This is a genomic window from Lysinibacillus macroides, from assembly GCF_001281525.1.
Lineage (GTDB): Bacteria > Bacillota > Bacilli > Bacillales_A > Planococcaceae > Lysinibacillus > Lysinibacillus macroides.
The window spans coordinates 57,672-288,357 of record NZ_LGCI01000005.1 but is presented as its reverse complement, the minus strand read 5'-3'; the positions used below and the strand labels follow the sequence as shown (position 1 = coordinate 288,357).

Genomic DNA, 230,686 nt, shown 5'->3' with positions numbered 1-230,686 from the left:
GGTAGCCCTTGCAGTAGCTTTGCAGGGCGTATATTAATGGATTGCTGCATTTCACGACGAATTTTAATCAGTAATCCCCATAAGGAAATATGATCTGGTACTAATTCAGGCATTCCTACCGCACCTAAAAAAATTTGGTCATACTGTTTTAATAGCTCAATCCCATCATCAGGCATCATTTTGCCTGTTTCTATATAATAATCACAGCCCCACGGGAAGGTTGTCCATTCAAATTGGAAGCGGCCATCCAATGCAGCAGCTTTATTCAAGACCTCTATGGCAGCAGGCACGACCTCTTTTCCTATACCATCTCCTGGTATTACAGCAATTCGATATGTTTTCATTATTTTTCCTCCTCCTAAAATGATAAAAAAGACTGTACACAAACTCTCCCTATCATCGAGTTGTCTACAGTCTAGTTGTAATGTGGGTATACACACCTTATGTTAAGCTGAGCAAGAACAGGAGCCGCCCGAGCCACATCCACCTCCGCAAGATGAACCAGCTGCAAAAAATGGATTACTAACAGGCACCTTTACGGCTTCAGAGACTGTTTTACCAATTAGTAAACTAATCTCATCCAGTAAATCCTGAAAGTCATTTTCAGCAATCTTTAAGGCTGAAACCTTGTCATTTAAGTCGAGTGCTCGCTTTTGCTGGCGAATCGACTTCATAATTGTATGGTAGTCCGGATGATATTTTCCGAAACGTTGTACATCTTCGTACTGTTCCTTTATGCGATTAAATGCATAAATAGCCTCTACAAGCTGTGCATCACTATAAACCGCATCATAGGCTTGCTGTAGTGCCTTTGCAGGTTCTGAGGAAAGAATCATCTCACAAAGCGCCTCGGCCTCATCCAAAATGATTACCCAGTCAGAGGTCATCATCATTTTTAATTCCTCCAATCTCTTACCCATCATAACAGATTTTATGGTAATTTTACATTATTGATAATTTTAATGAAAGAGGTTTTCCAATTGATGACAAAATCTAAAGAACAAATAGAGCAATTACTAGCAACTATTTTACAGGAAAGCTCGGAGGAAGATGAAGAGGTTTTATTACATCTTTTACATGGGCTTCGTGACAAACAGCAAGGCATTCACCGTCGTTATATTAATGCGACTCTTCATATGGTAGGTAAGTTTGAGCCTGAGGCAAGCGAGGTGCGTATACCCATCACCCCTGTCATTCATAATACCATTAAAGTACCACATGGGGGAATTATTGCCACAATTGCTGATGCGGCTATGGGAGGACTTGCTTCACGTGCTGTACCAGAGGGCTATAATGTAGTAACAACAAATATGAATGTCACCTATATGGCTACAACAAAAAATAAAGAGCTTATTGCACGTGGTCGCTTTGTTCATAAAGGGCGACAAACGCTTGTGATGGCATGTGATATTGAAGATGAAACAGGACGTCAGCTAGCCATTGCTACAGGCTCATTCTTTGTTATTCAGCGTCGTCTATAATAAGGTTAGCAAAATATTCTTTTATACATTGTTGATCGGAAAAAGGGAGTTTTTGATTTTTAATTTGCTGTGTTTGTTCATGCCCTTTTCCGGCAACAAGGACAATATCGCCCTTTGTCGCTTTTGCTAATGCCTGATGAATCGCTTGCTTGCGATCTAAATAAATTTCATAATATTGCTGCTCTGTAAAGCCAGCAATAATACTTTCATTAATAACAATCGGATCTTCATCACGTGGGTTATCTGTTGTTAAATAAATAATGTCTGCATATTTACTTGCCACTGCCCCCATAGCAAAGCGCTTAGCTTTATCACGATTGCCACCACAGCTAAAAACCAGATAGATCGTCTTTGAGCGATCAAAGGTTTGTAATACCGCTTGTAAGGCTTCTGCTGTATGGGCATAATCTACATAAACATCAATACCTAATGGATTATCAATCTTTTCAAGTCTTCCCTCTGGTAGCCTCAATGACCACATATGTTCCACAATATCTTCCATAGGTATCCCTAAACGCCATATAGCCATTAACGCTGCTACTGCATTTTGTACATGATATTTCCCGACAAAAGGAATTTCAACAATATGCTCACTCGCACTTGTTTGTAAACAAAGTACAGTTTTTCCAACAGATTCACTAATAATTTGGATATGTAAATCATTGTGATGATCAAAGCCAAATGAACAGGATTTTTTCTTATCGTAGATACCTACCGAACGACAAAAATTATCGTCTCCATTGATGACGAGCTTTTTGGATAAATCGGCTAATCTTTTCTTTGCGCGCTTATAGGCATCCAATCCACCATGATCATCTAAATGGTCCTCTGATAAATTTAAAAATACACCACAATCAATATCACAATGATCAAGCCTATGCTGCTGTAGCCCCATTGAAGATGCTTCTAGTACAACATGCGTCACACCGTTGCGTACGCATTGCTTTAATATTGGATGTAGCTCTTTCGCCTGCAATGTCGTTAATTGCTCGTAAGCGGTCTGTTGCTTCTCTCCATTGATAAAAAAGCCTACAGTGCCAATAACAGCGACCTTTTTTTGTAAAGCACTTAGAAGCTGGCTGACAAAATGACTTACCGTTGTTTTGCCATTTGTCCCTGTAATGGCAATCACCGTTAAAGCTTCTGCTGGAAAAGCAGCGAGTTTCGCACTTACATATGATAAAAATAAGGCTGTATTTGGTACCCATACAAAAGGAATGTCCTTATCAATAATCGGCAAAGAAATACTTTCCTCTGCAACGATCGCCACTGCTCCTCGTGCTAGTGCTTCTTTAACAAAGCGACTGCCCGATGTTTTTTTACCTTTTCGTACAATAAAAATATCGCCTGGTTGTACAGCTTGTGCATAGTCCTCTACGCCTGTAATAATTGTTCGGATGGAGCCTCCCGTCACACTGCATGGCCAGTCTTTCAATAGCTCTGCTAATTGCAAGCCTCATTCCCCCCTTCAGTTCTCTATCATATGACGGCCTTTGTAACGGTGTGACGAAAAATGCAGAAGCCTAATACGAAAAAAATAAAGACAAGCTCCATTGTCGAAAGCTTGTCTTTATCCTTATTTTATAGGGTTATGGTGAGGTTGGCTCGTTTTTCTCTAATTCTTCAGTATCCTGCTTGTCACTATCTAACTTTTGTGAAGTAGGTTCTAAGTAGATTTGTGTATAATAATTGACAAAAACACCAGAACCGACGCTGGTATATTGATCATTTAATAGAACTTTCCTATGTTCAGGCGAATTTGTCCAGCCATGCATCGCTTCAATCGCATCAAAATAGGCTGTGGCAAGGTTTTCATTGGCTTCGCTGTAGTCAATATTTTGTGCCTGTAATCTCTTTTTTAAATCTCCATAGGTAGGAGAGTCATGGCCTAAAAAATTCTGTACCTTCATGTCCTCACTATGCATCTTTGCCACTTCTTCCAACGATTCCTCTCTCTCTAATGGTGGTAATGCATGATGTATTCTTGTTACATTTAGTAAATCATCAAGCTGTTTGCCACTAGCTACATCAATTTCTTGCTGCAAAAATGAAGAAGGTGGTGTACGTCTCACAAGCTCTCCCTGATAACTCATTTCATAAGGCTGATGAAGCACAAGCGTTTCACTATTTGTATAACGAATTCCCTGTAGCTCACTGGTTTCTCGATCTATATACAGCTGTGCATAAAGCCCATCAAATTTAACAAGTAATCGTGTTTGCATATCCTCTTCGCTCATTGAGAATATAAAAATACTATCATCCATAGTGACGGTTACCTCATAGTCAATAATCGTCATGCGATAGATTTCGTCTCGTTTTTGTCCCACTTTAAAAGGGGCTGCATCTATCTCAGGTCCTGCTATGTAAACTTGCGTCACAACATTATTTTCGATGCCCACCATAAAAAAGGTAGCGACATCTGTATTATAGACCCACCATTGGTAGCCAAATGAAGATGGCTCTTTTCTAGCTGGCTCTCCATACTGCTCTAAAACAGTCTGTACACCTTTTCCAACCAATGTTGATATACCTGTTTGTGGACGTGTCATCGCGCCTGCAACGGGCTCCTGCTTTAGCTGTGTTTGAGGAATAATATTAGAATTGGCATTTGGTCCTTCTAATGGCTCGTTTTCCTTTGGGGTATTAAAAAACATAAAGCCGATTAAGGCAATTGCAGCACAAATCATTAAAATGCGGAATAAAGCTTTCATACAGGGCTCCTTTTCATCACCATTATTATCGTTATTATATCAATTAGAATTAGCTTGACACAATGTTGTCATTGCAACAATGTCGAATATGCTCTATTATAAAAATGAGCGTATACTTTGTACGAGAACCTAAAGGAGGACTATACATGTATTTTGAAAATACTAACCTTGAAAATTTAACAGCTGATCAAGAGCTAATTGTCAGCATTATGAAAAAGCATGGTTTAGAATGTGATGGTGGCTGGGATTACGAGCGTATGACATTTGATAAACGCTTTGATACTCGTGAAGGCCGTTATTATCTACGTGTATTTGCCTACGCTATTTCTGGGGATGTAGGTGCACACGATGCAATCCTTACATTAATGAAACCAGCTCTTGGTAAATACTACTATCCACATGGTGTTGAATATGGAGATGACGAAGTCTATCCAGCACACCTTGTAAAAAAATGTGAAGAAATCTTAAAAAAGGTTAAATTAGAATTAGATCAATTCGCAATTGAGCCTATCAATAAAAATAATTTTGAACCTGTTGACGCACACTAATCTTTAATTCATTAAAGTGATAGCAAGTCTAGCGTAAATAGCTTCATTCATTCGAAAAGGACTGGGGAACCAGTCTTTTTTATTTTGATCCCATGGAGACGGAACTTCTGCTGAATTAAGATACAAGCTTTCGGATTTTAAAGAAGATTTCCCTTGTGGGCTCGAAAAAAATCCGGACGTAAGTGATATGGAGTAAAAATAGAATTTCTTCTCATACTACCTATATCTATTACAAGATGTAGGTGAAAATATTGGTATCTTTTTTAAATCATCCTTTCTTTCGTCATCCCATCATCGTTATTGCTATTAGTATTCTTATTCTTTGGCTCATTTCATTATCACTGCCCATTTTGCTTGCCTACTTCACAGCACTGCTTTTAGAGCCCATTATTGTTCGAATGTGCAAACGTTTCCGGAAAAAACGCAAAATGGTCGTTTCCATCTTTTTTTTATGTTTTCTTAGTATATCAGTACTAGTATGTGCACTCATCCTCTTTATAAGCTGGAAACAATTTTCTTCCTTTATGATTCATATCCCTGACTATCTTAATCAACTATCTGCCCTATGGATTCAACTGCAATCCAAGCTGAGCAACTATACCTATCACTTACCTGTAGAGCTTGTTTCGCAAATTCAATTTATGATTGCTAAAGCCCTAGCTTCTATCGAAAAGTTTGCACTATCCTTAACAAATATCAATGTCTGGGCAGCGTTATTCACATATATTCCATCACGTTTATTTGATATTTTTGTCTATTGGATTGTTCTATATATGCTGTTACTGGAATTACCCGCCATCAATCGAAAATTATTCTTATCCGTCCCATTTCATTATCAGCAAAAAATTATTTTTATTGGGCAGCGCGTGAAATTAGCGTTATTTGGCTTTTTAAAAGCACAAATTTTTGTAGGTGTATGTATTTTTGCTTTATCTGCGGTAACCTTTTATATTTTAAAAACACCCTTTCCGATAATTTTATCATTACTACTGGTTGTTTTAGATATTATTCCTTTTCTCGATTCGTTTATTATATTGATTCCATGGGCTATTTATCAAGCATTTACAGGCGAATATCTTTTTGCCATTGCCTTACTACTCCTAACAGTAGGTTTATTTTTAGTACGCCGAATGATTGAACCAAAAATTATTGGCGATAAAATTGGACTCTCCTCTCTGACAACCTTTATTGCCATGTTTGTTGGTTTTAAAGTATTTGGATTTCTTGGTATTTTAATCGGACCATTACTAGTTGTTGTTCTACTCTCGATCTTTCAACCAACTACAAAAAATCTCCCACCCTTACAAAAATAAGGAGGGAGATTTCTTTAAAACCCTAATATCGCTTTAATAACAGATGTTGTTTCACCTGGTTCAAAGAGGACATATAATAATACATACACTAACACACCTGTGATCGCTACAAAGAACCAAATAATACTTGTAATCGGCCCTATACGTCTGTGTAATTTAATATTTGTTTTAAGGCCAGAGATAATACTAACAATCCCAAATACAGCCCCAACTGTCGCTAATATAATATGGAAAATCAAGAAGAACGTATAATATGGCTTTAAATGTTCTCCACCGCCAAAAGCAGTATTTCCAACAAAGATTGTACGTGAAGCATAAATAATAAAGAAGATTAACGCTGCTGCACCCGCTGCCAGCATCACTTTTTTATGTGCCTCTACATTTCTTTTTAAAATTAAGCCCCAACCTATTGCTACTAGTACAGCACTAATGACAATAAATGATGTACTAATAGTAGGCAAAATTTTTAAATCCATTATCAAAACCCCTTATACAAAGTAAATTTCTATTTTACAATCCATGTTGCTGTTGACTTTCCCATTTCTTTTGATGTGCAGCTAATGCATCAGCAGTAATCTTCTCTGGATCTTTTTGTTCAGCACGATACCATCTTGTAAAAATGACAGCAATTAATACACCAAAAATAAGCTCCTGCAAAATTTTCATAAGAACGCCACCTAGCTGCTGATCCGCAACAGGCTTCATATCTGTAAATAGCTCAGGCCCTGATAATGATAAACCTGATAGCGTAGAAGCTGGGACACATAGCTCCATTGCCTTTAACCAAGCCTCACCATTTGTATAGGTTTCATATAGTGCGTTAGGTGCAAAAATAATCAACCCACATGCAGGTGTAATTAAAACGGCATTGGCAATAATATAAGCTAATTTGTGCAGAGGCTTCATCTGTTCACGATCTGGCATATTTTGTATTAAAGGCCAGTACATAAACACAGCAGACAAAAATAACACAAATGTATAAATACCATGCAATGTTTCGCTTAGCTTAATATAATCCAACACGGCAGGTAAATGATAGAAAGAAAATAGACCAATAAACACAAAAACTGCAACAACTGGTAATGTCATTACTTTAAATATTGCTCTAACAACAGGGGCCTCAATAGCAACCTTCCATAGCCACCAAGGAATCCCTTTAATCAGGAAAATCGGTACAAGCAATAGCAATACAGCCATTTGCACCATATGCATGGTAAACATAATATGAGCCATTAAATCAACTGGCGATCCTTTAACAACATAAATTATTACCATGGCTACTATAAAATAAATAGCTTCGCTCTTTTTTAAAGGCTCACTCACTTTAAAATCCTTGCGCCACTTTGTTGTGACTAAAAAATAGACAATGGTTATAAAAATAAGAACCCCCATTAAATATGGGCTCCATAATGCTTGAAAGCCAAAAATACTAAGTGGCATATAAACGCACTCCTTTAAACTTCAGTACTCCTATTATAGAACGCTTACAGCTATACTGCAATGAACGAAAGGTGAACAAATAATAGCTTCCTGCTTTTTGCTCCTTATCTTAACGAATAATAAAAGCACGTTCGTTTAAAGTTAACGAACGTGCTCTTTTTGGTGATTACCACCAAACAACTGTTAAGAAGGCTAAGAAGAATGTGAACGCAATAACGATTCCCATCCACATAAAGAAGCCAATTACACCACCGAAGTGTGTTTTTTTATCCTCTAAGTGCATGAAAGCATAAAGCTGTAAAACAACTTGAACACCCGCAAGTAATAAAATGAACGGGAAGATTAAGTATTTAGAGAAGCCAGCCGCAGCCATGCCAAATGCGATAAATGTCAGGAAAATCATAATCGCAAAGTTAATTACTTGTTTACGCATATGAACGGCATTATGATGACGATCATACTCGTATTGTGCCTGTGTTTTAGCAACTATAGGTGTATCGTGTGAAGACATTATCCGATCACTCCCATCAAGTATACTACTGTAAAGATAAATACCCAAACTACGTCAATAAAGTGCCAATATAAAGCAGCCACGAAGAATTTAGGTGCATTGTATAAGTTTAGACCACGCTTCGCATTACGAATCATTAACGTTGAAATCCAAACAAGACCTAATGATACGTGGAAACCGTGTGTACCTACCAATGAGTAGAACGCAGTCGCAAATGCAGATTGTGTAAACGTAAAGCCAAGATGTGTATAGTGATAGAACTCATAAACTTCTAAAGCTAAGAAACCTGCACCTAGCAATAGTGTAATACCAAACCATGTTTGCATACCTTTAAAATTAAAGTTACGCATATGGTGAATCGCATAAACAGATGTTAGTGAAGATGTTAATAATAACATTGTCATTGCAAATGCTAATGGTAATTCATATAGCCCTTGCGTTGTGAACTCCATGCCCGCTGGCCCTTTGTTCTTAAGCGCTAAGTAAGTAGCAAATAAACTTGCGAAAAGGACAACTTCACAGGCAAGGAAAATCCAGAAACCAACGACTTTATTTTTCCCCTCCATTGTAGCTTGTTCAGGGTGATCTGGCCAAGTATGAGGAGTAAATTTAGTATTGAAATCCATTATTTATTGCCTCCTTTGCCGTAAAGATGTTCTTCAATTTCAAGAATGTCTTCTTTGTGTAAATGGAAGCCATGATCGTCTTTAACAGAACGAGTAATCATCGCACCAAATGTAATCGCTAAACCAATGATTAATACATAGATAGACCATGGTTTATCTGCATCAGGATTGTAAAGAGCACCGAATGCTGCGATAAACATACCTAATGAAATAACAAATGGAATCGCTGAGTTATTTGGCATATGAATATCGCCAATTGGCTCAGCAAATGTCACTTCTTTATTACCTTCTTGCTTTTCAATCCACCATGGATCTAAACCACGCACAAGTGGTGTTTGGCGGAAGTTATAAAATGGAATTGGTTGTGGAATTGACCATTCTAACGTACGTCCATCGCCCCATGGGTCGCGTCCTGCTGGTTTACCTTTGATAGACATTAAGCAGTTGATTACCATCATGATAACCCCAACACCCATCATAGCTGCTCCGACTGTAGAAATATAGTTGAACTGATCCCAACCTTGACCGTCCATGTAAGTGAATACACGACGTGGCATACCCATTAAACCTAAGAAATGCTGTAGGAAGAATGTTAAATGGAATCCAATGAAGAATACCCAGAAAGTCCATTTTCCTAATGTTTCGTTTAACATACGGTTGAAGAATATTGGCCAGTAGAAATGCGCTGAACCAAATAATGCTGTAACGATACCACCAACGATTACATAGTGGAAATGCGCTACGATAAAGTAAGAATCGTGTAATTGATAGTCAAGAGGTGCAGATGCTTGCATAACCCCTGTAACACCACCCGCAACGAATGACGGGATGAAACCAAGTGCATAAAGCATTGGTGTTGTAACTTTAATTGATCCGCCCCAAATCGTTAAGATCCAGTTGAAGACCTTCATCCCTGTTGGAACGGCAATTGCCATTGTTGCAACAGCAAAGATTGCGTTTGCTGTTGGCCCCATACCTACAGTAAACATATGGTGAGCCCAAACCATGAACCCTAAGAAACCGATTAAAATTGTTGCGAATACCATTGAAGAGTATCCGAATAAACGCTTACGAGAGAACGCTGGAATAATCTCAGAGAATAAACCAAACGCTGGTAATACTAAGATATAAACCTCTGGGTGTCCAAAGATCCAGAATAAGTGTTCCCAAATAATTGTGTTACCACCCATCATATGGTCAAAGAAGTTACCACCAAACATACGGTCAAATAACATCATTAATAAACCAATTGTTAGTGGAGGGAATGCGAATAAAATTAACGAACTTGATACCATTGATGTCCAAGTGAATAATGGCATACGCATAAATGTCATACCTGGAGCACGCATTGTAATGATCGTAACAATAAAGTTAAGACCCGAAATTAACGTACCTGCCCCTGAAATTTGTAAACCAAGTACATAGAAGTCAATACCATGTCCTGGAGAATATAAAGATAATGATGCATAAGAAGTCCAGCCCGCATCAGGAGCGCCACCCATAAAGAATGACAGGTGAAGGAATACTGCACCTAGGAAGAATAACCAGAACCCTAAAGAGTTAAGGAACGGGAATGCAACGTCACGTGCACCAATTTGTAATGGTACAAGCATGTTCATAAATGCGAATAATAATGGAGTCGCAGCTAAGAATAACATTGTTGTGCCGTGCATTGTTAATAGTTCATTGAAGAAACCTGCTGATATGAAATCATTATTTGGCTTCATTAACTGAATACGCATTAATAACGCTTCAAAACCAGCGATAGCAAAGAACAATGTACCAGCTAATAAATACATCACTGCTAACTTTTTATGGTCAACAGTTGTAATGTAATCCCAGACAGTTGCTCCAAAGCCCTTTTTCTGTGTGTATGAGCTCACAACTTTTACCTCCCTCAAAATTTGTTACGTTTAAACAAAAAATTATTTTTCAACTGATAAGCCCATGATATAAGTTGCAAGAGCTTCTATTTCTTCATCGGATAAATCACCGTAAATAGGCGCAGTGCCCTCAGCGTTCATCATTAAGTTACCTGGTTTGAATTCCCCAGGATTTTTAATCCAAGCTTTTAAGCTTTCTTCATTGTGCTCTAAGAAACCAGCAACACGGTTACGATCACCGAATGTTGTTAAGTTCGGACCTGGTGCGCCACCTGCTCCTGAACCTGAAATAGCATGACAGCCTAAGCAGCTATTTGCAAAAGTTGCTTCACCAAGATCTGTTGAAGCTTTGTCAGCAGTTTGTCCTTCAGTTGCTTTCATGGCATCAACCCATGCATCAAATGCGTCTGGGCTTAATGTTTTTACTTTAAAGTCCATTAATGCATGTGAAGGTCCACATAATTCAGCACATTTCCCATAAAATACGCCATCTTTTAAATCTTGAGATTCTTTATCAAATACTAGGTAGAATTTGTTTACGTTTTCTACGTTTGTATCCATTTTACCGCCCACAGCAGGAATCCAGAATGAGTGCTTAACATCAGCAGCAATTAAGTTAAAGTAAACTTTTTCACCTGTTGGGACCACTAACTCTTGAGCAGTTACGATACCTTGGTTAGGGTATTCAAATTCCCACCAATATAACTTTGCTGTTACATTGACTGTTAGGGCTGTTTTATTCCCTTCCTCATCTACCTCATCCATTGCAGCAACATCTGCAAATTTATAAGTAGTTGTAACAACTGGTACAGCGATAATTAATAATAAAATAATTGGAATAACTGTCCAAATCACTTCTAGTGTATGGCTACCCTCTACTTGCTTAGGAATAACATTCTCACCAACACGTGCACGACGGTATTTTACGAATGCAAGTAAATAGATCACAGATACTACTACTACTACTAGTGTCATAATGACAGTAGTTAACAGTAATAGATTTAATTGCTGTTGACCTACTTCTCCACTTGGCTTCAGTGTAGATAGATAATCTTCACCACATCCTGAAAGGAAAACCATCATCACTGCTAGAAGTGAAAAAAGACGCCATTTTTTAAGCCCTTTCATCATAGCTTAATTAAACCCCTCTTTCTTTGTTGTATTTTCATGTGTACCTAGGACATCAGTTCTGTCTATATGAATTCTTTAGGAAAAGAAAGAATTCCTAAATTTAGCTAAACACCGCAAATATGATGATAGACACAAATAGGATCGTCATATGATTCAACGAATAAATAAACATTTTATTTGCCCATTTCATATCATCTTTTGTGGTAAAGCCTTTCAGAGCTAGTATTAACCAGCCCAAGTTCAATGCAGTAGCAAGAGTTAAAAAGCCAGTTCCAAGCTCTGGTAATAGGAACGGTAAAGGGAATAATAAAAGAATCCAAAACAGCATTGAATACTTTGTACGCTTAAATCCTTTTACAACAGGTAACATTGGTATTTTAGCTGCCCGATATTCCTCCGTGCGTTTCATAGCAAGTGCATAGAAATGCGGTGGCTGCCATGCAAACATAATAAGAAATAAAGCAAGTGCCCCCAGACCTAAAGTAGGCTCCACTGCTGCAAATCCAATAATTGGAGGAATAGCCCCAGAAATACTTCCTACAACCGTGTTACTAACATGCTTTCTCTTTGACCACATTGAATACAGAACGACATAAGCAAATATTCCTAGTAGTCCCCACATGCCGGCCGCAAACGATGCCGCAAATAACAAAATTTCACCTACAATTAAAAATGAGAGGGCAATGGTCAATACTAAATTGGGTTTAAATCTGCCAGTTACTGTCGGTCTTGCCTTCGTTCTCTTCATGATCGGGTCAATATCCTGATCAATAAAGTTATTCATTGCGCCTGAGCCACCAATAATTAACGCTGCACCTAGCATGGTGTAGAATATGACATCAAGCTCTTGCAAGAAGTGTCTACTAGTCAATTGAAATGCCAGCCACATCCCTGTAAATGTTGTGACAAGATTCGAGTTAACGATGCCAATTTTTATTAGTGCTAAAAAATCTTTTACAACGGATGTTGTTTCTGGCTCCGTATTTCTAGTAGCTGTCAGTGTACGACCGTTTGACATATTACCCCTCCTTTCATTTTTGTAAGCATATTCCGCTATCATAACTATAGCGAAATTTGCGATTGATTTCTAGACATTAAGTGAAATTTAGATGAAGTTGTAAAAATTAGTTTTGCCTAGAAATATAAATAAAAACAACATATCTATAGTAAAACATTTTCTAAAATGAATTGTGAAGGTTAAAGCACGAAATTATGAACAATTTGTGAAATGGAATCGACATCTAATCGTCCATTCTCTTTACAAGTTGTTTTTTAAACGTATTTTCGATATCATCTAGTAGCAGAAACATTACGCTCTTGTAATGTTGATAGATAAAGTAGGTGACTCATTTTATGCAACACAACAGGTTTTTGAAGTGGTTTGCTGTTGCCGCTACAGTTGGGATGCTCCTAATCTTGCTTGGTGGAGCTCTCGTTACGAAAACAGATAGTGGCTTAGGCTGTGGTCGAAACTGGCCTGATTGTAATGGATCTCTTATTCCAAAGGAGATTACACCAGAAGTTCTAATTGAATTTTCACATCGTCTTGTAACTGGAGTCGTATCTATTTCAATTCTTGTATTAACAGTTTGGACATGGCGTAAACTCGGACATATTCGCGAAGTAAAGCTATTAGGGTTCTTAGCAATGTTTTTCTTAATTGCCCAGGCTCTAATTGGAGCAGCTCAAGTATTATGGGGTCAAGGAGATTTTATCCTAGCACTCCACTTTGGAATTTCGCTTATTTCCTTTGCTGCTGTTCTTCTGCTTTCTATGATTGTATTTGAAGTAGATCGGAAATTTGATGCTGATAACGTATTTATGGGGAAAAAATTACGTTGGCACACGATTGCTGTCACAATTTATTCTTATTTAGTGGTTTATACAGGGGCGCTTGTAAGACACACAGATTCTAGCTTAATTTGCCCAGATTGGCCATTTTGCTATAATGAATCGCCTTTAGCACTGCCAAATAATATGTATGAATGGGTGCAAATGGGGCATCGCCTAGCTGTTCTTATTATTTTCATTTGGATTGCATACATAACGTGGCACGCTGTAAAAGAATATAAAAACCAACGTGTAATTTACTATGGCTGGATTATTGCCTTTACGATCGTTGTGTTACAAGTGGTTGCTGGTATGTTAGTAGTCCTCACTAGATTGAACTTAACAGTTGCTTTACTACACTCATTATTTATTTCTCTTTTATTTGGTTTACTATGTTATATGATTATGCTAGTCGCTCGTAGTAACTATAACGAAAAGAAGAAATAGCACATGAAAAAGATTCGACACACTCTCTTGTGCCGAATCTTTTATCTTTTTTCCTGATTTTTTATTGCCTCTGATCCTATAATTCCAATAATTAAAATAATCACGGATACTAGGGCATAGTCTTTAAAAAATGTTGTAAATGGAAGATTAAAATAGAAACAAATTGCTGTTACCATGCGGCCGCCTAATAAAATTAAGCCAAGGATAAGCATCCAATTAAATAGCTTTTTAAGCATTTTCAAATCCCTGTACTTTCATTACTCCCTCTCATAAGCTTAGCATATATTCACAAATGGCTCCTTGCATGATTGTGTGTCCTTCACATTGAATGTGCTGTCCATCCTCTTATCCTCGACTTTTCCATACTTACTGTAAAAAAAGCTATTAGATGCTACATTGCATCTAATAGCCTTTTAAGTATTTATTATTCCATTTCAATCAATAGATCACCTGTAGAAATCGCATCACCCGCAACAACATACACTTCTTTTACGATGCCATCCTTTGGTGCTTGGACGGTTGTTTCCATTTTCATCGCCTCTGTAATTAAAAGGTGATCGCCACGTTTAACAGGGCTACCTTTCGATACTACAACTTTTAGCACTGTTCCAGGCATTGTTGCCCCAATTTGATTTGGATTGCTTGGGTCCGCTTTTAGGGCGATACTGCCATCCACCTCTACTGTCATATCCTGAATAATTAGCTCACGCGATTGTCCATTGAGCTCAAAGTATAGGACACGTGTACCATCGTGCTGTGGTTCACCAATGGACACTAATTTGATAATTAACGTTTTCCCTTTTTCAATTTCGACTTCAATAATTTCTCCTAGCTTTAAGCCGTATAAGAAAGTTGGTGTGTCTAAAACGGAAATATTGCCAAAGGATTCTGCCGTTTTTGCATACTCCTCAAAGACTTTTGGATAAAGAGCATAGGCTAAGACATCTTTCTTTGTAACAGGACGATTTAATTTATCCTCTAGGGCTGCCTCTAATTGGTCAAACTGTATTGGTTCTAATAGCTCACCAGGACGTACTGTAATTGCTTCACGATCTTTTAGTACCACCTTTTGAAGCGCCTCTGGGAAGCCACCATGTGGTTGTCCAAGATAGCCTTGGAAGAATTCAATCACCGAATCTGGGAAGTCGATTGTTTGCCCTCTTGTTAACACTGTGTGTTCATCTAAATCATTTTGTACCATAAAGAGCGCCATATCGCCTACTACCTTGGAGGAAGGCGTTACTTTCACAATATCACCAAATAGCAGGTTCACACGAGCATACATGTGTTTCACTTCTTCCCAACGATCGCCAAGTCCTACTGCTTTTGCTTGCTGCTGTAAGTTACTATATTGACCACCAGGCATCTCATGCACATAGATTTCAGAATGTGGACTAATCATACCACTTTCAAAATCTTTGTAATATTTACGTACATCTTCCCAGTAGTAGGATAATTTTTCTAGTGCATCAATATCCGCACATACTTCACGCTGACTGCCTTTCATGGCATAGTATAAGGAATTTGCACTTGGCTGTGATGTCAGACCAGCCATTGCGCCTAATGCTGTATCCACAATATCGACGCCTGCCTCAATCGCTTTTGCATATAAGTAAATACCATTGCCACTTGTATCATGTGTATGCAGATGGATTGGTAAATTTGTTGTGTCCTTTAACTCAGAAATTAAACGGTACGCTGCTTCTGGCTTTAGTAAACCAGCCATATCTTTAATCGCTAAAATATGTGCCCCTGCTGCTTCTAATTCCTTCGCCATATCCTTATAGTATTGTACTGAATATTTCGCACGTGAATCATCTAAAATATCACCTGTGTAGCAAATGGCTGCTTCGGCAATTTTGCCTGATTGACGTGCCGCATCAATAGCTACTTCCATGCCTTTTATCCAGTTTAAGCTATCGAAAATACGGAATACATCAATACCTGACGAAGCCGATTCCGCAATAAATTCACGAATAAGGTTATCAGGGTAGTTGGTATAACCGACCGCATTCGCGCCACGTAGAAGCATTTGGAACAACACATTCGGAATTTGCTCGCGCAGTTTTGCTAGTCGCTCCCATGGATCTTCTTTTAAGAAACGGTATGCCACATCAAATGTTGCGCCGCCCCACATTTCCAATGAAAATAGCTGGTGCATCATACGTGCTGTCGCATCAGCCACCTGGAACATATCCTGTGAACGCACACGTGTCGCCAGCAGTGATTGATGGGCATCACGGAAAGTTGTATCCGTTAAGAGCACATCTTCTTGCGCTAAAATCCATTTCACTAAGCCCTCAGGCCCTTGTGCATCTAAAATTTGCTTTGTACCTGCTGGTGGCACAATCAATGTGTCTACCTGTGGTACACTTGGCTGAACAAAAATAGGCTTAGACTTCTTCTCAACACCCGGGAAGCCGTTTAAGGTAACATTCCCGATATAACTTAATAGCTTTGTACCACGGTCTTTTCTGACTGGGAACTCAAATAGTTCTGGTGTTGTATCAATAAAGCTTGTATCAAAGGCCCCAGATAAAAATTGCTCATGTGTGACTACATTATTTAAAAATGGAATATTTGTTTTCACACCACGAATACGGAACTCCTTTAAATTACGGTCCATTTTCGCAGCTGCTTCTTTAAATGTCATCCCTGATGTAGAAATTTTCACTAACAAGGAATCATAGTAGGGTGTAACGACAGCACCTTGGAATCCGTTTCCTGCATCTAAGCGTACGCCAAAACCACCGCTTGAACGATATACCATTAGCTTTCCTGTATCTGGCATAAAGTCATTAGCAGGGTCCTCTGTTGTGACACGAGCCTGAATCGCATAACCAATCAACGGTATATCTTCCTGCTGCGGCATATGAATTTCCTCACCATGAAGTGCATAACCCGCTGCTACCTTAATCTGGGTATGAACAATATCGACGCCTGTAATCATTTCTGTAATCGTATGTTCTACTTGAATACGCGGATTGACCTCGATGAAATAAAAATCATCGCCTGCGACTAAAAATTCCACTGTCCCTGCATTTATGTACGAGACATTCTTCATTAATTGCACGGCTGCTCCACAAATGCGCTGTCTTAATTCCTCAGAAATAGAGTTTGATGGCGCAATTTCTACTACTTTTTGATGACGACGCTGGATCGAGCAATCACGCTCATATAAATGCACAAGATTCCCCTGCTTGTCACCAATAATTTGCACTTCAATATGCTTCGGCTTGATAATGGCCTTTTCCACATAGACCTCATCCGAGCCAAATGCAGCCTTTGCTTCTGATTTTGCACGTTCATAGGCAGATGCAAGCTCCTCTTGCGTATGCACAAGACGCATCCCGCGACCACCGCCACCTAGTGCTGCCTTAATCATAACTGGGTAGCCGTGTGTGCTGGCAAAATCCTCTACCTCTGCTAAGTTGGCAACTGGGCCATCCGTTCCAGGAATAACTGGAATACTTGCAGCAATCGCTTGTTCACGTGCCTTGACTTTATCGCCAAACATATCTAAATGTTGGGAAGTTGGACCAATAAAGATAATGCCCTCTTCTTCACAGCGACGCGCGAATTCTACATTTTCTGATAAAAAACCATACCCTGGATGAATCGCATCAACACCTGCATCCTTAGCAATGGCAATAATGCCCTCAATGTCTAAATAAGCATCGATTGGCTTCTTGCCAGCTCCTACTAAATAGGCTTCATCCGCTTTAAAGCGATGAAAAGCCCCGCTGTCTTCCCTTGAATAGATCGCAACCGTTCGAATATTTAACTCCGTACAGGCACGGAAAATGCGAATTGCAATTTCGCCTCGATTGGCTACAAGAATTTTGTTGATTGATTCCATAGGTATCCTCCTTTATGATTGTGCTTTTTTCCTTTCTACCTTTTCAAACATAGAAACATTGATTAATATGCCCATTGCTAAAGATAGAATGATTATAGATGTACCGCCATAGCTAATAAAAGGTAACGTTACACCGGTTAACGGGATTAACCCAGTTACACCCCCAAGATTAATAAACGTTTGCCAGCCAATCCAGCTTGCAATACCAGCCGCAATCATGCGTGCCAATGGATCTTTCGTGCGCAATGCAATCGAAAATCCTTTATATACAATAAAACCTAGACCAAGTATGACAATAAATACACCCCATATGCCCAGTTCCTCCATAATAATAGCCATAATAAAATCTGTCTGAGGTTCAGGTAAATATCCTAACTTTTGAATGGATTGGCCAAGACCTCTGCCCTCTAAGCCGCCTCCACCAATCGCGTAATAACTATTAACAACTTGGTGACCACTAGTCTCCTCATACTCAAAAGGATTCAAATAGGACAAAATCCGTCCTTTTCGATTTCCTGTCAGCAATTCTCCCTTAAATAACCATAGTATACCAAGAATTGCTGTACCAAATGCACCTAATACACCAAAAAACTTCCAAAATGTTTTAAAGGGAATACCACTTGAAGCGACGACTGACACGGCAATTCCACATAAAATAATCATCGCCCCTACGTCTGTTTCAAAAGCTACACCAGCAACCACTAAAATCCAGAGGAAAATAGGATAAAAAATCTCCCTTGGCTGTAGCTTTTCAAAGGTATATTTTTGTGCTTTCCGATAAAAAGCAGCGGCAAAATATAAAATAATAAATAGTTTTGCATATTCAGAGGGCTGAAAATTCCCAAAACCTGGAACGGTGATCCAACTTTGAGACCCTACTTGATCTGCACCATTTCCTGCTACCTTTACCCATGTAAATAATATAGCTACAACAATAGTTAGCAGCAACATCACAGTTTTATTAGCATAATGCTTATAAGGGAAAAAGGCGGTTACTAAAAATCCCAAAAATGCCACTGTTAAATTTGTGACTTGCTTTCGATAAAAGTAATCTGGCGCTTGTTCTTCACGCACAATAGCTATCATCATACTTGAGCTATAAATCATAATTAAACCAAATAAACTTAACAATAGGAACGTAAAAAATAAGGGATAATCAAAATTTTGTGCATAACGTTTTAAATATTGTCTCATTCGAAAACCTCGTTCTAGTAAAAAAACTCAAAGCGCAAAAAAGCGTTTGAGTTTTTCATTTTATTTGTCTGTATACGCATCGTGTAGTACAGAAAGCTCCTTCTCGAGTGAATCGAGAATTTCTTTGCCTTTTTCGCGTTCAATTAAGCCAAGCTTTACAGCAAAGTCAATTTCACGTGACAGACCAAACATTTGTGTATCTAATACTTCCTCATATAGAGGGCATTGTGGCATCGTTAAATGATCCATTTGTACTCGAATAAGGCGAGCGATTTTATCTGCATCAGCAACTAAAAGCTCCAAAGCCTTCTCTTGAAAAGAAGTTTGTGATTTCGTATCCATGAGGACGCCCCCATTATCTGATATTTCTTCGATTCTATCTTAATAAAGTTTATCTTTTAGTCGTTAAAAATGCAAGTGTCTTCATTGGAAAATAGAGAATTCGAATTATATTTCTTTATTATCTCCAGGCATTAGCGTTATACTAAGTCATGGATATACAAGATTTGAGGAGGATTTCTATTATGGAAACAATAATTCCTATCACAGGTGCAGTCACATACCAACTAACATTAGATCCTACTGTGTGGATTTTCGATGATCGTAAATTAGATTTAAACACCTACTTCACTACTCAAGATGTTGAGGAAGATGCTGATATCAAATATATGCGTGAGGTAGGAGCGCACTGGTCACGTGAAATTATGGAAGGGGCAACTTTTCCACCTACATTAAAATCAGAGCGTAAATTTGATCGTAAAGGCATGGAAACAGGGACATTTGGAATCGAATTAAGCCATTTCTTAAATAATGCAGAGCTTACGTCTGAAGCGACAAAAGTTATCGTTGAATGTGGGGATGGTCAGGAATATCCATTTACGATTGAAGAGGCTTATACGCTCATTTTAAAATATAGCCAAGATGGTAAGCCGTTATTAGAAGATGGTCCCGTTCATGTATTATTTAAAGACGGCTCCAATCTTGACAATCCTATTAAAAAGGTAGCAGCCATTCGTGCTGAATAGGAGGGAATGCCATGCGCGTAAAGTGCGTTATTTGCGATGCCATTCATCATTTAGATGATAATTTACCTTTAGCCAAAAAATTACGCAATCGTCCTATTCATACTTATATGTGCGATACCTGTCATGATCGTATTAAAGATAATACAATAGCACGAATCGAAACAGGCAATTTTCGTTTTTACCGTACATCGCCACAAATGGACAAGGAATTTTAACAGAAAAAAGAGGTGCTCAACTTGGAGAGGGCACTGAAAAAGTCCCTCAGGCACAAGTGAGAGAGTACAGGAACGAATATTCGTTCCTGTACTCTCTTTTTCTTTCGATGCCGTTGATTTCCATTGCGGCGGACGCGTTTCGCGGGCACGGCTCCATCCTTCTCCCTCGCTTTGCTCAGTCCGGGTGCTTCCGCTCGTGCTGTTCCCGCAGAAGTCGCCGCCTCCATTCCAATCAACTGGGACCACTTTCATCACTAGAAGGGTTTTCTTCTCGTATAATCTCACAAATTTCCTGTATAATTAAAGGACTAATAAAAGGTGGTGCGACCATGATTTCTAAACAGGAAACATTCAATTTAAGCCCGTACATGGCGTTGTACGATTTAATTATTCCAAAGGACAATATGCTTCGCCAAATCAATGAACTTGTGGATTTCTCATTTATTCTAGACGAACTAAAATCGAAATACTGTTTAGTTAATGGCCGTAACGCGATTCCACCGATTCGCATGTTTAAATATTTACTGTTAAAAGCGATTCATGACCTGTCGGATGCCGACCTTATCGAACGTTCAAAATTCGATATGTCCTTTAAATATTTTTTAGATATGGCACCAGAAGAGGAAGTGATCGACCCCAGTTCCCTGACAAAATTCCGTCGACTCCGTCTTCAAGATATGAATTTATTAGATTTACTGATTCAGAAAACTGTTGAAATTGCTTTAGAGAAAGGACTACTCCTTAGTAAAATGGTGATTGTCGACGCTACCCATACAAAAGCGCGATATAACCAGAAAACGCCCAAAGAATTTTTACAGGAAAAATCCAAAAATGTACGGAAAGCCGTGTATCAACTAGACGAAAACATGGTCGGAAAATTCCCTGAGAAGCCTGCGTCAAATGAAGTCACAGAAGAATTAAATTACTGTCGTCAAGTAGTTGAAGCAGTCGAAACACAATCAAAGGTTGCACAAATCCCGGCTGTGAAAGAAAAATTAAATGTTTTAAAAGAAGTGATAGATGATTATGAGAATCATTTAAGCTATTCAAATGATGCGGATGCACGTGTTGGCCATAAGTCAGCAGATTCTTCTTTCTTTGGTTTTAAAACGCATATTGCGATGAGTGATGAACGGATTATTACAGCAGCGGTTGTGACAACGGGTGAAAAAAGTGATGGGCACTATTTACAAGAGTTGGTAGAGAAAAGTAGAACTGCCGGCATGGAAATTGACACGGTGATTGGTGATGCCGCCTATTCCTGGAAAGAGAATTTAGTGTATGCAAAATCGGAGCAGTTTCAGTTAATTTCAAAGTTAAATCCAGTAATCACAAATGGCAGCGGACAACGGAAAATTGAATTTGATTATAACAAGGATGCGGGTATGTTTGTTTGTCCAGCGGGGCACATGGCAACTCACAAAAGACGTACGGGCAGGAAAACCCTGAATCAAAGTTTAACGTTTCATTTTGATATTGAAAAATGTAAAGTTTGCCCGATGCGAGAGGGCTGTTATAAGGAAGGGGCGAAAAGTAAAACGTATAGTGTAACGATTCAATCCAATACACATCAAGAACAAGCAGCATTCCAGGAAACAGCCGAATTCAAAGCACTTGCCAGCAAACGCTATAAAATCGAAGCGAAAAATAGTGAATTAAAGAACCCACACGGCTTTAAAACAGCAAAATCGGCGGGTTTATTTGGCATGGAAATTCAAGGAGCCACGACGATCTTTGCGGTCAATCTGAAACGGATACTCAAACTACTGAGTGAAAAAGAGTAGGAAAAAAGAAAGAAATAAGGCACCTCCCATTCAAAAACGAATGGAAGGTGCCTTATTTTTGTTTGAAAAACTAATTCATCGTAAAAAATGTAAGTTTTTCAGTGCCCTCCAACTTGGAGACACCTCTTTTTCCCGTTAGCCATTATTTTTAATAATCACCTTTTCGACTAGCTCCACAACCTGATACATAATTGTTGCAAAAAATGCGATGATTAATAAGGACATCAGCACAAGGTTGAAATTAAACACTTGGAAGCCATAAATAATTAAATAACCAAGCCCTTTGGAGGCAACTAAAAATTCCCCCACAATAACGCCCACCCACGATAAACCAACATTCACTTTTAAGGTTGAAATAATCGTAGGGAATGATGCTGGCAAAATGACCTCTCGAAAGATTTGCCATCTCGTTGCACCAAAGGTTTGCATCACCTTACTATAATTGGGATCGACCCCTTTAAACGCTGTATACACCACTATCGTTGTAATAATAATAGAAATCAACGCACCCATGGCAATAATCGAAAAATACCCTGGACCCAGTGCTACAATTAAAATAGGTCCAAGCGCCACTTTAGGCATTGCATTTAAAATGACTAAATAAGGGTCAAGCACCTTTGATAGCAACGGAGACCACCATAACACAATGGCGATGAATGTCCCTAATAAAGTCCCAGCAATAAAGCCAATAACCGTCTCCATAAGTGTCACACCAACATGCAAGGTTAACGTCCCATCACTGACCTTTTCAATAAAGGTCTGCCATACATGCGTTGGTGAGCTAAAAATTAAGCGATCAATCCACTCAAACCTCGAAAGAAGTTCCCATCCTCCAAAGAAAATCAATAAAATAATAAGCTGATATAGCCGTACAAAACGCTTTTCTTTTTTGAGCATTTGCTGGTATTGTTTAAATAATGTATTATCCAAGGCTCTCCAGCTCCTTCCAAATTGTTTGGAATACTTCTGCATAAGTAGGATGCTGTCTAACCTCAAAGGGTGAGAGCTCTTGCAGGGCTTGCGGAATTTCAAATACTTTATGCAATGTACCAGGGTTTGCGGAAAAAAGAAATACACGCTCACTCATCGCAATAGCTTCACCAATATCATGGGTGACAAGGACCGCTGTCTTTTTATAGGCTTTTAATGTTTCTACAACCAGATCCTCAAGCTTTAATTTTGATTGATAATCTAGTGCTGAAAATGGTTCATCTAATAATAAAATTTTAGGATTCACGGCTAATGTCCGAGCAAGTGCTACTCGTTGCCTCATGCCCCCTGATAATTCGCGTGGATAATTGCTTCCTACATGGGGTAGCCCTATTTCCTGTAGAAGTGCATTGGCTGTGACTTTATGGGTTTTCGTATTGCGTTCCATCATTTTTAAGCCAATTGTGACGTTTTCTTCAATGGTCTTCCAAGGAAATAAATAGTCTTGCTGTAGCATATAGCCAATGCTAGGCTGATGAAGTGTTGCAAGCTCCTCTCCATCTATATAAACCTTGCCCTCTGTCGCTGGGAATAATCCTGCAATAATAGATAATAATGTTGTTTTTCCACAGCCACTTGGTCCAATAAATGAGACAAATTCACCCTCCCGAATAGCTAAACTAATAGCACGTAATACTTCCTTTGCCTGTGTGTTTGAAAAATAACTATGGTGAATGTTTTCCAACTGCAAAAATGTCATATTACTCAACAGCCTTTTTCGCAAAGGATGCATTGACAAGCTGTTCATACTCCACCCGTTGAGGAAGTTCACCTGCTTCCTCCATAATTGTTTGCAAGTGATCCCACTCTCCTTTATCAAGGATAGGGTCTGTCGCATACGAGCCCTGTGCTTTATAACGCTCTACAACTGTTTTAATAATTTCGAGATCTACATTTTCAAAATATGGCTGGATAACTTTTGCCACGTCTGCGACACTTTCATTTTGCACAAAATCTTGAGCACGTTTTAAGGCATTGGTAAAAGCCTGCACAGTGTGAGCATCATCCTTTAAATAACTACTTTTTGCCATAAAGGATGTGTAAGGTAGTGTGCCAGATTCTGTACCAAAGGATGCTACAATATAGCCCTTGCCCTCTTTTTCAAAGACACTTGCAGTTGGCTCAAATAATTGAACATAGTCGCCAGTACCTGAAGCAAAGGCTGTAGCAATATTGGCAAAATCAATATTTTGAATCAGTGTTAGATCATTAACAGGGTCAATGCCGTGTTTTTTTAACACAAATTCTCCAGCCATTTGCGGCATTCCACCTTTACGTTGCCCTAAAAATGTAGAGCCTTTCAACTGATCCCATGTAAAACTATCCGTCTTCTCTCTTGCTACTAAAAATGTACCGTCTGTTTGTGTTAACTGCGCAAAATTTTGAATCGGATCATTGGCTCCTTGCAATGTGACATAAATGGATGTTTCTGACCCAACTAAAGCAATATCAATACCATCTGACAGTAAAGCCGTCATTGTTTTATCGCCACCTGCAATGGTTTGCAGTTCAACCGCAAGCCCCTCCTCCTCAAAGAATCCTTTCTCAAGTGCTACATATTGCGGTGCATAGAAAATCGAACGAGTTACTTCCCCTACTTTGACTTTTTCAAGCTCTGCTTTATTACACGCTGTCAAAGAAAGGAGTAACAAAGCAATGACACTGAACCATAAACCTTTTGTAAGCCAACGCATTCCCTTTCCTCCTTGATGTGATCAAAATTAGTCTATCAGCATTAATCTATTCACATTAGAAGATTTCGGTTCCTATCGACTTCTACAAAAAAGCAGCCTTAGCATGATAACGCTAAGACTGCTTGTAAAAACCTATTGATTTGTAGCTTGTTGTTCTTCTCTTTTTTCACGCCATAATCGTGTTTTATAGATAATTAAAATTAAGGCTGCTACAATAAGCCCTTCAACCATCGGAAGATATAAAGCAAAGAATGTTAACATAATACAACCTACAAATAGGAAAATATAAATAATCATATTTTGTGATCGTTTTAGTTTCTTTGCAAAGCCTAGTTTATAGACAATTGCCGACAGGATAAACACAAGGAAAAATAAAACATAGCCAGCGATTTCATAGCTAGGCATATTTTGATATAAAAAGCGTGTAACTCCAGCCATTTTTTTATAGGCTTCTTCTGTTTCTGTTGTATTTATCTGTGTAGCAACTTGAATAACATTTAGTTCACCCAGTAAAGCGGACTTTAGACTCAAGATTCCTCTTCCTTTCATGGAAGCAAAAGATTACTGTTCAGCGTTTTTTAATTTTTTCGCTATTCTTTCACGTTCATTTTTATCGAGAATTTGCTTGCGCAGACGAATCGTTTCCGGCGTGATTTCTAAATACTCATCATCATTTAAGAATTCTAGCGCTTCCTCTAATGTTAATAAACGTGGCTTTTTAATAACGTTTGTTGCATCTTTTGTCGCAGAACGAACATTCGTTTTTTGCTTCATTTTTGTAATATTAACAGTGATATCATTGTCACGTGTATTTTCTCCAACAATCATACCCTCATAAATTTCAGTACCTGGCTCTACAAATAGTGTACCACGGTCCTCTACTTGCATCATACCATAAGTTGTCGATTTACCTGTTTCCATTGATACTAGCACACCTTGATGACGTCCACCAATACGTCCTGAAATATATGGTTGGTAACAATCAAAGGTATGATTAATAATCCCAAATCCTTTTGTCATAGACATAAACTCAGTTGTATAACCAATTAAACCACGGGCAGGAACAAGGAATGTTAAACGTACTTGGCCATTGCCGTTGTTCACCATATCCAACATTTCACCTTTACGCGTACCAATCGATTCAATAACAGAACCTACATTTTCTTCAGGAACATCAATTTGTACACGTTCAAATGGTTCACATTTTACACCATCAATTTCACGAATGATCACTTGAGGTTTTGATACTTGTAGCTCAAAGCCCTCACGGCGCATATTTTCAATAAGAATTGATAAATGTAGCTCACCACGTCCAGAAACCGTCCATGCATCTGGTGAATCTGTATCTTCTACACGTAGAGATACGTCCGTTTGAAGTTGTGAACGTAAACGCTCTTCTACTTTACGAGCAGTTACCCATTTCCCTTCACGACCTGCAAACGGTGAATTATTTACTAAGAAAGTCATTTGTAATGTTGGCTCGTCTATACGTAATGGTGTTAAAGCTTCTTGATGTTCAACAGGACATACCGTTTCACCAACATTGATGTCCTCCATACCTGAGACAGCAATTAAATCACCAGCTTTTGCTGATTGAATTTCTTCACGCTTTAAGCCGAAGAAGCCAAATAATTTTGTCACACGGAATTGCTTCACTGTGCCATCTAGTTTCATTAAAGCTACTTGTTGTCCTACTTCAATTGTCCCACGGAATACGCGTCCAATTCCAATACGACCAACATAATCATTATAGTCAAGTAATGCTACTTGGAATTGTAATGGATCTGCTGAATTATCTACTGGTGCAGGGATTGCTTCAATTACTTTTTCAAATAGACATTGCATATTTTCTTCTTGTTTTGCTGGATCAGCATCAAGAGAAGCAGTACCGTTTACACCTGATGCATAGACAACAGGGAAATCTAATTGATCGTCATCAGCACCTAGCTCGATGAATAATTCCAATACTTCATCCACAACTTCTAATGGACGAGCTGAGTCTTTATCAACTTTGTTTACTACTACAATCGGTGTTAACTTTTGCTCTAACGCTTTTTTCAGTACAAAGCGTGTTTGCGGCATACAACCCTCATACGCATCGACAACTAGTAAAACGCCATCTACCATTTTTAAAATACGTTCTACCTCACCACCGAAGTCGGCGTGTCCAGGCGTATCAAGGATGTTAATACGAGTTCCGTTATAGTTTACTGCAGTATTTTTTGCTAAAATTGTAATACCACGTTCGCGTTCAATATCATTAGAGTCCATTGCACGTTCTTCAACATGTTCGTTTGAACGGAATGTACCTGATTGTTTTAATAATTGGTCGACTAAAGTAGTTTTACCATGGTCAACGTGGGCGATAATTGCGATATTGCGAAGATCTTGACGTAAGTTTGTCATTATTCCACTCCATATTCTTTTTTCGAATGTTTAACTGTGATATTATAGCACAAGAAGGATAGAAATGTCCTTATTAGAATTTCCATCATTCTAAAAAATATATTTAATCGACAAATTTTTTATATAGGAGGCTCGACTATGAATCGTGCAAAAATCGTCATGGCCATTTATGCATTGGCGGCTATTTTAGCGATGTGCTCTATCGGGTATTCAATCGCAGCTAGCAGTGTCCTTGGTATCATCGCAGGTATTGTCGCTACATGTGTCATTTTTATGACAGCCTTTAAAATGAAACGCAAACTACGTGCACAAGGATTGCTGTAAATAAAAAGATAACAACCATCCAAAAACCCGAACATTCGTACGAAACTTTTATAAAGAATTCGTCATCGTTCGGGTTTTCTATTAATTTGGCTGTGACAATGGAGAATTAATTACACATTAGCCTCTTCTTACCCAAATAAAAAAGTAGTACAAGCCAACATGATGGTTTGTACTACCTTATGCTATTCATAGGGTACAATGTATTTTTCTAATAACTCTCGATGAATGGCAGGATTGGCTATAATAAATGTATCCTGATGTAGGAAATCAAAGCCTCCTCCATGTAAGTTTGTGGCAATGGCGCCAACTTCCTGAGCAATGATTATCCCTCCAGCAATATCCCACGGTGCTAGTCGCATGGAAACATAGGCATCCAATTTGCCACTAACAACAAAGGCGATTTCCATTGCAGCTGAGCCATAAGAGCGTGTACCACGAACTTTACGAATCATGTCAATCACTTTCTCATGATGAATATGTCGATTGGGTGCTACCCAATGTGAATTAATACCAATAACCGCTTCCTCCATTGTAATAGCTTGCAATTTACGCAATGGGGAATCATTATACCATGCGCCTTGGCCTGCAATACCATAAAATAAATCCTCGCGCATGACATCAAATATGTAACCAAGCTTACCTACACCATTCACAAAAATACCAATAGATATCATAAAATGACGGTGCTGCTTGACAAAATTCATCGTGCCGTCAATGGGGTCGATAATCCAAACAACACCATCCAATGTTTCGACTTTTTCACCCATTCCTTCTTCCCCTAAAATTTTATGCGTTGGATCAAAGGCTTTAATTTGTTCAATAAAAAATAACTCAGTTTCTCGATCAATATTTGTCACCAGATCATTGGCACCTGATTTTGTTTCAATCACAAGATTATAGGAAAAGGCCTGTCGAATACGGCTTCCTGCTTCAAAAATAATCTTTTTCGCAAATTCATCCATTTGTTGCAAATCCATTAAAAACCCACCCTTCGAATTATAAGAAAAGGCCCTTTACTTTCGTTATTTAAACCTTTCCCCATTACTTAACAGCTAAATTCTTGATGACATATACATACTTTCATTATGTTGTAATACCTATTTTACTCTTTGTCACACTAAAAATCACCTGCTGTCGGAATATTCAGCAAGTGATTTTTAAATGGGTATGAGATTGTGATTACGCATAGGCGTGCAAACTTTCCAGTTCCATCTGAATTTCTGCCAGACGTTTTTTACTTTTTTCAATTTCAATTTCATTGTTGTCATTCATTGCTGCAAATAGGGAAGCTAATTCGTAATCTAATTCTAATTGTAAAATGTGTTCATATTGCTTTTCAATGTCAACTTTACGTATAATTTTCACGACTGGTTTCATTAAAACCACTTCCTTTTTTTAATTTTTGTACAAAAACTTTTTACATTCGATAAAGTTCTTGTTATAAGATTTTTTCCCAAATTTATCGTAAAATAAACATGATAAAACGAAAGGAGCAAATAAAATTGTCAAAAATAAAATGGACCACTAAAGACTTCCATGTTTTTACAATAAATGGATTAGAACAAAGAATGGATGCTTTAAATACGAATGTACGTCCAAAATTTCATCAGCTTGGTGAAAATTTTTCTGCTTATTTCTCTAGTCAGTTAGGTGAAGAATTTTTCCCTCATGTTGCCAAGCATGCTCGTAGAACTGTTAATCCTCCAAAAGATAGCTGGGTTGCCTTTGCTCCCTATAAACGAGGTTATAAATCATTGCCTCACTTTCAGATTGGTCTATGGCACACACATTTATTCATCGTCTTAGCGATTATTTATGAGGCACCGCAAAAAAATATAATAGCTGAACGTCTTCTTGCTCATAAAACATTGCTGGAACAGCTTCCTGATGATTTTATTGTGTCAGGTGATCATATGTCTCCAGAAGCCATGTCTCTCCAAGAAGCCAAAGAAGACAAGCTTGATGCGCTGCTAGTACGCCTGCGTGATGTTAAAAAAGGCGAATTTTTAGTAGGCCGACATATTCCAAAGGATGACGCCATTAAGCTTTCTGCAGGTGAACTAGCTCAAGTTATCGAAGAAACCTTTAAACACCTACTGCCTGTTTATAACGTCATTGTAGGAAAATAACAGGAGCTTTTATACATGTAGTGTAGACAACATCTTGTTTTTTTACACACAAAAATGGATGCGAGAAAATTCTCACATCCATTTTTTATCGACCATACTTAGGAACAGCTTTGATCAGCGAACCATCCTCAGCCTCTTTTGTTTGTTTAATAACGGGATAGCTAGTATAGCCACTCGCCTCTTCAAATTCACGGAAAATTGATTTTTCCTCAGCTTGTGAAGGCACAATTTCTTTAAAGCGACGATACTTAGCAAGCATTATCTCACGCTTAATGCCCTTTTCATAAGCTTGCTCAATTCCCTCAAAAAATTGCACAACATCTACAATCTCCGTTGTAGACCAATCAGTTGAAAATGGGTAGGAATATTCCATTTGACAAAACCACCTTTACGTTATTGCCCCCATTTTACTCGGATACCTTCAGCTTCTGCAACCATTCGATTGATTAGCTCCTCTACAGTGGGAATATCATGAATCATTCCCGTCACTTGACCAGCCCAGCCAAAGCCTTGATTTTTATCCCCATCACAAATAAAACGCTTATTAGCTGAACCACTAATATAATCTTTTAATGCCTCATATGTTGGTGTTTTCTGCTCAATTTCTAATATTTGTGCTGTAAACTCATTGCGTAATGCTCGTGCTGGTGCACCAATCGAACGTTTAATAATCGTTGTATCCGCCTCTGTGCTGGCAAGTAGCGCTTCCTTATAAGCTTCTGATGCATCCACACATTCCTTTGTTGCAATAAAGCGCGTGCCCATTTCAATGCCTTCAGCGCCTAATGCATGTGCAGCCATCCAGCCGCGACCATCGCCAATACCACCTGAGGCAATGACTGGAATTTTTACACTGTCTATAACTTGTGGCACAAGCACCATCGTTCCCACATCGTCGCGTCCAAGATGCCCACCGCCCTCTTGTCCAACTACCATTACAGCATCTGCTCCAAGCTGCTCTGCCTTTTGTGCCTGTCTCCGTGCAGCAACGAGAACTAATTTTTTACTATTCGTTCCCGCTAGCAATTCAAAAATAGGTGCTGGATTGCCACCAGTCATTGTCACCACAGGTACTTCTTCCTCAACCGCAACACGCACCATATCTTCATAGCCTTGACCATGCATCCCAATTGCGAAATTTACACCAAAGGGTTTATCCGTTAATGTACGCACTTTATGAATCTCTGCTCGTAATAAATCAGGATCTCGTAAACTCATAGCAGTTATTTGTCCAAGACCGCCAGCATTCGACACCGCTGCTGCTAGATCTGCATAGGCTAAATAAGCTAGTCCTCCTTGAATAATTGGATATTTAACCTGCAAAAGCTCTGTTACACGTGTATGCCAATTCATAAAACCTCCCCTTTCATACGCTACTAACTTCTCGATATCCTGAAAAAATCCTTTTATTTTTTGTGAAAAGTCTATTTTTTCGTGTCGTTAGGTGCTATAATTCATTTGTTTTCCTAGATATTATAAAGTGAGGTGGTACCTGCGTTGTCACAATTAGAGACTCCATTGTTCGACGTATTACTTAAACATCGGAACAGACATCCTATTCAATTTCATATTCCAGGTCATAAAAAAGGACAGGGGATGGACCCTGCTTTCCGAGAATTCGTCGGCGACAACGTTTTATCAATTGATTTAATTAATATTGCTCCACTAGACGATTTACATTCACCAAAGGGGGCTATTAAAGAAGCTCAAACCCTTGCAGCAGAAGCCTTTGGTGCTGATCATACATTCTTTTCCGTTCAAGGTACTAGTGGCGCCATTATGACGATGATTCTGACCGTTGTCGGTCCAGGTGATAAAATTCTAGTACCACGGAATGTTCATAAATCTATTATGTCAGCTATTGTATTTGCTGGTGCAATCCCAATTTTTATTCATCCTGAAGTTGACAGTGAATATGGGATTTCTCATGGCATCTCTCCTGAAGCTGTCGAAAAGGCTTTAACTGCTTATCCAGATACAAAAGCAGTACTTGTTATTAACCCAACTTATTATGGCTTTACAGCTGATTTAAAACGCATTGTTGAAATCGCTCACAGCCACAATATTCCAGTAGTAGTAGATGAAGCACATGGCGTCCACATTAAATTTCATGATGATTTACCTTATTCAGCCATGGAAGCTGGTGCTGATATGGCAGCTACAAGTGTACATAAGCTTGGTGGTTCCATGACACAAACATCTATTTTAAATGTGCGTGAAGGACTCGTTTCAGCAAAACGTGCACAAGCAGTTTTTTCCATGCTCATGACTACATCGACATCCTACCCATTGCTTGCTTCACTCGACACAGCTCGACGTCAGCTAGCGATTCATGGCTATGATTTAATTGATGATGCGTTGCGTTTAGCAAGGGATGCACGTAAACGTATTAATCAAATTCCACATTTAAAATGTGCAGGTAAAGAAAAACTACACTCATCTGCAACTTATGATATGGATCCGTTAAAGCTTCTTATCAGTGTGAAGGATTTAGGTATTTCGGGACATCAAGCTGAGGAATGGCTACGTCATAATGCCAATATTGAAGTAGAATTGTCCGATCTATACAATATTTTATGCTTAGTCACATTAGGTGATACAAAAAAGGAAATTAATCTTCTGGTAAATGCGTTGAGTCGTATGTCAAAAACATTTGATTCTGAAGCAGCTATTACGGAGGCAGTTGTGAATGTCCCAGAAATTCCAGCTCTTGCCATGTCACCACGTGATGCGTTTTATGCAGATACAGAAGTCGTTCCACTTGCTGAAGCAGACAACTGTATCTGTGCAGAATTTATTATGGTCTATCCTCCTGGTATTCCAATTTTTATTCCCGGGGAAATAATTACGCAAGAAAATATTCATTATATTCAGATGAATATCGAAGCTGGCCTACCCGTGCAAGGACCAGAGGATACATCCTTAAAGACAATTCGTGTTATAAAAGAACGCAAACCAATTATTTAGAAATAATAATTTTATAAGGTTGTTTAAAATGCTAAAGAGCTATATACAGACTCGCTGTATATAGCTCTTTACATAAATAAATAGACAAATAGTGGACAGAAAAATGCCCCAATTACAGCTGTTAAGCCCATAGATAATGAACCAACTGATAGCTCCTGTTCCCCATATTCTCTTAATTTCACAAGCCCTACACCATGTGAAGCACTGCCGATTGCTACACCTCTACTAACAGCCGTATCAAGTTTGCCATACCTAATAACTAATGGACCGATGATCGCTCCTACAAACCCTGCAATCATCACAAAAACCGCTGTTAAAGGAGGAATACCTCCAATCATTTCACTAACCTGCATCCCTACAGGTGTTGTTAATGATTTAGGCAACGCCGTTAGCATCCAGCTTTCCTTTACACCAATCCATCTCAATAATCCAAAAATGGTCACCAAGCCTGTAATCATCCCAATAAATAGTCCTGATAAAATAGAATATTTATACTTCATAATAATCGCTCGTTGATTATACAGAGGATAGGCAAGGGCAACGACAGCTGGCCCAAGCATTTTTTGTAGCCACTCCCCACCCTTCATATAAGTAGCATAAGGAATATCAAATACCAGCAAAATAACGGCACTCACAATCGTGGTTGTCACTAAAGGAATCATAATAGGATGGGGATAACGTTGATAAAGCTTTGTAAATAAAATAAACATCACAATGGTACTTAACACAACCATTACCTCAATCAACTGTTAATTCCCCCTTCTCTTCTTTTATCGCCATTTCTTTTTTTGCCAATTCTTTTTTCTCAATAATTTGTGTGAGCAGCCCTGTTACATAAATAGAGATTAATGTACTGGCAATAACAGCTAAAATAATAAGTAAACCTGTACCTGACATAAGCTCTGGATAATCAATAACCCCCACTGTTGCTGGAATAAAGAATAATGTTAACACACCAATTAAAAAGCCTGCACCATCTTGAATATATTCAACCTTAATTAGTTTAAAAATGAGTGAAAGCACTAATAAAAGTAAGCCCACAATACTGCCTGGAAGCGGAATATGTAAATAAGAGACGATACCTACTCCCAAGTAATAATAAATATTCAGTATGCCAATTTGAACAATGATACGCACAACTCGTAAGAATATCGCAACAAAATTTTCGTTCAGCATTTTGCCACTTTTCACCCCCCATGTCATCCATTCTACATCTGTAGGAATTTTCTGTCTATTATAATTTCAGAAAACTAATAGATAAAAGACTAGAGGCTTTTATTTCTGATAAAACATACCTTCTCATAACCGTATAATACAAAAAAACAAGACTGCACTCTATTTCCTAGAATAGCAATCTTGTTTGCTTAATTTCTAAAATCTATAGTCCAAACAAATCTGTAATAGCTGCATCATCCATAACGCGATGGGTTTTTCTTCCTACGTTTTTCAGCATATTTTCCATCTTTTCTTCCACAGACTTCTTAATAAGTGCCTCTACTTCAATATTTCGCAGTTTAAAGAACAGGGTCGGATCTTCATCAAATCGTGCACCAATACCATACAACACAGCAGCAACATGTTTACACATATTTGCCCAATCTGGACAACTACAAGAAAATTGAATTTCATCTGGTGTCGGAAATAAGCCTTGTCCTTGTTGAATAAACAAGGTTTCTAATTCTTTAGGAAATTTTCCTTGTGCCAGTTGCTCAATTCCTGCAATGCTTCGACCACAGATTTCTGTAATTGCTTTCCAACGATCTTCAGCAAGTGCAGTAATGGAAATCTGCACTTCGTAGGGTGTTCGTCTGCTTCCTGCGACAATCGCATTTACATGCCCTGTATCAATCTGTAAATCCAAAACAAAACCATTGCGCACATAACTACGTCCGCGCGTGATACGGTTAGAGAAATCCGCATATGCCTCTAGGTTTTTATTCCAAGCATTGCCCCACCATGTTTTGGCAATTTTATTGCCAGTAATCACAATTGGCCTAACATCTGGCTGCTTCTTTTGTAATTTTTCCAATGCCTTTTGCGCAGCTTGTTGTTTCTTTGCAACAGGTGTATATTCATAAAATTCATGCATAACTTACACCTCCAATGTAAACAGTTGCATGAGTTCATCATTGCTCATTTCAGTAATCCATTGTTCACCAGTAGCCGCAATAATATCACCCGAAAGTTGTTGTTTTTCTGCAATCATTGCATCAATTTTTTCTTCAATTGTGCCAGCAGTAATAAATTTGTGTACCATGACATTTTTTGTTTGACCAATACGAAACGCCCGATCCGTCGCTTGATTTTCCACGGCGGGATTCCACCAACGATCGAAATGAATCACATGGTTTGCTGCTGTTAAATTCAATCCAACACCGCCTGCTTTTAAAGACAACACCATAAATGGTACATAGTCTACCCCATTGAATTGCTCTACCATTTCTGTGCGTTTTTTTGCAGTTGTACCACCATGTAACACAAGTCCTTTGCGCTCAAAAATCAGGCTCAGGAAATCAGCAAGCGGTTCAGTCATCTCCTTGAATTGTGTAAATACTAACACACGCTCTCGCTTTTCATAAATAGTTTCACAAATTTCTTGCAATTTTTCAAATTTTCCACTAGCTGTATTTTTATAAGTGGATTGCCCCAAATACTGGTCAGGATGATTACAAATTTGCTTAAATTTTGTAATAGCCGCTAGCACCATGCCCTTACGCTGAATACCTTCAGTAGTTTCAAGCTGATGCTCCAAATCTTGCACTAAGCCCCGATACAATATAGCCTGTTTACTAGTTAATGTTGTATATGCCTTGATTTCCACCTTATCAGGCAAGTCATTGATAATCGATTTATCAGTTTTCAATCGGCGTAAAATAAAGGGATTAACCACATTTCTTAATTTAGCATATGAACCATTTTCCTTAATGTTTTTAGCATAAGTAGAAAACTCCTTGGCTGTACCAAGCAATCCTGCATTCAGGAAATCAAATAATGACCATAAATCTGCCAGCTTATTCTCAATCGGTGTACCCGTCATGGCAATTTTAAAGGAAGCATCCAATTGCTTGATAGCCTTTGTTTGTGCAGTTCCAGGATTTTTTATCGCCTGCGCCTCATCTAAAATAAGTAAATCCCATCTCTGATTATTCAAATGTTCTAAACGCCGTGCCATACCATAAGTAGTAATAAATAAATCAACCTCATCGTTTATTTCCGTATTTTTAGCATGCAATACCGCATAATGAATATTTGGTGCAAAACGGTCAAGTTCTTTTTGCCAGTTGCCAATTAAGGATGCTGGAATAATTAACAGCGCTTTATATTTGCCTTGCTGTCGGAAATACTCCAAAAGCGCAATAATCTGCACCGTTTTCCCCAGGCCCATATCATCCGCCAACAGTGCACCAAATCCAATACTTTTCATAAGTGCTAACCAATGGAAACCATCTTGTTGATAATGTCGAAGTGTTGCATGGAAATCTGCACCTAGCTTTAGCTTGCCCAATTGTGTGGGATTGGTAAGTTGATAACGTAATGTCTGTAACCACTCACCATTCGTGATTTCTACTGTATCACCAATTTCAGGCAACCCATTTTGGGCAATTCCTAGTTCCATTCGCATGGCTTCTGCCAACGTCATATCACCCATGTTTTCGACTTTTTCAAAGGCCTCAAGTGCAGCATTGAGTTTGTGATGATCAACTTCAATCCATTTCCCCTTTAAGAAAGTCAATCCTGCTGCCTGTGACAAAAGCACTTCTAACTCTTCTTTAGAGAGTTCTTGACCATCCAAAATCAGGCTAGGCTTACAACTAACTAAAGCTTCCATTCCCACTACTGCAGGCTCTTTTCCACCAATAGAAATAGAGAGTCTCAAACCCCCACTTTTCTTTTTCCACCAATCTGGCATACGACAAATTATTCCGCATTCCTCATAAAGAGGAATCTCTTTCAAGAACGTATAGGCTTCATCTATATCAAATTGCAGAGGAGAAAACAGTTCCCCACTTTCAACAAGCTCAGAAATAAAATTACTACGATCAGCAGCACGGCTTACAGTTGCAAGCAATTTTAACAGTAAATCCTGACTATCTTTATATTCCACTAACGCGTTTTTCAACGGCATATCCACAGCCTTATTAGCTGTTTCAGTAGAATATGTTGCCAAAAAAGCAAATGGATATTCTTCTGATTTATTTTCTACAAGATGAAAAAACACTCGACCTGCTATATTCAACTTAGCATTGTATGTCGTTAAAAAGGATCCCACCGTACCATTCCAAGCAGCAATTTCTTGTTCAAAGACATTTGTAAGTTCAGTCCAAAAATCAGTTAGCCATTCAATGCTAATATACTCCTCCCCCACCACATACGGCACTGCATAAAGCATTTCTGACAACATAGCATTATCTAGGATTTTGACGGTTTTTGTGATTTCAACATCTGGATCATTTGAAATCACGCCTATGAATTTCTGGCAGATACTATGCAGGAAGGACAATGAAACTGACATGTCTGAATGCTCATCTGCAAAGCCGAAATAAAATAGGGTTTTGTAGGGTGCTTTTGCAAAATCGGTCAGTAGCTCGGTATGATCGTATCCCTTTCCCCTTATCTCTTGCGTATCAAGTATCAATCCTTTTTCTTGGAATATAACGATAATATCTTTAGCTTTCATAGAACCCTCACCCACTTATTTATTTTGCCTTCATTGTATATGATGAGATATTGCATTGCAAACGAGCCATGGAAATAGCGCCGATGAAGAAATTCACAAAGAGGTATTCGAACATATTCAAAAAAGACATCATAAATAGCATCATGAAAAAGCACTATACCCATTTTATGAATAAGGTGCTTTTACTTGACTTTAATAGAATAATGATCGAAGCATTGATTTTACACTAGCAAATTTCGATGTAATGGCTAGGTCCAATCACTTCATCTTAACGTACAAAGGCTGAATACAGCGTTCCCTTTTAATAAGCTATTTTTTCTAACCAGCGAAGCAACACTAAAATTCTTATCTACAAACATATTACTATAATGCATGTCCCGAGCCACCATCAATATTAATGGCTGTACCTGTTACATAACTAGCTGCATCTGATACTAAAAACGTAATTACATTTGCGGCCTCCTGTGTGTCCCCTACACGGCCAAGTGGAATCGCTTGACCGATGTTGTGCGAATATTCTTCCCAAGATAAATTCGGTTCTTCCCGCTTCCATTTCTTTTCGAGTTGATCACTACGAATAAGGCCAATGCAAACGGAGTTTACACGAATATTATCTCTTCCTAAATCTCTGCTCATTGCCTTTGTTAACGCAAGTCCTGCAGCACGGCTGACCGTTGTTGGAAGTGAGCTTGCAGGAGGTGTTTTCGCCATCACTGCTGTCACATTCACAATTGCCCCGCCACCAACCTTGCGCATATAAGGCACAGCGTATTTTGAGCAGTGAATAGCACCAAATACTTTTAAATCTAAGTCAGCTTGCCATAGCTTACTGCTAACAGCTTCAAAAGGATTAGCTGAAGCTGTCCCTGCGTTATTAATAAGAATATCAATCTGACCATAGTGTCCAATTGTACGCTCTATTAGCTTTTTACAATCTTTTTCCTTTGTTGTATCTGTTGGAACAATTAAAACCTCTTCACCTGTTTCATTTTTTATACAGCCTGCTGCTACCTGAAGCTGTTTTTCGCCACGCGCACATAGCACCACTTTCGCGCCCTCTTTGACAAGCTGCATTGCGGTATAATAGCCAATTCCTTTACTTGACCCTGTAATAATCGCTACTTTCCCTGTTAAGTTAAGCTCCATGATTATACCCTCCCTTACTTTCTACAATGCTACTATTATAGCATTTATCGATTATTCTGAATAATTAAGGAGGCCTGTAAATAACATTTTAAGGCACTATCGAATGGTATAGTCCTATGCTGTGACTTGAACAACAAGCAAAAGAGCTGCGCAAAAATCTTTTTGCACAGCCCTAACGATTATTCCCGCTTTTCTGCCCCTAATGCACGCGGCACCATTGTTTCTACTATATAATTCTCTTCTTCATATAATATTTTCTTAAGCTCAATCCCAAAAAACGCCTGCATCCGCTCCTCCGTCATGATTTCACGTACAGTACCATAGACAACACCCTTGTTTTTTGCTGTCATTAGAACCCGATCAGCTAAATAAAAGGCATGATTAGGATAATGTGTGTTAATAATACAAGAAATGTCGCGCTCTCCTGCTAACTGCTTGATAGTTTGTAAGATAATAATTTGCTTTTGAATATCCAAATGCGACTCTGGCTCATCTAAAATAAGTATTTCTGGATCGGCCACCAGTGTACGAGCTATTAAAGCTAGCTGTAACTCGCCACCACTTACCTCATTACATGATTTTTTGGCTAAATGGGCGATACCAATTGTATCCAGTGCCAAATGTGCCGCTTCTAAATCTTTTTTTGATGGCTGTGCTAATGTACTAATAAAAGGGGCTCGTCCCATCACAACAAGCTCTTCTATCGTAAAACCAAATACCATTTTATGCGCTTGTGGTACATAGCCAATACGTTGCCAAAGCTCCTTACGTTTAACAGCAGACAGAGGCTTATCATCTATATACGTTTCTCCCTGCTTCCACTCTAGTAGCCCTGTAATACATTTGAGCATCGTTGTCTTTCCAGCACCATTCGGGCCAAGTATCGCCATAATCTGGCCTGGCTCCAGTGTAAAATTAATATTATTCACATAAAGATTTTGAGATTTCTTGCGATGCTTTTCATAATAAAAATTGCCATTTTTCACTTCAATGATCATGCCCATCCACCTCCAGATTTACGTAGTAAATAAGCAAAGAATGGTGCACCAATAATCGCTGTTAAAATAGATAAAGGTATTTCTGTTGCTGTTATAGAACGTGCTAAATTATCAATTAGTAACAAATAGACGCTACCAATAGCAATCGACATTGGGAGTACATGCTGATTATTATTTCCAACAAGCATACGTGCAACATGTGGAATAATCAAACCTACCCAGCCAACAATTCCTGCAACCGCAACAGACACCGCAGTAATCAATGTAGCACCAAAGATAATCATCCATTTTAATGGCACTACGGAGATTCCCATTGATTTTGCCTCATCCTCTGGGAGCGTTAAAATATTTAAACGCCATCTTAGGAAATAAAGTATCAACATGCCGATAAGTATCAATGGTCCCCCAATATATAAATCTTTATAAGTAACCGTTCCTAAGCTTCCCATCAGCCAATAGGTAATGGCAGGAAGCTTTTCTTCTGGATCAGCTACAAATTTAGTTAACGAAATAAGCGCATTAAACAGTGCCGATGTAATAACACCTGCTAAGACAAACATAAATATCGGGGCATTTTTGCGCGCACCAGCAATGAAAAATGTAAAGCCAATGGCACCTAATCCAAAAAGCAATGCCATGATCTGTGTAGCAAAATTTTGTCCAAACAATAAAATACCAAGAGAAGCGCCAAAGCCTGCCCCCGCCGAAACACCTAAAATATCTGGTGATACTAGCGGATTACCAAACATCCCTTGAAAGCTAGCCCCTGCAATAGCTAAACCACCGCCAATTAACAATGCGAGAAGAATACGTGGTAGCCGAATATTAATAACAACTGTTTCCTCCATCTCTGTCCATGTCGGTTCAATCGGGATAATCTGTGAGGCAAGAATTTTTAATAGCTGCTCGATGCCAACCTCAAAGCGGCCTACACCAAGTGAAATGATGGCGATGCCCAATGGTAGAATCCATAAAATAATCTTTTTCCAGGTTTGCATTTACGAATCATTCCTTAATATTTAGCTGCCTCTGATGAAGGATTTAAAATAGCTTGAATCTCTTCATCTGTCACATCGAATTCATAGAAATCTTTGTAATACGCCCTTATCTCATCCTCGATTTTATAATCAAATAATGCAGGATGATTTTTTTGCGCTAGCCATTTTAACATTAATGGCGCATCACCACTTGGTGGGAACCAGCGATAAATCCCTAATGGAATCTTATACACCTTGCCCTCCTGCACCGCCTTTATCTGACTCCAATCCTGCCCTTCTACCTTGTTTTCAAGTAAATCAGCTGGCTGTGTTTCCGTAAAGTTAGTAATAAATATAATATCTGGGTTCCAAGCATAAATTTGTTCCATATTGACCTCTTTTTGCCCTTGTATATCATCTTCAGCTACATCAATTGCTCCTGTTGCATTGAGCCATTGGTTACCAAAGAAATTTTTTCCGCCAATTGTAATCGACTTTTCATTATGTCTAAACAACATCATTGCACGAGGCTTGTCTTTTTCTTCAATTGCTTTTAATTTTTCATCTAATTGAGCTTGTACTTTTTTCCCTTCCTCTAGGAAACGATTGGCACGTTCTGTTGTACCAGTTATTTGGCTTGTTACTTCTAACCAACTATTAAATGTAGCTAATGGCTCTGCCGCAGCCGCATCGATTGCCTTTAATGCTACAACGGGAATACCAGCCTCGGTTACCTTATTAATTGATTTCTCATCTGTTGCTAACTCTATATATAATTGTGGATTGGCTTTCATTAATTCTTCTACATTAACCTCACCATTTTGAATAAACGACGTATCTGCCTTTAAGACATCTGGAGACATTTTAGCTAGCATCGAATGTTTTGCTGCATTATATGAATTTGGATGCATACCGACAATTTCCTTTGTTGAGTTTGTTGCAACATACCATGTTGAGAAATATGGCAAAATACCGCCCATAACAACACGATCCACCGAATTTGGCACAGTTACCTCACGCCCTAATTGGTCAACAACAAGCTTTTCTTCCGTTGTCGTTTGCACCTCCGTTGACGACTCCTTTTCCAGTGGTTCAGCATTTTTTTGTGTCTGCTCATTGTCATTATTACAAGCTGCAAGCATCATTGTTAGTGCTACCGTAGCGAAAAGTCCATATTTCTTCAATGTTTTTCTTCCTCCCTTAGCCATTTGGCGATACCATGTAAAAATGGTTTTGATTGATCAATAAAGCCTAGCCCAATATGAAACATTGGATCTAATGTTGTGACAATTAGCTCGCCATTAAAGCTTACATTATCTACATAAAATAACGATCGTCCGTTTGGTATATCCAATAATGATTGTGCTCCTTGTGGCGGTAAAAAAGAGCCATGATAATGCCACTTCATATCACGTAATGTAATATAATTGAATAGCGAATGTACTTTATTTTGCATTTCCATTGGTAGATCACCACCATCTCGCACCCACCAGCTAAAATTGACCTCTGAATCTTCCCAATCAATTGTCGGAAACCAGCAATCCACTATTTCTCCAAAAATTATTAGTCTTTTACCAGCATTCATAAATTTCAGTAATTGTGACTGATACCGCTTTAAAGAACGGATATCTAAGCGACATGATAAAATAAGTGTGTCATACTTTGTTAAATCATATTGATGGAGGTGGCGAATGTGTAGCACTTCATCATATAAATAATGAAATTCTTGTTCCGCAAAAAAGCGATTTTGAAATGGTAAGCCATTTGTTACAATCCCGATCATTTACTAATACCTCCATTTGCATAATTGCGGATAGCTTCCTCCCGAATACAAGCTAGCATTTGTATACTAAGCTTTTTGGACGTATTTTCTTCATGAATAAATACCTTGTAAATATCAGTTCCTGCCCCTGCAAAAATCGTGCCATTTGTTGAATGTCGGTCAACATAAAGTATCGGTACACCGCTTTGATCGGTAATTAGCACTTCTGCATATGCTGGAATTTTTTCGAAATAGCCACGAGAAAAGAAGCCCCGCACACCTTTTCGATAATTAATATCATAGGGCTCTATCCCTTTAAATAAAGAACAATCCGATGGCTCAATAATAATTTCTCGATCTTTCAAGGGAATCGGAGAGCGCTTCCAATTCGCTACATTTGCCAACCACGGCAATGATATTTCTGTCAATGAAAAGATAACGCCACCATTCAGTAAATATTCATCTAAAATCGCTTTATGTTCCATTAGAAATTGCTCTTCTACATGATTCGTGATAATTACTCCTGCATAGGCCGTTAAATCGGCATAGGGTAAATCATATAAATATAAAAATACTAAGCCACGTTCACGATCCTCAGCCGTTAATCGAGTAAATTGAATATCAATGCCAACATAAGCAATAGCTTCCACCATATCCCTACTTTCTTTTATTAAAAAATTTCTTTAGAGTTGCCCATTCTTTAACCAAGGTAAAAAGCCTCGTAAAAAACGCTCTGTTGCTGGCATAAAATAGGAACCAAAATGAAAATCCGGATCCAAGGTTGTATTCACCCATACACCATTTGTATTTACACGATCAATATATAAAACAGCACCGCCATCATCAGTCGCTACCAATACTTCACAGCCCTCATTTGGCCAATACACACCATGCTGATGCCATGTTGCATCCTCCAATGTAATATAATTCGTAAATAAATCATGCGCTGTTCCTAATAAACGTAAGCCACTATCCGCATTCGGTTCAAGCCACCACCAAAAATTAGTCGGTCTGAATTCCCAATTATGCATCGGCAACCAATCTCGATGCTGTGGACCAAATGTGACCACTACCTTCCCTGTGTTGGCGAAATCATGGATTTTTTGGATATTGCGATCTAATAGTCCTGTATGTGTTTGAGAGGGAATGATTAATACATCAAAAGCCTCTAAATTTTCCTCCTCTAACTGACGTGCTGGAATCAGTTGGTCGATATACTGAGCAAATTCAGATGTCTTATATGTACGCCAATGCTGTGAGCTACCACTATACATAACAGCTATTTTACGCATCACTTGCCCCTCCCTCCGTTAAATATCTATATTCCTCCTGTACCCACTGCATTAGCTGTGCAGGAATGCGATTTGTTGTTTTCGTTGTTGCCGGTACCATACCACCAATATGAAAAAGATTATTACCTGCATGCATAAAAATCGTACCGTTTGTTGAGCTTCGATCAATAAATGTCACAGGCTCACCATCTGGCAAGATTAATAATATTTCTGCATCCGCTGGGGCTGGATGGTGTCCGCGAGCAAAAAATCCTTTCACTCCTTTATTTATTGTCATATCCTCTTCTGTTACCCCTTCAAAAATTACATGTTGCTTGGCAATCGAAATGTCATAATCCCAATGGTTGTGAATTTCCTTTGCAATAAATGCCTGCTGCCCTGGCAACCAATCTGTTACTAAGTTACCAAAAAAGCATACGATCTTTTTACTTGCCAAAAAATCAGCAATTATTTGCCGCTCTTCCTGCAAAAACTCTTGATCGGCAAATCCTAAAATGACCATACATTTATAAGAAGATAGCTCAACATTCGGTAAATCATACATATCTATAATGTCAAAGCGTTCATCTGCCTGGCCTTGAGAAAAAATATTACAAGGATGAATAACAATATAATCCTTTGTCACCTACATACCTCCTTACAGTGTCTTGCATTTCGAACTATATCATCATTGATAACGATTATCAATATCATTTGTAGTTTAGTATTTTAATTTTCATTGACTACTTATACATTTTTCTCACATTATAAAAATCTTTAATTATGCTATTATATTTTCTTATAGAAGGCTGCAAATCCATTTGTTAAGTGAGGGTTTTCTGCAATAAATAATAAATTGTATACTTGAAAACGTTGATAGAAAAATTCCAAAATGAAGTCAAATAATATAGTTAACATGACATAGAGAGGTTGTATTAAAATAAAAAACCCGAGCAAGTACGAAACCTTCACACACATGCTTCGTAGTATTGTTCGGATTTCTCTTTATATGACATTTTTTATGAATATACTGGAGAAGCATACTAGAAAAAATGCTACAAAGGATTTCTATTACCTTTTATAAGCTCAGCTTACCTGACAGACACCATCTTTAGATTTTTTTTGATACGTTCACAAAAAGCTTGTTCTTGCTCGTTTAAAATTTGATTTCGATTAAATACAATCCCATTCTTTCGTTTAATACTTAGACCTTTCACATATTTAAACGTTAATTTATCTAAACTATCCTCTATTGATTTATAGGGTAAAAAAGATACGCCCATCCCCTGCTGGACAGCTTTTTTGATAATCTCAAAGTTTGTCATTTGTATATAATAAACAGGTACAGCCTTCTTATGTAAAGCTTCTTTAATATGTTGACCCAAATAAGGGCTTTGGGGCAATAGCATTGATAAGTTTTTCAAATCTCTTGCATAGATGATTTTGCGGCTTGCTAAAGGGTGATCGGCTGCCATCACTAACACAAACTCTTCCTCAAATAAAATATCAATGTCAAATGACTGGTGAACAATTGTATCAGCATTATAAATCGGCATTACCGCAAACTTTGCATGATTCTCCACTAAACTACTTTTTAAATCCTCGTAGCAAAAGCTATTAATTTCATAGGGATATTGCTGATAGGTTGTATTATTTTTATCGAATAGCTCATTAAAAAAGCTATCAGCAATATAGTGACTTATATAGAGTTTGATATTTTCCTGCTGCGTCTGCTTTACTGCTAAGCGCAATTGCTGTTCCATTTCCTGCATTTTCTGTGCATAAGCCAACACAATTTCACCCTGGGTAGTTAACTCGATTTGCCGTTTTTTTCGTGAGATCAACTGACAGCCTAACTCTTTTTCTAATTGCTGAATATGCTGCGAAACGGTTGGTTGGGAACAAAACATATGCTTCGCTGTTTCGGTAAATGATCGGTATTGTGCTAATAAAATAAATGTTCGATAGCGCTCGTTCATCGTAACCCATTCCTTCATCCTTAATTGATAATAATTATCAATTATCATACTACCTTTTATTTATAAAGTAAAATTTAATAGCTGTTCTATACAAAAGGAGTGTAGCAAAGCGAATAAAACACTCTCTTTGCTACACTCCTATATTTATATTATCGTTTCGCTACAATATGAATAGGATTGCCAAGTAATACTTCAGCAGCTTCCATTGTAATTTCCCCTAATGTTGGGTGAGCATGGATTGTTAGTGCAATATCTTCAGCCGTCATACCAGCTTCGATTGCAAGACCCATTTCAGCGATCATATCAGATGCACCAGCACCAATGATTTGTGCACCAATTAATAAGCCATCTTCCTTACGAGCCACTAGCTTCACAAAACCTTCTGTTTGGTTTAATGCAAGAGCACGGCCGTTTGCTGCGAATGGGAATTTCGCTGCAGTGTACTCAATGCCTTCTGCTTTTGCTTGCTCTTCGTTGTAACCAACTGTTGCCATCTCTGGATCTGTAAAGCATACAGCAGGTACAGCAAGATAATCAACAACTGATTTTTCACCAGCAATCGCTTCAGCAGCAACTTTACCTTCGTAAGATGCTTTATGTGCAAGTTGAGGACCTGCAACGATATCACCAATTGCATAGATGTTTGGAATATTTGTACGACATTGTTTGTCAACATTGATTAGACCGCGTTCACCGAATTCAACTCCGATTTCAGCAAGACCCATTTCATCTGTATTTGGACGACGACCTACAGTTACTAATACGTAATCAGCTTCAACTTTTTTCTCTTCTCCGCCAACCTCATATGTTACGACTACGCCGTTTTCAGTTTCTTCAACGCCTTTTGCAGATGCGTTAACTTCAATTTCAACGCCTTTCTTTTTAAGGCCTTTTTTCACGATTTGCGTCATTTGTTTTTCGAAGCCAGCTAAAATATCTTTACCGCCTTCGATAATTGTTACTTGTGAGCCAAGATTTGCATAAGCTGAACCTAGCTCAGTACCGATATAGCCGCCACCGATCACAACTAATTTACCAGGTACTTCTTGTAAAGAAAGTGCGCCTGTAGAATTGATAACACGCTCAGAGAATTTGAATGTTGGAATTTCAACTGGGCGAGAACCTGTTGCGATAATAACATTGTTAAATGTGTAAGTTTGAGCAGATTCACCATTGATGATACGCACTGAATGAGCGTCAACAAAATAAGCTTCACCTTGTACGATTTCAACTTTATTACCTTTAAGTAAGCCTTCAACACCGCCAGTTAATTTTTTAACAACGCTGTCTTTAAATGCTTGTGCTTTTGAGAAGTCTAATTTCACATCAGAAGCGATAATTCCCATGTCATCTGAATGTTTAGCTTGCTCAAAACGGTGCCCTACTGAAATTAATGCTTTTGATGGGATACAACCTACGTTTAAGCACACACCACCAAGTACATTTTTTTCAACGATTGTTACTTTTTGGCCAGTTTGAGCTGCACGAATTGCGGCTACATATCCTCCAGGACCTGAACCAATGACAAGAGTATCTGTTTCGATTGGGAAATCTCCTACTACCATTTTTGTTACGCCTCCATTAATAATAATTCTGGCTCACTTAACAAACGCTTTAAGTGATTTAAAGCATTTTGCGCAGTGGCTCCATCGATCATACGATGGTCAAAGCTCAATGATAATGCTAACACAGGTGCGGCTACAATTTCACCATTTTTTATTACAGGTTTTTCTGAAATTCGACCAATACCTAGAATTGCTACTTCAGGATGGTTAATAACTGGTGTGAACCATTGTCCTCCCGCAGAGCCAATATTCGTAATGGACATGGAAGCACCTTTCATTTCATGTGGTGCAAGCTTGCCTTCACGAGCTTTCGTCGCTAGTTCATTAATTTCATTTGATACTGCAAAAACAGATTTACGATCTGCATGCTTAATAACTGGTACTAGTAAGCCTCTTTCAGTATCTGCTGCAATACCAATGTTGTAGTAATGCTTTTGGATAATTTCTTGTGTTGCATCATCTAATGAGCGATTAAATTCTGGGAACTCGCGTAAAGTTGAAATAAGTGCTTTCACTACATATGGTAAGTATGTTAATTTCACACCTTTTTCGGCAGCGATATCTTTGAATTTTTTACGATGTGCTACAAGAGCTGTTACATCGACTTCATCCATTAGTGTAACATGAGGAGCCGTTTGTTTCGAGTGTACCATCGCTTTAGCAATCGCTTTTCGAATACCCGACATTTTTTCACGAGTCTCTGGGAAATCCCCCTCAAGAACTACTGGTGCTGCTGGTGTAGACGTTTCTTGTTGAACTGTATCTTCTGATGTTTCGATAGTTGCAGTTTCAGCCTCTACAGTGCCGCCACCTTTTAAGAAGTTTTCAATATCTTCTTTAAGGATTCGACCGTTTTTGCCTGTACCCTTCACTTCACGAATATTTACATCGTTATCACGGGCAAATTTACGTACAGAAGGCATCGCGATCACACGTTTTGTTTCATCAACTACTGTCTCCACTTTTTCTGGAGCTTTTTCAGGGGCTGTTTCTGGTGCCTTTTCCTCTTTAGCAGGAGCTTTTTCTACGTTCTGACCAGATTCAGCAGTTGCTTGAACTTGTGCCTCTGTTTTTGCTTCGGCATGATCGTCACCTTTTAGCTTTAAGTCTTCATAGCCAGGTGCGTCTAATCGGATTAAAACATCGCCAACTACGGCAACTGTCCCTTCTCCTACTAAAACTTCCTCTACTGTTCCTTCAACTGGTGAAGGGATTTCTACTACTGCTTTATCATTTTGTACTTCACAAAGAATATCGTCTTCTTTTACTGTATCTCCAGCTTTAACGAACCATTTCACAATCTCGCCTTCGTGAATACCCTCGCCAATATCCGGTAATCTGAATTCAAATGCCATGTGTACCCATCCTTTCTATTTACTGTTGTTCAAGTTTAGAAGCTTTATTTAGAATGTTAAAACTTTTTTCGCTGTTTCCATTACATCTTTGTAGTTTGGTAACCAAACACCTTCAGCTTGTGGGAATGGGTACACAGTATCTGGTGCAGCCACACGAAGAACAGGAGCCTCTAAGCTTAAAATTGCACGCTCTGTAATTTCTGCTACTACGTTCGCAGCGATACCTGCTTGTTTTTGAGCTTCTTGGACAACGATTGCACGACCTGTTTTTTCAACAGATGCGATAATTGTTTCCACATCGATTGGTTGAATTGTACGTAAGTCAATTACTTCTACAGAATGTCCTTCTTTTTCAAGTTCTTCTGCAGCCTTTAAGCTTTCATGAACCATTAAACCGTAAGCAACAATTGTTAAATCAGTACCTTCACGTTTTACATCCGCTTTTCCTAGTGGAATTTCGTATGCTTCCTCAGGCACTTCTTCACGGAATGAACGGTATAGTTTTAAATGCTCTAAGAAAATAACTGGGTTGTCATTACGAATAGAAGAAATAAGTAAACCTTTTGCATCATATGGTGTTGATGGAACAACAACTGTTAATCCTGGTTGTGCTGTCATTAAGTTTTCTAAGCTATCTGAGTGCATTTCAGGTGTGTGCACACCACCACCAAATGGTGAACGGATTGTTACTGGAGCATTGTAGACGCCACCACTACGGTAGCTCATACGTGCTAGCTGGCCACTGATTGAATCCATTACTTCATAAACGAAACCGAAGAATTGAATTTCAGGAACTGGACGGAATCCTTGAAGAGAAAGGCCAACTGCTAAGCCACCAATACCTGATTCTGCTAATGGTGTATCAAAAACGCGGTCTACCCCAAATTCTTTTTGTAGGCCTTCTGTCGCGCGGAATACCCCACCGTTGACACCTACATCTTCCCCGAATACAAGAACGTTTTCATCATTCTTTAATTCTGTGCGAAGTGCATCTGTAATTGCTTGAATCATCGTCATTTGTGCCATAGGTTATTTCGACTCCTTCTCTTTATAGATTTCATACTGTTCTTTTAGATTAGATGGCATTTCGCCTTTATACATATTTTCCATTAACTCCGTTACTTTTTGTTTTGGAGCAGCATCTGCTTTTTTGATTGCTTCTTTAATTTCTTCTTTTGCTCGCTCAATTACCGCTTCTTCTTTCTTCTCATCCCATATACCTTTTGCTTCTAGGTATTTACGGAAGCGAACTAGAGGATCTTTTTGAGCCCATTCATTATCTGTATCAGAAGTACGGTAACGAGTTGGGTCATCCCCAGCCATTGTATGAGGACCATAACGGTAACACATTGTTTCAATTAATGTTGGCCCTTCACCATTCACCGCGCGCTCACGAGCATCACGAGTTGCTACATAAACTGCAAGCGCATCCATTCCATCTACTAAAATACTTGGTAAGCCTGCTGCTACACCTTTTTGTGCAATTGTTTTCGCAGCTGTTTGCAATTCACGGGGTGTTGAGATTGCATATTGGTTATTTTGTACGATGAAGATTGCTGGAGATTTAAATGCACCTGCAAAGTTAATGCCTTCATAGAAGTCTCCCTGAGAAGAACCACCGTCACCAGTATAAGTTACTGCAACAGCTTTTTTCCCGCGTTTTTTAATACCAAGTGCTACCCCAGCAGCTTGAATATATTGTGCTCCAATAATAATTTGTGGAGCTAAAACGTTTACACCTTCAGGAACCTGATTCCCCATGAAGTGACCACGTGAGAATAAAAATGCTTTTTCAAGAGGTAAGCCATGCCATACAATTTGAGGTACATCACGGTAACCTGGTAAAATCCAATCTTCTTGTTCTAATGCAAAGTGAGAAGCAAGTTGTGAAGCTTCTTGACCAGCAGTCGGTGCATAGAAGCCTAAACGTCCCTGACGATTTAATGATATTGAACGTTGATCTAAAATACGTGTGTAAACCATACGTGTCATTAACTCAACTAGTTCCTCATCTGATAATTTCGGATCTGCCTCTTTATTTATAATTTCGCCTTCTTCATTCAAAATTTGAAACATTTCAAATTTATCTTCGATTTCAGTTAGCGTTTGTTTCGCATCAAAAATATTATTGTTTTTCTTGCTCATTTGTCACATCTCCCTTTCAGCTGTATTAAAATAAATCACCTTTTTAACTAGTACAACTTATTCTTGTCACTCAGTATACTGAATAAAATACTGTCGGTCAATCATATATTATGGCTATAAACAAAGATTTTCTCTAAAATGATACGTCCCCTCTACTGTCCTATACTGTACTAATAATATCTAAAATCTGTATTATAACAATTTGTTTAAACCTTATAATTCTCACGTTTACCTACAGTTATTCCACTAGTAGAATACCCTATTCCCGAAAATCTAATAGCATTAGAAAAACTTTTTGAGTATATTCAAATAAGTTCTTTTTTCATGTGATTGTTTTCAGACGTGATGTATACTTATATATAAGGCACTACAAAGTTGAAAGGAAGATTATTATGATTTTAATGGATGATATTGTCCGCGAAGGTCATCCGACTTTACGCATCAAAACAGAAGAGGTTAAATTCCCTTTAACAGATGAAACAAGACAGCTTGCAGAAGATATGCTTCAATATTTAATCAACAGCCAAGATCCTGAAATAGCGGAGGAATATAAGTTGCGTAGCGGCATTGGCTTAGCGGCTAATCAGGTAAATAGTTTACAACGTATGTTTGCTCTGCATTTACCAGATGAAAACGGTGAACAATTAAGCTTTGTCGCTATCAACCCCAAAATTGTAAGCCACTCCGTTGAAAGTACATACTTGACGGCAGGAGAAGGCTGCCTTTCTGTTGATCGTAATGTTCCTGGATATGTACCACGTTATGCTCGCATTACAGTAAAATTTAAAACAATTGATGGTGAAGAGAAAAAAATGCGCCTGAAAGGATTACCGGCCATCGCCTTTCAACATGAGTTAGATCATTTAAACGGCATTATGTTTTACGACCATATAAATGAAGAAAACCCATTTGCAGAAATTCCAAATTCCATCCCTTATGAGCGTGACTAAACACAACAACCTTGGCAGAAGTGAACTCATGAACTGCCAAGGTTGCTGTGTTTTAGCTATCCGTAACTTTTATGAGGCAATCTATCCTCAGCTTTATTAGAGCTATCCACCAATTCAGATATTCTATCCATTTGAAGTTTCATTCATATAATAGCTAGCTTGCGCATTATTTTGGCGAGTCCGTCCTGATCCACATGATCGGCAATATGATGTGCAACTTCCTTCACACGCTCATGACCATTTCCCATCGCAACACTTGTACCAACCGCTTGCAGCATCTCCATATCATTGATGCCATCTCCAAAAGCTATAGCCTCCTGAAATGTAACGCCCATTCTCTCAAGGACCTTTTCAATACCTAGTGCTTTCGAGCCGCCCTTTGGCAATATATCACAAGAATAACGATGCCAGCGCACAAATTGGACATTTGGGAACGCCTCACAATATAAGGGTTCATCTTTTTCTTCCATAAAGATCAGTGTTTGATAGACAGCATGATGCATATAATAAGATGAGTCTAATACTGGATACGGATATTTAAGTGTATTTAAGCTTTCCGCTACCATATTATGGTCACCAACAGACGCAATCATACGTTTATCATCTAAAAATACTACAGGCTCATTACGTGCCTCACCAAAGGCAATGATTTTAGTCAACTCTTCTTTTTCAATACCATTTGTATAGACAACCTCACCTTTATAGACAACATACTGCCCATTGAAAGTTACATACGTATCGATAGCCAACTCTTCTAAGAGAGGCTCAATCATAAATGGTGCACGCCCTGTAGCAATTGCAAGCTCATAGCCCTTGTGACGAGCTTCTAAAAGAGCTTCCTTTGCGGATGCAGGTAGTTTTTTTTCACTATTATAAAGCGTACCATCTACATCAAAAAATAAAATTTTATTCATTTTACTATCCCTCTCTATAAATATTATTCATTCAAGGTCAATGACTTTACATAGAGTGTAAATTCTATTATAATGATCCTAAGGAGTGATGTGCCATGCTGAAGAAACTCAAACGGAAATTGTTGAAGCAACTTCGTGGCGTACTCGGAAAAAAATCAATTGCCTAACATTTGCCCTTCAAATAATGAAGGGCTTTTCTTTATTTTAGAGGAAGTGCATGATAATATAAAGGAAATGCATTTATTTGGCTATACACAACCACTGTCTCCCTGCTTCCTATCTAATTTTAAAACATAGTGCACAGTTGAAGCATGGAGATACAAGAATTACAAATGTATATTTCTTTTAATAAAGAAATTCATTGTTTTCTTGTAGCACGTGTGTGGTAGTAGTCAACGGTGCAAGAAAATTGTACGCAATTAAAGGAGAGCAAACTATGATTTACAAAGTTTATTATCAAGAAAATGCAAATGAAATTCCAGTTCGCGAAAATACTAAAAGTCTATACCTTGAAGCTGCTTCAGAACGCGAAGTACGTCAAAAGCTAAAAGACCGTAACTACAACATCGAGTTCATTCAACTGCTTGAAGGTAACTATTTAGATTACGAGCAAGCAAGTCCGAACTTTGTCTTGGAGGAAATTTAACAAACATGAAGTTTGTTAAGAATGACCAAGCAGCTGTTTTCGCGCTCGGCGGACTGGGCGAAATCGGCAAAAACACTTACGGCGTTCAATTTCAAGATGAAATCATTTTAATTGACGCTGGCATAAAATTCCCGGAAGATGATTTACTCGGCATTGACTACGTTATTCCAGATTATACGTATTTAGTACGCAATGTCGATAAAATCAAAGGACTGTTTATTACACATGGTCACGAGGATCATATAGGTGGTATTCCCTACCTTTTACGTCAAGTAAATATCCCTGTCTATGGTGGTAAGCTTGCACTTGGCTTACTGCGTAATAAATTAGAAGAGCATGGCCTATTACGTACAACAAAGCTTATTGAAATTAAAGAAGAGGACGTCATTAAGTTTAGAAAAACATCTGTGAGCTTCTTTAGAACAACACATAGTATCCCTGATGCATACGGAATTGTTGTGAAAACACCACCAGGTAATATTGTTCACACAGGTGACTTTAAATTTGATTTTACACCTGTGGGTGAGCCAGCTAATCTGACAAAAATGGCTGAAATTGGGCGAGATGGTGTGCTTTGCTTACTATCAGATAGTACAAATGCTGAAAAACCTAATTTCACTATGTCAGAGCGTACGGTTGGCAAGAGTATTGATGAAATTTTCCGTAAGGTGGATAGCCGTATTATTTTTGCAACATTTGCGTCAAATATTCATCGTTTACAGCAGGCAACAGATGCTGCTATAAAATATGGCAGAAAAATCGCTGTCTTTGGACGTTCTATGGATAATGCCATTACCATCGGTCGTGAGCTTGGCTATATTAATGCTCCTAAGGATACATTTATTGATGCCCAAAGCATTAATCGCCTTCCTGCAAATGAAGTCATGATTTTATGTACAGGCTCTCAGGGTGAACCAATGGCTGCCTTATCACGTATTGCCAATGGGACACATCGTCAGATTCAAATACAGCCTGGCGATACAGTTATCTTTTCTTCTTCACCAGTACCAGGTAATACCGTGAGTGTTAATAAAATCATTAATTTATTGTTCCGTGCAGGTGCAGAAGTCATTCATGGCGCCTTAAACAACATTCATACATCTGGTCACGGATCTCAAGAAGAACAAAAACTAATGCTTCGTTTAATGAAGCCAAAATTCTTTATGCCTATTCATGGTGAATTCCGTATGTTAAAAATGCATACACATCTAGCAGAAGATTGCGATGTACCAATTGACAATACATTTGTTATGGAAAATGGCGATGTGTTAGCATTAAGTGCCAATGAGGCGCATGTAGCTGGCCGTATTCCATCTGGTGATATTTACATTGATGGGAATGGTATTGGCGATATCGGCAATATCGTATTACGTGATCGTCGCATACTTTCTGAGGAAGGCTTAGTCATTGTTGTAGTAAGTGTTGATATGGAGCATCAAAAAATTGTCTCAGGTCCTGATATTATTTCACGTGGCTTTGTCTATATGCGTGAATCAGGTACGATGATTAATGAAGCACAAAAAATGCTTAATCGTCATTTAAATGAAACAATCCAAAACAAAACACCTCAATGGACAGAGCTAAAAAATGAAATTACAGATGTTTTAGGTCCATATTTATTTGAAAAAACAAAACGTCGACCAATGATTTTACCGATTATTATGGAGATTTAATATTCTAACAGAGAAGCTATCTGAACAGTTATGTTAACATCATTGTTCAGATAGCTTCTCTTATTTTATAGGTTATTTCCCTCTGATTTGACTTTAAATTTGGACACTGCATGAGCCAATCTACCAATCACAAAGGACGCGCGTTCAGAATCAAAGCGAGCTTGTTTTATTTGATTCATCATATTGTCAGCTGCCTGTGATACTTGAGCAACAATATCCACATTTTTTTCACTGCTTGTTGCGATGCAATGAATGATATTTTTCATTTTCTCTATTTCATGATTTTTGGTTGTAGTAGACGATAGTTCCATCAGCATAGCATGTACACCACTTATAAAGTTTGCCCCCTGCTCCACCTCAGCACTACTAGCTTTAATAGATTGTTGGATAGTAGTTGAACTATTTTCAATGAGCTGCAATGTAAGATGAATGGCTTCGGTAGCATTTTTGGTTTGCATGGATAGCTTGCGTATTTCCTCTGCCACCACTGCAAAGCCTGCCCCATGCTCACCAGCCCTTGCTGCCTCGATAGAAGCATTTAGCGCTAACAAATTTGTTTGTTCAGCAATTGCCTGAATCGACAAGACAACATCGCTAATACTATCGGCCGCCTGCTGAAAAGTAGCGGTAAGTTGGGATGTAGCTTGTACCTTATCGACAACTTTTGTCATTTTCTTATTAATGCCCGCTACCTGCTGCTGTGCTAATTTTAATTGCTTCTCTGCCCCTACTTCTATAGTCTCTATTTTTTCCTGAATCTCTTCAATATGTCCCATTGCTTGCTGAACACTATATAGCTGGTATTGAATGGCAGTGTCCATTTCCTGCATATGTTCTTTGACAATTAGTGAATCCTTTTCTACATACATTGTGCGATTTTGTAATTCTTGATTAGTAATCTCAACATCACTTGAAGAGCTTTGCACCTTTGCCAATAACCCTCCCTGACTATCAACAAAGTTATTTAAAGCACGAGCCATATCCCCAATTTCATCACGGGTCAACATGCTTTTGGGTGTACGAATCGTTAAATCACCAGCACCCTCAGCGACCTTTTGCACCATTCTTGTCATATTCTCCAACTTGGTTGTTATGGGTGCTAAACGCTTATCGATAAAATACCAAGCTCCTATAGCACCATAGACAATATGCATACAAAATATTAGACGATTGGGCAACTGTAGCCACAATAATAAATGAAAAAGGATAATATTCATTAACATAAAGACTAAAAAGCTACTTGCTAATTGAAAGCCAATCGATCGTTCATGATATACTTCCTGTAAATCTGCTTCACACATAATGCCCCATTCATCTGGAGAATGCGGCAATTGAAAAAGTCTTCCACTACCTACAACTGGTACATGACGATAATCGACATAGCCTGGAAAGTGAACATTTATATGTTGTCCATGTTGGATTGTACTAGTGATTCCTGCATGTAGCTTTTTAGTGGCAGGATTTATAAACAATAGTTCAAGCTCTGTATGATTGCTTATCTTGACCTTATGTCCATCCTTCGTCTCAATACCCGACTTCAAGTTAGCACCAGGGGCAAAGGTACCGTCTTCAAATCGACTACGCGAAAGTGCCACACCAGCAGATATAGAAGCATCAAATTTTGAGGACGCCATAAACAAATAGTTATCACCTGACAACGGATAGATATGACCAGCCTCACGTTGTATTAAATCTCCTAAAACATCATTAGGAACACGTGCAACTAATACACTGTGAAGTTGTTCATGATCTAACACTGGTTGTAAAAATAATAAGGTCACTGCATCATGAAAGTGGGAGGATCTAGCACCGATTTTCTCGGTTAGAGGGTCAATAAATGGTCCATACAATAAGGGCTGCTTGGTTGTTATCACCTGATGAATTGCCTTTTTTAACATGTGATGATGTACGGCATCATAGTGTTGACCAATATGATCTATATAACTAGAGGCGAAGACAATAAATTCCTCATTCACTAAAAATAATTCTGTAAAATATGTACTTTTTTCTTTTGATTCCTGTAAAAAAGAGTTAAGTAATGATGGTGGGGTTTGAATAATTACCTGTGCTCTATTTTCGAGGGAAAGCCATCGATCATTTGCCCAGCTAGTTAGTAAACCGACTCTTGTTTTCGCAATACTTTCAAACACCTCCTCTTTCATATTTAGCGTTTTTTTATTCAACTGATAATTCCACCATAAATTTATTTTTTCTTTTATTGATGTCCATCTAAACAAATTCATATTAATCACTCCTTTTTATGTAATATAAACTAACACAAAATATCATTATCATTTTAAAGATGATTGAAATAATGAACAAATGATAGCATATATAACATATCAAATAAATATTTTTAAAAAACTTTCTGAAAATAATCGCACTATTTTATGACAAAGTGATTAGTTACTCCTAAATAAGATTGAACCTTATTTTTCAATGATGAAGCTCTTCTCTCCTTCATAAAAAATGCCAAAACGTTGACTTAACAGCGCTTTAGCATTTTTCTATTGTTAACAAAAGTCTTCCCACAGCACCCCACTTCAATGAAGTAATCACACTTACTACAACAAACATCACACCAGCGATGGCAGTGAATATAGAAGCATGTTGAAGTCCTTTCTTTGTAGGTGTTGGTCATCTAATTTCTTATTTACTTTTTAAACGTGTCATTACTTTGATAATCATCTACTTCCCCTAAAATAAGTAATTAAAGTGTATGATCCCCCTGCTAATAAACAAGCATAGTCAGCCTTTTTTCTATGTTTTAGCAAAACAAAAATCTTCACAAAGCTCAATTGATTTGTTACGAATTGTTTTTTATCTGTCCTCTGATCCACTTTTATAAACATTTTTTATTGCCGTTCGCCGAAAAGTAATAAAACATCCAAGACTAAATTAAACAAAATTAAATACAACTCGTTTATTTTTGAAACCTCTTTTTTAGTTTTGCGTATATAGTACTATCAACATCAAAAAGGAGCGTTTTTATGCTGAATAAAATTCTTCATTCTCTACTCAACGGAAAATCCAAACGACGTTATTCTTCATCTAGTAGCCATCGCCGATATTCCCAACGTCATAATTATTATGGGCATAAGCATTATAAACGTAAGTCACGTAAAAGCTCACGTAGTTTTTTCAGCTCTATGAGTTTTTTTAGTAGTTAATGTGGTGGAAACGTTTATTTGAAAAAAACTTTGATCATACAGTCGAACGTTTTATAGCAGCACAGCCAGATTTCACATTTAAAGCATTTTTGGGCTACGGCTCATATGGTCGTGCTTATTTAATTGAAACAAGCTCTTCTCAACAACAATTTGTGTTAAAATGCTTGCGCCCTAAACATGGACGCCATCAGAAAACGATTGATAAATTTAAACAGGAAAGTGATATATTGCAGCAATTATCACTGCCCTATGTTCCGTCCATCCATATGACAGGAACGATTCAAGGTATTCCCTTCTTTATAATGGACTATATAAATGGGCAAACCTTTGAACAGCTTATTTTTCAAAATGGCGCAAAGTTTACTATGACACAGTCACTCGCTATTACCAAACAGCTTTTAACACAAATTATTGCTATACACAATCACGGTATTGTGCATCGAGATTTACGTATTCCTAATATTTTACTGGTTAATAAACAATTGCATATTATTGATTTTGGTCTTGCTACCCCTTTCAAAGAAAATATTGATCTTGCGACGATTGGCAATCCGAAACAAGCACAAAATCATATTAGTGATCTTTACTTTGTTGGTCATTTTTTATTGTTTTTGCTTTATTCCAGCTATGAACCAAGGAGTCAGCAAGAAAAAGCCTGGCAGCATGAATTAAATTTGCCAGTTGAAGTCAAAAATTTTCTAGAACGATTACTATGGATTCAAGAGCCCTTTCCGAGTGCAGCTGAAGCTCTTCAATCCATGCCGTACTAAAAAATCGAATTGTTCACACCGTATTAGTGAACAATTCGATTCTACCGCTCAAATATGGAAGTATTTTGCACTTACATAAGCAATCCAGTTATAGGCTGGATCTGGACGTAGATTTTCAATCAGTCCTTTAATAATAGCTCTACTGTAAGTCGTTTTTTCTACTTGTTGCTTTAAAAGCTCAAGGGATTCTTTTTCAATGGAATCCTCTGTATGATCCATATTTTGTTCCATTAACTGCAGTAAAGTATCCTTTGTGATCTCTTTCTCATAGGGTTTCGCAATCAATGATACAAATTCTTCTGTAATAAAAGGAATTGTTGTATGACGCGCGATAATATCTGTCTTTTCTGCTAAAGATTGTGCTAGTTGCTCTAAATCAAGAGGCATATCTGAAAAAATAAAAAGCTCAGCATAACTTTTCATAAATCCTTTGATACAATACATCACATCATATTTCGTGTGGTGTAGGGTATCCCCATAAAGCTGCTCAAGCATATAAATAATTGATTTTGACATTTCTGCTTCATAGGCTGTTACCTTATCAAATAGCTCTTTTTTTACGATAAATGCCTTTTCATTTAGAAACACACGCGACGATGCAGAATGCTCCCTAAATGCTTGAAAAATACTTTTGTAAAATTCAACCAGCATTGTTTCTTTGTTAGGCACGCATTTGACTACTCGGTCAATATCTATGATGAATTGTTGCAAATAGTAGTCCACCATCGATATCATAAGCTCATCTTTTGTTTTGAAAGACAAATAAAATGCACCCTTTGAGATGCCACAACGTTCTGTAATTTGCTGGACAGAAGTAGCTTCAAACCCTTGCTCAGAAAAAAGTTCTAAGGCTTTCTCCATAATTAATTGCTTTTTTAACATATTTTTAATTCTCTCCTAATGCATTTCGTTGACAAATGACCGATTAGTCATTAGTATAAATAATTGAATTCAGATAGTCAATTAAGGGTAGGTGTAAAGGTGAAAGGTTTAGTTAATTTTGTATTGAAAAACAAATTGGCAGTATGGTTATTAACCATTATTATTACTGCCTCTGGTATTTACTCAGGTACAAGAATGAAAATGGAATCAATACCCGATATTTCGATTCCCTATTTAATTGTAATGGGCGTATATCCAGGTGCAACGCCTGAACAAGTAATGGATGAATTGTCCATTCCATTTGAAAAGTCTATAGAAAGTTTAGAAGATGTCAAGGCAGTTTATTCAACATCCTCCTCAAACGTAGCACAAGTTCAAGTTGAATACGACTACGGAATTGATATGGATGAAAAAAAGCGTCAGTTAGAAGCAGCCTTAGATAATCTAACATTGCCTGAAGGAGCACAAGAGCCAACGATTATGGCGATCAGCATGAATATGATGCCAGTCGTCGCTCTATCTGTAAGTAGCTCTAAAGAAGATATTGTGGATCTAACTTCCACAGTAGAGGATATTTTATTACCAAAGATTGAAAAAATTGATGGTGTTGCCTCTGCTACGATCACCGGTCAGCATATTGAACAAGTATCATTCAAATATGATGAAGAAAAAATGGCGGCACTTGGTTTAACAGAGGATACTGTTAAACAAATGATTCAGGCAAGTGATATGTCACTGTCACTTGGTTTATATCAATTTACTGTTGGTGAGCAGGCTGTTTCAGTAGACGGTAAAGTACAATCTGTTGATGAGTTAAAAGAATTATTAATTCCAGTTACACCTTCAGCTACAAACCCTTCACCATTCGTTCGTCTTGGTGATATTGCAACAATTGAAGTAGAGGGTAAAGTACAATCTGTCTCACGTACAAATGGTAAGGATGCTATAGCCATTCAAATCGTCAAAGGTCAAGATGCAAATACGGTAACTGTGGTTAATGCAGTGAAAGACCTGATGAAAGATGAAGAAAAACGTTTAGACGGCTTAAAGGTAGATATCTCTCTTGACCAAGGTGCTCCAATCGAAGACTCTGTGTTCACAATGATTGAAAAAGCAGTGTTTGGTGGCGCAATCGCCGTATTAATCATTTTATTATTCTTACGTGATTTCAAATCAACGATTATTTCAATTATCTCTATTCCAGTTTCTGTGTTTATGGCATTGCTGCTATTGAACTGGATGGATATTACATTAAATATTATGACGCTTGGTGCGATCACCGTCGCTATTGGTCGTGTTATCGATGACTCCATTGTTGTTGTGGAAAACATTTATCGACGTATCCATTTAAAACAAGAAAAATTAACAGGTCGTGCGCTTATTCGTGAAGCAACGATTGAAATGTTCAAACCAATTCTTTCGTCCACATTAGTAACGGTAGCTGTATTTGCACCGCTTATTTTCGTGGGTGGTATGGTTGGCGAATTATTTATGCCATTTGCGCTAACAATGACATTTGCGCTAGGTGCATCATTAATTGTAGCCATCACAATCGTACCGGCTCTCTCTCACTTCTTATTCCGTAAAAAGTTATATGGTGAGAAGCAAGAAAGCCAGCATAAAGAAGTAGGTAAGCTTGCTATTTGGTATAGAGGTGTTTTAGAAAAATCCCTAAACCATAAAATAATTACATCCGTTATTGCCATTTTATTACTTGTGGGGTCTATCGCCTTAACACCATTAATTGGTTTTAGCTTTATGGGCTCACAGGAAGAAAAAGTAATGTACTTAACGTATACACCTGCAACAGGTGAGCTAGCAGATGAAACGGCAGCAAATGTTGAAAAAGTTGAAAAAGAATTAATGAAACGCAAAGATGTGGATATTTTACAAGTTTCCATCACAGATGCCAATAATGTCGATCCATCTGCAATGATGATGGGCGGCGGTGCTGGTGGTGCATTAATGTACCTAATCTTTGATCCTGATATGGAAGACTTCCCTAAAGCGCGTGAAGAAGTGGAAGACTATGTATTTAATATCGAGCAAACAGGAGAATGGAAATCTCAAGACTTCTCATCAATGGGCGGTATGTCTTCTAATGAAGTCAGCTATACATTATACAGCGATGATTTAGATAAGCTACGCGATGCTGTTAATCAAGTAGAAGGTGCATTAAAAGAAATAGATGGCTTAGAAGATATTAAATCAGACAATGAAGACCCATACGTGGAACATGTATTAAAAGTCGAACAAAAAAATGTTTTACAATACGGTTTAACAACAGCTCAAATTGTTATGGCTTTAAATACCCATGCCACAAAAGAAGTTTTAACAACTGTGAAAAATGATGGCAAAGATATCGAGGTTATTGTTCAACGTGATGCCAAAGCAGCAGCTACTTCACTTGATGATGTGTTAGCAACTGAAGTGCCAACAGCATTAGGTACAACCATGACAATTGGCGAATTAGTAGATGTTGAGGAAGGTACAACACTTAACGCATTAGCTCGTTCAAAAGGTGAGTACTTTGCAACTGTAGCTGGCACTATTATCGATGATGATATTTCAAAAGCAACATCTGCTGCTGATAAAAAAATCGATAAATTAGATTTACCAAAAGGCGTGACAACAGGCGTGGCAGGTGTAGCTGCTGATATGCAAGAAACATTTACTAAACTAGGTATTGCTATGCTAGCGGCTATTGCGATTGTCTACTTTATTTTAGTTGTAACATTTGGTGAAGGTTTAGCACCATTCGCTATCCTCTTCTCCCTACCATTCGCTGTAATCGGGGCATTTGTTGGTTTATTTGTAACAGGCCAAACAATATCTGTATCGGTTATGATGGGTCTATTAATGTTAATTGGTATTGTTGTCACAAATGCCATTGTATTAGTCGATCGTATTATCCATATGGAACATGACGGTCTTAACATGCGTGAAGCAATCCTAGAAGCAGGAGCCACTCGTTTACGTCCAATTCTGATGACAGCTATTGCCACAATCGGTGCAATGCTTCCAATGGCATTCGGTACTGGTGGTAGTGGTCTGATTTCAAAAGACTTAGCCATTACTGTAATTGGTGGTTTATTATCTTCGACACTATTAACTTTAGTGGTTGTACCAATTGTTTATGAGATGCTATCAAAAATGTTAAAGAAAAACCGTAAAGATATAAAAGAAAATTAAATGATAAACAGCCATTCTCGCTTTTTTAGGTACTGTCAATATTTTTGTGTAAATGACGATTCACCCGTTCAAGGGAACTCATCACCTGTGTATTCAATTGTACTTGTTCGAAGTGTTGATTTGAGTGTGTAGGAAAGGGCTAGCCCTTTCCTACACACTCAAATTTCGCGCTGGCGCGTCCCGGTCTAGTTTGCCGGTTCGTGCAGCTGCTCAAACATTTCTTCTAGCTTTGCACGGGCCTGATTGAAGCCGATGTGGCAGCGTGTGGCGAAACGTTGATTATAGTCTTCGAACTGCGTCACTAAAAAGCGCTCCAACGATTCTTCGTTCGGGAACTGTTCCTTGCGCTTTGTATATTTTTTGATTTGCTTATTGAACGACTCGATTAAATTCGTCGAGTAGATGCTTCGCCAAATCGCCTTGGGAAAGCCGTAAAACGTCAGTAAATACGGGTTTTCGAGTAAGCCTTGTGCGACTTTTTTATACGATTTGCCCCATTTTTCGCAGAACGTCTCGAGCGCTTTTTTCGCTGCTTCAGCGTTCTTTGCCTGGTGAATCGTTTTAAAATCCTCGCACACTTCCTTGCGATCTTCTACTCGGACTTTATGCATGATATTGCGTGCCACATGGACAAGGCACACCTGATATTTTGCCTTTGGAAACACATTAAACACAGCGTCTGCCATGCCTTTTAAGCCGTCTGATACGAATAAAAGTACGTCTTCTACACCACGGTCTTTGAGCTCTTGTAGTAGCTCCTGCCAGTTGTAGGCCGATTCTGTTGGGGCAATCGTATAGCCAAGCACTTCTTTAGAGCCGTCTTCACGAATACCAACTGCAATATAGACGGCCTCTTTTGACACCGTATCACGACGCACGGCAATATACGTCGCGTCTAAATACACGCATACGTAACGATTGTGCAAAGGACGGTTATTAAAGGCTTCTACCGTTTCTGAAACAGCCTTTGTCATATTCGAAATCGTTTGCGGCGTATAGTGATGCCCATACATTTTCTCAATTAATTGCGCAATTTCCGCCATCGTAATGCCTTTTTTGAACAAGTGAATGACCGTTTCTTCCAGCGTATCGTTCGAGCGCTTATATGGTACCACTGTCTGTTGTTTAAACTCACCGTTGCGATCCCGCGGGATTTGAAGCGTTAAATCGCCGTACTCCGTGTGAAGTGTACGCGAATAAGACCCATTGCGAGAATTGCCTGAGTTGAACCCGATACGATCGTATTTTTCGTAATCCAAAAATTCCGTCAGCTCTGTCGCCAGTAGCGAGTTGATCGCCATTTCCAAGTGCGAACGAAAAACCTCGGTAATATCTTGTTTTTTGACTAGTGCATCGACAATTTCTGTTGTAAACTGATTCATAGGGAAGACCTCTTTTCTAGGATTGGTTGTGGTGACTTAATTCTACCAAGAAAGGGTCTTCCTTTTTCTATGGAATTTTCTATTTACACAAAATATTTTATACTCTCCTTTATTGCTTGAATGGCTGTTTTTTAATTATAAATACGTTGATAGAATTGCATAAAAATATGAGAAAATAAGATAGTCTAAATAGGCAGAAATGGATTCTCTACAACTACACAGAAATGAGGGGACGACTTGAAACAAGAAAAAGTAAAAATACATCGCAACAGCGTCGATATTACACAGCGACTTTTAGCTGAACAAATGGCAGGTCAATCACCGCTCGCTATCTTTTCCTTTCCAACAGCAAAAGTAAAAGATGTGTTATCCACAGATTTACCTGATGTTTCAACAGCAGATGATAAGGCAGATATTCTTTATCTGTTAGAAGATGACAGTCTGTTACATATTGAATACCAAACAACGACGAATCAGAAAGACTTAGAACGATTTGCGAAATATGTACTTGGCATATATACTAAGTATAAATATGATTTTCGTATTGATGTTTTGATTGAAAGTGTTGTAATTTACGCACCACATATTCAGCGAAATACAGTAAAACATAAGTTAAATATCAGCAGTATGCACTACACATTCACGCCCATCTTTTTGAGTGAGATGGAGCAAAACCATCGTTATGACCAAATCATCGCTAAGATTCATAACGAACCTTCTATTGATCTTACAAGCGAGGAAATCATGACCATTGCCTATCACGCCCTGTTTAACGATTCAACTGAAAAGATCGAAGTGGATGCGCTCCAAGCAGTAAAAGATATTCGTCCGCTAAAAGATGTCGTTACCCGTTTGATGTTATCTGGCACTATTTTCACTTTACCAAAAAAGTATCTAAGTGAGGAGTACCAACTTAAAATTTTGGAGGAGCTGAACAAAATGGATTATATTCAAGCTGAAATTAATAAAATGGTTCAAGCGGGGCATGAAGAAGGCTTCAAACAAGCTCAACGGAAAACATTAATTGCAGCTATTCGAGAAGGTCTGCCTCAAACTTTTATTGATAAAATCATTGCTGATAGTAAGTTTACAAAAGATGAGCTGGATGAAATTTATCAAGCTGCTAAAACTTTTTAGATCTATCACCTCAAAAAATGTAAGATAACCGTTACTACCTCCACATACACGGTTGTTGCGACTGATATTGTCCATCCGAATGTCTGAATAGCGACAGGCTTTTCAGTTGACACGATATGAAGCTGTCGCTTTTCTATCTCACTTCTCCCAACAATCAGCGACCATACAGGCTAGATTCCTTCTTCTCCCTTATATTTTTGTTAACCCTCATTTTCTTCAAAATATGCTCTTCCTTATATTTTCCATCTCCATGAAAGAATATAAAAATGCCAGCGAATCATCTAATATCCAGTTCACTGACATTCTACTTACTTTCTAAAAGTTTTATTTGATCATCATATTTTATAAAAAATACAGGAATGGCGGATGTGCAAAGATCCTAAAGTTATTTAATTTACAATAGCGTCGTTAAAAAAAGAATATAGTTGTTTAAAAATTCTTCTTTCACTAATAGAGCAGGTTAGCTCAATTAGGAAATGGTTTATCGGGCAAGTTTTTATATAATAACTTGATTTTAGTAAATGCATTTCAAAGCCTTGTACTCAAATAAGTTATGGTATATAATTTAGTTAACTTAACTAAATCAGGAGGATTAAAATTGAAAAAAGATATCATTTCTAATGGAGATAAGCAAAAGAAACCATTCCTTTTTAAACTTGGAATAGGGCTTCTAATCCTTTATCCTGTCCTATGGGGTTTCGCTGCTATCGTACCATTTACCCCTTTTCCAATTCACATCAAGGCAACTGTTATTACAACATGTATAGTAGTGGGAGAAATCTTTTTTTTGATAGGTGTAGCTTTTGTTGGGAAAGAAGTCGTGACTAAATATAAAAGTAAGCTAAACCCAAAAAATTGGAGAAGAAAAGGTGGTAAACAAAAGGATGGAAAATGAAAACCTACCTGAGAAAATTAATCAAACACTGGAAGAACTATGGCTGTTGCTTGAAACAAAAGAAAGAACTTATACGAATTTCCAATTAAATAATCAGCAATATACGTTATTAACTTTAATTATTCGGCATCCCTCCTCCACTCCCACAGAGTTAGCAGAAAAAATGAATATTACCAAAAGTGCTATCAGCCAGCAGTTAGTAAAGCTTGAAATGGAAGGCTATATTTATAGAAAGCAACATTCAGAAGATAAGCGTACATTTTCAGTTGAATTAGGCGAAAAAGGATGGCTGTATAAAAAAGAAATGGAAAAATTTATGCAGCAAGTTTCTGAAAAATATTATGCGAGTTTATCACCTGAAGAATTAACAAATTTTTTATCCGCACTACAAAAGCTAACAAAAGTAATTGATAAACTGTAGTGATTATAAAGATTTAACGATCGTTCATTTATTACCTTTTACCAAATGGAGTATTTAAAACTTTATATATTTGTGAAAAACCACCCTACAACTAATGAGGGCGTTAGTTGAATAAGAAGTAAACAGCTTGGTTATTCATTTTTAAATATTACATAAACAATGTAATTTGAAACAACTTTAAAGAGCCTTGCTACGTATAAAGCGTAGTAAGGCTCTTCGCTTATAATCAACATTCAATAGCTTTATTAGCACTATACAGTAGGTATACAAAGCTTCCAGCCATTCCTATATCCATTTTGATTACTGTTTTACTTGTCTGCTTGTACCACAAAAATTTCCTTGCTTTCTACGCCTGTAGCAGATACAGCCGAAATGCCATATATATAGCTGCGCTGAGCAAGAGCTGTCTTATCCACAAATGTAGTGATGCCATCCGTATTATAAACAACATCTACGATATTTCGAGGGTCAGTATAAGAACCTTCTTTGTTCCCTGTAAAACGATAAATCACATACTTACGTGGCTGTGTTTTATTGTCGTCTATAATTTCAATCGTGCGACCAGCCTTTTCTTTTGTCACTTGCACAAAAGTCGGCTTGTCAGGTGCTGTAGCATCGTTCCAAGATGTATCTGGTGTCAGCGCCGTATAGTTATATAGCTGCTGATTAATAATTGTTGCATAGCCTAATTTGTTGTTTTGCATACTTCTTAAGGAGAAATGCATCTGCCCGCTAGCTGCTGTCTTTTCTGAGCGATTTGCTATGATTTGTTCAGGTAGCTCCATTTTATTTTTCCATGCTGCGTCACTATCAACGCCTACCTTGTAATCAGCAAGCCCAATATACAACTGAACAGGATGTGTCTGTGCATAGGTTTGTACTTCATGGCTCCACCAATCAAGTAACGTACCGTATTTGGCAACAGCTAATGTTCTTGACCAATAAATTTGAGGTGTAATGTAATCAACCTTGCCATTTTGAATCCATGTTCTAACATCTGCATATAAATCATCGTAATTATTGACACCTGCTCGCGTATCACTTCCTGTTGGATCTAGCGATTTATTGCGCCATACGCCGAATGGTGAAATCCCAAATTGCACATACGGCTTAGTGTCTTTAATAGCTGTGTAGAGATTTTCTACGAGCTGATTGACATTATCTCGTCGCCAATCATCTACTTTTTTAAAGGAAGTACCATATTTTTTATAGGCTGCTTGATCTGGAAAGGCTTCATTGGCAATTTTATATGGATAAAAATAATCATCCATATGGACTGCATCAATATCATAATTAGCTACTAGCTCTCTTACTGTATCGACTAAATAGTTTTGCACTTCTGGTAAACCAGGGTTTAAATAATATTGCTTGCCATATTTGATAACCCAGTTTGGATTCGTTCTTGCCACATTATTGGCAGCAAGGTCTGTTAGTTTTTGGTTAGGCATTGTGACACGATATGGATTCATCCATGCATGTAGCTCCATGCCTCGTTTATGTGCCTCCTCTACCATAATTTCAAGAGGATCGTAACCGGGATTTGTGCCTTGCTTTTTCCCTGTTATGTAGGACGACCATGGTGCTAGCTCAGACGCATACAGTGCATCATTTATTGGTCTTACTTGATAAATTACAGTATTCAATTTGCTGGCCTTTAATTGATCCAATGTTTTGCGTGCCCAAGCTATGTATTGCTCCTGAGTCATGCCTGCTTTCATATCAATATTCTGAACCGTTGAAATCCAGACAGCGCGCATTTCCCTTTTTGGCTGTGTCGTGCTTGCCATCACTGTCTTGGCAGGGATTGCCGATAAGCATAATACAAAAATCATCGCGACTAAAGTGACAAGTTTCCATTTGCTATTGTTCTTTCTCATATTTCCTCCATCTACCATTTTTCTATTTTAGTATACGATAAATGATAGATACTTGCTAGCCTATCAAAATACTCTCTTATTCAAATATGAAATAATTATCAAAATAAGCCCGAAATTAAAACTATAAAAACTTTCTTGCTTCGTAACTACTTTTCTATCCAATTTTAGCAAATTGGTTTTTAGTCACTGTTGAATCTTTACGGCTTATCAAACTTTATGCTACAATCAACACACATTATAGAGAACGGAGGTATTCCTGATGACAGCTTCAATCAGACTACGATTTCACCTTACTAATTAAATATGTACACTCTTTGCCTGCTGTGCAAAGAAAACGGGATTAGTCTGTCTGTTTTAGGAATACAGAAAAAGAGGGGACTTCGATTCCCCTCTTTTTTGTTGTCTTCCAACTTTCCACACAGGCATAACTGTTAGAAAGGAATGACAATATTGGAACATTGGAAACGTAATACAATTCTTTTTTTAAGCAGTCAAACGATTTCGCTCTTTGGCTCTGCACTTGTACAATATGCCATTACGTGGCATATTACATTAACAACACAATCAGGCATTATGATGACCGTTGCTATTATTTGCGGCTTTGTCCCTACCTTCTTTTTAGCTCCAATTGCTGGTGTATGGGCAGATCGTTATAATCGCAAATGGCTAATTATTTTGGCTGATGGCATGATCGCCTTCTCCACACTTATTTTAGCGATTCTGTTTTTAATCGGCTATGATGCCTTATGGCTACTATTTGCAATATCAGCCATTCGTGCCGTTGGTGCAGGTATTCAAACACCCGCTGTCGGAGCGATCTTACCACAATTTGTACCAGAGGAGCATTTAATGAAAGTCAATGGTGCAAACGGTAGTATTCAAGCCTTTATTATGATTCTTGCGCCAATGGCAAGCGGTGCATTGTTGTCGATGGCTTCAATTGAATCTATTTTCTTTATTGATGTGGTAACAGCAGCTATTGCCATTACAATTTTTTTACTGTTTTTGCATATTCCTGTCCATGCAAAAGCAGCACAGGCTCAAACAACAAGCTATTTCAGCGATATGAAGCAAGGCATTATTTACATTAAGGAACACGCTTTTTTAAAGCAGATGTTTCTATTCTTTGCCTTTTTTATGTTGCTCGCAGCACCTGCAGCCTTTTTAACACCATTGCAAGTGACCCGTAGCTTTGGCAATGATGTATGGCGTTTAACAGCCATCGAAATGGCTTTTGCAGTCGGCATGCTAATCGGCGGCATTGGAATTGCTTCATGGGGCGGTTTTAAAAATAAAGTGCATACGATGACATTATCCGCTTTATTATTTGGGCTATGCACACTAGCCCTTGGAATCATCCCTAATTTTTGGATTTATCTTGTGGTTATGGGTATCACAGGTTTAGCAATGCCTATCTTTAACACACCTGCTACGGTACTATTGCAAGAAAAAATAGAGAGCGATTATTTAGGAAGAGTATTCGGTATTCTTAGCATGATTTCTACCTCTATGATGCCCTTAGGAATGCTAATTTTTGGTCCAATTGCTGATATTATTGCCATCGAATGGTTACTGATAGGAACAGGAGTATTGCTTTTCATCCAAGGATTCTTCTTACTCGGTAGCAAGGCACTTATCAACGCTGGCAAATCCATCAACAATTAGTCCTCACTACCTCTTATGCTAGAATGTTTAAACTCTAGGAAAATGGTGAATATCTATTAAATAAGAGGTGATAGTAGATGACTGATAAAAAACAATCAAAGACTCGTTATACGAATAACCCTGATGTATTGGATACAGGTAAAGAAAGCATTTTTGACAAGCATGAGGATATGAAAACAGTCGATTCAATACCTGTAGAAGAATTAAATGAAAAAGTTAAAGACGAACGGAATAAGTCCAAAACAAAGAATTCTTCAGCCACAGCTAAACGTTATCGATAAAATAAAACTTCATCATAGGAATGTTTCTTTATCCTATCTCTGATGACGATGCGAGATAAATGTAATAAAAGTCGACCTATTTAATAAAAGGGTCGACTTTTTTATATAGTATATTATTAAAGGAGGAAGTTGAATGAATGATTATGTGCCTATTTTAAATACGAAGAGATTACTATTAAGACCTATCACCTTACAGGATTTAGAGGCCATGTATACTTATACTTCTTGTGAAAATGTAGCACGCTATGTAACGTGGCAGGCACATCAAAGCTTAGAGGACACAAAGGCCTTTATTGAACTAATTGTAGATAGGTATCATCACGGCAACCATTTGTTATGGGGTATTGAATATGCAGGACAACTAATTGGGACTATTGATTTCGTTACTATTAATAACACCCATAACTATGCAGAAATTGGCTATGTGCTTTCTGAAGATTACTGGAATAAGGGCATTACAACAGAAGCAGCAAAAAGGCTTATTGACTTTGGCTTTCAGGAATTAGGCTTAGTACGTATTCAAGCACGATGCTTTGAAGAAAACATCGGCTCTCAAAAGGTAATGGAAAAATCAGGGATGCGATTTGAAGGGCTCTTAAGAAAAAGTATGCTGGTGAAGGGGCATTATCAAAATGTGAAAATGTATGCGATAACGGATGAGGATTATCAAACATAGGTGAAAGCCTTATCTATACTAGAAGATTAGGCTTACGTCCAATTAGAATTAAATCGGACGTATACCTTCCCTTAATGTTTCTTTCAATAGTGGCATCCACCTCCCAACTATCAAAAGTTAAACTACTCCACTTTTTTTAAAGTGAGCTGGTGCTGGACGTTCTAAGCCTAAATGCTCGCGCAGTGTCGTACCTTCATATTCTTTACGGAATAGCCCACGCTCCTGTAGCACTGGAATTGCTAGCTCCACAAAAGTTTCTAAATCTGCTGGCAATATAGGTGGCATAATATTAAAGCCATCACAAGCATATTCATGAAACCATTGTTCCACTAAATCCACAAATTGTTCTGGTGTACCAACAAACTCCAGATGCCCACGTGCCCCATGCATTTTTCTGCCTAATTCCACAATCGTTAAATTTTCAGCACGCGCTGTATCGATAAAGAGCTGAATGCGGCTTTTCATTGCGTTGGACGCGCCAGCTAAGTCTGGCAACTCTGGTAATGGTCCATGTGCAGGATAAGTTGATAAATCATAATTTAAAAAATGAGAAACAACTGCCACTGCATCTTCCTCAGAAACTAGTGAATTTAATTCCTCATACTTTACCCATGCCTCCTCCTCAGTAGGTGCAAGAACTGGGGAAATCCCTGGCATAATTTTAATGCTATCTTTATGACGCCCTTCCTTTTTCACTTGTTCATGAACAGCTTGGTAGAAGGCTTTAGCTCCTTCTAATGACTGCTGTGCCGTAAAGACAACTTCTCCTGTTTTTGCAGCAAAGTTAATACCAGCCTGAGAAGCGCCAGCTACTACTAATACAGGGTAGCCTTGTGGTGGTCTAGGGACATTTAATGGCCCCCTTGAGCTATACCATTGCCCATTGTAATGAATTTCACGTACCGCACCTGGTTGTGTAAAAATTCCATTTTCCTTATCATTTACAAGAGCATCATCACGCCAACTATCCCAAAGCTCCCGTGTTACATCTACATATTCTTCTGCCATTTGATAACGTAAACTGTGCTCTGGATGTTGCTGACGTCCAAAATTTTGTGCCTCAATATCATGCTGAGAGGTTACAATATTCCAAGCCGCACGACCTTTGCTAATATGATCGAGTGTAGCATAGCGACGTGCTAGATGGAATGGTTCATTATACGTTGTAGAGCCCGTAGCCGTTAAACCTAATTTAGAGGTATGTGTAGCAATAGCAGACAGTAATGTTACAGGATCAAGCATGCCCGCAGTGGTCGTTTCCACACCTGAAAGATAAAGATAATCTGCCAGAAACATCATATCGAATTTACCTCGCTCAGCTATTTGAGCAGCTTTAATATAATAATCTACGGAAAAAATATCTTTACCATTGGCTGACGGATGACGCCAGCTAGCACTATGATGACCACTATAATAGATAAATGCGCCTAATCGAAGCTTGTCTTGTCGTTTTTTCATATTTTATCCCTCTTATCCCTTAAAAGTATCCTGCCATTTTAAAACTTTCCGTTCAATCGTATAGACCAATGAATCTGATAATTTACCTAATAAGGCAAACATCACTAACCCTACAAAAACAATATCTGTCTGCGAATAAGCCCGAGCATCTTGAATCATATAACCTAGCCCTGCACTTGTACCCATCATCTCGCTCACAACTAACACAAGCCATGACGCACCTAATGCTAATCGAATACCAAGCAAAATATTTGGCATAGCAGATGGCATAATTAGTGTGGTTAAACGTTTTTTAAATGAATATTGTAATAAGCCCGTTACCTCATATAATTGTATATTCACTAACCGTATACCTAAAAACACATTTACATAGATGGGAAAAAATGCGCCTAGTGCAATCATCAGCACTTTACCAAATTCACCAACACCAAACCATAAAATAAACAATGGAATTAATGCTAATAAAGGTACCGTTCTAAGCATTTGAAGGGACGGATCAACGATTTCTTGCATTAGTTTACTAAAGCCCGTTACAATACCAAGCACGAGTCCTACAGAAGCCCCTAACAAAAAACCTACTAGTACACGCTCACCACTCACTACTAAATGGTTCAATAATTCACCATTTGCAAGCAGTAGCCAAAATGTAGCTGCTATTTTTGTTGGAGCTGGCAAAATATGTGGCGCTACTAGCTTTAGGCTACTGATCATTTGCCAAAGCCCCACTATTGCCAATGGCACAATCCATGGAGATAACATCACAGACAAATCTAACTTCTTCTTTGCTTGTGTCTGCGGTATATTTTTAGTTGTAAGGGTCATTTGATCACCGTCCTGTAAAATTGTTGTGCCAGCGTAAAGTTTTTCGTTCAATCGATAAGACGAGGGCATCTGTCAATTTTCCTAATATTGCAAAAATAATAATACCTGCAAACACTGTCGCAACAATGGACATTGACCTTGCATCATTAATTAAAAAACCGATTCCCTCAGTGGAGCCCATCATTTCAGCAACCACTAAACCAACCCACGCAATACCAAGCGATAAGCGAATCCCTAAAAAGATATGTGGTAATGCAGATGGAATAATTAATTTCGTTAATAAATTCCACTTTTTAAACTGTAAAACCTTTGCTACCTCAAAAAGCTTCGCATCTAGTGAACGTATCCCTAAAAATGCATTTACATAAAGAGGAAAAAATGAACCTTTAGCAATCAATAATAATTTGGATGTTTCATCAAAGCCGAACCATAAAATAAACAGTGGGGCTACGGCTAAATGTGGCAGCATTCGTAACATTTGAAAAGTCGGGTCGAGCAGTTGCTGTGTTTTATAAGAAAAGCCAACTAATACACCAAATAATAAACCAAGCCCGCCACCAAGTAAAAACCCTGCTAAAGCCCGCCAGACGGAAACTTCTAAATGCTTAAGCAACTGTCCATGCTGCCATAAATAGAGAAATTCAGTCACAATAATAGATGGTGTTGGCAAGAGCAGAGGGTTTAATAGCCCATTGCGCCCTGCCACCTCCCAAACAATCACTAATAACACAGGTAATAATGAACCTAATGCTAGCTTTCTCCAATACTCACGGCGAGAGCGAATGGACTGCTTGTTTGCCCTTGTTTGCACTTCCTTATTTGTCAGAGATACCATACAATCCCCTCCTACCTCATGTTTTTATTGCAATGCTTTTTCAATATACTGATTATCAAATACTTTTTGCACATCAATTTTCTGACGAATTGTGCCAATCTCATATTGGAAATCTGCCGTTTTTTGATGCTCCTGTATAATAGCCTCTGTTACTGGAATGTTAATTGGCAATGCCCGCTGTCGTGTTGCTTCCATTAAAGCGACTGGTAAATTACGCTCTGTTGCATAACGCTCTACCGCTTCTTTTTCATTTGCCAGTTCCCATTCCAACAAACTATTTAACGTTTTTAAATACGTTACAACGAGATCTTCATGTTCTTCTGCAAATTTTGTACGCACTATATTATAGGAAGGTGATAATAATCCTAGTAGTTCACCATCTGCAATAATCCGTCCTTTTTGTGATAGTGTATTAATCGTTAAATAGGGTTCCCATACTGCCCATGCGTCGACACCCTTAGAATCAAATGCAGCTTGACCTTCATCAGGATTTAAATTGATAAGCTCAATATCCTCTACCTTTATATTTTCCTTTGCTAATGCACGTAAAAGGAAATCATAAGCATTTGTGCCTTTACCTACCGCTACTTTTTTGCCCTTTAAATCCTCTAATGATTGAATTTTACTTCCAGCATCCACCACAATCCCAACATTTTTATTTCCTGCTAACGCTTGCGAAATAATTGTAAATGGAATATTAGCAGCTTGTGCTGTAATCACTGGCATATTGCCTAAGCCCGCAAAATCCAATTTATCAGCAGCGATCGCCTCGGTCATCGGTGGTCCACTTTGAAACTCAACCCACTCCACTTTTGCCCCATACTGTTCAAATGCTTTCTCAAATAGTTGATCTTCTCGTGCTTTCCCAAATAACCCACCACTCCCTTGAACACCAATCCTTACAACTAAATCTTTAGAGGATTTTTTATCTGAAGTATCCTCTGTCGCTGCATTTGGAGCTTTATCCTGTGCACAGCCTGCTACAATAGTAAGAATAAGTGTAAGCAATAATATAATACTTAAAAATTTTCTCATCGTTCGTTCTCCTTTTTCTTAGAGCTAGCTATTAGTTAGATACCAGCCCCAATTGTATATGTTTCTTCCTCTACTTTTTCAAACTCATTTAACACAGCTCGTCGCATCTCTTGAAATCCAAGTGAAGAACGTTTGCGTGGAAATGATAAATCAATTGGTAAAATCGATTTAATATGACCTGGCCTAGGGTTCATAATAATCACACGTTGACCTAAAAATACAGCTTCATCGAGATCATGCGTCACAAAAATCATGGTCGTTTTATTGGTCTGCCAAATATTTAGCAGAACCTCCTGCATATGTGAGCGTGTAAATGCATCCAAGGCACCAAAAGGTTCATCTAATAATAAAATAGCTGGATTCCGTAGCAATGCTCGCGCAATGGATACACGTTGTGCCATCCCTCCTGATAATTCACGAGGATATGCCTTTTCAAAGCCCTCAAGCTTTACAAGTTTAATAAGCTCTGCCACCTGTTGCTTAATCGTTGGATCTTTTAATGATCGATCGCCTGCAATATTTTTTTCAACTGTTAGCCAAGGAAATAGACGTGGCTCTTGAAAAATAAATCCCTTTTGCAAGCTGGGTCCATAAATAGCCTTATTATCGAGCTCCACTTTTCCTGTATAGTCAACATCCAGCCCTGCAATAATTTTCAGTAAGGTACTTTTACCACATCCGCTCGGACCAATAACAGTTAGAAACTCTCCTTGCTCAACAGTTAACTCTACATTTTTTAAAGCAATGACTTGTTCATTTGGCGTAGTAAAAACCTTGTTTAAATTTTCAATAACTAATGTATTTTTACTCATTATTGCTCCTCCCTTTCACATATCAGAGAGTCTCCCTCTCTTCACTTAACCTGATGCCTTTACCACCTCGTTTTATCTTGCTCTAAGCTATACTTGGCTTCTTTATAGTAATTTGGCTCATAACTAAGTTTTTTTATATAGAAAAAACAGATAAGCAGGGCTACTTCTTGTTACCCAAATTCGTTATTTTTCCCTTTATATCTGTATGAAAAATCAATAACAATATTCAAGTAGTTACATAATCATCAATTGTTTGATTTCCATTTCCCTACAAAAACACTTCTCTTATTGAGCTTCCCTCTTCAAATAACAACAGCAAAAAGCCCTTAAGTAAGCATTACTTAAGGGCCTCTAGTATTCTAGTCGGCTATTGCTACGAAATATAAAGTTTTAATACCAAGTAAATTTATATAAATAATAATATTAATAAAATTAGTTGTCAATTATTTTTTGAATTTTTATTTTTTTCTACAATATTATTTTAAAACTAAAATTAAAAAATTAAGATGTTGCATCTAGTTATATACCTTTGTCTATTGCTATTGAATATCTAGGATGTCTATGATAATCATCAAAATCTGAAATCAAGTATAACTAAAAAAAGCAGTGAACAGTTCAAATACTGTATCACTACCTCTACTACTTTCCATATTGTTCAAGTAACTGCTGTGTATTCGTGGACTGTTCAAGAGCTTTTTTCTCTTTAGCCCAATAAATTAAATATTGTGCATCTCCTACAGAAAAGATAATTTGTTGTAATTCTTCATCTAGTTCAGTGCTAATCGCAACCTTTAAAATATCCACCTCGTAGAGTGGCTTATCCTTTATTTTATAGACAATACGATAGGCAGGCTGCTCCTCAAAAATTGTTCTTTCCTTTTTGGAAAGGTCTCTTACATAGCTTAATGGATACTTCTCCATAAAGTCATGTACATCGTCTTTAGTGGCTAAAAATAAGGATTGCTCCCCCTGCCATAATTCAATTGCATCAATTTCTGTAGCATGATCTAAAATAAGGGAAATCGCTTCCTCCTTATTTTTTTCTCGATGTTGCATCGTAAAAACGCCAATTAGCAAAATACACGCAACTATAACAAGTTTCCATCTTCGTTTCGTCATTGTGCATTACCCATTCATCGCCTTTTTCACAAAGCGATTTATATCAACATCTGCACCAATCACTAGCATAATATCGCCCAATAAAATTTTATCGCTTGCCTGTGGAGAAACGATAATATCAGCGCCACGCTTAATACCTACAATGTTAATGCCATATTTTGCTCGAATATCTAAATCTATAATGGAATAGCCTGCGATTGCATCATTGGCCTTTAATTCCATAATCGAGTGTTCATCTGATAGCTCTAAATAATCCAGCACCGTATTCGATAACATATTGTTAGCAATACGAATGCCCATATCACGCTCAGGATGGACGACAAAATCAGCACCAATTTTTCGCAATACTTTTTCATGGTAATCATTTTGTGCCTTAACCGTAATTTGCTCCACACCAATTTCTTTTAAAATAATGGTTGTTAAAATACTTGCTTGAATATCTTCACCAATGGCAACAATCACATGCTCAAAATTTCGGATACCTAATGAATTCAGTACTGATTCATCCGTTGAATCTGCAATAATAGCCTGTGTAGCAATTGACGCAAATTCATCCACACGCTCTGAGGAATGATCAATCGCCATTACCTGTGCGCCCTGACTCATTAATTCACGAACAATACTGCCTCCAAAACGTCCAAGCCCGATGACCGCAAACTCTTTTTTCATCATAAAAATCCCTCCGGAAACGACTATACCACCATTGTAGCGTATTCTCTATCATATGTATTGTCAAAACAACAGCTTTATCGTCAACATTAGACAAAAAAGACGAGGACTTTTATCCCCGCCTACTTCGTTTCTCATTATTCTGCGCTACGCATTTCATCTAGTACACGATTTACACGCTTTTCTAGCATTTTCATGCCACTACCGCCTGCTTGCATATGACGAAGCTGACCATCTTTATCGAAGACAAAATATGCAGGTACATATTGGTTTTCAAATGCATCTGTTAGCTTCATTTCGCTATCTACAAAAATTGGTTGCGTAATGTCATGCTCTGCAGCTACCGCTTTAATTGCATCTAAATCAGTATCTGCCTCAGAACGCGGCATATGTACTGCTACCACATTTAATTCATCTTTATATTGGTCACGGAAATTATTCACATCTGGCATTGCTTCTTTACATAAATGACAGCTTACTGACCAAAAATGGATTAATGTTGGTTTGCTACCTACTAAATCCGCCTTTGTGACTTCACCATTTAGCCAAGTCGTTGCACCTGCAAGTTCAGGCATTTGTTCACGAAGTTTCATGAAAATCCTCCTCCAAAATCATAATAATTTGGTATCATTGCATCCAATTCAGTTAAAAGCCCCCACAAGCATGTCGTGGGGACTCTTTTTTGTGCAAAATAATGCGGCAAGTCTAGTGGATTATAGAGTTGCTTGACCTGGACGCCAGTTTGCTGGGCAAAGACCACCAGTTTGTAGTGCTTGAAGTACACGTAATGTTTCATCCACATCACGGCCGATGTTGTTATCAAATACTGTTTGGTATTTTAGTTCGCCTTCTGGATTGATGATAAATAAACCACGTAATGCGATACCTTCTTCTTCAATTAAAACACCATACTCTTTAGATACTTGAAAGTTGGCACTGACCTAAAAAAATGAGACAAATAAAAACACCTTTCGTTGAAAAACGGGTATTGTACCTTATCAAATCAATGTGGAGGTGTTTTTCTATGGGGACAAGAGTGAGTTACCCAGTGGAAGTGAAAATGAAAGCAATTGAAATGAGATTAGCAGGCATTCCTGTAAAACAAGTACTAGAGGAGCTAAATATTCGTAACCATTCTCAGTTAAAAACATGGATGAAATGGTACAAGAACGGCGAATTACATCGTCTTGAACAGCCAGTAGGAAAACAATATACATTTGGCAAAGGGCCTGAATATGAAAGTGAAACCGCTAAGTTACAAGCAGAGAATCGTTATTTAAAGCAACAAATTGAAGTGTTAAAAAAGTACGCAGAGTTGGAGAGGAAGTGGTCCCAAAAGTTGTAGTAGAGCTAGTAGAGGAGTTAAAAGAAAGGATGCCGATTGGTGAAATCTGCCGTCATTTAGGTGTAGCTCGTTCGTCGTATTATCGCTGGAAGGTCAATGAAAATAAATTCACTCAAAAGGATCTTCGAGACCAACAAATTGGCGACTTGTGCAAGTTACACAAATTCAGATACGGCTATCGAAAAATCACAGAATTACTTACTGACATTAGTGAGAAAACGGTGCAACGTGTGATGCAAAAATACGGCTGGCAATGTCGTGTAAAGGTAAAGAAACGTAAACGTACGGGACAACCAGCTCACATTGTTCCTAACTTATTAGCACGTGATTTTACGGCATTAAAACCGCTAGAAAGGCTCGTAACAGATATTACTTACTTGCCTTTTGGACAATCTATGATGTACCTTTCAAGTATCTTAGACCTATTTAATGGCGAGGTTATTGCGTTTACAATTGGTTTTACACAAGATACCGACTTTGTCTTAGATACGCTAAATCAATTACCCGATCTACCAGAAGGCTGTATCCTGCATAGCGACCAGGGTTCTGTTTACACATCTTATGCATATCAGAAGGCAGTCAAAGAAAAAGGAATGACCATGAGCATGTCTCGTAAAGGCACGCCCGCTGATAATTCCCCAATTGAAACGTTTCACTCCTCGCTAAAGTCTGAAACGTTCTACCTCGATGATATTTATCGCACAACAAATGCGTGTGTCATAAATATTGTCGAAGAATACATTTACTATTATAACAATATTCGGATTAAAACGAAATTAAACAACCAGTCGCCGGTTCAATACCGTCAACTGGCTGTATAATAAGGTGTTTTCATACTGTCTCAAAAATAGTATTCAGTGCCGTTTGTATCAGCAGCTAATGGGTATTTTAATTCACCAAGACCATTTTGTGTGCGGTCTGTATTAATCCACGCTAAGTGCGTGTGAATTGTGTCTGTAGAAACACCAATTACTTCTGCATCTAAGTCTTCGAACTCGTCATAACGATCGCTCATTGCAGTGATTTCAGTTGGACATACAAATGTGAAGTCCATTGGATAGAAGAAAAGAACTGTCCATTTATCTTGTGCTTTAATATCTTCTAACGATACTTTACCAAATGATTTGTCTGCAAGTACTGCTTCCATTGTAAAGTCAGGTGCTTGTTTACCTACCATGCGTTCTGCCATAATAAATCCCTCCGAATAAATATGTAGTTTATATATTCCATTCGCACCAGCGAACTCGTCTTCTACGATAGCAGAGTAATCGTCTTTTTTCAAACAAGTCAACTTCATCTTTTTACATGATAATATGTTGTTTGACAAAAATTCGTCAAATCCATGATGAAGGTTGTGGATACAATCTCTTTATTAGCTATATTTGACAAAAATATGCTACCTTATACAAGCTTTTCCTTTCTATCCAAGACTATTTATTTTTTTCACAAAAAATAATTGCAAATTTTTTTTGATTATGTATAATTGTAATGGTTTTAGTAAACTAAAAGTTTCGTTAAAGTAAACTTCATATTTCAAAAGTTTATCATTGCTAAACTTCTCTTAGGAGGGAAAAGATGCAAATAGGAGCTAAAATTAAAGCGCTTCGTTTAAAAAAAGGTCTTACCCAAGAGGAACTTGGAGAACGTACAGATTTAAGTAAAGGTTATATTTCCCAATTAGAACGTGATCTAAACTCACCTTCAATTGAAACATTATTTTCAATCTTAGAAGTATTAGGGTCAAGACCCAAAGACTTTTTTGATGATGAATCACCTGAACAGAAGGTTGTTTATACAGAGGAAGACCAATCTACCTATACAGATGAAGAAAAAAAATATGAAATTCAATGGCTGATTCCTACTTCGAATGAAAAAGAGATGGAACCCATTTTCTTAACCTTTGCAGCAGATGGTGAGTTTAAACAGTTTGAGCCTTCGCTTTCTGAAACATTTATTTATGTTGTTAAAGGGCGTATTCGTCTCGTTTTAGGGAATGAACAGTATATCGCAAGTGAAGGTAACGCACTTTATTATGACGCGACAGACCATCATCAGATTTTTAATGCACATGATGATGAAACAAAAATTTTACTTGTCGCAACAGATTCTTATTTATAGCTTAAGGAGGCGCATCCATGACAACCAATTCAATTATCCGCTTTGAAAATGTTTCAAAGTCTTATCAAGACGGAACCGTCGTCTTAAAAAATATCAATTTGGAGCTGGAAAAAGGAAAATTTTATACACTCCTTGGCCCTTCCGGTTGTGGTAAAACAACCATTTTACGAATTATTGCAGGATTTACGGAACCTACAACAGGAAATGTATTTTTCCATGATAAAAAGATTAATGCAGTTCCTGCCAATGAACGTCAAGTTAATACTGTTTTTCAGGATTATGCGCTGTTCCCTCATTTAAATGTGTTTGAAAATGTCGCATTTGGCCTACGTATTAAAAAGCTTCCTGAAAAGGACATAAAAGAGCGTGTAGCTGAAGCCTTAAAGTTTGTCAATTTGGCAGGCTATGGCAATCGTGAAATCGCTGAAATGTCTGGTGGTCAGCGTCAGCGTGTCGCGATTGCACGTGCCATTGTCAATGACCCTGAAGTGATTTTACTGGATGAGCCACTTTCAGCTTTAGACTTAAAGCTACGTACAGAAATGCAATATGAGCTACGTGAATTACAGCAACGTCTTGGCAAAACATTTGTCTTTGTTACACATGATCAAGAAGAAGCACTTGCCATGAGTGATGAAATTTTTGTCTTAAGTGAAGGACAAATTCAGCAGTCAGGTACACCAGTGGATATTTATGATGAACCGATTAACCGCTTTGTTGCTGACTTTATTGGTGAATCCAATATTGTACCTGGCGTGATGATTGAGGATTTCAAGGTTGAATTTGCTGGCAAAGTTTTTGAATGTGTCGACCAAGGGATGAAGCCAAATGAAAAAATAGACATTGTCATTCGACCAGAAGATTTAGAAATGACAACGATTGATAAAGGCAAACTTGTGGTAAAAGTGGATACACAATTATTCCGAGGAGTACATTATGAATTATCCACATACGATAAAGATGGTAATGAGTGGCTCGTCCATTCATTGAAGAAAGCAGAAGTAGGGACTGAGATTGGCTTAGACTTTGATCCTGAGGCGATTCACGTAATGCGCTTAAACGAAACAGAGGAAGAGTTTGATAAACGATTAGAATCGTATGGAGACGATGAAGATGCAAACTAAAACATCAAAATCAGCGTTATTTCCATATGTGTTATGGATTGCCTTTTTCGTTATCGCGCCAATTGCACTCGTGGTCTATTATTCCCTGCTTGATTTACATGGCAACTTTACGCTCGATAACTATAAAGCGTTCTTTTCTTCTGTTTACTTAAAGATGACTTTGAGCTCGTTTTGGTATGCATTTTTAATTACATTCTTTACACTATTAATTTCATATCCAACTGCTTATTTCTTAACGAAGACAAAACATAAGCAGCTTTGGCTTCTACTTATTATTATTCCTTCATGGATTAATCTTTTATTAAAAACGTATGCCTTTATCGGCATCTTTGGATTATACGGACCTATTAATGCATTTATCGAAGTATTTGGCTTCGATCCAAAACAAATGCTCTTTACCGATATTAGCTTTGTCTTTGTGTCGGTCTATATTTTTATTCCATTTATGATTTTACCGATCTTCAATTCTTTAGATCGTTTAAACCCAACACTCATTTATGCAGCACGTGATTTAGGTGCTTCGGCTTTTACAACCTTCCGTCGTGTTGTTTTACCATTGACAATGGATGGCGTTAAGTCTGGTATTCAAGTCGTCTTTATCCCAGCCCTATCCCTGTTCATGATTACTCGCTTAATTGCTGGGAACCGTGTCATTACCTTAGGTACAGCGATTGAACAGCAATTCCTTGTGACACAAAACTGGGGTATGGGTTCCACTATTGCTGTATTCTTAATTTTATTCATGGTGATTATCATGCTAATTACGGGACAAAAGGATAAAGGAGGTCGTGTACGATGAACAAGCTATCTGCATCAGCCAAAGTCTATTTAACGATTGTTTTTATCGTTCTCTATGCGCCAATCTTTTATTTAATCTTTTACTCGTTCAATAGTGGCGGTTCCATGAATCATTTTGAATCCTTTACTTTAGAGCATTATCAAGCTGTTTTTGAAGATTCACGTCTTCTCGTTATATTAATTAATACGGTCATCGTGGCACTACTTTCTGCTCTCATTTCTACTATTATTGGTACGCTAGGAGCAATTGGAATTGTGACGGTTAAGGATTCTAAAATGCGTAATACTTTATTATCCTTAAACAATGTCTTAATCGTCAGCCCAGACGTAATTATCGGGGCTAGTTTCTTAATTTTATTTACAATGGTAGGCATTAAACTAGGCTTTGCATCTGTTTTATTAGCCCATGTCGCATTTAGTGTACCGATTGTTGTACTAATGGTTTTACCAAAGCTACTAGAAATGAATAACTCATTAATTGATGCAGCATTAGATTTAGGGGCAACGAAAAAAGACGTTATGATGCGTGTCATTCTTCCTTATATTCAGCCAGGTATATTTGCAGGCTTCTTCCTTGCCCTTACGTATTCATTAGATGATTTTGCTGTGACATTCTTTGTAACAGGTAATGGCTTCAGTACATTATCCGTAGAAATCTATTCAATGGCACGTGCAGGAATTTCTCTAACGGTAAATGCGATTTCTGGTTTAGTATTCTTTGTTACGGTTTTAGTTGTTGTTGGTTATTATTTCATGACAAGTCGTACGAGTAAAAGAATGGAGGGGCATCGATGAAGTCACTAATTCAAGCTACCATCGCCATCCTTGTCGTTTCAGCCCTTTTATTCTATGCGGCTGACACCTTAAGTGCAGGCGGCGGTAAAGGTGGCAAAAACACATTAACCATTTTTAACTGGGGTGAATATATTGACCCTGATTTATTAAAAGCATTTGAAAAAGAAACAGGCATTCATGTCATCTATGAAACCTTCGATTCCAATGAAGCCATGATGACAAAAATTCAGCAAGGTGGCACTGCTTACGATATTGCTGTGCCTTCTGAGTATATGATTGAAAAAATGAAGGAAGAAAATTTATTGATTCCCTTAGATAAAACAAAGCTCCCGAATCTAAAAAATATTGACCCTTATTTTTTAGATTTGCCATTTGATGATAACAATCATTATTCAATCCCCTATTTCTGGGGAACAGTAGGCATTGTTTATAATCCAAGCCTTGTGGGTGATTTAGATTTCACCTCTTGGGAAGATTTATGGGACCCTTCCTTAAAACGTAAAGTCTTTTTAGTAGATGGTGCGCGTGAAGTCATTGGGATGGGCTTAAATAGTCTTGGTTACTCACTGAATTCATTAGATGACAATGAACTGCGTGAGGCTACTAATAAGCTAATTACACTTGCGCCCAATGTAAAAGCGATTATCGGCGATGAGATTACACCACTGATGATTAATAATGAAGCAACAGTAGCTCTTACCTGGTCTGGGCAAGCTGCTGATATGATGTTTGAAAATGAGGAGCTAGACTTTGCAGTACCTGAGGAAGGCTCCAATTTATGGTTTGATAATATGGTCATTCCAAAAACATCGAAAAACATTGATGGCGCACATGCCTTTATTAACTTTATGTTAAGTGCTGATGCTGGTGCTCGAAACGCTGATTATGTAGGTTACTCTACACCTAATATTGCTGCGATGGACTTAATGGATGAAGAGGTTGTCACAGACGAACGCTACTACCCTTCTGAGGAGCAACGTGATACATTAGAGGTCTATAAAAACTTAGGACCTGATTATTTAGGGAAATATAATGAATTATTTTTAGAATTTAAAATGAGCATTCGTTAACAATTGTAAATGGTCTGTCGAGAAAATTTTGCGCGCTCGGCAGATCTTTTATTTTATAGATAATGATGCTATTTCAGACTTTCAACCGATACAATGAAAGGTTAGCTTATGATAGACTGTAGTATATTTGGTGACAAAAAGGAGAGTTAGTTAATGACCCAGCAAAAGTCTAATAAGGCGGCTTTATATATTTTAATGTTTAATATGTTTATCACAATGGGCAGTATTGGTATTATTATTCCTGTTATGCCAGAGTATTTAAGAATATTTGGTGCAGCAGGACAAGTTCTTGGCATGTTGATTGCAACATTCGCCTTAGCACAATTTGTATTTTCTCCGATTGCTGGGAATCTTTCGGATCAGTATGGTCGAAAAAATTTAATTATTTTTGGTCTTATTCTTTCAGGGCTTGCACAAATTGGCTTTGGATTTTCTACAGATGTATGGATGCTCTTTATTGCTCGCTTTTTAGGTGGTCTTGGCTCCGCATTTGTAGCACCTCCTATTATGGCCTTTGTAGCAGACGTGACAACATATGAAGAACGTGGAAAAGGGATGGGTATGCTAGGGGCTGCTATGTCTCTTGGCTTTATGATCGGTCCTGGAATTGGAGGCTTCTTATCAAAAGTAAGCTTGCATTTCCCATTCTATACTGCTGGCGCTGCGGCTATTTTGGCAGCACTCTTATCCTTGTTCTTACTACCATCCACTAAGCCAAGCGCAGTACAAAAAAGCCAAAAGCAAGACAACCTTGCAAAGCAAATGGCCCGTTCTGTACATATGCCTTATTTCGTTATGCTCATTATTATGATGGTATTCTCATTTGGCATCGCTAATTTCCAAACAACTTTATCATTATTTGTCACAGAGAAATTCAATTATACGCCTGGTGATATTGCCATTATTTTAGTGGTTGGTGGTGCATTTGGCGTCGTCGTTCAAATGTTTGTGATTACACCACTCTTTAAACGCTTAGGGGAAATGAAGGTTGTCTTAATCAATTTATTCGTTGCAGCTGTCTCTATTTATTTAATATTATTTGTCTCAGGATTTGCACTTATATTAGTTGTAGCAACGATTTTCTCAACCGCTACAACATTAATTCGCCCTGCTGTTAATACACTAATTTCTAAGCTTGCTGACAATGAGCAAGGGTTTGCTGCTGGTTTGAATAATGCCTATATGAGTCTTGGCAATATGATTGGTCCAGCGTTAGCAGGCATTCTCTTTGATTGGAATATGAACAGCCCTTATATTTTTGGTGCCATTATTTTATTATCCTGCTTCTTCCTTGCTCTGATTTGGACAATAAAAAAAGCACCGTATCTTATGCAGCCTGATATACATTAATGGAAAAAAGTCTTTGACTATTTTTTGAAATATGGTATGTTAAGGTTGTTCTACTAAAAATATCAATAATTCATTTATTACCACTAGGGGAGTCTTTACGAGGCTGAGACGTATATGATTATATACGGACCCTTTGAACCTGATCTAGTTCATACTAGCGGAGGGAAGTGATGCTACTTGCTTATGCTTATTAAGTATGTATATGCAAGGTCGCTTCCTGCTGTTTAAAGGAAGCGGCCTTTTTATTTTTCTAGTAAACATTATCTAAAGGAGTGCATTTCATGTCTATTCGAAAATTAACAATTATGGCTTTACTGGTAGCAATAGCTATTGCAGGCTCTACCTTTGTCTCTATTCCAACGGGGATTGCACGTGCCTATCCTGTTCAGCATGCAATCAATGTTATTGGAGCTATTATGCTTGGACCTGTACCAACTGTTATCATTGCCTTTGTGACAGCGATTATTCGTATTTTTATAGGGACAGGCTCTTTATTAGCTATTCCTGGAAGTGTGATTGGTGCAGTATGTGCTGCGCTCGCCTATAAAAATAGCCATAAAATGTGGTTAGCTGGCATTGGTGAAATAATTGGAACAGGTATTCTTGCTTCACTTATTGCAGTGCCTTATGCCCAATTATTAATGGGCACATCTGTAGCTGCATTATTTTTTATGCCAGCCTTTTTAACGTCAAGTACCATTGGAGCTATTTTAGGTGTTGTCGTTGCAAGTAGCTTACAAAAAACGGTGCTTATAAAACATTTTAAATCCTCACTGTATGAATAGTTAAATAGATTTTAATGTACTTCTGGGGGATTTTTGATCACTTGACTCCTTCTTTTGAGCGAAACGTCACCCTTTTTGATCACTTACTCTCCACTTTTGAGCGGAGCTTGATCACCTCCCTATAAAACAATAAAAAGCAGTGCAAAATCCTACCTCTTTGCACTGCTTTCTTGCCTACTATGACCGCTTTTTCATTCCCTTTAATAGCTGTGCTACATTTGTATCCTCTGCCTGGACAGGCTGTTGCTCACCATGAGGCTCTTTGTGCTTCGACTTAGTGAGGAAGCTCCAGCCAAAACGTCTAATGGTAATATCCATAAAGAATAACAGCATCCCTGCTAGCATAAGCCATCTCGTAATGTTTTGACGATCTGCTCCCTTTTGTGTAAAATCACGGAAAGCATCCTGAGGTTCTTTTAAAACAGTACCACCTGTTTGCTTCGCTAATTCCTCTACTAATGACTCATTCACTGGATGTAACTCATATTCAGCACTATAAGGAACACTTAGCCCTGCCTGGTAAATAGCCTGCTCCTCATCAGCAATGCGGAAGAAAATCAATCCAGGTTCTGTTTGTACTGATGCACGAACTTGAGAAGCAGAAATGGTTTCTAACTGTGTCTCTAGCTCTTCTCCTGCCTCATTAACCGCTACAATATCTAAAAACGCGGCCTCATTTGTAGGGTCTGTAATCATAAATGAACCATCTGCGTCTAATCTTACATCATAGGCAACGTCATTATAGCTTGGTAGCATTTGTGAAATAAGGGTTTGCCAAAATGTCCCCCAGTCCTGCCACCTTGCCCAATCACCTGTCCATTTACCTGTTGAATCAGATGTAAAGGCAAATGTTTTACCAAGACCATATTGCCACTGCGCTAATACAGGGTCTTCCTTCTCACTTTCTGCGACCACAATAGCACCCTGCTTTGCTGTTGTACCAATGTAAGCATTCATTTGTGGGACGCCGTTGGCAAACAGTGAATTCCATCCTACTGCATTATAAATCGCTGGATAGAATGGATTATCCTCAATATAAGTACGAGAAATCATAGCCGTTTCGCGAGATAGAATAGAAGGAATCGTTTGCTCATCTATGACATCATAGAAGCGCCCACTGCCCATCTCACTCAATGCTTCCAGTAAATTTGCATCAGCATCTTGCCCAATCGCTACTGTTGATAATGTAATACCTTTATCCTTTCCATCAGAGATTAAATCCTCGTAATTGCCTGCTGGGGATTGTCCATCTGTTAATAAAATTATATGTTTACGTTGTAGCTTTAGATCTGCTAAATTTTCATAGGCTTTCCCTAATGACGTATAGATTTCTGTACCACCACCTGGTGTAACGGATAAAATCGTATCCACTGCTTCTTCCTTGCTGCTAAGAGGCTTTGTTTCAATAATTTCCCAAGGACGATCATCAAAGGCAATAAACCCTAATGTATCTTCATCTCGCAGCAGTTCAACTGATCGTGCCGCTGCCTCCTTAGCAAGCTCTAGCTTGGCTCCGCTCATACTACCAGAACGGTCAAGCACAATTACTAACCCTAATGAAGGTAATTGCTCTTTCCCCTTAATTTCCATCTCCACAGGCAATAATGCTTCAATTGGTGTTTTAAAATAACCACCTAAGCCAAAGCTATTTTCTCCACCAACCATTGTAAAACCAACGCCAAAGTTTTTCACAGCTTGCTCGATGACATTCATTTTTGCCTCACCTACTAAATGACCAGGCACATTATCAAAAATAATCGCATTGTATTGCAAATAACTGGAGAGCTCATTTGGCAGACTGCTGGCTGCTATAACGTTATGGGATATGGATTGACTGCCAAGTGCCGCTGCAATGGGTGAAGCTGTATCATAGCCATTGACAATGAGCAAATGGGGTTCACTTTCTACCATTGTGACGCTTGTTAATTTATTATTTTCAAAAATCGCATCCTGCCCCACCTGCACAACGGCTTCGTATTTTACAAGCCCCTCACTAATTGCTGCATGTTTATAGGTAAAAACATTGGAGCCCTCAGCAAGCTCCACTGCCTCGCGATGAATCAGCTCATCATTTTCATATAATAATAGCTCACCCTGACCTGCTGCTGTTGCTTGAATTTCTGTTACCAATTGTTGCTGCTCTCCTACATAAGCAACCTGTGGGGAGACAAAGCTTTTTAGTGATACATCATTGACTACAGGTTGACCAAAAGGTACAACATCCACACTAATATTGGACCCTTCAAACTTTGTGGCAAATTCTAAGGCATCTCCCTTTGTTTCATTGCCATCTGTTAGTAGTACAAAACGTGTAGCTTTTTTGGGATCAACAATTCCTGAGGTAAGCTGTAATGCTTGTTCAATATTGGTTTGATCTGTTGCTTTTATTTCTGTTAGTTTTGGTACTTCCTTTAATGTGTTCGATAAAATAGCTTCTGTTTGTAAAGTAGAAGAAAAGGAATAGATAGCCACAAGCTGTTGCTCCTTTTTCACTTGTAAGCTTTCCTGGATAAATTGAACCATCTCATCTTCTGTACCGTTCATAGAAGCTGAACGGTCTATTAAATAAACAATTTGTTCTTCTTTAATGGGCAATAATAGATAAGGCCCTGCAAGTGCAAACACTAAACAGCCTACCGCCACCATACGTATAACAAGTACAACCATATGGCTCTTTTTAAGCCGTTGACGCTCACGCCAATACGTCCAGCCAAAATACATAAACAAGGGAAGTAATAGCAACAATGCTACTGGCATTTCAATTCGTAAATCCACGACGTCGTTGCACCTCCCATTCTAAAACAAGCAATACTACTATAATAAGAATCAGCCAAGGGACAAAAGAAGCCTTTGATACTTCTTCCTTTCCATTATCGGCAATATCACCGAGTATATAGCTTGTTCCTGGTGTAATCACACGCTCCTGTGCTTGTAGTTGCACAATCAATTGCTTTTCCTCATTATTTGAACGTACTTTATACACACCTGGCTGCTGTGGTGCTAGTAACATACCATTTGTCACAGAGGATAAAAATTCATCCTGTTGCGAATAAACACTCCAATCGCCTTGTACTAAGGCTACTGCACGCTGTTCATTTGGCGTAAAAATGCCAAGTGAGCCTGTTGACTCAGATAGCTGCTGCTCAACACTCCATAAAAATAGTGGGAATGATGGATGCAAAGGCCAATCCGTATCAGCAATATCCGCCAATATAACAATATCACCTTTAGGCGAGCGTTGTATAAATGGCTGTTCCCCAATAGAAGCAATGGTTTGGTAATCAGTAAAGCCTGGATAAACAGCGCTGACATAGATATCCTTTAAGTCACTAAAAGCAAATAAAGCATCATTTGTTGTGCTGACTGTGCCACTTGCTGCCACTTTTTCAGCATCATCGCGACCGAATAAGACAAGCGGTTTATCCATCTTTTCTAGTAATGCTGCTTGCTTTGTAATAATGGTAGCATCCTTGTTATCCGCTATTTGTAAGGGTGGAACCATTTTTATATCACTATGGATTGCTTGAAATCCTTTTTGAATCAATTGATGCAGACTTTGGTCTATCACAAGCTTTGCAGTGGTTGTTTGCAGCAATACCGTTTGTTCATTATCAATGGCATAATCATCTTGGGCATCAATACGAGCCATCATTGTTTTGTCGAATGGTAAATCTTTAAAGGTTTTTGTAATCATTTCATTTGGAGGTAACACAACACTGTCTGCTACAAGTTCATTCCCTTCTGCATTTTGCAATGTCAGTGTCACTTCTTGTTCTTGATTGGTATCATTATGAAGCTGTACAAGTGCCATAGTAGCCTGCCCATCCGTGGTTGCAGCAAAACGCGTCATCGCTATATTCGTTAAACCCTTTGCTGCACCTCTTACTAGCCATTTTACCGAGTCTTTTTCCATCGGTAATTGCTGTTTATCGAGTGTATCTGTAAAAACATAAACAGAGGTTGGTCTATCTCCAACAAATGCCTGCGCTACATCAAGTGCTTTATTGATTTCAGCAGTTTCATAGGTTACTTGTAAATCTTCAATCGCTTTCTTCATAGCCTTCATGTTTGTTTCCTGCTGTAATATTGCTTTTGGGGTAGCACCTGTTGTAATCAACGTCACAGGTCTTCCGTTTAGCTCATCAATTAATGCCAGCATTTCTTCTTTATGTGTATCAAAGGTTGATGTCCCTTTGCCTGCCAACATTGTTGCTGACGTATCGACAATAAAGATTGTTTGTGTACCAACGATGGTTGATTTTTTTACGTATGGATTCATTAGTGCCAATACAAGCAACAACAATGCAAGTAGCTGTAAGTAAAGTAGGGCATTTTTTTGTAAATGCTTTAAATAAGGGGATACGCGTGTTTCCTGCATGATTTCAGACCAGAATAGTGTCGATGAAACAGTCTGATCTGTATATTTTTTACGAAAGAAATAATAGAGTAGGACAATGACCGGGATGATGGCCGTCCAGCTAAATATCATTTGACTAAAGCCCAATACGGCTCACCTCACCTAATCCAATGTGCTTTTACGAACTGCTGAAAAATTGCATATTGCAAGCCATCTTCCACTTTCAATTGTAGTTTTCGAATCCCAAAGCGACGGCAAATGGCTTCAAATTCCTCTTCATGTAATAAACGTCGTGCATGATAGGTATCTAATACTTTCGAGGACATGGTCACATTCACATCATTGCCTGTTTCACGATCAAGAAGACGAATATCACCTGAGTAATGTGGTGCAAGCTCTTCTTGTGTAATGATTTGCACAATGCGCACATCACCAGCATAGCGCGGCAATCTTTTTAACAACTGCTCCCACTCCTCGATCGGCTCTAATCCATCTGTGACAATAAATAATACTGTACTATCCTTCGGCAAGACTTTTAAAGCGCCCTGTGCAAAGCTACCCGAATAGCTTGCTTCCTCAATATCTGTCACTACCTGCAAAAAAGCACGACGATACATGGCACCTTTACGTCGAAATGGCGGCTTTATATCCTCCTGAATAAATGAAAAAGACAAACGATCATCTCGACCAAGCACCATTAAACCCAGTGAAGCTACTATTTGGCGGGCAAATAGCCATTTAGCATCCTCCCCCATTGATTTTGTAGCATCGAGTAAAATATGTACGCGCATCTCTTGCTCATCTAAAAAGCGTTTAATAAAATATTTATCCGTCCTTGCAAAGACGTTCCAATCAATTTGACGTACATCGTCACCTAAATGGTATTCTCGAAAATCCGAGAAATCAAGGGATGCCCCGAAGCGTTGCGAACGGTGTGAGCCCTTATGCTGCCCACGTAGTTTGGAGGCCGTTGCTACTTGAAAGCGACTAATTTTCGCTAACCAATCTTCAGGCAATAAATACTTTGCTGTCACTGGTTAACACCTTGCTGTACTTTTTCCAAAATGACATCAATCACATCATCTGCTGTTTTTCCTGAAGCCTCCCCTTCATAATTCAACAGCATACGATGACGTAATACTGGCTTAGCAACAGATTTAATATCAGCAACCGAAACATGGAAGCGACCATTCATCAGTGCTCTTGCTTTGGCTAATTTAATTAAGCTTTGCAAGCCACGTGGACCACTGCCGTACATTGCATATTGCTTTACCACATCAAGCGCATCTGGTCTTTCAGGGTGGGTAGCTACCACTAAATCTGTCGCAAACTCCAGCATTTCATCTGCCACAAGGACCTCCTTCACCATTTGCTGTGCCGCGAGAAGCCCCTCTGTATTCATTAGCTTTTGTAAGCCAATTTCCTGAGCACCTGTTGTACGCTTCATAATTTCCATTAGCTCATGTTTTTCAGGGTAGGAGACAAGAATTTTACAAAGGAAACGGTCCATTTGTGCTTCAGGTAATGGGTACGTTCCTTCCATTTCAATCGGGTTTTGCGTCGCCAACACAAAAAATGGTCTTGCCATTTTTTTCGTATCCCCTAAAATGGTTACCGTTTTTTCACCCATCGCTTCTAGTAGCGCACTTTGTGTTTTTGGAGTTGCACGGTTAATCTCATCCGCTAAAACCATCTGGCTAAAAATAGGACCCGGCTGGAATGTAAATTGCTGCTTACCATCTGGTGTACGCTCAATCATGCTCGTCCCTGTAATATCTGCAGGCATTAAATCAGGGGTAAATTGAATACGTGAAAACGATAAGTCCAGCACCTCGGAAATTGTACGAATCAGCATTGTTTTCCCTAGACCCGGTAAGCCCTCTAATAATGCATGACCATCTGCTAGCACAGCATACAACGTATAATCAATCGCCTCTTCTTGCCCTACAATAAAACGATGAATTTCTTCTTTCACTTGCTGTAATTTTGTACTCATTTCTTTATACTGCTGCTCTGTAAATGCCATTGCTTCTCCTCCTACTGCGACTCAATTGATGTGAAATACGATTGCACAACATTTTGTAAATCCTTTGGTAACTGTAAACGCTCTGAGCTTTCTAAATAGCTATCTTTATAGGAGCCTATCACTTCTTCATATGGTCTGATCGTACCTTTTGTAATTGGACCATTTCCTTGTTGTTCAGATACATGAGAGCCGTCCCCTAAAGCTCCACTATCCACAGACGTTTCACTTGATCCACCGAGGCGATTGGGTGTTGTTAACAAATCTCGACTGCCTTGGCCAACGCCAGCTCCTTGGCCAGTGCCTTGTCCGCTGCCCTGTCCTGAACCTGAGCCGCTTCCTTGTCCCTGCCCCTGTCCTTGACCATTACCCTGACCTTGTTGTTGACTTTGCCCAGCGCCTTGCCCACTTTGTTGCTGTGAACCATTTTGCCCGTTATTTTGATTTGCCTGCCCTGTTTGACTGCTTGACTGGGAAGGATTAGATGACTGCTGATTGTTTTGCGAGCTATTTTGTTGATTATTACTGGCATTATTAGCGCTGGCAATTGCATTTTGCAAGGAATTACTTGCTGGTTTACCAAGCTTGCTCATCGCTGTTTGTGTAGCATTTGCATTTTCAGTTAATCCCTGCTGCATTTGGGCTAGCTCCTTTAGCTGTTCAACCTCTTCCTTCGATAAGCCTTGGCCTTCAGTAGCTTCTGCTTGGCTAGCTGTTTGCTTATCCTTTAATTGTTGTTCCTTTAGGGCTAGCTCCTTTTGTTTTTTCACCATTTCTCGTAATGCCTCTTCCGCTGTTTCGGCCTCTTTTAATGTATTTTGCAGCTCTTGCAATTGTTCCTTCACTTCTTTTGTTTGCGCTTTTTTCTCCAGCTCAGCTACTTCCTTTTTCATATCCTCTATCACTGCCTGCTCTTTTTCAATCTGAATTGCTTCAATTTGTGTAGCTGCTGGGAATAGATAAAGAATGGCTAGTACCACCGTTGTGACAAACAATCCGATAAACGCTTTAGGGCGAAAAAGGGATTTCTTGCGAGCCTTAAAATCCATAAATGCTTTTTCAACTTTTTGGCTAGCTTGCACTACTAAAGCCTGAACAAGAGGGTCTTGATCATCCTTAAATGATAGGGCTGTCACAAGCTCATTATGTGGAAAATAATTATCCAGTGTATGCAAGGCTTCTTGCTCTTTTATACGTCTCCACCATAGATAGGCCATTGTTGCAATAATAACGACACCAAAGATAGTAAACGCTACTTGACGATAATAAGGCCAGACAAATAATCTCGAAAGGATAACGAGAAAAGCACTCGAAAGCAATGCCAAAAACAAACCATATTGTGCAATAGGAATACTTCGTTCAACTGTTAAACTAGTCTTTGCACGCTGAATATATTTTCGTAATTGCTTACGACGCTCCATTGTAATTCCTCCTCATCGGTTACTTTTCATATTGGCACGTAATTTTTTAATCGCAATTGTTAAACAAAGTACAGTTATCGCTATATAAACAATTAAATAGGTGAGCCATACAGGTAATTCCACGCCTGAAAGCATGGCCAATGCATCCCCCATATCTGAGGAAACCAATGTTAACATCAATGCACCTGGATTAATAGCTGCCCAGAAATAGGTCATAAAGGAACTACCTGCTCCAGCAGCATTCCCCATCTGATGAAAGGCTGTTGTTAAAAAGAAGAAAAACGCTGTAATACCGCCTAAAAAAATAATGGAGCCATATGTAGCAATCATGGCAACTATGGTTTTTTTCGTAATAGTTGAAAACATCACACCAACACTACCAATCGCCACTACCGTCACTAAATAAAAGAAAACAATTGATGCAAGCTGCAAAGGGGAAACACCGCCGAATAGAAATACTAAGCTATACAGCGGTAACCCTGCAATTAACATCAGCACTAGAAAGGCGACAGACGATAATAATTTTCCAACAATAATTTGTGTCGAACTTTGTGTTGTGGTTAATAAAATATTTAATGTTTGCTTTTCACGCTCACTACTAATTGCTCCTGCTGTTAAACTAGGTGTAATAAAGAGTACTAATGCCATCTGTAAAATCGTTAAGATCGTGAACATCATAAAGCTCATTTCTGGTCTAAAAAATCCTTTGCCAGTAAATCCAGTTGTCAGCAATAAAAACCCTACAACAAACACACAAATAACGGCTAAGTAAAACATTAACCCTGAAAAGCTTTTAAAAGAACGGAAGCGTAACTTCAATTCTTTGACAAGCACTGGATTATAGAACCTTCCCATCATTGACTGTCCGCTCCCTTCGTAATCGCCATAAAGACATCCTCTAAATCCTTCTCTTCCTCCCTTACTGCATAAATTGGTAAATCAGCTAGTATGGCTCTTTTCAGTAAGGCTACCTGCTCCACATCTGTGCCACGATAGTTAAAGGCGATTTCTAAACGGTTATCGATGATATCAATAGACGAAATCGCTGGATCTTCCTCTAAGAATGCACGTACATCTGCAAGACCATCTGTTACTTTTATCACAATACGCTTTTCTCCCTGAAGCTGGGCCTGAATAGCTGCTACATTGCCATGTGCAATTAATTTCCCATTATCTATGACACCAATCTCATCACACATCTCTGCAAGCTCAGGTAAAATATGGGATGAAATAAGAATCGTTTTTCCCATAGTTTTTAAATTGCGTAAAATATCTCGCATTTCCACACGAGCGCGTGGATCCAACCCTGATGCTGGCTCATCCAAAATCAATACCTTTGGATCATGGATAAGCGCTCGTGCTAAACATAATCGCTGTTTCATCCCACGGGATAATAAATCTACATATTCATAGCGTTTATTGGTTAAATTCACTAGCTCTAATAGCTGAGGAATCAATATTTGACGTTCAGCTAAAGGAATACTGTAGCTCGCACCATAAAAATCTAAATACTCCTCAACCTTTAACTGATCATATACACCAAAGAAATCAGGCATATAGCCAATTTGCTTGCGCACTTCCTTTGGCTCCTTCACTACACTTTTCCCATTGATAAGTGCATCGCCAGACGTGGGTGATAGCAATGTCGCTAAAATTGAAAAGGTTGTGGATTTCCCTGCTCCGTTAGCCCCTACAAAACCAAATACAACCCCCTCATTCAAGGATAGATTAAGGTGATCCAGTGCTGTAAAGGAGCCGTATCGTTTCGTTAAATCACGAATTTCAATCATTCTTTTGCCACTCCCTTCAGCTCTATTCCTGGTAATTTTGTCTGCTCTCCTGATGGATTTGGTCCATATTGGATTTCAAGTCGTAGCTCACCCTCTGCATTAAAATACTTCGAAATTTGCTCTGTCAGTACTTGCTTTGTGTCGACCAATGGTTCATAAGTATCGGTTTCATTATTCCAAAGTGACAGTTGCATACGCTGAACATCTTTATTTGAAATTGTCAGCTCATCCAGTGATTGCACATCATTCATAAACTGATCTGGCATCATAATCGTTACCTCATGCAAGCCCTCTGATAAATACCAATTATTTAATTCCCCTTCCATTTTATCAGCATATCCATTTGTTGTTAGCGAATTTACTGTATACGTAAAATGATTAAGCTTCATTGTAAATGGACCTGCTAGCTCAACATTTCCATTAAATGGTTGTATGAACACTGTGATAGGGGACATACTCGCACTTGTTTCAAGTTCAACTCCAGCAATCACCTGATCAGCCCACGCTATAATAACAGGCTGTCTATCATTTTCTACAAGCGGTAACGCTAAGTTTTTCATTCGTTCAATACGCAGTGGTTCCACATCTTCTGTCTTGGTTGGATAACTATAGTTGTAATTATTATAGCTAGATGGATTTTGCAGAATGGTTGTTTTAAATTCCTTGTTTACCTGTAATGTGCCATTTGGTTCAATATCGCCCAGTTTGACCTCTTTTGTACCAGAGATTAATGTAGCGTCCTTTAAAGCAAATGGGAAATTATTTTTAATCGTTCCTGTTAGCTTTTCATTTTTTAAAGTAATATCAATATCCATCTTGCCAATATTTTGTGCAGCGGTTTTTCCGCCAAACGATTGGACAGACCAATAACTTAAATCACGCAATGTTAGGGTTGAACCATTCGCATTTTCTTTAATATAGGACGATTCATGTAAATTGCCCATATTACCACCTGTAAGGTCAATGGAACTTCTTGTTGCTATCGCTGTTGTCTGTTGATCTGCATTCACAACAAAATCACCGCTACGATTCGTTAAGATGGATTCTATATAATAGCCATTTACACTGCTATCCTCATTAACCTTATAAAAGGCAGATTGTTGAACCTGTGGCTGTACAATACGATCTTTGGCACCAATAATAAAGAGGGCAATCGACATCACTATGGACAGCACAGGAATAATCCACCATGCATGTTCACGCTTGTCCATTTTTTTCAGCACAATATAAAGAATTGGCCCAATGATTAAAATATAAAGAATAACAACGATCAGCATATAACTAACGGATACTTCAAACGATGGAAATAATTCATTCACATCGCGAAGTTCATACGACATTCGCTCAAGCGGAGATTGTCCCTGTTTCATCATACCTTGCTGTGCAATGCTTTGGAGATTCACTACTTTTGCGATCAATGCAGCATAGCCATCCATGGAAGCGAGTGGTTGATCACCTAAAGAGAAAGCTGTTTGAATAATTTCTCCACTGCCAACTTTCTTCTTCGAAGCTAAAATTGTCTCGTTGTCTGTTAAAACTGATAAGCTTCCTTCATTATTAGTCGCCGCATACATGGAAATCGGCTGTGTAAAAATACCGCCGCCCGTTAATTTTGTTAAGGTTTCAGCAGAAATTGACATCATCTCTTGGGATAAGGAGAGCGGTAAATATTCTTGAAAAATGCCTGCGGTTGCCTCCACTTGATCGGCTGCACCTAGCAGTAAAGTACCACCTTCCTGTACCCAGCCTAGTAAAGCCTCCTGCTGCTTTGGTGTTAAATCAGCGATCGCTACCTCATCAATCACCATAATATCTGCCATCGCTAGTTCTTGGACATTCTCTGGAAGTGTATAATCTTTTAATTGATTGAGATGAAAAACTTCCAAATTATTTTGGGGAACCAGTGATGCTAAACGTAAATAGGCTGCTAGACGATCACTTTTATCTGTTAATGTATAAATAAATGTTGATGCAGGGTCTAAAAAATTTGCCTGCAGTTGTTTAGTACCTTTATAGGCCACCTTTTTACCCTGTTCAATGCCACCACGATAAAAGGCAAATAAATCACCTTCCATGTAAGTATAGTTAGAGCCATCTAAATAAAATGTAAAGGTCTTTTCTTCACCTGCTGCTAGATCAATTGGCACAACACGTGCTGATGCAATCTCATAAGAACCGGCAGTATTAATTGCCATATCCCCTGAGAAATCTTCACCATTATTTTTTATGGTCACTTGTAGTGGCACTGCTGATTGAGCTTTAGCTTTTCCTGACATACCTGCTGTCGCTTTGACCTCTAGTGTCGCAGCCGCCTTTACCTGTGTTAAAGGCATTATTAAGCTAATCGTTATCATGGCCAATAAAGCTAGTGCCGTTATTTTTAACTTTTTCAAATGCTCAACTCCTTGTTATGTAAATACATGGTTACATAATTATACGCTTTCTAGTGCATTTTGTTCCATTTCTTATGTTATCTTCATGAATATTCATAAACTCTTAAGAATTAAGTGATAGTCTAGAACAAGCCAGCAGTACAGCGAAATAGAGTAATATAAGGAATAATTCTCGCTTAAAAACAAAAGGCTTGAAAGGAGTTTTCTTCCTAATTCAAGCCTTCTTTTGATGAGCATTTTGATGTATCGATTTCCTTGCTTCCTCATAACAAACTAGATTTTCATTACAGTTGAACACCTTCCGCAAGTATGGCTTCAATCAGAGTTACTACCTTCTACTCCAATCAACAGAGGGAATCTTTGTAGCACAGGTTTGCTACTAGCAAATATGCCTAATAATAGTCAATATTTTTATCATCCTATGCATGAACAAATAATAATCTATGGATTGTAGCGCATACACATACTATCTTTCTCTCATTTCTTAGTTGCCATGATTTCTTCAAAATGCTCGCCAATCCCTGTGAAATGACCTTACATTTTTCTAATAAGCCATATACTTTCTTCATCTACTCCTTTCCTCGTTTTTTAGCTTCTTCCAAATCAACCACGCACTCTTTTCGCTCAAACACACCATTATAATAACAATCACCATATCACTAACTAGCTATTACATAATGCATCGGGGCACTAAAATTTACACAAGTAAAAAGGCAATTCCAAAATATCTTGGAACTGCCTTACTTTGTATAGTCAAATAAACAGCGAGCATGGTCTTGCACCACTTCCACAAAAGCTTCAACCTGCCTTAACTCAAACGAAGATTCATAACCAATTAGCCAAGTATCACGAGTAATGCCAAATTCTTTTTCATCATTGGTTAATGGAATTTTATGAATACCATCATGGTCGTTTAATGTAATGGAAGGTAATATGGCATAGCCAGTACCGTTTAAGGCCATTTGTTTACAAATTTCAATTTGATCGACTAATATTTGTTTTCTTGGATTCGAGGCAAAATGCTGCTGCCACCATTGCTGAATTTCCTGGTAATAATTCGAATCGCTTTTGTATTGAATAAAAGGACGCTCTGTCGTTAGTACATCTTCAATTGTATTCAATTCTTTATCTACCAAATAAAGCGTATCTCTAAAAAGGTGTATCTTTTCTCCCTTCCAGTCCACCTGTCCACGTACAATGCCAACATGTGCCTCACCATCATAGAGCGACTTAATAATCTCAGAGCTCCAGCCAGTCATCAACGATATTTTGGCATCAGGATATTTAGCAACAAAATCCTTTAATATTTTAGGTAGCCAGTTCTGCCCGACAATGGATGCACAGGCAATTTTCAACGTTCCATTAACCTTTGTTGTTAAAGATTGAATCGTTTCGTAAATTTCCTCTTTTTTTGCTAGCATTTCCTTTGCATACGCAATCACCTGTTCGCCAGCAGGTGTCGCAGTTAAACCCTTTTGTGAGCGAATAAAGAGCTGTGTACCCCAGTCTTTTTCAATTGTTTGTAATCGCTGTGAAAGAGCTGGTTGGGATAAAAATAGACGTTCTGCTGCTTTTCGCATATTACGTTCCTCAGCAAGAATTTTCAAAATCTCTGCCTCTGTTGCCATCAATCTGTAAACCTCCACTACAAGCAAAGAGGGCCTCGTGATCCATCACTGAGCTCCCTCTTAAACTATTACTCTTTTTGATAAATATGTTTTTTCAACTGCTTTAAAATAACACGTCTTGTTAATATGCCTGCAAATGTTCCATCCTCATCCACTACACATAAAAAAGCGTGGTTAATGACTAAATCTAAAGCACGCTGAAATGTGTCCGTTAACTTTATGACAGCGATTTCTTTTTCCATAATAGTGTCAACTTTAATATCAGGTAACTTCTCATATTCAATATGTTCGAGGCCAAGAATTGATTCTGTTATCATTTTTATGCTAAGTAAGCCTTGAAGTCGATATTTCAAATCTAAGACAGGTATGGACGAATACCCTGTACGCGTTAGTACAAGGAGTGCATGTTCAGCACTATTTCCGCTTTGTACATGTGCAACTTTTTCAGAGGAAATGATAAAATCACTAATTGGCATTGCTAATAAGTCTTTGCTGTTAGTTGAAATCATGAACTTCTTCTCCTTTTCTGTCCTCACTATGCAGAACAGTCCTTCTCCTTCATCATATCATAATTTTTCTATTTATGACCATGGTCAGGACGAGAAGAGTTTTCGAGAATAACGAATTATTTTAACGGCTTAAACAAAAACTACATATATCCTCATTCAGTGCTGTACCATTACTTCATAATGATTTCACCACTGAAATGAGGATTGTTTATCACTATCTAATAACCAGCCTTACTCCAATAATAAAAAATCATAATCCCTAAAAAAAGTAAAAAAATTGCATATACCCATACAATTGGGTTTAACATTGTTGCATATTCTTCAACTGTTTCTGAAATGGGTGTATCATTTTCTGATTTCCGTTTAGACGTCATTTTTGCAATTTTCAACGTGGAAACAAACGAAATGACAGTAATAATGATACCCGCAATAAGAGCTGGTATTAACCACATATCCATAGGCGAAACTCCTTTCTTTTCCCTTAGTATGCGTCAACCCAGCTCTGCATTATGCAACTATTTTTAGAATGGATACTGATTCAGCCACTGACCACCGTCTAATGTGACACATTCTCCGTTCATATAGCTTGCTTTATTCGACATAATAAATGTTGCTAAATCTGCTATCTCCTCTGGTGTACCAATACGACCTAAAGGCACTGATTCTAATGTACGAGTGGCAGCCGCCTCTGACTCCCACAGCTTATCTGCTCCACCTGTACGCTCAATGGGACCTGGCGCAATGGCATTAACACGAATACCATACTGTTTCCCCCACTCTACAGCCAATGTTCTTGTTAATGATAATACTCCAGCTTTAGCCGCAGCCGAATGAATAACACCTGCACCTGCATTCCAAGCATAAGTGGCAACCATATTCAAAATAGATCCTTTGATTTTATGCTCAATCCAATACCTACCAACTGTAGAAGAACAGAAAAATGTACCATTTAACACAATATCCACTACAGCCTTCCAGCCATTTGGTGATAGCTCCTCTGCGCGTACGATAAAATTACCAGCAGCATTATTGACAAGTCCATCCACCTGTCCAAATTTTTCAACAGCAAAGGCCAGCATCGCCTCTGTATGTTCTGGCACACGCACATCCATTTGAAAGGTTTCAATTGAAGCCCCAGCCTCTGCAATAAATTGTTTCGCTTCAGCTAAACGTTCCTCATTACGCCCAGTTACTACCACATTTGCGCCTTCAGCCACGAATTGCTTCGCCATATAAAGGCCCATACCGCTTGATCCACCTGTAATAATAATCGTTTTCCCCTGCAACATATCATTTCCCCCTTTATTTAAAAATGAATGGCTATTCATTAGCATTTTACTATATATTCTCGAATATGTCATATTAATTCTACAAAAATCTTACTTTATTTTTAGACTCCCCACCAAAAGTGTGCTTAACTATTTATTTCATTACAGATGCATAAAAAATTTATATCTGCCACTTTGCTTTCGATATAATATATTTGCTAAATCCACATAAAAAAGAGCTATCCAGCTATCTGAATAACTCTTGAAAAATTTTTAAAATGTATAGGCAATTTTATAAAGCTCCATTAACTCTTCTTTCGTTGGAATCTTTGGATTGTTGGCAGGGCTACCACTGGCAAGTGCATCATCTGCCATTTTCGGTATAGCCTCATAATAGGCTCGCTTGTCTATCCCCCATTGCTGTAAATTTCCGATTTTCATATGTTTACACATTTCCTTAATAGACATAATCGCTAAATGTGCAAGTTCCTCTTGTGATAAAGGTTCTTTTGTCTTGTGGAAAAATTGCCCTAAATCAGCAAGTCGATCAATACAAGCCCCTTTTGAATATTCTAAAACAACAGGCAATAACATAGCATTTGAGATACCATGTGGCACATGGAAAAGCGCCCCTATTGGACGTGACATACCATGGACTAACGCGACAGAAGCATTTGAAAAAGATAACCCAGCTTGCATAGAGCCTAATGACATCGCTTCTCTCGCATCAATATCATCACCTTGTTCATAAGCCCTTACTATATTATTGACGATTAAATCCATGGCAGACAATGCAAGTACATTAGAATATGGATGAGCCAAACGTGACAAATAGCTTTCAATGGCATGGCTTAAGGCATCAATGCCTGTTGCCGCTGTAATCGCAGGAGGAGATGTTATCGTTAAAAGCGGATCAACGATTGCCACCGTTGGCATAAAGGCTGGCTGCTTAATCATCATTTTGACATCTGTCTTTATATTCGTAATAACTGTTGCATCTGTTGCCTCAGAGCCTGTACCTGCCGTTGTAGGAATAGCAATGTGTGGAATTGGTGACTGCCCTGCAACCTTTGCCATTTTCATATAATCCCCTACATAGCCGCCGTTTGTAGCTACAACCGCAATCGCCTTTGCTGTATCAATGCAGCTTCCGCCACCAACAGATACAACAACATCACAATCCTCTGTTTGTAATAAATCGAGTCCCTCAGTTACATATGAATCATCAGGTTCAGTTATCACCCCTAAATATGAAACTGCTTCCACTCCATGCGTTTTTAATAGTGTCGTACACTGCTTTACAAAGCCCAAGCTGTCCATAATAGGATCACTAATAATAAGTGCCTTTGTTCCCAGCTTTTTGGCATACTCTCCGACTTCTCGAAATGAATCACGTCCATAAACAATTGTACCCGGTGAATGAACCTTAAAAATTGTTGTTGTTTGTATCATCATTCTACCTCCTAAGTTCTGTTATCGAATAGTGGGCTATTAAGAATTGTTACCTGCTCAATAGCCCTTATCTAAGCTTAGTTAGTCAGTATTACTCGGAAAGGCAAATGTTGAGGCTGTGGATGTATTGCCTGCCAGCCAACGCTCTGAGATAGTCTTTGTTTTTGTAAAGAATCTTGCCTGATCGGGTCCAAACATATGCCCCTCACCAAAGCGAGAGCCCTTAAAACCAGCAAAATTATGATAGCCAACTGGAATTGGGATTGGTACATTGACACCTACCATGCCAACATCAATTTCTGTTGTAAATTTACGCGCTGCTAACCCATCATTTGTATAAATCGTTACACCATTTCCTAGCTCATGCTTATTAATAAGAGCAATTGCCTCCTCTAGTGAATCTACCCGCACAACATTGCGAGCAGGGCCAAATATTTCTTGCTCATATACTTCCATACCTGGCTTCACATGGTCTAATAATGTGGGTCCTACATAAAATCCTTGCAATTCTTTGACAATCGCTAGCTCACGTCCATCACAAATAACCGCTGCGCCTTCAGACTCTCCACGCTCAATAGCCGCAATAATTGCTTCTTTTGATTGCTGAGAAATAACAGGACCAAAATCTGAATCAGGGTCTGTATAGGGACCTACCTTTAAATTTGATATTTTTTCCTTAAGAATCGCTACAAGACGATCTGCTGTATCCTTTCCAACAGGCATAATTGTTGAGATTGCCATACAACGTTGAGAGGCTGCACCATATGCTGCACCAATAAAGGCATTGGCTACCTGCTCTAAATCTGCATCTGGCATCACAACCATATTATTTTTCCCACCACCAAGTGCCGTGACACGTTTTCCATACTTAGCACCTGTTTCATAAATATATTTTGCCACTGGTGTTGATCCTACAAATGAAATAGCTTGCACCGTTGGATTTTCTAGCAATTCATTCACCGTATCTTTATCGCCATTCACCACTGTCCAAATACCATCTGGTAAGCCAGCCTTTTTCCAAAGCTCACTAACATATAGAGCCGTCATTGGGACACGTTCAGAGGCTTTTAAAACAACTGCATTCCCTACAGCAATCGCCATACTCGTTTGGGCTAAAGGAACCATAATCGGGAAATTAAACGGTGCAATAGCTGCCACTACGCCTAATGGATATTTTGCAGAATAAGCATTGATTTGACCGCCAACATTAACAGAGTATTCCCCCTTCATTAACTGAGGAGCACCAATCGCTAAATCAACAGACTCCAAACCACGTGTAATTTCACCTTTCGCATCCTCGATTGTTTTACCACTTTCCGTACAAATAATCTCCAGCAGCTCCTCCATATTGTCAGTTACTAAGTTACGGAACCTTAGTACAATTTCTACACGTTTAGCCACTGATAGATCACGCCATTGCGGAAATGCCGCTTGTGCTTGTTCAATAGCCTCGCGTGTTTCTCCTACTGTTGCAAGTGGCACTTTCGCAATAACATCACCGGTTGTTGGATTAAATACGGAGCCAAAACGACCACTTTTCCCTTCTACTAGCTTTCCACCAATAAAATGCGTTAATGTTTTAACCTCTTGTACTGTTGTCATATTCGTTTCCTCCTCTTAAAATAGTTCTTAATACATCATACTGCTATGTTGACTTTTCCAGTTCTCAATCACTCAACAGGAAAATTAAGGTAGAGACTAGCCAACATCACTTTTTTATCGTAACATTAATAACAAATCATTTTAATTGACCACAGTCAATGACCTTGGTCAACTAAATCATAATCAAAAGAAAACCCTCTCGTCAATTAAAATTTCTTATTTTCAGAATATTTTTTATAAAAAATATTTCAACATAATGAATAATGGAGGTGTTAGCTATCATGGAATCACTAACGAGCAGACAAAAAAAAGCTTTGGCAACACGGCAAAAATTATTAAAAACTTCTTTAGATTTATTTAATAAATATGGATTTGAACATGTCTCTATTGAACAAATTACAAAAGCTTGCCATGTCTCAAAAGGAACATTTTACACATATTTTCCATCTAAGTATGATGTTATTTTGGAAAAATTTAAGGAACTAGATAGTTTTTATAGCACGCTTGAAAACAAGATAGATCCTTTATTACCTGCAAGTGGAAAAATTTTAGAACTATATCAGGAACAAATGAAGTATTTAACAACTGTTATAGGCAAGGACTTGATGCGTACTGTCTACACGGCTGCGATGACAAATCAAGTGGAGCAGGATCACTATTTAATTAATCCTCAACGTAAGATTTTTCAACTGATGAATATATATATTGAAGAAGGGATTCAACAAGGAGAATTTAGACAGGATTTACCTGCTGCTCGGATACAGGCTATTATTCAGCGTTGTATGCGCGCAAATGTTTATGATTGGCTCATTCATAGCGATGACTTTGATCTAGCGACAGAGATGGCACAATTTACAGCGATTGTATTAAGTGGTCTTAAAAATAACCAATAAAAAGTAGCACTTTATCCATTTCGTGATAAAAGTGCTACTCTTTCGCTAACTTACAAAATATTGTTGTTCAATAATGTCAACTGGTAATGGCTTATTATATAAATAGCCTTGCCCTTTTTGGCAATGATGACGTTTAAGAAAATCAACTTGTGTTGGCTCCTCGATCCCCTCTGCCACAACTTCTAAGCCTAAATTATGAGACATGGAAATAATGGCTTTAATAATGGCCTCATTTTTATCATCCTTTGCAATATCTGCAATAAATGATTGGTCAATTTTAATAATATCGATTGGATATCGTTTCAGATAGCTTAATGAGGAGTAGCCTGTTCCAAAATCATCCACTGAGACATAGACACCTAATTGCTTGAGCTCCGTTAAAATGGAAAAGGTTTCGTGAACATTTGTCATTGAGCTCTCAGTAATTTCTACCTCTAATAGCTCTGGCGGGACCTCATATTTTTGCAAAGTTGCTTTAATTTTTCGCGCAAAATTTTCTTTTCTAAACTGTTTGGGTGAGATATTCACCGCCACACGTACAGGACGATAGCCCTTTAATTGCCACTCTCGCTGATAACGACAAACCTCATCGATAATCCAATCACCAATTTCAATAATTAAGCCTGATGCCTCTGCAATTGGAATAAACTGAGCAGGCGATACAAAGCCAAATTTACGATTATTCCAGCGTAATAATGCCTCAAAGCTATTGATGCTATTACTCATTAAATCCATTTGTGGCTGGAGATGCAGGCTGAGCTCATTAAATTCAATAGCACGTCGTAAATGGGCTTCCATTAAGGCTTCATTTGGAAAAATGGTTGTCATATCTTCACGGTAATAACGATAGTGTGAACGTCCGTGTTCTTTTACAGAAAATAAAGCTTGATCAGCTTTGCGTACAAGCGTTTCTAAATCTTTGCCATCTGCTGGACTAAGTGCAATACCGATTGATACGCTAATAAAATATTCCTGACCGTCTACCATAAATGGCTGCTTTAACGTCTCTAAAATAGCGTTAGCGGTACGTTCAATTTTTTGAATGCTTGCATCCTTGACCACAAAGATAAACTCATCACTGTTATAGCGATAAAGTGCACATTGAGCGTAACAAAGCTCTTGAAGCCTGTGACAAAACATCCGCATCAGCTCGTCTCCCTTATTCTCGCCAAGGAATTCATTAAACTTTTTAAAGCGGTCAATATCAACTAAAATCAGGGCTGCTTGCTTCTGATCCTGCCTTTTATCCTGTAAATGTTGTAGCCAGTGCTCTTTTAGGGCTTTGCGATTCCAAATACCTGTTAATTCATCCATCAATGCTAGATGATAAAATGTCTCATGATCATTCCCGAATAAATCGGCATCTTTTACAAATAAATGGACACCGATTACCTTACCATTAAAGTAAGTAGGATATGTCCTTAAGTAAAAGGGCTTCTTACTCAGTAATTGCCCTTTGAATAAGCATTTAGGCATACTAAATGCTGAGCCTTCAATGGTTTTAGCAAATAACAGTTTAAATTCTTTGAAATATTTACCTTCTAATAATGAAAAAATATCTCGTCCCAATAGACTGTGCTGCTCTCTCCCTAAGAGAGAGGCAACTGTCATATTTTGATGAATAATTCGTCCTTGTAAATCTGTTGTGAGCACTGGATCAATATGCTGTTCCACAAATTGTAAATATGGCTGTACAGTATAGTGCACCTCTCGAAAAATAACGGCAATCATGGATGTAGAAAATGACTGTACATGAATCGTAAAATTTTTTTCTTGAAGGTCAGTACCTACTTGCAGGATTGCTTGTTGATTAGCGTCTTCGTTTAGAATTTTCGATAGTTGTTTCCAACATTGCTGGGTAAAAAAATGCTCGGCTGCTGTCGCTGTGTCATCCTGCAACTCCATAAATAATGGTAGCTTCTCATTAAATTCAACAACCTCAAATACATTTGTATCAACTTTTCTTAAACATACAACAGCATCAAATGGATTAAGCTGTATAAGCTGTCGATAATCTGCAAATGGCGCTACACTCTCTCTATAGTTTTTCATTTTATCCCTCACCTAAGGAGCGTGTTTGCTCTATTCTTCGTCTAGCGTAGGCTTTAATGCTTCCTGTAAGAAAATCTCTTGACTATTAATCGGGTCTTCACCACGATTAAACTCTTTATAATGATATTTACCATTTGAGTCTTGAATACGCGCTTTTGCTGTATCCATTAATTGCGTATTCATAATGTCAATAATACGAGTTTTTATATCATTTGCATATACAGGGAATAAAATTTCTACACGTTTAACCATATTGCGCGTCATCATATCCGCGGAAGATAAATAAATCTTATTTTCTCCGTTATGATGGAACCAGTAAATACGAGAATGCTCAAGGAAACGGCCAACAATACTTGTCACTGTAATATTTTCACTAATACCAGGAATGCCAGGTCTTAAACAGCAAGTGCCTCGTATAATAAGCTCCACCTTTACGCCTGCAATCGATGCCTCATATAGCTTCATCATTAAATCCTTGTCTGTCAGTGAATTCATTTTTGCACGAATAAAACCATTACCATATTTTTTATGACAAGCAATTTCCTCATCCATTAATCGTATAAATTCATCTCGGATATCAAAAGGCGCCACGACTAAATGATTAAACGTAGGTTTCTCTGTATAACCACTTAAATAGTTAAAGAAGTTTGTCGCATCAACGCCAAATTCTTTATCTGTCGTTATGATGCCCATATCCGTATAAATTTTTGCAGTGGCATCATTATAATTACCTGTTCCAAGATGCACAAAGCGCTCAATTTTGCCATGCTGACGACTAACGATAAGTGTTATTTTTGAATGGGTTTTTAAATTATTCATGCCGTAAATTACGAGACAGCCTGCTTGCTCTAATTGCTTTGCCCAATGCACATTATTTTCTTCGTCAAAACGTGCTTTTAGCTCGACTAATACTGTTACTTGCTTGCCATTTTCAGCAGCAAGCTTTAATGCTTGAATAATCGGTGAATTGCCACTTACTCGATACAATGTTTGTTTAATCGCAAGGACATCTGGATTGACAGCTGCTTCTGCAATAAAATCAACAATCGGCACAAATGATTCATATGGGTGATGGAAGAATATATCTTGCTGTAAAGCCTTTTCAAAAATATTTTCATCTGACTGGACATCTAAAGGTGGCTGTGGGAAGAAGCTTTCATACTCTAAGTGCTCGCGGCCTACGGATATCCCTTTAACAAAGGAGAACATAAATGTTAAATCTAAAGGACCATCAATATGAAAAACATCCGTTTCCTCAATTTCAAATTCTTCTAACAAATACTGAAGCACTTCATCGTTCATTTCTCCTACACGAACTTCGAGGCGACTACCTACTCCCCATTTTCGTTTTTTCAGCTCTTTTTCAATTTCAACTAACAGATCTCTCGCACCTTCCTCATGAATGGTTAAATCTGCATTTCTTGTTAAACGGAATGCTTGAGCTGATTTGACACTATATCCATAAAATAGCTTTTCAATATGTGCAACAATAACATCCTCTAATAACACAACAACTGTTTTTCCCTCTTCAGATGGCACTTTAATATACCGATCTAGTACAGAAGGCACTTGTACAATTGCAACCCTCTCGCGATTCTCTAGGTCTTCCTCATCCTGCTCTAGCAGCACAAGTAAATTTAAAGTTTTACCAAGCAGGATCGGGAAGGGTCGATAGGCATCTACCGCTACAGGTGTTAAAACTGGGAAAATGGTTTCCGCAAACATTTCATTAATATATGCTTTTTGTTCACGATTCAAATCTTTCATGTCTGCAATATGTACATTATGTTGTGGTAATAAATCATAAATTAAATGTCGATATACTTCTGTTTGTCGACGTACAAGAGCCTGGGTACGCTCTGCTATTTTTGCTAATTGTTCCTTTGGGGTTAAACCCGATTTATTTTCTGGCTTATGAAAACCCGCACGAACCTGATCCTGAAGCCCTGCGACACGCACCATAAAAAATTCATCTAAATTTGAACTAAAAATGGCTAAAAACTTCAAACGCTCTAGCAGGGGATTATTAACATCCTCTGCTTCTTCTAATACGCGTTCATTAAAAGCAAGCCAGCTTAATTCGCGATTATTATAATACTGGGGCTTAGTAATTTCCTCTAATAACCGACTATGCTCTGAGAACTCTTCCTCATGTAATTCATTATTTGTCACTTCAGTTGTCATACATTCTTCCACCCTTCTTCAATAAAATTAATTTTTAATGGCACTTTTAATGCTCGTTCCAAATGTTTTTTATGTCGATGCACTTGGTATTTTTCGGCTGCTGCATTATTTTTCATATAAATATCGAGCTCTACATAATCTTCTTCTGTATGCATTTCCAGTGCATGCACCACATTGCGCTTCGAAACATTCAAAGCATAGACAAATTTTAATAGCCCTCCAAAATTACGTATTTTACGATATTCCTCTTGGCTCATCCATGTTGTAAAGGGAGCCGCAAATCGTTGAAAATAGTCTTTATTTTTATACGAGGCAAGCAATGCGAGGATCACTCTTTCTTGATGATTTAACCCGTCAATGGATTGATTGGCAATCAAATAAAATGTATGCTGGCTTGCAGAGCTTAATTCAATATACTCGCCTATATTAAATACCTTCGCTGCCTTTACTAATAATTGTAAATCTTTTGTATTATATTGTAAATATCCTAAATGACAACATTTACGATATAACTGGTCTGCTAAATGCTTTAAATAATTAACTTCCATTTCTGTACGTCCATATTGACGTGCTAGCCTTCTTACATTTCCTTCAAATACGTTATATTTATCAAAGGCGTTTCCCTCGGTTTGCAAAATACGTTGAATAATAAGTCCTTCACGTAAGCCTTTTTTTGTAAGCTGGAATGATTCACTTCCAACCACCTCCATCAATACTCTAAATACCTCTAATGCAGGAACAATAATATCTGCACGATCAGATGAAAGCCCATCAAGCTGATTTAACTCTTGAAAGCTTAACTGCCCTAAAAATGAGCTGAGATCATCTAAATCTTCCTTTGCCATAGCATAGCCATGCACACTTGCAATAGGGTAATCATGCTTTTGCTGGTGAATTTGTGCAATATTACGTGCACTCCCACCAATTGCAATAATAGGTAAACCGACATTCTGTATCCAAGGAAGTGTTTGGAACTGCTCTTTCACAAAGGCAATTAGCTCCTTCTTTTCACTGCTATTGATGATGTCCCCCTTTACAAAGCGTTGCTTTAACGACACTGTTCCAAATGGAAAACTATGTGATTGCTGTAGCTCTTTATTTTCAAATAGCGTGATTTCGGTACTTCCTCCGCCAATATCAATGGTCACGGCAGACGTTGTGCCCATTGAATAAGCAACCGCAACATAGCCAAAATAGGCTTCTTCCTCTTCTGATAAAAGCTCTATTTGGATACCTGTTTGTTCCTTCATTTGTGTAATGATTTGATCACGATTTGTGGCTTGTCGAATAGCAGCCGTTGCAGCCGCTTTAACATCCGTTATTTCAAATTCCTCAAGCATTGCTTTAAATGTTAATAAAGTTTCGGATAACACTTGAATGCCATCTTCAGACATCTCTCCCGAGGGCTGTATATACGTACGCAAACGTGCTACCGTTTTAATATTGCCTAACTCATGAAGCCCCTCTTCATAATTGTACTGATATAATACTAATCGAATGGTATTTGAGCCGATATCAATAATGGCTGTTTTTAATTCATTCAAATCATCACGTCCTTCAAGTGTATCATTCTGTTATTTTGTACATGGTGTGTTGTACTATACAAAAAAGTCGGACCCTTTCAGGCATCCGACTTTTCTTTCATTTATTCATATACTCGCAGGATACCCATTATTAAAATTGTCAAGTATCGTGTAAGGCATATACATCACAAAATCAATTGGTCTATACGTAAAATAAGCTCTGCAATTTCTGGCTTACTAATTTGATCCTCTGCTCCTACTTGATCACCCTTATGACGAAGATCATCTGTAATGAGACTTGAGAAAATAATAACAGGAAGCTTTTGTAAATCAGGATGCTCTTTGATTTTGCGTGTCAAATGATGACCATCCATTTGTGGCATTTCAATATCTGTTACCACCAATTGAATATGCTCACTTATATCACTACCACCTTTTACAATTCCCTCTAAATACTCATAGGCATCACGGCCGTTTTCAAAGAATTCAAGATTGCTATAGCCAGCTTCATTCATCGTATCAAATAATAATTTGCGTAATAATGGTGAATCTTCTGCAATTAAAATGCGCTTTTCACTGCGATCACGTTTTCCAAGCTTCTTCACGGATTCCACACTAATACCTGACTCAGGGTTAATATCTACCATAATTCTTTCGAAATCTAGTAGCAAAATCATCTGTTCATTTTGCTTTATAACACCGATGACTTGTGAAGTTCCCCCTTGATACATATCAGAAGGTTTTTCAATTTGATCCCAGGAAATACGATGAATTTGTGTTACATTATCCACATGGAAAACAACGCGTTGTTTATTAAATTCTGCAACGATATATTTTTGCTGTGGATTACGTTCTACCCCTTGAATGCCTAATACTCGCAGCATATCCACAACTGGTAATACCTCACCGCGTAATTGAATAATCCCTTCTACATGCGGGTGCGCGTGTGGAATAAATGTCACTGGTATCGGTTGAATAATCTCTTTGACTTTAATAACATTAATGCCAAATTTATTATTCGCTACTTCAAATTCAACAATTTCCAGCTCATTTGTGCCACTTTCTAATAATATGCCTTTATGTTCCAATGCAACCCCGCTCCTTTCTCTACTTCTATTTATAATTCAATTGTATCATAGGCAATACATTTCTCCTACTTGCGATTTCCATTTTTATCATTAACTTTTAGATGTACCAATAAACCAATCACTGTCATCACAATCAAGGTAGATAATGCTACACGACTTGCAAGCGTACCATAATCCTTCATCCATAATGTAACGGTTCCATATACAGCTGGACCAATAATGGATGATACTTTACCTGAAAAAGCAAATAAGCCAAAGAATTGTCCACGTTTCTCATTTGGTGATAATTCAATAATATATGTCCTAGATGTCACCCACATCGATCCAAGAGATATACCAAATAGACTACCAGCAAGCCAGAACATCCATTGTGCTGAGGCAAAAACAGCGAATACCAAAGCAACAATCATAATAAGTGCAACAATCGTGATAGCACGTTTAGCGCCTATGGATTTCGTAATATAACCAAACGCAAGAGAACCAAGGATTGTGGACACCGTGGAGACCAAATAAAGAACAATAAATTGCCCAGAGCTAAAGCCGACAATTGTCGTAGCATAAACAGCCATCATCGCAATCGTTGTCGCAATAGCATCATTTAAAAAGAAATAAGCGATCATAAAGGTAAAAATCGCTTTATATTGCTTCATATCCTTAAAGGTTTGAATAATTTCTTTATAGCCATCAAAAAATTTAATCGGCTTTCGTTCTGATTTTGGAATCGGTGCATCTTTATTAATAAAAAATAAAGGTAATGAAAATAATAAATATAAAATAGCTGTTGGGATAAATGCTCGATGAAAATCACTATTACCTACATATAAATAAACAAGTAAGCCAAAAATTGTACCAAGATATCCAACGGCAACACCATAACCAGAGATGAGAGGCATCTCCTCTTTTGTTCCTAAATCACCCATCATTGAATCGTAGAATACTAGACTGGAATTAAAGAAAAATTTAGCAATTACAAAACTAACAACGACTAAAAATAAGCTTAACGGCACACCTGAATAATGGGCCGTTGTTTGTAAATTAGCAAAAACCCCCATCATAAACGTAAATAGGATAGAAATAGAGGCAAACCATACAATAAATTTCTTTTTATAGCCTGTATTATCAATCCATACGCCAAAAAGTGGGGAAAAAACGACTAATAGGAAGCTTGCAATAGCATTGGCGTAAGAAATAAATGTACTTGCTACCTGCTGCATTACTTCATTTGTTCCCAACACTTCATCCATATAAAAAGGGAAAAATACAGTATTTATATTGGAGGAAAATATTGTATTAGCAAAATCATAAAATGCCCACGACAGTATTGGCAACGATAAGTAAATCGCTAACTGACTTCGATGTTGTCCATCTATTGCTCCGTTCTTCTTCATAAAATCCTCCCTCTACTCTCTATAATAATCAAATAATTTTTTTCTGTAATAAATATTATCTTTTTTTAAAGAAAATTAATATTATTTACAATATAGCAGTAAATTCAATCAAGCATAACTAAAAACCAATAATAATAATAAAAAAACTGCCCCACTTTCTACAGCCAAAGCCGTAGCTATCAGTCAATAGTAAAAAAACCTAAAGTATCTTCTTCAAACAGCGAAGATACTTTAGGTTGCGTTCAATCGGTTATTCGTAGTGTTTCAAAAGTGCTTGTGTGCCATTATCAGCATAGCCCTCTTCAACAAGCTTTTCATACATTTCATAGGCTAAGGCAAGACCTGGTAAAGAAATACCCATCTTTTTTGATTCATCTAAAGCAATTTTCATATCCTTGACAAAATGTTTAATATAAAAACCTGGTGCAAAGTCTTCTTTTATCATACGTGGCGCTAAATTACTTAATGACCAAGAGCCAGCAGCCCCCGATGAGATAGATTGCAAGACAGTTGCTAAGTCCAGCCCTGCCTTTAAACCATAAGCCATTGATTCACAAACCCCAATCATACCAGAAGCAATCACAATTTGATTGCACATCTTTGCATGTTGTCCTGCCCCTGCTTGGCCCTGATAAACAATATTTTCACCAAAATGCTTCATAATCGGTAAAATTTTATTATATGTAGCTTGATTACCGCCAATCATAATCGACAATGTCCCATTTTGAGCCCCAATATCTCCCCCAGAAACAGGTGCATCTAAAGCCTCGACGCCGATTTTTTGTGCATGTTCAAAAATTTTCTTTGCTAAGGATGGCTCTGAAGTCGTCATATCAATCACAATATTGCCAGACGCTGCTGTTTGAAACAGCCCCGTTTCTCCAAAGTATACTTCTTCAACATCGGAAGGATAACCAACCATTGTAAACGCTATTTCTGTATTGTGAAACGCCTCAGCTGGCGTACTTGCCCAAGATGCTCCTAATGCTATAAGCGATTCTGCTTTTGCCTTTGTTCGTGTATATACGGTTACTTCATGCCCATTTTGTAATAAATGCTTAATAATACTAGCACCCATTACACCCGCTCCAATAAATGCAATACGTTGTTTACTCATATGTATTTACTCCTTTGTCGACAAATTCTTCTTATTTTTTCAGTTTAGGCGAATAAATAAAATAATTCAAACTATTCCTGTTGTTTGTATACACCGAATAAGCAAAAAAAAAGAGCGAGTGATTGGGGGATCACTGCTCTAAAGGGGGAAATGAGAATGTTGCTGTGTTCATAGTAAGTTATTCCCCAACAGAGCACACTTTAAACATATATTTTTAAAATGTTATACCCTGTCAATATTAGAACAATCCTCTTCCTCGTCTTGTTCTTTTTCGTCCTCAAATGCAGTCTGTCTATAATAAGTATTCATTAACTGGTCTAACCTACGACTCAGTTGAATGGTTTTTGCATTTTGTAACCCATTTTCTACACCTGAGCGAATCATCATCTCACGCGTTTGTTCCATTTGTTTCAAGAGTAGATTGACCATTCATACAACCCTCCACATACAAATAATCATACCATTATTATACATTTATATTTCATTTCTTACAGCATTAACTTACGACAATGTTCGACAAATTAACTTCTAGGGATTTCACTGTACGTATAAATAATCCGTCCACTTTGCTTAGCCTCACCTCTGAAATGTTTAAATAAAGGATGCTTCACTAGTATTTCCCTAAAATCATAAAATTCTTCCTTTTGGATTTCAATACTTTTTATTTCCCCATTTTGTAATTGATTAAGCATATTTTCATATTTTTCCATTAATTTCATTCCTTTCTATTATAGCATCTTCTTTGTGTCATAAAATTTCGTCACCAGAAAATGTGATGGTCGATCTAGTAGTTGACTGAAGCGTCGCTAGGATAGCTCCTAGGGGTTTTGTGGCAAGTTGTAACCATTCTTAGCCTTTGTTTCTTTAATGAGTAAAATAGCCCCTTCAACGCCCTCAGTTAGCTTTGTTCTGTGCAACTGCAAGAAAACACACTCCCAAAGGGGAAGTCAACTATAAATTATGAGGAGGAGATGTAATAAAGATAAATTTTGAATTATTTAAAAAAAGCTTTACGTTTACCAGATTTTCATGCAAACTGTATATTATTAGTCGATGAAGGAGCTGACTGTCTGTGAAAATAGCTGAAGTTGGAAATATTATCGAGTTTAAAAATGGTCTTCAAGGGATCGTTGAAAAGGTCAATGAAAATTCTGTAATTGTTAATTTAACATATATGGAGAATTTTAATTCCCTTGAAATTGAAGAAAAAACAGTCGTCAATCATAAACGCTACAAAATTTTATATACAAATGAAGCTTAAATTAAAAGTCTGAATAGTCCCTATTTGTCTTTATAGATGATATGGGGCTTTTTTTTTGATAAAATTAAAGCATGGAGGTCGAATATGTTAACAAATTCGAAACAAACAATCATACTTCTCCTTTCTTTATTATTCGTTTATGGTATGCTTGCTTTTACCTTTGCTAACCAAGCCGTATTTTGGTACATGTATGCATTTACTTTACTCGTATGTATTGCCATCGCCATTCTAGCAGGGACTATTGAAGATCAATTACCAACATGGCAATTTTTACTCTTTGGTATTGGATATGGTACTATCACATATGGGATTATCCGCTTAGGTTATTGGCTCGCCCCATATATCGATAATCATTTAGTACAATCTGTTCAAAAGTTTTTAGCAACCTATGGACCACAAAATATTTGGCACTATGCTTTACTTGTTTTTATCGTTGCCATTGGTGAAGAGCTATTCTGGCGTGGTTATGTCCAACAGCAGTTAAAGCGCTTTATGCGTCCCGTTTTGGCGGTTATCGTTACCGCTGTATTATGCGCTATCTCGATTGCCCTTAGCGGCTTTATATTGGGTGTAATAGCTGCACTTGTCGCAAGTCTTATTTGGGGCTTTCTATATGAATGGCGTAAAAGCATGCCTCTTGTTATTGTAGCCCATGTTGTTTTTGTACTATTATTATTTTTAGTATTACCTTTAACATCATAACATTAAAAGCTGGAAACATTTTATCTTTACAAACGTTTAATTTAGAAAGGGAGGGTTTTTTATGCAAAAAAAATTTTTTTCTATCCTTGCATTATTACTAACAGCTGTATTATTTGTAGGCTGTAATACTTCTGAAAAAACAGGAGATGCAGATGCGGAACAAAATGAGCCATCTGATACTGGTGCTGAGCAACAACCAACCGATAATGAAACACCCGATGAAGCACAAGAGCCAGAGGAGAACGTTGATACGCCTGTAACCAATGATACAGAGGAAGATGATACGAATGGGCAAGCTCAACAAGATGTAAACTATGTCCAAAATGGTGAAGATAAAACTGAAACTGCTTCTGAAGCTAACAGTGTTGAGCAAGGCTATAAAATACAACAGCTCCCAGGATTTACATTAACACAAGAAGAGCCAGGTAAGGATATGCTCGTATCGAATGCGGATGACGAAGTATTCATGCGAATTGAAGCAATTGATGCTTCACAATCAAGCTTTGCTAATGTGAAAACAACTATGCAGGATTATATGAATGCTGTTGGCGAAACAGTAGCATTATCCGCCGATGAATTAGTAGCATTTAAGGATGTTCAAAATATTGAGGGTTATGTTGTTGACTTTGACACAGAAAAAGTAATTGGGGTTGTTTTTGAAAAAGATGGCCTGATTACAAAAATAACAATCCATGATAATGATGAGCAAGATTTAACAGATGCTATGCTAAACATGGCTGCAACGATCTCTAAAAAATAATGCTTGATAAACCGAAAGAGACTATAGACACAGCATTGTCTATAGTCTCTATTGTGTTTATAGATAAAAAAGCTGCCTCAATTTATTGAGACAACTTTTTTAATAAGATAAATCTTTAATAGAAAGACCGATTTTCTTTAATAATATAATGGCTTGCTCTTGCTCTGCTGGAGATAGCACACTCATTAATTCATGTAGATGCTTTTCGTGTTTTGGGAAAAGCTCTCCCATAAAAGCCTCACCTTCTGCGGTAATTTCCGCATACGTTACGCGACGATCTGATGGGCATGAAACACGTAGTAAAAAGCCTCTCTTTTCAAGCTTATCAATAACATACGTAATAGACCCACTGGCAAGTAGAATTTTATTGCCTATTTGCTGTAATGGCTGCCTTCCTTTATGATAAAGAAGCTCTAAAACAGCAAATTCAGTTGGGTTTAAGCCATTTTCCTGAAATAATTGATGTGTTGTCTCGTTGACAGCTTTCAGTGCACGCGATAATACAATATATAATTTTAAAGATTGCTTTAAATCTTCTGACGTCATATCCTTTTCCCTTTCAATTCGCTCTTCTACTTGACATTATAGCGATATTAGAAAAGCATTGTCAAAAGCAATATTTCATTTAGCCTATACACGATTCAACAAGCAACTATTTTTACTCTCATTATGTTACTAAATACGCAGAATTTTTCGCGGACACTTCTAGCGTGTCCATTTGATTAAATGTGTATATTGGAAACTGTAGATGGAAGGATGTTCCCTTCTGTAACTCACTATTAACGCCTATTGCACCATCATGCTCTTCAATCACCTTTTTTACAAAAGCAAGGCCTAATCCTGTGCCTTTTGTTTTAGTTGTGTAAAATGGTTGGAATAGATTTTTTAATGTTGTGCTGTCCATACCAGCACCTTCATCTTTAATTAATAATTCAGCAATTGCACAGTCATTGGTTAGCATTTCAATCGTAATGGTGCCACCACTATGCATAGATTCCATTGCATTTTTAATTAAATTCACAAATACTTGCTTTAATCGGTTCTCATTACCACCGATATATATCTGTTGAGAAGGAGAAATATACTGAATCGCAATATCTTTCATGAGTGCATCTGGCAACATAAATTCAATGACCTGTTTCACAAGCTGATCCAGCTCTAATAATTCCATCTTCATTGTCGTTGGCTTGGACAATACCAAAAGCTCAGACAAAATTTGTTCCATTCGTTGGAGCTCGCTATCAATCACTGAAAGATACATACGTGATTCATCATCAGCGTTTAACTTTAATAACTCAGTAAACCCTTTTAGTGAAGTTAATGGATTACGGATCTCATGTGCAATACTTGCAGCCATCTGCCCAACCACATTTAAAGCTTGTTGATGCTCAACTTTATGCTGCAATTGCTTTTTTTCTGTTTCGTCATTGATCACAGTCACGATAATATTATTGTACTCATCAAAAATACTTGAAATTTCATAATAGCATGTACTGCCAACCTGGGTTTCATCCACTACATGAATACTTGCATGCTTGTCACCCATCAGTTTTGAAAGATATGCAGTAATCTGTCCCTTTTTTAATGTAAATGAATCAAATATATGCTGATGCGCTTTATGAAGAAGCTGCGAATTTTCTACTTTAAGAAACATTTCTGCATACCTATTAAGCCCAAGAATAATGCCACTAGCATCACTTACAATAATAGCATAAGGCAAATAATCATAGGCATTAAAAGATTGGGATTTCTCATGTGCTTGACTAACGTATAATTTATGAGCAACATCATCTGTTAATGTTGAAATTTGTGCAACGATTTCTTCTGTATGTGAGTCATAAAAAACACTTAAATGATAGCATTTCGAACTCATTTCCAGCTATTTTAATATTAAAGATTTCTTCTGAGCGTAAATCACGCTGTAATTGTTTGACGAATTTTGCCCATTTTAAATTAGATGGCTCGTCCATCGTTAAGTAACCCATATACGTTAAATTAAGATTAAAAAGTTGGATAGCAGCCTCATTGACGTTCAAAATTTTCCCTGCTTTATTGAGTATAAGTGTTGGTGACGAAGTACTTTTCATAAGATTTCCAAAACATTGATTAATATCATTTTGCTTCAACTTTCTCACCGAACCTTTCAAAAGAGTAAAAAACCTCTAAATCGAATTTTGAGTCTTTACTATACTTTATGATCGTACGATTCTATTATTACAAAATTTAGTAAATTTAAGTATTTTAAATTATTTCACGAACCGTTCACAAAATAAATAGGTAAAAAGAATTATATTGTCTGTCAGATACTTGACTGTTACAATTAAATACTGAAAGGAAGATTATTGTATGAATACTATTTTAACGACTTTAAATGCCAAGTATATACACACAAATTTAGCATTGCGCTATTTAAAAGGTGCTACTTTACCAGAGTTTAATCCAATTATAGCAGAGTATACAATTAAAGATCCCGCTTTTAATATTGTATCAGATTTATTCCAAAAAAAACCTGATATTGTTGGATTTAGCTGTTACATTTGGAATATCGAAGAAACGATTCATGTTATTAAAATGTTAAAAACTGTCTGTCCCCATGTTAAAATTTTGCTTGGTGGACCTGAGGTTTCCTATGATTCTCATCATTGGTTACGCCGTATTCCAGAAGTAGATTTTATTGTTATGGGTGAGGGTGAAACTTCATTTAAACAATTATTACACTATTTACACGGTGAAATATTACTTGAGGATGTTCCTGGAATTTGTTATTTGGAGGAGGGTAAAGTAAAAATTCACGCGCAGCCGCAAAAAATTGATTTACGTGAATTACCAAGTCCATTTCGCTTCGAGGAGGATTTACCACATTTAAGTAAACGAATTCAGTACATTGAAACAAGTCGTGGTTGCCCATTTAGCTGTCAATTTTGTTTATCCTCTATTGAAGTTGGTGTGCGCTACTTTAACCGTGAAAAAATAAAAGAAGATATTCGATTCTTAATGGATCATGGAGCTCGTACCATTAAATTTGTTGACCGTACCTTTAATATTAGCCGTAGCTATGCGATGGAAATGTTCCAATTTTTAATTGATGAGCATAAGCCTGGCGTTGTATTCCAATTTGAAATTACGGCAGATATTATGCGTCCCGAGGTTATTCAATTTTTAAATGACAATGCACCACAAGGGCTATTCCGTTTTGAAATTGGTGTCCAATCTACGAATGATTTGACGAATACACTTGTCAAACGCCGTCAAAACTTCGAAAAATTAAAACGTACAGTAACAATGGTTAAAGAGGGTGGCAAAATTGATCAGCATTTAGATTTAATTGCTGGTTTGCCTGAGGAGGATTATGCAAGCTTCCGTCAAACGTTTAACGATGTTTTTGCTATGCGTCCTGAGGAGCTTCAGCTTGGTTTTTTAAAACTTTTACGTGGGACAGGTCTACGATTAGAGGCTGAAAAGTTTGGTTATACCTATGTGGATATAGCTCCTTATGAAATCTTTTCGAATAACGTTCTAACATTTGATGACATCGTTCGCATTAAACATGCAGAGGATGTTCTTGAGAAATATTGGAACGATCATCGTATGGACTATACGATTGAATATTTAGTGACAGAGCTCTTTGCTACACCATTTGATTTCTTCCAAAGATTTGGCACATACTGGGAAACAAAAGGATGGTCTCGTATTGGTCATCAACTAGAGGATTTATTCCGCCGATTATTAATGTTTTTAGAAACGGTAGAAGAGGCAAATTTGGACATTATTAAGAGTCTTATGCAGCTCGATTATTTGTCGGCTCAGCAATTTCAGCCACGTAAACTATGGTGGAAAGAACGACCAACAGAAGAACAGCAAAAAACTATTTATCGTGCATTACGTGAAAATCCTGCAATCGCTGGTGAAGAATTTGCGAGCTTCAAGCTGACTGAGAAGGAGCTGTTTAAGCATACATTAGTGATTCCCCATGCACTTGATTATCAAAGCTTCTTAAATAGCAAAATTGTACAAAGAAACGGTTATCTATTAATTTACTTCCGTCATGGTCAATCTCCTTATTTTGCATCCATTCATTTGACAGAACCGAATGAACAATTAGCCTTAAAATAAGCAAGGAAATAGACTAATGGAAAAATCCACCTGTACTTCCCTAAGAGAGGTAAGGTGGATTTTTATCATTTTCTGCCCTAATTATACTCTTTTTTTAGCTGAAAAAGTGTTTTAATCTTTCCAAAATCAGTATTGTATTCATATAATAATTATTGTCCATATTAGGCCAAAAGTCTTAAATAAAGATGTTTGCATTTTGTCAGTAATACCTACCCACTGCCTTTATATTCGGGAAAATATAATTTGAAAATTTTGTGGCATTATTTATCTTTTTACAATTTATCTTTAGCTCATCTTGTTCTAGTTACATAATTCGACATCTTCTAGTATTTTTTCACACTATATAATAGAAGAAAGTCATATTCAAATTAGATACTTTGCTAAACACTTCATTTTTTTTTCGTTATTTACCCGATAATCACGCGTTCCTTCGGATAATGGAAGCTTGATTTTTTTCCTCTGCCACCACCGCCAAGTGTATAAAGGAAGGAAATTAAGCCTACTCGACCAATAAACATTAACACTATAATAATGATTTTACCTACCACCGATAAATCTGACGTGATGCCTAATGACATGCCACATGTACCAAATGCAGATGTAATTTCAAAAATAATTTGAATTAATGACGCTTGAGGCTCTGTAATCAGCAAAATAATCGTTGCCATTAGCACCATAAAAAACGCCAATAAAATGACAACAAAGGAACGGAAAACATCAATTAAATGAATTTCTCGTCCAAATATTTGAATATCCTCTTTTCCTCTTGCATAGGTAATTAAAAATAAAATTGCTATCGCAAAAGTAGTGGTACGAATTCCTCCACCTACTGAGCTTGGTGAAGAACCAATAAACATGAGAAAGCTCATAAATATATCTGTCGCTTCACTGAAGGTTGTTACATCATACGTTGTGAGACCAGCTGATCTTGTGGATACAGAATGAAACATTGCCGAAAAAAGAGCCTCATGCCAAGACATCTCCTTAAAGGAATGGAATGATTCAAGTAATAAAATTACAAGTGCTCCTACAACAAATAATAATGCATAGGTTGATGTCGTAATTTTTGTAAATAAACTAAAACGAAAATTCACATGTCGTTTAAGCAAAAATGTTTTTACTTCAATTAATACAGGGAAACCAATAGCCCCTAGTACGATCAGTACCATTGTCACCATTTGAACAAAATAATCATTGTGAAACGGTAATAAGCTTAGACCTGTAATATCAAAGCCTCCATTCGTTGTAGCAGAAATAGAAGCAAACACACCATGTAAAAAGGCTTCTTCGAATGTATCGAAATAATTGGTAAAATGAAGCGTTAAAATAAAGGCACCCATTACTTCAATACCGATTAAAATTTTTATAATTTCTCGAATTAATTTTACAACACCTGATAAACTGTATTGGTTATGGTCAATCATAATCAACTGTCGCTCACGCATGCCAATTTTTTTCCCTATTAACAGCCAGACAAAGGTACCCAGTGACATAATGCCAATGGCGCCTAGCTGTAAAATTACCAGAATCATGATAAGTCCAAAGGTTGTATAGGTTTGTGATACATTAATGGTTGTTAAACCCGTAACACTCACTGCACTGACTGCGGTAAATAAGCTATCTAAAAAGGAAACCTTTACACCTTCTTGATGAACGCCCGGAAGTCGTAGTAACAGGAAGGAAATTGCTATAGCTATAAAATAATAAGAAACGAGTACCTGAAACGGTGTAACAAGTTTATTTGATGATTTTTTCCAAGGCACTTTCGCACAACTCCTCCCACTTAGAATGCCCAACTAGATAGATAATAGTATAAAAAAAATAGCTAAAAAAAGAAAGAGGAATAGCTGTAACTATCCCTCCCAATCAATATTCTTTATTTTTGACGACGAACACCTACAAGATAGCCGATTAATGCTATTGCTAGTAAGACAATCCAAAATGTCAATTCCCATACAGTCGAATGTGGAAATTCTTCAGGTAATATGCCTACTTTTTCATGAGCTAATGTTAAAACAACGAGCTTCACACCTACCCAGCCTACAATTAAAAATGCTGCTGTTTCAAGTGAAGGATAATCATTTAATATTTTGACAAACCATTGTGCTGCAAAGCGCATCATAATCACACCGATAAATCCACCGAGCAGCATCACTATAAACTGTCCACCATTGATGCCACCAATATCAAATTCCCCCAAATGTGGCAATGTTACGGCAATTGCAACTGCTGCCAGCATGGAATCAATAGCAAACGCAATATCAGCCGCTTCCACCTTAAGCACTGTTAACCAGAAACCCGAGCCCTTTTTTGTTGACTTGTTATCCGCATCTTCTTCAGGGTCATCCTTCTGTTTACGCAAATCATAAATATTTTTGGCAGACATAAATAGTAAATATGCTGCACCAACCGCTTGAATTTGCCAATAATTGACCAACACTGTAATAACAAACAGAGCTGAGAATCGGAAAATTAGTGCGCCAAATAAGCCATAAAATAGTGCCTTTTTTTGTTGCTCTTGCGGTAAATGCTTCACCATTACAGCCATTACGACCGCATTATCTGCAGCAAGTAAGCCCTCTAATACAACAAGTACAATGAGTACCCAGCCATACTGTAATAAAATTGCTTCCATTATTGTGCCTCCTCTAAGCTCTATACCCCTAAAATGACCATTTTAACGACAGAATAATCGAAAAAAACCCCTGCCTCTCTTTCAGGCAAAGGTTTCACTAAGTAAATAAGCATCTCAATTCTACGTCCATCATTTTACGTATAGCACTATTCACGATCACATTCGATTTTAGCGAATATGACCCCAGGTAAATCACTATTACCTGTTAGCTACTTCTTTTTAAACATTATAGCACTATCATTTATAACTGACAAAAATATCTATTATTTAATTTGGACCTGATAGTTTTTATTTTCTTTATTAGCTAAATAAAATTCAATCATCCTTGGCATTGTCTTTATAAAATCAGGACATGTAATACTGCCTTTTTGCAAAATCTGCTGTGCTTCTGAGGTATCAAATGTAGCATTCCACGTTAAGTAATCTAGTGTTTCTTGTTCGACCCCTAGTTTTTTCCGAATAAGCGGAACCTGCAATGAGAGTTTCGCTAATGTAAATGGTAAACGCCCCTTTGGATATGTATTCGTTATTAATTTCACCATCGTCCGATATACTTCCTGTATAGGGTGTGGATTAGGGTCTGTTAAATGAAGTGTTTTCCCCTTCGCCTCTTCCTGATTCATGAGAAAAATAGAGGCTTTTAAAATATAATCAACTGGCACTACATTAATAGTGACTGTTGATTGACCAATATACGGAATAATGGGCAGCCCCTTTAAACGGTCAACTAAATTTAAAAAGAAATATGGACCATCAAATTTCACCGTTTCCCCTGTTTCAGAATGTCCCCGTACAATTCCAGGTCTAATAATAGTCAGTGGTATTTCAGATTTTAAATCCTCTACCCGATGCTCAGCCTCATATTTTGTTTCCTCATAGTAATTTTTAAAGGCTGGTGGCCGAATCAGCTCATTTTCACGCAGTATTCCTTCACGTGTACCAGCTACATAGGCTGTACTAAAATACATATAGCGTCTTAAATTAGGAAGGCTGCGCACGAAATCATTGACCATTGTTGTTCCATGCACATTCACCTTCCAAGCAATATCACGTGGCACAGCTAAATCATAAATGGCGGCTAAATGCCAAAGTACTTCAATTTGCGGGCCAATCTCCTTGAGGATCTGATCATCCAGTCCAAGATTGGGTAATGTAATATCCCCTTCTACAACATGAATGGAGCAGTCAGGAAACTCCTCCAGTAATTTATTTTTCTCCTGATTTGCCTTAATGGTTTCTCCTGCTAACACGATGGCAATAACTGTTTGTGTCTGTTTTTCTCTAAATAATGATTGAATTAATTGACTTGCTATAAATCCAGGAAAACCTGTAAAAAAGTGAACCTTCATCTCCCATCCCCCTTAAGTCCATCACATCTTCCTTGTTTCTTTATCCACTAAACTATAGACAACTGGTACAATATACAATGTTAGTAATGTTGAGGTTACAAGCCCCCCAATTACTGCAATCCCCATGGGCTGATTCATCTCTGTACCTTCGCCAAGACCAAATGCCAATGGTAGCAGCCCTAATATCGTTGTTAATGCTGTCATTAAAATTGGGCGTAATCGATCCTGTGCAGCAAGTAAAATAGCTTCATAACTTGCTATCCCCTTTGCCTTTTGCTGATTAATATAATCAACAAGCACAATGCCATTATTCACAACGATCCCAACAAGCACTAATATACCTATAACAGAGGTTACACCGATTAATGTATGTGTTGTGAACAGTGCCACTGCTACTCCAATAATCATCAAGGGTACTGTAAACATAATAACGAATGGATACTTGAACGACTCAAATTGAGCAGCCATGACAATATAAACAAGGATAATTGCTAAAGCAACAGCCAGCAGCATATCATCTATTGCGCTATCATAAAGCTCACGATCCCCGCTAAAAACAATTTGCGTAGTTGGTGATAAATCAACTTGTGCTAATGCTTTATCCACTTTTGCAGAAATACCGCCTAATGATTCCTTTGTTTCATAATCCACAAAAAATGCTACCGCTGCTGCCTGATCGGAACGGCGAATAGAAACAGGACCTTCCTCAATAGAAATGGTTGCAATATCTTCTAATTTCACAAATAACCCAGCTGGTGATCGTAGCTGCATCGCCTTTAATGCATCAAGGCTATTATTAAATGCTTGTCCAAAGCCAGTATAGACAGATAATACAGCACCATCTTCTGCAATAAGCTGAGATGTTAATTGTCCCTTTGTCATTTGGTTAACGGTTTGCGCAATTTGTGCTGGCATAAATCCATAATCTTTCGCCTTTTCTCGATTTACCTCGATTTGAATTTCTTGTACAGTGTTATCTAAATCAGTAGAGATACCTGTTACTTCAGGAATATCCTGTAGTTCCTGCTGTACTTGATGAACAGCAAGTTGTAGTCTTTGCTCATCAGAGTCTGTTAAGCGGAATGTTAATGTATTCGGTGATGAGCCAGTTGCTGTCGATACACTAAATTTAATATCAGCCTGCTCGCCTAGCTCTCTTTGTAAATCCTGCTCCACTTCCTCCACAAACTCAAAAATTGAACGCTCTCTTTCTGCTAATGGAATGAGCTTGACAGATAACTCCGCTTGATTCGCACTCGTTTGATTGCGTGACTGTGACTGCTGTGTACCGCCTATTAAGCTAACATAGACATCCACATCTTTTTCCTGCTTTAAGCGCTCCTCTATTTTCTCAACAACCTTCTCTGTTTCTGTAACAGCTACTCCCTTTTCGAGAGTAACACTGATCGATGTAAAGCCTTCATCTGTTGGTGGTAAAAACTCTGTACCGATTCTTGTTAATCCAAATAATGCACCTCCAAAACAAATAACAGTCACAAAAATAACAAGCAGACGATGCTGTAGTACCCATATAATGGAGGCTTTATAACGCTGATAAAAGCGCGATTCATTACGTTTTTGGTAAATATTTGTAGTTGTTGCTTTTAGCAGACGGCTTGCCAGCATTGGCACTACTGTTAGCGCCACCACTAACGAAGCGAAAAGACTAAAGGAAATCGTTAAGGCGAATTCTGTAAAAATTTGCCCAATCAAGCCTTCAATAAACATTACAGGAATAAATACTACGACTGTTGTAAATGTTGATGCTGTAATGGCAAGGGCTACTTCTTTTGTTCCTTCCTTTGCGGCAGTAATAGGGTCTTTCTCCTGCCCTAAATGTCGTTCAATATTTTCAATGACAACAATTGCATTATCCACAAGCATTCCAATACCTAATGCTAGTGCCCCTAATGTCATAATATTTAAGGAGAAATCAGCAAAAAACATTAACACAAATGTGACAATGACTGAATAGGGAATCGCAATTCCTATAATAATTGGACTTTTGATATTTCGTAAAAAAACAAATAAAATAAGCATTGCAAATAATCCACCTAGCAATAAGGAGGAGCCAATATTTTGAATAGCTACATCTACATAGCTTCCTTGGTCAACTAATATATCTGCTGTCATGTCCTTGTATTGTTCTTTGGCTAATAGCTCGTCTAATGCTTGCTGGAATTCCTTTGAAACCTCTGCTGTATTTGCGCCCGATTCCTGCAAAACAGACATGAGCACGGCTGGATATTCATTCGCACGTGTTGTTGTTAATGATTGTTGTTCTGTTCTCTCAACCGTAGCAAGATCACCGACTGTCAATGTTTCACCATTTAAAGGATTCACTGAGACAATAAGTTGGGCAATGCTTTCAGGTGAAGATAATGTACTTACAATACGTGTGGTTAACATTTTTCCATCATCCGTTACAACAGGATCACCAGGCAGAGAGAGATTATTTGCTTGAACAATTTGAATAATATCTGTCTGTGTTAAGCCCTTTTCCACTAGCTTTGCTTCATCTAGTGTAATTTGTACTTCTTCTATCAGCTTGCCAGAAACATTTACGCTGGCAACCCCCTCTGTTCGTTGTAACTCCTTCTCTAGTTCCTCTACCAATAAACGCACATCAACCTGATCATTTTCTGCACGTAGTGATAGTTGAATAATAGGGAATTGGGACGGGTCGAATTTTAAAAAGCTCGGTTTTCCTGCATCATTTGGTAATGGTGTCATATCAATGCGCTGTAAAATATCGAGTTGGACATCTTCAATGCTAGTGGACCAATTAAACTCAAGCACAATTAAATTGGTTCCTTCTTGTGAGGTGGATTGTAACTTCTTAATGCCAGGTAAGGTTGCAAGTGTCGCCTCTAAAGGCTTAGTAATCTTCTCATTAACTTCAGTTGGACTTGCACCAGGATAAGTGGTGACAACCACACCTATTGGGGGATTTAACTCTGGAATAAGTGTAATAGGAATTTTTAATAATGATACCCCGCCTAATAAAATAACAAAAAGCATTGTCACGATCGTAAAGACGGGTCTTTTAATGGAAAAATTACTAATGTTCATGGTAGACAAACTCCTTTTCTATCTCTTCCTTTCTATGATAGCCGAAAAGGAGATAATTTTATCAACAGGTAATAAAACCCCCTTATGGTTCTATTATTGTTTATATTCTACAGGCAGCTCTAATTTTCCTTGTAAAAAAACACGAATCGCAAAATTGTCGATTCGTGTTTTTTGATTATAGAAGGCTATAAAGTTTAATGTTTTCGTTTTTATCTGCAAACCAACGCATAGCGAACTCATTTTCAAATAGGAAAACAAGATTGTCAAAACGGTCCCTCACTAGCATTGATCGACCAGAGGACATAGATTCTTTAACATCCTCTTCATTTTCAATCCAGCGTGCAATTTTTGAACCAATTGGCTCCATTTTTACTTCTACATTGTATTCATTTTTCATACGGTGTTCAAATACTTCAAATTGTAATTGCCCAACTGCGCCAAGTATAACTTCCTCTGTATGCAGCGTTTTATAGTATTGAATGGCGCCCTCTTGTACTAATTGCAAAATCCCTTTATGGAATTGCTTGGACTTCATCACATTTTTCGCTGTAACTCGTACAAATAGTTCTGGAGTAAACTGCGGTAATTTTTCAAATTGGAATGTTTTCTTACCACCTACAACGGTGTCTCCAATTTGATATGTCCCTGTATCATATAAGCCGATAATATCGCCAGCAACGGCTTCATCCACTGTTTCACGGTCATCTGCAAGGAACTGTGTAGACTGTGTTACTTTAAAGGATTTGCCTGTACGAGAAAGCGTCATATTCATGCCACGTTCAAATTTACCCGAAACAATACGCACAAAGGCAATACGATCACGATGGGCAGGGTTCATATTCGCTTGAATTTTGAAAATAAAGCCTGAAAACTCCTCATGTTCAACAGGATCAATAAATTGCTCATCTTCAGTAATTCGAGGCTGAGGCGTTGGTGCAAACTGTAAATAGGTTTCGAGGAATGTTTGCACACCAAAGTTGGTTAATGCTGACCCAAAGAATACAGGTGTTAATTCGCCACGACGGATTTTTTCCTCTGAATAAGCATTGCCTGCTTCATTCAAGAGTAAAATATCATCCATTGCCTGCGAGTAATAAGACGTAACCTTCATTGGATGCTCGATGGCAAGCTCTCCATTGTCATCAATTGGTAAGAATCGTTGCCCTTCATCTGTACGGAATTGCTCAATACGTTGATTGTAACGATCATAAATACCAAGAAATTCTTTGCCCATTCCAATTGGCCAATTCATCGGGTATGCTTGAATGCCGAGCACTTCCTCAAGTTCTTCAATAAGCTCAAGTGGCTCTTTCCCCTGACGATCTAATTTATTAATAAACGTAAAAATTGGAATACCACGCATTTTACAAACTTTAAATAACTTTAATGTTTGTGCCTCAATCCCTTTCGCAGCATCCACCACCATCACAGCACTATCGACAGCCATTAATGTACGATAAGTATCCTCTGAGAAATCTTGGTGACCAGGTGTATCTAAAATATTAACACGTGACCCATTATAATCAAATTGCATAACGGATGACGTAACAGAAATCCCACGTTGCTTTTCGATTTCCATCCAGTCAGATGTTGCAAACTTACCTGTTTTTTTTCCTTTTACCGTCCCTGCGTCACGAATAGCGCCTCCAAATAGTAAAAGCTTTTCTGTAATCGTCGTTTTCCCAGCATCAGGGTGACTGATAATGGCAAAAGTACGACGCGATACTATCTCTTTTTCTAAATTAGCATTCATCTCGTTATTCTCCTTTTTTCATACTTCCTAATAATAAAAGAAGTTCTGCCTTTCGTACAACCTTTTTACATGAAATCACCAAAAAGAAAACCCTTTAGTGATGACTAAAAGGCTCTCTTAAAATCCTATTTTCAATCAAACAAATTTTAAATGACCTGCTTCTAGGGCAATTTCTGCATCACTATGTGGATATTTTGTGTTTTCGATAATTTGATAATCCTCATGCCCTTTACCCGCAAAAATAATGATATCATCTGGCTCTGCCACCCCAATCGCATGTCGCACTGCCTCTGCACGATCTCCAATGCAAGCATAATTACTATGCTGCATACCTTTGGCAAGATCGCTTGTAATACTATCATAATCCTCATAGCGAGGGTCATCTGTCGTTAAAATGACATAATCTGCTGCTGATGCCTTTTCGGCCATAGCAGGTCGCTTTGATTTATCACGATTGCCGCCTGTTCCTACTAGGAAAATCAGCTTGCCCTTTTTATAAGGCTGTGCGGCTTCAATAGCTTTCTCGATAGCATCTGGTGTATGTGCATAATCAATAAAAATTTGTACAGGCAAATCCGAGCATACTTTTTCCATACGGCCTTTGACTGGTGGTAATTGCTCAACTTGTTCAATAATTGCCTCCATAGAATAACCACGACCATAAAACGCCACCATTGCTGCTAAGACATTGTAAATATTAAACTCACCAAGTAAATGCATTTTTACACGATAAATTCCTTCTGGCATCTCTACATCAAAAATTGTCATATAATCGTGATATTCACAGTTAATGGCACGGAAATCCGCATTGTCATTTTGTAAGCCATATGTCCACACAGGAAATGGCGTTAAGGCAGCATAACGCTCTGACCAGGGATCATCTGCATTTAGTACAACAAATTTATGCTTTTCTAAATCTTGCCCAAGTTGAGAGAATAATAAGCCTTTCGCATGTCCATATTCCTCCATCGTACCATGAAAATCAAGATGGTCGTGCGTTAGGTTTGTAAAAATTGCAATATCATAATCAACACCTGCCAATCGACCAAGTGCTAGTCCATGTGATGAAACCTCCATCGTCATCAAACTGCAACCTTCCATTTTTGCCCGAAAGATCATTTGTTGCGTTGATAACGCATCGCTCGTTGTATTGGCAGATTCATATAAAATTCCATTTAAATTAAAGCCAATTGTACCCGTTAATGCAGATTTTTCGCCCATGCCTTGCATGATATTTTGAATAATGCCTGTGACAGATGTTTTACCATTTGTACCTGTTACGCCGATCATTGTAATATCCTTTGAAGGGTAATCAAAAAACTTTGCAGCTAATAAACCCACTGCACGATCCGTATCTTTCACAATAACCTGTGCAATCGTCTCTTCTAAGGGTAGTTTACGTTCTGTTACAACTATGGTTGCACCACCATCCACAGCCTTTTGCGCATAGTCATGTCCATCAACCGTATAGCCTTTAATACAAACAAACATACTATTTGGCTGTACACTTCTTGAATCTATTACAATATCACTAACCTGGTTTGGCAGCTCACCAATTATTTTTTTCAAAGGTAATGCACTTAACAATTCCTCTGCATACATTTCATAGTCCTCCAATCAATCTCTACACTCATATCGTTATTTTTGCCCATTCGACAAAATACGACAAGAAAAACCCCCACTTCTTTTGAATTTATTTTACTACTTATTTCTTAATAAATAAAATGTCTCTCATGTATTTTTTCAGCGAAAACGTTTTCATTATTATAAAAAATATGTTTTTCTTAAAATTTTTAATGAATAATCGCCATTTTTCGACATATTTATGCAGAACTTTTAGAAAAAAAGGAGGCACCTTATTCTTTAAGTTGAGGTACCTCCAGTTGTATTATTTCATCAATGAACGCACAATCTTCACCTTTTGTTTATAGGGTGGGAAAAGAACATTTGTCTCTAGCTTAGAAGATTTCTTTAAAATGGATTTAGGGTGTGTAAAGTTTTCAAAGCTAGCTTTACCATGATAAGCCTTCACACCTGAAGGACCGACACCGCCAAATGGTAAGTGTAGGTTCCCCACATGCGTAACTGTATCATTAATACATCCGCCACCAAAAGGAAGTTCTTCTAAAAAGTATTGAATTGCCTTTTCATGTTCTGAGAAGAAATAAGCTGCTAAAGGCTTAGGTAATTGACGAATTTGATGAATGGCCAGTGGTAAATCTTGATAGACCATCACAGGTAAAATAGGACCAAAAAGTTCCTCCTGCATAGATGGGCTTGACCATTTTACATATTCAATAATTGTCGGTTCAATATATAAATCATCGCGATCTACTCGTCCACCCAATGTAATGGCATCCCGTTCTTCTACGATAATTTGCTGTAAACGATCAAATTGTCTAAGGTTCACAATGCGACCGTAATCAGGGCTTTTCAATGGATTTTTTCCATAAAATGAACGTATTGTTTCTTTTACGATCTTCATAAAAGGATCATAAACATCCTTGTGCACCATTACATAATCTGGTGCTACACAAGTTTGTCCTGTGTTCGTGAATTTTCCCCACACAATGCGTTTTGCTGCTACTTCTAAGTTAGCGGTTTGATCGACAATAGCAGGGCTTTTTCCACCCAACTCTAAGGCAACAGGGGGTTAAACGCTCTGCCGCTGCCTTTGCAACCACTTTGCCAACTGCTACACTGCCCGTAAAAAAGATATAATCAAAAGATGCATGAATAAGGGCTGTGACCTCCTCTTTTTCTCCTTCCACAACACGGATATAAGAGGGATGGAATGTTTCTTCAATTATTTTTTTCACAATCGCTGCAGTGTGTACAGAGCTTTCCGATGGTTTAACAATTGCTGTATTACCGCCAACAATTGCTCCTATTAATGGCTCCATGACAAGCTGAAATGGATAATTAAACGGTCCAATAATTAATGTCACACCATACGGCTCTCGCACAATAAAGCTCTTTCCCATCTGATATTGAATGGGTGTTTTAACGGCTTCTGGCTTCATCCATTCCTCTACATGCTTAACCATATATGAAATACTATCTAAAACAATGCCAATTTCTGTAGCATAAGCTTCAAATTCACTTTTACGAAGATCTAAATATAGCGCATTGATGATATCCTGCTCGTACTTTAAAATAGCTTTTTTTAATTTTGTTAGCTGTTCCTTGCGAAATTTTGTACTTTTTGTTGCACGTGAAAAATAAAATTGACGCTGTTCTGTAATCATATTCTCTACATCTTGTGTTGTAAAATTCATTGTTAAAGCACCCCTTTTTTAAAATGGCATACATAGTTTTGTCATTTTGAAACAAACTATCTGTGTCTATACGATACAACATTGATAGGCAAAAATCCTCTTTCTTCCTCGGAGGTGACTGTTGAAGTGGTAAATGACATGTTTTAGTTTTTTCTTCTTGGGAAATATACAACTACATATTAAAACCGAAACGGGGGCGTAGATGAATGACAACAACAACTGGAACATGGTGGGAATCTATTTTTTCTGGACCATTAGCACATGGGATTTGCGAGGAAAAATTATTACTTTTGCAAGATGAGGCTTTCTTATATCTCTCTACAACACCTGGGGAACAAGCAGAAGAACCTGAAGTTAATTAAAAAAGCGCATTATAGGATGGGTCATCAGTCCCTACCTATAATGTGCCTTTTATTTTCACAGATATTCGCTGCTGATTCATCATTATTGCTCTTCTTTCTGTGGCTATTCAGCTTTTTAGCATTAATTTAATAAATATTTCGTTGCCAAAATCGTTGCTGAGCAATGGCAGCGACAAATTTTTTCGCAAAATCCCGATTACCTGTCGCTAAAACAATACCAGGTCCAGTATTTGCGTTTGACATATTAAAAAAGGTTGTACCAGTAGCAGCAAATCCAATTGGCTTATAATGACGATATGCTTCATTAATATAATTCACAATATGTGTATTAAATTTAGCTTGATTACTGGTCTTTACCCCCACAATATATAGAGAATCAAATAATACTGCATCTGTCGTGATAAATGTTTCACTTGCTGTTAACTGAACACCGCTATTGCTTGTCACAATGCCTAATCGATCAGAAACAATACTATAACGTACGCCCTGCCTTGTTAAATGCTTTAATACTTCTCCAACCTCATTTGCATCAAAGTCATCTCCAATTAAAACACCGACTTTCAGCGTATAAGGTAATTTTATTGTATTGGCTTGACTCAGTGCTGGCGATGAGGCTGTAACCTTGGACTGCTCTCCGCTAGGACGATGAACGCCCACATTTTCTGCCACCGTTGTAGCCATTACTTTATCTACATGAACAAACATATCTACTACCTGCTGACGAATTGCCTTACTTTTCACTTTTCCAACCTCAAAGCTAAAGGCATCAATAATATGCTGCTTTTCAGGTGGAGACATACTATTCCAAAATAACCGTGCTTGTGAAAAATGGTCATCAAAGGATTTACTACGCGCTCTTGTAATACGGCCCTCAACCTTTGCCTCATAGTGAACATAGCCACCTTCCCTTGCTGTGGAAGTAGCTGGCGTATTATTGGCAAGTGAATTTTTGTGATAGCTTACTTTCCCTACATTAATTGTCTGTCGGCTAAAGCCATTACGCTGATTATTATGAACAGGGCAGATGGGACGATTAATGGGAATCTCTGTGAAATTAGGACCCCCTAATCGAATTAACTGTGTATCTAAATAGGAGAAGAGACGCCCTTGTAATAGCGGATCATTCGTAAAATCAATACCTGGTACAACATTTCCTGGATGGAAGGCAACTTGCTCTGTTTCAGCAAAGACATTATCCACATTGCGATTTAAGGTCATCTTGCCAATCTTCCTTACTGGTACTAATTCCTCTGGCCATAGCTTTGTGGCATCTAAAATATCAAAATCAAACTTAAATTCATCCTCTGGTTCAAGTATTTGGACCCCAAGCTCATACTCTGGATAATCACCGATTTCAATAGATTCCCATAAATCTCGACGTTGAAAATCAGGATCCTTCCCCGCGATAATTTGTGCCTCATCCCAAACAAGCGAATGCACGCCTAGCACAGGCTTCCAATGAAATTTCACAAATCTCGATCTTCCCTTGTCATTGACGAAGCGGAATGTGTTGACACCAAAGCCTTCCATCATACGAAAGCTCCTAGGAATGGTTCGATCAGACATATGCCACATAATCATATGGGCAATCTCCTGATTGTTCGCCACAAAATCCCAAAACGTATCATGGGCAGAGGCTGCTTGCGGCATTTCATTATGTGGCTCCGGCTTTACCGCATGAATTAAATCAGGAAACTTGATCGCATCCTGAATAAAAAAGACAGGAATATTATTACCCACTAAATCATAATTTCCTTCATCGGTATAAAATTTCGTTGCAAATCCACGTACATCACGCGCTGTATCCATTGATCCTAAGCTACCTACAACTGTCGAAAACCTTACAAACACAGGCGTTTTCTTTTTTGGGTCCTGTAAAAAACTAGCCTTGGTATACTCCCTCATCGACTCATACAGTTCAAATTCACCATGTGCTGCAAAACCTCTCGCATGTACCACCCGCTCTGGAATCCGTTCATGATCAAAATGAGTAATTTTTTCTCTAAGATGAAAATCCTCCATAATTGTAGGGCCACGAATACCTGCTTTGAGTGAGTCCTCATCATTGAACACCCTTAGCCCCTGATTTGTTGTCATCTTTGTATCATCATTTTCGACACGAAATGGCTCAAGCTGCTGATCCTTCGCATTGTCCTTTGCATTTTTAGGTTGATCTGACTTTGAGTGATCCACGTAATCCCCTTTCATCTCCATACTTTGTTCGCTCCATATACACTATATGTTTCTCTTCCCTAAACATGCCTCTCTTTCGACAAAGTGTCAAAACAATAAATCGCTACTGGAGAACACTTTTAACGTACTTGCTATTTTATCTCGATTAAAAATTGCCGGAATGATTTCCCTCAGTGATCATGTCTTAGAACATCTTTTGCTCTCAGCTTCCTATATTCTTAAAATTTCTTCGTTGGTATCATCCTATTTTTTAGTTATATTCTTCCTTCTGGTATCCTAAATTGTAATAACGCCAATGGCCGTGTTTCCTTTATTAAATGATTATATTATTACATGTCATAAAATTGACAAAAACAATGCGAAATATTCTGATTATTACATTGACGTTTTCTATCTGTTATAATACAATACAAATATCAAATAATTTATATATAACAGTTACCTACTGAGGAGGAAATAGATATGTTAGAAAACGTTATGGAATTTTTCAGAAATTTACCAGAGAAAACTTGTGTAGAGTGTGGAGAAAAAATGGAAGAGCAAAGTGAATGCTACAGCCATCACTGTGAAAACTGCAACTCTCTATAGTAAGCAAAGCCATCAGCAGAACATTGCTGATGGCTTATTTTAACGAACCTCAATATGTAAATTAGTACATTGAGACTGCCCTTACGCTTCTTCTTAGTAAAGCAATTTTCAATCCTACTCTCTCTGACGAATATTTTTATTCGAATCCATTTAGCATAAAACAATTATGGCATCTATCTATTCGTCATACTCATAGCCCAAAAATGAAATTTATTACTATTAAAATATGTATCGTATCATTTCATGTACGTTACAGTACGGATTATCACGGCTCTCAGCTTGTCTTAGTGCCATCATATTAGCGCAATTTTTCATGGCTACCTCATGGCGTAAGGCAATAGGAGCAATAATAGATTCATCTGCTTTATGGCGGAAATAACGCTTGACCCCAAGATGCTGCTCCATTTTGTCGTTTAATACAGCCCTCGGATATTTTTCTGTGCTATCAACTTCCTCAAAATGCAACAGTAGCCATAATTCAAATGCCTCATTTGTATAAGCAATATAAATATTTTTTTCCTCGCAAAATGTATTCACTTCTTCTAATTGCTTTTCTGTTAAATCATCCTTATCAAAGACAACCCAAACCTCATCAAAATATTGATAACTTGAATCTCGATATGCATGCTGAGCAAGTTTGATGGCAGAGCGTTTCACATTTTTTATTTTGACACTCACCATTTTAGAGCGCTTTAAAATACGCATTTGTTCAAAATAAATGCGCTCTGTCTCACCTTCACAATAAATTAAAATCGTTTTACGCAGTGTTCGGCTCCCTTGTTGACGTACTCTCACTGCTTCGATACCTCCGCTTCCTCTAAATATTGTTCTGATAAATATTCATTAATCACAGGTGTTGCACCAAATTCCCCTTTTAAATAACGTTTTGCATAGGTCACATCGCCGCGCTTCTTCTGCAGATCTACAAAATCAAATAAAGAATATAGCTCCGATTCATTTTTAAAGCTTTTATTCACAAACCAAATTTGATCGGCTCGTAATGGCTGATCCAGCAATTCTATTTCATGGCTTGTCACAACAAATTGGTTACTCGTATTGCGCTTGCTATTCATAATCGCCATTAAAAACTCACAAATTGATACATGAAAGGCTGTATCAAACTCATCTATAAAAATGGTCTTTCCTTTATTGTATGCATCCACCATCACACATGCTAAATGCAGCATACGCACTGTTCCTTTAGAATCCATTGTCCAATTAATTGTCTCTGTTCCTATCGGAGCACCTAGTTCATCAAATGCTAAATAATGCAGATCAATATCGACCTCCTGAATCACCTCAGAGGCATCAAATTCATAGCCAATCGTATTTTTTTCTCTGCGTTCCACACGTCTAGCCGTTACATCTTGAATTGAAAAATCTGCAATTTTAAGAAGCTTCATCACTTCCTTTTTAAAAGGCTCCTCTTCAAGTTTACGAATAAGAGGATGACTTGATAACCGATTTGCTTCATCTAAGAACAGAATCTTATGTAAAAACCAGTCGAATATTTGAATCGCATCTGGGTCATTAAAAACATGTAAAACAGATAAAAAGGCCGTATTGTTCCTTGTATATTTTGTCAATTCCTGTGCTGTCGTCTGTAGCGTTTCATAAATATAAGCTGTACCATCCCATTGTCTAACAAATAATTCCTCTTTCCCTGTACGTGTCGTTTTGCTCAGACGCTCAAAAAGAACTTGTGCAGCATTATACTGTACTTCATAATCGTATAAAGCTCCATCTAAAAAAATAGAAATCATAAACTCCGTTGGCTTGTCCTGCTGTCTTGCTAATTTAAACGGTTGATAGGGTAGACGTAATTGCTTTACATTATTTAAACTTTCAAAATTAAATAAGAGAGAACGTAATACTTTAATGGCCGTAAAAAGATTTGATTTTCCACTACCATTTGGACCAAAAATAAATGCACTTTTCACAAGACATAGTGAATCAAGCTGCATCGTATGTGTATCCTTCCATTTACGCAGTCGACTTCCTGCTACCATTGAAAATGATGTTTCATCTTTATAACTTAAACAATTTTTTACGCTAAAATCTACAAGCATCGATAGACCTCCGTTCAATTCCACAACCATTTCTTTAATGAATTATTATACTATAGACATGGAAAAAGAGGGCATCTTAAAAGCAGATAGCCCTCCAATCGGTCAAAATAATTTAGCTCGTTTTCACATCTTAGCAATCAGAGAAGGGCATACGAAAAGCCTCGCTGATTGAAGATTTACTTTATCCTCTATTTTGTTGAATTTCTATTAGTTTTTCATGTTGTAGTGCATGCAGGGTACGTTCAATTCCCTCCGCAAAGGAAATTTTAGGTTTCCAGCCAATTGCTTTCGCTAGTTTATCATTATTTAAAAATGAATGCTCAATATCGCCTGGTCGCGCTGGCGCATATTGAATTTCAAGTGGGTGATTAAGATGCTGTAGCAATAGGATGACTTGATGAATGGACCATGCCTCATTTGTCGATACATTGTAAATACCTTGCAAACGTGCACTCACACCAGCATAAATAGCATCTGCAATATCATCTACATAAATAAAATCACGTGTTTGTTCACCAGTACCAAAAATCGTAAATACTTTTCCTTCCATATTGCTTTTTAACATGCTTGGAATAACCGCTGCTTCTCCCTGCATGGGCTGCCTCGGACCAAACACATTCGCAAATCTGTAAATTAAAATAGGCAAATGATAATCCTTTTGCCATTTCTCACAATAGGTTTCACCAATGCTTTTATTTAAGCCATACATGGAAATAGGTTCACAAACATCTGATTCGTCTAAAGGTGGATAATGACTATCTCCATAAACAGCTGCTGAGGAAGCAAAGACAAAATGCTTTACCTTATATTTAGATGATAAAAAGAGCATTTGACTCAACCCTACGATATTGGTCAAAATATCTTTTACAGGCTCCCTTATCGATTGCTGAATGCTTGTTTGGGCTGCACAATGGACCACCACATCAAAATCCACTTCTTTAAAAAGATGCTCACAAACCTCATCCTCAATATTTAAAAGATAGGATTTATGTTCAAACTCGACATTCCGTAAATGACCTGTACTTAAATTATCAATAATATAAACTGTTGCACCTTCCTCAAAAAAACGCCTGCCTACTGCACTGCCAATAAAACCATAACCACCTGTCACCAACACATTCATCCTATCGCCCCCAAAAACAATATGATGATTTATATGCAACTATAACGAAAAATATGCCAGAAGCTTTGGCATATTATTACAAAATCATTGATAATATTTCGTATTCCTTTACGCTATAGGAACAGCCTTTTATTTCTGCCTATGATAAAAAGCACACTTGCATATTACTGCAAGCATGCTATCTCATAGTGCTGATATCCAATTTTTCTGTTCCTTAAGCTGGGTTAACTTCTAATTCAACAGCTACTTTAATATCCTTACCAACCAGAACGCCACCTGTTTCTAATGCCGCATTCCAAGTTAAGCCAAACTCTTCACGATTAATGGTTGTTTTTGCTTCAAAGCCATATACCTCTTGGCCCCATGGATTTGTTCCTTTGCCATTAAACTCTGTATCAAATGTTACTGATTTTGTAACGTCTTTAATTGTTAAATCACCTGTTACTGCATATTCATTGTCTGATTTTTTTGTAATGTTTGTTGATTTGAATGTAATTGTTGGATATTGTTCCGTATCAAAGAAATCAGCTGCTTTTAAATGATTATCACGATCTTCACTACGTGTGTTAATGCTTGCTGGATCGATGGTAAAGCTAATATTGGCAGTTGTTAAATCTGTAAGATCTGTCGCTTCAATATCTGCTGAGTATTGATCAAATACTCCTTTTACTTTTGATACCATCATGTGTTTTACTTCGAAGTTAATCGCTGAGTGTCCTAAATCAATGTTCCATTTTGCCATTGTAAATTCCTCCAGTTAGGTTGATTTTATCTCGATTTCGAGATACATTTTAAAATATGAAGTAACTACAATATTTATGTTACCCAAAATTTTATAGGATAAACAATAATAGTTACTTCTTTGCTTCCGTTTTCAGTTATAAAATTTTTATAATTACTTTATGTAACTTACTATATATTAATAATCACATTACGTCAAGTAATTAAAAATAAATTTTTTATAAAATAAAAAGGATGTCCCACGAACGGGTTCATCCTCCTTAACGCTTTACTAATTTACCTTGCACAACAAAGCGATAATCGTCACTAATAACAGAATCCTTACAAGTCGATAATGTAAGAATTTTATTTATCTTGATTCAGTAGAAAACCCCTACCTCTGTAGGCTATGCTTGCCCCACAATGAATACAATAAATGGATGTTGCTGTGAGCTCCTTTCTCCTCAAACCCACACAAAAATAGTAGAATAGAAGAAACAAAATCGTGAAGGGGGAGGAGAGGGAAATGGCATTCTCGACAGAAAAACTAGACACGAACCACTGGACCTATAACGAATTCAAAGATATGGGCATTGCTTGTGGAAGGACGATTAAACGGGTGATTCGATCCATGCAGACACTTTCTAAACAGATGGGCGCATCCATTGCGAGTGCCAGTGCAGATAAAGCCGAAGCGAAAGCAATCTACCGTCTACTGGCAAATCCAAAAGTCACGCCCTCTGTCCTCTTACAAACACATCGAAAAGCAACGATGGCACACATCAAAAAACGAGAAGAATCTGTTATTTTAGTCGTGCAAGATACAACCACACTTAATTATACAGCTCACAAAAAGACAGAAGGATTGGGTGATTTTGGCGCAAGTCCCCATCATCAAGGACTTCTCCTTCATTCGGCTATTGCGGTGACGACAGATGGTATTCCCCTCGGTTTACTTGATCAATTTGTTTGGACACGTCCTGTAGAAGAACGAGGGAAACGGACAGCCAAACGACAGAGACCGATTGAAGCGAAGGAAAGTTACAAATGGTTAAAAAGTATGGATAATAGTTGCAAGAACCAACCAAAAGGAGTTCGTTACGTTCATGTTGGTGACCGTGAAGCCGATATCTATGAATTTTTTCAACATGCCCTCGAAAAAGAACAGGACTTCCTTGTGCGTGTTGTGCAAAATCGAAGAACAACAGAAGCCTGCAAATTAGTTGATGCAGTGAAGCAAACCCCTCCAGCAGGAAAAATTTGCGTAGAAATCCCACGAGATACACGCAGAAATTTGCCCAAACGACAGGCAACTTTAGCGATTCGGTTCAAGCATGTACACATGACGGCGCCAATGAATGGCTTGAAAACACCGAAGCAAAAGGCAACCATCGCCGTGTCCATTCTGCATGTACGAGAAGAAACTCCCTTGTCCAAATCAAAACCAATCGAATGGTATTTAATCACGAACCGAGCGGTGACTACACTGGAGGAAGCGATAGAAAAAGTGAGCTGGTATATACATCGCTGGAAGATTGAGCGATTTCATTACATTTTGAAAAGCGGCTGTAAGATAGAGGAGAAGCAGAATCGTACAGCCGAACGACTAGAAAAACAGCTACACGTGTACAGTATCATCGCTGTCCGAATCCTCGGCATGACTTACTTAGCAAGACAGCAACCAACAGCCTCCTGTGCGCCATTTCTAACCGAAGAGGAATGGCAGGTGCTCTATCGTATTTCGAATAAAACATCCACTCTCCCTTCTGTCCCACCAAGCATCAAAGAAGCCGTTGATTCCTTAGCCAAGATGGGCGGCTTCCTCGGACGGAAAGCAGATGGGGACCCGGGTGTCAAAGTCCTGTGGCGAGGATTCAACCGATTCTATACCGTACTTGAGTATTACCAACATCTCCTTCCATAATTAGGATATCTTGTGGGGCAAGCATAGCCTCTGTAGGGAGGGGATGAATGTCTATTTTTACCTCTGTTCAGTGAGTGTCCAAACGCTTGCTGAACCAAGATAAAAGCCCCGGTGGATGTACCTGACGCTAGCGCTTTCGGTACAGAAAACATTGCCATGGATTTTGAAGAGGATTTCCATTAGCTGCCCTAAAGCCTGGGGAACCTGTAAAGAGGCAGTTGTCCCAAATAATTCTTCCTCTAAATCATAGACTTTACCATTTTTCATGGCATCAAAATGTTTCCAAATATCATTTGTTTTAAATTCCTCATCAAACATTTTCACAACCTCATCAGGCAGGCCATGCGCTAAACGTAAAATAATATCAGGCTTACTATTATGAAGATATTCCGTATTCGAAGATAAATACTCAGCATCCTGTCCTTCCATTACATTTATTCCTCCTGCACGCTTCACTAGATCACCTGCATAGAAGTTTTCAGTTGCAACTAAATAGCTTCCTGGAATACCAAGTAAAATTAATACGCGAGGGCCTTCCTTGCTTGCAGCTACTGTTTGTACGGCTTCAATATTTTTTTGTAGGTCTTGCACTAATTCTTCAGCTTGAGCTGCACGATCATAGCGTTCACCAAGCGCTGTAATTTCCGTTAGCATCCCATCAACACTTTGAAAGTTTAAAAACTTCACAGGAATAGTCAGTTGCTTAAATTTATCCTATTGCTGCTCAAGTGCCAGCGTTAATTGATAGTGCTCATTTTCCACCGCAAGCGTTGCTATTTTTTAAATAGAGGTTTTTGAAAACCTTCAGCAGGAGAAAAACCCGCATAGCTTTCTACAAAAAAGCAAGGGTATCCAGCTAACCCTAGTCGTAGAAAATAAAGCGGATTTTCATGCGTTATTCACGATAAGCATTTGTTTTCATTCAAGGCTAAATAACATTTTCTTATTGGTATTAGCGGAAATTTGTCAATATAACAACAACATTCTACTATTTAATAAAAACCTCAAAAATACCAATGATAATCAGCAACCAACCTGAAATGACCGTTGAATATTTGCCAAGTAATGTTTTTGTTAGTAAAGAGCCAAAATGACTGCCTAAGCCAACGGTAATAAATGAAAAGACACCAATCGAAATAACTGTCCATAGCGCGGAAATACCATTTGCACCAATAGCAATTCCCGCTGCTAAACAGTTTGCTGATAGTACAAAGCCAAGTGCCATTGCCTCTCGAATTGAAATGACTAAATTTTTATCTCCATCAAATAACTCAGGATGGCCTGCGATCCGTTGATTGGAAAATCGATGAGACATTAAAGTCCATACACCAATCACACATAATAATAAGCTCCCTAATACATTAGCTGTATGTGGTGAAATATACGCCACAACCGTGCTACCTGCTGTTACGGCAACATATGTAATAATCATAGAAATAAGAGCAATTACCGCATTTGATAAAACAGGAATTTTTACTTGCTTCATGCCATAGGCTAGGCTAATTCCTAAATTATCTAAGTTTGCCGCTATGCCAATTATAATAATTGTAACCCAATGCATACTAGGTCCCCTCTCATTAAGTCCCTATTTTTCCTATCATATGTCATACCCTGAAAGTTTTATGGGCAGCTCCATAGTGGGCGTATGTACAAAATTATCATTTGACAAAAGTAACAACTTATTTATAAAATTAAGTTGTTACTTGTCGTTTTAAGACATAACAATAATGTTTTGAACGTTCTTAAGGGGGATTTTCATGAGATTTTGTCGATTATGGGGAATGGGTTTAGCTTTTATCTGTTTACTCGCTTTAACTGCTTGCGGCTCAACGGCCACAAAAACAGGCACGGAAAATAGTAACAAAAAAGAAATTAACTTAGCGTATGTTGAATGGGATACTGAGGTTGCCTCTACCCATGTAATAGGACAAGTTTTAAAAGATCTAGGCTATAATGTTACACTCACACCATTAGATAATGGCATTATGTGGGAGGCATTGGCAAATGGAGAGGTCGATGGCATGGTATCTGCTTGGTTACCACAAACACATGCCCCACAAGTAGAAAAATATAATGGAAAAATTGATAACTTAGGGGAAAATTTAACGGGTGCAAAAATCGGCTTAGTTGTACCAAGTTATATGAACGTTGATGCTATTGAAGACTTAACAAGCGAAGCCAATAAAACCATTACAGGCATTGAACCAGGGGCTAATATGATGGCTACAACCGAAAATGCTTATAAAGAATATCAAAATTTAGAAGACTGGGAGGTTTTAACCTCTTCTGCGGGTGCAATGACAGCAGCGCTTAGTCAAGCAATTGCAAATCATGAAGAAATCGTTATTACAGGCTGGTCACCGCATTGGATTTTTAATGCCTATGATTTAAAATATTTAGATGATCCAAAAGGGTTATATGGTGTCGAGGAATATATCGGTACATTTGCTCGTAATGGTTTAAAAGAGGATGATCCTGAAGCATATAATATCCTTAATAGTTTCCATTGGACTGCTGAAGATATAGAAAGTGTCATGTTTGATATTATGGAAGGAATGAGTGCCACAGATGCTGCAAAGAAATGGATTGATGACAATCCAGACAAAGTAGCCGAGTGGACAAAAGGTAGTAAAGCGTAATATCAAAAAATCCATTTACATCATCACCTGTAAATGGATTTTTTAGTTAGTTCATAACTTCTGGATGGAAGCCATCTTTCTGGAAGTAATTTTCATGTGACCAAATATTTAATTTAGCGTCCTGTGCCTCTTGCTGAATCTCACGGAATGCTTCCTCAAATGTATTATTTGGCTTATGAATAAAGCGTACAGCAGCCAGCCCTTCCTGTAATAAGGATTCCTGTAATAATACATCGTCTACAAAAACATAGGCAAGCAAACGATCATAATTATCTGTTTCTGGTCCTACATCATAGACTGCTTCAATTTTTTTAGCATTTGCCAATAAATCCATTGTATAGTCCTTTGCTTGTTCAGCATATGGTTGTGCTTCACCTTTGTTGTAATTCATTTCTGGCGTATCTACCATCAGCAGTCGAATCTTTTGCTTCTTACCATCCACTGTTACCTGAAGGGTATCACCATCATAGGCTTTTATATACGCTACCTCAAAGCGTTTATTCCCTGTTTCTTCTTCTACCTGTTCAATGGCTATGATGCCCTGCTGCTCTGTAGTTGTTTTAGCATCCTCTTCTGTGGAAGTTTTGCCAAATATCATATACAAAGCGACAGCAAGAATAATCGTACCACTTGTTATTAATGTCTTTATATCTTGCATTTTCATATAGTAAGCCCCTTACAACCTGTCATCTTTGCTTATAGCAGCTATTTCTATAAGCTGTTCAACTTTTTATGAAGAAAGACAAAAAGTTTCACGATGTTTCTATTGTAAAATATCAGGCTACTACATTCAAGCTATGTTGTTGAAACGGCTACTCAATAGTTCGTCCAGGTTGACCGTTTCCACACTAGCCTGTTAGCACTATTATTTTGCTATTGTCTTAATTTTTAGTAACAACAGAAGAGCCTTCTCAAATTTTCTGAGAAGGCTCTGTTATTTGTTAAATTTCATTATGTGATTTTGGTTTTGGACCAAGTTCCTCTGGTTCGATATCTGCAAATGTTCCGCCCTCTTCTTCGAGGTCACGCATACGATGGGCAATGCGTGAAGCCGCTGAAGCCGCAATACTAGCAACCAAATCATCTAAAAATGTGTTCACATGATGTCCAGGCTCTGTGTCTAGTTTCTTGATAATTCCTATTTTTTGCTTGTCTAAATGACCAAAAGTAGTTACTGCAATGCTGCCATATGTAAAAACAGAGCCTAGTGCGATTGTTTCGTCTACACCGAATAAACCTTCATCAGACTCAACAATTTGCTGTAATGGTGTGGATAATAATTTTTTCTCTGCTAATTCATCTAATTCTATACCTACTAATAAAGCATGTTGTACTTCTCGTTTACGTAATACACGCTCAACTGAATGAACACAATGCTCCAACGTTAAGCCCTCATTATATGATTTTTGCATTTCATAAACGATTTTGGCAATATCCTCTATCGTTACACCTCTGCGATTTAAAGCGGCTTGCGCTGCCTTCGCGACTTCATCAGAGTGTACACGAACATTTTTATTATGCATCTCTAACCCTCATTTCATTTTTATTGCTAGTTAGTGCTAGCCCAACCTATTATACCTTTACTTTTATAATATGGTACAATTTTGTCACAAACAGAAGAAGGAGTGTCACCATTGGATAAGGGAACAGTACAGGATTTAACATTTTATAGTGCAGCATTACAGGAAGAATTACCACTCTATATTTATGTTCCTGCAAATTATTCTCCACTATATAAATATAACATTTTAATCGCCTCAGATGGGAAAGATTATTTCCAGCTTGGCGGGATTACAAAACTAGCTGATGAACTGATTGATGACTATGAAATCGAAAATTTAATTATCGCCTTTGTTCCTTACAAAGATATTAAAGATCGACGTCATAAATATTTGCCAAGTGGTGAACAGCATGAAGCCTATTTACGTTTTTTAGCACACGAGCTTGTGCCCTATTTAGATAATGAATTTGCTACCTATCAAATGGGAATGAGTCGTGGGGTCATTGGTGACTCAATGGCTGCAACCGCTTCCTTAATGGCTGCCTTAAAATATCCAAGTATCTTTGGCAAAGTTATTTTACAATCACCCTATGTGGATGAAGATGTTTTACAAGCCGTTGAAAATTTTAAAGATCCAGGAGCCATTTCAATTTACCATATCGTTGGAAAAGAGGAAAATCAGGTTGTTACAATGGATAAAACGATCAAAGACTTTTTAACACCAAATCGTCAGCTACATGATCTTATGATAAAAAAAGGGTTTTCTATATTTTATGATGAGTTTGATGGCAATCATACATGGAAATATTGGAAACCAGACCTTCGGCGTGCATTAATTGAAAATTTCAATTAATATAGGAGCATTCAAATTACGAAAGGCGAAATTTCTGTTATACTTAAACAGAAAAATTGTTTATTTTCGGGAGGTAATGGACTATGAAGTACGGTATTGTAGCATTTCCGTCAAAAAAATTGCAAGATTTAGCGAACACTTATCGCAAACGATATGACCCTCATTATGCGAAAATTACTCCGCATATGACGTTAAAGGACAGCTTTGAGGCATCTGAGGATGAAATTCAGACACTCGTCAAGCAATTGGATGAACTTGCTGCTAAATATGCGCCTTTGGCTATTCATGCATCACGCATAAGTTCGTTTTTCCCTACAACAAATGCGATTTTCTTCCGCATTGAGCCAACTGAACAATTAGCAGCGTTCCAACGTGAACTTCAGGAACAAATCCCACATGGGGAAATGAAGCATGTCTTTGTCCCACATATTACAATTGCCCAAAAACTGTCAGACTCTGAGCACGATGACATTTTCGGCCAATTACGTATGACAGGCGTGGATGAAAAAGATACCATTGACCGCATTCATCTTTTATATCAATTAGAAGATGGCTCATGGACAACATACGAAACATTCCGTTTATCTGGAGCTGAGTAATCTATTGTATAAGGTTAAAATTGTTGAAACACAGCAAGAATATGATGAGGCGTTTGCCATTCGGAAAAAGGTCTTTGTTGAAGAACAAGGTGTCCCACTTCATCTCGAATGCGATGCAGAGGATGCGACTGCCACGCATTTTATTATGTATGAGGATAATCAACCAGTTGGGGCAGCACGTTTACGTAGTATTGAGGAAACTGTGGCGAAAATTGAACGTGTCTGTATTTTACAAGATCAGCGTGGTAAAAAATTAGGGGCATTAATGATGCAAGAAATGGAAAAGCACGCCATTTCCATTCATAAGCAACTATTAAAGCTTCATGCACAAAGCTATGCTGTGCCATTCTATGAAAAGCTAGGCTATATCGTAACATCTCCTGAATTTATGGATGCAGGCATTCCACATCGTGCGATGGAGAAAAAAATTTAATCAAAAGGTGTTACGATATTGCATGTTGCAGCTCGTAACACCTTTTTATATAGCTTGCCACCATTTAGCTTATCGTAACAAGCTGCTTTGCCAACTAAATATGCCATATACTACTTCATCATTCTAGTAATTTTATCAAAATCTAGTGATGCGCCATCTTGAATAATTGATTTTACTAGTTTATCCTCTAATTCTTGTGTAATAGATCTATTTGAAACCTTAGCAACACGTCGTACAATTTTTCTTACTTGTTTTTCACTCGTAAAATCTGCATGTTGAATAGCATTGGCTAATGCGAAAATTTCATCCATCGATACACCTGTTTTTTGCTCAATCGAATTAAAAAGCGAGCGATGCATGTTTTCCCTCCTATCGTATAAACTCAAATAAGCTTGCGTCTTGCACGAAATCTTTCACAAATGGTGGAGGCCTTAGCTTTCAAATAAAAGCTAAAGCCGTTATTGTGTCATCCAATTAGATATAAGTAGCGCCAACAATAATTAAAAGGATAAATAGGACAACAATTAAAACAAATGTTGAACCATAACCATAGTTGTTGTCGCCCCCACAATAGCTATTATTCCACCCACCAACATTATTCCCATACTGTTGTGAGCACCAGCCTTGATATCCCATAAAAGCACCCCTCCCTTCTACAACCTATAATATGTTTTGGTCATAGAGATGGGAGGGGTATTCGTCTAGTCAATATTGCCTTTTGGTTTAAAAATTAACGCGCCGATAAAGCCAAAAACAATGGCTGCACTGATACCTGAGCTTGTCACCTCAAACATACCTGTGAGCACACCAACAAGCCCATGTTTTTCTGCCTCAGCCATTGCCCCATGTGTTAAAGAATTACCAAAGGAAGTAATGGGCACTGTAGCACCTGCTCCAGCAAAATCAATAAGTGGCTCATATAAGCCCATGCCGTCCAATATTGCACCTAAAACAACTAATGTACTTAAGGTATGTGCTGGTGTTAAATTCCCTACATCCATTAATAATTGACCTATGACGCAAATAATGCCTCCAATAATAAATGCAAATACAAATGTCATTACCATAGCTCTTGCCTCATTTCATTGTAATTTCTATTGCATGTGCGGTACAGGGAATGGTCTCCCCCTGTTGATAGGACAATGGCGATAATAATGCACCTGTTGCCACAAGTAATACGCGCTTATAGCTGCCTGCTCGCATTTGTTGTAGAACATAGCTAAAAAAAACAGCTGCCGAACAGCCTGCCCCACTTGCTCCAGATTGAAATGCTTCATCCTGTCCATAAAACTCAGCACCTGCATCACGTAAAAATGTTAACTCTTCATTTTTCACACCATTTTCCACAAACATACCTTTTAGCAGCTTTAAGCCTAGCTGTCCTAAATCACCCGTTAAAATTAAATCATAATGATAAATTTTTTGATTGCGCTGTTCTAAATGAGCCTGAATTGTTTGAAAGGCAGCAGGAGCCATCGCTGCTCCCATATGAAACGGATCATCCATGCCATAATCAATGGATTTACCAATTGTTGCAGCTTCTATAGAAGGGTATTCTTCACGATGTTTACCAATTAATGCATACCCAGCAGCAGTTACTGTCCATTGAGCAGTTTGCGGTTTTTGCGCACCATAATTGATTGGGTAACGGAACTGACGCTCAATCGAATTATGTTGACTAGATGCGCCAGCAAGTGAAAAATTAGCTGCACCTAGCTCTGTTAACAGGCATGCAATAATAACAGAAGAGACAGACGTGGCACATGCTGAAAATAAGCCAATAAAGGGAATTGCTAAATCTCTAGCAGCAAAATTGGTTGGTGTCATTTGATTGACTAGGTCACCACCCATTAAATACTCAACATCACCATTTTGTATATTCATTTTTTTCATCGCAAACTCACAGGCCTCTTCAATCATTTTACGATGCCCCTGCTCATTTGTTTTCATTTGCCACCGTTCATCATCATAGACCGCATCAAAATACTGACTAAAAACGCTGCGATTCTCCAAAGGACCTGCTACAACACCGCCAGCTAACAGGGATGGCTTCGATTGAAAAACAATTACCATGAAACCACTCCTATCGTCACAAGAATATATTTAATAAGCGCAACAAAAAATGCTGAAACGACACCAAATAAAACAACTGACCCTGCTAACTTAAATAAATTTCCGCCAACTCCCAGTACCACCCCTTCTGATCGATGTTCGATAGCCGCAGAAATAACAGCATTCCCGAAGCCTGTTACTGGCACTGCTGAGCCTGCCCCAGCAAATTGACCAATTCTTTTATAGAGACCAAGTCCTGTTAAAATCATGGCGAAGAATACCATTGTTGCAACAGTTGGATTACCTGCTGTTGCCTCTGTAAAATTAAAGAAAATCATGTAAAAAAGGGACACCGCTTGACCAATTGCACAAATAAAACCGCCAACAAAGAATGCCTTTGCTACATTTTTTAAATAGGGTGGCTTCGGTGTGACATTTTGTTCTAACTGTTGATATTGCTCTTTTTCCATTTATGTCTCCTCCTTTGCAAGCTTTATGAGTTCTGTAATTTTATCGCTCAATTTATTATCCTCAATCTGATCCTTTTTTATTTTATTGGCCTCATAAAAAATTTTATAATCAGCGGACACAAACACATCTTTATTTGGATATTTTTTATCAAACTTCTTTTGTAGTTTTTTCTCCAGCTTAGCCTTTTTCCACTTATCCCATGGTTTAATTTGTACTGCAACAAGCATACTATCGTCATACTGGATAACCGTTGTACGATCCACAAAGTCTTCTTCTTTTATAAGGGCTTCGACTTCTCCTTCATTTTGTGGTGAACCATAGACAATAAATTTTTCTTTTTCAGCACAGCCATTTAACAGCATCAAAACAGCTAAGAGAGGTAACGTTATTCCTAGTAGCCTCAAGTTTTACCCTCCTTTTCTTTACAGTTTCACCACAATAAAAAAAACTATTCATGCGAAGAATATATACGAAAGCCCGAGTCCATTTTTCAAAAGTACATATTGTAGAAGTAGTAACAAGGAAAGGAGGTGACAATATGGGTTGTGGTAAGCCAACAAATCCTATTGGACCAATCCAATCAGCAGGCTGCGTTTGTGACGTAGTTCGCGCTATTTTAGATATTCAAAATCAAGCGGTGCGAGATGAGTGTTCCCCATGTACAGCTAACTGTTTCTTAGAGCCACTAGGCGGAATTGTAAGTCCCGCTCGCTCTCATGCAGATACACGTGTATTTATGTTAATTACAAAAGATGGTACTCCATTTAAAGCTTTCTTTAATTCTCCAACAGCAGATCCTTGTATTTGTACATCTGTTTTCTTCCGTGTAGAAGATATGTTTGATGAGTGCTGTGCAACTTTACGTGTTTTAGAGCCATTATGTACATTTGACTCTAGTGAAAGTACAGTAGACTTATTAAGCCGTGACGGTTGTTGCGTAAACATGAAAAAAATCTGCAAAGTAGATGACTGGAACTCAACAGATAGCTGTATCACTGTAGATTTATCTTGCTTCTGCGCTGTACAATGTATCGCTGATGTTGACTTAGGGATTTGTGACTAATTTTTTCACCTTTGACACACACACATAAAAAAGTGTACAGCATCCTCTGCTGTACACTTTTTTTACAATGTTGGCAATTTCTTTCCACGCCAAAGTATTTGTTGTATATCTTCAAAATAAATGATTTCCTGTGTTTTTAATTCTAATGATGTCAACATTAAAGAATCCTTTTGGACATCTGAGGCAGTACCCGTTAATTTTCTCCCATCCTTCAAGCAAACTAACAATGGTTGATAGGCTTTTTGACGAAACGGCTTTTCTAAAAATTGAAGCTGCTTTAGCAAGTACGGATCAATCTGTATATCCTCCACTCTATCTTCGCTCGCTGCTGGTTCATCATCTACATAGTCCCTTACATAGACAGACGTACTTTCATCCAAATCAAGCTCATGCAACATCTTTGAAATATTTAAAAAGTACGATGGTGATTTTATAAACAAGCGTGGCTCTCGACTCACATTACTCACTTCCCTTTTTTCCATACAATATGCGAAAGCAAGTCATTTGGTTCTTAGCCTATTTGACTTAGGAAAACTGTCGCCAACCCTAAGTAAATTAAAATACTTGTAATATCATTTAACGTTGTAATAAAAGGTCCTGATGCCACAGCTGGATCTATTTTCAAGCGGTGCATTAACAGAGGAATAAATGATCCTGCTAATGTTGCGACTAAAATGGAGCCACAAAGCGCTGCCCCTACTAGCATACCTAGAACAAGCTCTTGCTTCCAAAAATAAACAATACCAATCACAATTAATCCACAAACAACACCTGACATTAAACCTGTACCCGCTTCACGAAGAAGAAGCTTAAATTTACTATGCTCTTCAACATCTCCTGTTGCAATTCCTCGTATTGCCACGGCCAATGCCTGTGTGCCACTATTTCCTGAGGTTCCTGAAATTAAAGGAATAAATACTGCCAGCAGAGCAACTTTATCTAAGGTATCCTCAAATTGCCCCATTAAATTAGCTGTCAGCATTCCTAAAAATAGTAGTACCACAAGCCAGGGCAAACGTTTCTTAGCTGCTTGCAATGGCGTGACATCAAACTTATCCATATCCGAAATACCCGCTAATTTAGAATAGTCCTCAGAGGCCTCCTCATCAATAACGTCAATAATATCATCAACTGTAATAATCCCAAGCAATTCACCTTCATGGTCGATAACAGGTGTTGCTAAGAAATTATAGTCTTTCATAATTTGGGCAACTTCTTCTTGATCATCATCTACATGTACCATAACGACACGTTCATTCATAATGGAGCGAATACGTGTATCCTCATCTGCAATAATTAAATCTCGTAACGAAATAACACCTGTCAAGCGGTGATTTTCATCTACCACGAAAATATAATAAATGGTTTCCGCATCTGGTGCTTCTTTTCGCAAAATAGCCATCGCTGAACGAACAGTTGAATTTTCTGGAATAGCGACATATTCAGTGGTCATAATGGAACCAGCTGTATCCTCACTATAGCTTAACAGCTCATTAATCTCATCAGCTGTTTCCTCATCCATCATTTCTAAATAGCTTTCACGTTGCGCTATATCCAGTTCATTTAAGACATCTGCTGCATCATCCGCATACATATGGGACAGCATTTCTGCACCATAGGATGGGTCCATTTCAGCAAGATACGCTTTATACTCATCATCTTCAATATCGATTGCCTCAAAAATATCAGCCATTTCTGTCGGAGACAAGAACGAATAGATGATCTTCCTTATATCAGGCTCCACCTTTTCATAAAACGTTGCCTGATCATATGGATGAAGCTCTAAAAACTCATCACGGAATGCGTCAATATTATGTGCTTCGAGCATTTCTCGTAAATGTGCCTCGTCAAATTGCACATCATCCTTTTCATTTCTTTCCTCTATCATGCTTGTCCCCTCCTTCCGAGCTTTTAATCAATGTTACGGGCAATGCCGTAAATCCACCTTCTATATAATAGAGTGATTGGACCTTTTTTTGCAAATCCTTTTTACGTTATTTTAACGCGTCTTTATATGTTAGTAGAAAATTAAATTTCCTAGCCGAATATCTTTGAAAAATAAGAAAAATCTTTTATTTTACTATACCTTACCTACGTTATTTTTTTGTTAAGAAACTGTTAAGAAAATAACCTCTTTAAACATGATAAGGAGATGCCCGTTTGTGCGAACATCCCCTTTATTATAAAGATAAAGTGAACCTTCAATTAGTGACGGGTTTCTTTATTTCTCACTAATTGGTAGAGGAACACAAACTAAAAATTTCGCAGCCCGTTATAGACAGGATAGCTTTACTAGCCTAAGCATATCGTCAGGTAGCATACTTGTGAATTGTAAAGGCTCATTTGTTAACGGATGCGCTATCTCGAGAGATACACAATGCAGGGCTTGACGGTCAATAAAATGACGACTTCCTCCATAAAGATCATCACCAACAAGGGGATGTCCCAGATAAGCCATATGCACCCGAATTTGATGGGTACGCCCTGTATGCAATTGCAGGCGTATATAGGTCATTGGTTCAGAATTGAGAAAAAAGCGTTTTAACACGGTGACATCTGTCTGTGCGTATTGCCCATCTGCACGTACCTCTCGCTCAATAATACTCGTTTTTTTACGACCTATAGGTGCTATAATGGATTGGCTATCGTGTTCGATATGACCATGCACAATTGCCTCATATTTTCTTGAAATTTCTCTACTGCGCTGCGCAAGTCCTGTTAGATGATGAATATATGCATGCTTAGCGATACACAGTAAACCCGATGTATCATGATCCAGCCTTGTCACAATATGAGCGGTAGATGCTAAACCCTGCTGCTGAAAGTGGCCACACACCAGATTTGCAATACTACCAGTTGGATGCTCCCGTGAGGGAATCGTATTTTGATGAGCAGGCTTCTCTACTATTAGAATCGCTTCATCCTCATAAACAATGGTTAAATCACCATGCTCAACCGCAAGCCCATCACTTTTTTTCTCTGGTGGAAATGTTACCTCCACACAATCACCAAGCTGAAGAATATATCTGACATTGTGCTCCACACCATTGACTGTCAATAAGCCACCATCAAATTTAATAGCTGTTACGGCACGCTTAGAAATACGCCATTCCTGAAGAGCCTCTCTTAACAATTGACCGTCTTTTTTAGCGATAAATTGCAATGTAAATCTTGGGTCCATTTTATTCATTCGCTACAAATGATTCATGCACGCGCTCCCAAAATGGGAATGGACGGAATCGTGCAAATCGTACCTTTTCATTGGCAACATTAAAAGCAATCGCCTTGACATCGCCTTGCGTAATTTGCAAATGGTCAACAGTCATATTAAAATTCTGATCATTTACTGGACGCAATACGCAATGATGGTGGGCTGGTAAAATTAATGGTGAGCCAACTGTTCGGAACACACGATTATTAATCGAGGCGATTTCAGTCACTTGGAGCGCTGCTAATGTTGGATGGATAATGGCTCCTCCAAGCGCTTTATTATAGGCTGTACTACCAGATGGCGTTGACACACAAAGCCCATCTCCTCGAAAACGTTCAAATTGATTGCCATTTAACTCAACATCCATCACCAGCGTAACATCAGGTGATTTGACAGTAGCTTCATTTAAGGCGAGATACGTATTTGAGTCAGCATTATGATGCTCTACCTTCACCTCTAATAATGGATATTCCACAACATTAAAGTCCTTTTTCGCAATGGACAGCACTAGCTTTTCTAATTCAGATGGCTTCCAATCCGCATAAAAGCCTAAATGTCCTGTATGGATACCGACAAATGCTACCTGATCTAATAAATGCAAATAGCGATGAAAGGCATGTAAAAGTGTACCGTCTCCACCAATCGAAACAACAATTTCTGGTGTTTCCTCATCATACGTTAGACCGAAATCCTGCAAATAGGTTTTAGCTAACTCTGCTAGTTCATTGGATTGCGCATCTCTACGTGATTGAATTGAAAATTTCATTATGTGTCACGCTCCTTTTCCGATAGTAAACTAGGATTCGATGCTTCTTTATATTCACTAAAATAAGCTTGCGCCTCTTGAATTTCACTGCGAATCGATGACATTTCTTCATCCAAGCGAAATGCTGCCTCTGCTGCACTTTGTAGACGATTTTTAATTTCCTCTGGAAACATACCCTTATATTTATAATTTAAGGAATGCTCAATCGATGCCCAAAAATTCATTGCGAGTGTTCGTATTTGAATTTCCGCTAACACTACCTTTTTCCCCTGAATGGTTTCAACAGGATATTCAACAATCATATGGTAGGAGCGGTAGCCACTTGGCTTATTATGTGTAATATAATCCCGTTCTTCCACTACACGCATATCATTTCGTTGACGAATTAGCTCTGTAACTGTCGCAATATCATCAACAAATTGGCACATAATACGAAGCCCAGCAATATCACCGAGTTCGTCACCAAGCTGTTTAGAAGGCTCAAATGCTAGTCCCTTTTCTAATGTTTTATCATATATACTTGCTAAAGGCTTAACACGTCCTGTGACAAACTCAACCGGCGAATTGGTATTAATAATTCCAAATTGGGAGCGCATCCCCTTTAGCTTTACTTTTAATTCATCTACTGCCTGTTTATAAGGACTTAAAAAGATTTCCCACTGCCCCATCGCAAAAACCTCCCGACATTCGATAGCGAACACCGTCTGTTCGTTATGTCTTTCTATTCAGCAAGAATTGCTCTAAAATGTTGTTCCACCGCTTGGACAAATTCTGCCCCATAATTGAAATTCCCCTCAATATTATACACGAGCATTTCCAATTCATCGTAGAAATTTGTCAGCTCAATACTTGCTTCCCCAATTCGCAGTATGGGGTTTTCTTTTTTTTGCAAAATATGTACAAGATTTTCCCAACTACTCAGTGGAAAACGCAAGTAATGATAGTCTTCGCCTGCATCCAGTAAATAAACAAATGCAAAGTCATCAGAATCTGCAATGAGCTGTCCAGCAGGTTTTAACTGTAATTTTTCTTCATTGTCGTTTAAACTAAAATGAAGTTGATCTTGTTCAAAATTTGATGTTTCTATTGTATAAATTTTACGCACATGCGGTTCCCCTTTTCGTTGTACTCTCTCTCTTATTTTAGCACACAGGGTAAATAGTTGCAGTGTGTAAATATTAAATCAAGCAAAACAATGAATGAAAAATAAAAAATAAAAGCGGTGACTATATATGGCACAAGAAATTGAAATTGAGTTTAAAAACCTCTTAACAAAACAGCAATACGAGCAATTATTACAAGCTTTCCATATCCACACAGATGTTATCCATCGTCAAACAAATCATTATTTTGATACACCTACTCAGGCTATTCGAAATCTGCAAAGTGGGCTACGAATTAGACAGATCAATCATTATTATGAATGTACACTGAAGGAAAAAAATGCAGAACATATTCACCTCGAAACAACCGATGAATTAACCGCAGAGCAGGCAAAAAAAATGCTGAAGGGCGAGGGCTTTTATGCACAAGAAGTAGCGAAAAGACTGGCGCTTCACAATGTTCCGTTAGAGCAACTATATGTATTCGGCTCCCTGACAACAGACCGCGTTGAAATTCCGTATCGAGAGGGACTTCTTGTTTTTGATCATTCTTACTATTTGCAGTGCGATGATTATGAGGTAGAATATGAAACAAATGATGCAATAAAAGGAAAGACCATTTTCGACAATTTTTTACAACAATACGGTATTCAAAAGCATAACACAAATAAAAAAATTGCTCGCTTTATGAAGGCATTACAAGCACAAAAATCCTTATGAAAAAAGGAAGGTGACGGACTCCTTGGATATCCAATCACTAAAATCTTTACTCGAAATTCAAGCATTACAAACATTAGGAGCTACCTCAAGTTCCTCAACAAACAGTTTAACCAGTAATAATACGATCTTTTCTGACATGATTCATGAAATATTGGGGGATGCATCGACAGCTAATAATGCAAAATTATCTAGTTTACTTGCAACAGGCACAACTAACTATACTGATTTTTCCAATCAACTAGGGCAACTTACTTCTTTATCAGACCAAAACACTTTGGAGTCACTGCTATACAAAGGGTCTAATGCTGTATTCATACCTGAATCCGTTAAGCAGGCACTAGCCAATAGCCATATAAATACAAAGCTTGATTCCTATGTCTCTGGTGATGTAATTGGCTCAACAGCCTATGCAAATACATTAGCAGGAGCCAATCAGTATGCTGCGATTATTGAAAAAGCTGCGGCCACTTATCATGTACCTGCTAAATTAATTGCAGCTGTCATCAAACAAGAATCTAATTTTAATCCAACAGTCGTAAGTCGTGCTGGAGCACAGGGCTTAATGCAATTAATGCCTAAAACCGCGCAATATTTAGGGGTTACCAACGCCTTTGATCCAGAACAAAACATTATGGCTGGTGCTAACTATTTGCGTCAAATGCTTGATAAGTTTAACAATGATCCAACATTGGCATTAGCTGCCTATAATGCAGGCGCTTCCCGTGTTACAAAATATGGGGGCATTCCACCTTTCAAAGAAACACAGAATTATGTCAAAAAAGTAATGAATTACTTCACCGTGTAAGCACATCATCATGTTTTTTCGCAAATTTCACCCTTTGTGGTGAAATTTGTGCGTTTATAGCGAACAACAATTCGTAAGAGCGCTTTATTTGTGTAAACGAAAAGACGTTGATAGAATGAGGATAGACACAAGAATTTCACATTTTTGTGGTGATAAAGTATCGAAATAATACTTTATGCTATAAAGAATAAAAGGAGCATATAATTTATGAATCGAAAATACACTGTTCCTTATGAGGAGCTGGGAGCTGAAAAACTGTCAGAACTTATTCATGCTTTCTATAAAAGAGTTGCTCAGCATCCTGATCTTATCCCAATTTTTCCGAAAGATTTAACAGAGACAATCCGTAAACAAATTCAATTTCAAACACAATATTTAGGTGGACCCAATCTTTTTACTGAAGAACACGGACATCCAATGATGCGTGCACGTCATATGAATTTTCCAATTACACCAGACCGTGCACAAGCGTGGCTAGAATGCATGGCTGAAGCAATGGATGAGGTGGGCTTAGAAGGGAAATTCCGTGAAACTTATTATCAACGCCTAGTATTAACAGCTCATCACATGGTTAATACGCCAAATGACGATGAGGGGGAATTGTTACGTGAATAATATTCAAATGATACAAGAGCCAGTACCAACAATCTCTACTACTAATAAGCCAATTGAATTGTATATTTTCATAGATCCACTATGCCCTGAAGCTTTTAGTATGCAGGCTACTCTTCGTAAGCTACAGCTTGAATACAACCATTACTTTACATGGCGCTTCGTTTTAAGCACAGAACTTACTTCTTTAAACTGCTTAAGTAAACGTGTCAAAGGTTGTATATCTGGCATAGAACTTGATATTAATCATCCTGTTTTACCATCTATTGCGATTAAAGCAGCCGAATTACAGGGGAAACGTGCAGGTACGCGCTATTTGTCAAAATTACAGGAATACGTCTTACTCAATTATCAAGATGTCAACTCTTATGCAACGCTATTAAAAATTGCTGAGGATGTTCAGCTTGATATGAATGAGTTTACGGTGGACTTTGGTTCAAAGGAAGCAGCACGAGCTTTTCAATGTGATTTATATATTAAGCGTGAAATGGAAGTTGATGAAGTACCGAGTATTGTATTTTTCAATGAATGCATTGAAGATGAGGGGCTAAAAGTCAGCGGCAGTTATGCCTATGAAGTTTACGAACATATTTTACAAGAGATGCTGAGTGAGCAGCTTGTACGTCAGCCATTACCAACAATTGAGGACTTATTTTCTAAATTCCATACACTTTCTACAAATGAAATTGCCTTTATTTATTCATTAACAGAGCAAGCAGCAGAACGCGAACTAAAGAAGCGTATGCTGCAACAAAAAATTGAACGAATCCAGACAACTCACGCTACATTATGGCGTCTTAAATAATAGTTTATTAGATAAAATAAGCGCCAGTGCAGTATACTGCACTGGCGCTTATTTTAGTTTTAAGAGGATACTTTTTTCTTGTATAGAAACGAAGAAGCGCCTCTATCCTCGATCGATAGAGACGCTTCTTTTTCACAAAGGGGATGGGAGAAATGTTCACGTTCAAACAAAGGGGTGTATGTTTGTTTTGTGATTTATTTCACAGGACTTACTTTATCACGGAATAATATATATATCAATGAAACCAATAGTAGTTTCACAAATTTGTCAAATAGAAAGCGATTTCAAACAGTATTTTTCCAAGATTGACACTTTTAATCTACTTGGAAATCAAAAAAAATCATTATTCTTTTTTCAAAAATATCTAAACACTACTTAAAAGAGGCTATAGGAATCGTCCTACAGCCTCATCAATTAATTATCTAACAATAATTTTTCTAATTCATTTAAACGTTCTTCAAAGACTTTACATGCATCATCAATTGGCTTCGCAACATTCATATCAACACCTGCAGCCTTTAATACTTCAATTGGGAAATCCGAGCAGCCTGCCTTTAAGAAGTTATTAATATAACGTTCTACAGCTGGCGCACCCTCCTCTAAAATTTGCTTACTTAATGCCGTTGCCGCTGATTTACCTGTCGCATATTGATAAACATAGTAATTGTAATAGAAATGCGGGATACGTGCCCATTCTAAGCCGATTTCCTCATCCACTACAATATCATCACCGAAGTATTTTTTATTTAACTCATAATAAACCTCTGTTAAACGCTCTGCTGTTAAAGCCTCGCCATTGCTATCCATTTGATGAATCAGATGTTCAAATTCCGCAAACATTGTTTGTCTAAACACCGTGCTTCTAAAACCATCTAGCCAATGATTTAATAAATAAATTTTTTGCTGTGGGTCGTCAATTGTTTTCAGCAAATAATCATTTAGTAGCTCTTCATTACATGTAGAGGCTACCTCGGCTACAAAGATAGAATAGTTGCCATAAACAAACGGCTGATTGTTTCGTGAATAATAGCTATGAACACTATGTCCAAATTCATGTGCCAATGTAAATAAATTATTCACATTGTCTTGCCAGTTCATTAAAATATAGGGGTTTGTGCCATATGTGCCTGATGAATAAGCTCCACTGCGCTTCCCTTTATTCTCTAGCACATCGACCCAACGCTGATCAAATCCACTTTGAACAATGGATTGATATTCCTTACCTAATGGCGCTAAAGCCTTTACTAAGATTTCTTGCGCTTCATCATACGTAACCTTCATATCGACTTCTTTCACAAGCGGTGCAAATAAATCCCACATATGCAACTCGTCCACACCTAATAGCTTTTTACGCAATGCAATATAGCGTTGCATTGCTGGTAAATGCTTATGAATGGTTTCAACCAATTGGTCATAAACATTTTCCGGAATAAAGTTATTCGACATGGCTGCATGGCGTGCAGAATCATAATGACGAATACGTGCACTCACATTATGCTTCTTCACATTGCCTGTAAGCGTTGCTGAGAAAGTATTTTTAAATTTACCATATGTTTTATACATGGCTTTAAATGCACCTTCACGTACAGCACGATCCTTGCTCTCTAAAAATTTAATATAGTTACCATGCGTTAGCTGTACCTCTTCGCCCTCTTCGTTCTTTACATAAGGGAATTCCATATCGGCATTATTTAACATGCCAAATGTATTGGAAGCTGTGCCAGTGACCTCTGCCATTTGTGCTAATAATGCTTCTTGTTCTGCTGGCAAAACATGTGGGCGTGCCATTGTAATTTCTTGTAACGATTGCTTATATAATTGCAGGTCTTGATTTTCTGCTAAATAGCTTTCAATGGTTTCTTCACTTAAAGCTAGGATTTCAGGTGTTAAGAATGATAGGCTAGCTGAAATATTTGTTGCCAATGTTTGAATACGACTGTTCATATCCTGATATAGGCTATTTGTTGTGTCTTGATCGTAACGCATATGGGCATATGTGTAGAGCTTCATGGCACGCTCATAAATATGATCGTGATACTGTAAAGTAGCCAATAATGCCGCTGCTCCATTAGTAAGCGTACCTGCATAACTAGAGGCTTTTTTGGCAAGCTCTGCAACTTCTTTAAATTCCTCTTCCCAAAGTGCATCTGTGGCAAAAATATCCTCTAAACGCCAAGTTAGCGCCTCTGGTACTTCACTTCTCAGTAAGACCTGATTATTGTTACTAGCCATATATGCTAGCCCCCCTTTATATGTGCTTTTTTCCTTTTACTCTCATATTTTCTCAGTATATTGTGGCAATTGCAACTAATTGTACATAGACTTGCTCACAAATATCTGACAAGTCTTGTTTATCATCAATAGCCTTCCATAAAAGACTATAGGATTGAACAGCCTTTATGGCTTGCTCTGTTACTTCAAGCTTATGTTTATTTAAAAAATGTTCAATATGATCTCTTGTTAATACATGAGGTTGTAAGCATAATTGCTTACTAAAATGGAGCAGCATTATTTGCCATTCACTAGCACATAAAGGAATAGCAGCCCCTTCTTTGACGGGTATGCCAATAAATAAAGGGATAGCACTGGGTGAAAGCTGTAATTCATAACAATATCGTAAAAATGGATCTTGCACACCTTTTTTACTATACAGTAATCGCCCATACGCAAATTGTCTACAAGCGTCTTTATAAAGCTGCCAATACTGCTGAAACTCTTGCTGGGTAATACATGTAGGTTGGTAAAACGGAAAACATTGCTTAGCTAGAGGAATTTCTTGTACTTTGCCTATAAAAGTATGCCCATGAACATGGAGAAGATTCGTCCAATAGATAAATTTTGCTGTTAACGCATTATAGGTGATTAAATAAGGGAATTCTGTTTTAGTTGATATCAATGCTTTTTGGAGTAATGGAGAAATTTTAAGTTTGCTAATGCCGTTTATTGTTTGTTTTTGTGAGGGTGTTTGAAAAAGCCAAACTGGCTGTATATGATGTTTTTCATAGCCCGTTGTTCGCTGCTGCCATTTTTCGTGAGAGATGGCACTGCATTGAAATTCAAATGCGAAGCGATTATCTGCTATTGTAACAAGTAAATCTGGACGTTGAGAAAGAGTGTTTAAAAATGGCTCTAGCTCCACTTTATGCCCAAGCTTTTGCAGCCATTCAAATAATTGAATCTTCCCTTGTAAATGCAATTTAGATTCTCCTTCTGCAAAGAATTGGTCACATTGATTTTTGGCAAGATGAGCAAAATGAGGGATATTATAATGACCCATTTTAAGCTGAACTGGCTCTAAGCATTGCGGACAAAGAAATTTTATTTGCCGCCTATATCGCTGTAAAGTCTCCCTCGTATATTGATAGGGAAGAAAAAGCTGCTGTTGATCGGTATAGGCAATCAGCATAGCATCAGCTCCTTTTTAGCCAACTATAATCGAGTATAGAAGAAATAAACAAATAAAAAGAGGTTTTTTCTTAAAATTTAATAAATGCGGCTATTTATCAATAAAAAAAGACGGTAGTGAATCTCAAGAAGTTACTTGAGTTCACTACAGCCTCAATGCTTGAAAGAATCAGAAGCTTCTATGCTTAAGCAAAATATTTTCGAACAGTTTCAAAGCAATTAAATTCCATGATTTTTTCACCATATTCCTCTAAACGATGGATGGTAAAATTGGATGGTGTTAAAAATTCCTTGATCACTGCATTTCGATCATGACGATTTAATTCCTCATCTGCATTGCCGAAATCAACAACTAAATAGTACCAATTTTCATATTTGAATAATGAGGAATCCACTAATTCGTCTGTCATTCGTTTGGCAACAGGGATTAACTCATCAATATCTTTAAATTTATAAACATAAATATCTGTATCCATAAACAACTCTGACTCATCCATATCACCAAATTGAGTTAGCTGGCTAAGAAGATCCTCTCCAACCTCATCAAATGGTGCAAACATATCTTTGTGTTCATCAAAATTCGAATGACCATCTAATGTTTCACCGTCTTTTAAAATATGTGCACGTGTGACAATGATTTCCAAGCCCACTTCAGATGCATTGATATGAATCCAAATCGGACCTTCTACATCAAAATAATCCTCCGTGTTTACTTCATCAATCATATCCCAAAAAAGTTGCTCACCCTTCGCTCGATTGTACCAAATCTCTTCACGACTATAGCCGCGATCCTCTATATCATTGTACGTAATAAAGAGCTTGAGTGTATTTTCATTTACACGTTCGATGTCCACTAGACCTCATCTCCCTTCACTGTCATATGTCGAAAAACAGCTTTGTTTCATTAGTATGCTTTTATTCATTAATTTTAACCTTCATACCACAATTGTTTTTCAACCTTTGACCACACTACAATAAAATCACTTGAGGAGCTGTAAATATAAAATTTTTTATTTACAGTTATCCCTATCTCTATTGTATGCTGTTTTGTCATAAAATGAAAAGGATATACACCGTTTCACAGAAGTTATTTGAATTATTGAAATTGTAGTAAACTATCTATCTTAAATCAAGTTTAACATACTTTTACGGAAATATATGACTCTTTCCTATTAATTATTATACTTTATAGAGAAGGATTTACCTAAAGTAAACCACAAAAAAATAGATGTCACAATATGTATTTTACATTTGTAACATCTACTACTTATATTATTCAGAAATGATACGATTAATTCACTACACGCTGAGCTTCTTGTAGCTGATAAGCACGAACTTTACGAGGTAAAAAGCGGCGAATTTCATCTTCGTTATAGCCTACTTGTAGACGTTTTTCATCTAAAATAATTGGTCGACGTAATAATCCAGGGTATTCCTGAATTAATTCATATAAACGTTGTAGCGGTAAGCTTTCAACATCGACATTTAATTTTTGGAATATTTTTGAGCGAGTAGAAATAATTTCGTCTGTTCCATCTTCAGTCATGCGCAAAATTTTTTTTATTTCACTAATGCTTAATGGTTCAGAAAATATATTTCGCTCTGTATATGGAATTTCATGTTCCTCTAACCATGCTTTTGCTTTACGACAAGAAGTACAGCTTGGTGATGTAAATAACGTTACGATCATTCTGACACATCCCTTCCTTTTGTAATCATTATCTATAAACTAGTGTGTTAAATTAGAATTAATGTAATGTACGATACACATTAACATTATACAGCACTCTGTTGTATTTGAATATAGTTCCAATAAAAAAAAGACGGATTGCCTAACTAAATATTCTGTCTTTTTATATATTTCCACCTATCTATCTTTTCTTACGGCTCAGATGACTACTACTAATATTCCCACTTTCCACACTTTTTAAACATCTGTCTCTACTCTTATTTGTTCTCATTTACAGAAATTAAACGAGAATATTGTCAATTTGACGTGTACACCAAAACGTAAACTTACTAAAAATAATTTTATTTTTAACAAAATTATGCAACAAGAAAAGCATATAATTTTTTTTCGAAAAAAAACACCGCCAAAAGTCTGACTTTACATAATTTAATCTTTATAATATAATTCTTTGCAATTATACATTACATTAAGGAAAAACGCTGACGAAGAGTAGTACATATGCTAAAACGTGTAGAGAGTCTGTGGTTGCTGCAAACAGATCGTGGAGGTATATGGAATGGACTTCTGAGTTAGCTTTGTGAACGTGTTCAACTATTAGCAAAGCTCGTCCCTTCACGTTACGAAGCAGAGTGGCCGATTTCGGCAAGCTGGGTGGTACCGCGGATTCAAACATCATTCGTCCCTTCATTAGAAAAAATCTAATAAGGGCGCATGATGTTTTTTTATTTTGATTCTGTCTAAACCACGGCAAAGCGCAGCCAAGGCGTAATCCATTTTTTTAGCCAAGGAGGAAATTTTAATGACAACTATTTTTTCAGGTGTACAGCCAACAGGAATCGTCACGTTGGGGAACTATTTAGGAGCCTTTAAGCAATTCCCTGCATTACAGGACGAAGGAAATGCTATTTATTGTATCGTTGATCAACATGCTATTACAGTCGCACAAGACCCAAAGGAATTGCGTGACAATATTCGTAAGTTAGCTGCTACTTATATTGCTACGGGAATTGATCCTAAAAAATCGACCTTATTTATTCAATCAGAGGTACCAGCACATGCTCAAGCAAGTTGGATGCTACAATGTGTTGCGTCCATCGGGGAACTTGAACGTATGACACAATTTAAAGATAAATCACATGGCAAGGAAAGCGTATCTGCTGCCCTTTTAACATATCCGCCATTAATGGCTGCGGATATTTTACTGTACAACACAAATATTGTTCCTGTTGGTGATGATCAGAAGCAGCATATTGAATTAACACGTGATCTTGCAGAGCGCTTTAACAAACGCTATGGAGATGTTTTTACGATTCCAGAAATTCAATTACCAAAAGCAGGCGCTCGTATTAAATCTTTACAAGAGCCAACGAAAAAAATGAGCAAATCTGATCCAAATACAAAAGCAACCATCAAGCTATTAGATACAGCAAAGGACATCGAGAAAAAAATTAAATCAGCGGTTACAGATTCTGATGGTATTGTGGCATTTGATATTGAAAATAAACCAGGTGTGTCAAATTTATTAACAATTGAATCTGCCATTTCAGGGGTAACGATTGAAGACCTTGTGAAAAAATATGATGGTATTGGCTATGGTGGCTTCAAACAGGGTGTTGCAACAGCGGTTATTGAACATCTGGCACCTATTCAAGACAGATTCTATAATTTAGTGGAATCTGCTGAGTTAGATATTATCTTAGACGAGGGTGCTGAAAAAGCAAATGCCATTGCTAGTGCCACATTAAAACGTATGGAGGAAGGTATGGGTCTTGGCCGCACGCGTCGCTAAATTATAGCTTGTCTGCCGATCGATCAAAACCAATATCAAGGACAACAGCGCATAATATGATACAGGCTCCGATAGCCATATAAAATTCTGTTGTTTGAAAAATAAATTTAAATACAACTTTCCAGGAATAGCCAAGAGTACGATAATTTAAGTACAGTATCAAATTTCCTAGTGAGAGAATCATTAAGCCATAGCTTACTAAAAATATAAAAAGACGAAACACAGTAGCGGCATCCTTTCTATTTCTTCTTACTTATCATGTATTCACAAAACTATAAAAAAAGACGTCAGCCATTAAAAATTTGGCTGACGTTTTTTAAATTTAGAAGCGCTACTTATGCTTCATATTTTTTAAATAAAAGGCTAGCATTATGACCACCAAAGCCAAGTGAATTACTCATTGCGTATTGAATCTCTGCTGTACGTGCTTCATTTGGTACATAATCTAAATCACACTCAGGGTCTGGCTCTGTTAGATTGATTGTTGGTGGTAATATACCTTCTTTTAAGGCAAGCGCTGTAAAAATAGCTTCTATACCGCCGGCTGCTCCTAGTAAATGACCTGTCATCGACTTTGTCGAGCTCATTGCAAGCTTATAGGCATGTTCACCAAACACTGTTTTAACCGCTTGTGTTTCAAATAAATCATTGTAAGGCGTACTTGTACCATGTGCATTGATATAGTCAACTTGTGCTGGCTCTACACCGCCATCTGTCAATGCTTGTGCCATGGCACGTGCTGCCCCCTCACCCTCAGGAGCTGGAGCCGTAATATGATGCGCATCACCCGTTGCTCCATAGCCTAACACTTCAGCATAGATTTTAGCACCGCGAGCTTTAGCATGTTCATATTCTTCTAAAACAACAATGCCTGCACCTTCCGCGATAATAAAGCCATCGCGGTTTTTATCAAATGGACGACAGGCAGTTTGTGGGTCTTGATTTAAGGATAAAGCTGTATTGGCACAGAAGCCCGCCACAGCCATTGTCACGATTGGCGATTCAGCTCCACCTGAAATCATCACATCTGCATCGCCACGTTCAATTACCTTAAAAGCATCACCAATTGAGTTTGTACCTGAAGCACATGCCGTTACCGAGCAAGAGTTAATGCCCTTTGCACCAAAATGAATCGACACCTGACCCGAAGCCATATCAGGAATCATCATTGGAATAAAGAATGGGCTAACACGTCTTGCACCGCGCTCTTGGAATGTTAAAAACTGTTGTTCATATGTTTCCATACCTCCGATACCAGAACCAATCCAAACTCCTGCGCGTGGTGCAAGCTCCTCATCAATTGTTAGCTGTGCATCTTCCATTGCCATAATAGAAGCGGCTAATGCGTATTGCGTGAAACGATCCATTTTACGTGCTTCTTTGCGATCCACATATTGTTCAATATTAAAATCTTTTACTTCTGCCGCAATTTTCGCTGCAAAAAGATCTTTATTTAAACGTGTTAGCTCACCAACGCCAGATTTACCCGCTTTAATATTAGCCCATGTTTCTTCAATGCTATTTCCTAGCGGTGTCACTGCGCCAATTCCTGTAATTACTACTCGTCGTTTACTCATTTTCTTGCTCCCCTCTAGCATTTTTCATTGTTATTTGCCCCATCTCATAGTAACGGCACCCCATGTTAAACCGCCGCCAAAACCAACTAGGACTAATAAATCATCCTCTTTAATTTTACCTGCTTCAAGCTCATCTACCAAAGAAATACCAATAGAAGCCGCAGAAGTATTGCCATATTTGTGAATCGTTTTTGACATTTTTTCTGGTGGTAGCTCTAAGCGCTCACGAGCAGACTCCATAATTCTTATATTTGCTTGGTGTGGCACTAAAAAATCAACATCTTCTTTTGTTAAACCAGCTTTTTCTAATACATTAACAGCCGATTCACCCATTTGACGTACTGCAAACTTAAATACTTCACGACCATTCATCGCAATTGTGTCTTGTTTTGTTAAATAAAGATTTTTACCACCTGTTCCATCTGCACCAAGCTCAAAAGATAAAATACCTCTACCTTCAGATACTGGACCAACGATGGCTGCACTTGCTCCGTCTCCAAATAGGACAGCTGTATTACGATCCTGCCAATCAATGACTTTAGATAGCTTTTCTACACCTACTACTAAGACATATTTATAAGTATTTGCCTCTACAAAATGCTTGGCTGTCACTAAACTATATATAAATCCTGCACATGCTGCTGCTTGATCCATCGCCGCTGCATTTACTGCTCCGATTTGCTCCTGCACCATACATGCTACACTTGGAAAAGTTTGATCCTGCGTTACAGTTGCTACAAGTATTAAGCCAATTTCCTCTGGTGTAATGCCTGCTTTTGCAATAGCTTCTTTGGCAGCAGCTACTGCTAAATCTGAAGTTTCCTGATCATCTGCCGCAAAATGACGCTCTTCAATGCCTGTTCGCGTACGAATCCATTCATCCGAAGTATCCATTATTTTTTCTAAATCAACATTTGTCACGACCTTCTCAGGAACGTATTTACCAATTCCTATAATACCAGCGTTCATATAGCAACCCCTCAGCTTTCTTACTATCAATTATTAGTAACTGGTCATAATTATAACGCATAGTAAAGGAAGGGTGCAAGATGATTTACGATTATTGTATTTTAGTGATAACATTTTGATCACTTTAAGGGACATCTTGCTGTTATTGAGCGGAGTGACTCTACTTTTGGGCGAATCTTCACTTTTTTGAGCCGAATTCCCTTGCTTTTGAGCGACTACTCACTCTTTTTGAGCGAAGCTTCCTTACTTTTGAGCACCGTTCTAGAATTGTGACAAATTCATAAAAGATTCATTTTTTTTCGATTTATGTTATGATATGATAATGAATATGAGTAAAACTTTGTGATTGAAAAAAGTTCGGTTGAGGTGAAATTAATGCAATACATTGTGACGTTTATATGGTCATTCCTACTAGTGTCAATGTTAAACTATGTAGTCAGCTCTGTGCTTGGTGCACCATTTGATTTTAAAGTTGGAGCAATCATTTCTGTTGTATTCTCCATCCTAATTTTTGTTATTGGTGCCATTATTCCAAACGATCCTACACCAGAGGCTGCAGATCATCATTAATGCAATTAGAAAACCTGTTCCGCATCATGCGAAACAGGTTTTTCTTTTATTGTTCCACCACACATTGCCCATCACGCATTGTGACATGCAATGTTTCTCCTGGTAATATCTCACCACGTAAAAGTTCCTTCGCCACAGCTGTTTCAATATGTCGTTGTACAAAGCGTTTTAACGGTCTTGCCCCAAATTGGGGATCTGCTCCTTGTTCTACAACCCAATCAATTACTTCTTGATCAATAGCCAATGTAATGTCCTGTTCCGCCACACGTTTTATAAGCTGCTCCACATATTTCCAAGTAATGGCTGTAAAATGCTGATCAGATAGCGCATGGAAAAGGATAATATCATCCATACGATTTAATAGCTCTGGTTTAAAATGTTGGCGAAGCGCAGCCATTACTAAATCTTCAACTGTTGTATCATCTTCCTTTGCCTCCATTAAATAATTAGAGCCAATATTGGATGTTAAAATAACAACGGTATTTGTAAAGTTCACCATACGTCCTTGGCTATCCGTAATGCGACCATCATCTAAAATTTGCAATAAAATATTGGCTACATCTGGATGTGCCTTTTCGATTTCATCTAATAGGACAACAGCATAAGGATTGCGACGGACAGCCTCTGTTAATTGTCCCCCCTCTTCATAGCCGATATAGCCAGGAGGTGCACCGACAAGACGAGACACACTATGCTTTTCCATATATTCACTCATATCAATACGAATAAAATGATCCTCTGAATCAAATAATTGTGCAGCAAGTGCTTTGGCTAGCTCTGTTTTACCAACTCCTGTTGGGCCTAGGAATAAAAAGCTACCAATCGGACGTTGTGGATCTTTAATGCCTGCACGTGCACGCCATACTGCTTCTGTCACTAATTGAACGGCTGTATCTTGCCCAACCACGCGTTCATGCAGCGTATCTTTTAAGCGTAATAACTTTTCACGCTCACCCTCCACTAATTTTGTAACAGGAATGCCTGTCCAACGTGAAACGATTGCAGCGATTTCCTCAGACGTTACCTCTTCACGTAAAATACGTGATTCTGCGCCATGCTCTAATTGCTGCTCTAATGTTTGAATTTCTTTTTCTAATGTTGGAATTTTACCATGCCGTAATTCAGCAGCTTTATTTAAGTCATATTTTCCTTCCGCTTCATCTAAATCACGGCGGTATTTATCCAATGTTTCACGTTTTTTCTGAATATCATGTAGCATTTCTTTTTCTGCTTCCCACTGTTGTCGCATGCCTTCAGAGGACTCTTTTAACTTTACTAATTCCTCGCGGAGCTGCTCGAGGCGCTTTTTACTTACTTCATCTTTTTCCTTACGTAAGGCTTGTTCCTCAATTTCTAGCTGCATAATACGACGCGTTACTGCATCTAATTCCTGTGGCATGGAATCAATTTCTGTACGAATCATGGCACAGGCTTCATCGATTAAATCAATTGCTTTATCTGGTAAAAAACGCTCTGTAATATAACGATTTGATAGTTCTGCCGCAGCTACAATCGCTCGATCATGAATACGTACAGCATGATGCAATTCAAAGCGCTCCTTTAAGCCACGTAAAATAGAAACTGTATCCTCTATAGATGGTTCACGGACAAGCACCTGTTGAAAGCGTCGTTCTAAAGCAGGGTCTTTTTCAATATACATACGATATTCATCCAATGTTGTAGCACCAATACAATGTAGCTCACCGCGGGCTAGCATTGGCTTCAACATATTCCCTGCATCCATAGCACCATCCGTTTTTCCTGCACCCACAATTGTATGAATTTCATCAATAAATAAAATAATTCGCCCTTCAGATTCCTTTACTTCTTTTAATACACCCTTTAAACGTTCCTCAAATTGGCCACGATAGCTTGCACCTGCAATTAATGCACTCATATCAAGCTCATATAGTACACACTCCTTCAAGCCCTCTGGTACATCGCCTTTTACAATGCGCTGCGCCAATCCTTCTACAATGGCTGTTTTCCCAACACCCGGTTCACCGATTAATACAGGATTATTTTTAGTTTTGCGTGTTAGAATACGAATAACATTACGAATCTCCTCATCACGCCCAATAACAGGATCCATTTTACCTTTTTTAATTTCTTCAATTAAGTTACGTCCAAATTGCTCTAATGGTTTTTGGTTATCTGTTTGTTGAAATTGCATAACTAGCACTCCTTCTTCATCATGTTTTATATACTTTCTATACCCATTGCTATTTTTTTAAAAAAGTTTGACCTTTTTTGACTAACTTTATTTTACATCAGAGAATCATCAATAGCAAAGAAATCGCTCAAATTTTTTCACTTAAAATGGTAATTTACGTTATAATAAAAGTATGTTTCTATGTTTTAAACTGTCGAAAATCCACTATCCTTTTGTAATAATAGCCCTTTATTACAAAAAGAAAGCGATGTGTTGGAGATATGGTGATAATGGATAATATGTTTGAAAAGATTCAAGATCTTTTTCAAAGGCATGGTGTTTTTATTAAAGTCAATAAAGGAAGTAAAATTTTTTTAGAGGGGGAGCGAGCGAAAGAAATTTACTATATCAAAACAGGTACTATTTCGATTAGCCAAGAAACCGAGAGTGGTAAGGAATTAACCGTTCGTATTTGTGGTCCTGACAGTATTATTGGCGAAGGTTCATTATTTTGTAACCTCGTTTATAATTCTATGACTGCAAAGGTTTTAGAACCTTCTACACTGTATGTATTGAGCCGCCAATCATTAGAGCACCTACTAGAGGAACAGCCCACAGTAATGATCGAGTATATGAAATGGCTACAAACAGAAAATTTAAAGCATCAAAGTCGATTACGTGATTTACTATTAAACGGTAAAAAGGGTGCTTTGCTTTCAACGCTTATCCGTCTTTCCAATACGTATGGTAAACCTTTAGAAAATGGTTCGATTTTTATTGATTTTCAACTAACGAATACGGAGCTTGCCAATTTATGTGCAACAAGTCGCGAAATGATTAATCGTATGTTGAATGATTTAAAAAACCACAAAATTTTAACTTTTGATAAAGGCTTTATTACGATTCATGATTTACAGTTTTTAAAAAAGGAAATTGCCTGTGAAAATTGTCCATTACAAATATGCCGTATTGATTAATTTGTTACATGCAAAATCCCTGCTTATCAGCCCTAAGCAGGGATTTTTTTTACGTATTAGCGTACACCTAATGCCATTTTTGCATAGCGAGACATTTTATCTTTTGACCAAGGTGGACTCCATACGATATTAACATCTGTACTTTTCACTTCTGGCAGCTCACTTAGTGCTGTCTTGACCTGATCTACAATTACTGGTCCAAGTGGGCAGCCCATTGATGTTAATGTCATTGTAACGGTTGCTGCACCCTCATCATCTAAATCTACATCATATACTAAACCTAAGTTGACGATATCAATTCCAAGCTCAGGGTCAATTACATTTTCTAATGCACCGAACATGCTTTCTTTCATATCCTGATCCATATCTATTTCTCCTTCCATCACAGTGTTAACTTTATCATAGCAGATGCACCCTCTTATGCCAAATGCTGTGCAAGCCATTCTGTTGCTGCGAGCATTCCATCCCGTGACACCGCATGCCCTGCTTTTTTGTTCACTAAGAACTGTAAATCTTCAGGATTTGCTTTATAGTATTCCCGTAATGTCTCATAAAATTTATACGTTTCATCAAAAGGTACAGTTTTATCTAACTTACCATGCCAAAATAATACAGGACGTCCAGCAAATTTTTCTGGTGTTAGACTCACATCATATTTCGCCAACAGCTCATTTGTTTTTTTGATTTCTTCCCCCGACATTGGCCAATCCACACCATTTTTTGCAAATTGTCGCAATTGATATTCACCTAATTTAATAAAGCCCGGTGCACCCATGCATATTGTTGCTGTTTGAATCCAATCATAAAGCTTAAGGCAGCCTGAAGTGACAATTCCACCCATTGAAGTACCAGCAATGCCAATTTGCTGGCTTGCTAATAAATTTTTATATTTCAAGTCATTATATAGTTGTTGTACTTCTTGAATAGAATTTAAAACAATCTCCCAAAACTTTAAATTCATTTGTTCTTCTGTTAGGCCTTGACTACGGTCCCCATGAAATTTTGCGTCTGGTAATAGGACACGCACCCCTTTATGCACCAACTGGTACGCATAGTGTAGATTATGTTCTTTTGCACTCATAAAGCCATGTAAAAAAATAACTACAGGGGTTTCTTCATTCATATGCTCTGTATGTATATGTAATAAAGGTATATTGCCCCAAACTTCTTTTTCTACAAACATTTTTGTCACTCCCAACTTTTGTCTCCTCTTTTATGTTAACAAACTTTTTTCTACGTGACAAAATTTTGACGAATGCATGACAAAACGATACTATTCAAACTATAGGAAAGGGGTAACAAGCTATGAAACCGCATTTAATCGTATTAGACTTAGACGGTACATTATTAACAGACCAGCAACAAATTTCAGCACAAACGAAAAAGACATTATTGCAGGCGAAGGAACAAGGGCATCCAGTGATGATTGCAACAGGTCGTCCTTACCGTGCAAGTGATATTTATTATCACGAGCTTGGACTAACAACACCCATTGTCAATTTTAATGGTGCCTATGTGCATCATCCAAAAAATATCTCTTGGCAGCATGTGCATACACCTATTGACTTAAGTGTTGTACATGATGTCGTTGATTCCATTAATAGTTATGAATATGAAAATATTATCGCTGAGGTGAAGGATGATATTTATGTCCACACAGAGAATGATCGCATCTTAAATATTTTTAATATGGGGAATCCTAGAATTACACTTGGCGATTTATATATACATCTTCAGGAAAATCCAACAAGCTTGCTCATTCAAGCAAATGAAGCCAATTCAGCTATTATTCGTGATCATTTACAGGCTGTCCATGCAGAGGTTATTGAGCACCGTCGCTGGGGGGCGCCGCTGCATATTATTGAAATCGTACGCCGAGGCTTAAATAAAGCAGTAGGTATTGCCCATGTGGCAAAGGATTTAGGGATACCACGTGAGCGCATCATCGCGTTTGGTGATGAAGATAATGATTTAGAAATGATTGAATATGCTGGACTTGGTGTAGCAATGGGGAATGGTATTTCAAGTCTAAAAAATATAGCGAATGAAATTACTTCAACGAATAATGAGGATGGCATTGCAAAAATACTTATGGAGCGCTTGAAATTATCCTAGTGAAGTAGTAAGTTCAAGTTAAAGATGTTGAAAATAAGGGGGACAAGAAATGAAAATATTTACGGATAGTGGCTGTGATTTACCAAAGTCTTACTATGAAGAAAATGATGTCGTGCTACTCCCTTTACGAGTGCAATTGAACAATGAAGAATATGAAGATGTGATTTCCATTGATTCTAAAGAAATTTATGATGCTATACGGCAAGGCGCACATCCCAAAACATCACAAGTATCACCAGAGGTTTTTTTACAGCACTTTGAAAATCTCGCTAAAAATGATGAAGAAGGAATCTATATCGCCTTTTCATCCGAATTATCCGGCACATATAGCACCGCTCAAATGATTCACAAGCAATTACTAGAGGATTATCCTTCCTTGAAGCTAGTTATTATCGACTCAAAATGTGCTTCATTAGGACATGGTCTTGTGGTGGAAGAGGCTGTTCGTCTACGCAATGCAGGTACAACATTGGAGGAAATGCAAGCTAAAATTACTGCACTCGCCCCGCAAATAGAGCATTTATTTACAGTGGAAGATTTAGACTATTTGGCAAAGGGTGGTCGTTTATCAAAGGCAAGTGCATTTTTAGGGGGGCTTTTGAGCATTAAGCCTATTTTAAATGTAGAGGACGGCAAGCTTGTACCGATCGAAAAATCACGTGGCCGTAAAAAAGCTCTTGCACGTATGTTGGATATAATGCAAGAGCGAGGTGGTAGCTTTACAGATAAAATTGTTGGCATTAGTCATAGTGATGATATAACCTTTGCCAATGAGGTAAAAGCAGCTATTCAGGAACGCTTTTCACCTAAGGCTATTCAAGTCACAATGATTGGCTCCGTTATCGGCTCACATGTTGGGCCAGGCACAATTGCAATTTTCTTTACAAATAAAAATTATCAAAACTAATCAAAAAGGCTATGCAAAAAATTTTCACTTTTTGCATAGCCTTCTTCTATTAATTAAAATATACTAAGCTTCTGTGGTGGACACAATTAATTATGATGAGCCTCAGTACATTTTACGACTGTATATCTTTCTTTGGACGAGGAGCTTTTCCTCGTTTAATGATAATCACTACAAAGCCAATAAAGATTACCCATACTAATCCAAGTGCTACCATATATGGAATATTAAATCCACTATCATTGCGAACCTGATAAATTTCGACCATTTCACGATCTAAAATAACAGGATACACCTCATTTTCATTTAAACGAACCTTTTCCTCATGTAAAATCCCATTCAGCATTTTACCTTCACCCAGTTGTGCAGGTGTTAAGTCAACGCGTTGTGTTGCACTTGTATTGTTGACCATAATAACCCATTTTTCTTCATCTGATGTACGTGTAAAAACAAGTAAGCCATTGTCATTTGTAATAACTTCAAAATCACCTTTACGTAAAGTAGCGGATTGATTGCGCAATGATTGAACATTTTTAATATAATCAATCAGTTCTGTATCTGTTTTAAAGTTATAAAGCTGATGTGTATCAGGTTTTGCCTCCCCATTCATCGCAATTTCGGTTCCATATTGCACAACGGGAATCCCTGGCAACATAAACAAAGCCCCCATTGCCATTTTCAAACGCGTAGGCGGGAACATATTTTCAGTTGCAGAATCGAATGTAAAACGGTACGTCTCCAACGAATCAATCATAATCTGTACAGGCTTTTCTCCTGTAAATGGCTCCATTAATTTCGATGAATCCATATCCACATTTTTGAACATATGACGATAGATCTCCGCTATGGCTGGAGTGAAAGCCGCATCAAAATTGGCATCGCTTTCTTCGTTACTAATTACATAAAGTGACGCCTTTGTTTCTTTTAAAGCCGCTATCATCTCATTGATAAAATCTGTATCAGCCTCTGCAATATTTGTTAAGCGCACACCACCTATACCATATGTAGAAACAAATTCAGTTGCTGATTGGATAAGTGCCTCTTGCACATCCTTGTTTGTTAAATCCCACTGTACTTGTCCATTATTAGTCGAAGCAACCCAGTCAGCTTTTGTAGCATCCTTTGCCCACTCATGATTTGGGCTTACATTGTTAAGCGGAAAATCCACCATCATAGACATATTTTTTGCCTTGTAAGCTTCTACAACACTTTGGAATTCTTCTGATGTCCCAAAATGACGCTCAAGTGTGGTATAGCTTGTTAGCAGTGATCCATCATATTTTTCTGTTGAAAAAATAGGGCCAATTGAAACAATGGTATAGCCCATTTCACCGATAAAATTTAATTTATCTTGTAAGCCTGTAAAATCGCCACCTGCAAATTTCTCAGGATCTTTCGTATTTGTATCAAAATCGTTTGAGCCTGAACCATTAAAGAAACGGTCAACGAGTAAATCAAAGATGCTTTCTTCCGCAATCGATCTTGTTGCTGGTTCATCCGCATAAGCCGCTGGCGCTAGGCTTACGAATGAAGTTGCTAATAAAAGTGATGCAGCTGTTGCACTTATCCACTTCTTGAATTTCACTATTATTCCCTCTCTTTCAAACCAATCCATCGTCATTTTACCAAATAACACTGGCACGTCGCTATCATTTCAAAAGATTTTCCACAAATGCAAAATAAATTACGGCAAAAAGGTGTCTGTCTAACCCCTTCTCTTTTTACTCACAATAAAGGTCGTGAAGCAAGCACCTCACGACCTTTACAAATTATTATGCTAGGAAATCAAAGTTCAGTGGCAATTTAAAACCTAAGAACAGTGTAATAAATAGGAATACCGCAAATAAAATCCAAAAAATTCCTGTTGGTTTATTTTTCTGTTGGCGCACTAATACCATTTCCATCATACCAATTACTAAAATACCGAATAAAAATTTCAGACCATACATCATCGGGTCAACCGTCTGATATTGGAAGAATAATGCTGCACCTGTAATAATAATTAGTACGTAGAATAGACGTAAAGCCATATGTAAGCCTTTTGATTGCTTGCCCATAAGCGCTGCAATTAAAAAGATAACAATCGCCACGACCCACGTAGTAATATGCAAATGCGTTTGGCTCGTTAAAAAACTCATGTTTGTTCCACCTCATTCTTTTTCTATCAAACTCTATCCTACCATGTGATGGAAAGGGTTTCAAATCTTACAATAGCGTTCACAAAATAGACGAACAAATATACTAGCACTTCTTTGCGACTTGCTTTACTCACAATCAGCAAATTTTAAAACTACTATATGAAAATAGGTGAACTTTTCACTTATTATGTTGACCATATAAAAAATCCGCGGAGCATTGCACTCACGCGGATTCGTATTCTTACTCAAAGTGATTGACTAATGTACCGATTCCTTGAATAGATACTTTTACAGTATCTCCAGCCTTTAAGAACTGTGGTGGGTTCATGCCTTTGCCAACCCCTGCTGGCGTACCTGTTAAAATAACATCGCCCGGCTCTAATGTTACATGCTGAGAGAGAATAGCTACTAATGTTTCTACAGAGAACATCATATTTTTGGTAGAGCCATTTTGACGTACTTCATCATTGACCTTTGTCACGACTGTTAAATCTTGTGGATTTGGAATTTCATCCTTCGTTACAAGATATGGTCCAAGTGGGCACGTGCCTTCTAAGCTTTTCCCTAAGAAGAATTGCTGGTGTTTTTCTTGTAAATCACGAGCTGTTATATCATTAGCAATTGTATAGCCAAATACGTAGTCATAAGCTAAGTTTTTCGGAATATTTTTACCACGTTTACCAATAACGATAGCAAGCTCACCTTCATAATCCATTTTTGATGAAAGCTCAGCATGAATCGATACAGTTTGTCCATCTGCTGCAATAGCTGTTGGTGATTTTGTGAAGATCATTAAATCCGTTGGTGCTGCCTCCGCACCCATTTCCTTCGCATGCTCATTATAATTTTTACCTACACACATAATATTTTTTGGTGTACGTGGAATCGGTGATAACCATTCAATAACTGTAAATTCACGTTTAAAACTATCAGCACGATCCGACTTTTCTGCTGCTTCTACTAATTTACGAATCTGTTCAACAAAATCAAAGCCTAAAGCTATGCCATCCACAATTGAACTTGAAAAAGAAGGGAGAACTTGAAGTTCATTTTGAATAGCGAGTACATCCCATACCGCTTCTTCTTTTTTTACTTTTGGTCCAAAGCTTACATGTCCACCTAATTTGAATGATAAAATTTTCATGATTTTAAGAGCTCCTTCTTTTTTCTACATAATACAACAATATGATAGAAATTGCTTTACTTTTACGACAATAATTTTATAAGTTGCTATATTCTTCATAGATTATGCCTATAAAGAGGTAAATATTAATGCGATTCTACTTTTTGCTTATACGTTAATTTACGCCATAGTGCCTCTAGTGGTCCTTGCTTCCACTTGGATAGCCAAATTTCAGCTATAACCATTTGTACCACGATAATCCCGATAGCGATGAAAACGCCTGTAGCAACTGTGATTTTACCATACCAGCCAAAGCCAAATTGATAGAATAAGCAAGTACCAATAATCGATTGCATAATATATATTGTCAATGACATACGTCCCATATTCGCCAATGGACGAAGCAGTTTTGGTACAAACGGCCATAAGCAAAGTAGGACAACTAGACCAATATAGCCAATAGATAGAATAGGTCCTCCAATATAAATTTTTATGCTATCCAGTAAAAGGGTACGTGTAAATAAAATAGGCAAGCTTTTTAGGAAAATACCTATTACAAGCCCACTCACTGCTAGCGTAATCCAGAGCCACTTCAATTCCTTAGCACGCTCCACTAAATGCCATTTTGACGCTGCTGCTCCAACTAGCATATAGGGCAGAATTGTAAATAAAGAGACAATCCACATAAGAGGACTAGCTTGAACAGCTAAATCTGCTAACCGTTGTATAAAAGCATCCACCCATGTACCTGTTCCATATGCAGTAATTGCTTGCTCAATCGAAACAATATCCACATAATACCCCTCAGCCTCAGGAACATTAACAAATGCGAGTGCTAAGAATGTAAAAGCATGCATTATACCATTAAGGATAATAGCAATCAGCAATAACCAAATAGGTCGTAGACGTAGTAGCAGCAATAAAAAAACGCCACAAAAGGCATACATCATTAAAATATCGCCCCACCAAATCAGCACGGCATGGATAACACCGAAAACAAATAATACTAAGAGCCTACGAAATCCTAGTGGATAAAAATTTTGTGCGCGGCTCTGTGCCTTTTGCCATTGCATGGCAAGCCCATAACCAAATAGCATTGCAAATAATGGATAAAAGCTACCTTGCACATAAATATCTAAATTCTGTTGCCAAACGATATCGGACGGCGTATTAAACCATGTTGCCAAATCAATATGGGGCATTGGCAAATAAAAAGCATACATATTTACGAGTAAAATACCTATCAAACTAATGCCTCGTAAAATATCTAATGTTGCAATTCTCTCCTGCAACATTGTCGGTTTTAACTCCACAAAATAAGCCTCCTCTTTCATCAAAACAATGATACAAGCAGAGCACTGCCAGATGCCATCGCTCTGCTTGCGTGATACTCACCTCTTTATACCTGTACGCTCTGTCCACTATCAAATAAATATACTATTTTATCGCTTACTTTAATATGAAGAATCGCTTCAATTGCTTCACTATAGACACGTAGCTGGACAGCATAGCGATCTCGTATTTCCTTTGATAATGCAGGCTCCTTGGCAAAATGCGACTGAATACGATCTGTCTTATAATCGAGCAAGATCCAATGACCATGCTCATCCTCCAATAGACAATCAATAATCCCCTGCACAATTTGAGCATCGCCATCCTCATCTACTCGACTAATTGTAAACGGCATCTCTCTTCGTATTTGCTTTGCTCGTTTAAAACGTTGTCCAATAGCTGTAGTAAAGAAATGAAAAATCTTCGCTAGTGGCACAATTTCTCCCTCTGTCTCTGTTAAAAGTTGTCTTGCCACTAAATCTGCCACAAAGCTTCTTACTTCCTCAAGATTGTGAAAGCCCTGCTGTGGCACATGCTGCATCGCTGTATGTACAGCCGTTCCTATCTCAGCGCCTGTTAGCTGCTGCTCCTGTAAAAATAATGGTCGCGGTGCAATGGCCGTGATACTGCGCTTAGCAGGTGCTGCAAAGTAAAATTCAGGTTCTTCCTGACGCTGTAAATTTTCTAAACGTTTAATTTCACTAACAGACGTTTTCGAGCGTTTTCTTGTTGATTTTTGATAGGCATATTGTGCTTGGAAGCGTGTCGTTATTTCAGACAATAAAGCCTGATCTTCTGGCATTGCCAGCAACTGCTCTACCTCATCCTCTAATGCTTCTATTTCATATGAATACTGGCTTGTATCAATCGCTTGTACCGACCAATGAGAATGATCTTCCAATGCCTTATAGGTGGATGTAGCGACTGAGGCAAAATCCACATGCCTTGCCACGGCTGGTCCAACCCAGTCCAAATAACTATTAGCTCTAGCACGTAAATATTCCTGTAGCGGTGCATCTGTTGACAAGCTCTGTGACTCCTGCCAGCGATCACGAGTTTTGCCCCAATTTTTCACAGAGCCCACTAAAATGAGCCGTTCTTTAGCACGTGTCATCGCCACATATAAAACACGCATTTCCTCTGCACGCATTTCAAGCTCCTTTTTCTCCTTTAGCGCCAAAAATGGCAGAGATGTATACGTAATACGATTTTCTGGGTCAATCGCCTTTACTGCTAATCCGAAGTCTTGGTCAAATAAATAGGGCTGATGAAAATCCATCTTATTAAATGGTCGCCCCATTCCTGCCACAAAGACCACTGGATACTCCAAACCTTTTGAAGAGTGAATGGTTACAAGACGTACAACATCATCCTTTTCGCCAATTGATTTAGCTGTTCCTAAATCATCTCCACGTGTACGCATCCGATCAATAAAGCGTAAAAAACGGAATAATCCACGGAAGGCTGTTCGCTCGTACATGAATGCACGATCATGTAAAATGCGCAGATTCGCCTGTCGCTGCTTACCATTTGGCATCGCACCAACCATTTCGTAATAATGGGTATCTAAATAAATCTTCCAAATTAAGTCTGACAATGAGCCGCGGCGCGCTAAATCTCGCCAATGTTCAAAAGCTAACATAAATCGTTGAAGCTTCTCAAAGGTAACGGTTTGTACACCGTGTCCCTCACTACGAATAAATTGTCGTAATGCGTCATAAAAAGGTACTTTAGGATCAGCTAAACGAATTTGAGCTAGTTCATTTTCTGTCAAGCCCACAAAAGGTGCGCGTAACACAGAAGCTAATGGGATATCTTGGTACGGATTATCGACAATCTTTAATACATTTAGCATAATCATCACTTCAAGCGCATCAAAATAACCTTTGGATGACTCTGCATATAGCGGAATACCAGCTAGCTTAAATTCCTCCACTAAATCGTTTGACCATGTCATCGAGCGCATTAAAATCACGATATCACTATATTTTAACGGTCGCTCTGTCTTCGTTTTTGTATCATAAACCGTTGTACCCTCAGCCATCATCTGCTGGATACGTTTGATAATAAAGCGTGCCTCATATTGTGACTTTTTAAGCTCCTCTAGTTCAGTGGCTTCATTCGTTATTTCCTCTGCCTCTTCAGCTTCTTCCTCTTCCTGTGGAGGATGCAGCACTGCAAGCTCAACAGGAATTTCTTTATTATCATACGGTGCTGCTGGCTTTAATGAGGCATTATCATTATACTGAATTTCACCAACACGCTCGCTCATTATTTGGGCAAACACATAGTTTGTTGCATGGAGCACCTCTTTGCGACTTCGGAAATTTGCGTTTAAGTCGATACGCATACCTGTTGATGTTGGTGTTTCCACAAAATCACTATATTTTCGCATAAAAAGCTTTGGTTCAGCTAAACGGAAGCGATAAATGCTCTGTTTCACATCACCAACCATAAACAGATTGCCATCCTGCTCTTCACCTGTTTTTATAAGCTGTAAAATGGTTTCTTGTAATAAATTCACATCCTGATATTCATCCACGAGCACTTCTTTAAATTGCTTTTGCATATCTAATGCTACGGGAGAAGGCCCCAGCTTGCCCTCACCTTTTACTGTTAATATTTGCAAAGCATAATGCTCTAAATCTGAAAAATCAATAATGCCCCGCTCTAGCTTTGCCAGTCGGAATTGCTCACTAAAAATGACTGTTAACTCCACCAATGTTGTAATGGTTGGTGCCATTAACCGTATTTCCTCAAGCAAGCGTGCAGGTGTACGAACGAAATAGGTTTCTTTGATTTTATTCATCATTTTTTTGGCAGCTTCTCGCTTTTTCTTGGCAAGCTCCTGAAGCTCCACGTCTACTAAAGCATCCTTGGATACTCTTTTTAACGTAGACCATTTCAGCATTGTAAAATAATCAAATAGCTCCTGCCATGTACCATCCTGACTAATACGAATGCCTTCTTGAATCATAGCAAAATCAATTTCTGCCGTTTCCGCATACGGGGCAGGTCCTGCTGGCTGTAATGTAATTGCCCGCATTTCTGAAATTAGTCCAAAGGCTTCCTCCAAACTATGGCGAACCGTCAATTTGACATACTGAGAGAGCGCTAAATCGTCAATCGTTATATCCTCGGCTAACTCATAGGCTTTTGGCAGGCTCCATAGCCATTTTTGTGGCTCTGCATGTACGCGAGAGGTATCATAAAGCTTGCTAATTAATGTTTCAATCGCTTGATCATCACGATCTGAGGTAAAGCTATCAACAAGACGATAGATGGCCTGCACGTGTGTCTCATCCTCAGCATCATACGCTTCCTCTAGTACCTCGGCTAAAATATCATCTCTTAATAAAGCAACTTCAGCTTCATTGGCAATACGAAAGCCTGGGTCAATATCAAGCAAATAGGCATATTGCTTTACAATGGCTAGACAAAAGGAATGCAATGTTGAAATTTGCGCTTTATTGACAAGGCTAAGCTGACGCCGTAAATGCTGAGAGTTTGGATTTTTTTCGATCGCCTTTTCCAGCGCTTCTGCCATACGATGACGCATTTCAGCAGCTGATGCGTTCGTAAAGGTTACAACAAGCAGTTCATCTACATTAATAGGATTTTCAGTCGCAATCACCTTTTCAATCATACGGTTAATTAGGACTGCTGTTTTTCCCGATCCTGCCGCAGCTGATACAAGTGTATCCTGACCACTCGCATAAATCGCCTTCCATTGATCATCCGTCCATGTCACATCCGCTGGCTTTACAGGAATTGTTTGTCCCATATTACTCCATCTCCTTCCGAATTTTATCAACAATTTCATTCGGCTTTGCCTGTACTAACTGGCGATAGCTTTGCTTGCCATCAGTTGGATCAAACTGACAAACCGCGGCAAATTGACAATAATCACAAGCTGTTTTTGTTTTTAATTTATATGGGCTAATATCTGTATCACCAGCTAAAATACCATTCCCTGCTTCCTGATGCTTGCGCCGTACAAAGTGCTGTAGATTCTTCATATCATCGACAGGCACAATACGTGATTGTGATTCAGATGGTGTCCCGTCTTTTTTCATATAAACGGGAATAATTTTAGAATGTCCGCTCTTTTCCTCTAGTTGCTCATCCATCGATAAAATAGCCTCAGCATTTTCAGCGAGCAGTCCCTTCATTTTATATTGCTTTAAACGATCCTCTTCGATTTCGCTATCTGTTAAATCCTTATCGAGCTTTAGCATTGGATTGTGGACGTGAACATATAGGACACCGGCTGGCTCTGTTTCGCCTGGCAGCCAATAAGAGCTGTTTTCCATAGCCACATCTAAATAAGTGAGAACCTGTAAGGACAGTCCATAATACACTTCGTTTAAGTCCAAATCACGAGCTGATGATTTATAATCGACGATGCGTAAATAAGAGCGATTATCGATTGTTGCACTATCCACTCTATCAATGCGTCCTCGCATAAACATTTTTTTGCCACCTGTTAAATCAATTTCAAGCGGTGGTAGCTGCTCATTCTGTCCTAGCCCAAACGATGCCTCAATAGCAATTGGCTTAAAGTGAGAGACATTGGCATGCTGTGTTAATGCTGTCATTGTTCGCTCAACAATACGAATAAGTTTACGTTGAATATAGCGATAGCGCGCACTTGATAGTAAAATTTGCTGTGAAAAGACTGGCACAATTTGCTCCACAGCCTGACGTGCTAATTGTTTAATTTGCTGCTTTGTTAGCCGTATCCACGACAGCTGCTGTCGATGTGTTTCTTCTGTAATCCACTTTAAGGCTTCATGGAATAAATCACCCATTGCAAAGGTTTCCAAGCGATATTCAGCACGTTCCTCTAAACGTAAACCATACGTTGTGAAATGGGAAAATGGACATCTAAAATATTTCTCAATGCGAGAAACACTTGAAGTTAGCTTTTGTCCATACAATTCCTGCGTAATATAGGTTTCCAGCGGCTCTGCCTTATTTTTATGGGTAATCGGATAGCGCACACGTTCAAAAATTAATGTCCAATAAGGGTCCTGTTTATAAAATTTTTGCAATGCCAGCCATTCTGGTGCTAGTTCACGGCTATGTTCAGCCTGACGCAGCTGCACCATCAGATGCGCTAAAGCGGTACGCGGATGACGTAAATAGGGTAAAGCATCGCCCTCTAACAATTCAATTGGGTCAATGACAACACGTTCTACTGGGACATCACATAATAGGCCAGGTGTGCTAGTATTGCCAATTATTTTCTTTATATAGATGGAAGCTAGCAACGCCTTCCCCTCTTCATCTGCTGAAGGATATGTTATATAAAGCTTCTGAGATGGCGTTGTCACCGCGCGGTAAAATAGAAAATTCTCCTGCAATAGGCGATTAACGGAGGATGGGGCAAGCTCATAGCCAATTTGACTAAACCATTCACGTTCTGTATCCGATAATAAGCCCTCATAGTCCATTCGGGTTGGATAAACACCATCATTCATCCCTACTACAAAAGCTGCTTTTATATCGGAAAGTCGCGCTAAATCAACTGTCGCTACCATTACTTCATCTAAGGTAGGCGGAATTCTCGAAAATTCTAATGTATCAAACCCTTCATCAAGAATCTTTGCCGCTTCCTCCACAGACAGCTCCTGCTCTCCAAACATATAAACAAATTGATCCAGCACAGCTACCCATTCATGCCACGCCTGCTCATGCTCGCTTGCTGCTAATACATCGCCTCGCTCAAGCTCACGATCCTTCAAGGCTTGAAGCTTATCATAAACGTGCAATACCTCTACAAACTCAAATAAAGCAGTTGCTATTGCTCGTCCTGTTTGCGCTCGTTCAAGCTGATCCTGCAAATTTTTTAATGGTTGACGAATTTCATCTCGAATGGCCTCGATTTCTGCCTGCATTGCTCGTTCCTCATCTGTTTGTACACGCGAATGGAACTCTAAGCCACGATATTTTTTATAAAACCAACGAGACTCCTCAAACCAACGTTCTCCATAAATCCCCTGTGCTAAGCAATAATTTTCTAAACGATCTGCACGCTCACGCCAAATCGCTAACTCAGCCTGTAATGGGAAAAATAAATCTGTTTTGACACTACGAAAAACAGGCTCATATTTCCAATTAGAGGTTATAACCTCTAATGCGGAGCGACTTAGCTCAATTAATGGATGGTGAAGCATTGTCTTTTTTGTATTTGTAAAAATAGGAATTTCATATTGTTGAAAAATACTAGTAATAAGTGGATCATATAATTCTGCCTGGCGATATAGTAGTACAATATCACGATAACGATAACCATCTTCCTTAGTTAACTTTGTTATTTCCCGGGCAATGGCGTGCACCTCTGCTCGGCGATTAGACGCCTCAAAGACCTGTACATCTCCTGCGGTTTTTTTTGTTTGCGGCACTATATCAGCAAATCCAGCCTCTATATGTTGCAAATCATTGGAATAAAATCGTCTTGGTTGATAAAAATGGATTGGTGCATCAACTTCAATGCCTTCTTCCTGTACAATATCATGTAGTCGCTGATGGGTTAATGCCCCCTCATGAAATAAAGCCTGCTCATCGAATGCCTCATCCATATGATCGAATGGTAGAACAACTGTTACTTGTCTTGTAACCTTTAATAATTCTCGCACTAGCTCTAGCTCTCGCACAGTAAAGGCTGTAAAACCATCAATATAAATAGTCGCCTGTTTCATTGTTTCTGCATATTTTAATTGCTCAGTTAGAATTGGATAATAGCCCTCACTATCGACATAGGTTGTACCAAGCTGTTCCTCTAATGCCTGTAACACAACATGCAAATCACTTGCTTTAGCCTGTAATGTATGAGGTGCATCAATTGCCTTTAACGAGGCTGTTACCTCTGCTAAAACAGTGCTATTGACACTATAACGGCTAAACTCCTTTAACAGCGCTTCAATTTCCTCTGTAAAGCCACGTTTGCCAGCAGCTTGTCGAAATAAAGAGAATTCGCTTTGTTGTTCCTCTAACAATTTGCGAATCAGCATGCGATAACCATAGCCATTTACTTCTTTACGAGCAATCCCACCTGTTTCCTGCAACACAAGCCATGCTAAACGTTTAAATGTCATCACCTGTGCACGAATTAAGCCTTGTACACCATGTTTATTCGTGAGTTCATATTCTGTAGAATAGGACATCTGATCAGGAACAATAATAAAAATAGGATGACCTAATGGATCTGACTTGAGTTGCTCGACAATTTCCTTATAAATAAAAGCGGACTTCCCTGTTCCTGAACGCCCCGAAACAATACGCAATGTCATGACCTTCTCCCCCTTTTTTAATTTGAGATTGAGTGGACTTCTGGCTGTTTTGATCAGCTTGGCCCCATTTTGAACAATTGTTCTACTAGTTTCATCACTTTAATCCTATTATTGAGCGATTTCACTGCTGATTTGATCACTTTAACCTTATTATTGAGCGATTCTACTACAAAATTGATCACTTTAACCTTATTATTGAGCGATTCTACTGCCAAATTGATCACTTTAACCTTATTATTGAGCGATTCTACTACAAAATTGATCACTTTAACCTTAGCTATCTTAAATTCTATCGAAAAAAGCTAGTAAATACTATCTAACAAGCTTCATCTGGTAACAATTAAAAACAGCCTCTTCTCATCTATAACAAAAAAAGGCTGTTTGCTTGGTTAAGTTATTAACTTGCATGTTTATCTCGGTTTTCTGGCAAATTTCGCGCTTGCCGTAAATCTCTCTCAACACGCGCATTCAAACGTTTCTCGATCAGCTTGCCTATCCACCATAAAATCACAATCGCAACAGCTGCAATCACCAATCTTACAGGGCTTGTCAGTAATGATTTTAAATCATAGCCGAGTACACTCATCCCTAAAATCATGACAAACTTTCCAGCTAGTAAAACAATTAAGTAAAACTTTTTATGAATATTGGATAATCCTGCAACAATATTGACAATAACAGACGGTGTAAAAGGGAAGCATAGCAGGACAAACAGAGGACTAAGACCATTCATATCCACCCATTGAATCAGCCTTTGTACTTTTTTACCGCCTGTTAAAAATCGCAGCTTTGGATGCTTGCCAAAATGACGGACAAGCAAAAATACCACATAAGATCCAGCGACAGAACCTAACCAAGACAATAAAAATCCTATCCATAATCCAAATGCACTTGCATTGGCCACAACAAACACCACTAACGGTAAAAATGGTAAAAACGCTTCTAAAAACGGTAGCAATAAACCAATAATTGGACCAAGCGTTCGATACTGTGCCGCAATTTGTTCGATATTTTCTACAGTAAACCATTCACTCACTATTGACACCTCTATTTATACTGTAAAATTAAATGTAAAATGGTTAGCCCTTCTGATGTATTGCGATACTCATGGGGTTGATGCCCTGAGAATACTAGTGTATCCCCTTCATCCAGTAATTCATGCATATCTCCAGCAGAAATCATGGCTTGTCCTTTAATAACAATTACAGTTTCCTCTACCCCTTCTGTATGAGCTTCACTCCTGCTTACTGCTCCTGGTTCCATTTCAACCTTATAAAATTCCCAGCCCCTCTCAGGACTATAGGGAATAATCGAATATACACGATAGCGTCCCTCGTCCTCATCCACATGGGGTGCATCTTTGCTACTATAACGCGTGTAATGAGCTGTTGGTGGCTGTAGTAAAGAAGAAAAAGAAACACGCATACCTGCTGCAATTTTCCAAATTGTTGATACAGTGGGATTTGCTTCACCTTTTTCAATTTGAGCAAGCTGTGCCTTACTAACACCTGTTGCCTTTGCCACATCATCTAAGCTGACATAACGTTGCTGTCGAATTTTTTTTAATTGGAAGGCTAAGTTTCGACTCATTTGTTCCATTGCTATTCACCAATCTCTATTGTTTATTTTATCAGACATATGTATACTTTAATAAACACATCTAACTATCTAACTATTCTATCAATAGTATACATTGATTTTTTTAAGAAAGGATGACCTATTTATGACAAGTACAACAGAGCCTCATCATGAAACAACAAACTCTCTTAATAACAGCTTTTTACAAGGTGTGAAGGATTGTATTCCCACTTTACTTGGCTATATTAGTATAGGACTTGCATTTGGCGTTGTAGGTTCCGCTTCAGGGCTATCTGTACTCGAAATTGCCCTTTTAACAATTCTTGTTTATGCAGGCTCTGCACAATTTATCTTTTGTGCACTTCTTTTAACGAGCAGTCCTGCTTCTGCTATTATTGTAACCATTTTTGTGGTCAATCTACGTCATTTATTAATGAGTTTAACATTAGCTCCCCATTTTACGCGCTACTCCATGCTAAGAAATGTTGGGTTCGGAACATTATTAACAGATGAAACCTTTGGGGTAGCTGTAACGAAACAAATGCAAACAGGTAAATTACACGGTAAATGGATGGATGGGCTAAATATAACAGCCTACACTTTCTGGATTCTTTCCTGCGTGGCAGGTGCCTTTTTAGGACAGTGGGTCGCAAATCCTGAACAATGGGGATTGGACTTTGCGTTAATTGCGATGTTTATTGCTCTGTTAGTTCTGCAATTAAGCAGTGTTGGGAAAAGCAAAATTATGCACTATATTAAGTTAATCGGCTATATGGCACTCATTATGTACGGCCTCTCCTATGTAGTTCCTTCCCATGTAGCAGTTCTATTAGCAACGGTCATTGTTGCAACAATTGGGGTGGTGACGGATAAATGACAACAACCTCTTATATGGTATGGCTTATTATTGGCTGTGCAGTTGTTACATGGCTGCCACGTGTTATTCCATTTATCTTTGTACGCAGTGTTATACTGCCAGATGTTGTTCTGAAATGGCTTAGCTTTATTCCAGTGTGTATCTTAAGTGCCCTTGTCATCGAAAATTTATTAGATGCAGAAAGTGGTCAAGTCGTCACACTGGATTGGCCTATTTTTATCACATTTGTGCCTACCTTAATCATTGCATTGCTGACAAAAAGTTTATCTATTACAGTTGTTGCAGGGGTTATAATAATGGCAGCTGTGCGATTCTTTATGTAAAAAAGTCAGTCCCATCACTAAGATAGGACTGACTCCTTTATTTCCTCATTTTACTTGCCAACCAAAAGCCTATTGTTAATGAAAAAGCATCAATTATAAAAATAATAGATGGAGATGTATAGCCTGCATAAACAGAGGCTGCGATCAGGGCAATGGCTAAGGCTAAGGCAATATAGCGATTATACGTTATTCTTGTAAACAATAACACAAGCAAGGCAGGGATGAAGAGTGCTAGCATCATTTTCCCAAAAACATCCATTATACATCCCTCGGCTCAGCTAGTAGTAATCCAATACGGTAATGATCATTACTATAAATGACATGCTGTGTTAAACGAATTTCATTGTTGCGATCTAACACTTCTAGGCGACAATGTGCCGCATTTAATTGCAAAGCTTCATATAGCTCGTTTTCTGTAAAAATCGCTACTCCATTTACTTTGCAAATACATTCACCAGCAAGTAAACCCATTTTTTCAGCTGGTGAATCGGGCAGAACCGCTGCAATCACAGCCCCCTTTGTACTGGGTGCTATTGCATAATGATCGGTTTTATCCTGCCATGCGTAATAAATAGAGATACTAATACGACTGATTGCTCCCAGTGCAAGTGTGGTCAAAGCGATCAATGGCTCAAAATAAGCAGCCAGTCCACCAAGTAAAATGAGCTGCCCTAGTAATAATACAGAGCGGCCAATTTTAGGGAATACTAAAGCTGGCAAATCTTTTCTTGTAAGCTTTGAAAAACCGATAACAAGAGGGAACAACACAAGCGCAAAGCTATTCTCTCCAATTGTAAATTGTGGCCAGTATGGTAATGCCGCAGCAATCGTATCACCAGGCATCACAAAGAAAATGGGTAACATCCAGACATTTCTTGTGCGATAGACAATTGCCTGCATACCTCGTTTTGTTTTTTCAATACTAGGCGTTGCTACCTTTAGCGCTGCTCGTCGAATAAGAAGCCCTTCTGCAATCACACTAAGACCTACAATAATAGTGATTGCTACAATGGCTCCGTCTATGACATTGACACCCTCCAAGGAAATTTTCCACCAAGAAAAAGTCCAATCATAGTAAAACATCGCCCATACTGCAAGCGTTGCAACACCCATTGTCAAAACAGGTGACAAAGCGTTGATAACATACAATACCAATGCTACTACGGAGACCACTATTAACATCATTAAAAATACGTTGGGTACAGTTAGTCCCGCTACAATACTGATAAAGGAAATAATCAGTGCATACAGCCAGCCCTCTTTCCATTGTCCGATTAACTCCGTCCAGCCCCAAATAATTCGTCTATTAAAATAGTTACGCTCCTGTTTAACACGACGATACCCTAATAAAATAGCAAATATAATGGCTATATATAATAACGGGTTGAGTAAAAAGCGGCCAATCGCTGTTACAATCTCTATAAATATATCACTAACCATACGAACACCCGCCATTTCTATGTTACATGCTATGAATTTATTGTATCAAACGACTACAGTCTTGCGTAGTACAAACTCATAGAAAGACGTTTTTCTTGCTATTGCTCAATTGTATGCAGTAAAAAGCTAGTGGCCATTTGGAACTGCTGGTCATGTTGACGATCTGTCTTATAATTTTTTAATGTTTCATTTAAACTATTAAAGAAAGTTGTGTCCATATAAAATTCACCTTCTGCTTGTTCTAATTTTTTTTGTTTACGATAGAGATTCACAGCCTCAGCCGTTGTGTCATCCATATAGCCATCTAAACGATCAATTTGATAGCCAAGCTTTTGCAAAGCATTTTGTGAATAGGCAATTTCCTCGCTCATATCACCTACTTTAAACTTCCCTGTTAATGGATGTAACTGGAAAGCAAATAATTCATTTTGCTCGATCACTAAGCTTGCCTCAATGCCCTGCCCATGAATCCATTCTCGTTTTGGAGTTAACCATTTATTCGTTGATAACTTCAACTCACCACCATTCGTAAGCGACCAGGATTCCTGTACGGTTCCTTTCCCAAAACTTTTAACACCAACAAGTGAAGCACGGCCCCAGCCCTTTAAAGCGCCACTTAATACTTCACTAGCTGAAGCACTGCCTTGATTTTGTAAGACAACAATTGGAATTTTATTCATAGTTTCTAAATATTTCTCATCGAAGCCCTTTGTTTGCGTTTTTAAGGGTTCCATAGCACCTTCTGCATTTTGCATATATGCAAACACCTTGCCATTTTCCAACACTGTGCTTAGTAGCGCTGCAACGCTATGTAAATACCCACCTGGATTATCACGCACGTCAATCACAATTCCCTCCACATCTTTGCGCAGTAGTTTACTTGTTTCAGCAACCCATTCGTTCGCTGTTTTTTCACCAAAAAGGGAAATTTCTACATAACCAATTGCTGTATCCTCAATCTTCACAACCTCACTTGATACAGTTTTATTAGAAATAGCAGCGCGTTCCATCGTCATTTTAATATGCTTATCCTCACTTGGACGATAGACCACAATTGTTACCTTTGTTCCCTTTTCACCTTGAATTAAATGCATTAATTCACTCATCGTTTTACCATCTACACGAACACCATCTACTTGTACAATTTCATCAAGTGAACGCATTCCTGCCTTCTCTGCCGGAGATGAGCGCACAGGAGACACGACAATAAATTTGCCTTTATTTTCTGTTAACTCAATCCCAATCCCCACTCTTTCCTCAGCTAGCATTTGCCGATGTTGCTCAGCCTCTTCCTTAGTGTAATAGGTGCTATAAGGATCTTTAATAGCTTCAGCCATCCCACGTAGTGCCCCTTCCACCAAGACATCCTTTTTGGTGCTATATACTGATTTTTCTTCAATTAATGTCATTGCTTCATCAATGGTATCAACCTCCGTAACGGGCTCCTTTTTATCGCCCAGCGTAAACCAATCAAAATAAATTCCACTGCCTACCACTAAACTACTAATGAGAACTCCGATTCCAGCCGTTATTTTGCGCAAACCTTCCCTCCTCCGTCTCTTTTACTGTATGACACTATTTTTTCAAACATACAAGATTACATGGCAAATTTGTAAAGTGCGGGTATTAGCTTTAAGGCGCAAGTGTTGCGCTTGGCTTCGTGCCTCTTCCCCATATCCTCTACATAAAAAAATCTGCTCGCTTCTACATAATAGAAACGAGCAGATCTTTCTAAACTAATCGAGTGCATCGACATACCCTGTTAGCATATCCATATCCATTGGTCCTTTAACAGCATGTTGAATATAACCGTTGGAATTAATAAAATATGTTGTTGGAATGGTAATAATTTGATAGTCAGAGCCAGTTAAATTGTCAGGATCCAATAAAATTGGAAATGTTAGCTCAAAACTATCTCTAAAGGTCATAACCGTATCTACCTTGGCATCAGCAGTCACATCACGTTCCTCTGCTGTTAAATTGACCGCTATAATTTCAACATTTTTTTCTTCCGCAAATTGATCATAAAAGTTTTGCATATGTGGCATTTCAGCTTTACATGGTGGACACCACGTTGCCCAGAAATTTAATACCACTTTTTTTCCGCGAAGCTTACTCAATGTCACATCTTTTCCATCCAAGCTTGTTAATGTAAAATCAGGTGGGGTATCACCATCTTTTAAACCAATGTTGCGCTCTTCCATATCCTTTCCAAGAGCCGACTTGTCAATAGCGCGCTCCTCATCAATTTGCTGTTTCACATATGTACCAACCATCGCAACTACTAAAAGCACAACAATCAATAGCCCAATATTTTTTTTCATGCTTTCCCTCCTGCATTGTTCTCATTGTGGTGAATGACAATCCCCATACAAAGTAGTAAGAGGCTGACACCTACAGCGGTTTGCCATATCCCTAATGGTTGAAAGAAGGCAACGAGGATAAAGCCAACTGTATACAGTAATAATGACTGTTTCAGTGCTGTTAGTTTCCATAGTATGAAAATAGTTAATAAACTTAGCACTACTAATGTCATCACTTCACCTATCACTGAATTATTATTCAATAATACGGCAAACCATTGGTAAATCGATTGGGTCAATACCATTGCCCAGCAATATGCTTTTAGATCTACTACCACAGCTTTTTTCCGCCATACTTGCCATAATGCTGCTAACACGCCCAGAAAAACGCCTATTGTTCCTCCATTAAAATATAATAAAGAAATTGGCTGGGCAATAACCGCTTTGAAATCAGTGAAAAATAAGCTAAATTTCCACACGATCATAAATGTAAAAACAGCATCTGCATAGATCTCTGCATATTTTTTTGAAAATTGTAATCGCAATATAAGCCAGACGATTAAAAAAGTATATAGTAAGGCAACTGCTGTTGCTGGTAATGTTAGTGCTCGAATTGTATACCACTCTGTATTAATCACACCAACAAATCCTCTCTTAAAAGATAGCTACAGCATAGCATAGATATAGTTTAGCAGAGGAATATTTCACACTGTGTTCAAAAAATAGTCAGAATCCTTAAAAAAGAGTTTGTCCAAAAAAATTTCTCTTAGGACAAACTCTTACACCAAGCAAGCTTATTTAGCATATTGTTATTAGTAGAAGAGAGCTGTGCAAAAAGATCTTTGTCTTTTGCACAGCTCCCTGTCCCCTTTACAACGGAATATATTTTAGTGGATTTACGCTACCAACAGCTTGCCCTTTCCAAGGACCAATATGCACCTCAAAGTGTAAATGTGGGCCTGTAGAGCGACCTGTGCTACCCATCGCTGCAATTTGCTGACCTTGTGTTACCTCTTGCCCTACACTTACATTAAATGCACTTAGATGTGCATACACAGTTGTATAAATTTGGCCATCAATTGAATGTGTCACAATCACAACATTTCCATAAGAGCTAAGCGGTGCTGCATAGGAAACGACACCTTCAGCCGCCGCCCAAATTGGTGTGCCTGTTGCATTGGCAAGGTCGACACCATAGTGGAATTCAGGGCCAGCTCCGATATTTCGCCAGCCATAAGGTGATGTTAAACGACCATTTGTTGGCTTAATCCAAGTACCATTCGATTGAGGCGCGTTCACAATAACGCCAGATGAACCACCGCTAGCATTGTTAGCAGCAGCTGCGGCCGCTGCCGCCGCGGCTGCTGCTTTACGTTTCGCTTCCTGCTGGCGAGCAATTTCAGCTAAGCGATTTTGCTCAGCAATAATCTGATTTTGTAATTCCTGACTAACTTCCAATGCCTCAGAATATTCTTTTTCAAGTAATACCTTTTCAGATTTCAACTTTTCTTGCTCTTTTTCTAATTGATCAACCAAGTTATTTTTCTCGGCTTTTTGACTATCTAAAGATTTTTTTAAGCGCTCAAGCTCAGCTTTTTTCTCTTCCAACTTTTTACGCTTTTCTTCTACACTTTGCTTTTGTTCCTCTAATTTTTGCTTATCCTCTTTTTGATCTTGGATAATTTGACGATCTGCTTCTAGCAGTGCATTGACCGCAGAAAATCGATCAATAAAGTCTACAAAACTATTGGAACCTAATAACACATCTAAATAACTAACAGAGCCACCCGCTTGAATCGCACGTGCACGCTCCTCTAGCAATAAATCCCGCTCTTCAATTTTATGTAGAAGCTCTTGAATAGATGCTTCTAATTTTTTAATTTCCTCATTTGTTGTATGAATCTCGGCTTCTACATTTTTAATATTGCTATTTGTTTTGTCGATTTCAGCGTTTAATGCTTGAATTTGATCTAAGATTTTTTGTTGCTTTTCCTGGTTAGCAGAAATTGCATTTGACTTATTGCCAATGGATGAATTTAACTCATTTTTCTTTGTTTCAATTTGTTTTTTTTCTTCTTTTAAATCCGACAAACTTGTTGCGTATGCTGATGGAGTTTGGATAAAAAGAAATAGAGCAGATGCTACTGCAAGTGTTTTCCATGTGTTCTTCGCCTTACTTCTCACCGATCGAACTCCCTTTCGCCTAGGATTCATTGTATTCACAAATATCCGTTGTGATTAGCGCATAATGAGAGCGCCCAAATTAAATTTTTAAAAACTTACGCACTGACATAAAGCTTCCCCAAATACCTATTAATACGCCAATAAGTAGCAGTAGAGCACTCACCTGATACACAAGTGGAGAGAAATCCAGTAATTGAATAAGCTCCCCCTGTAAACGAGGTGCAATAATTTTATATATATTGTGGTAAAGGGTTGTGACAACCGCAATCGGAATAATCGAACCTAAAATTCCGAGCCACATTCCTTCCAGTAAAAATGGAATACGCACGAATGAATTCGTGGCACCTACAAGTTTCATAATTTCGATTTCATCTCGACGCGCAATAATCGTAATCCGAATCGTATTTGAAATTAAGAAAATCGCTGTAAATAATAACCCTAAAATTAGCACGATTCCTACATTACGACTAATATTTAAAAAGTTAAATAGCTTTTCAACTTTTCCTTCGCCATACATCACATCATATATATAATCATGCTTATTAATCTCTTTCGCAACCTTCGCTGTTTGCTGAGGATCAGCGGCCTTTACATAAATAACGTTGCGTAAAGGGTTACTTTGCTCAAATAGTTTAAAATCATCACCAAAATCCTTCACGAGCTTATTTAACTCATCCTCTTTCGTTGAATAGGTGACCTCTGAGATACTTGCCCATGTTTTAAGATTTTTAACAAGCGCTTGTTCAGCTGCTTCATCTGCTGTTTCATCAATTAATACTTTAATTTCAACATCATTTTCTAAATCAGTCGCTACTTTATTTAAGTTCATCATAATCAGCGCAAAGACGCCGACTAATATGAGGGTAACGGTTACTGCACTAACGGATGCAAGAGTCATCCAGCTATTTCGACCAAGTGATTTAATACTTTCTCGGAAGTGTCGCTTTACAGTATTAAATGTCATAACCGTAGTCACCTCCGTGCTCATCACGGACAATTAAACCGCCCTCAATAGCGATCACACGCCGACGAATTGTATTCACAATTTCACGATTATGCGTTGCCATGACAATTGTTGTTCCTCGTGCATTAATTTCCTCAAATAAATTCATAATTTCCCATGATGTTTCAGGGTCAAGGTTCCCTGTTGGTTCGTCTGCAATCACCACTTTTGGAACATTCACAATCGAGCGTGCAATTGATACGCGCTGTTGCTCTCCCCCCGAAAGCTCATTTGGGAACATTCTAGCTTTATGCTTTAATCCGACAAGCTCTAAAACTTCCATAACTCGGCGACGTATTTCTTCTGGTTTTTCCTCTATAACTTCAAGGGCAAATGCTATATTTTCATATACGTTCAAACGAGGTAATAATTTAAAATCTTGGAAAACAACACCAAGCTGACGACGCAAAAAAGGTACCTTCTTATCTTTTAACGTTGCTAAATCTATACCATTAACAAAAATTTGCCCTGAAGTTGCCTTTTCTTCGCGATACATCAATTTAATAAATGTAGATTTACCTGCACCACTTGGACCAACCACATAAACAAATTCACCCTGCTTTATATTAACGGAAATACCATTTGTCGCAACAACACCATTTGGGTATTTCTTTGTCACATTTTTCATTTCTATCATGATTAAACCACCTAAAACTCTCATCTATGTAAGAGGTATTTCTTTTACTATTATAGCACTCAATTTCTGTTTTTTTATTACAGTTTCATTTCAATCCGTGGTAGTTCTTTCTAATTCGTTTTTTCCTTGTCATAGTTGTGAAGAAAGCTCGACAAAATTAAAACAGGAACCAACTTTTGACAAAGTCGATTCCTGTTTGATTGTTACGTTTATTGTTCTTCTGTTGTTGTATAGCGCACTAAAACAGCTCCTGTTTTGGATTCACCTTCAATAAATAAGCGATTGGCATTTTCGACTTCTTTATCAAAGCGAATAACTTTCGATAAAAATTGATCCGTTGACTCCATTTTTGATACATCCTGGATACCAACATCTATTTTCCCAAAATTCGTCACTACTTTACCACTTAATGATATTGTTCTTGGCACATATAATTCAACAGCACCTGCAACTGTTTGTGCTTTAATTTTTGAGGAATTTGTTGAGCAAGTTGTAACAACAACATGTCCATTCACCGATTTAGCCTCTACCTCATCCAATGCACCGTCTAAATAAACACGGCCATTCAATGTCTCTGCCTCTAAATCTTTCCCCCGGACATTTGTTAATTCAATGGAGCCATTAGAAGAATCCACTTCCGCTTTGCCAAAGTTAAACTTCGTGCCTTTAATAGCGCCGTTTAATGTTTTAACCTTTAATTCTTCAAATTCTATATCCTGTAGTGACACACTTCCATTCATGAGACGAACAGATAATTTTTCAAGTTTCTCCTTCGGTACTAGCACCTTTATATTGACTTGAACAAGCTTTAATTGGCTTAAAATGCGCAGTGCACGCTCATCCTCTTTCACCACAAATTGCTCTAAAAAATGATTGCGCGTTTCTTCTTCACTGTCATTCATCAGTGGTGCCTTTACCTTGCAAACTACCTGAATCGTATCTCCCTCACTGGCTTCCAATGAGAAGTTACCATTTGGCAGTTCAGCAATAATATTGTCTACATTAACAGCAGCCACTTCTTCTGTATGTGTAAACTCAATTTTATCTCCAAATGGAGAAGCTACATCAAATTCCTTCACCTTTTTAACAGCGGTATTCATCATATCCATAAACAAGGAGCCAATTTGCGTTAAATCCTTACGAAAATCTTGCATTTCATCTTGGAAGTATTTCATAAAATCATCTTTTTTCTTGTCACCATCTTTTGGTTTTTCTTCAAATAGTGACTCTTCTTTTTCAGTTGAAAAGGATTGCGTCTCCTTTGACACATCATTCATAACATTTTGAGTAGACTTGCTAGGTTGCTCTAATGCTTCTAATAATGTAATCGCCTCTTGTGCTGAAATCGTACCTTTTTCTACAAGCTCTAAAATTCGTTGACGTTCATTTTGCATAAATAAATAGCCTCCCTCAGTTCGTTATACTATTTATACGATTCATCATGTGAAAAGTTTCACGACAATATTAAATGAATTAGGCTTTTATTCGTTTTTTGATCACTTCTCACCTCAGATTGAGCGATTCCCTACAATTTTTGATCATTCTTCACTCTCAATTGGACGACCCTCTACACTTTTTGATCACTCTTCACTCTCAATTGAGCGACTCTATACACTTTTTGATCATCCTATACTCTCAATTGAACAATTTCACAAGTTTTTTAGATATCCTCAGAGGCCTTAACTAGTACGGCCTCCATACGCATACGGTCGCGCTCTAAAATTGGCTTTAAATATTTGCCTGTGTAGGAGCCAGCAATTTCGGCTACCTCTTCAGGCGTTCCAGTTGCAACAATGGTACCACCCTTGTCTCCACCCTCTGGACCTAAGTCAATCAAATAATCAGCCGTTTTAATAACATCTAAATTATGCTCAATTACTAATACCGAGTCGCCATTTTCAACAAGACGCTGCAGCACAACGAGTAAACGTGCAATATCATCTGCGTGTAAGCCTGTTGTTGGCTCATCTAAAATATAGAAGGACTTGCCTGTAGAGCGACGATGTAATTCAGAGGCTAATTTTACACGCTGTGCCTCACCGCCCGATAATGTTGTGGCAGGCTGCCCTAATTTCATATAGCCCAAGCCTACATCCACAATGGTTTGCAGCTTACGTTGAATCTTTGGAATATTTTCAAAGAATACTACTGCATTTTCAATCGTCATATCCAAAATATCAGCAATGCTTTTATCTTTATATTTCACTTCAAGTGTTTCACGATTATAACGTTTACCGTGACATACTTCACATGGTACATAAACATCTGGCAGGAAGTGCATTTCAATTTTAATAATGCCATCACCGCGACATGCCTCACAGCGACCGCCTTTAACATTAAAGCTAAAGCGACCCTTTTTATAGCCACGTACCTTTGCCTCATTTGTTGCTGCAAACACATCACGAATATCATCAAAGACACCTGTATACGTTGCTGGATTTGAGCGTGGCGTACGACCGATTGGTGATTGGTCAATATCAATGACTTTCTCAAGCTCCTCCATCCCAGTTACTTCTTTATGCTCCCCTGGCTTTACCTTGGAACGATTTAGCTTTTGTGCCAATGATTTATATAAAATTTCATTAATTAATGTAGATTTTCCAGAACCAGAAACACCTGTCACTGCCACAAATAGACCTAATGGAATATCTATTTTAACATTGCGTAAATTATTTTCCTTAGCACCTTTAATGGCAAGCTTACGACCATCTGGCTTGCGTCTCTCAACTGGTAATGGAATAAATTTTTTACCACTTAAGTATTGCCCTGTTAACGATTTTTCATTATCCATCACTTCCTCTGGTGTACCTGCTGCTACAATTTGACCACCATGAACACCGGCACCAGGCCCGACATCAATCAAATAATCAGCTGCCAGCATCGTATCCTCATCATGCTCCACCACAATCAGCGTATTGCCGATATCACGCATATTTTTTAACGTGTTAATCAAACGATCATTATCACGTTGATGCAAACCAATCGAAGGCTCGTCTAAAATATAGAGAACGCCCGTTAAACGTGAACCAATTTGCGTAGCAAGGCGAATACGCTGCGCCTCTCCACCTGATAATGTTCCTGCCGCACGACTCAATGTTAAATAGTCTAAACCAACATTGACAAGGAAGCCCAAACGCTCTTCAATTTCACGCAAAACAAGGCGAGCAATTTGCATATCCTTTTCTGTTAAATCTAGCTCTTTAAAAAATTGATCCGCTTCCTGAATCGAATATTGTGTGACCTCACCAATATGCTTATCGGCTACTTTCACTGCTAATGTTTCAGGCTTTAAGCGATAGCCTTTACAGGATGGGCAAGCCTGCTGTGCCATATATTTTTCCATTTGCTCTCGTACATAGTCAGATGTTGTTTCTTTAAAACGACGCTCTACATTACGCATAACACCCTCAAATTCAATCATTTGATCTCGCACATTGCCAAACTCATTTTCATAATGGAAGTGTATTTTGTCTTTTCCTGAGCCATATAAAACCTTATCCATCTTGTCCTTTGGCAAATCCTTCACAGGCACGTCCATTGGTATATCGTAATGATCACAAACAGCCTTTAATAGCTGGGGATAATATTGTGAACTTGTCGGTTCCCATGGAGCAATGGCGTGCTCTAGCAATGAACGATTCCAATCGGGCACCACTAGCTCCAAATCTACCTCCTGTGTTGAGCCTAAGCCATCACAGCTTGGACAAGCTCCAAACGGACTATTAAATGAAAACATTCGAGGCTCTAGCTCACCTATAGAAAAACCACATAATGGGCAGGCATGATGCTCACTAAATAGTAACTCTTCATGCTCCATCACATCAACAAGTACACGCCCTTCTGCCAAACGTAAGGCCGTTTCTAAAGAATCACTCAGACGAGCGGCAATACCTTCCTTCATAACTACACGGTCCACTACTACTTCAATTGAATGCTTTTTATTTTTATCAAGTTCGATCGCATCATCTAAATCACGTAATTCCCCATCAATTCGCACACGAACAAAGCCCTGCTTTTTTAAATCCTCCAGCAATTTAACATGAGTTCCCTTACGTCCAGAAACCATCGGCGCAAGAAGCTGCATTTTTGTTCTTTCTGGATAGGTTAATAAGCGATCCACCATTTGCTCAATTGTTTGAGATGTGATTTCGATCCCATGATTTGGACAAATGGGCTTGCCAATACGTGCGTAAAGTAAGCGCAAATAATCATAAATTTCCGTTACAGTCCCTACTGTAGAACGCGGGTTGCGGCTCGTTGTTTTTTGGTCAATGGAAATAGCGGGCGATAGTCCTTCTATCGCATCAACATCTGGCTTATCCATTTGCCCAAGAAATTGGCGAGCATAGGCGGAAAGGGACTCAACATAACGACGCTGGCCCTCCGCATAAATTGTGTCAAATGCTAGAGAAGACTTTCCAGAGCCTGATAAACCTGTTAAAACAACTAATTGGTCACGTGGAATTGTGACATTAATATTTTTTAAATTATGAGCACGTGCACCTTGCACGACGATTTCAGTATTTTTCACAAGTCATTCACCCTTCTACCTTCAATTCAAATATTGTATCTCGAAGCTCAGCCGCACGCTCAAAATCAAGCGCTTTTGCTGCCTCCTTCATTTCGACTTCTAGGGAAGCCAACAGCTGTTCTCTTTCTGCCTTTGTCAGCTTTTTGCCCTTCGTAGCCTTTGTTACATAGGATTCCTCTTCCTCTGCTACCTGTGTCGCACGAATGACATCTGGAATTTTCTTAATAATCGTTTGAGGCGTAATGCCATGCTCCTCGTTATAAGCCATTTGTAATGTACGACGACGCTTCGTCTCATCTATCGCCTTTTTCATCGAGTCTGTTACATGATCTGCATACATAATGACATGACCATTCGCATTACGAGCAGCACGACCAATTGTTTGAATTAAGGAACGCTCTGAACGTAAAAAGCCTTCCTTATCCGCATCTAAAATGGCTACAAGTGAGACTTCAGGAATATCAAGCCCTTCACGTAATAAATTAATACCAATTAGCACATCATACGTTCCTTTACGCAGCTCACGGATAATCTCAATACGCTCCAGTGTTTTAATTTCTGAATGTAAATATTCAACCTTTAAGCCCATCTCTTTTAAGTAGGCTGTTAAATCCTCAGACATTTTCTTTGTTAATGTTGTCACAAGCACACGTTCATTGCGTGCCATTCGCTCATGAATCTCATCAATTAAATCATCTATTTGCCCTTCGATCGGACGTACATCAATTAACGGGTCCAGCAATCCAGTAGGACGAATAATTTGCTCTACCATTTCTGGTGTATGCTCCAGCTCATATGGACCAGGCGTTGCAGAAACATAAATAGCCTGATGCACACGATTTTCATACTCTTCAAAACGCAATGGACGGTTATCGAGTGCTGAGGGCAAACGGAAGCCATGTTCCACTAATACACCTTTACGAGCTTGGTCACCATTGTACATGCCACGCACTTGTGGAAGTGTTACATGGCTTTCATCCACAACCAGTAAAAAATCATCAGGGAAATAATCCAATAATGTATAAGGCGTAGCACCTGACTCACGTAATGTTAAATGACGTGAATAATTCTCAATGCCTGAGCAAAAGCCCATTTCACGCATCATCTCTAAATCATAACGTGTGCGTTGCTCTAAACGCTGTGCCTCCAGTAATTTATCCTCAGCTCGCAACAGCGTCAAACGTTCCTCTAGTTCTTTTTCAATATTTTCAATTGCTTTTCGCATTTTTTCTTCTCGTGTCACGAAGTGAGAGGCTGGGAAAATCGCAACATGATCCCGATCCGCTAAAATTTCACCTGTTAGTGCATCTACCTCACGAATACGATCAATTTCATCTCCAAAAAATTCCACACGAATACAATGTTCATCACGTGATGCTGGGAATATCTCCACTACATCTCCACGTACCCGAAAAGTTCCGCGTGTAAAACTTACATCATTACGCTCATATTGCACATCAACAAGTTTGCGCAATAGTTGATTACGTTCAATTTCCATGCCTGTCCGAATCGACACAACCATTTCACGATATTCCTCTGGCGAGCCTAAACCATAAATACAGGACACCGATGCAATAATAATGACATCCTCACGCTCAAATAATGCAGAAGTGGCAGAGTGACGTAGCTTATCAATTTCATCATTAATGCTAGAGTCTTTCTCTATATACGTATCTGTCTGTGGCACATAGGCTTCTGGTTGGTAGTAATCATAATAGCTAACAAAATATTCAACAGCGTTATTTGGAAAAAATTCTTTAAACTCGCTATATAGCTGTCCTGCTAAGGTTTTATTGTGTGCCATAATAAGTGTTGGTTTTTTTACCTGCTGAATAACATTCGAAATTGTAAACGTTTTACCCGTTCCTGTAGCACCTAGCAATGTTTGATGACGTTTGCCTTCCTTTACACCCTCCACTAATTCAACAATTGCCTGTGGCTGATCTCCACTAGGCTGATATGGCGCTTGTAAATCAAATGTTTGCACACATGTCCCCGTCCTTTCCTTCCAATTTGTACATATATTTTAGCATAGCAAGCGTAAAATTTCGAACATTTAACGAACGAATGTTTGTAAATCCTTTTTCTCTCTGTAAAATTTTTAAATATATATGAATGGAGTAAAGCTTCTCGTCTCGGTACTTGCTTTCTCCAATCTGACTACGAGGGCACTGAAAACAGATGAATTGTTAAAAAGCATAGCCATTAATTATGAGCCTCTCAATTTTCTTCCATGATAAAAGTAGATTTATACCATAAACACGGTGCTGTCAGGGACCTCTCTGCTTTTCATGCAGGAGTCTTCCATCCATACAACAAGCTATCAGTAAAAATTAAAACTTACTACTTACATAATAGCCGCTTTATCGCGTTTTCAAGCTCCAAAACTTGAAATAGGTTTCAGCATGGAGTGGCATTCTTGTGTGTTTGAGTAGCCCCACCCACTATTTAGCCGTAATCAAAAAAATCCCGCTCTCCAATATTCATGGAGAGCGGGGTCATCGTATTAAGCATCCTCTGTTTGCTGCAAAGAATTTAGTTCAGCTGCGTAGCGATAAAATGCGTTTTCATCTTTTTCATCGAGTGCTCTATCGATTAGAACCATGAGCTGCTCTTGACGATGCATACGCTGGATACGATTTAAAAATAAATCTAAATAAATCTCGTTTAATAATTTCTCTGCCTCATCAACTTTTTTTGACTGACCAACGGCTTTCAGAAAATCTGTGTACGAATAATATTTATCCAACGATCTCACCTCGATCCTTTTCTAAATTATATGAAAATTGAAACAAAAAAGCAATGCTTAACGCTTGAAAATAACTTAGATTAGCTATTAAACTCGTGTGATTTGTAGCAAACTCTCTAAGCAATTTCGTCATTTTTCAAGGGATTCATGGGAGTATTGGTATTTTCTAAAATTCATTTTATTTCCTATACTACAACCATCAAAAGAAAAAAGGAGGCACTTTTCATATGTCATCTAATTATGTAAATCGCTATTTAATATCCTTCAATACGTACATGCTACAGCCCATTCAACACAACACTAAAATTTTTACACATGTAATTGACAAACATAATGAGCTTATCGTTACACGTAAACCGCTACATGTGCTTCGAAAATCTTGTCTCTCCTTAGGAACAACCTATGAAGCTGCAAAGCAATCAGCCAAACTCTTTTTTGGCAATCAACATAAATTACCAATTGTCGTTGCTTTTGACTATGGCTATCCTTGTATTTTTTTACCAACTTATTCACCAAATTCTATCCATAATATATGGATTGGTCTTCACGCCATTACCAATATTATTCCTACTAAAACAGGTTGTATTATCACATTAAAAAATGATAAAGAAATTGAGCTTCCTATTCAATATGCCTCCATCAGCAAACAGTTTGTCAATGCATCCATGCTCTATAAGCATTATATGAATGAGCGTAAACAACTGAGCCAAGATGCCCCATACCATCCACCCTTTTAACATCAATTACGCCCCAGCGTAATTGCGTCTGGATTTTTTCGAGCTCGCACGAAAAAGCTCCTTTTCAAAATCCATGATATCGGCTGGGGCTTTTATCTTGATTCAGTGGGCGTTTGGATATCCACTGAATCAAGATAAAAATCCCCCAAGAATCTCTCTTGGGGGATAATCCATTATTAGAATCTTGCACGACTGCTACAAGAGCAATTAGTTGATTTTCGAACGTAAATAAGCATTAATAAACAAGTCGATATCGCCATCCATCACTGCGCCAACATTACCCGTTTCTTCATTTGTACGGTGATCCTTGACCATTGAATATGGATGAAATACATAGGAGCGAATTTGTGAGCCCCAGCCTATTTCCTTTTGCTCACCGCGTATTTCATCGAGCTGTGCTTGTTGTTTCTCTAGCTCTAATTGATACAACTTCCCTTTTAACATTGTCATTGCTTTCTCACGGTTTTTAATTTGTGAACGCTCTGCCTGACACTGAACGATTGTACCAGTTGGAATATGCGTAATACGAACAGCTGAGTCTGTTGTATTAATATGCTGACCACCAGCACCTGTTGCACGGTACGTATCAATTTTTAAATCCTCTGTGCGGATATCAATTTCAATATTGTCGTCGAACTCCGGCATCACATCACATGAAACGAATGATGTATGACGGCGGCCAGACGAATCGAATGGTGAAATACGCACTAGACGATGCACACCTTTTTCAGCCTGTAAATAGCCGAAAGCATTGTGACCTTTAATCGATAATGTTACGGATTTAATACCTGCCTCATCACCAGGAAGATAATCTACTGTTTCTACTTTAAAGCCTCTTTTTTCAGCCCATCGCGTATACATACGCAATAGCATGGAGCCCCAATCCTGAGACTCTGTACCACCAGCGCCAGGATGTAGCTCTAAAATAGCATTGTTTTGATCATAGGGACCACTCAACAGCAATTGCAGCTCAAAATCCCCCATTTTTTGTTGGAATTCTCCAAGCTCTTTTCCTAGCTCCTCCTGTAATTCCTCATCTGGCTCTTCACGTAAAAGCTCTAGTGTCATATCTAAATTTTCATGTGTTTCCACTAAATCTTTATATTCATTGACAATTGCCTTTAAACCATTTCCTTCATTGATAATCACCTGTGCACCTTGTTGATCATCCCAGAAACCTGGCTCTAGCATCATTTCATCTAACTCTTGGATGCGTGCCTCTTTATTTTCTAAGTCAAAGAGACCCCCTGAAATCCGCCAATTTTTTGGCTGTAGTGTCTAACACATTACGCACATCTGCTAATTCAATCATTATTAAATCCTCCGAACGTTAGTAATAAAGCATATGAAAGCTCCGTATCCTTTTATTATAACGTTTTTATAAAGGAAAACATACTACTATTACACTTCATCCTCAAACATATTAAATGCCAAACGCTGGAATACCTTCGCCCGATCATACTGCACAAGTAAATGCTTTGTTCGTTTCTCTAATTTATATTTTAGTAAAAAAGCCCGTTGAATACGGTATTCTAGTGCCTTGACGCTAATTTCCACCGTAATGTCCATACCGTTCATAAAAATAATCTTGGTCCTTTTTTTATCTACTGCCACATAATCATCAATATGATGCACAGCAAACCAAATACACTGAGGTTGTAAGGGTGATTTACTCGGAATCCATAATATATTACAACGCTCATGAATCACAATTGGATTTTTATTTAGCTTCCCCAACACCATTTTTGACCCATCAAAAGCACCTCTTAAGCTAGAACCAAAATAACGTAGGTTAAAGTCTATTAATTTTGTTGGGGCTAATTTCGATACATATTCATTATCCTTTTCGATCACCCGAGTACATAAATTTCCAAAGGCATCATACTCAGGCATATATAGCATTGTTTCACTCGTCATAATATCCTTTTTATGCATTAATATGTTCCTCCTTTATACACTTTATGTTTTTCATAAAAATACATAGGAATATACTCATACAGTCCTATATTTCTCCTCGAGCAGGATTATTCTACAAATCTGAGTATCTTTGTCTTCACATCTATTTCTCCCCCTTTTTTCTTTTACACAGACCTTAGTACCACTACCGACACATAATTTAGGACAATAACAGGAAATATTTATTGAACTAAATTCCTATTATAACAGTTATTGTATACCTACAAGTCCAAATTGTCTATAAATTCTGAATTTTAATATTAAAATTTCTTTTTATAGTAAAAAAAGATCATTTCAACATAGTGTTAAAATAATCTTTTTTATTTACTTTATTGTGTTGCCCCATGACAGTTTTTATATTTTTTCCCGCTTCCACAAGGACATAAATCATTACGGCCAATGTTTTCAGCTTTACGGACGGGCTGCTTTTTCGGAGCCGAGCCGCCTTCCTCTTTTGGATTAACAGCTTGTCCCTTCGCTACTTCCTCACGCTCAAGGTTATTACGGATTTCCGCCTTCATCGCATATTTTGCTACATCCTCGCGAATAGCTGCTACCATATCCTCAAACATCGCAAATCCTTCTTGTTGGTATTCACGAAGCGGATCATTTTGACCATAGGCACGTAAATGGATACCTTGACGTAATTGATCCATTGCATCAATATGATCAATCCATTTCGTATCAATTGAACGTAATAAAATAACCTTTTCAAATTCACGCATACGCTCTGGTGTAAGCTCAGCCTCTTTTTCATCATAGCGAACTTGCACTGCATCAGAAATTAACTTATTTATCTCCTCAGCGGGCTTGCCTTGGAAATCAGATATTTTCAGCTGCCCTTCTTCTAGTAGGTTAGCAGCTACAAAGTCTTCAATCGCCTTTAGGTTCCAATCCTTCTGCTCACCCTGTGTATACAGGCCTACAATATTATCGATGGTTTCTTGAATCATCGACTCCACAAGCTCACGCATATTTTCTGTTTCGAGCACATCGTAACGCTCTTTATAAATAATTTCACGTTGCTGACGTAAAACATCATCATATTGTAATAAACGTTTACGTGCATCGAAGTTATTTCCTTCGACACGCTTCTGTGCTGATTCTACAGCTCTCGACACAACTTTTGATTGCAATGGTTGTGAATCGTCCATTCCTAAACGCATCATCATCGACTTCATATTATCTGAACCGAAGCGACGCATTAAATCGTCTTCCAAGGATAGGTAGAATTGTGTTACCCCTGGATTTCCTTGACGTCCTGAACGTCCACGGAGCTGATTATCAATACGACGTGATTCATGGCGCTCTGTCCCAATTACTGCTAAACCACCAATTTCCAATACACCTTCACCAGGCTTAATATCCGTACCACGACCAGCCATATTTGTGGCAATGGTTACAGCACCCTTCATACCAGCATTGGCAATAATCTCAGCCTCACGCTCATGGTTTTTCGCATTTAAAACATTATGTGGAATTTTATATTTATCCAATAATCTTGAAATAATTTCAGATGTTTCAATTGCTACTGTACCCACAAGAACAGGCTGACCTGCCTGATGTCGCTCTGCGATATCTGCGGCTACCGCTTTATACTTTCCTTCCATCGTTGCGAAGATTAAGTCAGCACGGTCATCACGGGCAATTGGTCTATTTGTAGGAATTGCCACAACATTCATATTATAAATATTACGGAATTCCTCTTCCTCTGTTTTAGCCGTACCAGTCATCCCTGCAAGCTTTTGATACATACGGAAGTAGTTTTGGAAGGTAATCGTCGCCATTGTCATTGATTCATTTTGAATTTCAACGCCTTCCTTCGCTTCAATTGCTTGGTGTAAGCCATCCGAGTAACGACGACCTTTCATTAAACGACCTGTGAAACCATCAACAATAACGATTTCACCCTCTTGTACAACGTAATCCACATCATTATGCATACTTACATGTGCCTTTAATGATTGGTTAATGGCATGGTTTAAACGAACATGTGTTAAATCAAACAGATTGTCAATGCCAAATGCTTTTTCTGCTTTTTCCACACCTGCATCTGTTAGCGTAACACCCTTTGTCGATTCTTCATACGTATAATCCGTCTCGGCATTTAACATACGTACAAATGCATTGGATTGCTTATAAAGCTGTGCTGATTTCCCAGCCTGACCCGAAATAATTAATGGCGTACGTGCTTCATCAATTAAGATCGAGTCCACCTCATCAATAACAGCATAATGCAATGGGCGTTGTACACGTTCCTCTTTATACAGCACCATGTTATCACGTAAATAGTCAAAGCCTAGCTCATTATTTGTACTATACGTAATATCCGCCTCATATGCAGCACGTTTTTCATCTTTTGAAAGACTATTAAGATTCAGACCAACCGTTAAGCCTAAAAAATTATAAAGCTGGCCCATCTCAGCAGCATCACGGCTCGCTAGGTATTCGTTGACCGTTACTACATGTACACCTTTCCCAGTAATGGCATTCAAATAAACAGCCATTGTCGCCGTTAATGTTTTACCTTCACCCGTTTTCATCTCTGCAATATTACCTTCATCGAGAGCGGCTGCCCCCATAATTTGAACACGGAATGGGTACATCTCTAATGTACGTTTTGATGCTTCACGACACACGGCAAAGGCTTCCGCGCGAATCGACTCCAACGGTTCACCATCGGCATAGCGCTTTTGAAACTCTTCCGTTTTTGCTTGTAATTGATCATCTGAAAGCTGTTCCATTTGAGAAGCGAATCCCTCAACTTGGTCAGCAATTTTTTCTAATTTTTTTAACTCACGTTTATTGAAATCAAACAATTTATTTAATAGGTTTGCCATGAATGTTTTTCACTTCCTATATAGATTCAACTTCCATTTTACCATTGTGTAACAGCTTGATGCAAACAGTCTCCCTAAAACCTAAGTGCGCTATACAAAAAAGACCCTCGCCATTGCGAGAGCCTTTGTCATCATAAAGTTTAAGTTGTTTCGATTAAGCCATATTTACCATCTTTACGCTTATAAACAATATTAGTGCCATTGGATTCAGCATCAGTAAAGACATAGAAATCATGACCAAGCATATTCATTTGTAATACAGCCTCTTCTTGATCCATCGGTTTTAAATCAAATTGCTTTGTACGTACAATGGAGTACTCTTCTTCCTCTGAAGCAGCATCAACAGCAGCTTGTGTACTAGCAAAATAAAGACCTGCGCCTTCACGCTCACGGAATTTACGATTTACTTTTGTTTTATGCTTACGAATTTGTCGCTCTAGTTTATCCACAATAAGATCAACAGCAGCATACATATCATTATGACGCTCTTCAGCTCGAAGCGTTAAATTTTTCATTGGAATTGTAACTTCGACTTTTGTTTGCTTGTCATTATAAACCTTTAAATTGACATTAGCATTAGCATTTACATCTTCATTAAAATAACGTTCAACTTTCTCAATTTTATTCTCAACATACTCTCGAATAGCTGGAGTTACCTCAATATTTTCACCGCGAATGTTAAAGTTTAGCATGTAAACTCCTCCTTTATAACTGCTATACTATATATTTCTACACAAGTGTGTGAAATTCCTCTAAAATCATTCTTTTTTTTACAAAAATTTTTATTTAATTTAACAAGCATCTTTTATAGCCCAAGTAACATGAAATACTTATTTTTCTTCTGTTCACTTCAGCTTTCATTGATCTCTTTTGGACATAAAACGCTTACTAAACCGTTGATTTTCACGACAAGATTCAGCATAGTTAGCTAAAAAATACGCTTGCATCAAGATAAATTATTGTGCTTTTTAGCCTCTGCTACTTCTTTTTTACGTCGTAGCTTCAGTTCTTCAATAATTAAATCCTCAACAGCACCTTGCTGATTAAAAAATACCCCATACTGCTTGCCATTGCCAAAAGGACGACTCCACATAATTTCTCCATAAGCTCGTACCTCTCGTGAATCCAATACAAAGCGGATCTCTAATGGAGGAGGATTCATACCTAAATCCACTTTCGTAAACATCTTTAGCCCACGTGGACTGATATCCAGCAATTCTCCCATACTCGTTCGTTCATGATTGACCCTACCGTTCTCATAAATAGCAAAAGTAATTGGAAGAGGCTCCTCAAACTTAAAACGGAAGCCCTCTTTACGTTTAAAAATCATATTCCCACCCCAGTACTATGTTAAACATGTATATTGCTTTGATTATGACATGATCTGTAGTGAACAGCCAGAGGGAATTAGTAACATATTTTACCGATAAACACCCTAAATTATGGCGATTTAGTGATAATAAAGAAAAGAGACCTCCGTTTAGGATGGTCTCTTTTTTGGCTACACTTGTTCACTACTTCCCTGACCAAATTGCTGTTGTCGATTAATGCGAATAACTTCCTTCCATGTATCGCGGAATTCCGTCACCAATCCCTCAACTTCTTCAACAATCGCTACATCATCTTGCATATTAGCTTCCATTAGACGTTGATTCATATATTCATATAACGCTAACATATTTTTAGAAATTGCATAATCCATATTCAGTGTCACCATTAGCTCATGAATAATCGCTTGTGCTTTTTGAATATTGGTGTTTTTTTCTTGAATTTTTTTTTCCTTAGTAGCTATCTTAGCTAGATGTAAAAACTTCAAACAGCCATTATAGAGCATTAATGTTAGCTCTCCTGGAGAAGCAGTAGAAACACTATTTTGTTTGTATGCATTTTGCGCCGATAAATTTGCTGACATGAAAGGCCAACTCCTTTTTGGAATATTTTAATACTAATTTATTATCAAACTATATGACTTTTTTCCATGTATCATGGAACTCTCTTATTAAGCCTTCCACTTCTTCGAGAATGACCAAATCATCTTGCATATGAACTTCCAATAAACGATGATTCATATATTCATACAGCGCAAACATATTTTTGGACATGTCATAATCCATATTCAGTGTTGTCATCAGCTCATGAATAATTGCCTGTGCTTTTTGGATATTGGCGTCTTTTCCTTGGCGATTTTCATCTTGAATTGCCACTCTTGCTTGATGCAAAAACTTCAAGCATCCTTCATACAGCATCAGTGTCAATTCGCCTGGAGAAGCAGTGGCCACATGATTTTGATTGCCTGTATGTTGCGTTTCTACATTGGTTGGCATAAAAAGTAAAACTCCCCTTTAAGTAAAGCAATTAATTTTTTTTATCATAATACATACCGTCCAGTGTCCGAACCTCGGAATAGGGATTATAGTACTGGGATTCCTTTTTCTTTGCTTTTTGTAAATTTGCCAAATCCTGCTTGATTGAGCTCATCACAGTGACCAATCGTTCCTTAATACCATTGTCTAGTTCACGCAATGTACAATGCGTACGATCTTGCTCGTCAAAGCGAAAGTTTGTCTGCATTAACGCTTCTATAATGGTTTCACGTGTATCTAAAAGATAATGGATACGTTCAATGTATCCATCACGTCCTTCACTAGTCGGCATATCTCCTAAAACTTTGTATAAATTCGCTGATACTTGCAATAGTTGCTCTATTGGTTGCATAGCACACTCCTACTTCGCTTGATCATCCTTATTGACCTTGCATAAAAATGCTCGATTGTTCATTAGCTCTGTTGATTGCCTTTTCCATAGCCGTAAACTGATTCCAATACATTTGCTCAACCATTTCCAACCTTCTCTTTAAATTATCCATTCGTTCATTTGTTTCTTTCAAATCTCGACCAATGGAGAACGTCTCATCTGACATGTTCGCACGACCTGCTTTGCCCTCAATGACAAGCTTAAAGCTATCCAATGAATCACGCAATTTTTTAACAAAACCACGTGTATCGGCTGCACTGATTTCCTCCATGCCCGTATTTGGGTTTACTTTTGTTACAGTACCATTTTTATCGCCTGTACTTGTCAGGAGCTGCTCAACGGCATCTGGGTTTTCCGTTAGAGCTTTACGCAATTTCTCCTCATCGATCTCTAGCATACCACCGTCTTTATAATCTTTGGTTGTAGTAATCCCAATTTTATAAAGGGTATTATAGTTTGAATCCTCGACTGCTGGATTGGACTGATAAAGTAATGAACGCATATTAGATAAACCATCACGCAAAATACTATCTCTACTTAGTAAACCACTTTTCGCTTTTTCATCCCAAAGTTTTACTTCGCTCTCAGGCAACTCTTTTCTTTGTTCATCCGTTAATGGTGGAAAATCACGATATCTCGGTTCATTTGTTTGATCCATTAAGTCTTTGACAAATCCATTATAGGTTTTTACAAAGTCTTTCACCTTGTCTACCATTTCATCCACATTACTTGTCGAATTGATTGCAACAGCAGTACCTTGATCAAATGTTTCCTTTAATGTAACATTGTAGCCAGAAATAGAGAAACTATTGGATGTGCGCTCAGTGGAAATACCGTTCACTGTAAAAATAGCATTTTTCCCCTCTGTTTTTTGCACATTATCTGTAGATGCAAAACCTAAGGCATCTGCACCAACAAGTTCAATTTCCTCGCCTCCCTTTACATCACCAGTGTTTTTCGCAGTAAAGGAAAATCGACCATTTTCAAAAATGGCTGTTACACCAGCATTACTAGTATTAACCTTATTAATAAATTGATCGACCGTCATATCTGCCATAATATCAATCTTTGTTGCTTCACTTGCCAGTATCCCATTATCTTGAATTGCTTTAATATCAATCGTTGATGCTGTTACACCTAAATCACTCAATTTGGTCGAACCTGTTGCATTTTTTTGTGCGCCTACTAAACGCCCTGCAACCGCTAATTGTGATACCTCTTCAATATTTATTGTACCTGATGCATTTCCTGTTGCTGTAGCATCTACTAACTTGGAATTGGAGCTGGTAGCTGTTTTACTATTAAAACCTTTTAACACCAAGTTGTCTGCCAAATACGTATCAAATGTTCTTATTTTTGTATTAACACTGCGGTAAGCATCACGCTGCCATTCAGCTGTTTGCTTCTTTTGAAATAATTTGTCTAATGGCGCTCTTTGTGCAGTCATCATCTTTTTTACAATTGCATCAATATCCATCCCTGAGATTAAACCGCCAATTCGATTTACCATAACTATTTCTCCCCTTAATATTACATAAATTTAGATTTTTTCGTCTACAATGAGACCGAGCATTTTTTGCATTTCATAAAAGGCATCCAACAACTTCTTTGCTGGAATTTCTCTTACAACCTCCTCCGTCTCCTGATTTACAACAGTCACATAAAAACGATTTAAACCTTCATGATACATAAATTTTGCAGCATTGTTATTCGCCGCTAATACATTATTCATCGTATCGACTACTTGTTGTAATTGTTCTTTCGAAACTTCTTGCTCTTCTCCAGTAATCGGTGCTGTTTCTACTGTTGATGTTGAACTTATGTTAGTAGAAACTGTAGATGTTATCTTTTCTAGTACGTTGGCTGTAGTTGCATTTGTTGCTGTAGTGCCCACTTCTATAGACTGTCCCTGTGATGCAATACGCATTGAATTCACCCTCCTGCATGTTTTAATTTGCTTACTTTTATTATCGGAAGGAATTTCTATATATTTATGTCTTTCATAAAACATAGTGAAATTACTAGTAACAGTAAAATTCCTACGTTCTTAACAAGCGCCACTACGATCTACTAGTAAACACTCACATATTTTAAAATCAATGCTAGTATCAATATCAAAGGATTTTTCTTGAGGCATTGTATAGCCAATTGTATGTTCTGTTAAAAAAGATTTCTCTGCTAATAATGCATCTGTTTTCGCCACATAGACAGCGCCATTTAAAGCATATACTATTGGCAGTTCTTGACGTCTTGTAATCAATTGCTCTTGCTGTAGAAGTGGCGACATCTTATCATTTTCCATTGTATACATCCAATAAGGTGATTTTGTTGTCTCTGTAACTGATACACAAAAATCTGCTTTATTTTCTATTAATTTTTGAATGCAGTCATCTATATCTTCCGTTGTTCTAAGTGGTGATGTTGGTTGTAATAACACGATATAGTCAAAATCTTTACATTGTTCGATTGCATGTATAATCACATCTATAGTTGATGTATCATCTTGCGCTAATTCGATTGGTCGTATAAATGGCACATCACAGCTATATTGTTGCGCTACCTCTATAATTTCTGGGTCTTCTGATGATAAAATCACTCGACTAATATATTTCGATTGTTTTGCTGCTTCAATTGTCCACGCAATCAATGGCTTTCCAGCAAGCTCTTTCACATTTTTACGTGGTAATCCTTTGGAACCACCACGCGCAGGAATAATAGCTAATATATTAGGCTTCATTATTGGTAAGCTCCTTAAAGTCATTCTTTGCCCTATGAAAATCATCTATTCTACCAATATCCAACCAATATTCACGGATAGGGAAGACCGATACTTTCTGATCTGCTGCAATCAGTTGCTCAAAAAGCGTTGGCATATCATAAAACTCATTTTGCGGAATATAATCAAATACTTCTGGATTCAGTACATAGATACCTGCATTGACAAAGCTACGTTGAATAGGCTTTTCTTTGATTCCCGCTAAATGCACCCCATCTGTTTCAATAACGCCATAGGGCACTTGATACTCATATTCTCTTACACACATAGTTGCCATAGATTGATGTTCTCTATGAAACTCCATTAACTGATCGAAATTAATTTGTGTAAGTAGATCGCCATTCATCACAAAAAATGGCGCTGTAGGTCGTTGTTCAAGCAAGGACAAAGCACCTGCTGTCCCCATTCGTTTCTCTTCCTCAATATAGTCAATTGTGACATCAAACGCTTCACCATTTTGAAAGTATTCTTGGATAATTTCTTTTTTATAATTGACTGAAAAAATAAAATGCGTATAGCCGAACTGCTTAAAACCTTCAATAATTGTTTCAAGAATCGGTTTATTACCTATTTTCAGCATTGGTTTAGGTATATCATTTGTTAGCGGACGCAACCTTGTCCCAAGTCCACCCAGCATTAAAATAACAGTATTTTTATTTGTGGATGTCTCTAAGTTATCCGTAAAAAAAATATCAACGACTTGATTATGTTTATTAACTATAGGTAATTGCTTTAATTTTTTCGATTTCATAAATTGTTTTAGACGATAGGGTCTTTGTCCTGTTTGTACACTAATTGGATTAGCATTCATAATAGATGTGATGGGTACTTCAAGCCCTTCTCCACGTAAAATACCACGACGAACATCACCATCCGTTACTGTCCCTAATAAATGTCGCTCTTCATCAACAACTACTGCAAATTGCAATGAAGAATTATCAATTATTTTCATTGTTTCCAATAAAGTCTGATCTGGCGTAACTATTATTTTTTGCCACTGCTTCATCTCAATCACACTTCCTTTGCAGGTATACCTACCGCCTTTTTATTATCCGCTATATGTTTCACAACAACAGCACCCGCACCTATTAAACAATTCATTCCAATATTCATTCCTTGTATAATCGTTGCCCCTGTTCCAATATGTGTGCCGTTTTGTATATGTACCTGACCTGATAAATTGACACCAGGAGCAATATGTACATGTGCCCCAATCTGACAATCATGGTCAATTAATGCACCTGTATTTATAATACTATTATCGGCAATTATCGTATTTGTTTGAATAATCACTCCTGCCATAATTTGAACCCCCTGCCCTAATTGAACAGAGGGCGCTATAATAGCTGATGGGTGAATAAGGGTTGTAAATTGAAAGCCTATTTTTTGAAAGTGATGAAAGATTTTTTTTCGTAATGGGGAGGGGCGAATCATGCCAACCCCTAATACTAGTTCAATCTCTGCTGGCTGATAATTTTGGACAACATCATCTGTACCTAAATAAGGTAAATTAAAGTTGTTTTGCTCCCTCTGAGGGGCAGTAAAGCCAATAATATTAATAGATTGAGCTAGCAAAATTTCTGTTAAAACAGAGGCATGTCCTCCATTTCCTATGATAATAGTCTGTTTATTCATCTATCAATTCATCCTCATGATACGACTTTATAGCTAACTTCCCAATATATGACCAATAATTTGAAGGAGCAATACCGCTACCTGGTCTTTTAATAGTTAAATTATCTAACGTAAAAATCTCACCTGCTTTAATGGAAGCTTTAGCGACTAAACTTTTTCTTGCTGGTAGACGATTTTGAAGTTCGATTGGCGTCGGCCTTTTTATCCCATCTCCTAAAGCAACCTCTATATCCCTTATTCCTTGAATCATAGTCTTTAACTCTGCTGGATTTAAAGAAGCAACATGGTCAGGCCCTTCTAACGCTTTATCTAATGTGAAGTGCTTTTCGATGACTATAGCTCCCATACTAACAGCCCCAATAGGGATATGAATTCCTTCTGAGTGATCTGAAAAGCCAATCGGTAATTGGAACGTTTTTCTCATCTCCTGCATAGCATTCAAATTAATGAATGCTACTGGAGTAGGGTATTGTGTTGTGCAATGCAATAGTGTTATATATTTTTTCAGGACTTTTTGTGCTTCTACTGTTTGATAAAAAGCTTGAACTTGTTCTATCTCAACAGGTTCTTGAGGTCTAGCTAAACCATAGGCAAGAAAGGTTAATGCCTCATGAATTTCATCAATCGTTGCCATGCCCGTTGATAAAATAATAGGTTTTTGTTTAGTTGCAATATAGTGAATAAACGGTGCATTGGTTAATTCACCAGAAGGAATTTTAATTGTATCCATATGTAATTCATTTAGCAAAAAATCGACACTATCAAAGTCAAAAGGTGTCGATAAAAATGTAATGTTCTCTATTTGGCAAAAAGCCTGTAATTCCTTAAATTCATCATATGAAAGTTCTAGTTTTTTTAACATCTCAAATTGGGATGTCGCCCCACCTAAATTATCTACTTGATAATCCGCCTGCTCTGCTTGTTTTGTCACCAAATTTGCAGCCTTAAAAGTTTGGAATTTAACCGCATCTGCTCCAGCTTCTTTTGCTACTTTAATAAGTTCCTTTGCCATTTCCAGTGAACCATTATGATTTACTCCTGCTTCTGCAATAATGTATGTTTTCATTCTAAATCGTAAAACTCCTTTTTAATTGAAATTGACGGTATTTCTTTTAAAATAGAGATAATTTTTTCTGACACCTCTCCCTCACCAAAGATGTGATTATATGGTCCTTTAAAAGCTCTAGCCTGCTCTATAGCGGTGGATATTTCCTCTGTATCAAGAGATGTATTAAACACAGAAGTTGGTTGCTCACGCCCTCCTTGTCTCGTACCACAATTCACTGTTGGTGTTTCTAAGTAAGGTACTTCAATTAAGCCACTTGATGAATTGCCTATTACCACTTCAGCATGTTTTACTGCACTCAAATATCTTAATTGTCCTAATGAATCGTATAATTTTGCATGTGGATGAGTTAATGTAAATTCATAAATAGCTTCATTAATCATTCTTCCACCATTATCTGCATTTGATTTTGTGAAAAGTAAGTTCATTTTTTGATATTTTTTTAAGGATTTTAATACTGAGAAGATACCGCCTGCTTCACCATTTGTCTCAGGATGGTAGGTAATTAGAAACAGTGGTAACTTCTTATCTAAATTCAATTGCTCAAATAACTCATTTTTTGTCAACAGTTTCAAATTCATAATATTTTCTATACCGATTGCGCCAACATTAAATACACGCTCAGGTGACTCTCCAAGTTGAATCACACGCTTACGATGTGTTTCAGTACTCGTAAAATGCCATGAAGCCATCTTTGTAATGGAATGACGAATTGCATCATCATATGCACCAAAAGTACATTCCCCTCCATGTATGTGTGCAATAGGTATTTGCATAATTAAAGCAGACTGAGCAGCAGCAAGCATTTCAAACCTGTCACCTAAAATAATAAGTAAATCAGGCTGTAAACGAGCAAAAACGTCTGCAAAACTAATTGTTGCCAGTCCTATTGATTTTACAACACCTGTAGCTGTATCAGTTGATAATAACATTTCCACTTTTTCATCAATAACAAAACCATCTTGTTCAATTTGTTGATATGTAGTACCAAACTCTGGAGATAAATGCATGCCTGTACAAATTAATTGAAATTCACTATCCTTCTGAACTTTCTTCATTAATGGATACAATAAACCATATTCTGCTCTTGTTGCTGTGATAAAACAAATTTTCACCTTAAACAACCTCATTTATAGTCAAATGGTTACAATCAATTCGTTTATGCCAAAAACCTTCTCTTAACTCTGTAAAGCCTTTTTCCGTAGTAAAACCTAAAATAAATCCATGCTCTTTTAATATAGGCAATAATTCTATTTGCATTTGAGTTGATTGCTCACCTCCACCAAAAGAAGGTGTATATAATTTGATATCTTTGTTTAAAAGTTTTTCTAAATAACTTTTGCAAGATTTAATTTCTTTATCATAAAAATCTTGTGCACTTCCTCCATATGGGAGATGATTTACACAATGAACTCCTATAGACATGCCACATGCGTCCATTTCTAAAATTTCCTGCTCAGATAAATAAAATTTATCTATAAACATATCTAGTGAAGTATAAATTGAAATGACCTTTTTTTCTAAAAAGGTCCTGCTTTGCTCTTCTGACCAATAAAAATTAAATAAATATTTTACAAAACGTCTATGTTCATTCGTTTCATAAGAATAAATATCACTTTTATTTTTGATTTCATCCCTATTTACGAGATTAGAAACTTCTTCCCAAATTTCTTCATCACTAAAATGTGAAAGTACCGTATGCACTAAATGAAATATTGGTACTTTTCTTTCCAGAAGAGGTCCTGACATAACAGCGAAATAACCAGGAACTTCCAATTCATTCAAAATTTGAAATGCATTTGCATACTGATCTTTCGTTGCATCGTCAAATGAAATGATACATTTTGGTTTAGTAGTATGTTTATGCAAATCCTCAGGCTTAATAATTTCATAATGTTCTTTAGCCCACTCTACTTGCTTTCTAAACTCGCTTGGTGAAATAGGTACACTCCCCTTCCACTGTTCAGGCTCCATGACATAATGATACATAATAATTAAGTCTTTCATCTCAAACTCCTTCTATAAATGTTGATATATCGATAGTTTACACCATTCTGGAGTATCAAAAAAATATTTTTTGATACATTCATCTATCGTTATTTTGTAATTCTTGATTTTTTACCAAATATCCGTACGCTTCGCGAAAGGACAATCCATTAAATGGTGATTTCTGTCTTAATCCAGCGCGATATATCGATGCACTTGTGGATCTCTGCGTTGCTTATGATGACGTACCCTCCTATGTCTCTAAGCGTCTCGTTGCGCGTACGTTCCTTCGTTCTGTCTCTTCTATAAGGTAGAGACTAGCGCTGCTCCTTTAGGGACCCTATGCTTTTGACACAGTTGAATGGTAAAAATAATGCCAGCTTCTCTGTGTCACCCTCTTGATTTTGACTGCTGATGGTGACGCTTAAGCAGCCGTTTGAAGACCAACGAAATCCTTCATCATTTGATGTTCGTTAAACATCGTTTTCCTTTTACACAAGGTATGTAAAACCTTCAATAACTTCCTATATTTTTGTAATTTTGAAAAAGAAAAGATAGAAAATTTTTGATTGTTAACTGACACTCACATTGAATGAAACCTGTTTCTCGAGCGACCTCCTCTTTTTTTGATGCATATAATAGTTCATAATACTTTCATGTGTGTTGATTAACCAATTTTATCCTGCCCCAATACTAGAAAAGGTGATTTCCGCTACGGACTACTCGCTTTTCTGCGGGCGAGCGCCGAGCTGCTTCCTCTGCAAAAGGAACAAAGGCTAAAAGCGTCACGTCCTGTGACAATTTATCTGCGCGACAGCAGCAACGCCTTTGTGACCAACATCATATTGGCCTCAGGGTCTCGTCTGTCTCGCTATCCCGCGGGAGTCGAGTAGTCCTTCGCTACAATCTAGATAATCGGGCTTACTTATACAGGAAAATAATATAGAAAATCAACAAACATTGCTAAAAACTCATACAATTTTTCCCTAATCAACACGCCTGTAATACTTTTTTAAATGAAGTAAATCATAATTTGTCATGATAAACCTCATCTAAAGTTGTTTTATCTTTCTTCACCAACTTAGAGGTTTTTTCAATCTGGTAATAAACTTACAAAATTAAGTATACAGCCTCCTTAGGGATTAACGAACAGCTTGAGATCCCACAAGAGTGCTAGCAACGAGGAAGCCCCCAGCAACGTGTCCGCCTGTAGTGGAATGTGCCTAAGCAACGATTCTGATATATATCCAAAATGTTTTAGAGCTTTAAAATTGTTCTATACATACTTATCGTTTAAAAGGCGGTACGATAAAAGGGTATCGTAATTAAACTTAGCGATACCCTAAAATAATTTTCATCAATAAACTTGATTCAAATTCTATTTGAATCAATTTCATAATTCGATTTTTTTAAGAGCTTAGACTGCTCCTGTGCCTGATTTTTAATTTTTTAAAATTACGTTGCGTTGTTTTGAAGCTGTCAAAATACATTCATACGATCGACTGCTAATTTGCAGGCATTATAAATAAACGTCACGAGATTGAAGTGCAGTTTGGCTTTTCTACCGGTTCTGTGGCGGACGTTGTTTAACTGAAAGAATTGCTTTAAATAGGCATTTACTCGTTCGACAGCTGTGCGTTCCTTATAAATTGCTTTCCATACTACGGAGCCACGTGCTGGATACGTGTATTTGCGGAGATCTGTTTCACATTTAATTTTAAATACCTTTTGACAGAGCGAATCCTCACGTAATGGACAGGTTGCGCATTCTTTTGGACGCGTGAACTTAAGCGTCTGATATTTTTCATCAAAGCTGTCGTAACAGTAGCTATGTTCACGCACACAGGTTGGACGGAAATGCTCATCAAAACCAACCATTTCGCCTTCGCGTCTTTTCACATAAGGAATCACAGGTTTCATCTCATGTATCCATATTTGGCGATAAATCGCTTCATAATCATAGCCCGCATCGAAAATGGCCGTTGTGAAATGGTTAGGCATGATGTGATTCACCTTTTTTAGTAACGGAATCGCCGCTTTACTATCACTCAGATTTCCGGAAGACATCAGACGCGCCACGATATACTGGCTTTTTGTCGAAACAGCTAAATGCCCTTTAAAGCCGTACCAGAATGTGTTTTTACCATCGCTATTTTTCTTAATGCCCCACTTTGGTTCAATGGGAATTTCTTGCCAAAGAGTCATCAATGGAATGGTTATTTGTACTTCCAACTTCTTTTCATAAGTCGTTTGATTCGCTTCGATTTCGGCTTGTTCAGCGAGCCAGGCAGCACGTTCTTCCTTTGATTTACGCCCCCGTTTTTTCGGAGCGATTTCTTTTTTCTCAGAAGGTTTTGCGGCATCTCTCGCTTCAAAATGTGTCGCGTCAAAACCAAGATGTTCTTCTTCAAGAAAACCTTCTGTAAAAGCAGTCTGAATCAGTTCATCGTGCATGCGATCTAACACATCTGATTGACTAATCGCGTCGACCATACGTGAATACGAGGCTTCAGATGGCACGGTGTCCGAAACTAAAAAGCCACAATCTAAACGAAAGACAAAATCAACCGTTAAACGATTGACCAAATCTTTAACGGTTGGGATACGCTCGACAATGCGAATAATCAATGATTGAATCATCGCCCCGTAATTACATTCACGTGGAGCACCACGCATCGTCTTCTTTCGAAATAGCTGAAAGATCGGCTGCACATCGAAAGTGGCTAAAATCGCATCAAAACGACGAGAACTTTCCATTTTCAATAATTCATGGATGTCAAAAAGGCTCATTTGTTTTACAATCGTCATAGGGCATTCACCTCTTGGTTGATTTTGGTTTGGTCACTTAAATTATACCAAAATGGGGAGGTGCCCGTTTTTTATTGTCTTGAAACCCTTGGGAGACAAGGGGTTAGAATTATGAAATTAACTCATTTAACCATGATTTATGTTTTTTTGTACTAATGTAACAATATTGGTTACAGAATCAAAATATTCCGGTGTAATGTCATCAACATCTATTTTAATTAAGAACTCTTCCATTATTAATGAAATTATTGTAATTACATCAAAAGAATCTAAAATCTCATTAGATATTAACCCTTCAGATGAAGTGAAATTTATATCAGGTCTTATTTCCTGTAAAATATTTAAAATTTTTTCATATATATTATTATCCATCATATTTCTCCATAACCTTTATAATAATTTAAAGTAGCTATTCTATCTAATTTCCCTCTAGAATTTTCAGGAATTTTTTCAATCCATAAATATTTTGAAGGCAGCATATACTTCGGTAAAGTTGTTGAAAGAATATCTCTTACATTTATTTCTTCTTCACTAAACTTTTGAATCACTAATACAATTATATTTTTATCTTTATCGTATAGGGCACAACATCTTTGAATTTTATCAAATCCAGTGTAAACCATTTGTTCAATTTCTTCCAATTCAATTCGATAGCCCATATGTTTTATTTGATTATCTGCACGACCTACATAGTAATATTCACCATTTAAAGCAGTTGCTATATCACCTGTTTTATAGACTATGTCGGGGTAATTATTATGCAATGGATTTTGAACGAAATTTTCAATCGTTTTTTCAAAATCATTATAATAACCCTTCGCTAAGAATGATCCTCTAATATATATTTCACCATGTTCATTTTCACAAATAGGTAAATTATTTTCATTAAGAATCATTACATCGATATTGGAAAATGTTCTTCCTAAAGGCAATTTAGAATATCTATCATCAAGTTCCTTTATGCTAAAATACATGCAATTTCCGGTTACTTCTGTTGGTGCATATAAATTAACAAACTCTATTCCATCTAAGTTTGTAATCCATTGCTGCAATTCTTTAATTTGTATAACCTCTCCAGAAAAGAAGACCTTTCTTAGATATTCTGGCTTCTTTTTAAATAAAACTTTACTATTTGCTACAAAACGGATTGCTGCTGCTGCCCAAATAAGTATCGTAATCTCAAATTTGTTTAAGAACTTAATTAGTTCAATCGGCATTAAAAAGCATTTTTTGGGTATTATGACTAACTTAGCTCCCAAAAATACTGAAAGAAAAATATCTTTAGCTGCAACATCAAAATCGAAAGAAGCTTGATTCCCAAAAATATCGTCTTGATTTAATGAAAATGTTTGTTGAAATGACTGAAAGAAATTTATCATCGATCCTTGACTCTTTATTACACCTTTAGGAGTACCTGTACTTCCTGATGTATAAACCATGTATAAAGGGTCTATATCTAACATAGTTTCTTTTATATTATTAATAAATGTATCGTCTATTTCAATATTATCTAAATTTTTATCCCAAAAAATAATTTGAATATTTTTTGCTAAGCAATATTCCTCAATTGTAGCATTATTCTTCATTAAGATCATTGTATTTGGATTAGTATTTTCAACAATTGCCTTTAATCTTTTTAATGGAATGTTTTCATCTAATGGTACGTAAAAATTCCCACTATATATCGTGCCCCAAAAAGAGATTATTGAAGATACTTCTCTATTGCATATTATTAGAATAGGCTTTTTATTTTGATATTTAATAACCGTTGCTATTTTTTTTGCTTTATCCATTACTTGAGAGTAAGTATATTCATTTTCATTATCAACAAGAGCAATTTTATTAGGATATTTGCTTACAGTGTTTTCAAAATAATTTAAAACGTTCATTTTATCTTATTCCTTTAATAATTTATTCGGTCTATCCTGATCCGCATCACCTTTAAATATCACTATATTCACATTGTCTTCTTTTGTATAAAAATGATAGTCTAGGTCGATATGCTTTTTAACGAACGGCTCAAAGTATAAAGGTATTACAATTTCATTACTATTAGAATTTGTGAATCCTCCAGCAACAATACCTTCGCTATTTAAACCATATTCATAAAAGCTGATAAATTCAGCATTATATTTTTGCAATAAAAACTGGAATTCATTATATAATCCATCCAATTCCAAACCATTTCCAATATAATCTACTACAAATAATCCACATGAATCGTTGGCCTCACATTTTCTAACTATTAAACATGCGATAGCGTCATTATGTTCATTATTAATTTCAATAAATTTATAATTATATATAGGATGCTTTGCATATCTATTCATATAATATAAAGGTGATTTGAACTCTGGAATATGGCTATAATATTTTTGAGAATTTGCAATAAATATTTCAGGCTTTATTTCTTTTAAAGATTTGTTTTTACATACTATATTTTGAGGCACTTTATTTTCCTTATTAACATTATCTATTAATACAAAACGCTCAATTTCGGTATTCAAAATATAATAAAGGTTCATTTTCCCTACCTGCTCACCTAATTTATTATTTATTACTTTTGAATAATTAGACAAACCTAGTCCGCCTACATATTTTGCTGGGGCATTAACTTCAAAGTAATATTTTAATGCAAGGCCTAGTCCCTTTACCCCTACATCATCTCGTACTTTCCATATAGTTCCCCATCTAATAGGCTTTTCAATATTTTCATCATATATACTTGACATTATAAATCCTATAACACCATGAATCTCATTAGAAACCTTATCAACAGCAATTACAAAGTTATAACGCTCTTTTTTTTTATCGAAATGTTGCCAATCAAATAACCTCTTAGATTTGGTAAATATGTGTCCTTTTTGCCAATAATTATCGATGAAATAAATCAAGTTATCATAATCTGTTACTTTACAAAAGCGAATATCATATTTTTTTTTGTATATTCGATAAATTTTTTCAAACTTATCCCACTCCATCAAATTATTCAAATCTCTTTTTCTCCTTTTCTAACCCATATGTGAAAATGAGAATTTTTAATCGTCATATTATTAACAATCAGTTCTTTCTTCTCTATATTAATAATATCAAATCCTTCGTGTTCATATAACGCAATAAGCTCTTCTTTATTGCAAAACCAATAAATCAAATCTTTTAGGCTCCCTGCTGAACTATCATCTAGCTTAAATAAGTTTTCTTCTATTTTTGTACCTCTATTGTACAAATGGTCATCCAGCGTTCTATAATCTGCTAAAATTAATCCACCAGGCTTTAATACTCTATTCATTTCTTTACAAAATAGCTCTCGTTCTACTTTATTAAAGAAAAATAATGCTCCCCATGCAACAATACAGTCCACAGACCTATCAGGAAGATTGATTTCTAATCTTTTATTTAAAATATATTCTACATCTTTATAATTAACCTTACCTAGTTTATCTTTTGTTAGTTCTAAACAAACCTTATTGTAATCCATGGCATAAATCATAAATTCCATTTCAGCCATTATAAGGGTATGTCTCCCACTTCCACAACCAAAATCTAGTATTTTTTTATCTTTACCTGTCTTAAAGTTTTTCTTTAAAAATCGAATTACATTTTCATCTGGATACTTTAAGTCATGTTTTTTTCTTTCCTCAGCCCATAAAGCTAATTGCTCTTTTTCTTCAATTTCATTCATACTTTAATCTCCTAATCGCGTAATTTAGTAAGTGTATAAAACCTTTTGATTATTTCGAACCTTTAAAGGGTGTGCTTGGTATATTAATTATTTTCAGTTTTAAATATTCAGTTGTTGACAAATCCATCCTCGGACAATCTTTATACATTACCAACTCATACATCGGTGTCCAAATAGGCCGACTCATAACACCTTCTTCATTTAATAGTTGCAAAACTTCATCACGCTTATACGTTTCATCAAGTATTAACGTCTGTAACCAATAATTACTTGATGTATGAGCTGGCTCCTTCATTAAGTGCACGCCATCTAAATTTGCGACAAGTTTATCATAAAAATCTGTTAGCGTACGCTTTTGCTCGGCAAATATCGGTAGCTTTTCTAATTGTGCACAGCCAAGCGCTGCATTAATATTTGGCATACGATAGTTATAGCCGATTTCATCATGAACAAAATCCCACTGATGCGGCACTTTAGCAGTTGTTGTTATATGCTTGATATAATTAGCTAGCTCATCATCATCTGTCAAGATTGCACCGCCGCCACCTGTTGTTATAATTTTATTGCCATTAAAACTTATCGCACTTACTTTACCAAATGTCCCTGTATGATTCGCTTTATAATAGCTTCCGAGAGACTCTGCCGCATCTTCTACGAGGACAATGTTGTATTTCTCACAAATAGCCACGAGATCATCCATCATACAAGGATGGCCGAACGTATGCATTGGCACAAGTGCTTTTATACGACGGTTCGTCTGTTTATTAAAGAGCTCACCACTGCGCACCTCCCCAATTTGTGCTAAGTATTCCTCAAGCTTCACAGGGTCTACACCAAGTGTCTCTTCATTCACATCGACAAAGTGCGGCACTGCTTGTAAGTAACTCACTGCATTCGCTGTCGCAATAAAAGTTAATGAAGGCATTAATACTTCATCATTTGCTTCTACGCCTACTATTTTCAAGGCAATATGTAAAGCTGCTGTGCCATTAACAACCGCAACAGCACGCTTCACACCAACAAATTTCGCCAAATCCTCCTCAAAACGTGTCACATATGAGCCGACAGATGATACCCATCCTGTTTTTACACAATCTGTCACATATTCAATTTCTTTTTCATTAAATGTTGGCTCATGTAAGGCTACAAAATCTTTACCATATAGTTTTTTTATACTTTTAGCAAAATCTATCCATTGTTGATTCATATATTATAAACATCTGCCTTATATTGAGCTAAATTTTTGGGATTTGTAAACCATTCAATTGTTTCTTCTAAGCCTTTACGCAAGCCTTCTTTCCCACCATACTGGGGTTGCCAGCCAAGTAATTCTTTTGCCTTCTTATTTTCTGCCCATAGACGTTCTACTTCGCTTTTTTCTGGGCGAAGACGCTGCTCATCTGTTTCGATAGTTAAATTGACACCCATAATATCCGCAATCATTTCTGCTGTTTCACCAATGGAAACTTCATAGTTAGAGCCAATATTAATCACTTCACCAATTGATTTTTC

The 230,686-nt window shown here is 37.8% G+C and carries 212 protein-coding genes, 3 pseudogenes, 1 riboswitch and 1 other annotated feature (2 of these 217 only partly in view); of the genes and pseudogenes, 54 read left to right on the top strand and 161 right to left on the bottom strand.

Annotation, left to right across the window (positions count from 1 at the left end; translation table 11 throughout):
- Nucleotides 1-344, bottom strand: the beginning of a protein-coding gene (locus ADM90_RS04255; protein ID WP_053993811.1) for a tartrate dehydrogenase. 709 nt of this gene lie to the left of the window's left edge; 344 of the gene's 1,053 nt are visible here — the first part of the coding sequence; it begins with the start codon at nt 342-344; its stop codon lies off the left edge, out of view.
- Between the two features lie 102 nt (nt 345-446).
- Nucleotides 447-893: a YlbF/YmcA family competence regulator gene (locus ADM90_RS04250; protein ID WP_053993810.1), complete on the bottom strand. Its 447-nt coding sequence runs from the start codon at nt 891-893 to the stop codon at nt 447-449.
- Nucleotides 894-983: 90 nt separating this feature from the next.
- Here ADM90_RS04250 and ADM90_RS04245 point away from each other — a divergent pair, with 90 nt between their 5' ends.
- Nucleotides 984-1,481 carry a PaaI family thioesterase gene (locus ADM90_RS04245; RefSeq protein WP_200908512.1) on the top strand — a complete coding sequence of 166 codons (498 nt, stop codon included), beginning with the start codon at nt 984-986 and terminating at the stop codon, nt 1,479-1,481.
- On the opposite strand, the gene ADM90_RS04240 is transcribed toward ADM90_RS04245, so the two are convergent.
- A complete protein-coding gene (locus tag ADM90_RS04240; RefSeq protein ID WP_053993808.1) occupies nt 1,462-2,934 on the bottom strand; it encodes a UDP-N-acetylmuramoyl-L-alanyl-D-glutamate--2,6-diaminopimelate ligase in 1,473 nt (490 codons plus the stop codon). The genes ADM90_RS04245 and ADM90_RS04240 overlap by 20 nt on opposite strands.
- Before the next feature lie 136 nt (nt 2,935-3,070).
- Entirely contained in the window at nt 3,071-4,192 is a 1,122-nt protein-coding gene (locus ADM90_RS04235; RefSeq protein WP_053993807.1) for a CAP domain-containing protein, read from the bottom strand.
- A gap of 146 nt (nt 4,193-4,338) precedes the next feature.
- Between ADM90_RS04235 and ADM90_RS04230 the strand changes: the two genes are divergently transcribed.
- Nucleotides 4,339-4,740, top strand: a complete 402-nt coding sequence (locus tag ADM90_RS04230; RefSeq protein WP_053993806.1) for a YugN family protein — start codon at nt 4,339-4,341, stop codon at nt 4,738-4,740.
- 251 nt (nt 4,741-4,991) lie between these two features.
- Nucleotides 4,992-6,053: a sporulation integral membrane protein YtvI gene (gene ytvI / locus ADM90_RS04225; protein WP_083448451.1), complete on the top strand. Its 1,062-nt coding sequence runs from the start codon at nt 4,992-4,994 to the stop codon at nt 6,051-6,053.
- A gap of 14 nt (nt 6,054-6,067) precedes the next feature.
- On the opposite strand, the gene ADM90_RS04220 is transcribed toward ytvI, so the two are convergent.
- The 7 genes from ADM90_RS04220 to cyoE form a co-directional block, all read right to left on the bottom strand.
- Complete coding sequence (locus ADM90_RS04220) at nt 6,068-6,529, bottom strand: DUF420 domain-containing protein (RefSeq protein WP_053993805.1); 462 nt, start codon at nt 6,527-6,529, stop codon at nt 6,068-6,070.
- Nucleotides 6,530-6,563: 34 nt separating this feature from the next.
- Nucleotides 6,564-7,493: a cytochrome c oxidase assembly factor CtaG gene (gene ctaG / locus ADM90_RS04215; protein ID WP_053993804.1), complete on the bottom strand. Its 930-nt coding sequence runs from the start codon at nt 7,491-7,493 to the stop codon at nt 6,564-6,566.
- A gap of 166 nt (nt 7,494-7,659) precedes the next feature.
- A complete protein-coding gene (locus tag ADM90_RS04210) occupies nt 7,660-8,004 on the bottom strand; it encodes a cytochrome C oxidase subunit IV family protein (protein WP_053993803.1) in 345 nt (114 codons plus the stop codon).
- Nucleotides 8,004-8,630, bottom strand: a complete 627-nt coding sequence (locus ADM90_RS04205; protein WP_053993802.1) for a cytochrome c oxidase subunit 3 — start codon at nt 8,628-8,630, stop codon at nt 8,004-8,006. Before ADM90_RS04205 ends, ADM90_RS04210 begins: the two co-directional genes overlap by 1 nt.
- Entirely contained in the window at nt 8,630-10,513 is a 1,884-nt protein-coding gene (gene ctaD, locus ADM90_RS04200; protein ID WP_053993801.1) for a cytochrome c oxidase subunit I, read from the bottom strand. Before ctaD ends, ADM90_RS04205 begins: the two co-directional genes overlap by 1 nt.
- Nucleotides 10,514-10,555: 42 nt before the next feature.
- Entirely contained in the window at nt 10,556-11,644 is a 1,089-nt protein-coding gene (coxB, locus tag ADM90_RS04195) for a cytochrome c oxidase subunit II (protein ID WP_053993800.1), read from the bottom strand.
- Between the two features lie 100 nt (nt 11,645-11,744).
- A complete protein-coding gene (gene cyoE, locus ADM90_RS04190) occupies nt 11,745-12,662 on the bottom strand; it encodes a heme o synthase (RefSeq protein WP_053993799.1) in 918 nt (305 codons plus the stop codon).
- A 335-nt stretch (nt 12,663-12,997) separates the two neighbouring features.
- On the opposite strand from cyoE, the gene ADM90_RS04185 reads away from it, so the two are divergent.
- Entirely contained in the window at nt 12,998-13,921 is a 924-nt protein-coding gene (locus tag ADM90_RS04185; protein ID WP_053993798.1) for a COX15/CtaA family protein, read from the top strand.
- A gap of 41 nt (nt 13,922-13,962) precedes the next feature.
- Here ADM90_RS04185 and ADM90_RS04180 read toward each other — a convergent pair whose 3' ends face one another.
- The 4 genes from ADM90_RS04180 to ADM90_RS04165 all read right to left on the bottom strand — a co-directional run bounded on the left by ADM90_RS04180 (nt 13,963) and on the right by ADM90_RS04165 (nt 19,316).
- Entirely contained in the window at nt 13,963-14,157 is a 195-nt protein-coding gene (locus ADM90_RS04180) for a hypothetical protein (RefSeq protein WP_053993797.1), read from the bottom strand.
- Between the two features lie 188 nt (nt 14,158-14,345).
- The gene (pyc, locus tag ADM90_RS04175) at nt 14,346-17,780 is read right to left on the bottom strand and encodes a pyruvate carboxylase (RefSeq protein WP_053993796.1); all 3,435 of its coding nucleotides are present in this window, start codon (nt 17,778-17,780) and stop codon (nt 14,346-14,348) included.
- Nucleotides 17,781-17,792: 12 nt separating this feature from the next.
- On the bottom strand, nt 17,793-18,974 hold the full coding sequence (locus ADM90_RS04170) for an FtsW/RodA/SpoVE family cell cycle protein (RefSeq protein WP_053993795.1): 1,182 nt from the start codon (nt 18,972-18,974) through the stop codon (nt 17,793-17,795).
- A gap of 60 nt (nt 18,975-19,034) precedes the next feature.
- On the bottom strand, nt 19,035-19,316 hold the full coding sequence (locus tag ADM90_RS04165; RefSeq protein WP_004224778.1) for a YlaN family protein: 282 nt from the start codon (nt 19,314-19,316) through the stop codon (nt 19,035-19,037).
- Between the two features lie 182 nt (nt 19,317-19,498).
- Here ADM90_RS04165 and ADM90_RS04160 point away from each other — a divergent pair, with 182 nt between their 5' ends.
- From ADM90_RS04160 to ADM90_RS04145, 3 genes are all read left to right on the top strand, one after another.
- The gene (locus ADM90_RS04160) at nt 19,499-19,999 is read left to right on the top strand and encodes a hypothetical protein (protein ID WP_053993794.1); all 501 of its coding nucleotides are present in this window, start codon (nt 19,499-19,501) and stop codon (nt 19,997-19,999) included.
- 11 nt (nt 20,000-20,010) lie between these two features.
- Complete coding sequence (locus tag ADM90_RS04155) at nt 20,011-20,214, top strand: YlaI family protein (protein ID WP_053993793.1); 204 nt, start codon at nt 20,011-20,013, stop codon at nt 20,212-20,214.
- A gap of 329 nt (nt 20,215-20,543) precedes the next feature.
- Entirely contained in the window at nt 20,544-21,998 is a 1,455-nt protein-coding gene (locus ADM90_RS04145; RefSeq protein WP_053993334.1) for an IS1182 family transposase, read from the top strand.
- A 135-nt stretch (nt 21,999-22,133) separates the two neighbouring features.
- Here the strand turns inward: ADM90_RS04145 and ADM90_RS04140 are convergent, their stop codons facing one another.
- The 5 genes from ADM90_RS04140 to typA form a co-directional block, all read right to left on the bottom strand.
- On the bottom strand, nt 22,134-22,928 hold the full coding sequence (locus ADM90_RS04140) for an ABC transporter permease (RefSeq protein ID WP_083448450.1): 795 nt from the start codon (nt 22,926-22,928) through the stop codon (nt 22,134-22,136).
- A complete protein-coding gene (locus ADM90_RS04135; RefSeq protein WP_053993790.1) occupies nt 22,921-23,688 on the bottom strand; it encodes an ABC transporter ATP-binding protein in 768 nt (255 codons plus the stop codon). Before ADM90_RS04135 ends, ADM90_RS04140 begins: the two co-directional genes overlap by 8 nt.
- Nucleotide 23,689: 1 nt before the next feature.
- The gene (locus ADM90_RS04130; RefSeq protein WP_053993789.1) at nt 23,690-24,682 is read right to left on the bottom strand and encodes an ABC transporter substrate-binding protein; all 993 of its coding nucleotides are present in this window, start codon (nt 24,680-24,682) and stop codon (nt 23,690-23,692) included.
- Between the two features lie 132 nt (nt 24,683-24,814).
- On the bottom strand, nt 24,815-25,213 hold the full coding sequence (locus tag ADM90_RS04125) for a YlaH-like family protein (RefSeq protein ID WP_083448449.1): 399 nt from the start codon (nt 25,211-25,213) through the stop codon (nt 24,815-24,817).
- A gap of 30 nt (nt 25,214-25,243) precedes the next feature.
- Entirely contained in the window at nt 25,244-27,088 is a 1,845-nt protein-coding gene (gene typA / locus ADM90_RS04120) for a translational GTPase TypA (RefSeq protein WP_053993787.1), read from the bottom strand.
- Between the two features lie 138 nt (nt 27,089-27,226).
- Between typA and ADM90_RS04115 the strand changes: the two genes are divergently transcribed.
- A complete protein-coding gene (locus tag ADM90_RS04115; RefSeq protein ID WP_053993786.1) occupies nt 27,227-27,412 on the top strand; it encodes a DUF5325 family protein in 186 nt (61 codons plus the stop codon).
- A gap of 182 nt (nt 27,413-27,594) precedes the next feature.
- Here ADM90_RS04115 and ADM90_RS04110 read toward each other — a convergent pair whose 3' ends face one another.
- Nucleotides 27,595-28,389: an inositol monophosphatase family protein gene (locus tag ADM90_RS04110; protein ID WP_053993785.1), complete on the bottom strand. Its 795-nt coding sequence runs from the start codon at nt 28,387-28,389 to the stop codon at nt 27,595-27,597.
- A gap of 202 nt (nt 28,390-28,591) precedes the next feature.
- Nucleotides 28,592-28,789, bottom strand: a complete 198-nt coding sequence (locus tag ADM90_RS04105; RefSeq protein ID WP_053993784.1) for a hypothetical protein — start codon at nt 28,787-28,789, stop codon at nt 28,592-28,594.
- 125 nt (nt 28,790-28,914) lie between these two features.
- Between ADM90_RS04105 and ADM90_RS04100 the strand changes: the two genes are divergently transcribed.
- On the top strand, nt 28,915-29,541 hold the full coding sequence (locus tag ADM90_RS04100; RefSeq protein WP_053993783.1) for a YktB family protein: 627 nt from the start codon (nt 28,915-28,917) through the stop codon (nt 29,539-29,541).
- An 85-nt stretch (nt 29,542-29,626) separates the two neighbouring features.
- On the opposite strand, the gene ADM90_RS04095 is transcribed toward ADM90_RS04100, so the two are convergent.
- A complete protein-coding gene (locus tag ADM90_RS04095) occupies nt 29,627-29,914 on the bottom strand; it encodes a UPF0223 family protein (protein WP_053993782.1) in 288 nt (95 codons plus the stop codon).
- A 20-nt stretch (nt 29,915-29,934) separates the two neighbouring features.
- Nucleotides 29,935-30,894, bottom strand: coding sequence for an NAD(P)H-dependent flavin oxidoreductase (locus tag ADM90_RS04090; protein WP_053993781.1), 960 nt, complete (start codon nt 30,892-30,894; stop codon nt 29,935-29,937).
- Nucleotides 30,895-31,038: 144 nt separating this feature from the next.
- Between ADM90_RS04090 and ADM90_RS04085 the strand changes: the two genes are divergently transcribed.
- On the top strand, nt 31,039-32,508 hold the full coding sequence (locus ADM90_RS04085) for an aminotransferase class I/II-fold pyridoxal phosphate-dependent enzyme (RefSeq protein ID WP_053993780.1): 1,470 nt from the start codon (nt 31,039-31,041) through the stop codon (nt 32,506-32,508).
- A gap of 68 nt (nt 32,509-32,576) precedes the next feature.
- On the opposite strand, the gene ADM90_RS04080 is transcribed toward ADM90_RS04085, so the two are convergent.
- From ADM90_RS04080 to pdhA, 17 genes are all read right to left on the bottom strand, one after another.
- Nucleotides 32,577-33,254 (bottom strand): LrgB family protein, encoded by a 678-nt coding sequence (locus ADM90_RS04080; RefSeq protein ID WP_053993779.1) that lies wholly within the window; start codon nt 33,252-33,254, stop codon nt 32,577-32,579.
- Nucleotides 33,247-33,684, bottom strand: coding sequence for a CidA/LrgA family protein (locus ADM90_RS04075; RefSeq protein WP_053994882.1), 438 nt, complete (start codon nt 33,682-33,684; stop codon nt 33,247-33,249). Before ADM90_RS04075 ends, ADM90_RS04080 begins: the two co-directional genes overlap by 8 nt.
- Before the next feature lie 202 nt (nt 33,685-33,886).
- Nucleotides 33,887-34,597 (bottom strand): SWIM zinc finger family protein, encoded by a 711-nt coding sequence (locus ADM90_RS04070; protein ID WP_053993778.1) that lies wholly within the window; start codon nt 34,595-34,597, stop codon nt 33,887-33,889.
- Nucleotides 34,598-34,600: 3 nt separating this feature from the next.
- The gene (locus tag ADM90_RS04065) at nt 34,601-37,186 is read right to left on the bottom strand and encodes a DEAD/DEAH box helicase (protein ID WP_053994881.1); all 2,586 of its coding nucleotides are present in this window, start codon (nt 37,184-37,186) and stop codon (nt 34,601-34,603) included.
- 363 nt (nt 37,187-37,549) lie between these two features.
- Entirely contained in the window at nt 37,550-38,332 is a 783-nt protein-coding gene (locus tag ADM90_RS04060) for an SDR family NAD(P)-dependent oxidoreductase (RefSeq protein WP_053993777.1), read from the bottom strand.
- Nucleotides 38,333-38,511: 179 nt separating this feature from the next.
- On the bottom strand, nt 38,512-39,330 hold the full coding sequence (locus ADM90_RS04055; RefSeq protein WP_053993776.1) for an ABC transporter ATP-binding protein: 819 nt from the start codon (nt 39,328-39,330) through the stop codon (nt 38,512-38,514).
- Nucleotides 39,327-40,328: a FecCD family ABC transporter permease gene (locus tag ADM90_RS04050; protein WP_053993775.1), complete on the bottom strand. Its 1,002-nt coding sequence runs from the start codon at nt 40,326-40,328 to the stop codon at nt 39,327-39,329. Before ADM90_RS04050 ends, ADM90_RS04055 begins: the two co-directional genes overlap by 4 nt.
- Before the next feature lie 14 nt (nt 40,329-40,342).
- Nucleotides 40,343-41,491 (bottom strand): ABC transporter substrate-binding protein, encoded by a 1,149-nt coding sequence (locus tag ADM90_RS04045; protein ID WP_235473309.1) that lies wholly within the window; start codon nt 41,489-41,491, stop codon nt 40,343-40,345.
- Nucleotides 41,488-42,090 (bottom strand): hypothetical protein, encoded by a 603-nt coding sequence (locus tag ADM90_RS04040; protein WP_053993773.1) that lies wholly within the window; start codon nt 42,088-42,090, stop codon nt 41,488-41,490. Before ADM90_RS04040 ends, ADM90_RS04045 begins: the two co-directional genes overlap by 4 nt.
- Entirely contained in the window at nt 42,087-42,722 is a 636-nt protein-coding gene (locus ADM90_RS04035) for a hypothetical protein (RefSeq protein ID WP_053993772.1), read from the bottom strand. Before ADM90_RS04035 ends, ADM90_RS04040 begins: the two co-directional genes overlap by 4 nt.
- Nucleotides 42,723-42,752: 30 nt before the next feature.
- Nucleotides 42,753-43,361, bottom strand: coding sequence for a hypothetical protein (locus tag ADM90_RS04030; protein ID WP_053993771.1), 609 nt, complete (start codon nt 43,359-43,361; stop codon nt 42,753-42,755).
- Nucleotides 43,354-43,986: a hypothetical protein gene (locus ADM90_RS04025; protein ID WP_053993770.1), complete on the bottom strand. Its 633-nt coding sequence runs from the start codon at nt 43,984-43,986 to the stop codon at nt 43,354-43,356. Before ADM90_RS04025 ends, ADM90_RS04030 begins: the two co-directional genes overlap by 8 nt.
- Nucleotides 43,987-44,431: 445 nt before the next feature.
- Nucleotides 44,432-45,367, bottom strand: a complete 936-nt coding sequence (locus tag ADM90_RS04020; RefSeq protein WP_053993769.1) for a LysR family transcriptional regulator — start codon at nt 45,365-45,367, stop codon at nt 44,432-44,434.
- A 101-nt stretch (nt 45,368-45,468) separates the two neighbouring features.
- On the bottom strand, nt 45,469-46,884 hold the full coding sequence (lpdA, locus tag ADM90_RS04015; protein ID WP_053993768.1) for a dihydrolipoyl dehydrogenase: 1,416 nt from the start codon (nt 46,882-46,884) through the stop codon (nt 45,469-45,471).
- 5 nt (nt 46,885-46,889) lie between these two features.
- The gene (locus ADM90_RS04010; RefSeq protein ID WP_053993767.1) at nt 46,890-48,239 is read right to left on the bottom strand and encodes a dihydrolipoamide acetyltransferase family protein; all 1,350 of its coding nucleotides are present in this window, start codon (nt 48,237-48,239) and stop codon (nt 46,890-46,892) included.
- Between the two features lie 48 nt (nt 48,240-48,287).
- A complete protein-coding gene (locus ADM90_RS04005) occupies nt 48,288-49,265 on the bottom strand; it encodes an alpha-ketoacid dehydrogenase subunit beta (protein ID WP_053993766.1) in 978 nt (325 codons plus the stop codon).
- A 3-nt stretch (nt 49,266-49,268) separates the two neighbouring features.
- Nucleotides 49,269-50,384: a pyruvate dehydrogenase (acetyl-transferring) E1 component subunit alpha gene (gene pdhA, locus ADM90_RS04000; protein WP_004224731.1), complete on the bottom strand. Its 1,116-nt coding sequence runs from the start codon at nt 50,382-50,384 to the stop codon at nt 49,269-49,271.
- Between the two features lie 392 nt (nt 50,385-50,776).
- On the opposite strand from pdhA, the gene def reads away from it, so the two are divergent.
- Nucleotides 50,777-51,334, top strand: coding sequence for a peptide deformylase (gene def / locus ADM90_RS03995; protein WP_053993765.1), 558 nt, complete (start codon nt 50,777-50,779; stop codon nt 51,332-51,334).
- A gap of 143 nt (nt 51,335-51,477) precedes the next feature.
- On the opposite strand, the gene ADM90_RS03990 is transcribed toward def, so the two are convergent.
- Complete coding sequence (locus tag ADM90_RS03990; RefSeq protein WP_053993764.1) at nt 51,478-52,248, bottom strand: Cof-type HAD-IIB family hydrolase; 771 nt, start codon at nt 52,246-52,248, stop codon at nt 51,478-51,480.
- A 436-nt stretch (nt 52,249-52,684) separates the two neighbouring features.
- On the opposite strand from ADM90_RS03990, the gene ADM90_RS03985 reads away from it, so the two are divergent.
- Both ADM90_RS03985 and rnjA read left to right on the top strand, forming a co-directional pair.
- Nucleotides 52,685-52,894 (top strand): DNA-dependent RNA polymerase subunit epsilon, encoded by a 210-nt coding sequence (locus ADM90_RS03985; RefSeq protein WP_053993763.1) that lies wholly within the window; start codon nt 52,685-52,687, stop codon nt 52,892-52,894.
- Nucleotides 52,895-52,899: 5 nt separating this feature from the next.
- Complete coding sequence (rnjA, locus tag ADM90_RS03980; protein ID WP_053993762.1) at nt 52,900-54,567, top strand: ribonuclease J1; 1,668 nt, start codon at nt 52,900-52,902, stop codon at nt 54,565-54,567.
- Between the two features lie 65 nt (nt 54,568-54,632).
- On the opposite strand, the gene ADM90_RS03975 is transcribed toward rnjA, so the two are convergent.
- The gene (locus ADM90_RS03975; RefSeq protein ID WP_053993761.1) at nt 54,633-56,810 is read right to left on the bottom strand and encodes a methyl-accepting chemotaxis protein; all 2,178 of its coding nucleotides are present in this window, start codon (nt 56,808-56,810) and stop codon (nt 54,633-54,635) included.
- A gap of 926 nt (nt 56,811-57,736) precedes the next feature.
- Between ADM90_RS03975 and ADM90_RS03970 the strand changes: the two genes are divergently transcribed.
- Nucleotides 57,737-58,507: a serine/threonine protein kinase gene (locus tag ADM90_RS03970; RefSeq protein ID WP_053993760.1), complete on the top strand. Its 771-nt coding sequence runs from the start codon at nt 57,737-57,739 to the stop codon at nt 58,505-58,507.
- Nucleotides 58,508-58,555: 48 nt separating this feature from the next.
- Here ADM90_RS03970 and ADM90_RS03965 read toward each other — a convergent pair whose 3' ends face one another.
- Nucleotides 58,556-59,389 (bottom strand): TetR/AcrR family transcriptional regulator, encoded by an 834-nt coding sequence (locus tag ADM90_RS03965; RefSeq protein ID WP_053993759.1) that lies wholly within the window; start codon nt 59,387-59,389, stop codon nt 58,556-58,558.
- A 99-nt stretch (nt 59,390-59,488) separates the two neighbouring features.
- Here ADM90_RS03965 and ADM90_RS03960 point away from each other — a divergent pair, with 99 nt between their 5' ends.
- The gene (locus ADM90_RS03960; RefSeq protein ID WP_053993758.1) at nt 59,489-62,581 is read left to right on the top strand and encodes an efflux RND transporter permease subunit; all 3,093 of its coding nucleotides are present in this window, start codon (nt 59,489-59,491) and stop codon (nt 62,579-62,581) included.
- 185 nt (nt 62,582-62,766) lie between these two features.
- On the opposite strand, the gene ADM90_RS03955 is transcribed toward ADM90_RS03960, so the two are convergent.
- The gene (locus ADM90_RS03955; RefSeq protein ID WP_053993757.1) at nt 62,767-63,963 is read right to left on the bottom strand and encodes an IS256 family transposase; all 1,197 of its coding nucleotides are present in this window, start codon (nt 63,961-63,963) and stop codon (nt 62,767-62,769) included.
- 237 nt (nt 63,964-64,200) lie between these two features.
- On the opposite strand from ADM90_RS03955, the gene ADM90_RS03950 reads away from it, so the two are divergent.
- The 3 genes from ADM90_RS03950 (at nt 64,201) to ADM90_RS03940 (ending at nt 66,416) form a co-directional block, all read left to right on the top strand.
- Nucleotides 64,201-65,100 carry a hypothetical protein gene (locus ADM90_RS03950; RefSeq protein WP_053993756.1) on the top strand — a complete coding sequence of 300 codons (900 nt, stop codon included), beginning with the start codon at nt 64,201-64,203 and terminating at the stop codon, nt 65,098-65,100.
- 598 nt (nt 65,101-65,698) lie between these two features.
- Nucleotides 65,699-65,995 carry a transporter suffix domain-containing protein gene (locus tag ADM90_RS03945; protein WP_053993755.1) on the top strand — a complete coding sequence of 99 codons (297 nt, stop codon included), beginning with the start codon at nt 65,699-65,701 and terminating at the stop codon, nt 65,993-65,995.
- Complete coding sequence (locus ADM90_RS03940) at nt 65,985-66,416, top strand: MarR family winged helix-turn-helix transcriptional regulator (RefSeq protein ID WP_053993754.1); 432 nt, start codon at nt 65,985-65,987, stop codon at nt 66,414-66,416. Before ADM90_RS03945 ends, ADM90_RS03940 begins: the two co-directional genes overlap by 11 nt.
- Before the next feature lie 308 nt (nt 66,417-66,724).
- On the opposite strand, the gene ADM90_RS03935 is transcribed toward ADM90_RS03940, so the two are convergent.
- Entirely contained in the window at nt 66,725-68,293 is a 1,569-nt protein-coding gene (locus tag ADM90_RS03935; RefSeq protein ID WP_053993753.1) for a glycoside hydrolase family 10 protein, read from the bottom strand.
- A 441-nt stretch (nt 68,294-68,734) separates the two neighbouring features.
- On the opposite strand from ADM90_RS03935, the gene ADM90_RS03930 reads away from it, so the two are divergent.
- The 3 genes from ADM90_RS03930 to ADM90_RS03920 all read left to right on the top strand — a co-directional run bounded on the left by ADM90_RS03930 (nt 68,735) and on the right by ADM90_RS03920 (nt 70,915).
- Complete coding sequence (locus ADM90_RS03930) at nt 68,735-69,958, top strand: MFS transporter (protein ID WP_200908511.1); 1,224 nt, start codon at nt 68,735-68,737, stop codon at nt 69,956-69,958.
- Nucleotides 69,959-70,035: 77 nt separating this feature from the next.
- Nucleotides 70,036-70,239, top strand: a complete 204-nt coding sequence (locus tag ADM90_RS03925; protein ID WP_053993751.1) for a hypothetical protein — start codon at nt 70,036-70,038, stop codon at nt 70,237-70,239.
- A gap of 133 nt (nt 70,240-70,372) precedes the next feature.
- Entirely contained in the window at nt 70,373-70,915 is a 543-nt protein-coding gene (locus ADM90_RS03920) for a GNAT family N-acetyltransferase (protein ID WP_053993750.1), read from the top strand.
- A 117-nt stretch (nt 70,916-71,032) separates the two neighbouring features.
- On the opposite strand, the gene ADM90_RS03915 is transcribed toward ADM90_RS03920, so the two are convergent.
- From ADM90_RS03915 to ADM90_RS23620, 9 genes and pseudogenes are all read right to left on the bottom strand, one after another.
- Entirely contained in the window at nt 71,033-72,373 is a 1,341-nt protein-coding gene (locus tag ADM90_RS03915) for an LLM class flavin-dependent oxidoreductase (protein WP_053993749.1), read from the bottom strand.
- 12 nt (nt 72,374-72,385) lie between these two features.
- Entirely contained in the window at nt 72,386-73,195 is an 810-nt protein-coding gene (locus ADM90_RS03910) for an ABC transporter permease (protein ID WP_053993748.1), read from the bottom strand.
- Between the two features lie 4 nt (nt 73,196-73,199).
- Nucleotides 73,200-74,030 carry an ABC transporter permease gene (locus ADM90_RS03905; protein ID WP_053993747.1) on the bottom strand — a complete coding sequence of 277 codons (831 nt, stop codon included), beginning with the start codon at nt 74,028-74,030 and terminating at the stop codon, nt 73,200-73,202.
- 24 nt (nt 74,031-74,054) lie between these two features.
- Nucleotides 74,055-75,065, bottom strand: a complete 1,011-nt coding sequence (locus tag ADM90_RS03900; RefSeq protein ID WP_053993746.1) for an aliphatic sulfonate ABC transporter substrate-binding protein — start codon at nt 75,063-75,065, stop codon at nt 74,055-74,057.
- A 35-nt stretch (nt 75,066-75,100) separates the two neighbouring features.
- The gene (locus ADM90_RS03895) at nt 75,101-75,877 is read right to left on the bottom strand and encodes an ABC transporter ATP-binding protein (protein WP_053993745.1); all 777 of its coding nucleotides are present in this window, start codon (nt 75,875-75,877) and stop codon (nt 75,101-75,103) included.
- Nucleotides 75,878-76,516: 639 nt separating this feature from the next.
- The gene (locus ADM90_RS03890) at nt 76,517-76,996 is read right to left on the bottom strand and encodes a hypothetical protein (RefSeq protein ID WP_053993744.1); all 480 of its coding nucleotides are present in this window, start codon (nt 76,994-76,996) and stop codon (nt 76,517-76,519) included.
- Between the two features lie 6 nt (nt 76,997-77,002).
- Complete coding sequence (locus tag ADM90_RS03885; RefSeq protein WP_053994880.1) at nt 77,003-77,665, bottom strand: potassium channel family protein; 663 nt, start codon at nt 77,663-77,665, stop codon at nt 77,003-77,005.
- Between the two features lie 137 nt (nt 77,666-77,802).
- Nucleotides 77,803-78,258 (bottom strand): TlpA family protein disulfide reductase, encoded by a 456-nt coding sequence (locus ADM90_RS03880; RefSeq protein ID WP_053993743.1) that lies wholly within the window; start codon nt 78,256-78,258, stop codon nt 77,803-77,805.
- A gap of 120 nt (nt 78,259-78,378) precedes the next feature.
- Nucleotides 78,379-78,597 (bottom strand): annotated as a pseudogene (locus tag ADM90_RS23620) (thioredoxin domain-containing protein); the annotation flags it as partial.
- 92 nt (nt 78,598-78,689) lie between these two features.
- On the opposite strand from ADM90_RS23620, the gene ADM90_RS03865 reads away from it, so the two are divergent.
- Nucleotides 78,690-79,831 (top strand): IS3 family transposase gene (locus ADM90_RS03865; protein WP_152927953.1). Its coding sequence is split into 2 segments (ribosomal slippage): nt 78,690-78,963 and nt 78,963-79,831, totalling 1,143 coding nucleotides; the frame shifts between segments, so codons are not numbered across the junction.
- A gap of 41 nt (nt 79,832-79,872) precedes the next feature.
- On the opposite strand, the pseudogene ADM90_RS03860 reads toward ADM90_RS03865, so the two are convergent.
- Nucleotides 79,873-80,199 (bottom strand): annotated as a pseudogene (locus ADM90_RS03860) (redoxin domain-containing protein); the annotation flags it as partial.
- A gap of 386 nt (nt 80,200-80,585) precedes the next feature.
- Between ADM90_RS03860 and ADM90_RS03855 the strand changes: the two are divergent.
- From ADM90_RS03855 to thiW, 7 genes are all read left to right on the top strand, one after another.
- Nucleotides 80,586-81,128, top strand: a complete 543-nt coding sequence (locus ADM90_RS03855) for a helix-turn-helix domain-containing protein (RefSeq protein WP_004224674.1) — start codon at nt 80,586-80,588, stop codon at nt 81,126-81,128.
- A gap of 17 nt (nt 81,129-81,145) precedes the next feature.
- Entirely contained in the window at nt 81,146-82,252 is a 1,107-nt protein-coding gene (locus ADM90_RS03850; RefSeq protein WP_053993741.1) for an ABC transporter ATP-binding protein, read from the top strand.
- Entirely contained in the window at nt 82,242-83,051 is an 810-nt protein-coding gene (locus ADM90_RS03845; RefSeq protein WP_048391965.1) for an ABC transporter permease, read from the top strand. The genes ADM90_RS03850 and ADM90_RS03845 overlap by 11 nt, the downstream gene beginning before the upstream one ends.
- Entirely contained in the window at nt 83,048-83,845 is a 798-nt protein-coding gene (locus ADM90_RS03840) for an ABC transporter permease (protein ID WP_053993740.1), read from the top strand. The genes ADM90_RS03845 and ADM90_RS03840 overlap by 4 nt, the downstream gene beginning before the upstream one ends.
- The gene (locus tag ADM90_RS03835; protein ID WP_053993739.1) at nt 83,842-84,915 is read left to right on the top strand and encodes an ABC transporter substrate-binding protein; all 1,074 of its coding nucleotides are present in this window, start codon (nt 83,842-83,844) and stop codon (nt 84,913-84,915) included. Before ADM90_RS03840 ends, ADM90_RS03835 begins: the two co-directional genes overlap by 4 nt.
- A gap of 153 nt (nt 84,916-85,068) precedes the next feature.
- Nucleotides 85,069-86,265, top strand: a complete 1,197-nt coding sequence (locus ADM90_RS03830) for an MFS transporter (RefSeq protein WP_053993738.1) — start codon at nt 85,069-85,071, stop codon at nt 86,263-86,265.
- Between the two features lie 75 nt (nt 86,266-86,340).
- A riboswitch (TPP riboswitch) is annotated at nt 86,341-86,448 on the top strand.
- 98 nt (nt 86,449-86,546) lie between these two features.
- A complete protein-coding gene (gene thiW / locus ADM90_RS03825) occupies nt 86,547-87,050 on the top strand; it encodes an energy coupling factor transporter S component ThiW (protein WP_053993737.1) in 504 nt (167 codons plus the stop codon).
- A 177-nt stretch (nt 87,051-87,227) separates the two neighbouring features.
- Here thiW and ADM90_RS03820 read toward each other — a convergent pair whose 3' ends face one another.
- The 14 genes from ADM90_RS03820 to ADM90_RS03755 form a co-directional block, all read right to left on the bottom strand.
- Complete coding sequence (locus ADM90_RS03820) at nt 87,228-89,825, bottom strand: VWA domain-containing protein (RefSeq protein ID WP_053993736.1); 2,598 nt, start codon at nt 89,823-89,825, stop codon at nt 87,228-87,230.
- The gene (locus tag ADM90_RS03815) at nt 89,809-91,554 is read right to left on the bottom strand and encodes a vWA domain-containing protein (RefSeq protein ID WP_053993735.1); all 1,746 of its coding nucleotides are present in this window, start codon (nt 91,552-91,554) and stop codon (nt 89,809-89,811) included. The genes ADM90_RS03820 and ADM90_RS03815 overlap by 17 nt, the downstream gene beginning before the upstream one ends.
- Before the next feature lie 11 nt (nt 91,555-91,565).
- Nucleotides 91,566-92,441, bottom strand: a complete 876-nt coding sequence (locus ADM90_RS03810) for a DUF58 domain-containing protein (protein ID WP_053993734.1) — start codon at nt 92,439-92,441, stop codon at nt 91,566-91,568.
- Nucleotides 92,438-93,433: an AAA family ATPase gene (locus tag ADM90_RS03805; protein WP_053993733.1), complete on the bottom strand. Its 996-nt coding sequence runs from the start codon at nt 93,431-93,433 to the stop codon at nt 92,438-92,440. Before ADM90_RS03805 ends, ADM90_RS03810 begins: the two co-directional genes overlap by 4 nt.
- A gap of 11 nt (nt 93,434-93,444) precedes the next feature.
- Nucleotides 93,445-94,851 (bottom strand): hypothetical protein, encoded by a 1,407-nt coding sequence (locus tag ADM90_RS03800; RefSeq protein ID WP_053993732.1) that lies wholly within the window; start codon nt 94,849-94,851, stop codon nt 93,445-93,447.
- A gap of 12 nt (nt 94,852-94,863) precedes the next feature.
- On the bottom strand, nt 94,864-95,709 hold the full coding sequence (locus ADM90_RS03795) for an ABC transporter permease (protein WP_053993731.1): 846 nt from the start codon (nt 95,707-95,709) through the stop codon (nt 94,864-94,866).
- Nucleotides 95,706-96,641 (bottom strand): ABC transporter ATP-binding protein, encoded by a 936-nt coding sequence (locus ADM90_RS03790; protein ID WP_053993730.1) that lies wholly within the window; start codon nt 96,639-96,641, stop codon nt 95,706-95,708. The genes ADM90_RS03795 and ADM90_RS03790 overlap by 4 nt, the downstream gene beginning before the upstream one ends.
- A complete protein-coding gene (locus ADM90_RS03785; RefSeq protein WP_053993729.1) occupies nt 96,638-99,034 on the bottom strand; it encodes a hypothetical protein in 2,397 nt (798 codons plus the stop codon). The genes ADM90_RS03790 and ADM90_RS03785 overlap by 4 nt, the downstream gene beginning before the upstream one ends.
- 740 nt (nt 99,035-99,774) lie before the next feature.
- A complete protein-coding gene (locus ADM90_RS03780) occupies nt 99,775-100,662 on the bottom strand; it encodes a LysR family transcriptional regulator (RefSeq protein WP_053993728.1) in 888 nt (295 codons plus the stop codon).
- 68 nt (nt 100,663-100,730) lie between these two features.
- Nucleotides 100,731-101,171 carry a cyclic-di-AMP-binding protein CbpB gene (cbpB, locus tag ADM90_RS03775; RefSeq protein ID WP_053993727.1) on the bottom strand — a complete coding sequence of 147 codons (441 nt, stop codon included), beginning with the start codon at nt 101,169-101,171 and terminating at the stop codon, nt 100,731-100,733.
- Nucleotides 101,172-101,389: 218 nt separating this feature from the next.
- Nucleotides 101,390-101,629: a hypothetical protein gene (locus ADM90_RS03770; protein ID WP_053993726.1), complete on the bottom strand. Its 240-nt coding sequence runs from the start codon at nt 101,627-101,629 to the stop codon at nt 101,390-101,392.
- A 63-nt stretch (nt 101,630-101,692) separates the two neighbouring features.
- Nucleotides 101,693-102,460 carry a 2,4-dienoyl-CoA reductase gene (gene fadH / locus ADM90_RS03765; RefSeq protein WP_053993725.1) on the bottom strand — a complete coding sequence of 256 codons (768 nt, stop codon included), beginning with the start codon at nt 102,458-102,460 and terminating at the stop codon, nt 101,693-101,695.
- 252 nt (nt 102,461-102,712) lie between these two features.
- On the bottom strand, nt 102,713-103,891 hold the full coding sequence (locus tag ADM90_RS03760) for an iron-containing alcohol dehydrogenase (protein ID WP_053993724.1): 1,179 nt from the start codon (nt 103,889-103,891) through the stop codon (nt 102,713-102,715).
- An 81-nt stretch (nt 103,892-103,972) separates the two neighbouring features.
- A complete protein-coding gene (locus ADM90_RS03755; RefSeq protein WP_053993723.1) occupies nt 103,973-105,493 on the bottom strand; it encodes a CoA-acylating methylmalonate-semialdehyde dehydrogenase in 1,521 nt (506 codons plus the stop codon).
- Between the two features lie 281 nt (nt 105,494-105,774).
- On the opposite strand from ADM90_RS03755, the gene ADM90_RS03750 reads away from it, so the two are divergent.
- Nucleotides 105,775-106,386, top strand: a complete 612-nt coding sequence (locus ADM90_RS03750) for a TetR/AcrR family transcriptional regulator (protein ID WP_053993722.1) — start codon at nt 105,775-105,777, stop codon at nt 106,384-106,386.
- 45 nt (nt 106,387-106,431) lie between these two features.
- On the opposite strand, the gene ADM90_RS03745 is transcribed toward ADM90_RS03750, so the two are convergent.
- From ADM90_RS03745 to ADM90_RS03710, 8 genes are all read right to left on the bottom strand, one after another.
- Complete coding sequence (locus tag ADM90_RS03745; RefSeq protein ID WP_053993721.1) at nt 106,432-108,438, bottom strand: GGDEF and EAL domain-containing protein; 2,007 nt, start codon at nt 108,436-108,438, stop codon at nt 106,432-106,434.
- A gap of 30 nt (nt 108,439-108,468) precedes the next feature.
- Nucleotides 108,469-110,622 carry an RNA degradosome polyphosphate kinase gene (locus ADM90_RS03740; protein ID WP_053993720.1) on the bottom strand — a complete coding sequence of 718 codons (2,154 nt, stop codon included), beginning with the start codon at nt 110,620-110,622 and terminating at the stop codon, nt 108,469-108,471.
- A complete protein-coding gene (locus tag ADM90_RS03735; protein ID WP_053993719.1) occupies nt 110,619-112,166 on the bottom strand; it encodes a Ppx/GppA phosphatase family protein in 1,548 nt (515 codons plus the stop codon). Before ADM90_RS03735 ends, ADM90_RS03740 begins: the two co-directional genes overlap by 4 nt.
- Before the next feature lie 164 nt (nt 112,167-112,330).
- On the bottom strand, nt 112,331-113,233 hold the full coding sequence (locus tag ADM90_RS03730; RefSeq protein ID WP_053993718.1) for a chemotaxis protein: 903 nt from the start codon (nt 113,231-113,233) through the stop codon (nt 112,331-112,333).
- Between the two features lie 65 nt (nt 113,234-113,298).
- Nucleotides 113,299-114,621, bottom strand: a complete 1,323-nt coding sequence (locus ADM90_RS03725; RefSeq protein WP_053993717.1) for an MFS transporter — start codon at nt 114,619-114,621, stop codon at nt 113,299-113,301.
- Nucleotides 114,622-114,871: 250 nt separating this feature from the next.
- Entirely contained in the window at nt 114,872-115,738 is an 867-nt protein-coding gene (locus ADM90_RS03720; RefSeq protein ID WP_053993716.1) for an NAD(P)-dependent oxidoreductase, read from the bottom strand.
- 222 nt (nt 115,739-115,960) lie between these two features.
- Nucleotides 115,961-116,167 carry an aspartyl-phosphate phosphatase Spo0E family protein gene (locus ADM90_RS03715; RefSeq protein WP_053993715.1) on the bottom strand — a complete coding sequence of 69 codons (207 nt, stop codon included), beginning with the start codon at nt 116,165-116,167 and terminating at the stop codon, nt 115,961-115,963.
- Nucleotides 116,168-116,259: 92 nt separating this feature from the next.
- Nucleotides 116,260-116,448 carry a hypothetical protein gene (locus tag ADM90_RS03710; RefSeq protein WP_053993714.1) on the bottom strand — a complete coding sequence of 63 codons (189 nt, stop codon included), beginning with the start codon at nt 116,446-116,448 and terminating at the stop codon, nt 116,260-116,262.
- 362 nt (nt 116,449-116,810) lie between these two features.
- Here ADM90_RS03710 and ADM90_RS03705 point away from each other — a divergent pair, with 362 nt between their 5' ends.
- The 3 genes from ADM90_RS03705 to ADM90_RS03695 all read left to right on the top strand — a co-directional run bounded on the left by ADM90_RS03705 (nt 116,811) and on the right by ADM90_RS03695 (nt 118,461).
- Nucleotides 116,811-116,999, top strand: coding sequence for a YkvS family protein (locus tag ADM90_RS03705; protein ID WP_053993713.1), 189 nt, complete (start codon nt 116,811-116,813; stop codon nt 116,997-116,999).
- Nucleotides 117,000-117,083: 84 nt separating this feature from the next.
- Nucleotides 117,084-117,701 (top strand): CPBP family intramembrane glutamic endopeptidase, encoded by a 618-nt coding sequence (locus ADM90_RS03700; protein WP_053993712.1) that lies wholly within the window; start codon nt 117,084-117,086, stop codon nt 117,699-117,701.
- Between the two features lie 61 nt (nt 117,702-117,762).
- Entirely contained in the window at nt 117,763-118,461 is a 699-nt protein-coding gene (locus tag ADM90_RS03695; protein ID WP_053993711.1) for a hypothetical protein, read from the top strand.
- Nucleotides 118,462-118,560: 99 nt separating this feature from the next.
- On the opposite strand, the gene ADM90_RS03690 is transcribed toward ADM90_RS03695, so the two are convergent.
- The 3 genes from ADM90_RS03690 to ADM90_RS24960 all read right to left on the bottom strand — a co-directional run bounded on the left by ADM90_RS03690 (nt 118,561) and on the right by ADM90_RS24960 (nt 120,497).
- On the bottom strand, nt 118,561-119,007 hold the full coding sequence (locus ADM90_RS03690; protein ID WP_053993710.1) for a MarR family winged helix-turn-helix transcriptional regulator: 447 nt from the start codon (nt 119,005-119,007) through the stop codon (nt 118,561-118,563).
- 121 nt (nt 119,008-119,128) lie between these two features.
- A complete protein-coding gene (locus tag ADM90_RS25510; protein ID WP_412176979.1) occupies nt 119,129-119,818 on the bottom strand; it encodes an ATP-binding protein in 690 nt (229 codons plus the stop codon).
- Nucleotides 119,819-120,296: 478 nt separating this feature from the next.
- Nucleotides 120,297-120,497: a hypothetical protein gene (locus tag ADM90_RS24960; RefSeq protein ID WP_235473302.1), complete on the bottom strand. Its 201-nt coding sequence runs from the start codon at nt 120,495-120,497 to the stop codon at nt 120,297-120,299.
- 310 nt (nt 120,498-120,807) lie between these two features.
- On the opposite strand from ADM90_RS24960, the gene ADM90_RS03680 reads away from it, so the two are divergent.
- Entirely contained in the window at nt 120,808-122,574 is a 1,767-nt protein-coding gene (locus ADM90_RS03680) for a B12-binding domain-containing radical SAM protein (protein WP_053993709.1), read from the top strand.
- Nucleotides 122,575-122,981: 407 nt separating this feature from the next.
- Here ADM90_RS03680 and ADM90_RS03675 read toward each other — a convergent pair whose 3' ends face one another.
- The 7 genes and pseudogenes from ADM90_RS03675 to ADM90_RS03645 form a co-directional block, all read right to left on the bottom strand.
- Nucleotides 122,982-124,337: a TrkH family potassium uptake protein gene (locus ADM90_RS03675; RefSeq protein WP_053993708.1), complete on the bottom strand. Its 1,356-nt coding sequence runs from the start codon at nt 124,335-124,337 to the stop codon at nt 122,982-122,984.
- Between the two features lie 113 nt (nt 124,338-124,450).
- Nucleotides 124,451-125,209, bottom strand: a complete 759-nt coding sequence (locus tag ADM90_RS03670) for a TerC family protein (RefSeq protein ID WP_053993707.1) — start codon at nt 125,207-125,209, stop codon at nt 124,451-124,453.
- Nucleotides 125,210-125,472: 263 nt separating this feature from the next.
- Nucleotides 125,473-126,558 (bottom strand): SDR family oxidoreductase, encoded by a 1,086-nt coding sequence (locus tag ADM90_RS03665; protein WP_053993706.1) that lies wholly within the window; start codon nt 126,556-126,558, stop codon nt 125,473-125,475.
- A 21-nt stretch (nt 126,559-126,579) separates the two neighbouring features.
- The gene (locus ADM90_RS03660) at nt 126,580-129,630 is read right to left on the bottom strand and encodes an efflux RND transporter permease subunit (protein WP_053993705.1); all 3,051 of its coding nucleotides are present in this window, start codon (nt 129,628-129,630) and stop codon (nt 126,580-126,582) included.
- Between the two features lie 175 nt (nt 129,631-129,805).
- Nucleotides 129,806-131,383: a peptide chain release factor 3 gene (locus ADM90_RS03655; protein ID WP_053993704.1), complete on the bottom strand. Its 1,578-nt coding sequence runs from the start codon at nt 131,381-131,383 to the stop codon at nt 129,806-129,808.
- A gap of 135 nt (nt 131,384-131,518) precedes the next feature.
- Nucleotides 131,519-132,985 (bottom strand): UDP-N-acetylmuramoyl-L-alanyl-D-glutamate--2,6-diaminopimelate ligase, encoded by a 1,467-nt coding sequence (locus ADM90_RS03650; RefSeq protein ID WP_053993703.1) that lies wholly within the window; start codon nt 132,983-132,985, stop codon nt 131,519-131,521.
- Nucleotides 132,986-133,271: 286 nt separating this feature from the next.
- Nucleotides 133,272-134,661: pseudogene (locus ADM90_RS03645) on the bottom strand (aldehyde dehydrogenase).
- A gap of 206 nt (nt 134,662-134,867) precedes the next feature.
- Here ADM90_RS03645 and ADM90_RS24655 point away from each other — a divergent pair.
- On the top strand, nt 134,868-135,023 hold the full coding sequence (locus tag ADM90_RS24655) for a hypothetical protein (protein WP_162838595.1): 156 nt from the start codon (nt 134,868-134,870) through the stop codon (nt 135,021-135,023).
- A 126-nt stretch (nt 135,024-135,149) separates the two neighbouring features.
- On the opposite strand, the gene ADM90_RS03640 is transcribed toward ADM90_RS24655, so the two are convergent.
- Nucleotides 135,150-137,231 carry a catalase gene (locus ADM90_RS03640; protein ID WP_053994879.1) on the bottom strand — a complete coding sequence of 694 codons (2,082 nt, stop codon included), beginning with the start codon at nt 137,229-137,231 and terminating at the stop codon, nt 135,150-135,152.
- Between the two features lie 447 nt (nt 137,232-137,678).
- On the opposite strand from ADM90_RS03640, the gene yhfH reads away from it, so the two are divergent.
- Nucleotides 137,679-137,804: a protein YhfH gene (yhfH, locus tag ADM90_RS23615; protein ID WP_083448448.1), complete on the top strand. Its 126-nt coding sequence runs from the start codon at nt 137,679-137,681 to the stop codon at nt 137,802-137,804.
- 219 nt (nt 137,805-138,023) lie between these two features.
- Here the strand turns inward: yhfH and ADM90_RS03635 are convergent, their stop codons facing one another.
- The 4 genes from ADM90_RS03635 to ADM90_RS03620 all read right to left on the bottom strand — a co-directional run bounded on the left by ADM90_RS03635 (nt 138,024) and on the right by ADM90_RS03620 (nt 141,738).
- On the bottom strand, nt 138,024-138,599 hold the full coding sequence (locus ADM90_RS03635; RefSeq protein WP_053993702.1) for an RloB family protein: 576 nt from the start codon (nt 138,597-138,599) through the stop codon (nt 138,024-138,026).
- Nucleotides 138,596-139,873: an AAA family ATPase gene (locus ADM90_RS03630; protein ID WP_053993701.1), complete on the bottom strand. Its 1,278-nt coding sequence runs from the start codon at nt 139,871-139,873 to the stop codon at nt 138,596-138,598. The genes ADM90_RS03635 and ADM90_RS03630 overlap by 4 nt, the downstream gene beginning before the upstream one ends.
- Nucleotides 139,874-140,054: 181 nt before the next feature.
- Entirely contained in the window at nt 140,055-140,996 is a 942-nt protein-coding gene (locus tag ADM90_RS03625; protein ID WP_053993700.1) for an NAD-dependent epimerase/dehydratase family protein, read from the bottom strand.
- A gap of 214 nt (nt 140,997-141,210) precedes the next feature.
- Complete coding sequence (locus tag ADM90_RS03620; RefSeq protein WP_053993699.1) at nt 141,211-141,738, bottom strand: YceI family protein; 528 nt, start codon at nt 141,736-141,738, stop codon at nt 141,211-141,213.
- A 504-nt stretch (nt 141,739-142,242) separates the two neighbouring features.
- Between ADM90_RS03620 and ADM90_RS03615 the strand changes: the two genes are divergently transcribed.
- Complete coding sequence (locus ADM90_RS03615) at nt 142,243-143,640, top strand: IS4 family transposase (protein WP_053993516.1); 1,398 nt, start codon at nt 142,243-142,245, stop codon at nt 143,638-143,640.
- Nucleotides 143,641-143,697: 57 nt separating this feature from the next.
- On the opposite strand, the gene ADM90_RS03610 is transcribed toward ADM90_RS03615, so the two are convergent.
- A complete protein-coding gene (locus ADM90_RS03610) occupies nt 143,698-144,333 on the bottom strand; it encodes an ABC transporter substrate-binding protein (protein WP_268766617.1) in 636 nt (211 codons plus the stop codon).
- Nucleotides 144,334-144,628: 295 nt separating this feature from the next.
- On the bottom strand, nt 144,629-145,201 hold the full coding sequence (locus tag ADM90_RS03605) for a manganese efflux pump (RefSeq protein ID WP_053993698.1): 573 nt from the start codon (nt 145,199-145,201) through the stop codon (nt 144,629-144,631).
- A gap of 196 nt (nt 145,202-145,397) precedes the next feature.
- On the opposite strand from ADM90_RS03605, the gene ADM90_RS03600 reads away from it, so the two are divergent.
- Nucleotides 145,398-146,279: a glycine betaine ABC transporter substrate-binding protein gene (locus ADM90_RS03600; RefSeq protein WP_053993697.1), complete on the top strand. Its 882-nt coding sequence runs from the start codon at nt 145,398-145,400 to the stop codon at nt 146,277-146,279.
- 46 nt (nt 146,280-146,325) lie between these two features.
- Here the strand turns inward: ADM90_RS03600 and ADM90_RS03595 are convergent, their stop codons facing one another.
- Both ADM90_RS03595 and ADM90_RS03590 read right to left on the bottom strand, forming a co-directional pair.
- A complete protein-coding gene (locus ADM90_RS03595) occupies nt 146,326-146,943 on the bottom strand; it encodes a thermonuclease family protein (RefSeq protein WP_053993696.1) in 618 nt (205 codons plus the stop codon).
- Nucleotides 146,944-147,220: 277 nt separating this feature from the next.
- Entirely contained in the window at nt 147,221-147,802 is a 582-nt protein-coding gene (locus ADM90_RS03590; RefSeq protein WP_053993695.1) for a phosphatidylglycerophosphatase A family protein, read from the bottom strand.
- Between the two features lie 111 nt (nt 147,803-147,913).
- Between ADM90_RS03590 and ADM90_RS03585 the strand changes: the two genes are divergently transcribed.
- From ADM90_RS03585 to ADM90_RS03575, 3 genes are all read left to right on the top strand, one after another.
- Nucleotides 147,914-148,633 (top strand): alpha/beta hydrolase, encoded by a 720-nt coding sequence (locus ADM90_RS03585; protein WP_053993694.1) that lies wholly within the window; start codon nt 147,914-147,916, stop codon nt 148,631-148,633.
- Nucleotides 148,634-148,716: 83 nt separating this feature from the next.
- Nucleotides 148,717-149,232: a YjcG family protein gene (locus ADM90_RS03580; protein ID WP_053993693.1), complete on the top strand. Its 516-nt coding sequence runs from the start codon at nt 148,717-148,719 to the stop codon at nt 149,230-149,232.
- A gap of 4 nt (nt 149,233-149,236) precedes the next feature.
- Complete coding sequence (locus ADM90_RS03575) at nt 149,237-149,665, top strand: GNAT family N-acetyltransferase (protein WP_053993692.1); 429 nt, start codon at nt 149,237-149,239, stop codon at nt 149,663-149,665.
- A 110-nt stretch (nt 149,666-149,775) separates the two neighbouring features.
- On the opposite strand, the gene ADM90_RS03570 is transcribed toward ADM90_RS03575, so the two are convergent.
- The 6 genes from ADM90_RS03570 to ADM90_RS03550 all read right to left on the bottom strand — a co-directional run bounded on the left by ADM90_RS03570 (nt 149,776) and on the right by ADM90_RS03550 (nt 152,592).
- A complete protein-coding gene (locus ADM90_RS03570; RefSeq protein ID WP_053993691.1) occupies nt 149,776-150,024 on the bottom strand; it encodes a stage VI sporulation protein F in 249 nt (82 codons plus the stop codon).
- 115 nt (nt 150,025-150,139) lie between these two features.
- Nucleotides 150,140-150,301: a YjcZ family sporulation protein gene (locus ADM90_RS23610; protein WP_083448446.1), complete on the bottom strand. Its 162-nt coding sequence runs from the start codon at nt 150,299-150,301 to the stop codon at nt 150,140-150,142.
- A gap of 65 nt (nt 150,302-150,366) precedes the next feature.
- Nucleotides 150,367-150,726, bottom strand: a complete 360-nt coding sequence (gene spoVAE, locus ADM90_RS03565; protein WP_412176974.1) for a stage V sporulation protein AE — start codon at nt 150,724-150,726, stop codon at nt 150,367-150,369.
- A gap of 16 nt (nt 150,727-150,742) precedes the next feature.
- Nucleotides 150,743-151,738, bottom strand: a complete 996-nt coding sequence (locus tag ADM90_RS03560; RefSeq protein ID WP_053993689.1) for a stage V sporulation protein AD — start codon at nt 151,736-151,738, stop codon at nt 150,743-150,745.
- Entirely contained in the window at nt 151,732-152,187 is a 456-nt protein-coding gene (gene spoVAC / locus ADM90_RS03555; protein ID WP_053993688.1) for a stage V sporulation protein AC, read from the bottom strand. The genes ADM90_RS03560 and spoVAC overlap by 7 nt, the downstream gene beginning before the upstream one ends.
- A complete protein-coding gene (locus ADM90_RS03550; RefSeq protein ID WP_235473297.1) occupies nt 152,188-152,592 on the bottom strand; it encodes a YhcN/YlaJ family sporulation lipoprotein in 405 nt (134 codons plus the stop codon). It abuts the gene before it with no gap.
- A 134-nt stretch (nt 152,593-152,726) separates the two neighbouring features.
- Between ADM90_RS03550 and ADM90_RS03545 the strand changes: the two genes are divergently transcribed.
- Nucleotides 152,727-153,251 carry a CotY/CotZ family spore coat protein gene (locus tag ADM90_RS03545; RefSeq protein WP_053993687.1) on the top strand — a complete coding sequence of 175 codons (525 nt, stop codon included), beginning with the start codon at nt 152,727-152,729 and terminating at the stop codon, nt 153,249-153,251.
- Between the two features lie 62 nt (nt 153,252-153,313).
- Here ADM90_RS03545 and ADM90_RS03540 read toward each other — a convergent pair whose 3' ends face one another.
- From ADM90_RS03540 to ADM90_RS03515, 6 genes are all read right to left on the bottom strand, one after another.
- Complete coding sequence (locus ADM90_RS03540; protein WP_235473294.1) at nt 153,314-153,709, bottom strand: hypothetical protein; 396 nt, start codon at nt 153,707-153,709, stop codon at nt 153,314-153,316.
- A 53-nt stretch (nt 153,710-153,762) separates the two neighbouring features.
- Nucleotides 153,763-155,139 carry a magnesium transporter gene (gene mgtE / locus ADM90_RS03535; protein WP_053993685.1) on the bottom strand — a complete coding sequence of 459 codons (1,377 nt, stop codon included), beginning with the start codon at nt 155,137-155,139 and terminating at the stop codon, nt 153,763-153,765.
- 384 nt (nt 155,140-155,523) lie between these two features.
- On the bottom strand, nt 155,524-156,432 hold the full coding sequence (locus ADM90_RS03530; protein WP_053994877.1) for an RluA family pseudouridine synthase: 909 nt from the start codon (nt 156,430-156,432) through the stop codon (nt 155,524-155,526).
- Between the two features lies 1 nt (nt 156,433).
- The gene (locus ADM90_RS03525) at nt 156,434-157,228 is read right to left on the bottom strand and encodes an NAD kinase (protein WP_053993684.1); all 795 of its coding nucleotides are present in this window, start codon (nt 157,226-157,228) and stop codon (nt 156,434-156,436) included.
- Nucleotides 157,228-157,896 carry a GTP pyrophosphokinase gene (locus ADM90_RS03520; RefSeq protein ID WP_053993683.1) on the bottom strand — a complete coding sequence of 223 codons (669 nt, stop codon included), beginning with the start codon at nt 157,894-157,896 and terminating at the stop codon, nt 157,228-157,230. Before ADM90_RS03520 ends, ADM90_RS03525 begins: the two co-directional genes overlap by 1 nt.
- A 53-nt stretch (nt 157,897-157,949) precedes the next feature.
- The gene (locus tag ADM90_RS03515; protein ID WP_053993682.1) at nt 157,950-158,333 is read right to left on the bottom strand and encodes a UPF0738 family protein; all 384 of its coding nucleotides are present in this window, start codon (nt 158,331-158,333) and stop codon (nt 157,950-157,952) included.
- 127 nt (nt 158,334-158,460) lie between these two features.
- Here ADM90_RS03515 and ADM90_RS03510 point away from each other — a divergent pair, with 127 nt between their 5' ends.
- The 4 genes from ADM90_RS03510 to ADM90_RS03495 all read left to right on the top strand — a co-directional run bounded on the left by ADM90_RS03510 (nt 158,461) and on the right by ADM90_RS03495 (nt 161,273).
- Nucleotides 158,461-159,051, top strand: coding sequence for a CYTH domain-containing protein (locus tag ADM90_RS03510; protein WP_053993681.1), 591 nt, complete (start codon nt 158,461-158,463; stop codon nt 159,049-159,051).
- Between the two features lie 22 nt (nt 159,052-159,073).
- On the top strand, nt 159,074-159,856 hold the full coding sequence (locus tag ADM90_RS03505) for a lytic transglycosylase domain-containing protein (RefSeq protein WP_053993680.1): 783 nt from the start codon (nt 159,074-159,076) through the stop codon (nt 159,854-159,856).
- Nucleotides 159,857-160,063: 207 nt separating this feature from the next.
- Nucleotides 160,064-160,471 carry a globin domain-containing protein gene (locus tag ADM90_RS03500; RefSeq protein ID WP_053993679.1) on the top strand — a complete coding sequence of 136 codons (408 nt, stop codon included), beginning with the start codon at nt 160,064-160,066 and terminating at the stop codon, nt 160,469-160,471.
- Nucleotides 160,464-161,273 carry a DsbA family protein gene (locus ADM90_RS03495; RefSeq protein WP_053993678.1) on the top strand — a complete coding sequence of 270 codons (810 nt, stop codon included), beginning with the start codon at nt 160,464-160,466 and terminating at the stop codon, nt 161,271-161,273. The genes ADM90_RS03500 and ADM90_RS03495 overlap by 8 nt, the downstream gene beginning before the upstream one ends.
- A gap of 414 nt (nt 161,274-161,687) precedes the next feature.
- Here ADM90_RS03495 and pepF read toward each other — a convergent pair whose 3' ends face one another.
- From pepF to spxA, 4 genes are all read right to left on the bottom strand, one after another.
- Nucleotides 161,688-163,505, bottom strand: coding sequence for an oligoendopeptidase F (pepF, locus tag ADM90_RS03490; RefSeq protein ID WP_053993677.1), 1,818 nt, complete (start codon nt 163,503-163,505; stop codon nt 161,688-161,690).
- 52 nt (nt 163,506-163,557) lie between these two features.
- Nucleotides 163,558-164,679 (bottom strand): competence protein CoiA, encoded by a 1,122-nt coding sequence (locus ADM90_RS03485; RefSeq protein WP_053993676.1) that lies wholly within the window; start codon nt 164,677-164,679, stop codon nt 163,558-163,560.
- Between the two features lie 184 nt (nt 164,680-164,863).
- Nucleotides 164,864-165,532, bottom strand: a complete 669-nt coding sequence (gene mecA / locus ADM90_RS03480; RefSeq protein ID WP_053993675.1) for an adaptor protein MecA — start codon at nt 165,530-165,532, stop codon at nt 164,864-164,866.
- A 437-nt stretch (nt 165,533-165,969) separates the two neighbouring features.
- Nucleotides 165,970-166,365, bottom strand: coding sequence for a transcriptional regulator SpxA (spxA, locus tag ADM90_RS03475; protein ID WP_200908532.1), 396 nt, complete (start codon nt 166,363-166,365; stop codon nt 165,970-165,972).
- 473 nt (nt 166,366-166,838) lie between these two features.
- Nucleotides 166,839-167,055 (top strand) — a binding site (T-box leader).
- Nucleotides 167,056-167,167: 112 nt separating this feature from the next.
- Here spxA and trpS point away from each other — a divergent pair.
- The gene (trpS, locus tag ADM90_RS03470) at nt 167,168-168,157 is read left to right on the top strand and encodes a tryptophan--tRNA ligase (RefSeq protein ID WP_053993673.1); all 990 of its coding nucleotides are present in this window, start codon (nt 167,168-167,170) and stop codon (nt 168,155-168,157) included.
- A 335-nt stretch (nt 168,158-168,492) separates the two neighbouring features.
- Here trpS and fabF read toward each other — a convergent pair whose 3' ends face one another.
- Complete coding sequence (fabF, locus tag ADM90_RS03460) at nt 168,493-169,734, bottom strand: beta-ketoacyl-ACP synthase II (protein WP_053993671.1); 1,242 nt, start codon at nt 169,732-169,734, stop codon at nt 168,493-168,495.
- Between the two features lie 30 nt (nt 169,735-169,764).
- Nucleotides 169,765-170,703: a beta-ketoacyl-ACP synthase III gene (locus tag ADM90_RS03455; protein WP_053993670.1), complete on the bottom strand. Its 939-nt coding sequence runs from the start codon at nt 170,701-170,703 to the stop codon at nt 169,765-169,767.
- Nucleotides 170,704-171,078: 375 nt separating this feature from the next.
- Between ADM90_RS03455 and ADM90_RS03450 the strand changes: the two genes are divergently transcribed.
- Nucleotides 171,079-171,273, top strand: a complete 195-nt coding sequence (locus ADM90_RS03450) for a YjzD family protein (protein ID WP_053994876.1) — start codon at nt 171,079-171,081, stop codon at nt 171,271-171,273.
- Between the two features lie 46 nt (nt 171,274-171,319).
- Here ADM90_RS03450 and ADM90_RS03445 read toward each other — a convergent pair whose 3' ends face one another.
- Entirely contained in the window at nt 171,320-173,446 is a 2,127-nt protein-coding gene (locus ADM90_RS03445; RefSeq protein ID WP_083448445.1) for an ATP-dependent Clp protease ATP-binding subunit, read from the bottom strand.
- A 269-nt stretch (nt 173,447-173,715) separates the two neighbouring features.
- On the opposite strand from ADM90_RS03445, the gene ADM90_RS03440 reads away from it, so the two are divergent.
- On the top strand, nt 173,716-174,402 hold the full coding sequence (locus tag ADM90_RS03440; RefSeq protein ID WP_053993669.1) for a Crp/Fnr family transcriptional regulator: 687 nt from the start codon (nt 173,716-173,718) through the stop codon (nt 174,400-174,402).
- Between the two features lie 56 nt (nt 174,403-174,458).
- Here the strand turns inward: ADM90_RS03440 and ADM90_RS03435 are convergent, their stop codons facing one another.
- Nucleotides 174,459-174,767: a metal-sulfur cluster assembly factor gene (locus ADM90_RS03435; protein WP_053993668.1), complete on the bottom strand. Its 309-nt coding sequence runs from the start codon at nt 174,765-174,767 to the stop codon at nt 174,459-174,461.
- Nucleotides 174,768-174,820: 53 nt separating this feature from the next.
- Nucleotides 174,821-175,585: a prolyl oligopeptidase family serine peptidase gene (locus ADM90_RS03430; protein WP_053994875.1), complete on the bottom strand. Its 765-nt coding sequence runs from the start codon at nt 175,583-175,585 to the stop codon at nt 174,821-174,823.
- A 122-nt stretch (nt 175,586-175,707) separates the two neighbouring features.
- On the opposite strand from ADM90_RS03430, the gene ADM90_RS03425 reads away from it, so the two are divergent.
- Entirely contained in the window at nt 175,708-176,517 is an 810-nt protein-coding gene (locus ADM90_RS03425) for a Cof-type HAD-IIB family hydrolase (protein ID WP_053993667.1), read from the top strand.
- Between the two features lie 49 nt (nt 176,518-176,566).
- The gene (locus ADM90_RS03420; RefSeq protein ID WP_053993666.1) at nt 176,567-177,424 is read left to right on the top strand and encodes a DegV family protein; all 858 of its coding nucleotides are present in this window, start codon (nt 176,567-176,569) and stop codon (nt 177,422-177,424) included.
- 112 nt (nt 177,425-177,536) lie between these two features.
- Here ADM90_RS03420 and ADM90_RS03415 read toward each other — a convergent pair whose 3' ends face one another.
- The 8 genes from ADM90_RS03415 to ADM90_RS03375 form a co-directional block, all read right to left on the bottom strand.
- On the bottom strand, nt 177,537-179,006 hold the full coding sequence (locus ADM90_RS03415) for an alpha-amylase family glycosyl hydrolase (protein WP_053993665.1): 1,470 nt from the start codon (nt 179,004-179,006) through the stop codon (nt 177,537-177,539).
- Nucleotides 179,007-179,193: 187 nt separating this feature from the next.
- Nucleotides 179,194-179,559: a YisL family protein gene (locus tag ADM90_RS03410; protein WP_053993664.1), complete on the bottom strand. Its 366-nt coding sequence runs from the start codon at nt 179,557-179,559 to the stop codon at nt 179,194-179,196.
- Between the two features lie 241 nt (nt 179,560-179,800).
- Nucleotides 179,801-180,703: a fumarylacetoacetate hydrolase family protein gene (locus ADM90_RS03405; protein WP_053993663.1), complete on the bottom strand. Its 903-nt coding sequence runs from the start codon at nt 180,701-180,703 to the stop codon at nt 179,801-179,803.
- A 125-nt stretch (nt 180,704-180,828) separates the two neighbouring features.
- Nucleotides 180,829-181,995, bottom strand: coding sequence for a DUF418 domain-containing protein (locus ADM90_RS03400; RefSeq protein ID WP_053993662.1), 1,167 nt, complete (start codon nt 181,993-181,995; stop codon nt 180,829-180,831).
- An 86-nt stretch (nt 181,996-182,081) separates the two neighbouring features.
- Nucleotides 182,082-185,798 (bottom strand): helicase-exonuclease AddAB subunit AddA, encoded by a 3,717-nt coding sequence (gene addA, locus ADM90_RS03395; RefSeq protein ID WP_053993661.1) that lies wholly within the window; start codon nt 185,796-185,798, stop codon nt 182,082-182,084.
- Nucleotide 185,799: 1 nt separating this feature from the next.
- A complete protein-coding gene (addB, locus tag ADM90_RS03390; protein ID WP_053993660.1) occupies nt 185,800-189,309 on the bottom strand; it encodes a helicase-exonuclease AddAB subunit AddB in 3,510 nt (1,169 codons plus the stop codon).
- 397 nt (nt 189,310-189,706) lie between these two features.
- Entirely contained in the window at nt 189,707-190,345 is a 639-nt protein-coding gene (locus ADM90_RS03380) for a TVP38/TMEM64 family protein (RefSeq protein WP_152927965.1), read from the bottom strand.
- An 11-nt stretch (nt 190,346-190,356) separates the two neighbouring features.
- Complete coding sequence (locus ADM90_RS03375; protein WP_053993657.1) at nt 190,357-190,908, bottom strand: helix-turn-helix domain-containing protein; 552 nt, start codon at nt 190,906-190,908, stop codon at nt 190,357-190,359.
- A gap of 124 nt (nt 190,909-191,032) precedes the next feature.
- Here ADM90_RS03375 and ADM90_RS03370 point away from each other — a divergent pair, with 124 nt between their 5' ends.
- Together ADM90_RS03370 and ADM90_RS03365 are read left to right on the top strand one after the other, a co-directional pair.
- A complete protein-coding gene (locus ADM90_RS03370; RefSeq protein ID WP_053993656.1) occupies nt 191,033-191,764 on the top strand; it encodes an AzlC family ABC transporter permease in 732 nt (243 codons plus the stop codon).
- The gene (locus tag ADM90_RS03365) at nt 191,761-192,087 is read left to right on the top strand and encodes an AzlD domain-containing protein (protein ID WP_053993655.1); all 327 of its coding nucleotides are present in this window, start codon (nt 191,761-191,763) and stop codon (nt 192,085-192,087) included. Before ADM90_RS03370 ends, ADM90_RS03365 begins: the two co-directional genes overlap by 4 nt.
- A gap of 37 nt (nt 192,088-192,124) precedes the next feature.
- Here ADM90_RS03365 and ADM90_RS03360 read toward each other — a convergent pair whose 3' ends face one another.
- The 12 genes from ADM90_RS03360 to ADM90_RS03305 all read right to left on the bottom strand — a co-directional run bounded on the left by ADM90_RS03360 (nt 192,125) and on the right by ADM90_RS03305 (nt 206,934).
- A complete protein-coding gene (locus tag ADM90_RS03360; RefSeq protein ID WP_053993654.1) occupies nt 192,125-192,346 on the bottom strand; it encodes a DUF2198 family protein in 222 nt (73 codons plus the stop codon).
- A complete protein-coding gene (locus tag ADM90_RS03355; RefSeq protein ID WP_053993653.1) occupies nt 192,346-193,527 on the bottom strand; it encodes a PDZ domain-containing protein in 1,182 nt (393 codons plus the stop codon). The genes ADM90_RS03360 and ADM90_RS03355 overlap by 1 nt, the downstream gene beginning before the upstream one ends.
- Nucleotides 193,528-193,625: 98 nt before the next feature.
- Nucleotides 193,626-195,068 carry a S41 family peptidase gene (locus tag ADM90_RS03350; protein ID WP_053993652.1) on the bottom strand — a complete coding sequence of 481 codons (1,443 nt, stop codon included), beginning with the start codon at nt 195,066-195,068 and terminating at the stop codon, nt 193,626-193,628.
- 195 nt (nt 195,069-195,263) lie between these two features.
- Nucleotides 195,264-195,851, bottom strand: coding sequence for a peroxiredoxin family protein (locus ADM90_RS03345; RefSeq protein ID WP_053993651.1), 588 nt, complete (start codon nt 195,849-195,851; stop codon nt 195,264-195,266).
- Nucleotides 195,848-196,468 (bottom strand): hypothetical protein, encoded by a 621-nt coding sequence (locus ADM90_RS03340; RefSeq protein WP_053993650.1) that lies wholly within the window; start codon nt 196,466-196,468, stop codon nt 195,848-195,850. Before ADM90_RS03340 ends, ADM90_RS03345 begins: the two co-directional genes overlap by 4 nt.
- 232 nt (nt 196,469-196,700) lie before the next feature.
- Nucleotides 196,701-198,014, bottom strand: coding sequence for a murein hydrolase activator EnvC family protein (locus tag ADM90_RS03335; RefSeq protein ID WP_083448444.1), 1,314 nt, complete (start codon nt 198,012-198,014; stop codon nt 196,701-196,703).
- Nucleotides 198,015-198,093: 79 nt separating this feature from the next.
- On the bottom strand, nt 198,094-198,978 hold the full coding sequence (ftsX, locus tag ADM90_RS03330; protein WP_053993648.1) for a permease-like cell division protein FtsX: 885 nt from the start codon (nt 198,976-198,978) through the stop codon (nt 198,094-198,096).
- Nucleotides 198,968-199,654 carry a cell division ATP-binding protein FtsE gene (gene ftsE / locus ADM90_RS03325; protein ID WP_053993647.1) on the bottom strand — a complete coding sequence of 229 codons (687 nt, stop codon included), beginning with the start codon at nt 199,652-199,654 and terminating at the stop codon, nt 198,968-198,970. The genes ftsX and ftsE overlap by 11 nt, the downstream gene beginning before the upstream one ends.
- 209 nt (nt 199,655-199,863) lie before the next feature.
- The gene (locus ADM90_RS03320) at nt 199,864-201,048 is read right to left on the bottom strand and encodes a DUF4097 family beta strand repeat-containing protein (protein ID WP_053993646.1); all 1,185 of its coding nucleotides are present in this window, start codon (nt 201,046-201,048) and stop codon (nt 199,864-199,866) included.
- A gap of 266 nt (nt 201,049-201,314) precedes the next feature.
- The gene (gene uvrA / locus ADM90_RS03315; RefSeq protein WP_053993645.1) at nt 201,315-204,185 is read right to left on the bottom strand and encodes an excinuclease ABC subunit UvrA; all 2,871 of its coding nucleotides are present in this window, start codon (nt 204,183-204,185) and stop codon (nt 201,315-201,317) included.
- 7 nt (nt 204,186-204,192) lie between these two features.
- Nucleotides 204,193-206,172: an excinuclease ABC subunit UvrB gene (uvrB, locus tag ADM90_RS03310; protein ID WP_053993644.1), complete on the bottom strand. Its 1,980-nt coding sequence runs from the start codon at nt 206,170-206,172 to the stop codon at nt 204,193-204,195.
- 519 nt (nt 206,173-206,691) lie between these two features.
- Entirely contained in the window at nt 206,692-206,934 is a 243-nt protein-coding gene (locus tag ADM90_RS03305) for an IDEAL domain-containing protein (RefSeq protein ID WP_053993643.1), read from the bottom strand.
- A gap of 227 nt (nt 206,935-207,161) precedes the next feature.
- Between ADM90_RS03305 and ADM90_RS03300 the strand changes: the two genes are divergently transcribed.
- Complete coding sequence (locus ADM90_RS03300) at nt 207,162-207,671, top strand: competence protein ComK (RefSeq protein ID WP_053993642.1); 510 nt, start codon at nt 207,162-207,164, stop codon at nt 207,669-207,671.
- Nucleotides 207,672-207,878: 207 nt separating this feature from the next.
- On the opposite strand, the gene prfB is transcribed toward ADM90_RS03300, so the two are convergent.
- From prfB to ADM90_RS03185, 23 genes are all read right to left on the bottom strand, one after another.
- Nucleotides 207,879-208,983 (bottom strand): peptide chain release factor 2 gene (gene prfB, locus ADM90_RS03295; RefSeq protein ID WP_412176973.1). Its coding sequence is split into 2 segments (ribosomal slippage): nt 207,879-208,907 and nt 208,909-208,983, totalling 1,104 coding nucleotides; the frame shifts between segments, so codons are not numbered across the junction.
- Between the two features lie 89 nt (nt 208,984-209,072).
- On the bottom strand, nt 209,073-209,606 hold the full coding sequence (locus tag ADM90_RS03290; protein ID WP_053993641.1) for a competence protein ComK: 534 nt from the start codon (nt 209,604-209,606) through the stop codon (nt 209,073-209,075).
- Between the two features lie 350 nt (nt 209,607-209,956).
- Nucleotides 209,957-212,467, bottom strand: coding sequence for a preprotein translocase subunit SecA (gene secA / locus ADM90_RS03285; RefSeq protein ID WP_053993640.1), 2,511 nt, complete (start codon nt 212,465-212,467; stop codon nt 209,957-209,959).
- Between the two features lie 140 nt (nt 212,468-212,607).
- Complete coding sequence (hpf, locus tag ADM90_RS03280; RefSeq protein ID WP_053993639.1) at nt 212,608-213,159, bottom strand: ribosome hibernation-promoting factor, HPF/YfiA family; 552 nt, start codon at nt 213,157-213,159, stop codon at nt 212,608-212,610.
- A 254-nt stretch (nt 213,160-213,413) separates the two neighbouring features.
- Nucleotides 213,414-213,797, bottom strand: a complete 384-nt coding sequence (locus ADM90_RS03275; protein ID WP_053993638.1) for a PilZ domain-containing protein — start codon at nt 213,795-213,797, stop codon at nt 213,414-213,416.
- Nucleotides 213,798-213,968: 171 nt separating this feature from the next.
- Nucleotides 213,969-214,379, bottom strand: a complete 411-nt coding sequence (gene fliS, locus ADM90_RS03270) for a flagellar export chaperone FliS (RefSeq protein ID WP_053993637.1) — start codon at nt 214,377-214,379, stop codon at nt 213,969-213,971.
- 49 nt (nt 214,380-214,428) lie between these two features.
- Nucleotides 214,429-214,791, bottom strand: coding sequence for a flagellar export chaperone FliS (fliS, locus tag ADM90_RS03265; protein ID WP_053993636.1), 363 nt, complete (start codon nt 214,789-214,791; stop codon nt 214,429-214,431).
- Between the two features lie 31 nt (nt 214,792-214,822).
- Entirely contained in the window at nt 214,823-215,182 is a 360-nt protein-coding gene (locus ADM90_RS03260; RefSeq protein WP_053993635.1) for a flagellar protein FliT, read from the bottom strand.
- Between the two features lie 28 nt (nt 215,183-215,210).
- A complete protein-coding gene (gene fliD / locus ADM90_RS03255) occupies nt 215,211-216,731 on the bottom strand; it encodes a flagellar filament capping protein FliD (RefSeq protein WP_053993634.1) in 1,521 nt (506 codons plus the stop codon).
- Nucleotides 216,732-216,761: 30 nt separating this feature from the next.
- On the bottom strand, nt 216,762-217,148 hold the full coding sequence (locus ADM90_RS03250; protein ID WP_053993633.1) for a flagellar protein FlaG: 387 nt from the start codon (nt 217,146-217,148) through the stop codon (nt 216,762-216,764).
- A gap of 120 nt (nt 217,149-217,268) precedes the next feature.
- On the bottom strand, nt 217,269-217,958 hold the full coding sequence (locus ADM90_RS03245) for an acylneuraminate cytidylyltransferase family protein (RefSeq protein WP_053993632.1): 690 nt from the start codon (nt 217,956-217,958) through the stop codon (nt 217,269-217,271).
- Complete coding sequence (locus ADM90_RS03240; protein WP_053993631.1) at nt 217,948-219,003, bottom strand: nucleotidyltransferase family protein; 1,056 nt, start codon at nt 219,001-219,003, stop codon at nt 217,948-217,950. The genes ADM90_RS03245 and ADM90_RS03240 overlap by 11 nt, the downstream gene beginning before the upstream one ends.
- 5 nt (nt 219,004-219,008) lie before the next feature.
- Nucleotides 219,009-219,632 carry an acetyltransferase gene (locus tag ADM90_RS03235; protein WP_053993630.1) on the bottom strand — a complete coding sequence of 208 codons (624 nt, stop codon included), beginning with the start codon at nt 219,630-219,632 and terminating at the stop codon, nt 219,009-219,011.
- Nucleotides 219,625-220,698: an N-acetylneuraminate synthase gene (gene neuB, locus ADM90_RS03230; protein WP_053993629.1), complete on the bottom strand. Its 1,074-nt coding sequence runs from the start codon at nt 220,696-220,698 to the stop codon at nt 219,625-219,627. The genes ADM90_RS03235 and neuB overlap by 8 nt, the downstream gene beginning before the upstream one ends.
- Nucleotides 220,695-221,828: a UDP-N-acetylglucosamine 2-epimerase gene (gene neuC, locus ADM90_RS03225; RefSeq protein WP_053993628.1), complete on the bottom strand. Its 1,134-nt coding sequence runs from the start codon at nt 221,826-221,828 to the stop codon at nt 220,695-220,697. Before neuC ends, neuB begins: the two co-directional genes overlap by 4 nt.
- Nucleotides 221,815-222,705, bottom strand: coding sequence for a polysaccharide deacetylase family protein (locus ADM90_RS03220; protein WP_053993627.1), 891 nt, complete (start codon nt 222,703-222,705; stop codon nt 221,815-221,817). Before ADM90_RS03220 ends, neuC begins: the two co-directional genes overlap by 14 nt.
- Before the next feature lie 1,458 nt (nt 222,706-224,163).
- Complete coding sequence (locus tag ADM90_RS03215; RefSeq protein ID WP_053993626.1) at nt 224,164-225,492, bottom strand: transposase; 1,329 nt, start codon at nt 225,490-225,492, stop codon at nt 224,164-224,166.
- 126 nt (nt 225,493-225,618) lie between these two features.
- Nucleotides 225,619-225,864, bottom strand: a complete 246-nt coding sequence (locus ADM90_RS03210; RefSeq protein WP_053993625.1) for an acyl carrier protein — start codon at nt 225,862-225,864, stop codon at nt 225,619-225,621.
- Entirely contained in the window at nt 225,864-227,381 is a 1,518-nt protein-coding gene (locus tag ADM90_RS03205) for an AMP-binding protein (RefSeq protein ID WP_053993624.1), read from the bottom strand. Before ADM90_RS03205 ends, ADM90_RS03210 begins: the two co-directional genes overlap by 1 nt.
- A 6-nt stretch (nt 227,382-227,387) precedes the next feature.
- On the bottom strand, nt 227,388-228,485 hold the full coding sequence (locus ADM90_RS03200) for a hypothetical protein (protein WP_053993623.1): 1,098 nt from the start codon (nt 228,483-228,485) through the stop codon (nt 227,388-227,390).
- Nucleotides 228,482-229,174: a class I SAM-dependent methyltransferase gene (locus ADM90_RS03195; RefSeq protein WP_053993622.1), complete on the bottom strand. Its 693-nt coding sequence runs from the start codon at nt 229,172-229,174 to the stop codon at nt 228,482-228,484. The genes ADM90_RS03200 and ADM90_RS03195 overlap by 4 nt, the downstream gene beginning before the upstream one ends.
- A 49-nt stretch (nt 229,175-229,223) precedes the next feature.
- Nucleotides 229,224-230,381 (bottom strand): LegC family aminotransferase, encoded by a 1,158-nt coding sequence (locus tag ADM90_RS03190; protein ID WP_053993621.1) that lies wholly within the window; start codon nt 230,379-230,381, stop codon nt 229,224-229,226.
- Nucleotides 230,378-230,686, bottom strand: partial view of an NAD-dependent 4,6-dehydratase LegB gene (locus tag ADM90_RS03185; protein WP_053993620.1) — the end only. 690 nt of this gene lie beyond the right edge of the window; 309 of the gene's 999 nt are visible here — the last part of the coding sequence; its start codon lies beyond the right edge, outside the window; the stop codon is at nt 230,378-230,380. Before ADM90_RS03185 ends, ADM90_RS03190 begins: the two co-directional genes overlap by 4 nt.

Coding starts and splice junctions, on each gene's coding strand:
- def (WP_053993765.1), top strand. CDS start 50,777: ATGATTTTAATGGATGATATTGTCCGCGAAGGTCATCCGACTTTACGC.
- ADM90_RS03290 (WP_053993641.1), bottom strand. CDS start 209,606: ATGCATAAAAAGGATATTATGACGAGTGAAACAATGCTATATATGCCT.
- ADM90_RS04115 (WP_053993786.1), top strand. CDS start 27,227: ATGAATCGTGCAAAAATCGTCATGGCCATTTATGCATTGGCGGCTATT.
- ADM90_RS03680 (WP_053993709.1), top strand. CDS start 120,808: ATGAATACTATTTTAACGACTTTAAATGCCAAGTATATACACACAAAT.
- ADM90_RS03840 (WP_053993740.1), top strand. CDS start 83,048: ATGAACAAGCTATCTGCATCAGCCAAAGTCTATTTAACGATTGTTTTT.
- ADM90_RS03425 (WP_053993667.1), top strand. CDS start 175,708: ATGAAACCGCATTTAATCGTATTAGACTTAGACGGTACATTATTAACA.
- ADM90_RS04020 (WP_053993769.1), bottom strand. CDS start 45,367: ATGATAATTGATAATTATTATCAATTAAGGATGAAGGAATGGGTTACG.
- ADM90_RS04105 (WP_053993784.1), bottom strand. CDS start 28,789: ATGAAACCAGTCGTGAAAATTATACGTAAAGTTGACATTGAAAAGCAA.
- trpS (WP_053993673.1), top strand. CDS start 167,168: ATGACAACTATTTTTTCAGGTGTACAGCCAACAGGAATCGTCACGTTG.
- ADM90_RS03790 (WP_053993730.1), bottom strand. CDS start 96,641: ATGATTGAAATTCGTGATTTAACGAAACGATACGGCTCCTTTACAGCA.
- ADM90_RS03630 (WP_053993701.1), bottom strand. CDS start 139,873: ATGCTTGTAGATTTTAGCGTAAAAAATTGTTTAAGTTATAAAGATGAA.
- spoVAC (WP_053993688.1), bottom strand. CDS start 152,187: ATGGAAAAAGAGCAATATCAACAGTTAGAACAAAATGTCACACCGAAG.
- ADM90_RS03650 (WP_053993703.1), bottom strand. CDS start 132,985: ATGTATGCAGAGGAATTGTTAAGTGCATTACCTTTGAAAAAAATAATT.
- fliS (WP_053993637.1), bottom strand. CDS start 214,379: ATGTCAGCAAATTTATCGGCGCAAAATGCATACAAACAAAATAGTGTT.
- ADM90_RS03720 (WP_053993716.1), bottom strand. CDS start 115,738: ATGAGTAAACAACGTATTGCATTTATTGGAGCGGGTGTAATGGGTGCT.
- ADM90_RS03715 (WP_053993715.1), bottom strand. CDS start 116,167: ATGGTCAATCTACTCTTGAAACAAATGGAACAAACGCGTGAGATGATG.
- ADM90_RS03440 (WP_053993669.1), top strand. CDS start 173,716: ATGGATAATATGTTTGAAAAGATTCAAGATCTTTTTCAAAGGCATGGT.
- ADM90_RS04035 (WP_053993772.1), bottom strand. CDS start 42,722: ATGGTGGAAGCTATTGCTTATGTTGGCATTGATATTCAATTTACTCGA.
- ADM90_RS04050 (WP_053993775.1), bottom strand. CDS start 40,328: ATGCAAACCTGGAAAAAGATTATTTTATGGATTCTACCATTGGGCATC.
- ADM90_RS03375 (WP_053993657.1), bottom strand. CDS start 190,908: ATGGAACAAATGAGTCGAAACTTAGCCTTCCAATTAAAAAAAATTCGA.
- lpdA (WP_053993768.1), bottom strand. CDS start 46,884: ATGGTAGTAGGAGATTTCCCAATCGAAACAGATACTCTTGTCATTGGT.
- ADM90_RS03570 (WP_053993691.1), bottom strand. CDS start 150,024: ATGCATCGCTCGCTTTTTAATTCGATTGAGCAAAAAACAGGTGTATCG.
- ADM90_RS03520 (WP_053993683.1), bottom strand. CDS start 157,896: ATGGGGCAGTGGGAAATCTTTTTAAGTCCTTATAAACAGGCAGTAGAT.
- spoVAE (WP_412176974.1), bottom strand. CDS start 150,726: ATGACATTTGTATTTGCATTTATTATTGGAGGCATTATTTGCGTCATA.
- ADM90_RS03755 (WP_053993723.1), bottom strand. CDS start 105,493: ATGACAACAGTACAAGAGGTTAAAACATTAACGCATTTTATTGGTGGA.
- ADM90_RS03360 (WP_053993654.1), bottom strand. CDS start 192,346: ATGGATGTTTTTGGGAAAATGATGCTAGCACTCTTCATCCCTGCCTTG.
- ADM90_RS03580 (WP_053993693.1), top strand. CDS start 148,717: ATGAAGTACGGTATTGTAGCATTTCCGTCAAAAAAATTGCAAGATTTA.
- ADM90_RS23610 (WP_083448446.1), bottom strand. CDS start 150,301: ATGGGATATCAAGGCTGGTGCTCACAACAGTATGGGAATAATGTTGGT.
- fliS (WP_053993636.1), bottom strand. CDS start 214,791: ATGCCAACCAATGTAGAAACGCAACATACAGGCAATCAAAATCATGTG.
- ADM90_RS03695 (WP_053993711.1), top strand. CDS start 117,763: ATGCAAAAAAAATTTTTTTCTATCCTTGCATTATTACTAACAGCTGTA.
- ADM90_RS04165 (WP_004224778.1), bottom strand. CDS start 19,316: ATGGATACGAAATCACAAACTTCTTTTCAAGAGAAGGCTTTGGAGCTT.
- ADM90_RS03780 (WP_053993728.1), bottom strand. CDS start 100,662: ATGGCAACAGAGGCAGAGATTTTGAAAATTCTTGCTGAGGAACGTAAT.
- ADM90_RS03240 (WP_053993631.1), bottom strand. CDS start 219,003: ATGAAGCAGTGGCAAAAAATAATAGTTACGCCAGATCAGACTTTATTG.
- rnjA (WP_053993762.1), top strand. CDS start 52,900: ATGAAGTTTGTTAAGAATGACCAAGCAGCTGTTTTCGCGCTCGGCGGA.
- ADM90_RS04235 (WP_053993807.1), bottom strand. CDS start 4,192: ATGAAAGCTTTATTCCGCATTTTAATGATTTGTGCTGCAATTGCCTTA.
- ADM90_RS03925 (WP_053993751.1), top strand. CDS start 70,036: ATGACTGATAAAAAACAATCAAAGACTCGTTATACGAATAACCCTGAT.
- ADM90_RS03835 (WP_053993739.1), top strand. CDS start 83,842: ATGAAGTCACTAATTCAAGCTACCATCGCCATCCTTGTCGTTTCAGCC.
- ADM90_RS03655 (WP_053993704.1), bottom strand. CDS start 131,383: ATGAATGCTAATTTAGAAAAAGAGATAGTATCGCGTCGTACTTTTGCC.
- ADM90_RS03910 (WP_053993748.1), bottom strand. CDS start 73,195: ATGACCCTTACAACTAAAAATATACCGCAGACACAAGCAAAGAAGAAG.
- ADM90_RS03245 (WP_053993632.1), bottom strand. CDS start 217,958: ATGAAGCCTAATATATTAGCTATTATTCCTGCGCGTGGTGGTTCCAAA.
- ADM90_RS03320 (WP_053993646.1), bottom strand. CDS start 201,048: ATGCAAAATGAACGTCAACGAATTTTAGAGCTTGTAGAAAAAGGTACG.
- ADM90_RS04010 (WP_053993767.1), bottom strand. CDS start 48,239: ATGGCATTTGAATTCAGATTACCGGATATTGGCGAGGGTATTCACGAA.
- ADM90_RS04070 (WP_053993778.1), bottom strand. CDS start 34,597: ATGCATGAATTTTATGAATATACACCTGTTGCAAAGAAACAACAAGCT.
- ADM90_RS03560 (WP_053993689.1), bottom strand. CDS start 151,738: ATGGTAATTGTTTTTCAATCGAAGCCATCCCTGTTAGCTGGCGGTGTT.
- ADM90_RS03990 (WP_053993764.1), bottom strand. CDS start 52,248: ATGAATAAAATTTTATTTTTTGATGTAGATGGTACGCTTTATAATAGT.
- ADM90_RS03220 (WP_053993627.1), bottom strand. CDS start 222,705: ATGAAAGACTTAATTATTATGTATCATTATGTCATGGAGCCTGAACAG.
- fabF (WP_053993671.1), bottom strand. CDS start 169,734: ATGAGTAAACGACGAGTAGTAATTACAGGAATTGGCGCAGTGACACCG.
- ADM90_RS03850 (WP_053993741.1), top strand. CDS start 81,146: ATGACAACCAATTCAATTATCCGCTTTGAAAATGTTTCAAAGTCTTAT.
- ADM90_RS03410 (WP_053993664.1), bottom strand. CDS start 179,559: ATGAGTTTTTTAACGAGCCAAACGCATTTGCATATTACTACGTGGGTC.
- ADM90_RS03975 (WP_053993761.1), bottom strand. CDS start 56,810: ATGAATTTGTTTAGATGGACATCAATAAAAGAAAAAATAAATTTATGG.
- ADM90_RS03970 (WP_053993760.1), top strand. CDS start 57,737: ATGTGGTGGAAACGTTTATTTGAAAAAAACTTTGATCATACAGTCGAA.
- ADM90_RS03760 (WP_053993724.1), bottom strand. CDS start 103,891: ATGATACAAACAACAACAATTTTTAAGGTTCATTCACCGGGTACAATT.
- ADM90_RS04065 (WP_053994881.1), bottom strand. CDS start 37,186: ATGAAAGCTAAAGATATTATCGTTATATTCCAAGAAAAAGGATTGATA.
- hpf (WP_053993639.1), bottom strand. CDS start 213,159: ATGCTAAACTTTAACATTCGCGGTGAAAATATTGAGGTAACTCCAGCT.
- ADM90_RS03195 (WP_053993622.1), bottom strand. CDS start 229,174: ATGAATGAAATTGAAGAAAAAGAGCAATTAGCTTTATGGGCTGAGGAA.
- ADM90_RS03420 (WP_053993666.1), top strand. CDS start 176,567: ATGAAAATATTTACGGATAGTGGCTGTGATTTACCAAAGTCTTACTAT.
- ADM90_RS03450 (WP_053994876.1), top strand. CDS start 171,079: ATGCAATACATTGTGACGTTTATATGGTCATTCCTACTAGTGTCAATG.
- ADM90_RS03750 (WP_053993722.1), top strand. CDS start 105,775: ATGGAATCACTAACGAGCAGACAAAAAAAAGCTTTGGCAACACGGCAA.
- ADM90_RS03965 (WP_053993759.1), bottom strand. CDS start 59,389: ATGTTAAAAAAGCAATTAATTATGGAGAAAGCCTTAGAACTTTTTTCT.
- ADM90_RS04135 (WP_053993790.1), bottom strand. CDS start 23,688: ATGACATTTTTGCAGTTGGAAAACATTCACCATAGTTATTTTTCAAAC.
- ADM90_RS04170 (WP_053993795.1), bottom strand. CDS start 18,974: ATGAGACAATATTTAAAACGTTATGCACAAAATTTTGATTATCCCTTA.
- ADM90_RS04030 (WP_053993771.1), bottom strand. CDS start 43,361: ATGCGTAAAATAGCTGTTATGTATAGTGGTAGCTCACAGCATTGGCGT.
- ADM90_RS03590 (WP_053993695.1), bottom strand. CDS start 147,802: ATGCATAATAAAAATGTTCGTGTACACTCTGATGAAGTCGCGAAGGCA.
- ADM90_RS03855 (WP_004224674.1), top strand. CDS start 80,586: ATGCAAATAGGAGCTAAAATTAAAGCGCTTCGTTTAAAAAAAGGTCTT.
- addB (WP_053993660.1), bottom strand. CDS start 189,309: ATGACATTGCGTATTGTTTCGGGGCGTTCAGGAACAGGGAAGTCCGCT.
- ADM90_RS03205 (WP_053993624.1), bottom strand. CDS start 227,381: ATGAACGTTTTAAATTATTTTGAAAACACTGTAAGCAAATATCCTAAT.
- ADM90_RS03805 (WP_053993733.1), bottom strand. CDS start 93,433: ATGGCATTTACAGAGCAGCAGTATAAAGAAATGAGTACAAAATTACAG.
- ADM90_RS03905 (WP_053993747.1), bottom strand. CDS start 74,030: ATGGTATCTCTGACAAATAAGGAAGTGCAAACAAGGGCAAACAAGCAG.
- ADM90_RS03545 (WP_053993687.1), top strand. CDS start 152,727: ATGGGTTGTGGTAAGCCAACAAATCCTATTGGACCAATCCAATCAGCA.
- ADM90_RS03915 (WP_053993749.1), bottom strand. CDS start 72,373: ATGAAAAAACGACAAGACAAGCTTCGATTAGGCGCATTTATCTATTAT.
- ADM90_RS03740 (WP_053993720.1), bottom strand. CDS start 110,622: ATGACAACTGAAGTGACAAATAATGAATTACATGAGGAAGAGTTCTCA.
- ADM90_RS04075 (WP_053994882.1), bottom strand. CDS start 33,684: ATGCTGAACGAAAATTTTGTTGCGATATTCTTACGAGTTGTGCGTATC.
- ADM90_RS03725 (WP_053993717.1), bottom strand. CDS start 114,621: ATGAAGAAGAACGGAGCAATAGATGGACAACATCGAAGTCAGTTAGCG.
- ADM90_RS04130 (WP_053993789.1), bottom strand. CDS start 24,682: ATGCGTTGGCTTACAAAAGGTTTATGGTTCAGTGTCATTGCTTTGTTA.
- ADM90_RS03955 (WP_053993757.1), bottom strand. CDS start 63,963: ATGAATCAGTTTACAACAGAAATTGTCGATGCACTAGTCAAAAAACAA.
- ADM90_RS03430 (WP_053994875.1), bottom strand. CDS start 175,585: ATGTTTGTAGAAAAAGAAGTTTGGGGCAATATACCTTTATTACATATA.
- ADM90_RS03365 (WP_053993655.1), top strand. CDS start 191,761: ATGACAACAACCTCTTATATGGTATGGCTTATTATTGGCTGTGCAGTT.
- ADM90_RS04145 (WP_053993334.1), top strand. CDS start 20,544: ATGATTTCTAAACAGGAAACATTCAATTTAAGCCCGTACATGGCGTTG.
- ADM90_RS03405 (WP_053993663.1), bottom strand. CDS start 180,703: ATGAAAATTTTATCATTCAAATTAGGTGGACATGTAAGCTTTGGACCA.
- ADM90_RS04220 (WP_053993805.1), bottom strand. CDS start 6,529: ATGGATTTAAAAATTTTGCCTACTATTAGTACATCATTTATTGTCATT.
- ADM90_RS03485 (WP_053993676.1), bottom strand. CDS start 164,679: ATGCTGATTGCCTATACCGATCAACAGCAGCTTTTTCTTCCCTATCAA.
- ADM90_RS03615 (WP_053993516.1), top strand. CDS start 142,243: ATGGCATTCTCGACAGAAAAACTAGACACGAACCACTGGACCTATAAC.
- ctaG (WP_053993804.1), bottom strand. CDS start 7,493: ATGCCACTTAGTATTTTTGGCTTTCAAGCATTATGGAGCCCATATTTA.
- ADM90_RS03745 (WP_053993721.1), bottom strand. CDS start 108,438: ATGAAAAACTATAGAGAGAGTGTAGCGCCATTTGCAGATTATCGACAG.
- ADM90_RS25510 (WP_412176979.1), bottom strand. CDS start 119,818: ATGGCTGCAAGTATTGCACATGAGATCCGTAATCCATTAACTTCACTA.
- neuC (WP_053993628.1), bottom strand. CDS start 221,828: ATGAGGTTGTTTAAGGTGAAAATTTGTTTTATCACAGCAACAAGAGCA.
- ADM90_RS03275 (WP_053993638.1), bottom strand. CDS start 213,797: ATGATTTTTAAACGTAAAGAGGGCTTCCGTTTTAAGTTTGAGGAGCCT.
- ADM90_RS24655 (WP_162838595.1), top strand. CDS start 134,868: ATGACAACAACAACTGGAACATGGTGGGAATCTATTTTTTCTGGACCA.
- ADM90_RS04095 (WP_053993782.1), bottom strand. CDS start 29,914: ATGGAATATTCCTACCCATTTTCAACTGATTGGTCTACAACGGAGATT.
- ADM90_RS03370 (WP_053993656.1), top strand. CDS start 191,033: ATGACAAGTACAACAGAGCCTCATCATGAAACAACAAACTCTCTTAAT.
- ADM90_RS03215 (WP_053993626.1), bottom strand. CDS start 225,492: ATGACGATTGTAAAACAAATGAGCCTTTTTGACATCCATGAATTATTG.
- fadH (WP_053993725.1), bottom strand. CDS start 102,460: ATGTTGCAGGGGAAAACGATTATTATTACAGGTGGATCAAGCGGTATG.
- ADM90_RS03660 (WP_053993705.1), bottom strand. CDS start 129,630: ATGAACATTAGTAATTTTTCCATTAAAAGACCCGTCTTTACGATCGTG.
- ADM90_RS03510 (WP_053993681.1), top strand. CDS start 158,461: ATGGCACAAGAAATTGAAATTGAGTTTAAAAACCTCTTAACAAAACAG.
- secA (WP_053993640.1), bottom strand. CDS start 212,467: ATGGCAAACCTATTAAATAAATTGTTTGATTTCAATAAACGTGAGTTA.
- ADM90_RS03445 (WP_083448445.1), bottom strand. CDS start 173,446: ATGCAATTTCAACAAACAGATAACCAAAAACCATTAGAGCAATTTGGA.
- addA (WP_053993661.1), bottom strand. CDS start 185,798: ATGGGACAAACAATTCCTGTAAAGCCAGCGGATGTGACATGGACGGAT.
- ftsE (WP_053993647.1), bottom strand. CDS start 199,654: ATGATAGAAATGAAAAATGTGACAAAGAAATACCCAAATGGTGTTGTT.
- ADM90_RS04250 (WP_053993810.1), bottom strand. CDS start 893: ATGATGATGACCTCTGACTGGGTAATCATTTTGGATGAGGCCGAGGCG.
- ADM90_RS03455 (WP_053993670.1), bottom strand. CDS start 170,703: ATGAACGCTGGTATTATAGGAATTGGTAAATACGTTCCTGAGAAGGTC.
- ADM90_RS04060 (WP_053993777.1), bottom strand. CDS start 38,332: ATGGAGCTTAACTTAACAGGGAAAGTAGCGATTATTACAGGGTCAAGT.
- ADM90_RS03690 (WP_053993710.1), bottom strand. CDS start 119,007: ATGACGTCAGAAGATTTAAAGCAATCTTTAAAATTATATATTGTATTA.
- mgtE (WP_053993685.1), bottom strand. CDS start 155,139: ATGATAGAGGAAAGAAATGAAAAGGATGATGTGCAATTTGACGAGGCA.
- ADM90_RS03700 (WP_053993712.1), top strand. CDS start 117,084: ATGTTAACAAATTCGAAACAAACAATCATACTTCTCCTTTCTTTATTA.
- ADM90_RS03800 (WP_053993732.1), bottom strand. CDS start 94,851: ATGGAGCGTCGTAAGCAATTACGAAAATATATTCAGCGTGCAAAGACT.
- ADM90_RS03620 (WP_053993699.1), bottom strand. CDS start 141,738: ATGGCAAAATGGAACATTGATTTAGGACACTCAGCGATTAACTTCGAA.
- ADM90_RS03710 (WP_053993714.1), bottom strand. CDS start 116,448: ATGGAAAAATATGAAAATATGCTTAATCAATTACAAAATGGGGAAATA.
- ADM90_RS03940 (WP_053993754.1), top strand. CDS start 65,985: ATGGAAAATGAAAACCTACCTGAGAAAATTAATCAAACACTGGAAGAA.
- ADM90_RS04180 (WP_053993797.1), bottom strand. CDS start 14,157: ATGCTTAAAAAGCTATTTAATTGGATGCTTATCCTTGGCTTAATTTTA.
- ADM90_RS03625 (WP_053993700.1), bottom strand. CDS start 140,996: ATGAATGTGTTGGTGACAGGTGGTTATGGTTTTATTGGCAGTGCAGTA.
- cyoE (WP_053993799.1), bottom strand. CDS start 12,662: ATGTCAAACGGTCGTACACTGACAGCTACTAGAAATACGGAGCCAGAA.
- ADM90_RS03795 (WP_053993731.1), bottom strand. CDS start 95,709: ATGATGGGAAGGTTCTATAATCCAGTGCTTGTCAAAGAATTGAAGTTA.
- ADM90_RS04185 (WP_053993798.1), top strand. CDS start 12,998: ATGCAACACAACAGGTTTTTGAAGTGGTTTGCTGTTGCCGCTACAGTT.
- ADM90_RS04040 (WP_053993773.1), bottom strand. CDS start 42,090: ATGATCGGGATTGTAACAAATGGCTTACCATTTCAAAATCGCTTTTTT.
- ADM90_RS03250 (WP_053993633.1), bottom strand. CDS start 217,148: ATGCGTATTGCATCACAGGGACAGTCTATAGAAGTGGGCACTACAGCA.
- ADM90_RS03500 (WP_053993679.1), top strand. CDS start 160,064: ATGAATCGAAAATACACTGTTCCTTATGAGGAGCTGGGAGCTGAAAAA.
- ADM90_RS03830 (WP_053993738.1), top strand. CDS start 85,069: ATGACCCAGCAAAAGTCTAATAAGGCGGCTTTATATATTTTAATGTTT.
- ADM90_RS03845 (WP_048391965.1), top strand. CDS start 82,242: ATGCAAACTAAAACATCAAAATCAGCGTTATTTCCATATGTGTTATGG.
- ADM90_RS03890 (WP_053993744.1), bottom strand. CDS start 76,996: ATGACGAAACGAAGATGGAAACTTGTTATAGTTGCGTGTATTTTGCTA.
- ftsX (WP_053993648.1), bottom strand. CDS start 198,978: ATGACATTTAATACTGTAAAGCGACACTTCCGAGAAAGTATTAAATCA.
- ADM90_RS03600 (WP_053993697.1), top strand. CDS start 145,398: ATGAGATTTTGTCGATTATGGGGAATGGGTTTAGCTTTTATCTGTTTA.
- ADM90_RS04055 (WP_053993776.1), bottom strand. CDS start 39,330: ATGATCATTGAAGTGAAAAATGGCAATTTTTATTATGAAAAGCATCGC.
- yhfH (WP_083448448.1), top strand. CDS start 137,679: ATGTTAGAAAACGTTATGGAATTTTTCAGAAATTTACCAGAGAAAACT.
- pdhA (WP_004224731.1), bottom strand. CDS start 50,384: ATGAGCAAGAAAAACAATAATATTTTTGATGCGAAACAAACGCTAACT.
- ADM90_RS04210 (WP_053993803.1), bottom strand. CDS start 8,004: ATGTCTTCACACGATACACCTATAGTTGCTAAAACACAGGCACAATAC.
- ADM90_RS03595 (WP_053993696.1), bottom strand. CDS start 146,943: ATGAAAATGCAAGATATAAAGACATTAATAACAAGTGGTACGATTATT.
- ADM90_RS03605 (WP_053993698.1), bottom strand. CDS start 145,201: ATGCATTGGGTTACAATTATTATAATTGGCATAGCGGCAAACTTAGAT.
- ADM90_RS04205 (WP_053993802.1), bottom strand. CDS start 8,630: ATGGATTTCAATACTAAATTTACTCCTCATACTTGGCCAGATCACCCT.
- cbpB (WP_053993727.1), bottom strand. CDS start 101,171: ATGATTTCAACTAACAGCAAAGACTTATTAGCAATGCCAATTAGTGAT.
- ADM90_RS04155 (WP_053993793.1), top strand. CDS start 20,011: ATGCGCGTAAAGTGCGTTATTTGCGATGCCATTCATCATTTAGATGAT.
- ADM90_RS03525 (WP_053993684.1), bottom strand. CDS start 157,228: ATGAAATTTTCAATTCAATCACGTAGAGATGCGCAATCCAATGAACTA.
- coxB (WP_053993800.1), bottom strand. CDS start 11,644: ATGATGAAAGGGCTTAAAAAATGGCGTCTTTTTTCACTTCTAGCAGTG.
- ADM90_RS03880 (WP_053993743.1), bottom strand. CDS start 78,258: ATGAAACTTCGTGAACAAATGCCTGAACTTGCAGGTGCAACGACTTGG.
- ADM90_RS03210 (WP_053993625.1), bottom strand. CDS start 225,864: ATGGATAATAATATATATGAAAAAATTTTAAATATTTTACAGGAAATA.
- ADM90_RS03895 (WP_053993745.1), bottom strand. CDS start 75,877: ATGAGTAAAAATACATTAGTTATTGAAAATTTAAACAAGGTTTTTACT.
- ADM90_RS04005 (WP_053993766.1), bottom strand. CDS start 49,265: ATGGCACAAATGACGATGATTCAAGCAATTACAGATGCACTTCGCACA.
- ADM90_RS03640 (WP_053994879.1), bottom strand. CDS start 137,231: ATGAAAGGGGATTACGTGGATCACTCAAAGTCAGATCAACCTAAAAAT.
- pyc (WP_053993796.1), bottom strand. CDS start 17,780: ATGGAATCAATCAACAAAATTCTTGTAGCCAATCGAGGCGAAATTGCA.
- ADM90_RS03190 (WP_053993621.1), bottom strand. CDS start 230,381: ATGAATCAACAATGGATAGATTTTGCTAAAAGTATAAAAAAACTATAT.
- ADM90_RS03260 (WP_053993635.1), bottom strand. CDS start 215,182: ATGCAACCAATAGAGCAACTATTGCAAGTATCAGCGAATTTATACAAA.
- ADM90_RS04245 (WP_200908512.1), top strand. CDS start 984: ATGACAAAATCTAAAGAACAAATAGAGCAATTACTAGCAACTATTTTA.
- ADM90_RS04230 (WP_053993806.1), top strand. CDS start 4,339: ATGTATTTTGAAAATACTAACCTTGAAAATTTAACAGCTGATCAAGAG.
- ADM90_RS04090 (WP_053993781.1), bottom strand. CDS start 30,894: ATGAATTGGCATACACGTGTAACAGAGCTTTTGCAGGTTAAATATCCA.
- ADM90_RS03530 (WP_053994877.1), bottom strand. CDS start 156,432: ATGGACCCAAGATTTACATTGCAATTTATCGCTAAAAAAGACGGTCAA.
- ADM90_RS03930 (WP_200908511.1), top strand. CDS start 68,735: ATGACAATATTGGAACATTGGAAACGTAATACAATTCTTTTTTTAAGC.
- pepF (WP_053993677.1), bottom strand. CDS start 163,505: ATGGCTAGTAACAATAATCAGGTCTTACTGAGAAGTGAAGTACCAGAG.
- ADM90_RS04110 (WP_053993785.1), bottom strand. CDS start 28,389: ATGGATTTGCAACAAATGGATGAATTTGCGAAAAAGATTATTTTTGAA.
- ADM90_RS03345 (WP_053993651.1), bottom strand. CDS start 195,851: ATGAAAAAAAATATTGGGCTATTGATTGTTGTGCTTTTAGTAGTTGCG.
- ADM90_RS03920 (WP_053993750.1), top strand. CDS start 70,373: ATGAATGATTATGTGCCTATTTTAAATACGAAGAGATTACTATTAAGA.
- ADM90_RS03935 (WP_053993753.1), bottom strand. CDS start 68,293: ATGAGAAAGAACAATAGCAAATGGAAACTTGTCACTTTAGTCGCGATG.
- ADM90_RS03355 (WP_053993653.1), bottom strand. CDS start 193,527: ATGGTTAGTGATATATTTATAGAGATTGTAACAGCGATTGGCCGCTTT.
- ADM90_RS04160 (WP_053993794.1), top strand. CDS start 19,499: ATGGAAACAATAATTCCTATCACAGGTGCAGTCACATACCAACTAACA.
- typA (WP_053993787.1), bottom strand. CDS start 27,088: ATGACAAACTTACGTCAAGATCTTCGCAATATCGCAATTATCGCCCAC.
- fliD (WP_053993634.1), bottom strand. CDS start 216,731: ATGGTAAATCGAATTGGCGGTTTAATCTCAGGGATGGATATTGATGCA.
- ADM90_RS03665 (WP_053993706.1), bottom strand. CDS start 126,558: ATGAAGGTTCACTTTTTTACAGGTTTTCCTGGATTTATAGCAAGTCAA.
- neuB (WP_053993629.1), bottom strand. CDS start 220,698: ATGAAAACATACATTATTGCAGAAGCAGGAGTAAATCATAATGGTTCA.
- ADM90_RS03985 (WP_053993763.1), top strand. CDS start 52,685: ATGATTTACAAAGTTTATTATCAAGAAAATGCAAATGAAATTCCAGTT.
- ADM90_RS03770 (WP_053993726.1), bottom strand. CDS start 101,629: ATGGATATGTGGTTAATACCAGCTCTTATTGCGGGTATCATTATTACT.
- ADM90_RS03435 (WP_053993668.1), bottom strand. CDS start 174,767: ATGGATCAGGATATGAAAGAAAGCATGTTCGGTGCATTAGAAAATGTA.
- ADM90_RS03300 (WP_053993642.1), top strand. CDS start 207,162: ATGTCATCTAATTATGTAAATCGCTATTTAATATCCTTCAATACGTAC.
- thiW (WP_053993737.1), top strand. CDS start 86,547: ATGTCTATTCGAAAATTAACAATTATGGCTTTACTGGTAGCAATAGCT.
- ADM90_RS03670 (WP_053993707.1), bottom strand. CDS start 125,209: ATGGAAGCAATTTTATTACAGTATGGCTGGGTACTCATTGTACTTGTT.
- ADM90_RS03900 (WP_053993746.1), bottom strand. CDS start 75,065: ATGAGAAAATTTTTAAGTATTATATTATTGCTTACACTTATTCTTACT.
- ADM90_RS03235 (WP_053993630.1), bottom strand. CDS start 219,632: ATGAATAAACAGACTATTATCATAGGAAATGGAGGACATGCCTCTGTT.
- ADM90_RS03885 (WP_053994880.1), bottom strand. CDS start 77,665: ATGAAAAAAGAGTTTGCGGTCATCGGGCTTGGACGTTTTGGAGGCAGT.